Below are 224926 nucleotides of genomic sequence, written 5' to 3'. Positions count from 1 at the left end.
TGGCGCTGAATACCTACGCCGGTTTTCTCGGCGTCTCCGAGACCCAGCGCATGGCCGGGCGCAACTACGGCCTGAGAGGCCTGCGCTTCGTGCTGTTCATCCTGATTCCGGCGGCGCTGCCGTCGATCCTCTCGGGCCTGAAGATCGGCTGGGCCTTCGCCTGGCGCACGCTGATCGCCGCCGAGCTGGTGTTCGGCGCCTCCAGCGGCAAGGGCGGTCTGGGTTGGTACATCTTCCAGAACCGCAACGAGCTGTACACCGACAAGGTCTTCGCCGGCCTGGCTGCGGTGATTCTGATCGGCCTGCTGGTGGAGAACTTGGTGTTCGCCACGGTCGAGCGGGTGACCGTCAAGCGCTGGGGGATGCAGCGTTGATACGTAGGTGTACGTCACTGGCCCTCCCACGGCATCCAGGGCAACCAGAATCCTAGGGTGGGCTTCAGCCCACCAGCGGCGTACCCAGTTGGTGGGCTGAAGCGGATCGCCGCCCGGCCCACCCTACAAGACCAACTCACTGATCACATAACGAGAACTACACCATGACCAACACCTTCAAATTCGGCCGTCTGGCCGCCGCCTTGGGCCTGCTCGGCGCATTGGCAACTCCGCTGGCTGCGCAGGCCGAAGGCACGATCAGCATCGCTCAGCAGTTCGGCATCGGTTACTTGGTGCTGCACGTGGTCAAGGACCAGCAACTGATCGAGAAGCACGCCAAGGCCCAGGGCCTGGACAAGATCGAAGTCGAATGGCGCACCATTTCCGGTGCCACCGCGATGAACGAGGCGCTGCTGGCCGGTGCCATCGACGTGGTCTCGGCGGGTGTGCCGCCGATGCTTACCGTGTGGGATCGTACCCACGGGCGGCAGAACGTAAAAGCGGTGGCGGCGCTGGGCTCATTGCCGGGCTATGTGTTGAGCAACCGTGAAGACGTCAAGTCGCTGGACGATCTGTCCGAGAAGGATCGTCTTGCCGTGCCGGCAGCCGGTGTTGGCTTCCAATCGCGCACCCTGCAGCTCGAGGCCGCCAAGCGCTATGGCAAGGATGACTTCCAGCGTTTCGACAATATTTCCGTCAGTCTGCCGCATCCGGACGCCACTGCGGCGCTGATCAAGGGCGGCTCGGAAATCACCGCGCATTTCTCCAGCCCGCCGTTCCAGTACCAGGCGCTGGAGAACCCCAAGGTACACAAGCTGATCAGCAGCTACGACATCCTCGGCGGCCAGGCCACGTTCAACGTGCTCTACGCCACCGAGAAATTCCACGACGAGAACCCCAAGACCTACAAGGCCTTCTATGACGCGCTGGTGGAAGCCGAGCAGATCATCAAGGCAGACAAGGCCGCAGCCGCCGAGACGTACATTCGCGTGGAGAACTCCAAGCTGCCGCTGGACTTCGTGAAGAAGATCATCGAGGACCCGGAAAACGACTTCACCATCTCGCCGCAGCGCACTTTCATCTATGCCGAGAAGCTGCATGAGCTGGGTGTGCTGAAGAACAAGGCGGCGTCCTGGAAGGATTATTTCTTCGAAGAGGCCTATGCCCATCCGGGTAGCTGATCACCCCAGTCGTGTGCAAACAAGGCTCCCATTTGGGAGCCTTGTCGTTTGCTGGCGCCCTACAGACGCGGCCGCAGCTTGAGTTCAGGCGTGGGTTTGGGGGCGTCGATCGCCGGGTGACTGTCAGGGTGCTGTTCGATCATCTGGGCGATCTCCCGCAGTTTGCCCAACATGGCCTGCGCCAGGCCGGCCTGGGTGCGATACAGGCCGGTATCCGGGTCCTGCTCCAGGTCATGCAGGCCTTTGAAAGGGTAGCTGTAGCGCCTGGCATCGGCGCTGAAGAAGCGCTGGTAGTCCTGCTCGGTGCCGTGCAGTTCGCGGCAGGCTCTTTCCAGGCTCTGTAGTTGTTCAGCGACGCTGGCCAGTTGCAGGCGCAGGCGGATGATCTGGTGGTTCTCCCAGTTCATCGGCGATGCCTGGGCGCCGGGCTGCCAGTGCTGCGGGTCGCCGAAGCGCAGGACGAACTGCTGGCCGGCTTCACGTCCGTAACGGGTCAGCCGTTCGATGCGCTCGGTGGGCATGGTCAGGTTGAGGCCGCCTTCTTCGCGGGTCAGCTGGATCAGGCCGATACGGTCGCGAAAGCCGGGCATCAGCGACAGGGTTTCGTGGTTCCAGTCCTTGGCAACGTTGCTGAGCAGGGCGAGGAAGCCGCGCAGGGCGGGCAGGCCCTTCTGCGGGAAGCGGCGCCAGTAGGCCAGCCGCGCATCGCCATTGTTACGCGGGAAGCGCACGCGTTGTTCGTCGGCGCCATCGGTTGGACCCAGGTCGAGGCCGAAGGTGGGGCGCCTGGGCAGCGCGGCATCGAAGAAGTGGATAGGAAAGTTGGAGCTGATGCCGCCATCGGTGAACCAGCAGCGCTCCAGCTTCTTCGCGCTCTTGCGATAGTCCACGGCATGCAGCGGCACGGCGCTGAGCAGCAGAGGGAAACTCAGGCTCATGCGCACGGCGACGATCACCGGCAGGTCGTCAGGCAGCGGCAGGCGCAGGTAGCCGTCGTCACGGTCAGTGCCGGGGCGCTGGTGAGCGCGCATCCAGGTCACCACGCGCTGAGGGAATAGCCGTGAGAATTCCTCCTGGCGGAAGTGGAACTGGTTGTTCTCGCGCACCTTGTCATCGTCACGAAAGGGCAGGCGGAACGGTCGCGCCATGCTCAGGCAGGTGGTCATCACCTGCAGGTCGATGCCATGGCGACGCAGATCGCCGAAGGTCAGGGGGCGCTCGCATTCGATAGCGTCGGCCTGGCCGACGCAGTAGTCGTGTTGGCCGCTGAGCTGGTCGAAGTACTGGGCCAGCCAGGTGGTCAGGGCTTCATCTGGGGCGTCGTCATCGGCCGTTGGCATGCCGCTGCACAGGCCGAAACCGCTCGCCGGCAATTCGCGTAATGCCACCATGGCCATGCGCCCGAGCACGGCTGCGACGCCACCCAGTGCGGCGAACAGCAGCACCCAGAGCCAGACCAGGGCGCTGGCGCTATTGATGGCGCTCCACCACAGCGGCCCGCCTGCCAGCATCGCGCCGACCAGGGCGGCGAGCTTGTGGCGCAGGAGCATGACTTTCAATGGCGCGAACAACCGCGCCCAGGGGCCTTTTCCCTTGGCCTCGAGAATGGCGATGAAGGTATCGAACAGGGGGCGTACTACCGGGGCCGGCTTGAACAGCGCCAGCAGCTTGGTGCCATGGCCATTGGCGGCGGGCACGCAGAGGTGTTGGGGCAGTCGTTCGATTGTCGCGAAGCCGGCCGGGTCGTTGCTCAACTCACCCTGCTGATAGCGTTGGCGGCCCAGCTCGGCCGCAGCTGCTGCCGCTGCAGCGATGGCGCCGGCACTGGTGCCGCCGATGCTGCGCAGACGAAACGCCTTGGCGATTTCGGTGATGGCCAGCGGGTAGACGATGCCGCTGGTGATGCCGCCTTTCATGATCAGGTCGCATTCCCGGGCAAACGCCGCCTGGCGCGAATCGCTCATCTACTGCTCCTTGTGCTCATGCCGAACGCTGGCGAGGGCATGATAACGCGGCTCGTGCGGCTATATGCCAGTATTGCGAGCGATTGCCAAGAATGAGCGGCTACATAGGCGTTGATCGCTAAGTTGTACGCAGTTGCTCATTTTTACGGCTGCTTGCCATCCCTGGCACCACTGGCGTTATGTCAGTGCCCTTTGCTGCACGCATCAGAGAGAGCCCTGAATTTCAGGGTCTGGGTGGTTCCAGCCGAGTCGATGTATTTCATCAGATGATCGACCGGCTTGCAGGTATGGGTTTTGGATTTCGAGATGGATAGAACCTTGGCTATATCAAGTTTCAATCCATACTTGTAAGTGGTGGCGTGACTTTCAGCGAGTGCATTACTGGATAGAAGTATCGCCAGGCTGGTAATTGAAATGGTTGCCAGGTTTTTTGCATGTTTGATGATCATTTTAAACTCCGGAATGCGAAATTAATGTCGAATGCCTCCGCGAGAGTTGAGCACGGTTGCCAACTCACTATTGGAGCTAACGGTTGATCTGACAGCCTTGTATTGCAAAGCTGTCAGATCAGATTGCGGCCAGAAGCAGTGCCCACGTCAGGGCTGCAGACTTAAGCTTTTGGTGTAGCAATATCGAAGGCCTGATTGTTTCCATGGGTAAAAGCGGCCTCCTGAATGTGGTAGACAGTCGGCTCTTGCGAGAAGTATTCCTCCAGGCCCTGCATGAAAGTCTGATGGTCGTCACTTGCTTCGAAACCCGGTGAGTGGTCCTCAAGTGAAGCCCAGCGCACGATCAGGTTGAAGGTCTCGGGACTTTCGACGCCCTGCGCGAACATATGGCCGTGATAACCCTTGGCGCGTTCTAGCAAATGAACTACGTCGGCAAGTGCCTGTTTGAACTGTTCAATCTGTGCACCGTGAACAGGCAGTACTGCGATTTCATAAATCATTACGGTATTCCTCTGGAATAAGTTTGGTAGTTGAACCTGTGTGCTTACGGGACGAGTGAGGGCTCGACGGCAATTGCGACTTTGCCGCGAAGACCGTTGTTGGGCGTTTCCAGCAGTGCATGCGCGCTTGCAATGTCAGCGAGCGAATAGACCGCGCCAATATGGGGGCGCAGTTGACCGCGCTCGACCAATGCTTTCAGTTCATCGAGCTTGCCGCGGTTCTGGCGGGTGAAGACGAAGTGGTAGCTGGCGTTCTTGCCCCAGGCCTGAATCAGATTTTGCGGCTTGGCGATGTCGACGATCGAAACCACACGGCCCAGTTGGGCGAGTGCATCGGGGCTACGGGTCAAGGTGTCGCCGCCGATGGTGTCGAAGATCACATCCACGCCTTGGCCATCGGTTTCCCGCAGGATGGCGTCCACGTAATCCTCTTGTTCGTAGTCGATGACTACGTCGGCACCCAGGCCCCGGGCGAATTCGAAGTTCTCTTCACGCACGGTGGTGAATACTCGGGCGCCAATGGCTTTTGCCACCTGGATCGCGACATGGCCGACGCCACCCGCACCGCCGTGGATCAGAATGCTTTCCCCGACCCGCAGCGATACACGCCCGATCAGTGCTTCCCATACGGTCCCGCCTACCAGCGTCAGGCTTGCTGCCTCGAGGTGGCTCAGCGATGCCGGCTTCTTGCCGATGATGCTTTCGGACGCAACGTGGTACTCGGCGTAACTGCCGTCACCTTCGAAAATCTGCGTGGTGTACCAGACCTCATCGCCTGGCACGAGGCTCCTCACACCTGGGCCGACCGCTTCGACCACGCCGGAGACGTCATGCCCGGTAATGGCGGGGAGGGGAACGTAATCGACGTAGTCGCCCCGACGTACCTGGTAGTCCAGCGGGTTGATGGAGGTTGCGTGAATCCGCACCAGAACTTGCCCTGCCTGCGGTACGGGTTTGGCCACTTCGCTCAGTTCGAACGCGTTCGGGCCGCCAAAGGATTTGAGAATTTGCGCTTTCATTGTGTGTTTCCTTGTTTCTGGAAAAAGGGATATAGGGAATTTTCGATATATTGATGCAAAAAAATTTACACGACTGTGCCTAGGGTCTCTCCATTGTCAGTCCTTGTTTCGGTTAAAAGGGATATCGAGAAATATCGATATATAAAATCAAAAAATTACAGCTCCTTGCCAATGAGCTCGGCCAGGGCACGGATATTGGCTTCATTGCGTTTGTAGTAGGTCCACTGACCAACCCGGCGGACTTCGACCAGACCGACCCGCTGCAACGTCGCGAGGTAATCGGACACCGTTGACTGAGACAGACCGACACCTTCCTGAATACTGCTGACGCACACGCCCACGGTATGAACGTCCCCTTCATCTTGCGGAGGAAAGTTCTTCACCGGATCCTTCAGCCCCTTGAGGATGCCAAGGCGGGTGGGATTCGAGAGGGCTTTGAATACATTGATCAGGTCCATGGGTGGCGATAATATCGAGATTTACCGATATGTCAATTCATATATCTGCCGTTCGTCGCGCACCCGGTTCGATTGGCGTTGCCCGGATCGTCAGCAAGTCTTGGTAGCGCACCTCAAATCTCTAGCTTGCCTGAGGCGTTCAAGCTGTTGCGATATAACTCAGCTGCTAGGCACCGTCTCCGACATCTCGGCGTTTGAAGAGGTACTGGTACGCCCAAGCAGCTTGGCGAATAATCTTCGCCCCGTCGTATCCAGCCAGCAGAGATCGCTATGAGCGCCACGCTACCGCCCCTCGTCTTGTCCATTCAGTCGCACGTGGCCTGGGGCCATGTCGGCAATGCTGCTGCGGTTTTCCCACTGCAGCGGCTGGGCTTCGAGGTGCTGCCGATCCACACCGTGCAGTTCTCCAATCACACCGGCTACGGCCAGTTTCGCGGTCAGGTGTTCGGCGCGGAGCATGTGCGCGAGGTGCTGCTCGGGCTGCGTGAACGCGGTGTGCTGCCGCGGCTGTCGGCGGTGCTTTCCGGTTATCTGGGCGATGCTGATACCGGGCGTGTGATTCTCGAGGCGGTAGGTGAGATTCGCCAACACAACCCGGCGGTTCGCTACCTGTGCGACCCGGTGATGGGCGACGTCGGGCGCGGTGTGTTCGTCAACCCGGCGATTCCCGATTTCCTGCGCGACCAGGCGATTCCCTTCGCTAATATCATCACGCCTAACCAGTTCGAGTTCGAGCTGCTCACCGGCTCGAAACCGGCCAATCTGCAGGAAGCGGTGAAGATCGCTCGGCAGTTGCGCGGCCGTGGCCCGGATGTGGTGATCGTCACCAGCCTGGCCACGCCGGATATTCCTGACAGCGAGCTGGGTACGCTGGCGGTCAACGGCGAGGGCGCGTGGCTAGTGAGCACCCCGCGCCTGGCGCTGCACCCATTGCCCAATGGCATGGGCGATGTGTTCTCGGCCACGCTGCTGGGCCGGCTGTTGGCCGGACAGGCGCTGCCGCAGGCATTGGAATTGGCCACGGCGACGCTCTACGCACTGGTTGAGCAGACCGCCGAAGGCGCGCGCGATCTGCCGCTGGTGGCCGCGCAGGAGCAGATCGTGGCGCCGGGTAAGCGCTTTGGAGCCAGCCAGCTTTTCATGGGCTAACAGTCCTCAAATATAGGCGAGGCAGGCAGCCTGCAAACGATTGAAGTATGGTTGGAGCTATTAGCTTCAACGCTTAAGCCCGGCCAGCCAGTTACCGGGCAGTAAGGAGCCCCCTTGCTCAAGCGCCTCTGCGTAACGCTTGGTGTCGTGACGTTGGGGGACTAGGGCGATGTTTGGGGTGGCCAGTTCGCTGGCTTGGCCCAGCACGGAAGGCCTGACGGTAGCAAAGCGAGGGCGAAGTCAGCAGGGAGCTGCCTTCCGGCAGGTCGAACGCCGGCACCTGCCAGCATTTTTATTTTTTGTTTGAAACTCCTAACGGCATCGCCTGCTTTTTTCATGCTCACGCATGCTGCAGACTGGCGTCCATTTAGCGTCATCCATCGATCAGGAGTGTGTTCATGAGCCCCGTTTCCTTCGCGCGTCAGCGTTACACCACCAAGGCTTACGATGCGAGCCGCCAGGTGGACCAGGCGATTGTCGACGAGCTGCTGGAGTTGTTGCGTCTGTCGCCGTCTTCGGTCAATTCGCAGCCCTGGCACTTCGTCGTGGCGAGCACTGCTGAAGGCAAGGCGCGCCTGGCCAAGGGCGCTCAGGGCGGCTTCGCCTACAACCAGCCGAAGATCCTCAATGCCTCGCATGTGATCCTGATCTGCGCCCGCCGCGACCTCGACGATGCCTATCTGGCCGATGTGCTGCAGCAGGAAGCCGATGATGGCCGCTTCCGCGATGACGCAGCGCGCACCACTCAGCACAACACTCGCAGCAGCTACGTCGAGCTGCACCGCGGCCTGGGTGATATCCCGCACTGGGCGGAGAAACAGGCTTATCTGGCGCTCGGCACCTTGCTCCTGGGCGCTGCGGCCAAAGGTGTGGACGCCACGCCGATGGAGGGCATCGACCGCGAGGCGCTGGATGAGGAACTGGGGCTGGCCGCTCAGGGGCTGAGCAGCATGGTCGCGGTGGCGCTGGGGTATCACAGCGACAGCGATTTCAATGCCGCGCTGCCGAAGTCGCGTCTGCCAGCCGAGCGCGTCTTCACTCACCTCTGAACCTCATGCCGCGCCCCTCGTCTGCAGGGGCGCAACCTCCGCTCATTCCGGCAGCTTGGCGATCACCTTGATCTCGAAGTCGAAGCCGGACAGCCAGGTGACACCGATAGCGGTCACCGTCGGGTAGGGTGCTTCGCCCCAGTAATCGGCAGCCACTTCCCAGATGGTTTCGAATTCGGCGTGCGGGTTGACCATGAAAATAGTGGTGTCGACCACGTCTTCGAAGCTGCTGCCAGTCTCCGCGAGGATCGCATTGAGGTTGGCGAAGGCCAGGCGCACCTGTTCCTTCAGATCAGGCTCGGGTGAGCCGTCCTTGCGGCTGCCGACCTGGCCGGATACGAACAGAAAACCGTTGGAACGAATCGCTGGCGAATAGCGATGAAGTTCGTACAGGTCATGGCGGTCGGCCGGGAAAACCACATCACGTTTGTTACTCATGGTTGACTCCATTGGGGCCACTGCGGCCCGTTGTGAACGATGAAGCCACTTTAAAAACACCACCGGGCTGGATAAACCAGCAACTCTGGTCATGACTGTTTGTAGAATCCAAACAATCAATGGCTGAGAGAGACGTGAGATGGATCGTTTCGATGCGATGCAGGCCTTCGCCCGGGTGGTGGAAACCGGCAGTTTCACCAAGGCGGCTGCCACCCTGCACATGAGCAAGACCAGCGTGACCCAGCTCGTGCAGCAACTGGAGGCGCGGCTGCGCGTGCGCCTGCTCAACCGCACCACGCGCAAGGTCAACGTCACCGCTGACGGGGCTGCCTACTACGAGCGTGTGGTGCGTCTGCTGGCTGATGTCGACGACGCCGAAACCAGTTTGTCCAGTGCGGCGCTGGCGCCACGGGGTCGTTTACGAGTGGATGTGTCCAGCCCGTTCGCACGTATGCTGCTGATCCCGGCCCTGCCGGGGTTCTATGCGCGTTATCCGGAAATCCAGCTGACTCTGGGCGTGAGCGACCGAATCATCGACATCATCGGCGAGAACGTCGACTGCGTGGTGCGCGGCGGCGAGATCACCGATCAGTCGCTGATCGCGCGGCATGTCGGCGATCTACAGCTCGGTATCTACGCCACACCGGGCTACCTGCAACGCGCCGGCACGCCGACACATCCGCGGGAGCTGGAGGCCGCTGGTCATCATACGGTGGGTTTTCTCTGGTCGCGCACTGGCAAGGCCTTGCCCTATGCCATGTGGCGCGACGAGGAGCGAATCGAAGCCCAGGGCCGTCCGCTGTTGATCGTAGACGATGGTAATGCCTACCTGGCCGCAGGGTTGGCAGGTTTAGGGATGCTCTGGTTACCGCACTACATGGCCAAACCACACCTGGCCAGCGGCGAGCTGGTGCGCCTGTTCGAGGACTGGCAGATGAAACCGATGCCGATGTCCCTGGCCTTTCCACCGAACCGACACGTCAGCGCCAAGCTGCGGGTGTTCATCGATTGGGTGGTGGAATTGATGGCTGAGCATGCGCCGGTGTTGATGCGCCTTTGATCCAGTGTTTCGAGAATTGAGTTGACTACCGAGAATGATCGTTCTACCTTGTTGAGAACGATCATTCTCTATGACTGAAGCCCATGCTCGAAGACGTCTCAATCCAGCAGCGCTTGCTACAAGCCACCGAAAGCCTGGTCTATGCAGGGGGTATCAACGCCACCGGGATGGACGCCATCGTCAAGGCATCCGGAGTGGCGCGCAAAAGCATTTATCGCCTCTATTCGACCAAGGAAGCATTGGTTGCCGCTGCGCTGCGCGCGCGTGATGAGCGCTGGATGCAGTGGTTCATCGCGGGTACTTCCGCTGGCTCGCCAAGCGAGCGCTTGTTGGCTGTGTTTCCGCTGCTGCGCAGCTGGTTTTCGGCAGCGGATTTCCATGGCTGCGCCTTTATCAATGCGGCAGGGGAGGTCGGTGATCCCGACAGCGAGATCCGCGCCGTGGCGCTGCTGCATAAACAACGTCTGCTGGCCTATCTGAACGAGCTGACCGCGGCCTGCGGCTTTGCCGAAGCCGAGGAAATGGCCTGGCAGTTTCTTCTGCTGATCGATGGCGCTACCGCCGTCGCCATGGTTACCGGCCAGGCGGATGCTGCCGACAGCGCCGGCCGTACTGCGCAATTGCTTCTGCAATCCCTGTCGCCCAGCGATGGGCCCAACCCCCCGCAAGCCTGAGGTGCCGTCATGTCGTCAAATACTGAAGTTCGTCCGCCGTTACCGCCGTTCACTCGCGAGAGCGCCATCGAGAAGGTCCGCCTGGCCGAGGACGGCTGGAACAGCCGTGATGCGGCCAAGGTCGCGCTGGCCTACAGCCTCGATACGCGTTGGCGCAACCGTGCCGAGTTCGCCAATGGCCGCGATCAGGCGCGGGCGTTTCTCGAGCGCAAATGGGCCAAGGAGCTGGAGTACCGCCTGATCAAGGAACTCTGGGCATTCACCGACAATCGCATCGCCGTGCGCTATGCCTACGAATGGCGTGATGACTCGGGCAACTGGTTTCGCTCCTACGGCAACGAGAACTGGGAGTTTGGTGCTGACGGCCTGATGATCAACCGCTATGCCTGCATCAACGACTTGCCGATCCTGGAGTCCGAGCGCAAGTTCCGCTGGCCTCAGGGGCGTCGTCCTGACGATCATCCAGGCCTCTCCGAACTGGGGCTCTGATCGGGCTATGTGGGCACGGGAGTTGCTGCTTTAATGCGCCAATAAACCTGTGCCCCGAGGCCCTCTGGATGAACCGCAACGACCTGCGCCGCGTCGACCTGAATCTGCTGGTGATCTTCGAAACCCTGATGTTCGAAAAGAACCTTACCCGCGCGGCCGAGAAGCTGTTTCTCGGCCAGCCGGCAGTCAGTGCGGCGCTGGCCCGTTTGCGTGACCTGTTCGATGATCCGCTACTGGTACGCAATGGCCGTGGCTTCGAGCCGACGGCGCGGGCGCTGGCGATTCTCAAGGAGTTGCAGCCGGCGATGGACACCATCTCGGGCGCGGTCAGCCGTGCCCGCGAGTTCAATCCGGCAACCAATCGCGACACCTTCCGCATCGGCCTATCCGATGACGCCGAGTTCGGCCTGTTCCCGGCGCTGCTCAACCAGATCCGTGAAGAGGCGCCGGAGGTGGTGATCGTGGTGCGGCGGGTCAACTTCCTGCTGATGTCGTCGATGCTGGCCTCGGGGGAAATCTCCGTTGGCGTCAGCTACACCACCGAACTGCCGGCCAACGCCAAGCGGCGCAAGTTGCGCGAAATGAAGGTCAAGGTGCTGCGTGGCGATGACCGCCCGGGCGCGTTGACGCTGGATGAATACTGCTCGCGGCCGCATGCGCTGGTGTCGTTCTCGGGCGATCTGTGCGGCAATATTGACAACGACCTGGCGCGCCTGGATCGCTCACGCCGCGTGGTACTGGCTGTGCCGCAGTTCAGTGGCTTGCGCTCGATCATCGCCGGTACGGAGATGCTCGCGACCGTACCTGATTTCGCTGCTGCGGCGCTGATCGACGGGACCAGTCTGCGCGCCGATGATCCTCCCTTCGAACTGGTCAACTCGGATCTGTCCATGGTCTGGAGCGGGGTGACCGACAACGACCCGGCCGAGCGCTGGCTCAGGAGCAAGATCGTCGAATTCATGGGCGAGCCAGGCGCCTGAGCACGACTCAGTCGCGGTAGAACACCTGGATCAGGTGATAGCCGAACTGGGTCTTCACCGGGCCGTGCACTTCACGCAGCGGCTTCTTGAAGATCACCTGATCGACCGCCCGTACCATCTGCCCGGGACGCACTTCACCAAGATCGCCGCCTTTCTTGCCGGAGGGGCAGGTTGAATGCTTGCGCGCCAGCACATCGAAGGCCTCGCCGGCAGCGATGCGCTTTTTCAGCGCGGCGGCTTCCGCTTCGGTCTTGACCAGGATGTGGCGGGCCATTGCCTTTGCCATTGATGGGTTCCTCAAATCTGTCAGGGCGCTATTGTGCCAGCATTCATTGCGCCAGCAGAATGGCGTCAATTTTGTGGGCTATGCCTCATCCGCAATGCGGGCGAATCATGGCCTATGGTATTTCAATCGTGCCCACGGAAAACGCCGCCATGGATCTCCACGCAATGCTGAAAATCCTGTCCAGTCAGGATGGCTCCGATCTGTATCTGTCCACCGGTGCGCCGCCTTGCGCCAAGTTCAACGGCGTGCTCAAGGCGCTGAGCCAGGAGCCGATGAAGGCGGGCGATGTGGCGGCCATTGCCGATTCGATCATGGATAGCGCGCAGCGCGAGGAGTTCGAGCGAGAACTGGAGATGAACCTGGCGATTTCCCTGGCAGGCGTCGGGCGTTTTCGCATCAACATCTTCAAGCAACGCAACGAGGTGTCCATCGTCGCGCGCAACATCAAGCTGGATATTCCTCGCTTCGAAGACCTGAAACTGCCCGAAGTGCTGCTCAGTACCGTAATGGAAAAGCGCGGCCTGGTGTTGTTCGTTGGCGGCACCGGCTCGGGCAAGTCGACCTCCCTGGCGGCACTGATCGACTACCGCAACCGCAACAGCGGCGGCCACATCATCACCATCGAAGACCCGGTGGAGTACGTGCACCGGCACAAGAAATCGATCATCAACCAGCGCGAGGTGGGCGTGGACACCCGCAGCTTCCATGCGGCATTGAAGAACACCCTGCGTCAGGCGCCGGACGTGATTCTGATCGGCGAGATCCGCGACCGCGAAACCATGGAGCATGCCCTGGCCTTTGCCGACACCGGGCACCTGGCGATCTCCACGTTGCATGCCAATAACGCCAACCAGGCGCTGGACCGCATCATCAACTTCTTCCCGGAAGATCGCCGCCCGCAGTTGCTCAACGACCTAGGCAACAACCTCAAGGCGTTCGTCTCCCAGCGTCTGGTCAAGACCGTCGATGGCAAGCGCCGCGCCGCAGTGGAGGTGATGCTGGGCACGCCGACGGTGCGTGATCTGATCAAACGCAACGAGTTTTCCGAACTGAAGGAAATCATGGAGAAATCCAAGAACCTCGGCATGCAGACCTTCGACCAGGCGCTGATCGACCTGGTGCACGAAGGCGCAATCGATGAGGAGGAGGCGGTGAAGAATGCCGACTCGGCGAACAACGTTCGTTTGAAGCTCAAACTGCATCGCGAAAACCCTGCCAATGCCAGGCCTGCGCCTGCTGCCGCTGCGCCGGTGGCGGCGCCCGTTGCGCCAGCCAAAGTCACCCCACCAGGCGATTGGGGGCTGGAACTGACGCTCGAGGACATCGAAGAGGAGCAGCCGCCAGAGGACCCGGGGCGGCAGGGAATCTAGGCGCTATGGGTCGGGCTGCAGAGGGAGATAGGCCTGGCGCAAGAGAATGCTGACGCCTTCATGCTCCAGTTGGTTGATGGCGATGCGCAACTGCTCGACCAGTTGTGCATCGCAGTCCCTCGAGCAGGCCAGATACAGACCGGTGCTGGCCAGGGTTGGGCTTTGGCGCAGATTCTGCTCGCGATAAGCCGAGGCTTCCCAGATATACAGCGCCTCCGGTATCCCGGTGAACCAGGCGTCGATACGTCCAAGGCTGAGCAGATGGGCCGGGTTTTCACCCAGCTTTAGTTGCACGATTTGCTCGTTGCTGAAGCCTTCGCGTTGCAGGATGCCTACCTGCGCCGTTCCCATTCCAACACCGATGCGGCGGTAGCGCTGACGCGCCTGAGCGAAGCTGGTGACGGGCTCATCGAGGCTGAAGAAGGCGCGCTCCAACTCCATGATCGGGGCAATCCAGGTATAGATACTCTCGCGTTCGGGTGTGCGCGACAGCGGGATGATCAACATGTCCTTGCCCTTGGCGACCCGTATTTGAGCGCGTGGCCAGGGCTCGGCGACGATATGGGTGAGCTTGCCGATTCTGGCCAGTGCAGTCAGCACCACATCTCCCACCATGCCATGGCCACCCACGTAGTGATGCAGGGTTAGCGGCGGCGCGTCCGGCATGTACAGCTTGATAGGCTCGTTGGCTGATGTTGTTCCGACGATCAGCAAGGCCGCGAGCAGGCGCAAGGGTTTGGGCACGACGAACATCCTGTTGTCACTGTGGCAGAAGTATAGAGGGCATTTCTGACTGGGCATTCCGGCCCGCCCTGTGTCTCAGTTACTCATGCCGAATACTGCGATTTCTTCCCTGTGCTTTCGCGGTATATAGGGCCTTGTCGGCTGCCGCCAGCAGGTTCTCGAGATAATGTTCACATGGTTTGAGGCTGGCGATGCCGATGCTCACCGTGACCGATTCGTTGGCTACCCCAACCGCCTTGATCTGATCATGCACGCGCTCCGCGATGTCGCTGGCTTCATCGAGATCGGCGTTGGGCAGCCATATTGCGAACTCTTCGCCGCCGTAGCGCACCACGCTGTCGCCACTGCGTACGCTGACCAGAAGATGTTGCGCCATGTCCACCAGGACTCGATCTCCCTCGGCGTGGCCGAAGCGATCGTTGATCTGTTTGAAGTGGTCGATATCGATCAATAGGAGGCTGCCCCAGGTAAGCTCGCTGACGCTGCCGATCCACTGCTCGACGTGCACTGACAGCGCTCTACGATTGCTCAGCGCAGTGAGCGGATCGGTATGACTCAGTTGTGCAAGCTGCTCGGCTTCGCTCTGAATTTCAACCGCGTAGTTGGCCAACTGGGCATAGGCGCTCTGCAGCGCCAGGTTGGCCTTGGCCAATTGTGCTGCGCTTTCCTGCGCCTGTTCACGAGCCTTGAGCAGCTCTGCTTCGAAACGTTGGCGATCCTTGGCTACGAAGAACAGCCAGATGACCTCCGGCACACCATCGACTTCGCTGATGCGTGCATTGGCCATGACGGGTATCGCCTGGCCGTTTTCTGATCGCAGTTGCAGGTAAAGCTCACTGAACTCACCGTTGCGCAGCAGCAGGGGCCAGGCGTGTGTTTGCAGGAAGATGCGACTGGACGGCGGAAAGAACTGGTCCATGCCTTTGGCCGCGCCCGCACCTGCCAGGCGCTTGAAATCGCAATTGGAGTGCTTGACTCGGCCGTTGCAGTCAGTGACCAGTACCGGGCCGGGTAGGCGGTCAAGATAGAACACGTGTGCGTGCTCCCTGCAGGTAGCGATGCATGGCGGCGCTCACCAGCTCTGGATGACTCATGTGCGCGCAATGGCCACTGATGTCCAGCGTTTCCAGGGTGCTGTCTGCAAGTGCGTTTTGCAGATAGTCGGCCACTGATGTGGGAACCAGTGCGTCATGCTGGTGGTGCAGGATCAGGCTGGGCGACGGGCACGACTGTAGCGCCGGACGAATATCTGAGAAGAAGGTGGCTTGAGCGAAAGCATGGGCCATTACTGGGTCGGTCGAGCAGAAGCTGTCGGAGAGCTGCCGTGTGACTGCGGGAGTCTCGTCGGCTGATACCAGTGGTGCGAATTGCTGGGCCCAGCCCAGATAGTTATGAGCCATCAGATCCAGCAGCCCCTCCAGGTCACTGCGTTCGAACCCGCCCCGATAATCGGGCGGATCGTTGAGAAAACAGGGAGAAGGGCCGAGAAGAATCAGTCGGGAGAACAGCTCGGGGCGCCTGATGGCGGCGAGAATACCGATGCTGCAACTGATCGAGTGACCAACGAAGGTCAGATCACCCGAGAGTTCCAGCGCGTCGCACACTTCCAGAAGGTCGTCCACGTAACCCTCAAGCTGGGCATAGCGGGCAGGATGGAAGGCGTTGGCATCGGAGCGGCCGCTGCCGACATAGTCAAACAGTACCTGGTGCCAATGCTGGCGGAAGGCTGGCGTGACCTTGCTCCACATCTCCTGATTGCAACCGAAGCCGTGGCCGTAGATGAGCGTCGGGGCATCGGCTGTTTCCGTTTTCAAGCGTTGAACGTTGTTGCGCTGGATGATGTTCATGCCGCCACCTTTCCATTTGCCGAGTCGGCCTTGGCCAGGACTCAGCTGCTGTGAAGACGAAAAAATGGCGCCAGTATAGTGATTTTTCTGACTGGTGGCTTATGGCTACAGCTCGTTTCGCAGCTCTGTCAGGCTGCGATACATCTCTAGCGTTTTTTTGGATTTGCAAGGATATCGGTGTTCTTCACCGGTTGATCGTGGGCGATCTTCGCCCGCATGTTTGGCCGCGTGGTGTTGGCGCATGGCACCCGGCCAATCCCCTCGCAACGGTGGACGAAAAAATCATCATCCACTCTACGGCGCTTATCGGCTCAGGCGTGCCCGCGCTACCCGAGAGCCATTGGCCTTGCCCAGTACCTCGCAGATGCGTTGGCCGGCAGCGATCAGCTTGTCCATGTCCACGCCGGTTTCGATGCTCAGGCCTTGCAGCAGATACAGCACGTCCTCGGTGGCGACGTTGCCGGTAGCGCCCTTGGCATAGGGGCAGCCGCCCAGGCCCGCCACCGAGCTGTCGAACACGCTGATGCCTTCGAGCAGGCTGGCGTAGATATTGGTCAGGGCCTGGCCATAGGTGTCATGGAAGTGCCCGGCGAGCTTGTCGCGCGGGATGTCGCGACCGACCACCTCGAGCATCGAACGCGTCTTGCCGGCGGTGCCGGTGCCGATGGTGTCGCCGAGCGACACTTCATAGCAGCCCATTGCGTAAAGTTCGCGGGCGACGCGGGCGACCTGTTCCGGCGCGATATCGCCATCGTAGGGGCAACCCAGTACGCAGGAAACGTAGCCGCGTACACGCACATTGGCGGCTTTGGCCGCCTCCATCAGCGGTACGAAGCGCTGCAGGCTTTCGGCGATGGAGCAATTGATGTTTTTCTGTGAGAAGGCCTCGCTGGCGGCGGCGAACACAGCCACTTCCTCGACCTTGGCTTCGAGGGCAGCCTCGAAGCCTTTCAGATTGGGCGTCAGGGCGGCGTAGGTAACGCCCAGTTTACGCTGGATGCCGGCGAACAGTTCGGCGGAGCCAGCCATTTGCGGAACCCATTTGGGCGAGACGAAGCTGCCCACTTCCACATAGCTCAGGCCGGCGGCAGTTAGGTCGTCGACCAGACGTACCTTGTCGGCGACGCTGATCGGTTGCTTCTCGTTCTGCAGGCCGTCGCGTGGACCGACTTCCATCAGGCGTACGGATTTGGGCAGGTTCATCGGGTTTCCTCATGTTTGTCGCGATTGGCAGTATGGTGCGCTGTGCGCACCGCTTGCGGCAAAACGGTGGGCTGAAGCGGATCGCCCCTACGGCTCCAGCTCCACCAGCACCGCACCTTCGCTGACCATTTCTCCTTCGCGGCAATACAACGCCTTGACCGTGCCGGCCTCGGGCGCGCGGATGCTGTGTTCCATCTTCATCGCCTCCAGCACCACCAGGGCGGTGCCAGCCTCGACCGCCTGGCCGGGTTCGACCAGCACACGGACGATGCTGCCGTTCATGGGGGCGCTCAAGCCACCATGCTGGGCGTGGCTGGCCTCGGCGGCGGCAATGGGATCGAAGCGTGTGATCGCGTGCAGCTCGCCGTGCCATTGCAGGTAGAGGTTTTCGCTTTTGCGAATGGCGCGCAGACGCTGGCGCGTGCCGTCGATGTCGGCCAGCAGCTCTTCGCCTTGCAAGCACGCCCGATTGCTCGCGCGCACCTTGCGGCTCTCGCCCTGGCAACTCAGGTGCAATTCGATTTCCGCTGCACCGCCGGCACGCCAACCACTGCGGGCGGCCCAGGGTGAATGGCTGTCGTCCGCGCGCTGTACAGGGCTTTCGCTCTGTACCCAGGCGTCGGCCGCCAGTTGCCAGAAGGTTTCCGGCAACTCGCTGGGCGCAGGCAGCAACTGCTGCTGATGACGCGGGATAAAACCGGTATCCAGCTCGCAGGCGGCGAAAGCCGGGTGGGCGAGGATGCGGCGCAGAAACGCCAGGTTGGTCTTCACGCCGCCGACCAGAGTGTCGTCGAGCATGGCGAGCAGGCGCAGGCGTGCCTGTTCGCGGTTCTCGCCCCAGGCGATCAGCTTGCCCAGCATCGGGTCGTAGAAGGGCGAAACGCTGTCGCCCTCGGCCACGCCGCTGTCGATACGCCGGCCATCGCCGCTGGCGGCTTCGCGGTACAGCGCCAGGGTGCCGGTGGCGGGGAGGAAATCGTGATCCGGGTCTTCGGCGTACAGCCGCACCTCTATGGCGTGGCCGTTCAGCGGCACCTGCTGTTGGGTCAGCGGCAGCGGCTCGCCACGGGCGACGCGAATCTGCCAGGCCACCAGGTCGAGTCCGGTGATCGCCTCGGTGACCGGATGCTCGACCTGCAGGCGGGTGTTCATCTCCATAAAGAAGAAGTCGCCGCGCTCATCCAGCAGAAATTCCACGGTACCGGCGCCGACATAGCCGATGGCTTGCGTCGCCTTGACCGCCGCTTCGCCCATGGCGCGTCGCAGCTCGGGGCTCAGGCCCGGTGCCGGCGCTTCTTCCACCACCTTCTGATGGCGGCGCTGGATCGAGCAATCGCGCTCATTCAGGTACAGGCAGGTGCCGTGCTGGTCGGCGAATACCTGGATCTCCACGTGGCGCGGCTTGAGCACGTATTTTTCCACCAGCATGCGCGAGTCGCCGAAGGCGGATTGCGCTTCGCGCTGCGCCGATTCCAGCGTCTCGGCGAGCTGCGTTTCCGATTCGGCGACCTTCATGCCTTTGCCACCGCCGCCAGCGGCAGCCTTGAGCAGCACCGGATAGCCGATGCGCGCGGCGGCTTCGCGGAAGGTGTCGAGATCCTGCTTGTCGCCGTGGTAACCGGGCACCAGCGGCACGCCAGCGGCCTCCATCAGCGATTTGGCCGCCGACTTGCTGCCCATGGCGTCGATGGCCGGCGCGGGCGGGCCGAGAAAGATCAGCCCGGCCTGCTCGATGGCGCGGGCGAAGCCGGCGTTCTCCGAGAGAAAGCCGTAGCCCGGGTGAATAGCTTGCGCGCCGCTGGCCTTGGCGGCCGCGATGATCTTGTCGATCAGCAGGTAGCTTTCACCGGGTTTGGCGCCGCCGAGATTCACCGCCATGTCGGCCTCGCGCACATGCCGTGCATTGGCATCGATGGCGCTGTGTACGGCCACGGTACGGATGCCCATGGTCTTGGCCGTACGCATCACGCGGCAGGCAATTTCGCCACGGTTGGCGACCAGCAGGGTATCGATCATGGTCATTGCTCCTGCCAGGTGGGTTGGCGTTTTTCCAGGAATGCACGCAGGCCTTCCTGGCCCTCGGCGCTGACGCGAAGACGGGCGATGGCGTTCTCGGTGTAGCGGCGCAGGGCAGGGGTCAGTTCACCGCTGCCGACTTCGCGCAGCAGATCCTTGCTGGCGCGCATGGCTTGCGGGCTGTTGTGCAGCAGGTTGGCGACCCAGGCTTCGACCTGAGCATCCAGCTCAGCGGCTGGGAAGCATTCGGCAAGCAGGCCCAGTTCGCGGGCACGTTTGCCATCGAAGCGCTCGGCGGTGAGCGCGTAGCGCTTGGCGGCGCGCTCGCCGATGGCCTGCACGACGAAGGGGCTGATTACTGCCGGAGCCAGGCCGATACGCACCTCGGACAGCGAGAACAGCGCGTCTTCGCTGCCAATGGCCATGTCGCAGCAGCTGGCCAGGCCCACCGCACCGCCGAAGGCCGCGCCCTGGACGACGGCCAGGGTGGGGATCTTCAGTCCGTGCAGGTTGTACATCAGCTCGGCCAGCTCGCGGGCATCACTCAGGTTGGCGTTGTAATCCAGGGTGGCGGCGTGCTGCATCCAGGCCAGGTCGGCGCCGGCGGAGAAGTGCTTGCCGCGGCCACGCAGTAGAAGGAAACGCAGGCTCTTGTCTTCACCGACGGCGTCTAGGGCGAGGATTAGCTCGCGGATCATCTCGGCGTTGAAGGCGTTGTTCTTCTCCGCGCGGTTCAGCCACAAGGTGGCGAAGCCGCGCGGGTCTTTCTCAAGCTGTACGGTGGTGAAGTTGGTCATGGTGTCAGGCTCGAAGGGCTGGGTAGGAGCGGCTTCAACCGCGATCAGCGCGCCAGGATTCGCGGCTGAAGCCGCTCCTACAGGGGATCACATACGGAACACCCCGAAACGGGTTGGCTCGATGGGCGCGTTGAGGCTGGCCGACAGCGCCAGGGCTAGCACCTCGCGGGTCTGCGCCGGGTCGATCACGCCGTCGTCCCACAGCCGGGCGCTGGAATAGAAGGCGTGCGCCTGCTGCTCGTACTGCTCGACAATGGGCTGCTTCAAACGCTGCTCGTCTTCGTCGGAGTAGGGCTGGCCGGCACGCTGTGCCTGCTCGCGCTTGACCTGTACCAGCACGCCAGCGGCCTGCTGCGCGCCCATCACACCAATGCGCGCGTTGGGCCACATCCACAGAAAGCGCGGGTCGTAGGCGCGGCCGCACATGCCGTAGTTACCGGCGCCGAAGCTGCCGCCAATGATCACGGTGAATTTCGGCACCTGGGCGCAGGCCACGGCGGTGACCAGTTTGGCGCCATGCTTGGCGATGCCGCCTTCTTCGTACTTCTTGCCCACCATGAAGCCGGTGATGTTCTGCAAGAACAGCAGCGGGATGCCGCGCTGGCAGGCCAGTTCGACGAAGTGCGCGCCTTTCTGTGCGGCTTCAGCAAACAAGATGCCGTTGTTCGCCAGGATCGCCACCGGGTAGCCATTGATGCGGGCGAAACCGCAGACCAGGGTGGTGCCGAACAGTGCCTTGAATTCATCCAGTTGCGAGTCGTCGACGATACGCGCGATCACCTCGCGTACATCGAAGGGCTGTTTGGCATCGGCCGGGATCACCCCGTACAACTCCTCGGCCGGGTAGCGCGGGGCGATGGGCGCGCGGCTGTCGAGCTGGCCAAGCTTGCGCCAGTTCAAATTGCTGATGCAGCGCCGGGCCAGGGCCAGAGCGTGTTCGTCGTCCTCGGCGTAGTGGTCGGCCACGCCGCTGGTCTTGCAGTGAACATCGGCGCCACCCAGTTCCTCGGCGGTCACCACTTCGCCGGTGGCGGCCTTCACCAGCGGCGGGCCGGCGAGGAAGATGGTGGCCTGTTCGCGCACCATGATGGTCTCGTCACTCATGGCTGGCACGTAGGCACCACCGGCGGTGCAGGAGCCCATGACCACGGCGATCTGCGCAATGCCCAGCGCGCTCATGCTGGCCTGGTTGAAGAAGATGCGACCGAAGTGCTCGCGATCCGGGAAGACCTCGTCCTGGCGTGGCAGGTTGGCGCCGCCGGAGTCCACCAGGTAGATGCACGGCAGGCGGTTTTCGCGGGCGATGGCCTGGGCGCGCAGGTGCTTCTTCACCGTCAGCGGGTAGTAGGAGCCGCCTTTAACGGTGGCGTCGTTGGCCACGATCATGCACTCGACGCCTTCGACGCGGCCGATGCCAGCGATCACTCCAGCGGCCGGTACGTCTTCGCCGTACACCTCATGGGCGGCGAGCTGGCCGATTTCGAGAAAGGGCGAGCCGGCATCGAGCAGGCGGTTGATACGTTCGCGTGGCAGCAGCTTGCCGCGCGAGGTGTGGCGCTCCTGCGCCTTGACGCCGCCGCCTTCATGGATGCGGGCGAGCAGGGCGCGCAGTTCGTCCACCTGGGTGAGCATGGCTGCCTGGTTGGCGGCGAACTCCGGTGAGCGGGTGTTGATCTGGGTATGCAGGATGGGCATGGTCGCTTCCTGTAGGGTGCGCCGTGCGCACCGTGCCGTTGTCTGCGGTGCGCACGGCGCACCCTACGGTGTCATTTGGTCTCGTTGAACAGCTCGCGGCCGATCAGCATGCGGCGGATTTCGCTGGTGCCGGCGCCGATCTCGTAGAGCTTGGCGTCACGTAGCAGGCGGCCGGCCGGGTATTCATTGGTGTAGCCGTTGCCGCCGAGCAGCTGGATGGTGTCCAGGGCCATCTTGGTGGCCATCTCAGCGGTGTAGAGGATCACCGCAGCGGCGTCCTTGCGCGATTCCTCGCCGCGGTCGCAGGCCTTGGCCACGTTATAGAGGTAAGACTTGGAGGCGTTCATGCCGGCGTACATGTCGGCCAGTTTGCCCTGTACCAACTGGAACTCGCCGATGGATTGTTTGAACTGATGGCGCTCGTGCACGTAGGGCAGCACCACGTCCATACAGGCTGTCATGATCCCGGTCGGGCCGCCGGAGAGCACGGTGCGCTCGTAGTCCAGGCCGCTCATCAGCACGCGCACGCCACCGCCCTCGCTGCCGAGGATATTCTCTTCCGGTACTTCGCAGTCCTCGAACACCAGCTCGCAGGTGTTGGAGCCGCGCATGCCCAGCTTGTCCAGCTTCTGATGGCGGGAGAAGCCCTTGAAGTCGCGCTCGACGATAAAGGCGGTCATGCCGCGCGAGCCGGCGTTGATGTCGGTCTTGGCGTAGATCACGTAGGTGTGGGCGTCCGGGCCGTTGGTGATCCACATCTTGTTGCCGTTGAGCACGTAGCGGTCGCCGCGCTTTTCCGCGCGCAGCTTCATCGACACCACGTCGGAGCCGGCGTTGGGCTCGCTCATGGCCAGGGCGCCGATGTGCTCGCCGGAGCACAGTTTGGGCAGGTATTTCTGCTTCTGCGCCTCGCTGCCGTTCTTGTGAATCTGGTTGACGCACAGATTCGAATGCGCGCCGTAGGACAAGCCCACCGAGGCCGAGGCACGGCTGATTTCTTCCATGGCCAGCACATGCGCCAGGTAGCTCATGTCGGTGCCACCGTACTCTTCCTTGACCGTCATGCCGAGCAGGCCCATGTCGCCGAACTTGCGCCACATGTCCATGGGGAATTCGTTGTCACGGTCGATCTGCGCGGCGCGCGGCGCCAGCTCGTTCTGGGCGAACTGGTGCACCGAGTCGCGCAGCATGTCGAGGGTTTCGCCGAGGCCGAAATTGAGGGTGGGGTAGCTCATGGGGTCACCTGCGATTGTTCTTGTAGTGGGGGCGATTACGCGGTCGTTTCGGCCAAGGCAGCGAGACAGCGCTCCTCGGCGGTATCCAGTTCCAGCTGCATCTGCTGGATATCCAGTAACTGTTGTTCAAGCTGCAGACGGCGCTCGGCGATCTTGCCCATGAAGGTCTCCAACTGCTTGCGGCTGCCGGTTTCCGGGTCGTACAGCTCGATCAGCTCGCGGCATTCGGCCAGCGAGAAGCCGATGCGCTTGCCGCGCAAGATGAGTTTCAGCGTCACCTTGTCCTTGGCGCTGTAAACGCGCTCCTGACCGCGCCGCTCCGGGGCGAGCATGCCTTGCTCCTCATAGAAGCGGATGGCGCGTGTGGTGATGTCGAGTTCGCGGGCCAGATCGGAGATGGAGTAGGTAGTTGCCATGGTCATTGCTCGTTTACCTTTACGTTAACGTAAACCTGTGCAAATCTGCCTGTCAATCTCACTCCACAACAATCACAGAGGTTGAGCATGCGTATCGACGAATCCGTATTCCTGATCAGCGGCGGCGCCTCTGGTCTTGGCCTGGCCACCGCCCGCGAACTGGTCGGGCAGGGCGGTAAGGCGGTGCTGCTGGATATCAACGCCGAGGCAGGCCAGCAGGCCCTTGCTGAGCTGGGCGCCAACGCCCGTTTCGTGCGTGCCGATATCACTCGCGAAGAGGATGGCCGCGCTGCAGTGGAGCAGGTTCTTGAGGCTTTCGGGACCCTGCACGGGTTGGTCAATTGCGCCGGCGTGGCGCCAGCCGAGAAGGTACTGGGCCGCAGCGGCGCACATGGCCTGGACAGTTTCCGCCGCACTGTCGAGGTAAACCTGATTGGCAGCTTCAACCTGCTGCGCCTGGCGGCCGAGGCAATGGCGCAGAACGCGCCGAACGTTGAGGGCGAGCGTGGGGTCATCATCAATACCGCCTCGGTGGCGGCGTTCGACGGGCAGATGGGGCAGGCCGCCTATGCCGCCTCCAAGGGTGGCGTCGCGGCACTGACGCTGCCGGCGGCGCGTGATCTGGCGCGCTCCGGCATCCGCGTGATGTGCATTGCGCCGGGTGTGTTCGAGACCCCAATGATGGCCGGTATGCCCCAGGAGGTGCGTGACTCGCTGGCGGCCAATGTGCCGTTCCCGCAGCGCTTGGGGCGGCCCGACGAATACGCCGCACTGGTCCGGCATATCGTCGAGAACACCATGCTCAATGGCGAAGTGATCCGTCTCGATGGCGCGCTGCGCATGGCGGCTAAGTAGCGGGCTCTAGCTTTTGTGGGAGCGGCTTCAGCCGCGAAGTAAATGACGCAGCCTTCGCGGCTGAACCCGCTCTTACCGCCAGAACATGGCCCGGACGCGATCCGGGAATAACGCAGATCAGAAGGTGAAACTCATGAAACAGCAACTCGACCCCGTCGTCATCGTCAGTGCAGTGCGCACGCCCATGGGCGGCTTCCTAGGTGATCTGGCCGGCCTTATGGCGGCCGAACTGGGCGCCGCTGCCATCCGCTCGACCCTGGAGCGTGCCGGGCTCGCGGCTGAGGCAGTGGACACGGTGCTGATTGGCTGCGTGTTGCAGGCTGGCCAGGGCCAGGCACCCGCGCGCCAGGCCGCATTGGGTGCAGGGTTAAGCCAGGCCGCTCAATGCACCACGCTGAACAAGATGTGTGGCTCCGGTATGCAGGCACTGATGCTTGGTCATGACCAGTTGCTCGCCGGCAGCGCCGATGTGCTGGTGGCCGGCGGCATGGAGAGCATGTCCAACGCGCCCTACCTCCTGGCGCGTGCCCGCAGTGGCTATCGCATGGGGCATGGCCAGGTGCTCGACCATATGTTCCTCGACGGTCTGGAGGACGCCTACGAGCGTGGTCGGTTGATGGGCACCTTCGCCGAGGATTGTGCGCAGCAGTATCGCTTCAGTCGTGAGGAGCAGGACGCCTATGCCCTGGAGTCGCTGCGTCGCGCCCAGCAGGCGATAACGGACGGAAGTTTCTCCAGTGAGATCGTCGCCGTGGAGGCGCCGCAGGGGCGTGAACGGCGTCAGGTCAGCACCGATGAGCAGCCGCCCAAGGCTCGCCCGGACAAGATTCCCGGCCTGAAGCCGGCGTTTCGCGAGGGGGGTACGGTGACGGCAGCCAATGCCAGTTCCATTTCCGATGGCGCCGCCGCGCTGCTGTTGATGCGCCTGTCCGAGGCTCAGGAACGCGGACTGAAACCACTGGCGCGCATCGTCGGCCATGCTGGCCACGCCCAGGCGCCGAATCTGTTCACTACCGCCCCGGTGGCGGCGATCCAGCGCTTGTTGGCGCGTATCGAATGGCCACTGGAGACGGTCGATCTGTTCGAAATCAACGAGGCGTTCGCCGTAGTGCCCATGGTGGCCATGCGTGAATTGGGCATCGATCACGCCAAACTCAATGTAAACGGCGGCGCGTGCGCCTTGGGCCATCCCATTGGCGCATCTGGCGCGCGCATCCTGGTGACCCTGTTGGCAGCGTTGCAGCAGCGTGATCTAAAGCGCGGCCTGGCCTCCGTGTGCATTGGCGGCGGTGAGGCCACTGCTGTAGCCATCGAGCTGTACTGAGTATCCACGTACTTAACCTGTGGGAGGGGCTTCAGCCGCGACTGTCGCCGCTAAAGCGCCTCCCACGGAGTGATCGAACCGCATCATCGGAGCCAGCCATGCTGCCAAAAGAAGAAGACATCCTTATCCGTGACATGGCCCGCCAGTTCGCCCAGGAACGGCTGAAACCGTTCGCCGCTGACTGGGACCGCGAGCATCGTTTCCCTGCCGAAGCCATCGCCGAAATGGGCCAGCTGGGTTTTATGGGCATGCTGGTGCCGCAGCAGTGGGGCGGTGCCGAAACCGGTCACCTGGCTTACGCCATGGCCCTGGAGGAGGTGGCAGCTGGCGATGGCGCCTGCTCCACGATCATGAGCGTGCACAACTCGGTAGGCTGCATGCCGATCCTCAAGTACGGCAGCGAGCAGCAGAAACAGCGCTTTCTTCGCCCGCTGGCCGAAGGCAGCATGCTTGGCGCCTTCGCCCTGACCGAGCCGCAGGCCGGCTCAGATGCCAGCGACCTGCGTACCCGCGCGCGGCGCGATGGCGATCACTATGTGCTCAATGGTGCCAAGCAGTTCATCACCTCCGGCAGCCACGCCGGCATGGTGATCGTCTTCGCCGTTACCGACCCGCAGGCGGGTAAGAAAGGCATCAGCGCCTTTATCGTGCCGACCGATGCACCCGGTTTCTCGGTGGTGCGGGTGGAGGACAAGCTCGGCCAGCATGCCTCCGACACCTGCCAGATCCAGTTCGACGAGGTGCGCATTCCGGCCGATCTGCGCCTCGGCGAGGAGGGCGAGGGTTATCGCATCGCCCTGGCCAACCTCGAGGGTGGGCGCATCGGCATTGCCGCGCAATCGGTGGGCATGGCACGCGCTGCGTTCGAAGCAGCGCGTGATTACGCCCACGAGCGGGTGACCTTCGGCAAACCGATCATCGAGCATCAGGCGGTGGCGTTTCGCCTCGCTGATATGGCCACGCAGATCGCCGTCGCACGGCAGATGGTGCATCACGCTGCCAGCCTGCGCGAGGCCGGCCAACCCTGTCTGACCGAGGCGTCGATGGCCAAGCTGTTCGCTTCGGAGATGGCCGAGCGGGTGTGCTCGGCGGCGATCCAGACCCTGGGTGGCTACGGCTACCTCAAGGACTTCCCGGTCGAGCGCATCTACCGTGACGTGCGCGTGTGCCAGATCTACGAGGGCACCAGCGACGTGCAGCGGATGGTGATCGCGCGCAGTTTCTAAGCTCAAGGTGCGTACCCAACACACCTGTGCCCTGTCTAGGGCTCGATGCTTTCGAGCAACTGCAGTGCCAGGCGCACGCGCTCGGCATTCGGGTAGTTGCGGTTGGCGAGTATCACCAGGCCGGTATCACGCGCCGGAAGCAGCAGGATGTGGGCGCCGAAGCCATTGGTCGAGCCGGTCTTGTTCAGCAGCAGGTCGCCTTCGGCTGGCCTGGGCACACTGAAACGCGCCACGGTCTGCGGTTGCAGCGCCATTTCCGCTGAGTTGCCGGCCTGCAGTTTCTTCAGACTGATGGGGTATGCGTAGCGCTCCCAGCCCAGGGCCTGAGTCATGTCGCCGACCTGGTAGTAGCCGCGATGGGTTGAGCTGATCGCCTGGCGCAGTGGTGCGGGTAATTGATCCGGGTGCAGGTTGGCGTCGATGAATCGCAGCATATCGGTGGCGCTGGATTTCAGCCCGTAGGCTTCGGCATCCAGCGCGCCTGGAGTCACGCGCACCGCCTTGTCGTCGCGGTAGCCCCAGGCGTAGCGCTTCATCTGGACGGTCGGTATCTGTACGTAGCTTTCCTGCATGCCCAGCTGTGGTAGCAGATCTTTTTCCATCAACTGCTGAAACGGCTCGGCCATGCTGGCGGCGGCCAGGTGGCCGAACAGGCCAATGCTGGGATTGGAGTACAGCCGTTGCGTACCCGGCGGATACACCGCCTGCCAATTACGGTAGTAATCGAGCATCTGCTGTTCGTTGCTGACAGCGTCCGGGAATTGCAGCGGTAGGCCGCCAGCGGTGTAAGTCGCCAGATCCAGCAAGCTGATGTTATCGAAGGCACTGCCTTGCAGCTCTGGTAGGTACTGGCTGGCGTTGTCGCTGAGGTTCAGCGTGCCGCGGGCTTCGGCGTAGGCGCCGAGGGTGGCGGTGAAGAGTTTGCTGATCGAGCCCAGCTCGAACAGGGTGTGGCGATCCACCGCCTGGCCGCTTTCACGGGATGCCACTCCGTACTCGAAGAAATGCGACTGCCCCTTGTGGCTGATGGCGATGGCCATGCCGGGAATGGCATAGGTCTGCATCATCGACTTCGCAGCGGCGTCCACCTGTGTTTCCAATGAAGGCGATGCCGGCGCCTGGCTGGCGGCCAGCAGAGTCAGCGCGGCGAACAGGGGGCGATACAGGTGGCGCATGTTGAGTTCCTTTCGTGGCTGGCCGATGCCGGCCCGTTCGGGGTTCGGGCAGGGTGGCAAATGTATGGCTTGGGCCGATTCTTCGAGCAAAGGTTCAGGGCCGCACGCCCTGTTCGCGCAGGCGCTTGTACAGGGTATTGCGGCTCAGGCCAAGGTGGCGGGCCAGGTAGGAGATATTGCCGCCGCATGCCTGGTACTGGCTGGCCAGGTCGCCATCATCCTGCTCGAGATGCGCGGGCAGGGGCGCCTCTGTTGGCAGATCGAGGAAGAAGTCATCTGGCAGGTGTTCGGCGCGGATAGGCTGGTCGTCGGCCATGGCCAGCGCCACGCGCAACACGCTACTGAGCTGGCGCAGGTTGCCCGGCCAGGGGTGATGCTGGAACAGCTCCAGCACTTCGCGGCTGATACCTGCATGTTGGTCAGGTTCGCGATGCTGCTCCCAGAGTTTCTGGAACAGTGCCTGCTTGTCACTGCGCTCACGCAGTGGCGGCAGTTCCAGATTCAGGCCGCTGATGCGGTAGTACAGATCGGCGCGGAACTGGCCGTTGTCGACGTCCTGGCGCAGTGGACGGTTGGTGGCAGACACCAGACGTACATCCACCGGATGTAGCTCGCTGCTGCCCAATGGCTGTACGCAGCGCTCCTGCAACACGCGCAGCAGCCGCGCCTGCACACGCAGCGGCATATCACCGATCTCATCGAGAAACAGGGTGCCCTTGTGCGCCTTGCGGATCAGGCCGATATGACCCTTCTGGCTAGCGCCGGTAAAGGCACCTTTCTCGTAGCCGAACAGTTCCGACTCCACCAGCTCCGCTGGAATGGCCGCGCAGTTGACTGCGATGAAGGGCTGGTCGGCGCGTGAGCTGGCGCGATGTAGCGCCCTGACGAAAACCTCCTTGCCGGCACCGGTTTCGCCCTGCACCAGGATCGGGATGTCCTTTTCCAGCAGGCGCTCGGCCTGGCGGATTGCCTTTTCCATGCGTGCGTCACCCATGCTCAGTGCGTGCAGATGAGGCTCTTGTGGCGTGCTCTGCGCAACCTGCGGGCGGAAGTCACGAGGCTGAATGGGGGCCGGTCGGGTAGGGCGTCGTACCCGTGCGTGAAAGCGAAAGTGGCCGCTGGTGCGCAGGCTGAACGGCTGGCCGTCCGGCTGGTTGAGCAACTGCTGTAGAGGCACGTCGAACAGTTGCTCGACGGCGCCGTAGGTCAAAGGTTGGCCCAGCAGATTGTCAGCGCGGCGGTTGGCCGACACCACGTGGCCCTGTTCATCGAACACCACCAGGCCGGCCCACGGGCTGTCGAGGTTGTCGAGGCTGGTATTGAAGCTGAGCAGGTGGTACTGGTCGGCGAAAAGCTTGAGGATCAGGCGGTTCTCCACCGACTGGCTCATCATCTTGACCATGCCCAGGGTATGCGCCGGCGGCAGGTAGCTGTCGCTGGACACGTCGAGCACGGCGATCATGCGCCGCTGTTCGTCGAAGATCGGCGAGGCCGAGCCGGTCATGAAACGGTTGGCCTTGAGGAAGTGTTCATCGTGCTGGATATGCACGGCCTGGCCGCAACTGAGCGCGGTGCCGATGGCGTTGGTGCCGGTGTAGCGCTCCAGCCAGCTGGCGCCGGCGACGAAGCCGGCGGCCTGGCGCGGTTCGATAAAGCGCTGGTCGCCCCAGGATTGCAGCAGTCGGCCCTGGTCGTCGGCGAGCATGATCAGGCAGTTGGAGTTGGCAAGGATGGTGCCGTAGTAGGGCAGCACTTCCTGATGAGTGGTCTGCACCAGGGCCTGGCGGCTTTCCAGCAGCGCCGAAAGATCGCCTGGCGCCGGCGGGTCGAAGCGAGGCGCGCTCTGGTGAGTCAGACCGTAGTCACGGCAGCGCGACCAGGACTCCTGGATGATGGCGTCGTGAGCCGGTGCGCGGGCAGCTTCTGTCATGGTGCGATCTCTTCTTGTTGGTTCGCGATCTGCGCCGCGATCGATTCAGTGTCGTTCAAGCCTGTTCAAAGTCAACGAACGAATTGTTCAGTTGTTCACATTCGACTGTTCAAAAGTGTTCAGTGGGAAACCATTGCTGCACCGTTCTTTGGCGGTTTTTTCGATCCTGATCAACAGGATGCGTTGTTTTTTGTGGAGCTGGCACGCTTGTCGCTACCGATGTTCGTAATCGAATGGCACTACAAGAAAAAGGACAGGCCATGTCGCTCAAGCTCGAACACGTCACCCGTATCGTCGACGGCCAGGTTCATATCGACGATGCCAGCCTCAGTTTCGAACCCGGCTCCTTCAACGTTCTGCTCGGCCGTACGCTGGCCGGCAAGACCAGCCTGATGCGCCTGATGGCCGGGCTGGATCGGCCCAATAGCGGCCGCGTGCTGATGAACGGCGCCGATGTCACCGGCGTGCCGGTGCGCCAGCGCAACGTGTCGATGGTCTATCAGCAGTTCATCAACTACCCGACCCTGTCGGTGTTCGAGAACATCGCCTCGCCACTGCGTCAGGCCGGTGTGGCCAAGGAGCAGATCGTCGAGAAGGTCGAGGCCACCGCGCGCATGTTGCGCATCGAGAAACTGCTGTCGCGTTATCCGCTGGAGCTGTCCGGCGGCCAGCAGCAGCGCACGGCCATGGCCCGGGCGCTGGTCAAGGATGCCTCGCTGATCCTGTTCGACGAACCGCTGGTCAATCTCGACTACAAGCTACGCGAAGAGCTGCGCCAGGAAATGCGCGAGCTGTTCCAGGCGCGCCATACCATCGCGATCTACGCCACCACCGAACCCAACGAGGCGCTGGCCCTGGGTGGCACCACCACCATCCTGCATGAGGGGCGGGTGGTGCAGAGTGGCAAGACCGCCGAGGTCTACCACCGTCCGCGGCAGGTGCTGGCTGCCGAGCTGTTCTCGGAGCCGGCGATCAACCTGATGCCGGGGCGTATCAGCGGCTCCGAGGTGAGCTTCGCCGACTGCGTGCATTTTCCGCTCAATCCCGATCTGCGCGGCATCGCCGAGGGCGAGTACCGTTTTGGCGTACGCCCCAGCCATATCGGCCTGGTGCCGTCCAACGACGATGACCTGGAGCTGGCGGTAACCGTTGAGCTGGCCGAGATCAGCGGCTCGGAAACCTTCCTGCATGTGCGCAACGAGCAATTCGTGCTGGTGCTGCACCTGCCTGGGGTGCACGAGTACGCGGTGGACACGCCGATCCTCATCTACATCCCGACCCACAAGTTGTTCGTCTTCGCTGCCGATGGGCAGTTGGTGCAGGCGCCCAGTCGTCGTCAGGGGAGGGCCGCCTGATGGCCGAGATTCGCTTGCACAACCTTGCGCACAGTTACAGCGGTACGCCGAAAACGCCGGAAGATTATGCGATCCGCGAAATGAACCATATCTGGCAGCAGGGCGGCGCATACGCGCTGCTGGGGCCGTCAGGCTGCGGCAAGTCGACGTTGCTCAACATCATCTCCGGCCTGCTCAGCCCGTCGCAGGGCGAGGTGCAGTTCGACGGCAAGGCGGTCAACAGGCTGTCGCCGCAAGAACGCAACATCGCTCAGGTTTTCCAGTTCCCGGTGGTCTACGACACCATGACGGTGTTCGACAACCTGGCCTTCCCACTGCGCAACCAGGGTATGGATGAAGCCCGGGTGATGAGCAAAGTGCATGAAATCGCCGAGGTGCTGGAGTTGCATCCGCTGCTGCACAAGAAGGCGCGCAACCTTACCGCCGACGAGAAGCAGAAGGTGTCGATGGGCCGTGGCCTGGTGCGCGACGACGTGTCGGCGATTCTCTTCGACGAGCCGCTGACGGTGATCGACCCGCACCTGAAGTGGAAGCTGCGGCGCAAGCTCAAGCAGATCCATGAGCAGTTCAACATCACCATGGTTTACGTTACCCACGATCAGCTGGAGGCCTCCACCTTCGCCGACAAGATCGCAGTGATGTACGGCGGGCAGATCGTCCAGTTCGGAACGCCTCGCGAGTTGTTCGAGCGCCCCGGCCATACCTTCGTCGGCTATTTCATCGGCAGCCCAGGCATGAACCTGATCGACGTGCAGCGCTGCTCGGGCGGGGTGCGCTTCGCTGATACGGTGCTGCCGCTTTCCGAGGCGCTCAACCAGCGCCTGGCCGAACTGGATGGCAAGCGTCTGCAGGTGGGCATTCGTCCCGAGTTCGTGCACGTCTGGGATGGCGCCTATGAAGACGCGCTGTGTGGCCGGGTGCTGCATGTCGAGGATCTCGGCACCTACAAGATCCTCACTTTCGACCTCGATGGCCAGGTGCTCAAGGCGCGCCTGCAGGAGGATCAGCCTGTGCCCCACGAGCAGGTCTACCTGAGCTTTCCGGCGCAGTGGCTGATGCTCTACGCCGACGACTACCTGGTGGAGGTGGCGCCATGAAGGTGCAGAACAACAAGGCCTGGTGGCTGGTGCTGCCGGTATTTCTGCTGGTGGCGTTCAGCGCCATCGTACCGATGATGACCGTGGTCAACTACTCGGTGCAGGACATCTTCGACCCGGCCACGCGCTACTTCGTCGGCGTCGACTGGTACCGCCAGGTGCTGCAGGATCCGCGCCTGCATGACTCGTTGCTGCGCCAGTTCATCTTCTCCGCCTGCGTGCTGTTGATCGAGATTCCGCTAGGGATCGCTATCGCTCTGTGCATGCCGACTCGCGGGCGCTGGGCCTCACTGTGCCTGATCCTGATGGCCATTCCGCTGCTGATTCCATGGAACGTGGTCGGCACCATCTGGCAGATCTTCGGCCGCGCCGACATCGGCCTGATGGGCTGGGCGCTGAACAGTCTGGGGATCAGCTACAACTATGCGGCCAACACCATGGATGCCTGGGTGACCGTGCTGATCATGGACGTCTGGCACTGGACCTCGCTGGTGGCGCTGCTGTGCTACTCCGGGCTGCGCGCCATTCCCGATGTCTATTACCAGGCGGCGCGCATCGACCGGGCGTCGAACTGGGCGGTGTTCCGCCATATCCAGTTGCCCAAGCTGAAAAGCGTGCTGTTGATCGCGGTGATGCTGCGCTTCATGGACAGCTTCATGATCTACACCGAGCCCTTCGTGCTCACCGGCGGTGGGCCGGGCAACGCCACCACCTTCCTCAGCCAGACCCTGACGCAAATGGCTGTCGGCCAGTTCGACCTGGGCCCGGCGGCGGCGTTCTCGCTGGTGTACTTCCTGATCATCCTGCTGGTGTCCTGGCTGTTCTATACCGCCATGACCCACGACGACAAAACCCGCTGAGGCCGACCATGACGCTGCGCAAACGCCTGGTACTGCTGATCTACTTTCTGTTCCTGCTGGTGCCGATCTACTGGCTGCTGAACATGTCGTTCAAGAGCAATACCGAAATTCTCGGTGGGCTCAGCCTGTGGCCGCAGAATTTCACTCTGGACAACTACCGGGTGATCTTCACCGACCGCAGTTGGTACGAGGGCTACCTCAACTCGCTGTATTACGTCAGCCTCAACACCCTGATCTCGCTCAGCGTGGCGCTGCCGGCGGCCTATGCCTTCTCGCGCTATCGCTTTCTCGGCGACAAGCACCTGTTCTTCTGGCTGTTGACCAACCGCATGGCGCCGCCAGCGGTATTCCTGCTGCCGTTCTTCCAGCTGTACTCGTCCATCGGCCTGTTCGACACCCATATCGCCGTGGCATTGGCGCACTGCCTGTTCAACGTGCCGCTGGCGGTGTGGATCCTCGAAGGCTTCATGTCCGGCGTGCCCAAGGAAATCGACGAGACGGCCTACATCGACGGTTACAGCTTCCCGAAATTCTTCGTGAAGATCTTCATCCCGCTGATCCGCTCCGGTATCGGTGTCACCGCCTTCTTCTGCTTCATGTTCTCCTGGGTCGAGTTGCTGCTGGCGCGCACCCTGACCTCGGTGGACGCCAAGCCCATCGCGGCGGTGATGACCCGTACCGTGTCCGCCTCGGGTATCGACTGGGGCGTGCTCGCCGCTGCCGGAGTGCTGACCATCATCCCGGGGATGCTGGTGATCTGGTTCGTTCGCAACCATGTGGCCAAGGGCTTCGCCCTCGGTCGCGTGTAAGGGAGGTTCATCATGAGCTGGATGGCCTGGACTCTGCCGACCGCGCTGTTCTTCGGTTGCATCGCCGTGCTGCTGGCCGGCATGACGCTGGTCGAGCTGCGCTGGCCGTGCGTCGAGCGCAAGGGTTTTCTGCCGATCACCACCACCCGTGGTGATCGGTTGTTCATCGGTCTGCTCGGCAGCGCCTACCTGCACCTGCTGGTAATCGGCGTGACCGACTGGAGCGTGTGGATAGCGTCGCTGCTATCACTGTTGTGGTTGTGCGCAGTCATGCGCTGGGGCTGAGCCGGGCTGCCGCCGGTATGCCTCTCCCCATATCCTGAGATGGAGGTCTCTATGTTCGACAATAACAACAAGACCCGACATAGCTTGGCGTTGGCCGCCTTGCTGGCGTTGTCCGGTTTGAGCGGTGCAGCCTGGGCGGATGCCTATGAAGAGGCCGCGAAGAAATGGATAGCAGATGAGTTCAATCCCTCGACACTGACGCCGGAGCAACAGCTCGAAGAGCTGAAATGGTTCATCAAGGCTGCCGAGCCGTTTCGTGGCATGAACATCAATGTCGCTTCGGAAACCCTAACCACTCACGAGTATGAGTCCAAGGTGCTGGCCAAGGCGTTCAGCGAAATCACCGGCATCAAGCTCAAGCATGACCTGATGCAGGAAGGCGATGTAGTCGAGAAACTGCAGACGCAAATGCAGTCCGGCAAGAACATCTATGACGGCTGGGTCAATGACTCGGATCTGATCGGCACCCACTTCCGCTACGGCAAGGCGGTCTCGATCACCGACATGATGGCCAATGAAGGTAAGGATTTTACCTCGCCGACTCTCGATCTTGACGACTTCATCGGCCTGTCCTTCACCACCGGGCCGGACGGCAAGGTTTATCAGTTACCTGATCAGCAGTTCGCCAACCTCTACTGGTTCCGCGCCGACTGGTTCGAGCGCCCGGAGCTGAAGGCCAAGTTCAAGGAAATCTACGGCTACGAGCTGGGCGTGCCGGTGAACTGGTCAGCCTACGAGGACATCGCCGAGTTCTTCTCCAAGCACGTCAAGGAGATCGATGGTAAACGCGTCTATGGCCACATGGACTACGGCAAGAAAGACCCGTCGCTTGGCTGGCGTTTCACCGACGCCTGGTTCTCCATGGCTGGCGGTGGCGACAAGGGTCTGCCCAACGGTCTGCCGGTGGACGAGTGGGGCATTCGCGTCGACGGCTGCCGCCCAGTAGGTTCCAGTGTCGCCCGTGGCGGCGACACCAACGGGCCGGCGGCGGTGTTCGCCACGCAGAAGTACGTCGACTGGATGCGCCAGTACGCGCCGCCGGAAGCGCAGGGCATGACCTTCTCCGAATCCGGCCCGGTGCCGGCGCAGGGCGCCATCGCTCAGCAGATCTTCTGGTACACCGCCTTTACCGCCGATATGACCAAGCCGGGCCTACCGGTGGTCAACGACGATGGCACGCCGAAATGGCGTATGGCGCCGTCGCCCAAGGGGCCGTATTGGGAGGAGGGCATGAAGCTCGGTTATCAGGACACCGGCTCCTGGACCTTCCTCAACTCCACGCCGGAGAAGCAGCGCCTGGCCGCCTGGCTCTATGCGCAGTTCGTCACCTCCAAAACCGTCTCGCTGAAAAAGACCCTGGTCGGCCTGACGCCGATTCGTGAGTCGGACATCAACTCGCAGGCGATGACGGACGTTGCGCCCAAGCTGGGTGGCTTGGTGGAGTTCTACCGCAGTCCGGCACGTGTGCAATGGACGCCGACCGGCACCAATGTGCCGGACTATCCGCGTCTGGCTCAGCTCTGGTGGCAGTTCATCGCCGAGGCCGCCAGCGGTGACAAAACGCCGCAACAGGCGCTCGATGGCCTGGCGGCTGCGCAAGACACCATGCTCGGTCGTCTGGAGCGCTCCGGTGTGCTGGGCGAGTGCGGGCCGAAGCTGAACGAGCCGCGTGATCCGCAGTACTGGTTCGACCAGCCGGGTGCACCGAAGCCCAAGCTGGCCAACGAGAAGCCCAAAGGCGAAACCATCGCCTACGACGAGTTGCTCAAGTCCTGGGAGCAGGCGCGCAACTGATCCAAGTGGCAGAAACGACAACGGCACCCTCGGGTGCCGTTGTTCGTTATGCAGCGCTGCTTACTTATGCAGATGTTCGGCCGCGTGCAGGGTGTTCTCCAACAGCCCGGCGCGAGTCATTGGGCCAACACCGCCTGGAACTGGTGTGATCCAGCCGGCGCGGGGCAGGGCAGCATCAAAGGTCACGTCGCCAACCAGCTTGCCGTCTTCCTGGCGGTTGATGCCAACGTCGATGACGATGGCGCCTGGCTTGATCCACTCACCCTTGACCAGTCCCGGCTTGCCGGCAGCGACCACGACGATATCTGCCTGGCCGACATGGCCGGCCAGATCCTTGGTGAAGCGGTGGGTGACGGTCACGGTGCAACCGGCCAGCAGCAATTCCATGGCCATTGGTCGGCCGACGATATTAGACGCACCGACCACCACCGCATGCATGCCGTACAGATCGGCCCCGGTGCTTTCCAGCAGGGTCATGATGCCTTTCGGGGTGCAGGGGCGCAGCAGCGGCATGCGCTGTGCCAAACGGCCAATGTTGTAGGGATGGAAGCCGTCCACATCCTTGTCTGGACGAATGCGTTCGAGCAGCAGCGACGAGTCGAGATTCTCCGGCAGCGGCAGCTGTACCAGGATGCCGTCGATGGTCGGGTCTTCATTGAGCTCGTCGATCAGCGCGAGCAGATCGGCCTGGCTGGTCTCTGCCGGCAGGTCATAGGCACGGGAGAGGAAACCGACTTCTTCGCAATCCTTGCGTTTATGTGACACATAGACCTGGGAGGCAGGATCGGTGCCGACCAGGATCACGGCCAGGCCTGGCGCACGAAGGCCTTGCTGGCGGCGTTCGGCGACACGTTGGGCAATCTGCTGGCGGAGGCTGGCGGCGATCGCCTTGCCGTCGATCAGTTGTGCGGTCATTGCGCTGGTTAACCATTAATAAGGATGAAAAAAGGACGCGCATTCTCGCATGGGCGCTCACCCGGGCAAAGGCGCCTGCCGTCGTTTTCGCGTAACTCCTTTAAATCGCTGAATTTTTTTGAAAATTTCTGTTGACGAGGTTGGGAGGCGTCTATAACATTCGCCCCGCTTCTCAGGAACAGCCACTCGCTGGGTGAGGCGGCAAGAGCCAAGCCCTGGTGGTGAGGTTGGAGCCAAAAGCTTGTAAGTCTGCGCTAGCGGATGGATAAGTGCCCGTAGCTCAGCTGGATAGAGCATCCGCCTTCTAAGCGGATGGTCGCAGGTTCGAGTCCTGCCGGGTGCGCCATTTGGCGGTCAGGCAAGAGTAAGCAAATGCAATATGGTGGGCGTAGCTCAGTTGGTAGAGCACAGGATTGTGGCTCCTGGTGTCGTGGGTTCGATTCCCATCGTCCACCCCATATTCCAAAGCGCCAGGCCAAAAGCCTGGCGTTTTTGTTTTAAGCTGCAAAGCCACGCGGACGTGGTGGAATTGGTAGACACACCAGATTTAGGTTCTGGCGCCGCAAGGTGTGAGAGTTCGAGTCTCTCCGTCCGCACCATCTTACAAATCCTCCCGCATTCACGCCTGCTTCTAGGGTGACTTCTTACTATTGACCCTCTAGAATGCTTGGCCTTGAATTCGGGGCCGGTTCTAGCCGGCTTTTGTCTGTGCAACGAGGAATATCCATGCAAGTTTCTGTTGAAAGCACTTCTGCTCTTGAGCGTCGCATGACCGTCGGCGTACCCGTCGAGCGCATCGAGACTGAAGTCAACAAGCGTCTGCAACAGACTGCCCGTCGTGCCAAGGTTCCTGGCTTCCGTCCTGGCAAGGTGCCGATGAGCGTGATTCGTCAGCGTTACGAAGACGCTGCTCGTCAGGAAGCGCTGGGCGACCTGATCCAGGCTACCTTCTACGAAGCCGTGGTCGAGCAGAAGCTGAACCCGGCCGGTGCTCCGGCTGTCGAGCCGAAGTCCTTTGAGAAGGGCAAGGATCTGGAATATGTCGCTACTTTCGAAGTGTTCCCTGAGTTTCAGGTTTCCGGCTTCGACAGCATCGCCATTGAGCGTCTCGAAGCTGATGTGGCTGACAGCGACGTCGACAACATGCTCGACATCCTGCGCAAGCAGAACACCCGTTTCGAAACTGTTGAGCGTGCTGCCGAGAATGGCGATCAGCTGAACATCGACTTCGTTGGTAAGATCGACGGCGAAGCCTTCGCTGGCGGTAGCGCCAAGGGCACCCAGCTGGTGCTGGGCTCCGGTCGCATGATTCCGGGCTTCGAAGACGCCCTGGTTGGTGCCAAGGCTGGTGAAGAGCGCGTGATCAACCCGACTTTCCCAGAGGACTACCAGAACCTCGATCTGGCCGGCAAAACCGCCGAGTTCACTGTCACCGTGAACAGCGTCTCTGCTCCGCAACTGCCTGAGCTGAACGATGAGTTCTTCGCCCTGTTCGGTATCAAGGAAGGTGGTCTGGAAGGTTTCCGTGCCGAAGTTCGCAAGAACATGGAGCGCGAGCTGCGTCAGGCCATCAAATCCAAGGTCAAGAACCAGGTAATGGATGGCCTGCTGGCTGCCAACCCGGTCGAAGTGCCGAAAGCGCTGATTGGTAATGAAGTGAATCGTCTGCGCGTGCAGGCCGTTCAGCAATTCGGTGGCAACATCAAGCCAGATCAACTGCCGGCCGAACTGTTCGAAGAGCAAGCCAAGCGCCGTGTCGTGCTGGGCCTGATCGTTGCTGAAGTGGTCAAGCAGTTCGACCTGAAGCCGGACGAAGCCCGCGTACGCGAACTGATCGAAGAAATGGCCTCGGCTTACCAAGAGCCTGAGCAGGTCGTTGCCTGGTACTACAAGAACGACCAGCAAATGAACGAAGTGCGTTCGGTTGTACTGGAAGAGCAAGTTGTAGATACTGTTCTGCAGAAGGCCAACGTGACCGATAAAGCGGTTTCCTACGAAGACGCAGTCAAGCCGGCGGAAGCTCCTAAAGCCGACTGATCTGGTAACCTCGTTCGAGTACACCACCATAAGCCAGCCTCCGTGCTGGCTTATGCGTATTTGAGACATGACTATTAGAGAGTGAGCGCAAGACATGTCCCGCAATCCTTTTATGCAAAACATGCCTGAAATTCAGGCCGCTGGCGGCCTGGTGCCGATGGTCATCGAGCAGTCCGCTCGTGGCGAGCGTGCCTACGACATCTATTCGCGTCTGCTCAAGGAGCGCGTGATCTTCCTGGTTGGTCAGGTCGAGGACTACATGGCCAACCTGATCTGCGCCCAGCTGCTGTTTCTGGAGGCAGAGAATCCGGACAAGGACATTCACCTGTACATCAACTCGCCGGGTGGCTCGGTGACTGCAGGTATGGCGATCTATGACACCATGCAGTTCATCAAGGCGGACGTGTCCACCACCTGCATCGGCCAAGCCTGCAGCATGGGGGCATTCCTGCTGGCTGGCGGCGCCAAGGGCAAGCGTTTCTGCCTACCGAACTCGCGCGTGATGATTCACCAGCCACTGGGTGGCTTCCAGGGGCAGGCCTCGGACATCGAGATCCATGCCAAGGAAATCCTCTTTATCCGTGAGCGCTTGAACGAGCTGCTGGCGCATCACACTGGTCAGAGTCTGGAAATCATCGAGCGTGATACCAACCGCGACAACTTCATGAGCGCTTCGCGTGCCATGGAATACGGTCTTGTAGATGCCGTACACGAAAAGCGTCAAATGCCGGTCTAGATAAGGCTCCGTCTGCGGGCACCCTTCAATGACGCGACCTGCGCCCTTGAAAATGCCCGCATTTGCCTTCATCTTGTGTTTCAAGCCTACCGTATTGGATTGATCGAATGACTGATACCCGTAACGGTGAGGACAACGGCAAACTGCTTTATTGCTCCTTCTGCGGCAAAAGCCAGCATGAAGTGCGCAAGTTGATCGCCGGTCCTTCCGTCTTCATCTGCGACGAATGCGTCGACCTGTGCAATGACATCATCCGCGAGGAGGTGCAGGAAGCACAGGCCGAGAGCAGCGCGCACAAACTCCCGGCACCCAAGGAAATCAGCGGCATCCTCGATCAGTATGTGATTGGTCAGGAGCGCGCCAAGAAAGTGCTGTCGGTAGCGGTATACAACCACTACAAGCGTCTTAATCAGCGCGACAAGAAAGATGATGTCGAGCTGGGCAAGAGCAACATTCTGCTGATCGGTCCGACCGGTTCCGGCAAGACACTGCTGGCGGAAACGCTGGCGCGTCTGCTCAACGTGCCGTTCACCATCGCTGACGCCACCACCCTTACCGAAGCCGGTTATGTCGGTGAGGACGTCGAGAACATCATTCAGAAGCTGCTGCAGAAGTGCGATTACGATGTCGAGAAGGCCCAGATGGGCATCGTCTACATCGACGAAATCGACAAGATCTCGCGCAAGTCCGATAACCCGTCGATTACTCGCGACGTGTCGGGTGAGGGCGTGCAGCAGGCGCTGCTGAAACTGATCGAGGGCACTGTTGCCTCGGTTCCGCCGCAAGGCGGGCGCAAGCATCCGCAGCAGGAATTCCTGCAGGTCGACACGCGCAACATCCTGTTCATCTGTGGCGGTGCATTCGCCGGTCTGGAGAAAGTCATCCAGGCGCGCTCCACCAAGGGCGGCATCGGTTTCGGTGCGGAAGTGCGCAGCAAGCAGGAAGGCAAGAAGATCGGCGAGTCGCTGCGCGAAGTCGAGCCGGACGATCTGGTCAAGTTCGGCCTGATTCCCGAGTTCGTCGGTCGCCTGCCGGTGATTGCGACCCTGGAAGAGCTGGACGAAGCAGCTCTGGTGCAGATCCTCACCGAGCCGAAGAACGCGTTGACCAAGCAGTACGCCAAGCTGTTCGAGATGGAAGGCGTGGATCTGGAGTTCCGCTCCGATGCGCTGAAATCCGTGGCGCAGAAGGCGCTGGAACGCAAGACCGGTGCACGTGGCCTGCGTTCTATCCTCGAGGGCATTCTGCTCGACACCATGTACGAGATCCCGTCCCAGCAGGACGTGAGCAAGGTGGTGATCGACGAGAGCGTCATCGAAGGCACCTCCAAGCCGCTGTTGATCTACGAGAACAGCGAGCCGCCGGCGAAGGCCGCGCCAGACGCCTGACGGCTGTCACACGATGCAAAGAAGGGGCCCCTCGGGCCCCTTCGCTTTTCTGGACATTGCGCTTGTTTTTTATGGGAGCTACCCCCATCTTAAAAGCCAAGGGTAATCCCGCCTGTTTACGGCCTTATGGCCGCCGCTGAGCCGAAATCATGAAGACAACCATCGAATTGCCTCTCCTGCCATTGCGCGATGTAGTGGTCTATCCGCACATGGTCATCCCGCTTTTCGTCGGGCGTGAGAAATCCATCGAGGCCCTCGAGGCAGCGATGACGGGCGACAAGCAGATTCTTCTGGTGGCCCAGAAGAATCCGGCCGTCGATGATCCGGATGATCAGGATCTGTATCGCGTAGGCACCGTTGCCACCGTCCTGCAACTGCTCAAGTTGCCCGACGGCACCGTCAAGGTGCTGGTCGAGGGTGAGCAGCGTGGTTCCATCGAGCGTTTCATCGAGCTCGATGATCATTGCCGCGCCGAAGTGCAACTGATCGAGGAGGGCGAGACCGCCGAGCGCGAGTCCGAGGTTTTTACTCGTAGTCTGCTCAGTCAGTTCGAGCAATACGTGCAGCTGGGCAAGAAGGTCCCGGCCGAAGTGCTGTCCTCGCTCAACAGCATCGATGAGCCCAGCCGCCTGGTCGATACCATGGCCGCGCACATGGCGCTGAAGATCGAGCAGAAGCAGGAAATCCTCGAGATCACCTCGCTGTCCGCACGCGTCGAGCATGTGCTGGCGCTGCTGGATGCCGAGATCGACCTGCTGCAGGTCGAGAAGCGTATTCGTGGCCGCGTGAAGAAGCAGATGGAGCGCAGCCAGCGCGAGTACTACCTGAATGAGCAGATGAAGGCCATTCAGAAAGAACTGGGCGACATCGATGAAGGCCACAACGAGATCGATGAGCTTAAGAAACGCATCGACAATGCCGGCCTGACCAAGGAAGCGCTGGCCAAGGCCAATGCCGAGCTGAACAAGCTCAAGCAGATGTCGCCGATGTCTGCCGAAGCCACCGTGGTGCGCTCCTACATCGATTGGCTGGTGAACGTGCCGTGGAAGGCCGAGAGCAAGGTGCGCCTGGATCTGGCGCGTGCTGAGAGCATCCTCGATGCCGACCATTACGGTCTGGAAGAGGTCAAGGAACGCATCCTTGAGTACCTTGCCGTGCAGAAACGGGTGAAGAAACTCAAGGGGCCGGTGCTGTGCCTGGTAGGCCCGCCTGGTGTGGGCAAAACCTCATTGGCCGAGTCCATTGCCACCGCCACCAATCGCAAGTTCGTGCGCATGGCCTTGGGCGGTGTACGTGACGAGGCCGAGATTCGTGGCCACCGTCGCACCTATATCGGCTCGATGCCGGGGCGTCTGATTCAGAAGATGACCAAGGTGGGTGTGCGCAACCCGCTGTTCCTGCTCGATGAAATCGACAAGATGGGCCAGGACATGCGCGGCGATCCTGCCTCTGCGCTGCTCGAGGTGCTCGATCCGGAGCAGAACCACAATTTCAACGATCATTATCTGGAGGTCGATTACGACCTGTCGGACGTGATGTTCCTCTGCACCGCCAACTCGATGAATATCCCTGGGCCGTTGCTGGACCGGATGGAAGTCATTCGGCTGCCGGGTTACACCGAGGACGAGAAGGTCAACATTGCCATCAAATACCTGGCGCCCAAGCAGATACAGGCCAATGGTCTGAAGAAGGGCGAGCTGGAAATTGAAGAATCGGCGATTCGCGACATCATTCGTTACTACACGCGTGAAGCTGGTGTGCGCAGTCTGGAACGGCAGATTGCCAAGGTCTGCCGCAAGGTTGTCAAAGAACATGTGCGCGAGAAGCGTTTTCAGGTCACGGTCAGCGCTGACTCCCTGGAACATTTCCTGGGGGTACGCAAGCATCGTTACGGCCTCGCCGAACAGCAGGATCAGATTGGTCAGGTAACGGGTTTGGCGTGGACGCAGGTGGGCGGCGAGCTGCTCACCATCGAGACGGCGGTAGTGCCTGGTAAGGGCGTTTTGATCAAGACCGGCTCGTTGGGCGATGTCATGGCAGAGTCCATGACGGCGGCCATGACGGTGGTTCGCAGTCGTGCGAAAAGCCTGGGGATCGCAGCTGATTTCAACGAGAAGCGCGACGTTCACATCCATATGCCGGAAGGTGCGACACCCAAGGATGGCCCGAGTGCGGGCATTGGTCTGTGCACGGCCCTGGTCTCGGCATTGACGCAGATTCCGGTGCGGGCGGACGTGGCCATGACCGGAGAAATCACCTTGCGTGGTCAGGTGTTGGCCATCGGTGGTCTCAAGGAAAAACTTCTGGCAGCTCATCGGGGTGGGATCAAGACTGTGATCATTCCCGAAGAAAATGTGCGTGATCTGAAGGAAATTCCGGAAAATATTAAGCAAGACCTGCAGATTAAACCGGTTAAATGGATTGACGAGGTCCTGCAAATTGCGCTGCAATACGCCCCGGAGCCCTTGCCCGATGCGGCTCCCGAGATGGTTGCAACGGATGACAAGCGCGAGTCTGATTCCAAGGAGCGAATTAGCACGCATTAGCCGGGGGGCTTCCTTGACACAATTTTTGAGCCCTTGTTATAAAGCGGCTCTTATTGTGTCAGCAGGCCATCCAGCACCCGCTTTGCTTACACTAAAAATCAAGAAACAAACTAAACAGAAATAAGGGGACTTAGAGTGAACAAGTCGGAACTGATCGATGCCATCGCTGCATCTGCTGATATCCCGAAAGCTGTTGCTGGCCGCGCGCTGGATGCAGTGATTGAATCCGTCACTGGCGCTCTGAAGGCTGGTGACTCCGTTGTTCTGGTTGGCTTCGGCACCTTCGCTGTCAAAGAGCGCGCTGCTCGCACTGGTCGCAACCCGCAGACCGGCAAGCCGATCAGCATCGCTGCTGCCAAGATCCCAGGCTTCAAAGCTGGCAAGGCTCTGAAAGACGCCGTCAACTAAGCGTCTTCCGGGTTTGCCTCGCCGTCAGGCTTCATCTGGCGGCTGTTAGGGAGCAGCGCAGGTATTCCAAGACTCTTGCTCTGACTGCTTAACGCGTTACGAGAAGGCGCATCCAAGGATGCGCCTTTCTTCTATCTGGACATTACCCACACTGCGCGGCTGGTGACTCTGTACAGTCGTTCTGGGGGAAGCATGCTGCAAAACATCAGGGACAATTCACGCGGTTGGATTGCCAAAATCATCATCGGCCTCATTGTGATGCTGATGGCGTTTACCGGTTTCGAAGCTATCGTCACGGGAGCCAGCAATCGCAACAATGCGGCTGACGTGAACGGAGACACCATTACCCTCAGCGAGCTCAACCAGGCCGTTGAAATGCAGCGTCGCCAACTGCTGCAGCAATTGGGTCGCGATTTCGATGCCTCGCTGCTCGATGACAAGTTGCTGCGTGAGGCTTCGCTCAAGGGTTTGATCGAGCGCAAGCTGTTGTTGCAAGCAGCGGACGATTCCCACTTCGCCTTCTCGCAGGGGTCGCTGGATCAGGTCATTCTGCAAACTCCCGAATTTCAGGTAGATGGCCGCTTCGATGCTGCGCGCTTCGATCAGGTCATTCGCCAGATGGGCTACACCCGTCTGCAGTTCCGCCAGATGCTGGAAGAGGAAATGCTGATTGGGCAACTGCGTGCCGGTCTAGGCGCCAGTAGCTTCGTCACTGAGCAGGAGGCGCGTGCGTTCGCCAATCTAGAGCGCCAGACCCGCGACTTCGCCAGCCTCGTCATCAAGGCCGATAGTACCGCGATCAACCTGAGCGATGACGACGTCAAAGCCTATTACGACGAGCATGCCAGCGAGTTCATGAGCCCAGAGCAAGTGGTGCTGGAGTACGTCGAACTGCACAAGGACAGCTTCTTCGATCAGGTCGAAGTCAGCGATGAAGATCTGCAGCCGCTGTACGAGAGCGAGATCGCCAACCTGGCTGAGCAGCGTCAGGCTGCGCACATCCTTATCGAGGGCGATGACCAGGCCGCGCGCACCAAGATCGAAGAGATCAAGGCGCGTGTAGACGCTGGCGAAGATTTCGCTGCCCTGGCCAAGGAGTTCTCGCAAGACCCAGGATCGGCTGCCGATGGCGGTGATCTGGGGTACGCCGGTCCTGGCGTTTACGACCCGGCCTTCGAAGAGGCGCTCTATGCGCTGCAGCAAGGGCAGGTCTCCGAGCCGGTCAAGAGCGAGTTCGGTTGGCACCTGATCAAGCTGTTGGGTGTTCAGGCGCCTGAAGTGCCGAGCTTCGACAGCCTCAAGGACAAGCTGGCGCGTGACTTCAAGGCGCAACAGGTCGAGCAGCGCTTCGTCGAGGCAACCAAGCAGTTGGAAGATGCTGCGTTCGAAGCGTCGGATCTGGTGCAGCCGGCTCAGGAGCTGGGGCTTGAGGTCAAGACCAGCGAAGCCTTCGGCCGTGAGGGTGGTGCAACTGGTATCACTGCCAACCGTCAGGTACTGCAGGCTGCATTCAGCCCTGAAGTTCTGGAAGATGGCACCAACAGCTCGACCATCGAACTGGACCCAAGCACCGTGGTTGTCGTGCGCGTCAAAGAGCACAACAAGCCCGAACAGTTGCCGCTTGAGCAGGTCGCAGAGAGCATCCGCGCTCATCTGCAGCAGGAGCGTGCCGCCGCTGCCGCCAAGGCTGAGGGCGAGAAGCAACTGGCCGCTGCCGAGGCAGGTGACGCTGCCGATGCTGGCTGGCAGGTTCAGGAAGCCGCCACGCGCAGCCAGGACGGCGTTGAGCCGAAGGTGCTGCAAGCGCTGTTCCGTATGCCCAAGCCAGCCAAGGCGGGCGAGCCGACCTTCGCCGGCGTGACACTGAACAATGGTGACTACGTTGTGCTGCGTCTCGATGGCGTGAATGTGCCGGAAGAAGCGCTGGCTGACGAAGAGCTTGCCATGTACCGCAACTTCCTCGCATCGCGCGCAGGTCAGCAGGACTTCGCTGCACTGCGTAAGCAGCTGGAAGCCAAGGCCGACATCGAGCGTTTCTGATCGTTGTTCGCTAAGAAAGAGCCCCGCCAAGTGCGGGGCTCTTTCATTTTGAGGTCATAACAACCATTCGATGGGCAGCCAGGAAAGCAGGCGTACGCCCAGGTTTTTGAGCAGCCCCGTACCGGGCTCGCTGTCGAGTCGACGTTGCTCGCCATTCTGGCGCTCAAGCCAGTAGAGCCCGCCGTTCTCGCTTAGCCCCAGCTCATAGGCATTTGCCGGAATATCGGTTTCGAATGCCTGGCCGATGGCGGCAGCCAGTGCCGGGCTTTCGATGATGAAGCCCATCTCCGTGTTGAGGCGGGCGGAGCGTGGATCGAAGTTGAACGAGCCGATGAAGATGCGCTGGCCATCCAAAGCGAAGGTCTTCGCGTGCAGGCTCGAGCCGGAGCTGCCAAACGGTCCGGCTTTTTCCCGGGGGCCCTCATCGACGGCACCCAGGCGCATTTCATAGAGTTTGACGCCACCTTCCAGCAGGGCGCGACGGCGCTTGGCGTAGCCGGCGTGCACGGGCGTCACGTCGGTTGCTTCCAGCGCATTGGTGAGAATACGCACCTCTATGCCGCGTCGTACCATGCCGGTGAAGAGGTCGACGCCGGCTTGCGTGGGGACGAAGTAGGGTGAGACGAGATCGACCCGAGATGTGGGAGTGTCGAGCATGTCTTTCAGGTCGCTGATCAATAGTTCGCTATCACTGGCTGTGCCAAGGCCTTTGGCGGGATCGTCACTAACTAGCGTGGTCTCGCTCCATTCAAAGCTCAGATCCTTGTCCAGCAGGCGTGCAATGAAGTCGCTTTCCTGCAGGGCTTTCACGTAGCCGCTGGCTGCAGGTGTATTGGAAAGATCCGCAGCGATATCGTGTAGGCGCAATGGGGTGTTCTGGCTGCGCGGCACGATCAGCTCCAGCGGATAGCTCGAATCACTGGCCCAGTAACGATCAAAATCGTCCGAGGTATCGGCCACCACTGGGCCGATTGCCAGCACGTCGAGGTCGGCGAAAAGTACGCCCTCACTGGCATCGAAGTACTCGTCGCCAATATTGCGCCCGCCAATGATGGTGGCCTGGTTGTCGACGGTGAGCGACTTGTTGTGCATGCGCCGGTTGGCGCGGGAGAAATGCGTCAGATAACCCAGCATCTTGGCTTTGCGCAGGGAGAAGGGGTTGAACAGACGTACTTCGATGTTGGGGTGTTGATCGAGTGTGCTGAGTGTCTGGTCGAGACCGGCAATGCCGTTGTCGTCCAGCAGCAGGCGGACGCGTACGCCGCGCTCTGCCGCTCTGAGCAGGGCGTCGAGTAACAGGGTGCCAGTGACGTCATTGCGCCAGATGTAGTACTGCACGTCGAGACTGCGCTCGGCCGCTTCGACCATCAGCATGCGCGCGGCGAAGGCGTCCCTGGCCGCTGCCAGCGTAAGGATGCCGGACAAGCCGGGATGAGCGTCCCGCTCGCTACCCAGAGCTTGCCCCAGTGTGGTGTCGGCCGTTTCGGCCTGGGTGAAGGCCAGGCTTTCGCTACGGCCATCCAGTGGCGGTAATGCGCAGCCAGCCGCGACGCTGCATAGCGCGGTAATCAGGCAGGCTCGCCAGGTGCTTGTCTGGATCATTTACCCTTCTCGGTTCCAGGCCTCCCATCTAGGACCGCATCAGTGTTGATGCGTGCCGGGCTTTAATGAAATGTGACATCAGAACGCGGCTCGGCGCACCCAGCCTCTGCAAGGTTTGCTGGCGTCCTGACGAAAAAACGCCGCAGTCCCAAGGGGATCTGCGGCGTTTTCGTGCCGTTCAGCAGGGGGGCATCGATGCTGGTGGTCCAGTCGATGCTCGGTCCACTGCCGAAATCAGTCTTCCATGGCACCCATGGCGGTGGTGTTGAAGCCGCCGTCGACGTACATGATTTCACCGCTGACGCCCGAGGCCAGGTCGGAGCAGAGGAAGGCACCGGCGTTACCGACTTCCTCGATGGTCACGTTGCGACGCAGCGGGGTCTGCTTCTCGTTGGCGGCCAGCATCTTGCGGAAGCTGGCGATACCGCTGGCGGCCAGGGTACGGATCGGGCCGGCAGAGATGGCGTTGACGCGGGTGCCTTCCGGGCCGAGGCTACCGGCCAGGTAGCGTACACCGGCTTCCAGGCTGGCCTTGGCCATGCCCATGACGTTGTAATTGGGCATGGTGCGCTCGGCGCCCAGGTAGGAGAGGGTGAGCAGGCTGCCGTTGCGGCCTTTCATCATCTCGCGACCGGCCTTGGCCAGGGCGACGAAGCTGTAGGCGCTGATGTCGTGGGCGATCTTGAAACCTTCACGGGTGGTGACGTCGGTGAAGTCGCCATTGAGTTGGTCGCCCGGGGCGAAGCCAACCGAGTGGACGATGCAGTCCAGGCCATCCCACTTCTTGCTCAGCGCTTCGAATACCGAGGCGATTTCCTCGTCGTTGGCCACATCGCAAGGGAAGCACAGGTCAGCGCTGGAGCCCCAGCCGGCAGCGAAGTCCTCTACGCGGCCCTTGAGCTTCTCGTTCTGGTAGGTGAAGGCCAGCTCGGCACCTTCGCGGTGCATGGCAGCAGCGATACCCGAGGCGATGGACAGTTTGCTGGCGACGCCAACGATGAGTACGCGCTTACCGGTTAGAAAACCCATTGTGCTATTCCTCTTCCTGTTTCAAGGATCAGTGAGCCGTTGCCGGGGCCAGAAAAGCGGCTTCCAGCAACTGCTGCGTATAAGGGTGTTGCGGTGCACTGAAGATCGACTCTGCAGACCCTTGTTCGACCACCTGGCCCTGCTTGACCACCATCAACTGGTGGCTCAGCGCTCTGACTACCGCCAGGTCATGGCTGATAAACAGATAGGTCAGGTTGTACTTGGCCTGCAAGCCGCGCAACAACTCCACCACCTGACGCTGCACCGTACGGTCGAGCGCCGAAGTGGGCTCGTCCAGCAGGATCAGCGCTGGTTTCAACACCAGTGCCCGGGCAATGGCAATCCGCTGCCGTTGCCCGCCAGAAAACTCGTGGGGGTAGCGATGCCGCGTCTGCGGGTCCAGCCCTACCTCCAAAAGCGCGTCGATGATGGCTTGTTCCTGTTCCGCCTCGTTGCCCATACCGTGAATGCGCAGACCTTCACCGACGATCTGGCTCACCGACATGCGTGGGCTCAGGCTGCCGAAGGGGTCCTGAAACACCACTTGCATCTGCCGGCGCAGCGGACGTACTTCCTGCTGGCTGAGGCCCTGCAACTGCTGGCCCTGGAAGCGGATATCACCGCGACTGGCGAGCAGCCGCAGAATGGCCATGCCCAGCGTGGATTTACCGGAACCACTTTCGCCGACGATGCCCAGGGTCTGGCCCTGAGGCAGGCTGAAGTTGATGCCGTCCACCGCTTTGACATGATCCACCGTCCGGCGCAGCAGGCCCTTCTTGATCGGGAACCATACGCGCAGGTCGTCCACTTCCAGCAGCGGCTCGCCCGCAGGGTTGGCCGCAGGGTCGCCGCTGGGCTCGGCGCCGAGCAGTTCCTGGGTGTAGGGATGCTGCGGAGCCTGGAACAATTCTTCACACGACGCCTGTTCGACGATGCGACCGCGCTGCATGACACATACGCGATGGGCAATTCTGCGAACCAGATTGAGATCATGGCTGATCAGCAGCAGTGACATGCCCAGGCGCGCCTGCAGATCCTTGAGCAGTTCGAGGATTTTCAGTTGCACGGTGACGTCCAGGGCGGTGGTCGGCTCGTCGGCGATCAGCAGTTGTGGCTCGTTAGCCAGGGCCATGGCAATCATCACACGCTGCCGCTGACCACCGGATAGCTCGTGCGGGTAGGCCTTCAGACGCTTCTTCGGTTCGGGGATGCCGACCAGCTCGAGCAGCTCCAGCGTACGCGCACTAGCGGCCTTACCGCGCAGACCCTTGTGCAGTGCAAGCACTTCGTTGATCTGCTTCTCGATGCAATGCAGCGGGTTGAGCGAGGTCATGGGCTCCTGGAAAACCATGGCGATGCGGTTGCCGCGAATGCCGCGCAAGCGGCCTTCGCCAAGCTTGAGCAGGTCCTCGCCAGCGTATTCGATGCTGCCATGCGGATGCCGTGCGAGCGGGTAGGGTAGTAGACGCAGGATCGAGTGCGCCGTCACTGACTTGCCCGAGCCGCTCTCGCCAACCAGGGCCAGGGTTTCGCCCTTGTGTATATCGAAACTGACGTTCTCGACCACGCGCTGGCATTGATCGCCCATGACGAACTCGACGGCCAGATCGCGCACTTGCAGCAGGGTTTCGTTCTGGCTCATGTCATTTCCTCGGGTCGAAGGCATCGCGGGCGGCTTCGCCGATGAAGACCAGCAGGCTCAGCATGATCGCCAGCACGGCGAAGGCACTGATGCCGAGCCACGGGGCCTGCAGGTTGCTCTTGCCCTGGGCGACCAGCTCGCCGAGCGACGGCGCGCCAGGCGGCAGGCCGAAGCCCAGGAAGTCCAGGGCGGTAAGCGTGCCGATCGCACCGGTGAGAATGAAGGGCATGAAGGTCATGGTCGAAACCATGGCGTTGGGCAGAATATGGCGGAACATGATGGCGCCGTTCTCCATGCCCAGCGCCCGCGCCGCGCGCACGTACTCGAGGTTGCGGCCACGCAGGAATTCGGCGCGCACCACGTCGACCAGGCTCATCCAGGAGAACAGCAGCATGATGCCCAGCAGCCACCAGAAGTTCGGCTGCACAAAGCTGGCGAGGATGATCAGCAGATAGAGCACCGGCAGGCCCGACCAGATTTCCAGAAAGCGTTGGCCAAGCAGGTCGACCCAGCCGCCATAGAAGCCCTGCAGCGCACCGGCGATCACGCCGATCACCGAGCTGGCCAGGGTCAGGATCAGGGCAAACAGTACCGAGATCCTGAAGCCGTAAATCACCCGCGCCAGGACGTCGCGGCCCTGATCGTCGGTGCCCAGCCAGTTCTGCGCCGAGGGCGGCGCGGGGGCAGGTACTTCCAGGTCGTAGTTGATGCTCGAATAGCTGAACGGGATCGGCGGCCAGATCATCTTGCCGTCCTTTTCCGCGATCAGGTCCTGAATGTAGGGGCTCTTGTAGTTGGCCTGCAGCGGGAATTCGCCGCCAAACACGGTTTCCGGGTAGCGCTTGAGCACCGGGAAATACCACTCGCCGTCATACCGCACGGCCAATGGCTTGTCGTTGGCGATCAGCTCGGCGCCCAGGCTCAGGCCAAACAGGATGAGAAACAGCCACAGCGACCACCAGCCGCGCTTGTGCGCCTTGAAACGGTCGAAGCGGCGTCGGTTGAGAGGGGAGAGTTTCATGCTCAACCCTCCCGGCTTTCGAAGTCGATACGCGGATCGACCAGGGTGTAGGTGATGTCACCGATCAATTTCACGATCAGCCCCAGCAAGGTGAAGATGAACAGGGTGCCGAACACCACCGGATAGTCGCGGTTGATCGCCGCCTCGAAGCTCATCAGGCCGAGGCCGTCTAGCGAGAAGATCACCTCGATCAATAGGGAGCCGGTGAAGAAGATGCCGATGAAGGCGGCGGGGAAGCCGGCGATGATCAGCAGCATGGCGTTACGGAATACGTGGCCGTAGAGCACGCGATGGTTGGTCAGGCCCTTGGCGCGGGCGGTCACCACGTACTGTTTGTTGATCTCGTCGAGAAAACTGTTCTTGGTCAGCAGGGTCAGGGTGGCGAAGTTACCGATGACCAGAGCGGTAACCGGCAGCACCAGGTGCCAGAGGTAGTCGAGAATCTTGCCGCCGAGGCTGAGCTGCTCGAAGTTGTTCGAGGTCAGGCCGCGTAGCGGGAACCAGTCCCAGTAGCTGCCACCGGCGAACAGCACGATCAGCAGGATGGCGAAGAGGAAGGCCGGGATGGCGTAGCCGACGATGATCGCCGAACTGGTCCAGACGTCGAAGGCGCTGCCGTGGCGGGTGGCCTTGGCGATGCCCAGCGGTATGGACACCAGATACATGATCAGGGTGCTCCACAGACCGAGCGAGATCGACACCGGCATCTTCTCGATGATCAGGTCGATGACCTGGGCGTCACGGAAGAAGCTGGAGCCGAAGTCCAGCTGCGCGTAATTCTTGAGCATGATCCAGAAACGTTCCGGCGCCGACTTGTCGAAACCGTACATTTTCTCGATCTCGGCGATCAGCTGTGGATCGAGGCCCTGGGCGCCGCGGTAGTTGGAGCCGGCCACCGACACTTCGGCGCCACCGCCGCCGATGCGCCCCGTGGCGCCGCCGGCAGCCGCATCGAAACCTTCCAGCTTGGCGATCATCTGTTCGACCGGGCCGCCGGGTGCGGCCTGGATGATGATGAAGTTGATGACCAGAATGCCGAACAGGGTCGGGATGATCAGCAGCAGGCGGCGAAAGATATAGGCCAGCATGTTATTGCTTCGCCTCTTCGGTCGCTTGTTCTGCGGCTTGCTGCTGAACGTCGCTCGGCTGCTCCAGGCCTGGGCGCACCCACCAGGTGTGCAGGCCGATATCGTAGAGTGGCGTCACCTTCGGGTGTTCGAAACGGTTCCAGTAGGCGACACGCCAGGTCTTGATGTGCCAGTTGGGGATCACGTAATAGCCCCACAGCAGCACGCGATCGAGGGCGCGGGTATGGGCGATCAGGTTCTGCCGCGAGTCGGCGTTGATCAGACCTTCGACGATCTGGTCGATGGCCGGGTCCTTGAGCCCGATGAAATTGCGGCTACCGGGATTGTCGGCGCTGGAGGAGTGCCAGTATTCGCGTTGCTCATTGCCCGGCGAGTTGGACTGGCCGAAGCCGCTGACGATCATGTCGAAGTCACGCGAGCGCAGGCGGTTGATGTACTGCGAAACGTCGACGCGGCGAATCACCAGATCCATGCCAAGGTCGGCCAGATTGCGCTTGAATGGCAGCAGCACGCGCTCGAACTCGGTTTGTGCGAGAAGGAACTCGAAGCTGACCGGCCGACCATTGGCATCGAGCATGCGATCACCTTCGATACGCCAGCCGGCCTGTTGCAGCAGTTGATAGGCGCGGCGCTGTTGCTCGCGAATGATGCCGCTGCCGTCGGTGACCGGTACACGGAATTCCTCGCTGAACACTTCGGCCGGAATCTTGCCGCGCAGCGGTTCTAGAATCGCCAGTTCGTCTTCACCGGGCAGCCCCTGCGAGCCCAGTTCGGAATTGTCGAAATAGCTGCGGGTGCGGGAATAGGCGCCGTTGAACAGGCGTTTGTTGGCCCATTCGAAGTCGTACAGCAGGCCCAGCGCCTCACGTACGCGGCGATCCTGGAACTGCGGACGGCGGGTGTTGAAGATGAAACCCTGCATGCCGGTGGGGTTGCGGTTCTGGATTTCTTCCTTGATCAGCTGGCCGTTGGCAACCGCCGGGGTGTTGTAGGCCGTGGCCCAGTTCTTCGCGCTGGTTTCCAGCCAGTAGTCGAACTGGCCGGCCTTCAGCGCCTCCAGGGCCACGGTGTTGTCGCGATAGTAGTCGATCTGGATGGTGTCGAAGTTGTAGAAGCCGCGGCTCACGGGCAGATCCTTGGCCCACCAGTCGTCAACACGCTCGTAGCGGATGCTGCGGCCGGCCTGGACGCGGCCGACCTTGTACGGGCCGCTGCCCAGCGGTACCTCGAGATTGCTCTTGGCGAAGTCGCGCTCGGCCCACCAGTGCTTGGGTAGCACCGGCAATTGGCCGACGATCAGCGGCAGCTCGCGGTTGCCGGCGTGCTTGAACACGAAGCGCACGCTGTGCGGCGATTCCACTTCCACCTGCTCGACATCGGCGTAGTAGCCGCGGTACATCGGCGCGCCTTTTTCCATCAGCGTATCGAAGGTGAACTTGACGTCTTCGGCGGTGATCGGCGTGCCGTCGTGAAAGCGCGCTTCCTTGCGCAGCAGAAAGCGCACCCAGGCGTTGTCAGGTGCCTTCTCGATCTTTTCCGCCACCAATCCGTAGGCGGTGAACGGCTCGTCCATGCTCTGCACGGCAAGGGTGTCGTAGATCAGGTTGATCTCGTCGGCGGCCACGCCTTTGCTGATGAAGGGGTTGAGGCTGTCGAAGCCACCGAAACCCGCTTCGCGAAAGGTGCCGCCCTTGGGCGCGTCGGGATTGGTGTATTCGAAGTGCGTGAAGTTGGCGGGATATTTGGGCGGCTCGTCGTAGAGGGTGACGGCGTGTTTGGGGGCGGCGAAGGCAAGGCCGGCCAGGCCGAGCAGAATGAGGCTGCTACCGTGAAGCAGGAAACTGCGCAGCGGGTGGGTCATCGAGCGTTCTCCGTGGGCTTCAGCCACCAGGTGCGCAGGCCCAGTGTGTAGGGCGGCGTGGTGACGAAGGCGAACCGATTGCGGTACGCCAGGCGGTGATAATTGATGTACCAGTTGGGAATGCTGTAGTGCTGCCAGAGCAGGACTCGGTCCAGGGCCCGCGTGGCGGCTACCTGTTCGTCTCGAGTCTGCGCCGAAAGCAGCTTGTCGATCATCTCGTCGACCACCGGATCGTTGACGCCTGCATAGTTCTTGCCGCCCTTGATGTTCACCTGGCTGGAATGGAAGTACAGCGATTGTTCCAGGCCTGGGCTGAGGGTTTGCGGCAGGGTCAGCAGGATCATGTCGTAGTCGAACTGGTCAAGGCGTTGCTTGTACTGGGCGCGATCGACAGTGCGCAGGTTGGCGCGTATGCCGATACTGGCTAGGTTGGCAGTATAGGGCTGGAGAATGCGTTCGAGGCTGGGGTTGACCAGCATGATCTCGAACTCGAGGCGTTGACCGCGAGCATTACGCAACTCCTGGCCGGAGGGCTTCCAGCCGGCGTCGGCCAATAGACCGAGGGCGCGGCGCAAGGTTTCCCGGGGGATACCGCGGCCATCGGTTACCGGTTGTGTCAGTGGCTCGGTGAGCAGGCGCGCGGGCAGCTTGTCGCGATGCGGCGACAGCAGCAACCACTCTGCACCTTCGGGCTTGCCGGTGGCCGAGAATTCGCTGTTGGGGTAGTAACTGGCGGCGCGTACGTAGGCATTGTTGAACAGTGTGCGATTGGTCCATTCAAAATCGAACATCAGCCCCAACGCTTCGCGCACCCTGCGATCGTTGAACAGCTCGCGACGCGTGTTCATGAACAGTGCTTGGGTCTGAGTCGGGATCTGGTGCGGTATCTCGGCGCGAATCACGTCGCCGCGAGTCACGGCTGGAAAGCGGTAGCCGTTGCTCCAGTTCTTTGCCTGGTTCTCGATGTAGAAGTCGAATTCGCCGGCCTTGAAGGCCTCGAAGGCGACATGGTTGTCGCGGTAGAACTCCACTTCGACGCGATCATAGTTGTACTTGCCGCGGTTGACCGGCAGATCCTTGCCCCACCAGTCCTTCACCCGCTCGAACACCAGGCGCCGGCCAGGCACGACCTGGACGATGCGATACGGGCCGCTGCCCAGCGGGGCTTCGAATGTCGTGCTTTTGAAATCGCGATCTTTCCAGTAGTGCTGCGGCAGCACCGGCAGTTCGCCCAGGCGCAGGATCAGCAGCGGATTGCCGGCGCGCTTGAAGACGAAGCGGATGCGGTGACGACCGAGGATATCGACGCGCTTCACTTCCTGCAGGTTGGTGCGGTACTGCGGATGGCCGTCATTGCGCAGCAGGCGATAGGAGAAGGCTACGTCATAGGCAGTGATCGGCTTGCCATCGTGAAAGCGCGCTTCCGGCCGCAGATTGAACACCACCCAGCTGCGATCTTCGCTGTACTCGACGCTTTTGGCGATCAGGCCGTAACTGGAGGCTGGCTCATCGCCGGAAGGATCGTAAGCGCCTGTGCCGACCATCAAGGGTTCATTCAGCTCATTGGCGCCGTACTGCAGGAAATGCGCGGTCGAGATCGGGCTGCTGCCCTTGAGTGTGTAGGGATTGAGCGTATCAAAAGTACCGGACGCCATGATGCGCAACGTGCCACCTTTGGGCGCATCGGGGTTGACCCAGTCAAAATGACTGAAGCTGGCAGGGTACTTGAGTGTCCCGAACTGGGCGTAGCCGTGGCTCTCGCTGATAGTCGCAGAGGCGGGAAAGCTCAAGGCCAGGCTGAGGAACAGCAGGAGGAGGGGACGCATCGGGCGTGAGATCCGATCCATGGCGGCGTTTGGGCTCTGGGGCGGTACAGTAACAGCTTGTATGGACAGGAAAAAGAGTGCAGCGGTGGGCGGGCGGTTACCACGCGATGACATACACTTCAGGGACACGCCATGAGGGTACGAATTTGTCGGAACGAAGCCATGGTTTGCAGTCATGGATCGATCGCCTGAACCAAGCCGAACTGCCCGCGCTGGCTGCCGTCGTGCAGGATCTGCAACGCCTTGCGCAGCAGGATTCTGCTTCGGTGCAGCAGTTGGCCGATGTGTTGCTGCGTGACGCGGCGCTGACCAGCAAGGTGCTGCGGGTCGGTAACAGCGTCTACTACAACCCGTCCCAGGAAACCATCAAGACCATCTCGCGAGCCATTGTCCTGATCGGCTTCGACAATGTGCGCCTGATCAGCCTTTCTGTGAGCCTGATTGACGGGCTGCTCACCCGTGCGCCGCGAGAGCAGTTGCAGACATTACTCGCGCGTTCTTTCCATGCCGCGGTGCAGGCGCGCAACCTGGCTGGCTATGTCATTTCCGGGCACGCCGAAGAGGTATTCATCGCCGCACTGCTCCATCACCTGGGCGAGTTGGCGTTCTGGGGTTGTGGTGGGGCGCAGGCTGACGAACTGGCCGATGCCCTTGAACGCCCTGGTGTCGATGTCGATGAGGCGGTGCGTGAGGTGCTCGGCACCAGCTTTCGCCAACTTACCCAGGCGTTGCTGAAAAGCTGGAACCTGAGCGAAACCGCCATCCTCGCCCAGGCAGGCGCCAGCCAGCATGATCCGGCCGCTTACGCCGTACAGTTGGGCGTGCGGATTAGCGAGGTGGCGCTAGGTGGCTGGGATTGTGCAGAGATGGAGGGCGTGCTGGGCAAGGTGGCAGCGTTTATCGAGCTGACTCCCGAGGAAACCCTGCAGCAGGTGCTGGCCAGTGCGGATGAGGCGGTGAAGGTCGCCTCGACCTTCGGTGCCAGCAAGTTGTGCCGGCTGATTCCCAATACCGATCCTGAGCAGATTCGCCAGCAGCAGGAAGAGCGTCGTGCGCGTTTGCTGCAGCCGGATCTGTTAGTGATGCAGCAGGCACTGCAGGATCTCGGCCTGATGGTCAATGCCAGGGCCGATGTCGGGCTGGTGCTCGATACCTTGCTCAAAGGGTTGCATCGGGGCGCTGGCCTGGAGCGGGTGATGCTCACGGTTCTTGCCGACGGGCAGAGCCGCTTTCGCGCCAAGCGCGTGATCGGTGAAAAGTCGCAGCAATGGCTGGAGGAGTTCGTGCTGCCGGCCGAGCAGGTGGAGCAGCCGCATATCTTCAGTTATGCGCTACGCCATCGTGAGGCGATCTGGATGGGCGTACCCGCCAGCTACAACCTGGCCGAGCTGGTGACCCAGCCGATTCGGCGCAGCCTGGGTGCTGGCATGTTCTTCATTGCGCCGATCATCGCGGGTACGCGGGAAATCGGCGTGCTATATGCCGACAGTCGACTGTCCGGGCGAGCGCTGCGACATGAGCAGTTCGTGGCGTTTCAGCGCTTCACGCAATTGGCGGGGCGTTGTCTGGAAGCGATCAGCAAGCGCTGATCACGGCAGGTAGAGGGTCAGCATTTCGCCCGGACGCAGCCTGCTGCTGCGTGGGTTCCAGGCTTGCAGGCGCTTGAGGTCGATCTTGAAGCGCTTGGCGATCACATACAGCGAATCACCATGCTGCACGCGGTAGTAGGTGGCTTTGTCGCGCGAGCTGGAGGTACTGCGAGCAGTGCTGGCGACACGTGTGCTGCTATCGGCGGCGGCCAGGGTGAGCACCTGGCCGACCTTCAAATCATTGCCCTGCAGCTTGTTCCAGCGCTTCAGATCATGCACGGCGACCTGGTTGGCGCGAGCGATCTGCCAAAGGTTGTCGCCGTTCTTCACTTGATAGGTGCGGCTGGCCACGCTCTGCGCGGTGTCGCGCTGTTGATACAGCGGCTCGCTCGGCTGCGTGCCTGGTTTGCCTGGAATGGTCAGTACCTGGCCGATGCTCAGGTTGTTGCTGCTCAGGCGATTGACGTCCTTGAGCATGTTCACTGAAAGGTGATGACGATTGGCAATGGCGTGCAGGCTATCGCCGGAGCGCACGGTGTAACTCTGCCAGTCGACCATCTCCTGCGGTTTCATCAAGGCCAGGTTGGCGCTGAGCATCTCGGCTTTGTCGGTTGGTACCAGCAGATGTTGCGGGCCATCGAGAGTAATGCCGCGCTTATAGGCCGGGTTGAGCTGCAGCAGTTCCTGTTCATCCAGGTCGGCCAGTTTGGCGACGCGGGCCAGATCCATGTGCTGTTTGATCGCGATCTGTTCGAAGTAGGGCTCGTTGGCGATCGGCGAGAGGGTCACGTTATAGGCTTCCGGCGTCAGGATCACCTGCGACAGCGCCAGTAGCTTGGGCACGTAGTCCTCGGTTTCCTTGGGTAGCGACAGGTTCCAGTAGTCGCTGGGCAGGCCGAGTTTCTCGTTGCGTTCGATGGCGCGACTGATGCGGCCTTCGCCGGCGTTGTAGGCCGCCAGGGCGAGTAACCAGTCGCCGTTGAACATTTCGTGCAGGCGGCTGAGATAGTTGAGTGCGGCCTGGGTCGAGGCGGTGACGTCGCGGCGACCGTCGTACCAGTTGGTCTGGCGCAGGTTGTAGTAACGGCCGGTAGATGGAATGAACTGCCAGAGGCCGACCGCGTGCGCCGAAGAATAGGCTTGCGGGTCGTAAGCGCTTTCGATCACTGGCAGCAGCGCCAGCTCCATCGGCATGTCGCGCTCTGCCAGGCGTTCGACGATGTAGTGGATATAGGGGGCGCTACGTTCGCTGACGGTGTCGACGTGCTTCGGATTGCTGGCGTACCACAGGCGTACGCGTTCGATGCGCGGGTTGATGCCTATCTGGTCCTGCAGCTTGAAACCGTCGCGCATGCGCTCCCAGATATCGGTGTATTCGCGGGGTTTGATTTCGCTGCTGAGCCACTCGGGCTCACGTTCCATGCCGATAGCGCGAGAGGTATCGGCAGAGCGATCCGGGGTGTCGCTGGGCAGGCTCTGGCAACCGGCCAGGATCATGCAACACATCACTGCGAGCGCTCGAGAGCTTCGCGCCAATGCCTTTATATTCAATGGCTTGCGTGATGATAAAGGCATTGGCTGAGGTATTCATCCCGACGAAAAATTCGGGCGATTCTAGGAATCGAGGCGGTGCTGGTCAAGTTTTCACCAGTCCTGGACTGGTCTTTTGCGGGCCTGTCGACCTTTTTCTCAGCAGCTAGAACTTGTCTTTCCAGGCGCGCAGGCTAGCGAATACGGCGCTTGGCTCGTTCGACTGCCGGTCATCGCGTCCGTTGGTCGCTGCGAGGACCGAAGGTTCGCCAACACGCAGGAAAGGATTGGTGGCCAGTTCAAGTTCGATGTTCGACGGCAGGCTGATGCGGCCTTCGTCGCGCCAGCGGGTCACTTCGGCCAGGCGTTCGTTCAAGCGTGCATTGTCCGGCTCGACGGCGTGGGCGAAGCGCAGGTTGCTCAAGGTGTATTCGTGGGTGCAGTACACCAGGGTACGGGCGGGCAGGGCCGCCAGGCGGCTGAGAGACTGATGCATCTGTTGCGGGGTGCCTTCGAACAGGCGGCCACATCCGCCTGCGAACAGGGTATCACCACAGAACAGCAGGTCCTGTCCGGCGTGGTAGTAAGCGATATGACCGAGCGTGTGGCCAGGCACGGCCATGACCTGAAAGCGCAGGCCGAGCACGTCGATCTCGTCGTCGTCGTTCAGATCGAGGTCACGGGCCGGGATCTTTTCCGCCGCAGGGCCGGCGACACGTGCGCCGGTGGCGTTCTTCAGTGTTTCCACACCGCCGACATGATCGAAGTGGTGGTGGGTGATTAGGATGTCGCTGAGCATCCAGTCAGGACGGGCCTCCAGCCAGGCCATGACCGGTGCCGCGTCGCCGGGATCGACCACAGCGCAGCGCTTGCTGCTGGCGTCCTGCAGCAGCCAGATATAGTTGTCATTGAAGGCGGGCAGCGCGTCGATCTGAATCATTGCGGGTCGCTAAGCTGGTGATAAAGGTGCATCTTAGACACGACATGCAGAACCTGTCATGCGGAGGCAGCGATGACTGATGAGGCATTCGCCCAGGCCGACCCTGAGTGGCTCAAGCTTATCGGCGAGGCGCGCGACTGGCTTGCCGGGCCCCTCGGCCAACTGTTGCTGGAGGAAGAGCGGCGTTTGCTGGAAGAGGAGCTGGCGCGCTTTTTCGGTGGTTATCTGGTGAGCTACGGCCCTGGCGCCGAGGGTCCGCCGAAAGCGGGGCAGATCCAGCACAACGTGCGTCTTGGCGCGCCGATGCCAGGCGTGCAGATCGTCTGCGAAGAGCAGTCCTGGCCACTGGGCGAGCACGCTGCCGACGTGGTGGTGCTGCAGCATGGCCTGGATTTCAGCCTGTCACCCCATGGCCTGTTGCGTGAGGCGGCGCGCAGCGTCAGGCCTGGCGGGCACCTGTTGATTTTGGGTATTCACCCCTGGAGCGCCTGGGGCGTGCGTCGCCTGTTTGCCCGGGACGGTTTTGCCAAGGCGCGTTGTATCGCCCCGAGCCGTGTTGGCGACTGGCTGAGTTTGCTGGGCTTTGCGTTGGAGAAACGGCGGTTCGGGTGCTATCGTCCGCCGCTCGCTTCGCTGGCCTGGCAAATGCGCCTGCGGCGAATGGAGCGCTGGGGCGATGCCTGGCAGTTGCCGGGCGCCGGTTGTTACCTGTTGGTGGCACGCAAACTGGTGGTTGGTTTGCGCCCCTTGCGACAGTCGCGCCGCGAGCCGATGGGCAAGTTGCTGCCGATGCCAGTGGCGAAGGTCAGCCGACGTGATCTCGACAACTGATTGCGGCAATTTGCTGCCGGCCAGGCTGCGGCCAAACAATTCTGTACAGAGCTGATGAATGTCTGAAACCCATGATGTGGTGATTTACACCGACGGCGCCTGCAAGGGCAACCCAGGTCCCGGAGGTTGGGGCGCGCTGCTGGTGTACAAAGGTGTGGAGAAGGAGCTCTGGGGTGGAGACCCCAATACCACCAACAATCGCATGGAGCTGATGGCGGCGATTGCCGGCCTGATCGCACTGACCCGGCCTTGCTCGGTGAAGCTGGTGACCGACTCGCAGTACGTGATGAAAGGTATTCAGGAATGGCTGCCGAACTGGAAGAAGCGAGGCTGGAAGACTGCCGCGAAAGAGCCGGTGAAAAACGCCGATCTCTGGCAGAAACTGGATGAGGAAGTGAATCGCCATCAAGTGAGCTGGCAGTGGGTGCGCGGGCATACGGGTCACCCTGGCAACGAGCGTGCCGACCAGTTGGCCAATCGCGGCGTCGATGACGTGCGTGCGGCGCGCTGAGCGGTGATGCAGCACCTGAGTTAAGATACCGCGCTTGAATGTGCGGTAACCGCAATAGATGGGAGAAGCAAGGCGTGACAACCGATAACACCGTCAGACGCTACGTAGTACTGGATACCGAAACCACGGGTATGCCGGTCACCGACGGGCACCGCATCATCGAGATCGGTTGTGTCGAGTTGCTGGGGCGGCGCCTGACTGGGCGGCATTTCCACGTCTATCTCAACCCTGATCGCGAAATCGACGAAGGCGCCATCGCGGTTCACGGCATCACCAACGAGTACGTGGCCGACAAGCCGCGCTTCAAGGAAGTCGCTGATGAGTTCTATGAATTCATCAAGGGCGCGCAACTGATCATCCATAACGCCGCGTTCGACGTTGGTTTCATCAACAACGAATTTGCCTTGTTGGGGCAAAGCGAGCGCGCCGACGTCAGTGATTACTGCTCGGTGCTCGATACCCTGATGATGGCGCGCGAGCGTCATCCGGGGCAGCGCAACAGCCTCGATGCGCTGTGCAAGCGTTACGGCGTCGACAACTCCAACCGCGAACTACACGGCGCCTTGCTCGACTCGGAGATTCTCGCCGACGTCTATCTGGCGATGACTGGCGGGCAGACCAATCTGTCACTGGCCGGTGAAGGTTCCGATGGTGATGGCAGCGGGCGTCAGCAGGCCACGCCGATTCGTCGCCTTGACGCGTCGCGCCCACGTACTCGCGTCATTCGCGCCAGCGACGACGAGCTCGCGGCGCATATGGCGCGTCTGGCCGTGATCGAAAAATCCGCAGGCGGCCCGTCGCTGTGGGCGCAGTTGGAAAAAGCGCCGGAATAACCGAACAGCGCAATTGCGACCTTTTCTTATAGCGTGATGCACAGGGGGTTCCGCCGATCAGGGGGAGCCTCTAACCTGAGGCGATGGGCAGGGCAAGCCTGCCAGCCTTCAGGACGTCACAATGTATAAAGATCTCAAGTTTCCCGTCCTAATCGTGCATCGCGACATCAAGGCCGACACCGTGGCCGGTGATCGTGTGCGCGCCATCGCTCAGGAGCTTACCCAGGACGGTTTCAGTATTCTGCCCACGGCGAGCGCCGCTGAGGGGCGCATTGTCGCGTCCACCCACCACGGGCTGGCCTGCATCCTGGTGGCGGCCGAGGGGGCGGGGGAAAACAGCCGCCTGCTGCAGGACATGGTCGAGCTGATCCGCGTGGCGCGGGTGCGGGCGCCGCAGTTGCCGATCTTCGCTCTGGGCGAGCAGGTCACCATCGAGAATGCGCCGGCCGAGGCCATGGCCGATCTCAATCACCTGCGTGGCATCCTCTATCTCTACGAAGACACCGTGTCCTTTCTGGCGCGGCAGGTGGCGCGTGCGGCGCACAACTACCTCGATGGCCTGCTGCCGCCGTTCTTCAAGGCGCTGGTGCAGCACACCGCGCAGTCCAACTATTCCTGGCACACACCCGGTCATGGCGGTGGCGTAGCCTATCGCAAGAGTCCGGTGGGGCAGGCCTTCCACCAGTTCTTCGGTGAAAACACACTGCGTTCGGATTTGTCGGTGTCGGTGCCGGAGTTGGGCTCGCTGCTCGACCACACTGGCCCGCTGGCCGAGGCCGAGGCGCGTGCGGCGCGTAACTTCGGTGCCGACCACACCTTCTTCGTGATCAACGGCACTTCGACGGCGAACAAGATCGTCTGGCATTCCATGGTCGGGCGCGATGACCTGGTGCTGGTGGATCGCAACTGCCACAAGTCGATCCTGCACTCGATCATCATGACCGGCGCGATCCCGCTGTATCTCTGCCCCGAGCGCAATGAACTGGGGATCATCGGGCCGATTCCGCTCTCCGAGTTCAGCAAGGAATCGATCCAGGCCAAGATCGACGCCAGCCCGCTGGCGCGCGGTCGTGCGCCCAAGGTCAAGCTGGCGGTGGTGACCAACTCCACCTATGACGGGCTCTGCTACAACGCTGAAATGGTCAAGCAGGCGCTGGGTGACTCGGTCGAGGTGCTGCACTTCGACGAAGCCTGGTACGCCTACGCCGCTTTTCACGAGTTCTATGCTGGCCGCTATGGCATGGGCACCCAGTACGGCGAGCGCTCGCCATTGGTGTTCACCACCCATTCGACGCACAAGCTGCTGGCAGCCTTCAGCCAGGCCTCGATGATCCACGTGCAGGACGGCGGGCAGCGCCAGCTGGACCGCGACCGTTTCAACGAAGCCTTCATGATGCACATCTCCACGTCGCCGCAGTACGGCATCATCGCCTCGCTGGATGTAGCCTCGGCGATGATGGAAGGGCCGGCAGGGCGCTCGCTGATTCAGGAAACCTTCGACGAGGCGCTGAGCTTCCGCCGCGCGCTGGCCAACGTGCGGCGCAACCTGAGCGCCGAGGACTGGTGGTTCAGTATCTGGCAGCCGGGGGCGGCCGATGGCGCCGACAGCCTGACCACCTCTGACTGGGTGTTGCAACCGGACGCTGACTGGCATGGCTTCGGTGAAGTGGCCGATGACTATGTGCTGCTCGATCCGATCAAGGTCACGCTGGTGATGCCCGGCCTCAATGCGGCCGGCAAGCTGGAGCCGCAGGGCATTCCCGCCGCGGTGGTCAGCAAGTTTCTCTGGGAGCGTGGCCTGGTGGTGGAGAAAACCGGCCTGTACTCCTTCCTGGTGCTGTTCTCCATGGGCATCACCAAGGGCAAGTGGAGCACGCTGCTGACCGAGCTGCTGGAGTTCAAACGCAGCTATGACGCCAATTTGCCGCTGATCGACGTGCTGCCCTCCATCGCCCATGCGGGTGGCGGGCGCTATCAGGGTATGGGTCTGCGTGACCTATGCGACGCGCTGCATGGCTGCTACCGCGAAAACGCCACGGCCAAGGCACTGAAAAGCATGTACACGGCGTTGCCTGAACTGGCGATCAAACCGGCCGATGCCTACGACCGCCTGGTGCGCGGCGAGGTCGAGGCGGTACCCATCGATCAGTTGCAGGGGCGTATCGCTGCAGTGATGCTGGTGCCTTACCCGCCGGGTATTCCGTTGATCATGCCAGGCGAGCGCTTCACAGCGGCCACGCGCTCGATTCTCGACTATCTGGCCTTCGCACGGACTTTCGATCAGGCCTTCCCTGGGTTCGATATCGATGTGCACGGTTTGCAAACCGACGCGGGTGAGTACTGCGTGGATTGCCTGGTGGAGTAAACCTGACGTAGTTCTGTCAGAGAGCAAGATCCTCGACAGATCAATCTCTTATCTCTGACATTAAAAGCGGTTGTTAACGTCCGGGGCGTGCCCTGCGTCACAGTGGCAAGCATCGACTTTTATGGCGCGCTTGTTATAGTTGCTCGGTTATTAATCACAAAATTACTGCTGTGCTGCAGAGCCGCGGCTGAGGATGCCTGCCATGTCCGACTACAAAGCCTTCCGCGTCGAGCTGGCGGACAAGATCGCCCATGTGCAGATCAACCGTCCGGACAAGATCAACGCAATGAATGCCGACTTCTGGCGCGAGATCATCGAGATCTTCCAGTGGGTCGATGACAACGACGCGGTCCGTGTCGTGGTGCTCTCCGGTGCTGGCAAACACTTTTCTTCAGGCATCGACCTGATGCTGCTGGCTTCGGTCGGTGCCCAGCTGGGCAAAGACGTTGGTCGCAATGCCACGGCACTACGCCGCAAGATTCTCGAGCTGCAAGCCTCCTTCAACGCCGTCGACAATTGCCGCAAGCCAGTGCTGGCTGCCATTCAGGGCTATTGCATCGGCGGCGCCATCGACCTGATCAGCGCTTGCGACATGCGTTATTCCACGCTCGATGCACAGTTCTCGATCAAGGAAATCGACATGGGCATGGCTGCCGATGTCGGCACCCTGCAGCGTCTACCGCGCATCATCGGCGACGGCATGATGCGCGAGCTGGCCTTCACCGGACGCAACATCGACGGCACTGAAGCTGCCCGTATCGGCCTGGTCAATCGCACCTACGAAAATCAGGAGGCGCTGCTGGCCGGGGTGATGGAGATCGCCGCGCAAATTGCCGCCAAGTCGCCGATTGCCGTGCGTGGCACCAAGGAAATGATTCGCTATATGCGCGATCACCGGGTCGACGATGGCCTTGAATACATCGCCACCTGGAACGCCGCCATGCTGCAATCGGAAGACCTGCGCCTGGCCATGGCGGCGCACATGACCAAGCAGAAGCCGGAGTTCGCCGACTGATGCCGTATTCGCTGATGTTCGCTGCGAGGCCTAGAGCATGGTAAGTGGAGCCACATCCCTGAATCTGGTGCGCGACGAGCTGTTCGTCACCATGGAAGAGGCCGAGCAGAGTCTGGAGCATTTCATCGCCGAGCGGCACAACGGCAGTCTGTTGCAGCAAGCGGTGGAAAGCCTGCACCAGGTTCGCGGTACGCTCAACCTGATCGAACTGGCCGGCGCCGAGCTGCTGGCCCAGGAAGTGCTGGATCAGGCCACTGACATTCCCGCTGGCGCTGGTGAGGAACGCGACGCGCAGCTCTCGGCGCTGAGCAATGCTCTGCATGTACTGCGCCGTTATCTGGAAAACGTCGACGCTCATCGCCAGGAAATGCCTGAACTGTTGCTGCCGGCGATCAACGATTTGCGTCAGGCCGGTGCGCAGCAGCCGCTGCCGGAAAGTTTCTTCTTCAGCGTTCGCCTCGATCATGCCCGTCCGCACACGGCTACCCAGCCACTCGATGGCGCGGCCAAGCTGAGCGAGGGCAAGCGCCTGCGGCACATGTATCAGGTCGGATTGCTCGGTTTTATCCGTGAGCAGAATCCGCAGGCCAGCCTCAAGCTGATGGTGCGTGCCATGGCGCGTTTGGACAGCCTGTTCGCCAACGAGCCGCGTGGGCGCATGTGCTGGATTGGTGCCGCCGCCATCGAGGCCCAGTGCGACGGTCAACTGCTGCCACGCAAATCGCGCAAACAGCTGTTCTCGCGGGTTGATCGCGAGCTCAAACTGATGCTCGGCAATCCACAGTACGAAGCGCCGCGCAGCTTGCTGAAAGAGTTGCTGTACCTGGTCGCGCTCGCCGACAGCCATGGCCCACACGCCAGCGCCATGCGCGAAGTGTTCGGCCTCACGCCGTTGCCGTTCACCGACCATTTGCTGGAAGAGGAATACCAGCGCCTGGCCGGGCCGGGGCAGGCGGTGATGCGTTCGTTGTCCACCGCGATTCGCGAAGAATTGGCCAGCGTCAAGGACATGCTCGACCTGCTCGAGCGTGGCACCTTGCAAGGTGAAACCCTGGGCACCCTGCATGCGTTGCTGGGCAAATTGGCCAAGACCCTGGGCATGGTCGGTTTGAATTCTGCCGGCAACTCGCTCGGCGCTCAGCTGCCGCAGGTTGCCGCCTGGAGTGAAGATACGCCGCCGCAGGCGGAGCAACTGCACAAGCTGGCTGATGCCGTGCTCTATGTCGAAGGTATGGTGGCCAGCCTGGAGCGTGGCGAGGGTCGCGATCTCAGGCCGGCTGCTGTCGAGCCGGGTAATGAGGCCGACTCTTTCGCCACTCATCAACTCAACGAAGCCCGTATCGTGGTGGTCGACGAGGCCCAAGCCGGTTTGGCTCTGGCCAAGCGCGCGATCACCGCGTACCTGGAGTCGGCTGGCGACAAGATGCACCTGTCCAACGTGCCGTTCAGCTTGCAGGCCGTGCGTGGTGGCTTGTGGTTCCTCGACCAGCGTCGCGCCGCGATGCTGGTCGGTGCCTGCGCCGACTATATCCAGGCGCGCATGCTCGAGTCCGCGCAAATGCCGTCGGAACAGATGCTGGAAACCCTGGCTGATGCGCTGAGCAGCCTCGAGTATTACCTGGAAGCCGGCGCAGTGATGCGTCCAGAAACCCGTCCCAGCGTGCTCGATCTGGCTGAGGAAAGCGTCAAGGCGCTGGGTATGCCGGTGGCGGCCTGATGGTCTGGCGCAACACCTTTCTCGATCCTGCTCAGCCAGGCGGCTGGGCGCTGCTCTACAGCCAGCAGCATTTTCTCGCCGACAGCAATGGTGTGCTATTTCCGCGTGACTGGGTCAAGCGCCAGGACCTGCCGATTCTTGGCGAGCAGGGTATCGGTCATTTCGGTGACGACGCCGTTTACCTGCTGCAACTCAAACCCTCGGCGACGCTGGAGGGCTGCGCCTGGCAGAGCCTGCGTCAGTTCATGCTGCAGGGCGAAGCAGAAACCTTCCGCATGCTGGCCTACGCCGCGCAGATTGGCACCTGGTATGCCGAACACCGTTATTGCGGTAGCTGTGGTGCGCAGACTCGTCAGCTTCCTGGTGAGCGGGCGATGCGTTGCGACAGCTGCGAATCGCAGCACTATCCGCGTATCTCACCGAGCATGATCGTGCTGGTCAGCCGGGGCGACGAGGTCCTTCTGGCGCGCTCGCCGCGTTTCGTGTCAGGGGTCTACAGCACCCTGGCAGGCTTTGTCGAACCAGGCGAGTCGGTGGAGCATTGCGTGGCACGCGAGGTGCGCGAGGAAGTCGGTCTCGAGGTGAAGAATCTGCAGTACATCGGCAGCCAGGGCTGGCCGTTTCCGCATTCGCTGATGTTCGGCTTCCATGCCGAATATGCCGGTGGCGATATCGTCATGCAGGAAGACGAAATCGAGGATGCGCGCTGGTTTCGCGTTGATGACTTGCCGCCGTTGCCGGCGTCGCGCTCCATCGCTCGCCATCTGATCGACCTCTATGTCGCACGCCGCCTCGGTCTGCCCGAGCCGACGCTACCGACTTAGCACTCCTCATGTAGGAGCGGCTTCAGCCGCGAATTTCACCGACCATTTCGCGGCTGAAGCTGCTCCTGCACGATGCGATGTCCTGGCGGAGTTAACCGACCCAGTGCTGCCAGACCAGGCGGGCAGTAAGCGCTAGAACCACGGCGATGAATACCGGGCGGATGAATTTCGAACCGCCGCCAATCGCCGTGCGCGCGCCGAGAAAGGCGCCGGCCATCAGCGAAAAACCCATGCACAGCCCCAGCACCCAGGCCACCTGTCCGGCGATGATGAACACCGCCAGGGCGCAGGCGTTGCTGATGAAGTTCATCGAGCGTGCCACGCCGCTGGCGCGCACCAGATCGAGCGGGTACATGAGCAGCGTGCTGACCGTCCAGAACGCACCGGTTCCCGGGCCGGCTACGCCATCGTAGAAGCCCAGGCTGATGCTCTGGGGCCATTGCCGGCGGCTGGCGATGGGTAGGTCGGCGTCCAGCGGCGCCTCGGGCGTCTTGCCGAAGAGCAGGTACAGGCCGCAGGCGAATACCACCAGCGGCAGCATCTTGTTGATCCACTCGGCCGGCATCCAGTGCACTAACACTGCTCCGCCAATCGCACCCATGGCTGTGCCGGCCATTGCGTTCTTCCATTTGCCCGGGCTGAACAGCTTGCGCCGGTAGAAGGTGTAGCTGGCAGTTGCCGAGCCGAAGGTCGCGCACAGTTTGCTGGTGCCGAGCACCAGGTGCGGCGGCAGGCCGGTGGTGAGCAGGGCGGGGATGGTCAGCAGACCGCCGCCACCGGCAATGGCGTCGATAAAACCAGCGATGAAGGCGACCAAGGCGAGAATGGCCAGTGTGCTGGGGTCGATGGCGAGCTCGAGAGCGAAGGGCATATTTAAAGTGTCGACTTGTGGGCGAATGCGCAGCCTGCTGGCTGTTCGTCGTGGAGAGAGCTGCGCATAATGCCGGGATTTCGCCATAGAAGGAACGCAATCGATGCAATACGACGGGTTGGCCTGGGCCGTGGCGCTGTTGGCCATATTGGCGCTGCTGGTGGCACTGCGCATCCTGCTCAATACGGGCTGGTTCCTCGGTTGGTTGCGTGGCACCTGTGGTCTGGCATTTCTCGCGTTGGCCGGGCTGGTGGGCCTGGTGGCTTACGATCTGTATGCCTATGAGCCGTTGCAGCCGGGCAAGCCCTTGGTGACGCTGAGCTTCAAGGCCGACGGCCCGCAGCGCTATCAGGTGACGCTGCTCGAAGGTGGGCGCGAGCGCACGGTTACCTTGGAGGGCGACATGTGGCAGCTCGATGGCCGACTGATTCGCTGGAAAGGTCTGGCCGAGCTGATTGGCCTTGAGCCGGGCTATCGCCTGGAGCGCCTGTCGGGACGTTTTCTGGCCATCGAGCAGCAGGCGCTGGCGCAACACGGTCGCGTGCAGTTGGCCGAAAGCCCCTATGGCGTGGACCTGTGGCGCTGGCTGCGGCTGAGTCAGCGTGATCTGCTGCTGTTCGACCCGCAGGCGCTGCGAGTGACCTATCTACCGATTGCTGCCGATGCCGTCTATAGCGTCAGCCTTACGCCGACTGGTCTGCTGGCCGAACCGATGAACCCGGCAGCCGAAGCCGCGTTGAAGGATTGGTAAGCGGCAGCAGAGTGTGGCGGAAGTAGGGTGCGCCGTGCGCACCGATAGACCGAAACCATCTGCGATGCGCACGGCGCGCACTACAAAAAAGGCACCTGCAAGGTGCCTTTGTCGTTTATACCGTCGACCTCAGGAAAGGAAGCCGCCGTCCACGTTCAGCGCCACGCCGGTGGTGTAGCTGGAGGCGTCACTGGCCAGGTACAGCACAGTGCCGGCCATTTCGCTCGGGTCGGCCACGCGTTTGAGCGGGATACGTTGCAGGGCGTGCTTGAGGATGGCGTCGTTCTTGGTCAATGCCGAAGCGAACTTGGTGTCGGTCAGGCCGGGCAGCAGGGCGTTGCAGCGAATGCCGAACTGCGCGCATTCCTTGGCGAAGACCTTGGTCATGCTGATTACCGCAGCCTTGGTCACCGAGTAGATGCCCTGGAACTCGCCGGGGGAGACGCCATTGATCGAGGCGACGTTGATGATCGAGCCGCCGCCGTTTTCCTTCATCAGCTTGCCGCCTTCGATGGACATGAAGTAGTAGCCGCGAATGTTCACGTCCACGGTCTTCTGGAAGGCGGAGAGGTCGGTGTCCAGCACGTTGCAGAACTGCGGGTTGGTCGCGGCGTTGTTGACCAGGATGTCGAGACGGCCGAACTGTTCCTTGATCTGCGCGAAGACGTTGGTGATCTGTTCCATCTCGCCGATGTGACAGGCGATGGCAGTGGCTTTGCCGCCTTCTGCGGTAATGGCATCGGCCACGGCCTGGCAGCCGTCGATCTTGCGGCTGGAGACGATCACGTGGGCGCCTTGCTGGGCCAGCAGCTTGGCGATGGCCTCGCCGATGCCGCGGCTGGCGCCGGAGACGAAGGCGATCTTGCCGTCGAGGTCGAACAGTTGGGTCTTGGACATTGTGATTACCCCGGGGTTAGAGAGTGGATTTGCCGATGACCTGCAGGCACATCTGCTCCAGCAGCTTGTTCATCTGAATGAACTGGGCGAAGCGCTTGTCCTGGGTCTGGCCGTGATAGAAGCGGTAGTAGATCTGCTGCACGATGCCGGCCAGGCGGAACAGGCCGTAGGTGTAGTAGAAGTCGAAGCTCTTGATCTCGATGCCGGCTTTTTCGGCGTAGTAGTCGACGAACTGCTGGCGCGTGAGCATGCCCGGCGCGTTGCTCGGCTGGCGGCGCATCAGTTGCACTGGCGCCGGGTCGCCGGCCTCGATCCAGTAGGCCAGGGTGTTACCCAGGTCCATCAGCGGGTCACCGATGGTGGTCATCTCCCAGTCGAGCACACCGATGATCTGCATCGGGTTGTTCGGGTCGAGGATCACGTTGTCGAAGCGGTAGTCGTTGTGCACGATGCCCGGCTTGTGGTGATCGGCCGGCATCTTGTCATTCAACCAGGCCTTGACCGGCTCCCAGGTCGGTGCGTCCGGAGTCAGGGCTTTCTCGTAGCGCTCGCTCCAGCCCTTGATCTGACGGCCGACATAACCCTCGGGCTTGCCCAGATCACCCAGGCCGCAGGCGTTGTAATCGACGTTATGCAGCTCGACCAGCTTGTCGATGAAGCTCTTGCACAGCGTGCTGGTCTGCTCAGCGCTGAAGTTCAGCTCGGCCGGCATCTCCGAACGCAGGATGATGCCCTTGACCCGCTCCATTACATAGAACTCGGCGCCGATCACCGACTCGTCGGTGCAGTGCACGTAAGCCTTGGGGCAGTAAGGGAAGCCAGCGTTGAGCTGGTTGAGAATGCGGTACTCACGGCCCATGTCGTGGGCCGACTTGGCCTTGTGGCCGAACGGCGGGCGGCGTAGGACGAATTCCTGCTGCGGGTATTCGATCAGGTAGGTCAGGTTCGAAGCGCCGCCGGGGAACTGGCTGATCTTGGCTGTGCCGCTCAGGCCCGGAATATTGGCTTTCAGATAAGCGTCGATGACGTCGGCGTCGAGTTCTTCGCCAGTGCGGATGCGGGTGGATTGGTCGGTGAGCGCCATGCTTATCCCTTCTGCTTATGATGGGTGCCCTAGATAATTGGCTAATCTAATGCTGCACTCAGGCTGCCACAAGCAATACGCGCCGTTATAGGCGGGCGTGTTGCACCTCGATCAAACTGCCTGATCAGTCATTTCGATTTGTCGCCTTGACCGCAAATCACGGGCAAAAAAAACCGGAGTGCCAGGACTCCGGTTTTCGTGTTTGCGCTTAGCTCGCCGATCAGACCGGGAACAGTTCGCCCAGCTTCATGGCCAGCATCATGTCGCCTTCGGCGCGCAGCTTGCCGGCCATGAAGGCCTGCATGCCGTCGGTTTCGCCGCTGACGATGCCCTTGAGGGTTTCGCTGTCCATGATCAGGGTCACGTTGGCGTTCGGATTGTCGCCTTGCTCGAGGGCGCAGGTGCCGTCTTTTACGATCAGCGCGTAGTTCTCGCCATCTTCGATGTTGAATTGGAATACCAGATCCAGGCCTGCAGCGGCGCTGGCGTTGAACTTGGACTGCATGGTTTGGGCGATGTCAGCAACACTCATGGTCTTATCCTTTTTCGGTTTTTTCGCGCAGCCTCACGGCCGCAGTGGGCTGGAGCTCATCGGTAGGTGATGAGCTCCGGCGCCTTCAGCAGCTGTAAATGCACATGGCTGTTGAAGGAAGCCAGACTTACCTCGCTGCCGCGGAATTTCAGCTGGCTGAGCGAGGTATTGACGATTTGCCAATTCAGTTCGAAGGCCTTTGCCGCCGGGACGCCGGTAATCAGGCGGAGCAGGGCGGTGATGGTGCCGCCGGAGGTGAACACGGCGATATTCTGTTTGCTGGTGGCCTGTTCGAGGATGCGCTGCAGACCGCCTTCGACCTGTTCGACATAGGCCTGCCAGCTTTGCAGGCCTGGCTTGTCATGCTCCCCGGAAATCCAGCGGCCGATCAGCTTGGCGAACAGACGCTGGAACTCGGCGCGGTTCTGTGCACCGTTACGCAGGATATGCAGGGCTTCGGGTTCTTCCGGGAGCAGATCCGGCAGCAGCGTGCGAATCACCGCATCGGCATCGAATTCGTTGAAGGCTTCGTCGATATCCAGCGCCGGTGCCCTGCTCATGTGCTCCAGGGCGGCGTTGGCAGTGTGTTGCTGGCGGCGTAGGCTGCCACTGATGCAACGATCAAGACTGATGCCGAGTTGTTCCAAGTGCTTGCCCAGCACTTCGGCCTGGCGCACGCCGACGGGAGACAGGACATCGTAGTCGTCTGCACCGAATGAGGCCTGGCCATGTCGAATCAGATAGATGCTGCCCACGTCCGTATTGGTCCCGGCACGTTGAATGTTTGGCGAGGGTATGAGGAAGCTCGGGGGCTGTCAACGAAAAAACATACGCTTGTTTGAATTGCTTGTATGTCCATTGTGCAGTGCTGCCGCGCTTGGCCGGCGAGTCGCTGCGCCGGTATGCTTGGGCCTTTGTGCGCTCAGGCGCCGCTGCATTGTCCGAGGGGGATCCGTGGAGTTTCTTAGCGAGTACGCCAGCTTTCTGGCTAAAACCCTGACCCTGGTGGTCGCCATCGTCGTGGTGCTGGTGGCGATCGCCGCCACGCGCGGCAAAGGGCGGCGCGGCAGTGGTCAGTTGCAGGTGCAGAAGCTCAATGATTTCTACAAGGATCTGCGCGAGCGCCTGGAGCACAGCGTGCTGTCCAAGGATCAGCTCAAGGCCACGCGCAAGGCGCAGGCCAAGGCGGCCAAACAGGAAAAGAAAGCGCCGCCCAGCAAACCGCGGGTGTTCGTGCTGGATTTCGATGGCGATATCAAGGCGTCAGCCACCGACAACCTGCGCCACGAAGTGACGGCGCTGTTGTCCATGGCCAAGGCCGAGGACGAAGTGGTGCTGCGCCTGGAAAGTGGTGGCGGCATGGTGCATAGCTACGGCCTGGCTTCGTCGCAACTGGTGCGTATCCGCGATGCGGGTATCCCGCTGACCGTGTGCGTGGACAAGGTAGCGGCCAGCGGCGGTTACATGATGGCCTGCATCGGCCAGAAGATTCTCAGTGCACCTTTTGCCATCCTCGGCTCCATCGGTGTGGTGGCGCAGTTGCCTAACGTGCATCGTCTGCTGAAGAAGCACGAAATCGATTTCGAGGTGCTGACGGCCGGCGAATACAAGCGCACGCTGACCGTATTCGGTGAGAACACCGAAAAGGGCCGGGAGAAGTTCCAGGAAGACCTGGAAACCACTCACGAGCTGTTCAAAGGATTTGTCGGTCGTTATCGCCCGCAGCTGGATATCGACGCCATCGCCACCGGTGAAGTCTGGCTGGGTATGGCCGCGCAGGAGCGCCTGCTGGTGGATGAACTGAAGACCAGCGACCAGTACCTGGCCGAGCGCGCTGTGGAGGCTGAACTGTTCCATCTGCATTTCGCTCAGAAGAAGAGTCTGCAGGAGCGTGTCGGGCTGGCGGCCAGCATGGCGGCAGATCGCTTCGTCCTGACCTGGTTGAGCCGGCTCAATCAGCAACGCTTCTGGTAACGCTTCGTTCATGATGGGCTGCACGGCCGACTCGCGTCGCGCAGCCGCGAACCACGACAAGAGGAGAGGGTGATGACCGAGTTCAAGGCCTTGCTGGTCAGCGAAGGTGCCGATGGCGGTTTCCAGCGTGACATAGTCCAGCGCAACGTCGAGCAGTTGCCGCAGGGCGAGTTGTTGATCCGCGTGCGCTACTCCTCGCTCAACTACAAGGACGCGCTGTCCGCCAGCGGCAATCGTGGTGTGACCAAGGCCTATCCGCACACGCCCGGTATCGACGCGGCGGGTGTGGTCGAGGCCTCCAGCGTTGCCGAATTCGCCGTGGGCGACGAGGTGATCGTCACCGGCTACGACCTGGGCATGAACACGGCCGGCGGCTTCGGTCAGTACATTCGTGTACCGGCCGCGTGGGCGATCAAACGCCCGCAGGGCCTGCTGCTGCGCGAGGCGATGGTGCTCGGCACCGCCGGCCTGACCGCCGCGCTGTGCGTGGACAAGCTGGAGCAAGCTGGCGTCACTCCGGAGTCCGGTACGGTGCTGGTCACTGGTGCTACCGGTGGTGTTGGCAGTATTGCGGTCGTGTTGCTCAAGCAGCTTGGTTATCGCGTAGCCGCGGCTACCGGTAAGGCCGAGCAGGCGGATTTTCTGCGTGGTCTGGGCGCCGACGAGATCGTCAGTCGCGAGGAGCTGCAGCAAGGCAGCGAGCGACCGATGCTCAAGGAGCGCTGGGCGGGCGCGGTCGATACCGTGGGTGGCGACATTCTGTTCAATGTGGTCAAGTCGCTGCGCCACAGCGGCAGCGTGGCCTGCTGCGGACTGACCGCTGGCGTCGGCTTCCAGGCCAGCGTCCTGCCGTTCATCTTGCGCGGGGTCAACCTGCTGGGGGTGGATTCGGTGGAGCTGCCACTGGTGGTCAAGGCATCGATGTGGGACAAGCTCTCGCTGCAGTGGAAGCTCGATCTCTCGCCGCTGTGCCAGGAAATTGGCCTGGCGGAGTTGCCGGCGTCCATCGAGCGGATCCTGACTGGCGGCATGGTCGGCCGTATTCTGGTGCGACTCGACTGAATGTCTGAGCGAGGCCCGTCGATGACGGGCCTCTGCATTTCAGGCCTGGCTGACGTACATGGTGATCTCGGCGCGAAACACCGGCTTTTCACCGACGTAGGCCATTACTGGCACCTTGACGTCTCCGGTCTGCCCCCAGTCCACCTCGCTGCCATCGGCTACCGTGCGGATGTCGCCATCGGCCTTTGCCAGGTATTCCACTGTCATGCCCTTGGGAATCCAGCGGCAACCGGCGGGAATGGAGGCGTCGGTCATGCTGCCGGCGGCAAGCTCGGCAGCATTGCACAGCGCGATCGCGTGCACCGTACCTATATGATTCAGCACTTCGCGGCGTTTGGCGAAGCGGACCTCGGCATAGCCTGGACGCAGCTCGACCATTTGCGGGGCGATGCTGGCGAAGTAGGGGGCGACCTGACCGATCATCGTGCTGAACTGGGCAGCACCGGCTTGCTGGAACATCTGCAACATCTGACTCATGGCTTTCTCCTGCGTGTTTGCGATTGAAGATGAGCGCGCGCCGGAGCAGTATACGAAGATTAGAAAGTTATTCTAGAAAAATATTCTAGTCATAAGGAGCGGCATGGCTCGTCCATCACGCAAAGATGAGATTCTGCAGGCTGCACTGGCGTGCTTTACCGAGCACGGCGTCGATGTCACCACCATCGAGATGATTCGGGACCGCTCTGGCGCGAGCATCGGCAGTCTGTATCACCACTTCGGTAACAAGGAGCGGATCATCGCCGCGCTCTATATGGCCGGTACCGCGCAGTACGCCGACCTGCTGCAGCGCGGATTTGCCAGCACGACCAGCGCCGAGGCCTGCGTCAAGTTGCTGGTGACCAGCTACATCGACTGGGTGGTGGCCAATCCGGATTGGGCGCGCTTCATCCTGCACAGCCGCAGTCGGGTCGAAGCGGGGGAGATGGGCGAAGCCCTGCGCGAAGCCAATCGTCAGCATTTCGCGCAGATTCTCACGGCGCTCGCCGAGTACCGCCTGCAGGGGCTGTTCAAGGCGCTGCCGGATGACTGTTTTGCCTCGGTGGTGATAGGCCCGACGCATGACCTGGCGCGCAACTGGCTGGCCGGCCGCACCCAGAGCGAGCTGGGTGAATGCCGTGAGCTGCTGGCGCAGATCGCCTGGGACAGCGTGAGAAGCAGCGGCTAGTCGAAGCGATAGATATCCATACCCAATGCGCCGTAGGTGAAGCCTGCGTGAATCACGGAAAAGGCTTCGCCTGCGCCACGAGCGAAGAACAGCGGCAGCAGATGTTCTTCGCTGGGATGGTTACGTACGGCGTTGGGTGCCTGTCGGCGGTAGCGGTGCAAGGCCTCTTCGTCGTTCGCTTCGAGCTTTTCCACCACCCAGTCGCGAAACTCCTTGGCCCAGGGCGTGATGACGTCGGGGCCGGCGTGCCAATCGAGCTCGCCGAGGTTGTGGGTGATGCTGCCGGAGCCGATAAGTAATATGCCTTGTTCACGCAGGCTGCTCAGTGCACGACCCACACGCGTCTGCTGCTCGGGGCCAAGGCGGCTGGGTAGCGAAAGCTGCACCACGGGGATATCGGCTTGCGGATACATCAGCGACAACGGAACCCAGGCGCCATGATCGAATGGGCGCCGGGCATCGAGCGCTGCCGGCAGGCCCGCGTGATTCAATTGCTCTGCGATCTCCTTGGCCAGTTCTGGTGCACCGGGAGCAGGATACCGCACGGCGTACAAGGGAGCCGGAAAGCCGCCGAAATCGTGCCAGGTCTGCGGATGCTCGTCCGCCGTCAGCAGCAGTTGCTCGCTTTCCCAGTGCGCCGACACCACCACGATCGCCTTGGGCCTGGGCAGCTCGGCGGCCAGCCTGGCCAGTGCGGGGCCGCTGGCACCTGGGTCCAGGGCCAGCATGGGCGAACCGTGGGATATGAACAGTGAGGGCAGCATGACGATCAGCTCCTGAAGTAGGATGTCGCCATCTTCGTTGCTGGACCTATCGACTTCCAGCATAAATAGTTGAGCATTCCTATCGAATTTGTGGAGGTTTCACTCATGCACGAGGCGTTCTGGCAGGAGCGTTGGGCGCGCAGCCAAATCGGCTTTCATCAGGAGAAGGTCAACGGTTATCTGCGTCGACACTGGGCTCGGCTCGGGCTCACCGAACAGGCGGCGGTGCTGGTGCCGCTGTGTGGCAAGAGCCTGGACCTGGCCTGGCTGGCGGAACAGGGTCACACCGTGATTGGTGTCGAACTGGCCGAGCGCGCCGTGGAGGATTTTTTCGCCGAACGTGATGTGCAGCCGCAGGTCACTCGGCACGGCGCGTTCAAGGTCTACCAGGCCGGCAAGCTACGTATTCTCTGCGGCGACTTTTTCGCCCTGAGCCGTGACGACGTTGCCGAGTGCCAGGCGTTCTATGACCGCGCGGCGCTGATCGCGTTGCCGCCAGAGATGCGTGAGCGCTACGCCGCTCACCTGCAGGCGATTCTGCCGCCAGCCTGTCAGGGCCTGCTGGTGACCCTGGTATACGACCAGCAACGCATGGATGGCCCACCGTTCTCGGTCGAGGACGCCGAGGTCGAGCAGTGCTTCACGCCAGGTTGGGTGCCGCATGAGCTGGAGCGCAAGGATGTGCTGAGCGGTAACCCGCGGTTTGTCGAGAATCAGCTCGAGGCGGTGGAGGAAGCGGTGTTTCACCTGGCGCGCCGTTAAAGCAGCGAGCAATGAAAAAGGCGACCCTGAGGTCGCCTTGTGTTTTTCGGCTTCGATCAGCCGCGGCGGCGCAGCGCCTCGATGCGATCTTCCAGCGGCGGATGGCTCATCAGCAGACCGGCCAGGCCGTTCTTCAGGCCGCCGTTGATGCCGAAGGCAGTCAGGCTGTCGGGCATCTGCACCGGCACGCCCTGTTCGGCGCGCAGACGCTGCAGCGCCGCGATCATGGCGCCGGTGCCGGCCAGGCGGGCACCGGCTTCGTCAGCCTTGTACTCACGTTTACGCGAGAACCACATGACGATGATGCTGGCCAGGATACCCAGCACCAGCTCGGCGAAGATGGTCGCGACGAAGTAGCCGATACCGTGGCCGTCTTCGTTCTTCAGGATCGCCTTGTCGACGAAGTTACCGAAGATGCGTGCGAAGAACATCACGAAGGTGTTCACCACGCCCTGGATCAGTGCCAGGGTGACCATGTCACCGTTGGCCACGTGGCCGATCTCGTGGGCCAGCACCGCGCGCACTTCATCAGGTGAGAAGCGCTCGAGCAGACCCTGGCTGACGGCGACCAGCGCGTCGTTCTTGTTCCAGCCGGTGGCGAAGGCGTTGGACTCGTAGGCCGGGAAGATACCGACTTCCGGCATCTTGATGCCGGCTTCACGGGACAGCTCCTCGACGGTCTGCAGCAGCCACTGTTCGTGACGGGTGCGCGGCTGGGTGATGATCTGCGTGCCGGTGCTCATCTTCGCCATCCACTTGGACAGGAACAGCGAGACCAGCGAGCCGGCGAAACCGAACACGGCGCAGAAGATCAGCAGGCTGCCATGGTTCTGGCCGGTGAACCGATCGACCCCCAGCAGTTTGAGGGTGATGCTGGCGATAACCAGAACCGCCAGGTTGGTGGCCAGGAACAACATAATGCGCATCATGGTGTGAACGGACTCCTCACGGGGAAAGACGTACGAGTAATGCCGGCTATATAAGGGCGCCCCCCTGGGGCTTTCAACCAGCGACTATTTCAAACTATGTCTCTTGGCCGTGTAACGTGCTCTCGAACAGCAGGCGAGTGAGGCGGGCAGTGCGCTCACCGTGCTGCTGGGCCAGGGCCTCGCGTAGCTGAAAGGCCAGTGTGGCATGGACGCGGCGCACGCTCGGCGGCAGCACTTCACCTTCGCGCAGGGCATGGGGAATCGCGCGCGACAGGCGCAGAAAACCCTTCTCAGTCAACACGGCCTGATCCAGTGCGTCATAGGCGATGGTCGACTCGAAACGCAGATAGCCTTCTTCGGCCAGCCACAACAGTGCACCCAGGCAGGCCTGGTGACGCTTGCTCGGCAGGCCGAATTCGTCCGGCTCCTCGCGCCCGATCAGGTCTTCCACGTACAGCGCCATCTTGCGCGGGAAGGCCTGATAGAGCATGAGCAGGCCGCTGGCGGCGTCCTTGTAGAAGTCGTCGATCTGCAGGTCCATGTCGGCTTACTGGCTGTATCCCTTGAGGAAGTTGCCGATACGGCCGATGGCCTGCTCCAGGTCGTCGACGCGGGGCAGGGTGACCACGCGGAAGTGATCCGGCCACGGCCAGTTGAAAGCGGTGCCCTGAACGATCAGCAGCTTCTCGGAAAGCAGCAGGTCGAGGACGAACTTCTCGTCATTGTGGATCGGGCAGACCTTGGGGTCGATCTTCGGGAAGGCGTATAGCGCACCCATGGGCTTGACGCAGCTGACCCCGGGAATGTCGTTGAGCAGCTCCCAGGCGCGGTTGCGCTGCTCCAGCAGGCGGCCGTTTGGCAGTACCAGGTCGTTGATGCTCTGGTAGCCACCGAGTGCGGTCTGGATCGCATGCTGGCTTGGCACGTTGGCGCACAGGCGCATGTTGGCCAGGATATCCAGGCCTTCGATGTAGCTCTGCGCCCTGTGTTTGGGCCCGGAGATGGCCACCCAGCCAGAGCGGAAACCGGCCACGCGGTAGCTCTTGGACAGGCCGTTGAAGGTCAGGCAGAGGACGTCTGGTGCCAGCGAAGCGGTGCTGATGTGCACGGCGTCGTCGTAGAGGATCTTGTCGTAGATCTCGTCGGAGAAGATCACCAGGTTGTGCTGACGGGCCAGTTCGACGATGTCCTGCAGCACTTCCTTCGAGTACACCGCGCCGGTGGGGTTGTTCGGGTTGATCAGCACCAGGGCCTTGGTGTTCGGTGTGATCTTGGCGCGCATGTCGGCGATATCGGGGAACCAGCCGGCCTGCTCGTCGCACAGGTAGTGCACCGGCTTGCCGCCGGACAGAGCCACGGCAGCAGTCCACAGCGGATAGTCAGGTGCCGGAATCAGCACCTCGTCACCGTTGTTGAGCAGCGCCTGCATGGCCATGACGATCAGCTCGGATACGCCGTTGCCGAGGTAGATGTCCTCGATGGTGACGCCTTCGACCTGCTTTTGCTGGTAGTACTGCATCACCGCCTTGCGCGCGCTGAACAGTCCCTTGGAGTCGCTGTAGCCCTGCGCCGTAGGCAGGTTGCGGATTACGTCCTGGAGAATTTCTTCCGGAGCCTCGAAACCGAACGGCGCCGGGTTGCCGATGTTCAGCTTGAGGATGCGATGACCTTCCTCTTCCAGACGCTTGGCGTGCTTGAGCACCGGCCCGCGAATGTCGTAGCAGACGTTGGCGAGCTTGTTCGATTTGCTGACCTGCATGTAAGGAATCCCGAGCTAAGGAGAGCCCACGCAAATACGCTGCAAAATTCTCTCGACGGGGAATCTTGGCAGCCTGTAACGCGGGTGACAGACTGGGGTCGAATCATACGTGGCGCCCTGAGCGCGGCAAAGGTATCCGCCCGGCTTTTTTCTGGCCTGCCAAAGGGTGCACAGTGACCGAGCAGTCGCACACCGCTCGCTTTGGCAGCGGTTGCCACCAGGCGCTGGCGCAGCCTGCAACGCCGCGTATCGCCCATTACCGAGGAGGAACTCCGTTCGTGGATAAAGTCGAAAAACCCCTGGATAGCTGGCGCGAAGAGCTGACTGACGAGCAGTTTCATGTCTGCCGACTGGGTGGCACTGAGCGGCCGTTCACCGGCGCTTATCACGACAGCAAAACCCCTGGCATCTACCACTGTGCCTGCTGTGGCGAGGCGCTGTTCGATTCGGACGCCAAATACGACTCGGGCAGCGGTTGGCCGAGCTATTTTCAGCCGATCAATGACGAGGTGATCGCCAGTCTCGACGATTACAGCCATGGCATGCATCGCATCGAAGTCAAATGCGCCAAATGCGACGCGCACCTGGGGCATGTGTTCCCCGATGGCCCACGCCCGACCGGGTTGCGCTACTGCATCAACTCACTGTCGTTGAAACTGGTGCCGAGCGAGTAAGGTATGCGCGCTGGGCACGTTGAGAGCCCAGCGCAGCGGATTCACGCCTGCTGGCTGACGCGTTGGCGACTTTCTTCCAGGGCGTCACACGCCTCTTGGATCATGTCTTCGGTAATGGGCACTTCGCGGCCTTGGCCGTCGATGATAAAACCGCCCACCGGTTCCTGCTGTTGCACGGTGGCGGGGCATTGGGCGGCGTTGTCTTGCAAGCTCATGGCCTGTCTCCTCATCAGTGGTGTGCGCCAGTCTGGGACATCCAGATGAAGGCGCGGTGACAATCAGGAACCTGCTCGAAGTCTGCTGCACGTCGGCCATGCTGCGTTGAAATCGGGCTCAGAAAGCTCATTTACTACTCGTAAACTCGCTTGTTCGCCCGATTTCGCCTTGCCTGGCTCTAGCTCGCAATACTTTAAACAGATTCCAAGACGGCGGAACTCCGTCACAAAACACAGTGCAAAAATCGTATTGCAGGCTGCGTGCCAGCCTGTGTGGAACGAGGAACTCATGTCGCGTTTTCATATTGGTCTGATCATCAATCCGCTGGCCGGCCTAGGTGGCCCGGCAGCGTTCAAGGGCAGCGACGGCATGGCCGAGCAGGCGCTGGCTCTGGGTGTCGAGCCAAAAGCTGCACAACGTACGCGCACCGCGCTTGAGCAGTTGTTGACCCTGCAAGAGCGCATTGAGTTCGTCAGCTATCCCGGCGCCATGGGTGGCGATCTTTTGACGCAGATGGGCTTCGAGCATCGTTTGCTGGGTGAGTTGAGCGAAGGTGCGACTACCGCCGAAGATACCCAGCGTGCGGTGCGGCAACTGCAGGACGCCGGTGTGGCGTTGATTCTCTTCGCCGGTGGCGACGGTACCGCGCGCGATGTTTGCGCCGCTGTCAGGGACGGGCAGCCGGTGTTGGGCATTCCTGCAGGAGTGAAGATCCAGTCCGGCGTCTATGCCATCAGCCCGCGAGCCGCGGGCGAACTGACGGCGCGCCTGGTAGACGGCGGCTTGGTGCGATTGGCCAGCGGCGAAGTGCGTGATATCGATGAGAGCGCCCTGCGTGAAGGCCGTGTTACCGCACGCTGGTATGGCGAACTGTGCGTGCCGCAGGAGGGCGGTTACGTGCAGGCAGTCAAGCAGGGTGGCATGGAGTCCGAAGAGTTGGTGCTGGCCGATCTCGCTGCCTGGCTGGAGGCGGAGTGGGAGCCGGACGCGCGCTACGTGTTTGGCCCAGGCTCGACCCTGCACGGCCTGGCGCAGAACCTGGGGCTGGAAACCACCTTGCTGGGCGTCGATGTGATCGAAGCGGGGCAAGTGATTGCGCGTGACGTCAACGAAAGCGAGCTGTTCGACCTGGTCGACGGGCACCCGACTTACCTGCTGGTGACCGCAATCGGCGGTCAGGGCCATATTGTCGGCCGTGGCAATCAGCAGATCAGCCCGCGTGTGCTGCGCGCCATCGGCTTGGAGCGCCTGCGTGTGGTGGCCACCAAGCGCAAGCTGGCGACGCTGGAGGGCCGGCCGCTGCTGGTCGACAGTGGTGACGTGGCGCTGGATGATGCCTTCCCCGATGCCGTGCGGGTCTGGGCGGGGTACAAGGAAGAGTTGCTATACCCGCTGAGTCGATAGGAGATCGAAATGCGCATGCTGGTTCTACTGCTGGCTTGGTCGCTGGCACTTGCCGCGCAAGCCATAGAGGCTGACAAGCTGGTGCTTGATGCACGTAAGCAGGTCGGCGTGACCTTGGGTTATGACCCGGCCTACCGCACGCTGAGCTATCCGGGCGGCGACGTACCGATGGTCACCGGCGTCTGCACTGACGTGGTGATCCGCGCGCTGCGTCAGCAGGGGCTGGATCTCCAGGAGGCGGTGCATCGCGACATGCGCGGCAACTTCGCCGTCTATCCGAAGAACTGGGGGCTGAGTCGCCCGGACAGCAACATCGATCACCGCCGCGTGCCCAACCTGATGACCTGGTTCAAGCGTCAGGGCTGGGCGCTTGCGGTCAAGCAGGATGCTTCGGCCTACCGTGCCGGCGATATCGTCACCTGGGATCTGGGGCGTGGCCTTACCCATATCGGCATCGTCAGTGATCGTCAGGCTGCAACAGGCACACCGCTCGTGCTGCACAACATCGGCCGGGGCACGCAGGAGGAGGACATTCTGTTCGCCTACCGCATCACCGGCCATTACCGCCCGCTGGCGCAGCAGGCGAGCGCGGCTCAATGAGCAGGCAAACGCTACCGCCCGGCCTTGCTGCAGGCGAGCGCGTGGTCCTGTTCGACGGGGTCTGCAAGCTCTGCAATGGCTGGGCGAAGTTCCTCATTCGGCATGACCGCCAGCGCCAATTTCGTCTGGCTTCGGTGCAATCGGCGCAAGGCCAGGCATTGTTGACCTGGTATGGGCTGCCGACGGACCGTTTCGACACCATGGCGCTGATCGATGAGGCGGGGCTGCATGTACGCTCGAACGCGCTGCTGCGCATCCTTGCGCGTTTGCCCCAGCCTTGGCGTGCACTCGCCTGGCTGCGCCTGATTCCGCGCCCGCTGCGCGATTGGTGTTATGACCGCATCGCGCTGAATCGCTACCGTCTGTTCGGCCGGCATGAGGCCTGCCTGTTGCCCAGTGCCGACCATGCCGAGCGCTTCCTGCATGACTGAGGCGCGTCTGGCGCAGATTGCCTGGCTCGCTCGGCTGGCCTTGGCGTTGGTGTTCATCTGGCATGGGCTGGCACCGAAGATTCTCTGGCTCAGTCCTGATGAGGTGGCAATGATCACAGCCCATCACTTGCCAGACCATCCGTTGTTCGCGCCACAAGTGATCGCGATCATTGGCGGCGTGGCCGAGATTCTCCTGGGTATCCTGCTGCTTACGGTGCGTCTCCATCGTTGGCCCTTGTTGGTCGCGGGCGCGGTATTGCTGATGTTGCTGCTTGATGTTGCGCTGCTGAGCCCCCATCTGTTGATTCAGGCGTTCAATCCGCTTTCGACCAATCTGGCTGCGCTGGCCTTGTGTGCAGTGGCCTGGCTGGCTGAAGCGCCCTCGGCTGCTGACTCCTGAGACCTGTCATGACCTCGATGCTTTCTTCTCGCCAGCGTGGCGCCATACGTCTGGCCTGGCGTTTTATCGCGCCTTATCGCGGCCGAGTGGTGGGCGCGCTGTTGGCGCTGATGTTCACGGCGGCGATCACCCTGTCAATGGGCCAGGGCATCAAGCTGCTGGTGGACCAGGGGCTGGCCACGCAATCTCCGGCAGCGCTGCGGCACTCCCTGCTGCTGTTTTTCGTGCTGGTACTGGCGTTGGCCTTCGGTACCTACACGCGTTTCTATCTGGTGTCGTGGATCGGCGAGCGGGTGGTCGCGGATATCCGCCGGCGGGTGTTCGATCACCTGATCGAGTTGCATCCAGGCTTCTACGAGAGCAATCGCAGCTCGGAGATCCAGTCGCGGCTGACCGCCGATACCACGCTACTGCAATCGGTGATTGGCTCGTCGCTGTCGATGGCGCTGCGCAACCTGATCATGCTGATCGGCGGCAGCGTGCTGCTGGTTGTGACCAATCCCAAACTCAGCGGCATCGTCCTGCTGGCCCTGCCGCTGGTGGTGGCGCCGATCCTGCTGTTCGGCCGCCGTGTGCGCGCGCTGTCGCGGCAGAGCCAGGACCGCGTGGCGGATGTCGGCAGCTACGTCGGCGAGACGCTGGGGCAGATCAAGACGGTGCAGGCCTACAACCATCAGAACGAGGACAAGCGACGCTTCGGTGAGTCGGCCGAGGCCGCTTTCGATGTGGCGCGCAAGCGCATCGCCCAGCGTTCCTGGCTGATCACCGTGGTCATCGTGCTGGTACTGGGTGCGGTGGGGGTGATGCTCTGGGTCGGCGGCATGGATGTGATCGCTGGGCGTATCTCTGGCGGTGAGTTGGCAGCCTTCGTGTTCTACAGCCTGATCGTCGGCTCGTCGTTCGGCACGCTGAGTGAGGTGATCGGTGAGTTGCAGCGCGCCGCAGGCGCCGCCGAGCGTATCGGCGAGCTATTGCGCGCCAGTAACGCCATCGTGGCGCCAGAGCAGCCGCAGCATCTGCCGCAGCCAGTGCAGGGACGTATCGAGTTGCAGGGCGTGCGCTTTGCTTATCCATCGCGTTCGGACAGCTATGCCGTCGATGGCATCGATTTGCAGGTGGCGGCAGGTGAAACCCTGGCGCTGGTGGGGCCGTCCGGTGCTGGCAAGTCGACGCTGTTCGACCTGCTGCTGCGTTTCTTCGACCCGCAGGGCGGGCGCATCCTCATCGACGGTGTGCCGATCGATCAGCTCGAGCCGCGCGAGCTGCGCGCCTGTTTCGCCCTGGTGTCACAGAATCCCGCGCTGTTCTTCGGTTCGGTCGAAGACAACATTCGCTACGGCCGCCTGGATGCCAGCCAGGCCGAAGTGGAGGCGGCCGCGCGAGCAGCACACGCCCATGAGTTCATCCAGCGTTTGCCGCAGGGCTACCAGACTCATCTAGGTGAAGCCGGGCTTGGGCTTTCCGGCGGCCAGCGTCAGCGTCTGGCCATTGCTCGTGCCTTGCTGGCCGATGCGCCGATCCTGCTGCTCGACGAGGCCACCAGTGCATTGGATGCCGAGAGTGAACACCTGATTCAGCAGGCGCTGCCATCGCTGATGGCCGGGCGTACCACGCTGGTGATCGCTCACCGTCTGGCCACGGTGAAGCAAGCGGATCGCATCGCAGTGATCGAACAGGGCCGTTTGGCTGCCATCGGCAGCCATGCCGAGTTGATCGAAAGCAGCCCGCTCTATGCGCGGCTGGCCGAGTTGCAGTTCGGTACTTAACTTTTTGGCTTGATAGTGGCGGCCGCCCCGGCCGAGGCGACGATGATCGCGCCGACGGCCAGCCACTGGCCCCAGAGCAGCTTCTCGCCGAGAAAGGCCAGGCCGCACATTGCCGCGACTGCCGGCTCCAGGCTCATCAGTACGCTGAAGGTGCGCGCTGGTAGGCGCGTAAGGGCGACCATCTCCAGGCTGTAGGGCAGGGCCGAGGACAGCACCGCGACACCCAGGGCGATTGGCAGCAGGTCAAGGCTCAGCAGGTCACTGCCGGCATGCCAGACTCCGATGGGCAGTACCAGGAGGGCGGCGACCCAGGTGCCCAGGGCAACGGTGTGGCGGCCATGCTGGGCGCCGGCTTTCTGTCCGAAGATGATGTACAGCGACCAGCAAATACCCGCGCCGAGGGCCAGGGCTGCGCCGAGCGGATCGATGGCGTGTTGCGTGGCGCCGGTAGGCAGCAGCATCCACAGCCCGGCGACGGCCAGGATCACCCAGACGAAATCCAGCAGGCGGCGCGAGGAAAACAACGCCAGGGCCAGTGGCCCGGTGAACTCCAGGGCCACGGCGATGCCCAGTGGAATGCTTTGCAGCGACATGTAGAACATCAGGTTCATGCCGCCCAGCGCCAGGCCGTAAGCCAGCAGGGCATGGCACTTACGCGGGTCCAGACGTGCACGCCACGGTTGCATCACCAGCGACAGGATGATCGCGCCGAGCACCAGGCGCAGCGCCGTGGTGCCTTCGGCACCGACCAGCGGGAACAGGTTCTTGGCCAGCGAGGCACCGCTCTGGATCGAGACCATGGCCACCACGAGCAAGGCAATGGGGGCGAGAAGTGCGCTGCGTGGCATGGGTATGTCCTGCTGGTGAGCATGAAAGAAAAAACCGGCCGCGAGGGCCGGTTCTTCGTGGCGCCTGGTGGCTGCCAGGCCTTTGAAAAACGTAGGCGAGGCAGGCAAGACAAGGCAAAAACGACCGAAAAAGCGGAGTTTACGAGCTGTAAATGAGCATTTTGAGGTCGTTTTTAACGCGGGATTGCCAACGCAGGTAGTTTTTCAACGGCCTGTTAGCGGTATTCGCAGAGGTAGGCGGTGTCTACGGCTACCTTCAGCTGGAACTTGCTGTTGGCCTCGACGGTGAACTTGCTGCCGGCTTCGAAGGTGTTCCAGCTGTCGCTGCCTGGCAGCTTGACGGTCAGAGCGCCGGCAACCACGTGCATGACTTCCAGCTGGCTGGTGCCGAATTCGTATTCGCCCGGGGCCATTACGCCGATGGTGGCAGGGCCTTCAGCCATGGTGAAACCGATGGATTTGACGGTGCCGTCGAAGTATTCGTTGACCTTGAACATCTGCGATTCCTCGGAAGGGGTTGAAAAAGTTGCTGGGAGCCATGTTTAACGTCGTGTGACGACGGCCCGAAGGGTGACCGCCATGCATGGCAGGCCATAAAAGGGTCGCCAGTATGCCCAAGCGCCTTTTCTTCGTCATCAGTCTTTGAGGGGCAATACCAGTGGCAGCAGGCGGGCGGTGTTACGCGCATCTTCGAGGGCGCGGTGCTGTTGCCCTTGAAACTGCATGCCAGCCAGTTGCAGTGCACTGTGCAGACCAACCGGGCGCTGCAATTGGCGCGCCTTGGCGAAAGCCTGTTTGAGGTTGAGGTGCGGCACCTCGGTCAGCAGGCTGTGCACCTGATGTTGACGCCATTCCTGCTCCAGCTGGCGGCGGTCGTAATCACCCCAGCTGCTCCAGCCGACCAGGCGTGGCGCATGCTGGTTCAGCCAGCGCTCGAACTGAGCCCAGACCTGGGGCAGGGTAGCGGCGCTGTCGATCTCGGCCTGGGTGATATGGGTGAGTTCGCGGCAGAAGTCGGTCAGGCAGGGGCGGCGCTGTGGCCTGATGAAGCGTTGAAAGTGATCGCGCTCATGACCGTCTGCTCCGACCAGGCTGGCTCCGATTTCGATGATTTCCATTTCTTCCATCGCCCAGCCGCCTTCGTCGGTGGTGGCCTCCAGGTCGATGACTAGCCAATGCCCCATGGGCGCTCCTATTAGAACCTGTCTGCGATCTGTTGCGCTTCGGCCTCACTGCATGGAAAAGGTTCCTGGTATCAGGACCAAGTTCAAGCCCCTGTGCTGAGCGGTACCGCAGGCAGTATGGAAGGCCTTTTCGGCCAGGGCAAACGTCGTGTTAGGCTCTGGCGCCTATATCTACAGGAGGTCGCTATGGCAAAGGTCGCGTTTCTCGGTTTGGGCGTCATGGGCTATCCGATGGCCGGGCATCTGGCCCGCAACGGTCATCAGGTGACTGTCTACAACCGCTCGCCGGGCAAGGCCGAGCAGTGGATGGGCGAGTATGCCGGCAGCAGTGCGCCGACCCCGCGTGAAGCGGTGGCAGGCGCCGAACTGGTGATGTGTTGTGTCGGCAACGATGACGACCTGCGCAGCGTGGTGCTCGGCGAGCAGGGCGCATTCGCTGGCATGGCGCCGGGCGCCATTCTGGTCGACCACACCACGGCTTCGGCCGATGTCGCGCGTGAGTTGGCAGCCATCGCAGTCGAGCGTGGCCTCGGTTTTCTCGATGCGCCGGTGTCTGGCGGTCAGGCGGGAGCGGTCAATGGCGTGCTGACCGTAATGGTCGGTGGTGAGGCCGAAACCTATGCCGTGGCCGAGCCGGTCATCCAGAACTACGCGCGAATGATGCGCCTGATGGGGCCGGCCGGTAGCGGCCAGTTGAGCAAGATGGTCAATCAGATCTGCATCGCTGGTCTGGTTCAGGGGCTGGCAGAGGCGCTGAACTTCGGTCAGTGCGCAGGGCTGGATGGTCATGCGGTGGTCGATGTGATCAGCAAGGGCGCGGCGCAGTCCTGGCAGATGGAAAACCGCTACAAGACCATGCTGGCGGGTGAGTTCGACTTTGGCTTCGCGGTCGACTGGATGCGCAAGGATCTGTCGATTGTGCTCGAAGAGTCGCGTCGCAACGGCGCACAGCTGCCGGTGACGGCGCTGGTCGATCAGTTCTATGCCGATGTTCAATCCATGGGTGGTGGGCGCTGGGATACCTCCAGCCTGCTGGCCCGCCTGCAGCGTAACCGCTGATCGTGAAAGGCCTCGACGGCAAGTGTGGAGGTCATTAGGATCGCCGCCGTTCGTTTGTAGTCGAGGTCGTTTCATGGAGTGTCGTGCTGGTTGCGGTGCCTGCTGCATCGCGCCTTCCATCAGTTCTCCGATTCCAGGTATGCCCGACGGCAAGCCGGCCGGCGTGCGCTGCATCCATCTTGATGCCGAGTTTCTCTGCGCCATCTTCGGTCGCCCGGAGAGACCTGCTGTGTGCGGAGGTTTCAAGGCAGAAGAACAGTTGTGTGCGGATGACCGCGAGAGTGCCATTCGGATGCTGGGCTGGCTGGAGCAGGCGACGGCCTGACGATTTGAACCGCTTGCGGCCCGTGCGGGTCGAAACGCAAACAGTCCTCCCGGGAGTTGCTCGAAATGATGCGTTTTTCCGTTCTGGCCATGCTGTTGTGCGCGACCGCTGCCCAAGCTGCCGAAAGGCAGTGGCAGTTGGAGCGCGAGGAAGACGGTGTCAGCGTTTATCTGGCCGATGTGCCTGGGTCGAAGTACAAGGCCTATCGTGGCGTGGTGACGATCAAGGGCGACCTGGCTGCCGTACAAGCGGCGCAGGAGGATGTCGCCGGCTCCTGCTCCTGGATCTTCAGTTGCCAGCAGCAGCGACTGCTCGAGAGCAAGGGCGACGTGAGCGAGCTGTACACCCGTTTCGAAATGCCCTGGCCGGTGAAGGCGCGTGATTCGGTGATCCAGGTGACCACACGCACCGATGCAGATGGCGGCGTCACGCGTCTGCTCAAGGCGGTGCCGGAGCGCTTGCCGGAGGAAAAGGACTTCGTGCGGGTGCAGCGTGCCGATGGCGAGTGGCATCTCAAACCGCTGGGTCAGGGCGAGGTGGAAGTGACCTATGAGGTACATTCCGAACCGGGCGGCAGCGTGCCCTCCTGGCTGGCCAACAGTTTCGTCGTCGATGCGCCGCTGCAAACGCTGCAGGGCTTGCGGGCGAAGGTGGAAGGGCGCTGAGCCAGGCTCGCTCCGGGCAATAAAAAAGGCTGCCATTGGCAGCCTTTTTCGTTTCGCGGCGCTATCAGTCGCGGTTAGCCGGCAGATCACGCTGCTCGTAACCGGTGTACAGCTGGCGCGGACGGCCTATCTTGTACGGACCCGAAAGCATTTCCTTCCAGTGCGAGATCCAGCCCACGGTACGTGCCAGGGCGAAGATAACGGTGAACATCGAGGTCGGAATGCCGATGGCCTTGAGGATGATACCCGAGTAGAAGTCCACGTTCGGGTACAGGTTGCGCTCTTTGAAGTACGGATCGGTCAGAGCGATCTCTTCCAGGCGCATGGCCAGTTCCAGCTGCGGGTCATTGGTGATGCCCAGCTCGCCGAGGACTTCGTCGCAGGTCTGCTTCATCACGGTGGCGCGCGGGTCGCGGTTCTTGTAAACGCGATGACCAAAGCCCATCAGCTTGAACGGGTCGTTCTTGTCCTTGGCCTTGGCGATGAACTTGTCGATGTTGGAAACGTCACCGATCTCGTCGAGCATGGCCAGTACGGCTTCGTTGGCGCCGCCGTGTGCCGGGCCCCACAGCGCAGCGATACCGGCTGCGATGCAGGCGAACGGGTTGGCACCCGAGGAGCCAGCCAGACGTACGGTGGAGGTGGAGGCGTTCTGCTCATGGTCAGCGTGGAGGATGAAGATCTTGTCCATCGCCTTGGCCAACACCGGGCTGATCGGTTTGATCTCGCACGGGGTGTTGAACATCATGTGCAGGAAGTTTTCCGCGTAATTCAGGTCATTGCGCGGGTACATCATGGGTTGGCCCATGGAGTACTTGTAGGTCATGGCGGCAATGGTCGGCATCTTGGCCACCAGGCGCATGGCCGACACTTCGCGGTGCTGCGGGTTATTGATGTCCAGCGAGTCGTGATAGAACGCGGACAGGGCGCCAACTACGCCGCACATGATGGCCATCGGGTGGGCATCGCGGCGGAAGCCGTTGAAGAAGGTCTTCAGTTGCTCATGAACCATGGTGTGGTTCTTGATGGTGCTGACGAACTGGGCCTTTTCTTCTTTGCTCGGCAGTTCGCCATTGAGCAGCAGGTAGCAGGTTTCCAGGTAGTCGGATTGCTCGGCGAGCTGCTCGATGGGGTAGCCGCGGTGCAGCAGGATCCCTTGGTCGCCGTCGATATAGGTGATCTTCGACTCGCAAGAGGCGGTCGACATGAAACCAGGATCAAATGTGAACCGACCCGTGGCGGTCAGGCTCCGCACATCGATTACATCGGGACCAACAGTGCCGGTCAGAACGGGCAGTTCGACGGGGGCATTGCCCTCGATGATCAACTGCGCTTTTTTGTCAGCCATATGTGGCCTCCTAGTTATGCTTGAAATCATCAGACAGCCCCCCACGCAGGGCCCGCACCACTATAGTGGGATAAATCCGAAAGTCAATTTGCGAGAACCCAGGCAGTAGAAGGGTTTGAACGGTATTTTCAGCGAAAAAAGGCCGCTATTTACGCCATTTGTTTAAAGGCTGCAATGCGCTTTTTGGGGGAGGGCATTGCATTGTCATTAGTCTGCTAACTGTCTATACTCTGCGGCCGACCGCCACAGGCTTTAGGGCCGTGTCATGGCGGTTGTCACTCATTGGGTGATGGGTACCTTGCCAGTGCACTTCCCAACAACTTTGCCCTGATCGTTAGGGGCTCTCAGTGTGATAAAAAAGCCGTGAATAGCCAACGACCTGTAAACCTAGACCTTCGGACTATCAAGCTTCCGATCACCGCTTACACGTCCATTCTTCACCGTATCTCCGGTGTCATCCTCTTTGTCGGTATCGCCATTCTGCTGTTTGGCCTCGACAAGTCGCTGACCTCCGAAGAGGGCTTCGCCCAGGTGAAAGAATGCCTGACCAGCCCGCTGGCCAAGTTCGTGATCTGGGGTCTGTTGTCCGCTCTGCTGTACCACCTGGTGGCCGGTGTACGCCACTTGATCATGGACATGGGCATCGGTGAGACGCTGGAAGGCGGCAAGCTGGGCTCGAAAATCGTCGTCGTAGTGGCGGCGGTAGTGATCGTGCTGCTGGGGGTGTGGATATGGTAACTAATGTCACGAATTTCTCGCGTTCGGGCCTCTATGACTGGATGGCTCAGCGCGTTTCTGCGGTCGTTCTCGCGGCTTACACGCTGTTTCTGCTGGGCTATGTGATCTGTAATCCAGGTATGGGCTACGCCGAATGGCATGGCCTGTTCTCGCATACCGCAATGCGCATCTTCAGCCTGCTGGCCCTCGTTGCACTGAGCGTGCACGCCTGGGTTGGCATGTGGACCATTTCCACCGACTACCTGACGCCGATGGCGCTGGGCAAGTGGGCGACTGGTGTGCGTTTCCTGTTCCAGGCCGTGTGTGGCATCGCCATGTTCACGATGTTCGTCTGGGGCGTGCAGATTCTGTGGGGTTTCTGATTCATGGCTAGCATCCGTACTCTTTCCTATGACGCCATCATCGTTGGTGGCGGCGGCGCTGGCATGCGTGCCGCGCTGCAACTGGCTCAGGGCGGTCACAAGACTGCCGTGGTCACCAAGGTGTTCCCGACTCGTTCGCACACCGTTTCCGCTCAGGGTGGCATCACCTGCGCCATCGCTTCGGCCGACCCGAACGATGATTGGCGCTGGCACATGTACGATACCGTCAAGGGTTCCGACTACATCGGTGACCAGGACGCTATCGAATACATGTGCTCCGTCGGCCCGGAAGCGGTGTTCGAGCTCGAGCACATGGGTCTGCCGTTCTCCCGTACCGAGCAGGGCCGCATCTATCAGCGTCCGTTCGGTGGTCAGTCCAAGGGGCCGGATAACCCGACTCAGGCTGCCCGTACCTGCGCTGCTGCTGACCGTACTGGTCACGCCCTACTGCACACCCTGTATCAGGCCAACCTGAAAGCTGGCACCTCGTTCCTCAACGAGTGGTACGCAGTCGATCTGGTGAAAAACCAGGACGGCGCCATCGTCGGCGTCATCGCCATCTGCATCGAGACCGGCGAAACCGTCTACATCCGCTCCAAGGCCGTGGTTCTGGCCACTGGCGGTGCTGGCCGTATCTACGCCTCCACCACCAACGCCCTGATCAATACCGGTGACGGCGTGGGCATGGCTCTGCGTGCCGGCGTGCCGGTGCAGGACATCGAAATGTGGCAGTTCCACCCGACTGGTATCGCCGGCGCTGGTGTGCTGGTCACCGAAGGCTGCCGTGGTGAAGGTGGTTACCTGATCAACGCCCATGGCGAGCGTTTCATGGAGCGTTATGCGCCGAACGCCAAAGACCTGGCTGGTCGTGACGTCGTTGCGCGCTCCATGGTCAAGGAAGTCATCGCTGGCAACGGCTGTGGCCCGGACAAGGACCACGTACTGCTGAAGCTCGATCACCTGGGCGAGGAAGTGCTGCACAGCCGCCTGCCGGGTATCTGCGAACTGTCCAAGACCTTCGCCCACGTCGACCCAGTCGTCGCTCCGGTTCCGGTCATCCCGACCTGCCACTACATGATGGGCGGCGTGCCGACCAACATTCATGGTCAGGCAATCACTCAGGACGCCAACGGCAACGACAAGATCATCGAAGGTCTGTTCGCTGTAGGTGAAGTGGCGTGCGTGTCGGTGCACGGTGCCAACCGTCTGGGCGGCAACTCGTTGCTCGACCTGGTGGTATTCGGCCGCGCCGCTGGCCTGCACCTGGAAAAAGCGCTGAAAGAAGGCGTGGAAGTTCGTGGTGCCAGCGAAACCGACATCGAGCAGTCGCTGTCGCGTCTGGCCGGCGTCAACGAGCGCAGCACTGGCGAAGACGTCGCCCCGCTGCGTAAAGAGCTGCAACAGTGCATGCAAAACTACTTCGGTGTATTCCGTACTGGCGAATACATGCAGAAGGGCATCCAACAACTGGCCGACCTGCGTGAGCGCATCGCGAAAGTCAAAATCGCGGACAAGAGCCAGGCGTTCAACACTGCGCGTATCGAAGCGCTGGAACTGCAAAACCTGCTCGAAGTTGCTGAAGCGACCGCGGTCGCGGCCGAGGCTCGTAAAGAGTCCCGTGGCGCCCACGCTCGTGAAGACTTCGAGGAGCGCGACGATCAGAACTGGCTGTGCCATTCGCTCTACTTCCCGGGCGAGAAGCGCGTAGCCAAGCGTGACGTGAACTTCGCGCCGAAGACCGTTCCGGCATTTGAACCCAAGGTTCGGACTTATTAAGGGTGACTGATATGTTGCAAGTCAGTGTTTATCGCTACAACCCGGAGAAGGACGCTGCTCCGTTCATGCAGGACTTCCAGGTCGACACCGGCGGCAAGGACATCATGGTCCTCGACGTGCTGGCGCTGATCAAGGAACAGGACGAGGGCTTCTCCTACCGTCGTTCCTGCCGTGAAGGCGTATGCGGCTCCGACGGCATGAACATCAACGGCAAGAACGGCCTGGCGTGCATTACGCCGATCTCCGCTGCCGGCCTCAAGGGCGGCAAGCTGGTTATTCGTCCGTTGCCGGGCCTGCCGGTCATTCGTGACCTGGTCGTCGATATGAGCATCTTCTACAAGCAGTACGAGAAGGTGCAGCCGTTCCTGCAGAACGATACGCCGGCTCCGGCCATTGAGCGCCTGCAGACTCCGGAAGAGCGCGAGAAGCTCGACGGTCTGTACGAGTGCATTCTGTGCGCATGCTGTTCGACCAGCTGCCCGTCGTTCTGGTGGAACCCGGACAAGTTCCTCGGTCCCGCTGCACTGCTGCAGGCCTATCGCTTCCTGGCCGACAGCCGTGACACCAAGACCGCCGAGCGTCTGGCTTCGCTGGACGATCCGTTCAGCGTATTTCGTTGCCGCGGCATCATGAACTGCGTGAACGTGTGCCCCAAGGGTCTGAACCCGACCAAGGCCATCGGTCACGTGCGTAACATGCTGCTGCAGAGCGGTACCTGATTTGCAAGTTGCTATACCTGTAACACCTGCGAGTCCGGCTTAGGTCGGCCTCGCAGTAAAGCCAGAGCCGCAGCCCACAAAGCCGCGGCTCATACTCGAAAAATATGACGACCAGCAGGGGCATCCGGGCTGGTACCCGGACTATCTGCGGGAACCCAAGTGGCTTCATCCGAGTCGCAGCATCATGACTTTGATTAAGGCTATGCGGTATTCACGCCGGTGGTGTCCCCTTACCGAGGGTGACCAAGCATGCAAGAAAGCGTGATGCAGCGCATGTGGGACAGTGCCCACCTATCCGGTGGCAACGCTGCCTACGTGGAAGAGCTCTACGAGCTCTACCTGCACGATCCCAACGCTGTGCCAGAAGAGTGGCGCACTTACTTCCAGAAGTTGCCGACCGACGGCAGCGCTGCAACGGACGTATCGCATTCGACCATTCGCGATCATTTCGTCCTGCTCGCCAAGAATTCGCGTCGTGCCCAGCCGGTTTCCGCCGGGGCCGTCAGCAGCGAGCACGAAAAGAAGCAGGTGGAAGTGCTGCGCTTGATCCAGGCCTACCGCATGCGTGGCCATCAGGCCGCCCAGCTCGACCCTCTGGGTCTGTGGGTGCGCACTGCGCCGTCTGACCTGTCGATCAATCACTACGGCCTGACCGACGCGGATCTGGACACCACATTCCGCACTGGCGAGCTGTACATCGGCAAGGAAGAGGCAACGCTACGCGAAATCCGCGATGCGCTGCAGCAGACATATTGTCGCACCATCGGTGCCGAGTTCACCCACATCGTCGATTCCGGCCAGCGCAACTGGTTCGCCCAGCGCCTGGAAAGCGTGCGCGGTCGTCCGCAGTTTTCCGCCGAAGTGCAGGCGCATGTGCTTGAGCGCGTCACCGCTGCCGAAGGTCTGGAAAAGTACCTGGGCACCAAGTACCCGGGCACCAAGCGTTTCGGTCTGGAGGGTGGCGAAAGCCTGATCCCGCTGCTGGACGAAATCATCCAGCGTTCCGGCTCTTACGGCACCAAGGAAGTGGTCATCGGTATGGCCCACCGCGGCCGTCTGAACGTCCTGGTCAACACCTTCGGCAAGAACCCGCGCGACCTGTTCGACGAGTTCGAAGGCAAGAAGACCGAGGGTCTGTCGTCCGGTGACGTGAAGTACCACCAGGGCTTTTCCTCCAACGTTATGACCGCTGGTGGCGAAGTGCACCTGGCGCTGGCGTTCAACCCTTCGCACCTGGAGATCGTTTCTCCGGTGGTCGAGGGCTCGGTGCGTGCTCGGCAGGATCGTCGCAGTGACGCCACTGGCGACAAGGTACTGCCGATTTCCATCCATGGTGACGCGGCTTTCGCCGGTCAGGGTGTGGTCATGGAAACCTTCCAGATGTCGCAGACCCGCGGCTACAAGACTGGCGGCACCATCCACATCGTGATCAACAACCAGGTCGGCTTCACCATCAGTAACCCGTTGGACGCACGCTCCACCGAGTACGCGACCGACGTGGCCAAGATGATCCAGGCGCCGATCTTCCATGTGAATGGCGATGATCCGGAAGCTGTGCTGTTCGTGACGCAGCTGGCTGTCGACTACCGCATGCAGTACAAGCGTGACGTGGTCATCGACCTGGTCTGCTACCGTCGCCGCGGCCACAACGAGGCCGACGAGCCGAATGGCACCCAGCCGCTGATGTACCAGCAGATCGCCAAGCAGCGCACCACCCGTGAACTGTACGCTGATGCCCTGATTGCAGCCGGCGCACAGACCAGCGACGACGTGCAGGCCAAGATCGACGAGTACCGTACGGCGCTGGACAACGGCCAGCACGTGGTCAAGAGCCTGGTCAAGGAGCCGAACAAGGAGCTGTTCGTCGACTGGCGTCCTTACCTGGGCCATGCCTGGACCGCGCGTCATGACACCCGTTTCGATCTGAAGACCCTGCAGGACCTGTCCGCCAAGCTGCTGGAAATCCCGGAAGGTTTCCTCGTTCAGCGTCAGGTGGCGAAGATCCTCGAAGACCGTCAGAAGATGGGCGCGGGCGGCTTGCCGATCAACTGGGGCTTCGCCGAAACCATGGCCTACGCCACGCTGCTGGTTGAAGGTCACCCGATCCGCATGACCGGTCAGGACATCGGCCGCGGTACCTTCTCGCACCGTCACGCGGTGCTGCACAACCAGAAGGATGCGGCGACCTACGTCCCGCTGAAGAACCTGTACGACGGCCAGCCGAAGTTCGAACTGTACGACTCCTACCTCTCCGAGGAAGCGGTGCTGGCTTTCGAATACGGTTATGCCACCACCACGCCAAGTGCGTTGGTGATCTGGGAAGCCCAGTTCGGCGACTTCGCCAACGGCGCCCAGGTTGTATTCGACCAGTTCATCTCCAGTGGCGAGACCAAGTGGGGCCGTCTGTGCGGTCTGACCGTTCTATTGCCTCACGGTTATGAAGGGCAGGGGCCTGAGCACAGCTCGGCGCGTCTGGAGCGTTACCTGCAATTGTGCGCCGAGCACAACATGCAGGTCTGCGTACCGACCACCCCAGCGCAGGTCTACCACATGCTGCGTCGCCAGGTGATCCGTCCGCTGCGCAAGCCGCTGGTGGTGCTGACGCCGAAGTCGCTGCTGCGCCACAAGCTGGCCATCTCGACTCTGGAAGATCTGGCCGAAGGCTCGTTCCAGACCGTGATCGGCGAGATCGATTCGCTGGACCCGAAAAAGGTCGAGCGTCTGGTTCTGTGCAGCGGCAAGGTCTACTACGACTTGCTGGAGAAGCGTCGTGCCGAGGGCCGCGAAGACATCGCTATCGTGCGTCTCGAGCAGCTCTATCCGTTCCCGGAAGACGATCTGGCCGAAGCACTGGCGCCGTACAAGAACCTCAAGCACATCGTCTGGTGTCAGGAAGAGCCGATGAACCAGGGCGCTTGGTACTGCAGCCAGCACCACATGCGTCGCGTCGCTACTGCGCACAGGAAGTCGCTGCTCCTGGAGTACGCCGGTCGTGATGCCTCGGCTGCGCCAGCTTGTGGTTATGCGTCGATGCACGCCGAGCAGCAGGAAAAACTGCTGCAGGACGCCTTTACTGTTTAACGCCTTCATCCGGCAGGTGGCGAGTGCCACCTGCCGGTAAACCGAATTTAAGGAAACGCATACAATGGCTATCGAGATCAAAGCCCCAACCTTCCCGGAATCGGTTGCCGACGGCACCGTGGCCACCTGGCACAAGAAGCCGGGCGAAGCGGTCAAGCGCGATGAGCTGATCGTCGACATCGAAACCGACAAGGTCGTGATCGAAGTACTGGCCGAGGCCGATGGTGTCCTGGCTGAAATCATCAAGAACGAAGGCGACACCGTTCTCTCCAACGAGCTGCTGGGCAAGCTGACCGAAGGTGGCGCTGCCGCCGCCGCTCCGGCTGCCGCACCGGCCGCTGCCGCTGCTCCGGCCCAGGCTGCTGCTCCGGCTGCCGCTGCTGGTGACGACGCCATCCTCTCGCCGGCTGCACGCAAGCTGGCCGAAGAGAACGGTATCGACCCGAACAGCATTGCCGGCACCGGTAAAGGTGGCCGTGTGACCAAGGAAGACGTGGTCGCTGCCGTCGAAGCCAAGAAGAACGCCCCGGCCGTTGCTGCCAAGCCGGCTGCTGCTCCGGCCGCTGCCGCTGCTGTCGTCGCCACTGGCGACCGCACCGAGAAGCGTGTGCCGATGACCCGTCTGCGCGCCAAGATCGCCGAGCGTCTGGTCGAAGCCCAGTCCACCATGGCGATGCTGACCACCTTCAACGAAGTGGACATGACCGAAGTCATGGCCCTGCGCTCGAAGTACAAGGACCTGTTCGAGAAGTCCCACAACGGCGTGCGTCTGGGCTTCATGTCGTTCTTCGTCAAGGCAGCTACCGAAGCGCTGAAGCGTTTCCCAGCAGTCAACGCCTCGATCGACGGCAACGACATCGTTTATCACGGCTACGCCGACATCGGTGTTGCCGTGTCCAGCGACCGTGGCCTGGTGGTGCCGGTATTGCGTAACGCCGAGCAAATGAGCCTGGCTGAAATCGAGAGTGGCATCGCCACCTTCGGTAAGAAAGCCAAAGACGGCAAGCTGTCGATCGAAGAAATGACTGGCGGCACCTTCACCATCACCAACGGTGGTACCTTCGGTTCGATGATGTCGACCCCGATCGTCAACCCGCCGCAGGCTGCGATCCTGGGTATGCACAACATCGTTCAGCGCCCGATGGCGATCAACGGCCAGGTGGTGATCCGTCCGATGATGTACCTGGCGCTGTCTTACGACCACCGCCTGATCGATGGTAAGGAAGCCGTGACCTTCCTGGTAACCATCAAGAACTTGCTTGAAGACCCGGCTCGCCTGCTGCTGGAAATCTAAAAGCCAGTCTCCTCCACGGCGGCCCTGTTCTCAGGGCCGTCCGGTTTATTCGAGAAGGAATACGTTATGACCCAGAAATTCGACGTGGTAGTCATCGGTGCCGGCCCTGGTGGCTATGTAGCCGCCATCAAAGCAGCGCAACTCGGCCTGAAGACTGCCTGCATCGAGAAGTACCAGGGCAGCGACGGCAAGGTCGCTCTCGGCGGCACTTGCCTGAACGTCGGTTGCATTCCGTCCAAGGCGCTGCTGGACAGCTCCTGGAAGTACCACGAAGCGAAAGACGGCTTCGCCGTGCATGGTATCGAAGCCAAAGGCGTGACCATCGACGTCCCGGCCATGGTGGCGCGCAAGAACACCATCATCAAGAACCTCACCGGTGGTGTTGCCGGTCTGTTCAAGGCCAACGGCGTGACCCTGCTCGAAGGTCACGGCAAGCTGCTGGCTGGCAAACAGGTCGAAGTCACTGGCACCGATGGCAAAAGCCAGGTGGTTGAAGCTGCTCACGTGATCATCGCCTCCGGCTCCAAGCCGGTCGAGATCCCGCCGGCTCCGGTCGATCAGGACGTGATCGTCGACTCCACTGGTGCCCTGGAATTCCAGAGCGTACCGAAGAAGCTGGGCGTCATCGGCGCTGGCGTAATCGGTCTGGAGCTGGGCTCGGTATGGGCTCGCCTAGGTGCTGAAGTCACCGTTCTGGAAGCCATGGACAAGTTCCTCGCGGCTGCCGACGAGCAGATCGCCAAGGAAGCCCAGAAGACCCTGACCAAGCAGGGCCTGGACATCCGCCTGGGTGCTCGCGTGACCGGTTCGGACGTCAAGAAGAAGCAGGTTGTGGTGAGTTTCACTGACGCCAATGGCGAGCAGAAAATGACCTTCGACAAGCTGATCGTGGCTGTAGGCCGTCGTCCGGTGACCACCGATCTGCTGGCTGCTGACAGCGGCGTTGACCTGGACGAGCGCGGCTTCATCTTCGTCAACGACCAGTGCGAAACCAGCGTTCCGGGCGTCTACGCCATCGGTGACGTGGTCCGTGGCGCGATGCTCGCGCACAAAGCCTCGGAAGAGGGCGTGATGGTTGCTGAGCGCATCGCTGGCCACAAGGCGCAGATGAACTACGACCTGATCCCGTCCGTGATCTACACCCACCCGGAAATCGCATGGGTCGGTAAGACCGAGCAGCAACTGAAGGCCGAAGGCGTTGCAGTCAACGTCGGTACCTTCCCGTTCGCTGCCAGCGGTCGCGCCATGGCGGCCAACGACACTGGCGGTTTCGTCAAGGTCATCGCTGACGCCAACACCGACCGCGTGCTGGGTGTTCACGTGATCGGCCCAAGCGCTGCCGAGCTGGTACAGCAAGGCGCAATCGGCATGGAATTCGGCACCAGCGCCGAAGACCTGGGCATGATGGTCTTCTCCCACCCGACCCTGTCCGAGGCGCTGCACGAAGCGGCCCTGGCAGTGAACGGCGGCGCGATTCACATCGCCAATCGCAAGAAACGCTAAGCGTTAGTGGCCGACTCGTTCGGCCACTCGAGTTGTTGTAAGCCGCCGTGGTAGGCGGGGCGTCGTGTATTCGCCTCATCGCTACGGTGGTGTTTGCAAGCAGAACCACGTCGGGTGGCCCGCGTCGAGTCCAACTCGCAGCGCAAGCCCCCGACGGACTGCTTCGGCAGTCACAGGTGGCGCGGTATCACAAGTACAGCGCCGAATGCGCAATACCTAAACGAAGACGGTAGACAAGCATGAATCTTCACGAGTATCAGGGTAAGCAGCTGTTCGCTGAATACGGCCTGCCCGTATCCAAGGGTTTCGCGGTAGACACCCCGGAAGAAGCCGCAGAAGCCTGCGAAAAAATCGGCGGCAGCGAGTGGGTCGTCAAAGCTCAGGTCCACGCTGGTGGCCGCGGTAAAGCCGGTGGCGTAAAGCTGGTCAAGAGCAAAGAAGACGCCAAGGCCTTCGCCGCCAACTGGCTGGGCAAGCGTCTGGTGACCTACCAGACTGACGCCAACGGTCAGCCGGTCAGCAAAATCCTGGTCGAATCCTGCACCGACATCGCCAAGGAACTGTACCTGGGCGCTGTAGTGGACCGCTCCAGCCGTCGCATCGTGTTCATGGCTTCCACCGAAGGTGGCGTGGACATCGAGAAAGTGGCCCACGAAACTCCTGAGAAGATCCTCAAGGCCACCGTTGACCCGCTGGTCGGCGCTCAGCCGTACCAGGGTCGCGAGCTGGCTTTCCAGCTGGGCCTGGAAGGCAAGCAAGTCGCTCAGTTCGCCAAGATCTTCGTAGGTCTGGCCAAACTGTTCAAAGATCACGATCTGGCTCTGCTGGAAGTCAACCCGCTGGTCATCAAGGCCGACGGCGACCTGCACTGCCTGGACGCGAAGATCAACATCGACGCTAACGCCATGTACCGTCAGCCGAAGCTGAAGACCTTCCACGACCCGTCGCAAGACGATCCTCGTGAAGCCCACGCTGCCAGCTTCGAGCTGAACTACGTGGCCCTGGAAGGCAACATCGGCTGCATGGTCAACGGTGCCGGTCTGGCCATGGGTACCATGGACATCGTCAACCTGCACGGCGGTAAGCCAGCCAACTTCCTCGACGTAGGTGGCGGCGCAACCAAAGAGCGCGTGACCGAAGCCTTCAAGATCATCCTGTCCGACAGCAACGTTGCTGCCGTTCTGGTGAACATCTTCGGCGGCATCGTTCGTTGCGACATGATTGCCGAAGGCATCATCGGCGCAGTGAAAGAAGTCGGCGTGAAAATCCCGGTGGTCGTCCGCCTGGAAGGTAACAACGCTGAGCTGGGCGCCAAGGTCCTGGCTGAAAGCGGCCTGAACATCATCGCGGCAACCAGCCTGACCGACGCTGCTCAGCAAGTCGTCAAAGCTGCGGAGGGCAAGTAATGAGCGTCCTGATCAATAAAGACACCAAAGTCATCTGCCAGGGCTTCACCGGCTCGCAGGGTACTTTCCACTCCGAACAAGCCATCGCCTACGGCACCAAGATGGTTGGCGGCGTGACTCCGGGCAAGGGCGGCACCACTCACCTGGGCCTGCCGGTGTTCAACACCGTGAAAGAAGCCGTTGAAGCCACTGGCGCTGACGCTTCGGTCATCTACGTTCCGGCTCCGTTCTGCAAAGACTCGATCCTGGAAGCTGCATTCGGCGGCATCAAGCTGATCGTCTGCATCACCGAAGGCATTCCTACCCTGGACATGCTGGATGCCAAAGTCATCTGCGACGAGCTGGGCATTACCCTGATCGGCCCGAACTGCCCGGGCGTGATCACTCCCGGCGAGTGCAAGATCGGCATCATGCCGGGTCACATCCACCTGCCAGGCAAAGTCGGCATCGTGTCCCGTTCGGGCACCCTGACCTATGAAGCCGTGAAGCAGACCACCGACGCCGGTTTCGGCCAGTCCACCTGCGTGGGCATCGGCGGTGACCCCATCCCGGGCTCCAACTTCATCGATATCCTGAAGCTGTTCCAGGAAGACCCGAAGACCGAAGCGATCGTCATGATCGGTGAGATCGGCGGTTCGGCTGAAGAAGAAGCGGCTGCCTACATCAAGGCCAACGTCACCAAGCCTGTAGTTTCCTACATCGCTGGTGTGACCGCTCCTCCCGGCAAGCGCATGGGCCACGCTGGCGCCATCATCTCCGGCGGCAAGGGCACTGCAGACGAGAAATTCGCTGCACTGCAGGACGCTGGTGTGAAAACCGTGCGGTCCCTGGCTGACATCGGCAAGGCTTTGGCCGAGCTGACCGGTTGGGAAGTCAAGAAGGCCTAAGCCTTCGCTGACTGCACGCAAAAGGCCACCTTCGGGTGGCCTTTTCTGTTTTTGAGCTGTATTTGCTGGCGTCCTATCCCAAAAGAGGGGTGGAGACGCGAGTCTCAGTTGCCAGTCTCAATCGAACTGGTACTGCACACCCGCGCCGACATACCAGGCGCGCTCCGGGCCAGGTTCGTAGTGGCGGCCGTTGCTATCGCCGACGATCACCGAGCCGATGTACTCGCGATCCAGCAGATTGTCGATGCGCAGCACCTGGTTGAAGGTCATTGCACCAAGTTTCTGTTCGAAGCGTGCCTGCCAGTTGAACAGCGCGTAGCTGGGCGCGGTCTTGGCTGTGTTGCTGTCTTCGACATACAACTGGCTGCGGTACAGGCCTTCGATGGCGGTGCTGAACCAATCCAGCGGTTGCCAGGCCAGCTCGCCAAACAGCGTGCGCGCGGGAATGCCTGGCAGGCGATTGCCCGACTCGATCAATCGACCGTTGCTGGTGAAGTTCTTGCTATAAGTGGCGTCGATCTGTGTATAGGCGAGGTTGGCGCGCAAGGTATCGCTCAGGCGGCTTTCCAGGGCCAGCTCGACGCCGCGGCGGCGAGTCTGGGCGGCGTTCTGGAAGCGTGATCGGCCTCCGCTGGCTGATTCGACCACCAGCTCGTCGTCGGTATCGATCTGGAACAGTGCCAGTTGCAGGCTGGTGGCCTCGGCCAGGCGTGCCTTGAGACCGACTTCTACCTGCTCGCTGGTGGCCGGTTGCAGGTCGAAGCCGAAGCTGTTGTCGGGGCCTGAGTAGGACAACTCGTTCAGCGTCGGCGTCTCCACGCCCTTACCCCAGCTGGCGTAGACATTCAGGCCTGGCAACAGGGCGTAACTGGCGCCCAGGGTCGGCGTCAGTTCGCGGTAGGTCACCGAGCCACTATCGTCGCCATTGCTCAGGAAACGGTCGTCCACGTCAAATTCCACCTGGCTGTGACGCAGGCCGGCCTGCAGCTCTAGCTTGCCCAGTTGCCAAGCGGCCTGGACGTAGGGCGACAGGCTGGTGACCTCGTTGCGCTCGTCGCGGCGCAGGTTGCCTTTTACGCCCAGGGTGCTGCCGACGAAGTTTTCAAAACCCTGGCGGTCGTCTCGCGAATAGTCGTAATCCAGGCCGGTGGTGACGGTCAGCAGGCTGCTGCCCAGGTCGAACGACTGAATCCAGCGGTTGCCGATGCCGTGAAAGCGGCGCTCGAAGTCGATCACGCCCCCGCCCTGGCGGGCAGGCGTTTGCGCACCGACTGGAATCGACTGGTACTGAATCACCTGTCGCGTACCGCTATATAGCGTGCTTTGCCAGGTGCCAGCGGCAAAGCTGCGCTCGTAGTTGAGCGCGAACTGACGATGATCGACGGTCTTGCGTGTATCGAACGCCAGTGCGCTGGGCGCGGCGCTGCGGCGGTCGCTCTGCACCTGAGCCCAGGTCAACCCTTGCGGGTCTTGCGTGTCGTTCTGATCCAGCTCGCTGAAGCTCAAACTGAGCTTGCTGACATCGTCCGGGTACAGGGTCAGCTTGGCGAAGGTCTTGTCGAGAATGGCGCCGCTGTGGTCACGGTAGCCGTCGGTCTCGAAGTGCGAGCGGTTGATGATGAAACCAGCCTTGTCGTTGCCGCCTTCAGCTGCGACGCGGGTGCGACTGGTGCCATAGGCTGCTTGCGATGTGTCGAGCGACAGCTTGGGTGGACCTTCGCCGTCGCGCGAGAACAACTGGATGACCCCGCCGGAGTTGCTGCCGTAAACGCTGGCGAAGGGGCCGCGCAGCACCTCGATACGTTCCAGGGTGTCGAGGTCGAAGGTCGCGGCCTGGCCTTGACCATCGGGGCTGGACAGCGGCACACCGTCAGCCAGCAGCTTGATACCGCGAATGCCGAAGGCCGAGCGGGCGCCGAAGCCGCGCGAGGATATCTGCAGGTCCTGCGCATAGTTCTGCCGGTTTTGCACCACCAGCCCCGGCACGCTGCCGAGCGCCTCGAACAGATTGACGCCTGGTTTGCCCAGTGTGGCCTGTTCGGCATCAATGCGGTTGACGGAGAAGGGCAGTTGCCAGCCACTGGCCTGATAGCGGCTGCCGGTGACCACTAGCGGGTCGGCCTGGTAGGTGGCGTTTTCGGCCTGTGCAGTGAGTGACCAGAATAATGGGGGCAGCCAGAAGAAGGGGCTCAGCCGATACATAAGCGAAATGTCTCTCTTGGGGCCGGTAGGCGATCTTGAACGTGTCAGCCAGCAACGAGCCATAGCTGGACGATCATCATTAATGAAAATGCTCTACGAAATGTTGCCAGGGGAGGGTTGTCGAACGATTTGGATAGCGCTAACATTCGGCTCAAACAATGAGCGGTACCACCTTGATGGTGCCCATGGAGTTCCCATGCAACAGCAGCCTCCCGCACTGCCTGCCCGTACCACCCTGGTGGTCATGGGTGTCAGTGGCTCCGGCAAGAGCGAGATCAGCCAGGCAGTCGCCACTGCCCTCGGTTGGCGTCATATCGAAGCCGATCATTTCCACCCCCCTGAGAACGTAGAGCGCATGCGCGCGGGCACCCCGCTGAGCGACGAAGACCGTCGCCACTGGCTGGATGCGCTGTGCGAGCAGATGCTGGCCGCGCAGGCCGCTGGTGAGTGCTTTGTGCTGGCCTGCTCGGCGCTCAAGCGCGCCTACCGCGAGCGCTTGCGTCAGGCGATTCCGGGGTTGCAGTTCGTGCACCTGGATATCGATCACGCGACCGCTGTGCAGCGAGTAGGTGCTCGGCCTGGACATTTCATGCCGACTTCGCTGGTTGACAGCCAGTTCGCCACTCTCGAAAGCCCGGCAGGTGAACCATACGTACGTGTCGTCGATGCGCAGCAGTCGCGGCAAACGTTGGTGGCCGAGATCCAGGCCTGGGTACGTCGCGAAGCGGCGGAGGCCGTGTCGAGCCGGGCTCAGGATATGCTCGACAGTGAAATTGATAGCGCTAACCAAGCGGTTCAGCTAGGTGCCGAACCCATCTATGAGGGGCGCGTCGCGCGCCTGTTCGATCGCCTGACCGATGGAATGATGGCGGTGCTGATGGCCTTCATGGTGGTGGCGGTGTTCACCAACGTGGTGCTGCGCTACGCATTCGGCACGGGTTGGCCTGGCGCAGAAGAGTTGTCGCGCCTGGCCTTCGTCTGGCTGGTATTCGTCGGCGTGGCCTCTGGGATGCGGCGGGGCGAGCTGATGACATTCCGCATGATTCGCGACCGCTTCCCGTTATTGGCGCAGCGACTGGTGGATTCATTGAGCTGGATTCTCGTGGCAGGAGCGAGCCTGCTCTCGGCCTTGGGCGCCTGGAATCAGGTGCAGTTCGGCTGGGGCAACGTCAGTACGGTGGTTGGTTACCCAGTGGTGCTGGCGATGCTGCCGGTGCTGGCGAGCATGCTGGTGCTGGCGATTCTCGCCGTGGTGCAGTTGATCAACCTCTGGCGGCGTACGCCGCAGCCGGCCCTGAGCCAGGCGCACGTCGAATGATGCTGGCTCCATTCCAACAAGACGGGCACTGCCCACCGAGGACCTGCCGATGACTGTCGCGGTATTTCTTTCTTCCCTGCTGGGGTTCATGGCATTCGGCATGCCCATCGCCTTTGCCCTGATCCTTACCGCGGCCGTACTGATGTGGTACCTGGATTTCTGGGACGTGCAGTTGCTGGCGCAGAACCTGCTGGCCGGCGCTGACAGCTTCCCGCTGCTGGCGGTACCTTTCTTCATCCTGGCCGGCGAGCTGATGAACGCCGGCGGTATTTCTCGCCGTATCATCGCCATGGCCCAGGCCTACTGTGGCCACCTGCGCGGAGGCCTCGGTTACGTTGCCATCGCCGCTGCCGTGCTGCTGGCCAGTATGTCCGGTTCAGCACTGGCCGATACTGCGGCGCTGGCCACCTTGCTGTTGCCGATGATGCGCCAGCGTGGTTATCCCGTGCATTCCTCGGCGGGCCTGGTAGCCGCTGGCGGCATCATCGCGCCGATCATTCCGCCATCGATGCCGTTCGTGATTTACGGTGTGGTCACCAACACCTCCATCAGCCAGCTGTTCATGGCGGGGCTGGTGCCGGGGCTGATCATGGGCGCAGGCCTGATTGTCGCCTGGACGCTGATCGCCCGCGGCTTCACCGAGCCGACGCCGCCCAAGGCAACTGCCGCCGAGCGTCGCCGTGTGCTGATCGATGGCGCCGCTGCCTTGATGTTGCCGGTGATCATCGTTGGCGGTCTGCGTTTCGGCATCTTCACCCCTACCGAAGCGGCGGTTGTTGCGGCTGTCTACGCTCTTGCCGTTTCCACCTTGCTCTATCGCGAGCTGAGCTGGAACGATCTGATGGAGACCCTGACCCGCGCCAGCCGCACCACGGCGTCGGTGATGTTCCTTTGCGCCGCTGCCACGGTATCGGCCTACATGATCACCCTGGCCCAGCTGCCGGACGAGATCGGCGCCATGCTCGGGCCACTGGCTGATCATCCAAGACTGCTGGTACTGGCGATCATGCTGTTGATGATCGCGGTAGGCATGGTGCTCGACCTGACGCCGACCATCTTGATTCTGGCACCGGTACTGGCGCCTATCGCGATCAAGGCCGGCGTCGATCCGGTGTACTTCGGCGTGATGTTCGTACTGATCGGCTCCATCGGCCTGATCACCCCGCCGGTTGGCACGGTACTCAACGTCGTCGGCGGTATCGGCAAGTTGCGCATGGAAGTGCTGGTACGCGGCGTCATGCCGTTCTTCCTGATCTATCTGATCATCGTCGCGGTGCTGGTGGCATTCCCGTCCATCGTTACCGTGCCGTTGGCCTGGTTGCGCTGAGTTGACCCAGCGGCGCTGGCGCGCCGTCATCATTCACAACAATAAGAGGTAGTCCCGATGAAACGTCCACTGCTCGCCATCCTCACTGCTGCCATGCTGTGCAGCCCGCTCGCCAGTTTCACTGCCCATGCCGATGACGTGCGTTCGCGCATGATCCGCTTCGGTTATGGTCTCAACGAGAACAGCAACCAGGGCCGTGCGGCCAAGCTGTTCGCCGAAGAGGTGGCCAAGGCTTCCGACGGCAAACTCAAGGTGCGCACTTTCGGCGCCGCCAGCCTGGGCTCAGACGATCAGATGCAGAGCGCACTGATCGGTGGCGCGCAGGAAATGATGGTCGGTTCTACCGCGACTCTGGTGGGTATCACCAAGGAAATGGCGGTGTGGGACACGCCGTTCCTGTTCAGCAGCGCCGAGCAAGCCGATGCCGTGCTCGACGGCCCGGTGGGCCGCCAGGTCATGGACAAGCTGGAAGAGAAAGGCCTGGTCGGCTTGGTGTACTGGGAAAACGGCTTCCGTAACCTGACCAACAACAGCCGTCCGATCAGCAAGCTGGAGGATTTCTCCGGGGTCAAGTTGCGCGTGATGCCCAACCCGGTGTTTCTCGAGACCTTCAAGCTGATGGGCGCCAACGCGGTGCCGCTGCCGTTCTCCGAGCTGTTCACCGCGCTGGAGACCAAGGCCGTCGACGGCCAGGAAAACCCGTTCAACACCATCCTCTCCTCGAAGTTCTACGAGGTGCAGAAGTACCTGACCGTGACCAATCACGTGTACAGCCCGTGGATCGTCACCGTGTCCAAGCGCTGGTGGGACGGCCTGTCGCAGACCGAGCAGAACATCCTGCTGGAGGCGGCCAAGAAGGCGCGTGACTTCGAGCGCAAGGATACCCGCGAGGAGGCAGCCCGCGCCCTGGCCGAGCTGAAGGAGAAGGGCATGCAGATCAACGAAGTGGAGCCAGCCGAAGTGCAGCGCATGCGTGAGCAGGCCGCGCCGGCGATCCAGAAAGTTGTCGATACGGTGGGCCAGCAACTGTTCGATCAGGTCCAGGCTGAAGCCGAGAAGGCCGCTCTATAAGAACTTGCCCATGTTCAGGTGCGACTGACGCGCAGCCGATCGTGGGCAGGTTTGCAGTTTCGCGGGGCACGCAGGTGGTAACGCTCCTTGCATGGTGACGTTACCCCGGGCGGCGTGTCCCGCGCTTTATTCATCGGCGGGGCTGGTAGAATCGCACACTGGTAAACAATGGAGGCGCTATGACTCAACGCCGTCGCCGGTCCGCCGAACGCGTCACCCTGTCCGATGTGGCCAAGGCAGCAGGCTGTTCGCTGATGTCTGCCTCGCGCGCCCTGTCGCAGCCGGGGCGGGTTTCCGATGCGCTGCGCGAGCAGGTGATGCGCGCGGCCCAGTCGCTGGGCTACGTGCCCAACCCTGCCGCGCGGGCGCTGGCCAGTTCGCGTTCGAACCTGGTGGCGGTGGTGATTCCGTCGCTGTCCAACTCGGTGTTCGTCGATACCGTCGAGGCCATCCAGCGTGTGCTGATGCCGGCCGGCTTCGAGATGATGATTGGCGTCAGCCACTATCGGGTGGAGGAGGACGAGCGCCTGCTGCGCTCCTACTTGGCGCACCAGCCAGCTGGGCTCTTGCTTACGGGGTTCGAGCGCAGCGACGCGGCGCGGGAAATCCTCGGCGCCAGCAGTTGCCCGTTGGTAACGCTGATGGAGCTGAGCGAGGAGCCGGAGGACTACTGCGTCGGTTTCTCTCAGGTAGACGCTGGCGCCGCCATGACCCGTGCCCTGGTGCAGCGTGGTTACCGCCATATCGCCTTCGCCGCGGCGCAGCTCGATCCGCGTACCTTGCAGCGTGCCGAGGGCTATCGCCAGGTGATGCAGTACCTCAATCGCCACGACCCGGCGCTGGAGCTGCTGACACCGCAGTTGTCATCCATCGGCCTGGGCGCCGAACTGCTCGACCGCCTGCTGGCGCAGCAGCCGCAGATCGATGCGGTGTTCTTCAACAACGACGACCTGGCCATGGGTGCGCTGTTCCGCGCACGGCAACTGGGGTTGGATGTGCCAGGGCGCCTGGCCATCGCCGGCTTCAACGACCTGCCTGCGGCGGCCTGGATGCATCCGGCCTTGAGCACGGTGCGTACCACCCGGGGGCGTATCGGCGAGCTGGCGGCGAACATGCTGCTGGCGCTGATGCGTGGCGAAATGCCGGAACAGCACTGCATTGACGTCGGTTTCGAACTGGTGATGCGCGACAGCGCCTGACGCTACTGTTTCTTGCTGGCGGCTGCCAATTGCTCGGCAGCATCCAGGCGCAGGCGCTCACGCTCATCGAAACGTTCGGCGGCCAGGGCCTCGATTGCCGCACGTTTGTCACCCGCGCTGAGGCCTTCGCTGGCGTCGATTCGCGCTTTCTCTGCGAGATAGCCATCCAGGCGTTTCTGCCAGTTCTGCCGCTGGCTATCCAGCGCCTCCAGGCGCGTGGTGGCTTCGGCGCCGACCAATTGCTGACGCATCTGGCGGATCTGCGCGGCGCTGGCGCCCTCGGCCTGCAGTCGGGCTGTGTTCTGCCGCAGTTCCTGTTGCAGTTGTGGCAATACGGCGTCATGCAGCTCTTCCGGCAGGGAGGCGCGCAGGCGGTCGACGGCAACGCCTTTTTCCTCTGCGCTCATTTTGCCGTCGTGCTGGATAGCCAGGCGTTCCAGGGTGAAGCGGTTGTAGCCTTCCTCACGGGCGAAGAAGGCCAGGTGTGTCTCGTTGTCGAACAGGCGCGCACGCAGCGCTTGTACGGCAGTTTCGCGCTGGCGCATGGCATCGAGGCTGGCCATTTGCGGCAGGTCGCGCTCCAGCATAACCAGCTCGCGCTTGTAGCTCAGGTACTGCTCCAGCAGCGTCTGTGCGCGGGTTCGCGCCGGTTCCTGCAATTGGTTGTCGATGTAGCTGCGCAGGCGTGAAACGCTGGCATCCAGGCTTTCTTCGCCGACGCTGGCAAGGAAGTAATCGAAGATCCGCCGGATATCTTCGCTGATGACCAGATTGCCGGCGGCATCCACGCGAAAGCGGCCGTCGACTTCGGTGCCTACGAAGGAGCTGGGCAGGGCCAGCTTGCTGACCTTCTTCTGCTTCTGCGCGTCCTCGACGCTCGGGGTCATTGCCTGGGGAGCCGGCTGCGGCGCGGGCGGCGCAGCCGTGGCGGCGGGAGGGGTGAGGTGGGTGGTTTGGTGTCCGGGTTGCAGGTAGAGCATCAACGCCAGGCTGGCGGCGATCAGTAGAGGTAGGATGAATAAGGCTTTCTTCACGGCAGCTTCCAGTAAGGCGTCGGACCGGGATTAGAGCTGATGCCTCGTAGGGTGCGACGTACACACCCTACGAGGCTTGGCTGTTTAGAGCCCGGCGTTCTTCAGGCGGTTGGCGTGCTGGCGGTAGACCGTCACCGGGTCGGTCTCGAACAGGCTGGTCAGGCCCAGGGTCTGGTTAACCTCGTCGAGGTGGTTCATCCGGTAGTTGTCACGAATCACCTGGCCCATGCGCGAGCTGCAGCGACCGACCAGGCCGTCGTTGGCTTCGCTGCCGAAGGTCAGCGAGGACGCGCCCATCAGCAGGTCGCTTGGGTCGAGCAGGTTGGTCAGCGGGCTGGTGCCGCTCCAGGAGTAGTAACGCACGCCATTGACGCTGTAGGCGCCTTCGCCGCAGGCGCTGGTGGGAATGCCTTGCGGAAACTTCGCATTGAAGCGCGCTGCGCCCTGGCTGTTGAGCGATTCCAGTGAGCCCAGTGCATTCTGTGGCGTGGTGCTGGAGCTGCCGGAAAGGAAGTTGATCAGCGTCCCCAGGCCGTTGACGATACCCACCAGCAGCGGCGTGGCAACCGGGCCGGCCGGGCCGTCGCTGATGCCCTTGAGGAAGTCGGCGGTGGCCGAACCCTTGTGCGGTGCGCCGACGCTGGTGACGGAGGCGACTAGGTCCGGGCGGACGGCGGCGACATAGCGGGTGGTCGGGCCACCGTGGCTGTGGCCGATCAGGTTGACCTTGCCCTTGCCGCTGATGGCGATGATATCCTCGACCTGCTGCAGTAATTGCTCGCCGCGTGCTTCGGAGGTGTCCAGCTGGCTGACTTCGGTGACATAGACGCTGGCGCCATCGCGGCGCAGAGCGGCCGGGATACCGTACCAGTAGTCGACGCCGAGGATGCTGTCGAAACCGAGCATGCCGTGGCCGAGGACGATGGGGTATTTGGTCTGGGTATAGCCGGATGAACCGAACCAGAAAGCCTGGGTCTGGCCACTGGCGAGCAGGCCGGTACCGAGACAGAGGGCGAGCAGGGTTTTATTGTTTTTCATGGGCGCTCTCGATGGATTTTGTTGAGGCGGTCAGCTGCTTCCAGCAACACAAATCACGCCCATCCTGTGGCGCGTACGGCGCAAGATTGATGGCAGGAAGCATGCCAGCGTCGCTGAATCACAAGCGAAGCCTCTAACCCGGGACTTTTGTTGATATTGGTGCGAGCTGGCGGCGATATCGCTGGCTAAGTTCTGTTACGTGTCGACACGCAAGATCATGCAAAAAGCCTCGACTCATCTGTTCATCGTGTGATTTTTGAGGCGGTGGCGGGGTGGTTTAGAAGGGGGTAAGTGGGCCGATTAGCCGCCGCCCAATCGAAGGTTGGGGTAACGCTGGGTGCGCCTTGACAGTTTGCCGTGGGCTTCTCTAGGATGCGCGCTGCGCCGATTTAAACAGCTACTTGCGGGGCGCCACAGGGTGTTGTCATCAGCGCCTGAAATTCCGCTAAAGCGCTGGTTCGGTGTCGCCTCTCACCGCTGCCCAGCGGCATTCTCGAGGCGGAGACGCGACCATGATCTGTCCCCAACCCCTTATTCGCCTAGCGCCCATCACTTCGGGCCTGCTGCTGCGCAATCCGCGCGTGCTGCTGGGCGGCAGTCACCAACCTACCTTGCTTCGCTATCTCGAAGGCTGGCCGAAGCGCTGGGCTGGGTCACGTGCCTTTCGCATTCAGTTCGTGCAGAACGGTGAGTCGTTGAGTCGCTTCGCGCGGGATAGTTTTGACCTAGCGGTGATCCAGGCGCCGAGCGCCGAGGACCTGGCGCAAACCGTCGGTGAGCTGGTGCGTGTGGCGCGCCAGGGGCTGATCACCCGGCGTTAGTCGGGTTGCGAAGCCGGCCATCTGCGTAGGAGCGAGCTCTGCTCGCGAAGCTCTTCAAGCACCAGTATTCGCGAGCACCTAGAGGTAATCGATCTCGACTATGTAGCAGGTCTTCTCGCCGCTGGGGCTGTGCACGCGAACCTCGGCATCCAGTTCCTTGCCGACCAGGGCGCGGGCCAGTGGCGAGTCGATGCTGATCAGGCCCTGCTTCAGGTCCAGTTCGTCCGGGCCAACGATACGGTAGCGCGACTGCTCGCCGTCCTCGTCTTCGATGGTGACCCAGGCACCGAAGTACACCTTGTTCGGGTCGGACGGCTTGTCGCTGACGACCTTGAGCTTCTCCAGGCGCTTGGTGAGAAAGCGCACGCGGCTGTCGATCTCGCGCAGCATTTTCTTGCCGTAGGTGTACTCGGCATTTTCCGAGCGGTCGCCCTGGGCCGCGGCCTCGCTGACCGACTGCGTCACCTGCGGGCGACGCACGTGCCACAGCTCGTGCAGCTCGGCGCGCAGGCGCGCTTCGCCTTCGGGCGTGATCAGTGGTGTACCGGCAGGGCGAGGGGGGCGATAGCGGCTCATGGTGTTCAGGATCTGAAGAGGGGCGCCAAGTCTAGCAAACCCCTCTCAGGGTTCTCAGCCTTCACGTAGCACGCTCAGCGGGCTGGCATTGAGTGCGCGTCGGGTGCCGAGAACACCGGCCAGACCGATCAGCAAGGCACCAATCAGCGGCAGCAGAAGCAGCCAGGGGTGCGGTTGCCAGCTCATATCGAAGGCGTAGCGGTAGAGCAGGAAACTCACCAGCTCACAGCCCAGCGCGGCGAGCAGGCCGGCGGCTGCGCCGAGCAGGCCGAACTCGGCACGTCGGGCGCTGATCAGCAACTTGCGCTCGGCGCCCAGAGCGCGCAGCAGTGCACCCTGACGAATACGTTCATCCAGGGTCGCCTGCAGTCCTGCGAGCAGAACGGTGATGCCAGCCGCGAGCACGAACAGCAGCACGTATTCGATGGCCAGGGTGACCTGGGCGAGGATGCTGCGCAGCTGTGCAAGCAGGGCATCGACCTGCAGCAAGGTGACGCTGGGGAAGGCGCGACTGAGCTTGATCAGCTCTGCATCCTGGCCAGGCGGCAGGTAGAAGCTGGTCAGGTAGGTGGCAGGTAGATCCTGCAGGGTCTGCGGCTCGAAGATCATGTAGAAGTTGGGCTGGAAGCTGTCCCAATCCACCTGGCGCAGGCTGGTGACCTGCGCCTCGCGCTCGATGCCGCCGACGTTGAAGCGCAAGCGGTCGCCGAGCTTCAGCTGCAGACTTTCGGCCAACTCGGCCTCGACGGAAACGCCAGGCAGATCGCTGGCGTGCTCGGCCTTCCACCAACTGCCGGTGATGATCTGGTTGTCCGACGGCAACTGCTCGGCCCAGGTCAGGCTCAGATCGCGTTGGATGGCGCGTTCACCGCGACTTTCCTTGGTCACCAGCTGGCGTACCGGTTCGTCGTTGATCATGATCAGGCGACCCGGTACCACCGGATACAGTGGCGCCGGGTGTGGCGACAGTTCAGCCAGGCGCGCGGCGAAGGCATCGCGCTCGGCAGGCACCACATTGAGGGCGAAATGATTGGGCGCGTCCTCCGGCAACTGGTCCTGCCAGGTATCGAGCAGCTCGCCGCGCAGCAGGGCGATCAGTGCCATGGCCAGCAGGATCAGACCGAACGCCAGCGATTGTCCGGCTGCCGCCAGCGGATGGCGCAGCAGTTGGCCGAGGCCCAGGCGCCAGGGCAGGGAGGCACGCTGCAACAGGCGGCGCAGGCTTTGCAGACCGAGCAGCAGCAGACCGCCGAGCAGCAATGCGGCGAGTAGACCGCCACCCAACAGTGCCAGCGTCAGTTTCAGATCCAGGCTCAGGCGCCACATGATCAGGCCCAGCGCAACCAGCGCCGCGCCATAGACCAGCCAGGAACTGGCCGGTACCGGCAGCATGTCGCGGCGCAGGACGCGTAGCGGCGGCACGCGGCCGAGCGCAGCCAGCGGCGGCAGGGCGAAACCGGCCAGTGCCACCAGCCCGGTGGCCATCCCGGCCAATGCAGGCCACAGATTGGCAGGTGGCAGGTCATCAGGAATCAGGCCACGCAGCAGATAGAACAGCACGTGCTGGCCAGCCCAGCCCAGCAGCGCGCCGATCACGCAGGCAACCAGCCCGAGCAGCGCCAGTTGCAGGCCGAACAGTGCCAGCGCTTCGCGTCGCGACAGCCCGAGGCAGCGCAGCAGGGCGCTGGCGTCGAAGCGCCGTGCGGCGAAGCGTGCCGCCGACAGTGCCACCGCGACGCCGGCGAGCAGCACCGCCGCCAGACTGGCCAGGTTCAGATAGCGTTCGGCACGGCCGAGGGCGCCACCTACCTGGCGATTACCGTCGCGGGCGTCGTCCAGGCGCTGATTGGGCTCCAGACCGGCTTCTACGGCCTGGCGGTAGGCGGCCAGGGCGTCGGCATCGCCGCGCCAGAGTTCGCGGAAGCGCACGCGACTGCCAGGCTGCACCACCTCGGTGGCGGCAAGGTCGTCCAGGTGCATCAGCACGCGCGGCGTCAGGCTGTAGAAATCGCCAGCGGTGTCGGGGTCATAGGTCAGCACTCGGCTCAAGCGCAGGGTCTTGGACCCTATTTCCAGTTCATCGCCAATCTTCAGGTTCAGCGCGACCATCAGGCGTGCTTCGGCCCAGACTTCACCGGGGTGCGGGCTGGAACCCGCTTCCTCTGGTGCGTAGGGTTCGGCTGCGCTCCTCAGTTCACCACGCAGCGGATAAAGGCTATTGGCTGCCTTGACGCTGGCCAACTGAATGCCATCCGCAGCGGCAACCACACTGGAAAACTCCACCGCCTGGGCGTGATCAAGACCCAGCTTGAGTCCTGCGTCTATCTGTTCCTGGCTGGCGGGTGAGCTACCGCTGAGGCGTAGATCCGCGGCGAGAAACTCGCTGGCGCGCAGCAGCATGGCGTCATTCAGGCGTGCGCTGAAATAGCCAATGGCGCTGCTCGCTGCCACCGCGACCAGCAAGGCGAAGAACAGCACCCGCAACTCGCCAGCACGGGCATCGCGTAGCAATTGGCGGGCAGCGAGCGAAAACAGGCGAGTCAAGGGCACGCGCTTCATCAGGGCTCCACGCGGTCGATCAGGTGTCCGGCTTCCAGACGGATCAGGCGCTGGCAGCGGTGCGCCAGGCGCTCGTCATGGGTGACCAGCACCAAGGTGGTGCCGCGTTCCTGGTTGAGCTGAAAGAGCAGGTCGCTGATACGTTCGCCAGTGTGGCTGTCGAGGTTACCAGTGGGTTCGTCGGCGAACAGCACGTCGGGCTCGGCGGCGAAGGCCCGCGCGATGGCCACGCGCTGTTGTTCGCCGCCAGAAAGCTGGCGCGGGTAGTGGGTCAGGCGCTGGCCCAGGCCGACGCGTTCGAGCAGGGCTCGGGCGCGCTGGCGGGCATCGGCGTGACCTTCCAGCTCCAGCGGTAGCATCACGTTTTCCAGCGCGTTGAGGCTGTCGAGCAACTGGAACGACTGGAAGACGAAACCCACGTGCTCGGCGCGCAGGCGTGCACGCTGGTCCTCGTCGAGCTCGCTGAGGTTGTTGCCGGCCAGCAATACGGCGCCGCCGCTGGGCAGGTCGAGGCCAGCCAGCAGGCCGAGCAGGGTGGATTTTCCGGAGCCAGAGCTGCCGACGATGGCCAGGCTATCGCCTTTGTTCAGGTCGAGGTCGAGGTCATGAAGGATTGTCAGCTCGCCTTCCGTGCTGCTGACCACTTTGCTAAGGTTCCGCGCAGCGAGAATGCTCGAAGTCATGGAGATTCCAAATGCGTGCATGGTGGCTGAGTGGTGCCTTGGCCCTGATGTTCTGGGCTCAGGGAGCGGTTGCAGGCACCCTGCTTGTGGTCGGCGATAGTATCAGCGCCGCTTTTGGCCTGGATAGCCGCGTAGGGTGGGTTGCTTTGCTGGAAAAACGCCTTCAGGAGGAGGGTTTCGAGCACGCCGTGGTCAACGCGTCGATCAGCGGCGATACCAGCGCAGGCGGCGCCGCGCGGCTCTCTGCGCTGATCGCGGAGCATAAGCCGGAACTGGTCATCATCGAGTTGGGTGGCAACGATGGCCTGCGCGGGCAGCCTCCTGCGCAATTGCAACAGAATCTTGCGTCGATGGTCGAGAAGTCGCAGCAGTCCGGGGCCAAGGTGCTCATTTTGGGGATGCGTCTGCCGCCAAACTACGGGGCGCGCTACACCACGGCTTTCGCCCAGGTGTTTGCTGATTTGGCGGAGCAGAAGAACCTGCCGCTGGTGCCGTTTTTCCTCGAGGGCGTTGGTGGCGTGCCGGGAATGATGCAGGCCGACGGCATTCACCCGACCGAGTCTGCGCAGGCGGTGTTGCTGGACAACGTCTGGCCGACTTTGAAACCCATGCTTTGAGCGCCTGTGGATGTCGGAAAACTGAGTAGGCAGAGGCTTTTCCGCCTCAGGCCTTTCGGCTAATGTGGCCGACCTGTCACGGAGCCCCAGATGCCGCGTCCCGCCTGGTCCCTTTATGCCTACCAACTGATCGAGCCGGATGAGCAGCTGGATCTGTTCGCCTGTCGTGAGGTGCGTGTGCACCTGGTGGCTCGTCAGTTGCGCCTGGGTGGGCATGCTGATCGCACATTGTGTGGCGGTTTGTTGCCGGCACAGCCGCGTTGGCGGACCTTGGAAAAGGCCTGGCTGCGTGATCGTAGCTTGTGCCCAGCCTGCCTAGCGACATTCGAGGCCCAGCGTCAGGGACTGTGCTCGAATTGGGCAGATGGCTGACGCCTGCCCGCCTTGCAAATCGCGGTGTACAATCGCCGTAATATCATTCAACTCTTCAAGGGACATCCCGGATGTTGTCGCGCTTTTCTGCGGTCAACCGCTGCCTGACTCTGGTCGCACTGTGCTCCAGTGCCGCAGTGCAGGCTCTCGAACTTCCACTGCCGCCGCCAGGCGAGGATGTGGTGGGCCAGGTACAGGTGATCAAGGCCAAGTACGAGGACACCTTTGCCGATCTGGGAACGGCAAACGACCTCGGCTATCTGGAAATGGTTGCAGCCAACCCAGGCATCGACCCCTGGCTGCCGGGCGAGGGCAGCGAGATCATCCTGCCGACGCGTTACGTGCTACCGCCGGGCCCGCGTGAAGGAATCGTGATCAACCTGGCCGAGTATCGTCTGTACTACTTCCCGAAAGGGCAGAACGTCGTGCATACCTTCCCACTGGGCATCGGTCGTGAAGGCTGGGGATCACCACTGGGTGTTGGCCGGGTAACGGTGAAGACGCCGAACCCGGCCTGGTATCCGCCCCAATCGATCCGTGATGAGCACGCTGCTGATGGCGATATTCTGCCCACTGTTGTGCCGCCAGGCCCGGACAATCCACTGGGCCCATACAAGATGACACTGTCGTTCCCGGGTTACCTGATCCATGGTTCGAACAAGAAGTTCGGTATCGGCATGCGCGTCAGCCATGGCTGCTTCCGCATGCTCAATCACAACGTGCTGGAGTTGGCGGGCATGGTGCCTGTCGGCACTCCCGTGCGCATTCTGAACGAGCCGTACAAGTTCGGCGTCAGCGGTGGCAAGGTCTATCTGGAAGCGCATGCGCCGCTGGATGATGAGGGTGATCCATCTGTCGTCGACAAGCACACGGCGGTGATCAATGCACTGCTCAAGCGTGACGAACTCAGCGGCCTGCGTCTTGACTGGGAGATGGTTCGTGAAGTGGTTGCTGCCGAGGACGGCATGCCGGTGCCCATCGCGGCACAGACCGAGAGCGTGGTGGCGAGCAGCGACAACCCGTTCTGATCACCCCAGTTGCAAAAGCCCGCCTGCATTCGTGTACGCGGGTTTTTTATTGCCTGGTAATCGAGCTGTTCTGAGAGTGGCAGGTCATTAGTGGGGAATAAAAAAGCCGCACCAGTTGCCTGGGGCGGCTTTCGAAAAAACGAGTCGCAATTACTTGCGGCTGGCTTTTTCCAGCATGCGCAGAGCGCGCTCGTTGGCTTCGTCAGCAGTTTGCTGAGCTTTCTGAGCGGCGGCCAGAGCTTCATCAGCCTTGCGGTAGGCTTCGTCAGCACGGGCTTGAGCGCGAGCTGCTGCGTCTTCGGTAGCAGTCAGGCGAGCTTCGGTTTCTTTGGACATGCTGCTGCAACCGGTAGCCAGAACTGCGGCCAGAGCCAGAGCAGAGAATTTCAGAACGTTGTTCATCGTGTTCCCCTTGAGGTGGAGTTTTTCCATAAAGAGCAATTCCCCAACTGCGGGAAATTAGCCGGCGTACATACTACCTATTACTTTTAGTAAGTAAACGGAGCCAGGGCAAGAGTTGCAGGTTTTTTTTCTTCGAGCTGGGCGCTGAAGGGTAGAGCCTGCGCGGGCTGGCTAAAAAACAGCCAGTTACGTAATCCATACAGTGTAGCGATTGTACGAACTGTTATAACTGTCCCGACGTTGAAACTAAAACAATAAAGAGGGGATGCAGATGCTTGGGAATTTGGGGCTCTTGCTGGGCTTGGCGCTACTTATCTTCATGGCGTTGCGCGGGGTGAACATATTCATCGCCGCATTGCTCTGTTCGATTTTGGTGGCACTGACCAATGGCGTCGCCGTACCAGGTGCGCTGCTCGAGCACTTTCCATTCGGCCCCTTGGGTGCATTCACCTTTGCCGGCAAGTTCTTCGTGCTGTTTCTCTGTGGGGCGATCTTCGGCAAGGTCATGGCTGCCAGCCAGGCGGCCAGCAGTATTGCTCAGGCCATCACCCGCGGCCTGGGTACGCAGCGCACGCTCTGGGTGGCGATGCTGGTGTGTGCCGTTCTCACCTATGGCGGGGTGGTGGTATTCGTGGTGATCTTCACCATGTATCCGCTGGGTATTACCTTGATGCGCGAGGCCAATCTGCCCAAGCGATTGTTCTGCGCAGCCACGGCGCTGGGTGCGGGAACCTTCACCATGACGGCCTTGCCTGGCTCACCGTCGATTCACAACGTGATCGCTGCCAGTGCGCTGGGTACCGATCTGTTCGCAGGTGCCTGGATTGGTCTGCTCGCCTCGCTGGCAATGATCGTGTTGGGTATGGCCTATCTGCAGCGCGAATGGCGTCTGGCGCGCGAGCGCGGTGAAGGGTTCGAGCCTAACGCGCAGGACGAACGTATGCAGCAGTTGGCCGGTGCGCCGGGTAGCGGGCCGCATTGGGGGATGGCGCTGGTGCCGATCATCGTGGTGCTGGGAATCATACTGCTGCCGCGCCTGCTCGCTCTGTCCGGTGCGGCTGTACCGGGTGAGGGGGCTCTAGGTGGATTGTTGGCCTTCAGTCAGTCGCAGCCGATTCTCTGGCCCAGTCTGGCCTTGGTGATCGCTACCGGTGTCGCTGTGCTGATGTTTTCGGCGTTGCGTCGTAATACCCTCGGCCTGCTGGGGCAGGGGGCGGACGATGCGATCATGCCGCTGCTCAATACCGCTGCAGTTATCGGCTTTGGCGGTGTGGTTACCCAAACCGCAGGGTTCGCTCAGTTCGCCCAGTGGATACTGGGGGTGGATCTGCCGCCGCTGTTGTCGGTGTTCGCATCGGTCAGCGTGGTATCGGGGATCGTCGGTTCTTCGTCTGGTGGCCTGCAGATCTTCATGCAGACCCTGGCGCCGCGTTACCTGGATATGGGGGTGGACCCTGAGGTGTTGCACCGGATCGCCAATATCACCGCAGGTGGTCTCGATTCGCTACCACATTGTGGTGCAGTGATTGCGATGCTGATGATCATGGGCCTGACTCACAAGCAGGCATACAAGGATATCTTCGTCATCACGGTACTGATCCCCGTGATTGCGGCTTTGCTCTGTATCGCAGTGTTGAGCTTCTGATTGCTCGTGGCTGGGCGGTTCGCCGACTGATAAGCTTGGCCAATTGCATAGGTCGGAAGTGGCATCAGAATTTGCGCTTTTGCCGCAGCACCGGTATGAAGTAAAAATAGATGCGCCGCTAATGGTTGGCGGCTAGAGGAGTGAAGATGAGCGAGGGTTTGTCCATCCACCATGACCAGACGAGTCACCAGTTCGTGACGACCGTCGATGGTGATCGTGCCTATCTGGCCTATATGGATCTGGGCAAGCAGACGCTGGACATCTATCGCACCTTCGTACCCAACGGCCTGCGTGGCCGTGGCATCGCCGCCGCACTGACCGAGCATGCCCTACAGTACGCCGAAGGCAAGGGTTACACGGTGATTCCGTCGTGCTCCTACGTCGAGCGCTACATGGAGCGACGTGCGCGTCACCAGTAGGATCGATTTGGAGACTTACAGCCCGCGCTGAGCGTCATGGTGGGCTGAAGCCCACCCTACGTGAATGCGGATACGAAAACGCCGGGCATTGCCCGGCGTTTTCATTGCTGCTGCGCCCCTAGAGGGTGTTTACAAGATAGGCGAACGAAGGCAAGACAAGGCGAAAACGATCGAGAAAGCGGAGTTTACGTGCCGTAAATGAGCATTTCGAGATCGTTTTCAACGCAGTATTGCCAAGTGCAGCCATTTTGTAGACAGCCTCTTAGCCGCGAGGGCGCTTGGGCAGCACATCCTTGAGCTTGGCGTGCATGCTGCGCAGGCTTTTCTCGGTGGTATCCCAGTCGATACAGGCATCGGTGATGGATACGCCGTACTTGAGGTCGCACAGATTCTTCGGAATCGACTGGTTGCCCCAGCCCAGGTGACTCTCGACCATCAGGCCAACGATGGAGTTGTTGCCTTCGAGAATCTGGTTGGCCACGTTCTCCAGAACCAATGGCTGCAGGGCCGGGTCCTTGTTGGAGTTGGCGTGGCTGCAATCGACCATGACGTTCGGGCGAATGCCGGCTTTTGTCAGTTCCTGCTCACAAATGGCAACGCTGACCGAATCGTAGTTGGGCTTACCGTTGCCGCCGCGCAGTACCACATGGCCATAGGCATTGCCCTTGGTGGTGACGATGGAAACGCCACCTTCCTGGTTGATGCCGAGGAAGCGGTGCGGGCTGGAAACCGATTGCAGGGCGTTGATGGCCACGGTCAGGCCGCCGTCGGTGCCGTTCTTGAAGCCAACGGCCGATGACAGGCCCGAGGCCATTTCGCGGTGGGTCTGGGATTCGGTGGTACGGGCACCGATGGCCGACCAGCTGATCAGGTCCTGCAGGTACTGCGGGGAGATCGGATCTAGCGCCTCGGTGGCGGTGGGCAGGCCCATTTCTGCCAGGTCGCGCAGCAGCTTGCGGCCGATGTGCAGACCGTCCTGGATCTTGAACGAGTCATCCAGGTAGGGGTCGTTGATCAGGCCTTTCCAGCCGACCGTGGTACGCGGCTTCTCGAAGTACACGCGCATGACCAGGAACAGGCTATCGGACAGCTCGGCAGCCAGCACCTTGAGGCGCTGGGCATATTCGTGAGCGGCCTTGATGTCGTGGATGGAGCAAGGGCCGACGACCACGAACAGGCGATGATCCTTGCCGTCGAGGATGTCACGTACCACCTGGCGACCATGGGCAACGGTCTTCAGTGCAGCATCGGTCAGAGGGATTTCGCGTTTGAGCTGATCGGGGGTGATCAGCGTTTCGTTGGAAGCGACGTTGAGGTCGTCGATCGGTAAATCAGCCATCGTGCTATTCATCGGGTCAGGTCGTCAGGTCACGGGTGCCGGCCGCCAGCGATCCCCTATGGCGGTGCACAGCTAGTTGGTGCAGGGGGAGCCGAACCTTAGCGCGTACGGGGCTGCGCGACAATGGGCGTGAAGTCCAATGAGCCTCATAGATTGGCAGTATGAGGTGGCGTTTTGCTCCTGCAGAGGGTTTATTCAGGCGAGATAGGGAAACTCCGCAGCATGCTTGGCGATCCAGTCCTGAGCGCATTGCTCGATGGCCATGGGCTGGCCCGACTCATGTTCGAGTTGTTGCCGGTAATGCTGGATCTGGCAGACCTGCTCGACCATACGCGCACGAAACAAGGTGTCTTCATCGATGAAGGCGATGCCCACCAGATAATCGCCCTCCTGCCGCCGACACCAGGCCACGACGCCGGGATAGCGGGCCTGGTCGCCTAGTAGGGGAATACGTAGCTCCACCGAGGTACCGCGACGAAACCCCCGCGACGAGTTGCACGCGACGCCGCCGAGGCTGATATTGTTCAGCCGTTGCCGGGGAATGCAGGCTTGTTTGCGCAGTACCAGTTCTACCGGCATGTCGCTTGGATGACGCAGAAACTTACGCATGAACACCGACCTTCAATGCAGGCAAACTGATATCAGTGAATTCAGTATAGCGACGCAATTGGAATTGACCGATCTGGATGCTGATCGCCGCCTGCTCGACCTTCCCGGTGCGTCGCTACTGGTGTTCACAAGCACGGGCTGTGCCAGCTGCCGCTGGGCGCGTCAGGTCTTGCCTGGCATGCCGCTGCCAATAGAGCGACTGTGCTGGGTCGATGCAGGACATAACGCTGGATTGGTGACGCGCTACGAGGTATTCCACTTGCCGGCGCTGTTTCTGATCAAGGACGGTCATTTCTTTGGCGCACTGCACACACGCCTTACCCATTCCGATCTGGTTACCGCCTTGGGCGAGGCCTTGCTTCGCCCGGCTGAGGAGCTTCCCTGATGTCTCAATCCCCCACGCCGCGTATTGGTATCATCGGCACCGGTGCCATTGGCGGTTTCTACGGAACGATGCTGGCTCGCGCTGGCCATGACGTGCACTTTCTGCTGCGCAGCGAGTATGGCGCGGTGGTCGAGCGAGGCCTGCAGTTGAACAGTGCGGTACATGGTGCAGTGAACCTGGCCCCGGTACAGGCCTACCAGCATGTCGACGAGATGCCGCCCTGCGACTGGTTGCTGGTGGGCACCAAGACCACCGCCAATGCCGAGCTGGCGCCGCTGATTGCCAAGGCCGCAGCGCCAGGCGCCAAGGTGGTACTGCTGCAAAATGGCCTGGCAGTGGAAGATGAGCTGCGCCCACTGTTGCCCGACGACCTGCACCTGCTAGGCGGGCTCTGCTACATCTGCGTTCATCGTAGTGCCCCGGGCGTGATCGAACATCAGGCGCTGGGGGCGATCAATCTGGCCTATCACTCGGGCCCTCTGGCCGACGACGAGGCGCGCCTGGCGCTGGCCGAGGAGGGCGCCAGCCTGCTGCGCAGCACCGGCCTGGATTCGGCGGCGATGCGCGATCTGGCGCAAACGCGCTGGCAGAAGCTGGTGTGGAATATCCCTTATAACGGCCTGTCGGTGTTGCTCGATGCCGACACGAAGCGCCTGATGGGCAATCCCGACAGTCGCGCGTTGATCGCTGACATGATGCAGGAGGTGGTACAGGCCGCTCAGGCGCTGGGCTACGGCATGCCGGACAGCTACGCAGACAAATTGCTGGCCGCCACTCAACGCATGCCTGATTACCTGCCGAGCATGTACCACGATTTCGCCCAAGGCCGCGTGGCGGAACTGCATGCCATCTACGAGGCGCCACTGGCGGCTGCGGACGCAGTGGGTTTCGATATGCCCAAGGTGCGCGCTCTGTATCAGGCACTGCGGTTCATTCAGGCTCGCCAGGAGGCCTAAATATGGGTAAGGGGCTGGGGGACAAACTGGTGCTGGCGATCTCTTCGCGGGCGCTTTTCGATCTGAGCGAAAGCCACCAGATCTACGAAAGCGAAGGCGTGGAGGCCTATCGCCGCTATCAGATCGAGCATGAAGACGAAGTGCTGATGCCGGGCGACGCCTTTCCCCTGGTGGAGAAGCTGCTGGGTCTCAACACGCGTCTCAGCGAGCAGCGTGTGGAAGTCATTCTTGTGTCGCGCAACAGTGCCGATACCGGGCTACGCGCGTTCAACTCCATCCAGCACTACGGGCTCGGCATATCCCGCGCCGCCTTCGTGGGTGGCCGTAGCCCCGATCCTTATCTGGCAGCCTTTGGCTGTCATCTGTTTCTGTCTACTCATGCCGACGATGTGCGCAATGCACTGAAGGCCGGTTTCGGCGCAGCCACGCTGCTTTCCGGTGGCGCGCGGCGGGCGAACAGCAACGAACTGCGCATCGCCTTCGATGGCGATGCCGTGCTGTTCTCCGACGATTCCGAGCGCGTCTACCAGAGTGGCGGTCTCAACGCCTTCCAGGATCATGAGCGCGAAGCCGCAAGGCAGGCGCTGCTGGGCGGGCCTTTCAAACCCTTCCTGGCGGCTCTGCACAGCCTGCAGCAGGAGTTTCCCGAGGCAGATTGCCCGATCCGTACCGCGTTGGTGACCGCACGTTCGGCGCCGGCGCATGAGCGGGTGATTCGCACCCTGCGGGAATGGAATATTCGTCTGGACGAATCCTTCTTCCTCGGTGGGCTGGACAAGTCGGCGGTGCTCGAAGCCTTCGCCGCCGACGTGTTCTTCGATGACCAGACAGGACACTGCGAAAAGGCTCGCCAAGTGGTCGCCACTGGTCATGTCCCGCATGGGGTGAGCAACGAGTTGCTGCCCTGAGCCGATGCAGGCGCTCAAGCGCCTGCATATAGCCATTCGTCCTAAATAACGCTGCCAATCTTGCTTTGTCTGATGCGCTGCTAAGCTCAATGAAGGGCCTGCGCCAGCAGTCGAGGAGGCCGTGTGATCCGTTCGATACTCTATGCCACCGATCTGGGGCTTTATGCTTCCTATGTGCTGCAGCACGCCCTTGCCATGAGCCGTAGCTTCAAGGCTGATCTGTATGTGGTGCATGCGGTTGAACCCATGGGGTTGTTCGCTGAGTCCGTACTCCAGACCTATCTGGATGAAGAAACCCTCGGGGAGCTTCGTCGCAATGGGTTGAGCACGGTCATGGCCAGCATCGAGCAGCGTGTGCTGGAGGGATTTCGCGACGAGTTGGGTGATGCTCAGCAGGATCTCGAACTGATTCGTGCTGTGCGGGTGCTGCAAGGGGACCCGCCGGCAATGATTCTTGAGGAGGCGCAGAAACTTGGGGTGGATCTGCTGGTCGTAGGCAGTCATAGCCATGGTGCGGACTTGGCCGTGCCGCTGGGTCGCACCGCCGCACGGATCGTGCAATTGTCGGAAGCACCGGTGTATCTGGTGCCAATGCTGCAACACCGTGGGCATGGGGATTTGTAAGAGGGGGTAAATAATAAAACGTTCTAGGCTGTTCTATTAAACCAATAATATGGTTATATACGGCATTGGCGGCTGTTGGCCTGCCTTACTGCTCTGAGGGAAACATATGAAGCTTCAGCAATTGCGCTACATCTGGGAAGTTGCGCACCACGACCTCAACGTATCGGCTACCGCTCAGAGCCTGTACACCTCGCAACCAGGGATCAGCAAGCAGATTCGCTTGCTCGAGGATGAGCTGGGCGTGGAAGTTTTCGCCCGCAGCGGCAAGCACCTGACCCGCGTGACCCCAGCCGGGGAGCGCATCATCACAACGGCCGGCGAGATTCTGCGTAAGGTGGAGAGCATCAAGCAGATTGCCCAGGAGTTCTCCAACGAGAAGAAGGGCACCCTGTCCATCGCCACCACCCACACCCAGGCGCGCTATGCCCTGCCGCCGGTGATCAGCGCGTTCATCAAGCAGTACCCGGACGTCGCTCTGCACATGCATCAGGGCACGCCGACGCAGATCGCCGAAATGGCGGCCGATGGCAGCGTGGATTTCGCCATCGCCACCGAAGGCCTGGAGATGTTCAACGACCTGATCATGATGCCTTGCTACCGCTGGAACCGCTGCGTGGTGGTGCCGCAGGGGCATCCGCTGACCAAGCTGCCGAAGCTGACCCTCGAAGCGCTGGCCGAGCACCCCATCGTCACTTACGTATTCGGCTTCACCGGTCGTTCGAAACTGGACGAGGCCTTCAGCCATCGCGGCCTGACGCCCAAGGTGGTGTTCACCGCAGCCGATGCCGACGTGATCAAGACTTATGTGCGCCTGAACCTGGGTGTGGGCATCGTGGCCAAGATGGCTGTCGACGCCAAGCTCGATCCGGATCTGGTGGTGCTCGATGCCGATGACCTGTTCGAGCCCAGCGTGACCAAGATCGGTTTCCGTCGCGGCACCTTCCTGCGTGGCTTCATGTGCGATTTCATCGAGCGTTTCGCCCCGCACCTGACACGCGACATGCTGGCCAAAGCCGTGCAGTGCCACAACAAGTCCGAGCTGGAAGAGTTGTTCAGCGGCGTCGAACTGCCGATGCACTGAAGCCTGCTCTGAAACGAAAAATGGCGCCCAATGGGCGCCATTTTCGTTTCCGCACGAGCGTGATCAGTGGCTCAGGTGCAGGCCGCACTCGCGATTGTCTTCGCCCTTGGTTGGGTCGAAGTAATCGAATTCGTTCGGCAGGTCATGGGCGACCAGGTACTGATACAGATCCTTGGACGACCAGTGCAGCAACGGAGCAACCTTGATCAGACCGTCCGGGTTGATGCTGATCGGCTCCATCTGCGCGCGCACTGCGGTGTCGGTCGCACGCAGGGCGGTGAACCAGACGCTCGGAGCAGTCTCGCGCAGGGCGCGGGCGAACGGCTCGAGTTTCACCTCTTCGGTGAACGCTGCGTGACGCGGATCATCCAGGGCGGGTACCGGGCCGTCGATGGCTTCGCGATGCGCACGCGAGCGCTTGGGCAGGTAGGTGATGAGGTTGAGGTTGAGCTTGCGGGCCACTTCATCGGCGAAGCGGTAAGTGGCCTCGGTGTTGTAGCCACTGTCCATCCAGACTACCGGGATATCCGGTTTGACCTGGCTGACCATATGCAGGATCACCGCTTCGAAGGGGCGGAAGTTGGTGGTGCAGATGGCGGGTTTGCCCAGTCCGATGGCCCATTGAACCAGCTTTTCTGGCTGGTTGCCGAATTCGGCGTTGAGCGCGTCCAGGTCGAGTTCCATGGTGAGGACTCCAGATCGTGTGCGTGAGGGCGCGATGGTAGCAAAGGCAGGTTATGCGGCTAAATAACTAAGACGCTTGATGCCCTTCACTCCAGTTATAAGCAGGTCGCATTGCGCCAACCAAGCCCAGCGGCTAGAGTGCCGGCTCCTTTTTGGCTCAACCGAGGAGTGGCCTGTGGAAATCGCGTGTCTCGACCTGGAAGGTGTTCTGGTTCCGGAAATCTGGATCGCCTTTGCGGAAAAAACCGGCATCGAGTCGCTCAAGGCGACCACCCGCGACATCCCCGATTATGACGTGCTGATGCAGCAGCGCCTGCGCATTCTCGATGAGCACGGCCTGAAGCTCAAAGACATCCAGGACGTCATCGCTACCCTGAAGCCGCTCGATGGCGCCGTGGAGTTCGTCGACTGGCTGCGTGAGCGTTTCCAGGTGGTGATTCTCTCGGACACCTTCTATGAGTTCTCCCAGCCGCTGATGCGTCAGCTGGGTTTCCCGACGTTGTTGTGCCACCGCCTGATCACCGACGAGAGCGATCGCGTGGTCAGCTACCAACTGCGCCAGAAAGATCCCAAGCGTCAATCCGTTCTCGCCTTCAAGAGCCTCTACTATCGCGTGATCGCGGCCGGTGACTCGTACAACGACACCACCATGCTCAGCGAAGCCCATGCTGGCATCCTGTTCCATGCGCCGGAGAACGTGATCCGCGAGTTCCCGCAATTCCCTGCCGTGCACACCTTCGAGGCGCTCAAGCAAGAGTTCCTCAAGGCGTCGAATCGCAAGCTGAGTCTGTAACGCCGATGCATGAAAAACGCCGCGAAATCGCGGCGTTTTTCATTTGGGGTACTTATTCGGTTGTGGCTGGCAGGCCTTCCAGCGTTTCCAGCAGCACCTTCACCTTGGTGATGGACTCCTGATACTCGGCCTGCCAGTTGGAGTCGGCGACGATGCCACCACCGCCCCAGCAGCTGATCTTGCCGTCCTTGACCAGCAGGCTGCGAATGGCAATGGAACTGTCCATCTCGCCGCGCACGTCGAGATACAGGAGCGAGCCGCAGTAGAGCCCGCGCTGGGTCGGCTCGAGCTCATCGATGATCTGCATGGCGCGGATCTTCGGCGCCCCGGTGATGGAGCCGCCGGGGAAACTGCAGGCGATCAGGTCCAGCGCATCCTTGCCAGACGCAAGCTCGGCGGTGACGCAACTGACCAGGTGATGCACGTTGGGATAGCTCTCCAGGGCGAACAGCTCCGGCACTTTCACCGAGCCGATGCGGCAACTGCGGCCGAGATCGTTGCGCAACAGGTCGACGATCATCAGGTTCTCGGCGCGATCCTTGCGGCTTTCCAGCAGCTCCTGTGCCTGCGCCTTATCGTCCTCAGCGTCATGGCCGCGGCGCCGCGTGCCTTTGATCGGGCGGGTTTCCACCTGACCGTCGCTGACCTTGAGAAAGCGCTCGGGCGACAGGCTGAGAATGGCATCACCATTGCCCAGACTCTGGAATCCCGAGAAGGGGGTTGGGCAGGCCTGGCGCAGTGCCAGGTATGCGGTCCAGGGATCGCCTGAGCAGGGCGCCTGAAAGCGCTGGGCGAAGTTCACCTGATAGCAATCGCCAGCGAGGATGTAGCCCTGGATTCGTTCGATCGCCTGGCGATAACGGTGCTGGTCGATAGCGGCCTGGAACGGCTGGGTCAGGTGGAAGGGCGCAGGCGCTTCGCTATGCGCTGCTTCGAACAGCGTCTGCAGGCGTTGGCGCTCTGCCTCTGGCAGTGCCGGGTGAAACAGCAGGACGCTGGTCTCCAACTGATGATCGCTGATCAGCGCCCAGGCGTAGAGGCCGAAGCGCGCATCTTCAAGGTCGAGATCATCGACGCTGTGCTCGGGTAGCACTTCCAGGCGGCGGCCGAAGTCATAAGACAGGTAACCGATCAAACCACCGGCGAATGGCAGCTCCTGTTGCGCGGGTGCTTCGGCGGCCCCGAGGCTCTGTAGTGCGCTTCGCAGGCGCTGCAGGAAGTCGTTGGCCGATTCGTCGGACATGGGCGCCAGTTCTGCCAATGGCCAGGCGCTCATAAGGTCATAGCGTCCACGCTTGGCACTCGGTCGCCCGGCATCCAGCAGTACGGCACCGGGAGCCTGGCGAATGCGCTGGAAGTAGTCGCTGGGATCGGTGCGGTAAGGAAGAGGGTGCAGAGAGCAACTGGGCATGCGTGGCAGTCGAAAGGGATGAAAGAGCGATTGTAGTCCGCCGCTAATATTCATCCTAGAGCTTCGGCCAGGTTTGCTCCGGTAGGCTCGGCTGATTAGTATGGAGTCGTGCCAGGATGTTGAACTGTCGTACCAAAATAATAATGAATGAAAGGATCCAGGCCATGGATGTAGTGATCGCTCCAGCTGCTGGAAGCCTGCTGCGTTCAAAGCTGTCACCGCCTCAGGCATCTGCGGACTATCTGGCAAGACCGCAGGTGGATGCCGCGCTTTCGGCCCATTCCCACGCCCGTCTGGTACTGTTTTGCGCGCCTGCTGGCTTTGGCAAGACTACCGCGTTGGCGATGCTGCTCGAGCAGCGTCGTCAGGCCGGCAGCGCTGTTGCTTGGCTATCGTTGAGCTCTTCTGATGACGAGCCGGTACGTTTCTTCCAGCAACTGATCGGCGCCTTGGGGCGTGCACTGGACGGGCTGGGTGATTACGCCCTGGGTTATCTGCGCAACACCATGCGCGTGCCTGTCGAGGCGGTGATGGAAAGCCTGCTGGTAGACCTGTCGCAGCGATCGGAACCGCTGCTGTTGGTGCTCGATGACCTGCACCTGATTCAGGATGGCGAGCTTCTCCGTGCACTCAATCGCCTGGTCAAGTTGGCGCCGCCGAATTTCACCCTGGCCATCGGCAGCCGTTCGCAACCCGCTCTTGGGCTCGCCACGTTACGCGCCAAGGGGTTGTTGCTGGAGCTGGGTAGTGACGAGCTGAGGCTCAATGCCGAAGAGATGCGTGCTTATCTGCAGCGCAGCGGCCTGCATCTCGATCCTGAGGCGTTCGATGCGCTGTACCGTCATACCGAGGGCTGGGTGGTGGGAGTGCATCTGGTCAGCCTGTGGCTGCGTAACCACCCGCAACCGACTGCGCGCCTTGCCGAGTTGGGCGCAGGCAAGAATGTGCTAGGCGACTACTTGCTGCGCTCGGTGTTCGAGCAGTTACCTGGCGAGCGGCAGGAGCAGTTGTTGGCGCTCGGCGTGGCACAGCAGCTCAGCGGTGAGCTGGTCAATGCCCTGACCGCGCGTCAGGATGGTCAGCAACTGCTGGAAGAACTGGAGGCCATGCAACTGTTTCTCCTGCCCATGGATCGCGAGCGCCAGTGGTATCGCTTCCATAATCTGTTCGCCGAGTTTCTCCGCAGCCGGCTCAAGGACCGCGATCCGGAGCGTTTCAAACAGCTGCATTTCAATGCCAGCCTGTGGTTCACCAATCACCATATGCAGAACCTGGCCATCGAGCACGCCTGCTTGGCCGAAGACGCCGAGATGCTCGCCGCGCTGCTCGACGGCTGTGGCCTGGAGCTGATCAATCGCGGCCAGCTCAACCTCATCTACAAGTGGCGACAGCATGTGCCGGACGAAATCGCTGCGCGCTTTCCGGTGCTGGTGCTGGCCGATGTCTGGACCCGTGCGGCCGAGCTGGGCCTGAAAGAGGCCAATCGCATGCTCGATGAGCTGCTGGAACGTTGGGCCGAGTCGCGCGCGAGCGGACCATTGAGTGAGAAGGTGTTGGCGACCCTGACGATCAAGGCGGTGATCGCCTTGCAGAAAGATGACCTGGATACCTGTGTCGATCTGGCGCGGCGCATCGAGGCGCAGTTGGGGCAGCACACTGCGTTTCTCGAGGTGGCGATCCTCACCGTTGGCGCCCTGGCCAACGTGATGCTTGGCCAGGCCGAGCAGGCGCGCAAGTTGCTGGCGCTGGCGCAACAGCGCAACCACTTTCTCGAAGGCCGTTATCTGGACATGCAGTTGGCCAATGTGGAAGTGCTCCTGTGTCTGGAGCAGGGGCGGGTAAAGCAGGCGCAGCTGCTGTTCGAGCAGTTGCGTGCGCGGATGATGCCCTGGTTCGGCGAAAAGTCCCGAGCTCTGGTTCTGCCAACCATCAGCGAGTCGCTGATCGCCTATCAGCAGGGCCGCCTGGATGGCCTGCAGGATCGGCTGCGTTGGGCGTTGGCCACGGTCGATGTGATCAATCCAATCGACCTGTACGCCCAGGCGATGCTTTGCCTGGCACGGGTTCAGCGCCAGCAGGGGGCTCCGAAAGAAGCGGCCGCGACGCTGGTGATGATGCAGAACCTCGCGGCGCGCAACCATTCCTGGCGTTTTTATGTGCAGGCCGTGGGTGAGGAGATTGCATTGATCCTGCAGGAGCCAGCGCCCGAACGCAGCAAGCGCGCAGAGCAGCGTTTGAAGTCGGTGGATTGGAGCAAGCTGGAAGGGTATTACGCGCAGCGCAATTTCAATCCGGTGCCGTGGATGCTCGGTCTTAGCCGGGTGCGCCTGCAGCAGGCGCGCGGCTATTACAGTGAGGCGCTGCATGAGATCAGCCAGTTGCGCAGCCAGTTGCAGGATGACCGGCATGGGCTGCAGCAACTGCGTCTGGATCTGCTCGCTGCGCTGAGCTACCAGCGCCTGGGCTACCGGGAGCGGGCGCAGAGCTTGCTGGTGCAGTGCCTGATTGGCGCGGAGCGGGAGGAGGCGCGCACTCTGTTCATCGAGGAGGGCGAGGCTGTGCGCCAGTTGCTGCAACAGCTGGAGTCTACTGAGCGCCAGCCGGCATTGCAGGCTTTCATCCGCAGTCTGTTGAGTGCCTGGCCCGGCCAGGAGTCGCAGCACGCCCTGGACGTGCTGGAGGAGGGGTTGACCGAGCGCGAGCGCGAGGTGGTCTGTCTGGCCGCCAAGGGCATGTCCAACGAAGAGATCGGCCAGCAGTTGGCGCTCGCCTTGGGTACCGTCAAATGGCACCTGCACAACATTTACGAAAAGCTCAAGGTGCGTAATCGCACCCAAGCCATACGACGTGCACGTGAGCTGAGCCTACTCGAATCATGAACAGCCAGAATCCGTCCCGCCAATCCGCTATCCCGTTATTGCGTACCAAGCTGTATCCCTCCCATGCCGAGGGCGCTCCGCTGCTGGAGCGCTCGGTTTTGATCGAGCGATTGATGGAGGCGCGTAAGCAGCGCCTGATCGTCCTCAGTGCACCCGCCGGCTTTGGCAAGAGCACTGTTCTCAGCCAGCTGCGCAGTCGCCTGCAGGCACAGGGAGCGCGAGTTGCCTGGCTGTCGTGCGACGACAGCGACAGCGAGCCGGCGAGGCTGCTGCAGTACCTGGTGGCGGCTGTCGCCGCTGTTTGTCCGGGCTTCGGCAGCAGTGCCACTGCATTGCTGCAGGGTGAGATCAGCTGGCCGCTGGAGACGGCGATCGATGCATTTATCGACGATCTGAACGGGCTGTCGGAGAGCCTCTATCTGATGCTCGATGACTTCCACCGTATCCGTCATCCCACGCTTGGTCAGAGCTCGCGCTATCTGCTCGAGCGCCTGCCCAGGCAGGTCCGGCTGGTAGTCAGCACCCGTTATCAGCCGCGCTTTCTCGACGAGCCGCCTTCGTTCGGTGCCTGGGCATTCTGGCTCAAGGCCGAGGACCTGCGCTTGACACGCGCGGAGACCGCTGCTTACTTGCGCTGCATCAAGCGTCTGGCCCTGGAAGACAGCGAGATCAACCAGTTGCATACGCGTACGGAAGGCTGGATCACGGCCTTGCACCTGGCGGCGCTGGCCTTGCCGCGTCAGCACAATCGCGCGGCCTTTCTCGCCGGGCTGTCAGGAACCGAACGCAACATCGCCGATTATTTGGCCGAAGACGTGGTAGCCAGCCTGCCGGAAACCGTGCAGCTGTTTCTCGACCAGACTTCGGTACTTGATGAGTTCAACGCCGAGCTGTGCAACGCGCTGACCGGGCGCCATGACGGTGGCGACATGCTGCGCCGCCTGCAGGGCGAGCAACTGTTCGTGATCGCGCTGGACGAGCAGGGCCAGTGGTTCCGCTATCATCACCTGTTCGCCGAGTTCCTGCAGGGGCGACTGGCTAAGCGCGGCGACCCGGCTCACCTGCTGCACGCGGCGGCGCGCTGGTGCGAAAGCCATGACCTGGCTGACAAATCGATCAAGTACGCGTTGCGCGCGCGTGATTACGCCTTCGCCGCCGAGCTGCTGGAACGCCAGGGCGCGCGCTTGATCGCCGGCAACCGGGTATACGGCATCCTCGCCATTCTCAAGGAAGTTCCGTCGCTGGTGATCACCGAGCAGCCGGTGTTCCAGATCTTCTATGCCTGGCAATTGGCTTTCGAGCAGAAGTTCGCCGAGTCCGAGGCGTTGATCGAGGAGGTCAGCGCGCGCCTGACGCAGGGGCGTGGCAAGGGCATGCATTTCGGCCTGATCGAGCTGCTGGCTGCTGCTCAGGTGCTCAAGGCATTGGTGTTGCTCTACCAGGACAAACTCGACGCCTGCCTCAAGGTCGCCGGCCATTGGCTGGCGCTGGTACCGCAGAACCAGCCGGTATTTCGTGCCAGCCTGGCCTGCGTGCAGGCTGCAGCGTTCGCATTGCTCGGCGAATTCGGCGAGGCCGCCAAGGCCATCGCCGTGGCGCGTGAGAGTCTGCGTGATTGCGACAGCGAATACCTGCATGTCATGGCCAGCTTGATCGAGGCGCTGATCTGCAAAGAATACGGCGAACTGGAGCGTGGTCGCTCCCTGGCCGAAGCTGCGCGGGCAAGGGTCGTGCAGGTGTTTGGGCGGCGCAGTCGAGTTGGCGGCCCGCTGGGGCTGGCTTATGCCGACCTGCTTTACGAACAGGATCGCCACGCTGCGATTCTCGCCGAACTGCCGCTGGCCACTACCTGGCGTGATGTCGCCACGCCGGTGGAGCTGATCAGCCGCGGCAAGCTGGTCATGGCGCGCGCGCGTTTCTTCGCCGGTGCAGGGGAACAGGGGCTGGAGGAGCTTGATGAGTGGTTGAGCGGTTTACAAGGGCCCGGCTACGAGCGGGTATTCGCCATCGCCATGGGGTGCAAGGTGCAGTTCCTGCTGTGGTTGCGCCGCCCCAATGAGGCGCAGCGTGTTTATCTGCAACTGGAGCGTCATCTCGCTGTACTGCCCATCGAGCGCTATGGCGATGCGCATACGGCGTTGACGCTGAGCCAGGCGCGCTTGGCACTGAGCGAACACTGGGTAGAGAGAGCCCAAACCAGCCTGGAGGAATGTCTGGCCAAGCAGGGGGCGGACCACCAGCGGGATCGGCGCCTGCACCTGAGCCTGCTGCTGTCAGTGGCTTACTGGCGCAAAGGTAATGGCGAAAAAGCCTTCGTGCTGTTGCAGGCGACTCTCGAAGAGGCCTGGCAATGTGGTTATCGCCGCTTGTTTCAGGACGACGCCTTGTGGCTGCTGCCGCTCTGGAATGCCTGGAGCCGCGCTGAGCCCGAGCACGCCGCGGCCTGGCAGGGCATTGCCGAAATGCTACGCGAGCAGTGCCGCAGGTTGGCTATCGATCCTGACAGTCTCGAGGAAAATCAGGGGGTGAGTCATCGCGAGCGGGAGATATTGCGGCTCGTGGCAGCGGGGCTGTCGAATCGCGATATTGCCGATGCGGTGCACTTGTCCGAAGCCACCATCAAATGGCATCTGCACAACCTGTTTTCCCGTTTGGGCGTACGCAGTCGCACGCAAGCCGTGCTCAAGGGAAAGAGCTTGGGGCTGCTGAGCGAGGCGTGAGGAAGGCGGGCAAGTAGAGGCGGGGGCGCGTTGGCGACAGGCTATTGAGCGAGTCGCGAAGTGCAGCCGGGTCTGGGCGACCCGGCTGCACTTCGCGGCGCTGCTGGTCAGACTTCCTTGCTGACGATGTGGCCGAACAGCTCCTGGGAGAAGCGTACGCGCTCTTCGGCGTCTTCCTGAATGCCTTTGGCTTTCAGCTCTTCCAGGCGCGCTTCCACGGCATGGGCGCGGTGGGTCAGGCCACAGTCGTTGGCGATCTGGATGTTCAGCCCGGGGCGGGCGTTGAGCTCGAGAATCAGCGGGCCCTTATCCTGATCCAGCACCATGTCCACACCGATGTAACCCAGGCCGCACAACTCATAGCAGCCGGCGGCGAGCTTCATGAAGCCGTCCCAGTTAGGCAGTTGCACGCCGTCCACTGCGTTGGTGGTGTCCGGGTGCTTGCTGATCTTGTTGTTCAGCCAGGTACCACGCAGGGTGATGCCAGTGGCCAGATCGACACCGACACCAATGGCGCCCTGGTGCAGGTTGGCCTTGCCATTAGACTGACGTGTCGGCAGGCGCAGCATGGCCATCACCGGGTAGCCCATCAGCACGATGATGCGGATGTCCGGCACGCCTTCGTAGCTGATGCTCTTGAAGATGGTATCCGGGGTGACCCGGTATTCGATCAGCGCACGGTCACGGTGACCACCGAGCGAATACAACCCGGAGAGGATGCTGGAGATCTGCTGCTCCAGCTCCTCGTGGCTGACGATCTTGCCGGATACCGTCTTGAAACGATCCTCGAAGCGGTCAGCGATAACCGTGATGCCGTCACCGCCAGCACCTTGCGCCGGCTTGATCACGAAGTCATTGCGCCCGGCAATGATCTGATCGAGCTTGTCGATATCCTTCTCGGTCTCGATGACGCCGTACATTTCCGGCACATCGATGCCGGCCTCGATGGCCCGCTCCTTGGTGATGATCTTGTCGTCGACGATCGGGTACAGGTGCCGTTTGTTGTACTTCAGCACGTAGTCCGCGTTGCGTCGGTTGATGCCCATGATGCCTTTGGCTTCAAGGGCCTTCCACGTCTTGATCAGGCCGAACATGGTCTTAGTCCTTGAGGAAGGCTTTGAAACGGAACAGTTCGGTCAGGCGATAACCGCGGTAGCGGCCCATCGCCAGCATGAAGCCCACCAGGATCAGCAGGATCGCCGGGAAGGTGAACACGAAGTACACCAGCTCGGGCACGCTCATCAGCAGGTGCGCGATAGTGGCGGCGAACAGCGTGCCAATGGCGACCTTGAAGGCATGGCTGCCGCCACGTTCTTCCCAGGTGATCGACAGGCGCTCGATGGTCATGGTCAGAATCACCATCGGGAACAGCGCAACCGACAGGCCGCGTTCGAGACCCAGCTTGTGGCTGAACAGGCTGATGGCGGCGATCAGTACCACGACGAAGGTCAGTACTACCGACAGGCGCGGCAGCATCTGCAGCTTCAGATGTTCCAGGTAGGAGCGTAGCGACAGGCCGAGCGCAGTAATCACCGTGAACAGGAAGATACCGAAGCCCAGTTGGGTTTCGCGGAAAGCGAGGGCGATCAGTACCGGGGTGAAGGTACCCAGGGTCTGCAGGCCGCCGAGGTTGCGCAGGATCAGAATGACCAGCACGCCGATCGGGATCATCACCATGATCATGAACGTCTGCTGAGTCTGCAGCGGCAGGCCGTATAGCGAGTATTCGAGGAAGCTGGCGTCGGTGTTCTCGTCGGTCAGCTTGGCCAGGCGGATGGCGTTCATCTCGCTGTTGTTCAGGCTGAAGCTGACAGAGGCTTGGCGACCGCCTTCCAGGCTGACCAGATCGCCATCGCCGATCCACCAGACCAGGCGGTCGGCCGGCAGGCCTTGCTCACCGGATTCGGGGTTGAAGTACAGCCACTTCTGGCCGTTGAAGCTGCGTAGCCACAGTTCTGGCGATTGAGCGACTTCGGCTTGCAGGCGAATGGTGTGCACGCGTTCCATCGGCACGTGAGCGATGGACAGCAGCAGCTCGACGACCTTGGCCTTGTTGACGGTGGAGGCATCGCCGCCAAGCAGCAGCTTGACGTTATCGTCGTTGGCGTTGTTGACGCGCTTGATGGTCTCGCTTATGAAGGTCTCGACGTCCGCCGAGTGCTGGCGAATCGGGGCCAGCAGGGCTTCGGCCGCAATCTTCTCAGGGCCTTCGACCGGGATGCTGTCGCGGAAGATCGGGCCTTTTGCAGGTGTCTGCTCACCGCTGTAACGCTTGGTCAGTACCAGGCGGTAATAGAGGGTTTGTTTGCCGCTGGCGCGACGGGCCGACCAGGTGACGCGGCGGTTGCCGTCGACACGGTTGACGCTGACGCCGTAGTTATTGGAAATGAAGCTCTCGTTGAGGCTTACGTAATCCTGGTTCAGCGGCGGCACGAACATCTGCAGTTTCACCGGCTCACGCGGCGTCGCCTGGAATTCGACCCTGGCATCGATGTTCCACAGATCGTCGGTTTCGTCCTCGGTCACCGGAATGCCGAGAATGAAGATTTGGTATGCCGTAATCAGAACGCCCAAGGCCACCAGCAGGGTGATCAGGACTTTCAGATGTAGGTTCAGAGAGCGCATGGGAATTACTCGCCAGGGGTTGCGTCATCGGTGCAGTTGGGTTTGCCAGCTGCATATTTAAGGCTTGGATCGACCATGGCTTCGAAATGCTTGAGCGCTTCGGAGCCGATCAGAAGCGGGTATTGGAATGCGCTTCGGTCGGTCAAGTTCACTTCGATCGTGCGCAGGGTCTTGCCCATGCACAATTCAAGGTCGATTACCGGGCGTGCCGTGTAGGTCTTGCCTTCATCGGGATCGAAGTCGCCAGCACGGCGTTTGATCTTGCTGATACGTGATAGCGGACGCTCGATGGTGCGCTCATGGGCATCATCGATGGCCAGCACGAAACGCACCCAGGTTTCTCCGTCGCGTTTGAAGCGCTTGATGTCACGGGCGCTCAAGGACGCGGTTTTTGCGCCTGTATCGAGTTTGGCGGCTACCTGCAGGTCCAGTTCTTCTACGTGGATATATTCGTTCAGACCATAGATTGACTTGCCCATGGCCAGAGCCGGGCACAAGGTCAGCAGGCAGATCAGTAAGGAGAAGGGTTTCAGTCTCATGTGTCCTTGAGAGGGTATTGCCAGGGGCAGGTGAAGGGCAGCGTCTGGCGGCATCCTGCCATACAACGGCCTGCCATGAAGTCTAGCAGCCATGGCAAAAGGCGATAGCCGGGCATGAATGCGCGGATTCTAACATGGAGATTTTCCGTGCCGACAGACGCTTATGTAGCTTTCTGCAAGTAAGGTCGCGGCTCGCTCGCCTTGTTTGGCTGGAAACATTGTCGACAATACTTTGGTCTGCTTTGACATTTATGGCTTTTTGACGTAATTTCACGGTCATTGCATCTCTGTGGTGTCGACAATCATGCTGCTCGAGTCCGAAGTGTCTACAGCGCCCCAGGTGGATTCGGAAACACTTTCCGAACATGTTTTCCGCTTGATTCAGGCTGCCATCGTCAAGGGCGAGATCGCCCCGGGTAGCAAGATTTCCGAGCCTGAGCTGGCGCGCACCTATGGCATCAGCCGTGGTCCGTTGCGTGAGGCCATCCACCGTCTGGAAGGGCAGAAGCTGCTGGTGCGCGTCCCGCATGTGGGCGCGCGGGTGGTATCGCTCAGTCATGACGAACTGGTCGAGCTCTACGAAATTCGCGAGTCCTTGGAAGGTATGGCCTGCCGCCTGGCCGCCGAGCGCATGACCCAGCATGAGATCGATGAACTGCGCCGGGTGCTGGAGCTGCACGAGCAGGACGCCGCGTTCAAGGCCGGTGTCGGCTATTACCAGCAGGAAGGCGACTTCGACTTCCACTACCGGATCATCCAGGGCAGTGGCAACCGCACCCTGGCCAAACTGCTGTGCGACGAGCTCTATCAGCTGGTGCGCATGTACCGCCTGCAGTTCTCCGCCACACCCAACCGGCCACACCAGGCCTTCGCTGAACACCACCGCATTCTCGACGCCATCGAAGGCCGTGACGGCGAACTGGCCGAGCTGCTGATGCGCCGCCATATCGGCGCCTCCAAACGCAATATCGAGCGCCACTATAGAGAGACGCTCGCCACTTCATCCAAGACCCGAGGTGATTCATGACCCAGCTTTCTGCCGGCCAGCGCTTCCGCCAGGCCCTCGCCGAAGAGCAACCGCTGCAGGTGATCGGCGCGATCAACGCCAACCACGCACTGCTGGCCAAGCGCGCAGGCTTTCGTGCCATCTACCTGTCTGGTGGTGGTGTCGCGGCCGGCTCGCTCGGTTTGCCGGATCTGGGCATCAACACCCTGGATGACGTGCTCACCGACGTACGCCGTATCACCGATGTTTGCGATCTGCCGCTGCTGGTGGACATCGACACCGGTTTCGGCCCGTCGGCTTTCAATATCGAGCGCACCATCAAGAACCTGATCAAGGCCGGCGCCGCCGCCGCGCATATCGAGGATCAGGTCGGCGCCAAGCGCTGTGGCCACCGTCCGGGCAAGGAGATCGTCTCCTGCGAGGAAATGTGCGACCGCGTGAAAGCTGCCGCTGATGCCAAGACCGATCCTGACTTCTTCCTCATCGCCCGTACTGACGCGATCCAGGCTGAAGGTGTCGACGCCGCCATCGAACGGTGCCTGCGCTATGTCGAGGCCGGCGCCGATGCAATCTTCGCCGAAGCGGCTTACGACCTGCCGACCTATGCACGTTTCGTCAAAGAGCTGAATGTGCCGGTGCTGGCCAATATCACCGAATTTGGCGCCACGCCGCTGTTCACCCGCGACGAGCTGGCTTCGGTCGGCGTCGCCATCCAGCTCTACCCGCTGTCGGCCTTCCGCGCGGCGAACAAGGCGGCGGAAAGTGTCTACACCTCGATTCGCCAGAACGGTCACCAGAAGGACGTGATCGAGCTGATGCAGACCCGCGCCGAACTCTACGACCGCATCGGCTACCACGCCTTCGAGCAGAAGCTCGACGCGCTGTTCGCCGCCGGTAAGAAGTAAAGCGGCGCACGGATTTGCTTTGTGTAGGAGCGAATTTATTCGCGATTCGCGGATGAATCCGCTCTTACGGTTCGCTACCGCTGACAGTAAGCAGAACAAGAAGATTTGAGGAGATAACAATGAGCGCCACCGAAACCACGCCAGGCTTCAAACCGAAGAAATCCGTCGCCCTGAGCGGCACCGCCGCTGGCAATACCGCGCTGTGTACTGTCGGTCGTACCGGCAATGACCTGCACTACCGCGGTTACGACGTGCTCGATTTCGCCAACCGCTGCGAATTCGAGGAAATTGCCCACCTGCTGGTGCACGGCAAGCTGCCTAACATCGCCGAGCTGGCTGGCTACAAGGCCAAACTCAAGGCCCTGCGCGGTCTGCCGGCCGGGGTGAAGGCGGCTCTGGAGCAACTGCCGCCTTCGGCTCATCCGATGGACGTGATGCGCACTGCCGTATCCGTGCTCGGCTGTCTGGCGCCGGAAAAGGACGATCACAATCATCCGGGCGCCCGTGATATCGCCGACAAGCTGATGGCTAGCCTGGGTTCGGCACTGCTGTACTGGTATCACTACAGCCATAACGGCAAGCGCATTGAGGTGGATACCGACGACGATTCCATCGGCGGTCACTTCCTGCATCTGCTGCATGGCGAGAAACCGCGCGAGTCCTGGGTGCGCGCTATGCACACCTCGCTGAACCTGTATGCCGAGCATGAATTCAATGCCTCGACCTTCACCTCGCGGGTGATCGCCGGTACCGGCTCCGACCTGTTCTCCTGCATCGCCGGCGCCATCGGCGCGCTACGCGGGCCGAAACACGGCGGCGCCAACGAAGTGGCCTTCGAGGTGCAGAAGCGCTACGACAGCCCGGACGAAGCCGAGGCGGATATCCGCGAGCGAGTAGGGCGCAAGGAAGTGGTGATCGGCTTCGGTCATCCGGTCTACACCGTGAGCGACCCGCGCAACAAGGTGATCAAGGAAGTGGCCCGCGAGCTGTCCGTGGAGCAGGGCAATACCAAGATGTATGACATCGCCGAGCGCCTGGAAACCATCATGTGGGACATCAAGAAGATGTTCCCCAACCTCGACTGGTTCAGCGCCGTGAGCTACCACATGATGGGCGTGCCCACCGCCATGTTCACCCCGCTGTTCGTCATCGCCCGCACTGCCGGTTGGTCGGCGCACGTCATCGAGCAGCGCATCGACGGCAAGATCATCCGCCCGAGCGCCAACTACACAGGCCCTGAAGACCTGAAGTTCGTGCCGCTCAAGGACCGCAAATAAGATGAATGACACCGTGAATAGCCAATACCGCAAGCGCCTGCCCGGCACCGCACTGGATTACTTCGACGCACGTGAGGCGGTCGAGGCGATCCAGGCTGGCGCCTGGGCGAGGCTGCCTTACACCTCGCGCGTACTCGCCGAGCAACTGGTGCGCCGCTGCGATCCGCAGGATCTGAGCGCATCGCTGGAGCAGCTGGTCTATCGCAAGCGCGACCTGGACTTTCCCTGGTACCCGGCGCGCGTGGTCTGCCACGACATTCTCGGCCAGACCGCGCTGGTCGACCTGGCAGGCCTGCGTGACGCCATCGCCGAGCAGGGCGGTGATCCGTCCAAGGTCAACCCGGTGGTGCCGACCCAGTTGATCGTCGACCACTCCCTGGCCGTGGAAGCGCCGGGCTTCGACCCGGATGCCTTCGAGAAGAACCGTGCCATCGAGGATCGCCGCAACGAGGATCGCTTCCATTTCATCGACTGGACCAAGACCGCGTTCAAGAACGTCGACGTGATCCCGGCCGGCAACGGCATCATGCACCAGATCAACCTGGAGAAAATGAGCCCGGTGATCCAGGCACGCGGCGGCATTGCCTTCCCCGATACCTGCGTCGGCACCGACTCGCACACTCCGCACGTGGATGCCCTGGGCGTGATCGCCATTGGCGTCGGCGGCCTGGAGGCCGAGACGGTGATGCTCGGCCACCCGTCGATGATGCGCCTGCCCGATATCGTCGGCGTCGAGCTCACCGGCAAGCGTCAGCCTGGCATCACCGCCACCGATATCGTGCTGGCGATCACCGAGTTCCTGCGCAAGGAACGAGTGGTCGGTGCTTGGGTCGAGTTCTTTGGCGAGGGGGCGGACAGCCTGTCCATCGGCGACCGCGCGACCATCTCCAATATGTGCCCGGAGTATGGCGCCACGGCCTCGATGTTCTATATCGACGGCCAGACCATCGACTACCTCAAGCTCACGGGGCGTGAGCCGGAGCAGGTGGCGTTGGTGGAACACTACGCCAAGACCCTTGGCCTGTGGAACGACGCGCTGAAAACCGCCGAGTATGAGCGCGTGCTGCGCTTCGACCTGGGCAGCGTGGTGCGCAATATGGCAGGCCCGAGCAACCCGCATCGCCGCCTGCCGACCTCGGCACTGGCCGAGCGCGGCATTGCTGACGAGGCCAAGCTGCAGAGCGGCAAAGTCGAAGAGGCCGAAGGCCTGATGCCCGATGGCGCGGTGATCATCGCCGCCATCACCAGTTGCACCAACACCTCCAACCCGCGCAACGTCATCGCCGCCGGTCTGGTGGCGAAGAAGGCCAATGCGCTGGGCTTGGTGCGCAAGCCCTGGGTGAAAACGTCGTTCGCGCCGGGTTCCAAGGTCGCCAAGCTGTACCTGGAAGAGGCCGGTCTGCTGCCGGAGCTGGAGAAGCTCGGCTTCGGCATCGTCGCCTACGCCTGCACCACCTGTAACGGTATGTCCGGCGCGCTCGACCCGGTGATCCAGAAGGAAATCATCGACCGCGACCTGTATGCCACCGCCGTCCTGAGTGGAAACCGCAACTTCGACGGGCGCATCCATCCCTACGCCAAACAGGCCTTCCTGGCCTCGCCGCCGCTGGTGGTCGCCTATGCCATCGCCGGTACTGTGCGTTTCGATATCGAGCAAGATCCGTTGGGTACCGATGCTCAGGGCAATCCGATCACGCTGAAGGATTTGTGGCCGAGCGACGAGGAGATCGACGCCATCGTTGCCGCTTCGGTGAAGCCCGAGCAGTTCAAGCAGATCTATATCCCGATGTTCGACCTGGGCAGCGTGCAGGAGGCAGAGAGCCCGTTGTACGACTGGCGCCCGACGAGCACCTATATCCGCCGTCCGCCTTACTGGGAAGGCGCGCTGGCCGGCGAGCGCACGCTCAAGGGCATGCTGCCGCTGGCGATCCTGCCGGACAACATCACCACCGACCACCTGTCGCCGTCCAATGCCATCCTGGCGGACTCGGCCGCTGGTGAATACCTGGCGAAAATGGGCCTGCCGGAAGAGGATTTCAACTCCTACGCCACCCACCGTGGCGATCACCTCACCGCGCAGCGCGCCACCTTCGCCAACCCGCAACTGATCAACGAGATGGCCGTGGTCAACGGGCAGGTGAAGAAGGGTTCGCTGGCCCGTGTGGAGCCGGAAGGCCAGGTAATGCGCATGTGGGAGGCCATCGAAACCTACATGAATCGCAAGCAGAACCTGATCATCGTCGCCGGTGCCGACTACGGCCAGGGCTCGTCGCGGGATTGGGCGGCCAAGGGCGTACGTTTGGCGGGCGTGGAAGTGATCGTCGCCGAAGGCTTCGAGCGCATCCACCGCACCAATCTGGTGGGCATGGGCGTGCTGCCGGTGGAGTTCAAGCCGGGAACCACGCGCCTGACGCTGGGCCTGGATGGCACCGAAACCTATGACATCGAGGGCGATATCTCGCCGCGTTGCGACCTGACCCTGGTGGTTAATCGCCGCAACGGCGAGGTGGTTCGAGTGCCGGTGACCTGCCGACTGGATACCGCGGCGGATGTCAGCGTGTACAACGCCGGCGGCGTGCTACAGCGCTTCGCCAAGGACTTCCTTCAGGGCGCGGTGGCGTGATGTAACGACCGGCCCATAAGCGGGCCGGTACAACTTCCGTAGGAGCGAGCTCTGCTCGCGAACGAAGCTTCTCCGCGAGGCTATTCGCGAGCAGAGCTCGCTCCTACAAGAAACGGTAGCGCTCGCCCGGATGTGATCCGGGAAGAACCTGCATCATCATTCTTTCAGGACTGCACTCATGGCTTATCTGCCGCAAGTGAAAATCCCCGCCACCTACATGCGTGGTGGCACCAGCAAGGGCGTGTTCTTCCGTCTGCAGGATCTACCCGAGCGTTGCCAGGTGCCTGGCGAGGCGCGCGACAAGCTGTTCATGCGCGTGATCGGCAGCCCGGATCCGTATGCGGCGCAGATCGACGGCATGGGCGGTGCTACCTCGAGTACCTCCAAGTGCGTGATTCTGTCGAAAAGCACTCAGCCCGAGCATGACGTCGATTACCTCTACGGCCAGGTCTCCATCGACAAGGCCTTCGTCGACTGGAGCGGCAACTGCGGCAACTTGTCCACCGCCGCCGGCGCCTTCGCCATCCATGCCGGCCTGGTCGATCCAGCGCGTATTCCTGAAAGCGGTACCTGTGTGGTGCGTATCTGGCAGGCCAATATCCAGAAAACCATCATCGCCCACGTGCCGGTCAGTAATGGCCAGGTGCAGGAAACCGGTGATTTCGAGCTGGACGGCGTCACCTTCCCAGCAGCGGAGATCGTGCTGGAGTTCCTCGACCCGTCCGATGACGGCGAGGATGGCGGTTCGATGTTTCCCACCGGCAATCTGGTCGATGACCTCGAAGTGCCCGGCGTCGGCACTTTCAAGGCGACCATGATCACCGCCGGCATCCCGACCATCTTCGTCAATGCCGAGGACATCGGCTACCAGGGCACCGAGCTGCGTGAGGCCATCAATGGCGACCCGGCGCAACTGGCGCGTTTCGAGCAGATCCGCATTGCCGGTGCGCTGCGCATGGGGCTGATCAAAACGGCCGAGGAGGCTGCGACACGTCAGCACACCCCGAAGATCGCCTTCGTCAGTCCGCCCAAGGATTACCGCACGTCCAGCGGCAAGGATATCAGGGCCGGCGAGGTCGACCTGCTGGTGCGTGCGCTTTCTATGGGCAAGCTGCACCACGCCATGATGGGCACCTGCGCGGTGGCCATCGGCACGGCGGCGGCGATACCGGGCACTCTGGTCAACCTGGCTGCCGGTTGCGGCGAGCGTGAGGCGGTGCGTTTTGGCCATCCGTCCGGCACCTTGCGGGTTGGTGCACAGGCTCGTCTGGTCGATGGTCAGTGGACAGTGACCAAGGCAGTGATGAGCCGCAGTGCGCGCATCCTCATGGAGGGCTGGGTGCGTGTGCCGGGGGGCAGCTTCTAACGGCTGAAGCTAGGTTCTGTGCGAAAAGTGCCTGCGCTCGGTGAGGCTTCGTTAAAAACAGGTTCGGAATGCTCATTTACAGCTCGTAAACTCCGCTTCCTCGCCTGTTTTTGCCTCGCCTGACCTTCGCTCGACGACTTTTCGTACAGAACCTAGAAAAGGCTCGAGGTATCGAGCCTTTTCTCTTTTGAAACATGAGTTTATGGTGGTTATTTAAGGCGTCGTTCAACACCTTTTTCCACCAGGATCTTGGCCGAAATCTCCTCGACCGAGAAATGCGTGGAGTTGATGAAGGCGATGTTTTCACGGCGGAACAGACCCTCCACCTCGCGCACTTCGAACTCGCACTGGGCGAAGCTGGCGTAGCGGCTGTTGGGCTTGCGCTCGTGGCGGATGGCGGTGAGGCGATCCGGGTCGATGGTCAGGCCGAACAGCTTGTCGCGGTATTTTTTCAGTGAGTCCGGGAGCTGCAGGCGCTCCATGTCGTCTTCGGTCAGCGGGTAGTTGGCGGCGCGGATACCGTATTGCATGGCCATGTACAGGCAGGTTGGCGTCTTGCCGCAGCGCGACACGCCGACCAGGATCAGGTCGGCCTTGTCGTAGTAGTGGGTGCGGGCACCATCGTCGTTGTCGAGGGCGAAGTTGACCGCCTCGATGCGCTCCATGTAGTTGGAGTGCTGGCCGATGGAGTGCGACTTGCCGACGGAGTAGGAGGAGTGCGAGCTCAGCTCCTGCTCCAGTGGCGAGAGGAAGGTCGAGAAGATGTCGATCATGAAACCATTGGCGGTATCGAGAATCGCACGAATATCGCGGTTGACGATGGTGTCGAAGATGATCGGACGGGCGCCGTCCCTTTCGGCGGCGGCATCGATTTGTTGTACCATGGCGCGCGCTTTATCGACGCTGTCGATGTAAGGGCGGGTCAGTTTGGTGAACTGAATGTTCTCGAACTGCGCGAGCAGGCTCTGGCCCAGGGTTTCGGCGGTGATGCCGGTGCCGTCGGAGATGAAGAAAGCGGTACGTTTCATTTGCGCCAAAGGCCTTAAGCTGAGTTCGATTCTTGGCTATGATAGGCCGCGTTTTACGCCGGGCCCACCGGGTTCGGCATTGTTACTTATACAAGGGCAAGGCCACAATCGCGCGACTTCGGTCGTTCGACATTGCGCAGCCCAATGAGCTTTTCCAATACAGTTAGTGGAGAGATCACCTTGGTAGAGTACGTAGTTTCCCTCGATAAGCTCGGCAATCACGATGTTGAGCATGTGGGGGGCAAGAACGCATCCCTCGGCGAGATGATCAGTAACCTGGCCGGCGCCGGTGTCTCGGTTCCCGGCGGTTTCGCCACTACGGCTCAGGCTTATCGCGACTTTCTCGAGCAAAGCGGCCTGAATGCTCAGATCCACGCAGCGCTCGACGCACTCGATGTCGATGACGTCAACGCCCTGGCCAAGACTGGCGCGCAGATTCGCCAGTGGGTGATGGACGCCGAGTTCCCGGCTGAGCTGGACAAGCAGATTCGCGAAGCCTTTGCCACCATGAGCGCAGGTAACGACAACATGGCTGTGGCCGTGCGCTCCTCCGCTACCGCCGAAGACCTGCCGGACGCTTCATTTGCCGGTCAGCAGGAAACCTTCCTCAATATCCGCGGCGTGGACAACGTGATCCGAGCGGCCAAGGAAGTCTTCGCTTCCCTGTTCAACGACCGTGCCATCGCCTACCGCGTGCACCAGGGCTTTGACCATAAGCTGGTCGCCCTGTCTGCTGGCGTGCAGCGCATGGTGCGTTCGGAAACCGGTACCGCCGGTGTGATGTTCACCCTGGACACCGAGTCCGGCTTCCGTGACGTGGTGTTCATCACCGGCGCCTATGGCCTCGGCGAGACCGTTGTGCAGGGCGCAGTGAACCCCGATGAGTTCTACGTGCACAAGCCAACCCTGGAAGCGGGTCGTCCGGCGATCCTGCGCCGCAATCTGGGCAGCAAGGCGATCAAGATGATCTACGGCGACGAAGCTAAGGCTGGTCGCTCGGTCAAGACCGTCGAAGTCGATCGCGCCGAGCGAGCGCGCTTCTGCATCAGCGATGCCGAGGTCAGCGAGCTGGCCAAACAGGCACTGATCATCGAGAAACACTACGGCCGCCCGATGGATATCGAGTGGGCCAAGGACGGTGACGACGGCAAGCTCTACATCGTGCAGGCTCGCCCGGAAACCGTGAAGAGCCGCGCCAGTGCCACCGTGATGGAACGCTACCTGCTGAAAGAGAAGGGCACCGTTCTGGTCGAAGGCCGCGCCATCGGCCAGCGTATCGGCGCTGGCAAGGTACGCGTGATTCACGACGTGTCCGAGATGGACAAGGTGCAGCCGGGCGACGTGCTGGTCTCCGACATGACTGATCCGGACTGGGAGCCCGTGATGAAGCGCGCCAGCGCCATCGTCACCAACCGCGGCGGTCGTACCTGCCATGCGGCGATCATCGCCCGTGAGCTGGGCATTCCGGCCGTGGTCGGTTGCGGCAATGCCACTCAGGTGCTGAAAGATGGTCAGGGCGTCACTGTGTCCTGCGCCGAAGGCGATACCGGCTTCATCTTCGAAGGCGAGCTGGGCTTCGACATTCGCAAGAACTCGGTCGACGCCATGCCTGACCTGCCGTTCAAGATCATGATGAACGTCGGTAACCCGGACCGTGCCTTCGACTTCGCTCAACTGCCGAACGAAGGCGTGGGCCTGGCCCGCCTGGAGTTCATCATCAATCGCATGATTGGTGTGCACCCCAAGGCGCTGCTGAACTTCGCTGGCTTGCCGCCGGAGATCAAGGACAGCGTCGAGAAGCGCATCGCCGGCTACGGTGATCCGGTTGACTTCTACGTCGAGAAACTGGTCGAGGGCATCAGCACCCTGGCAGCGGCGTTCTGGCCGAAGAAGGTTATCGTGCGCCTGTCGGACTTCAAGTCCAACGAATACGCCAACCTGATCGGCGGCAAGCTATACGAGCCGGAAGAAGAAAACCCGATGCTGGGCTTCCGTGGTGCTTCGCGCTACATCAGCGAATCCTTCCGCGACTGCTTCGAGCTGGAATGCCGTGCGCTGAAGAAAGTGCGCAACGAGATGGGCCTGACCAACGTCGAGATCATGGTGCCGTTCGTGCGTACCCTGGGCGAGGCGTCGCAAGTGGTCGAGCTGCTGGCCAGCAATGGCTTGGCCCGCGGTCAGGATGATCTGAAGGTCATCATGATGTGCGAGCTGCCGTCCAACGCCATCCTGGCTGAAGAGTTCCTCGAGTTCTTCGATGGTTTCTCCATCGGTTCCAACGACCTGACCCAGCTGACCCTGGGCCTGGACCGTGACTCCGGCATCGTCGCCCACCTGTTCGATGAACGTAACCCGGCCGTGAAGAAGCTGCTGGCCAATGCCATTACTGCCTGCAACAAGGCCGGCAAGTACATCGGCATCTGTGGTCAGGGCCCGTCGGACCACCCGGATCTGGCCAAGTGGCTGATGGAGCAGGGTATCGAGAGCGTGTCACTGAACCCTGACTCGGTACTCGACACCTGGTTCTTCCTGGCCGAGACTCAGCCTGCCTGATGTTCATTGCGCAGGGCGGGTGTAACCCGCCTTGCGTAGAGGCGAAGGTTCAAGAAAAACGCCGCGATTTCGCTTAGAAGTTGCGGCGTTTCTCTTGAGCGGCTGGCAACAGGGCCGTTCCTGGCCTGATTTCCTTTGTGGCATAGCGCCATTGCGGTCACCTGATCCATGCAAAGCAGTAGTGAGCTTTTTCCCGTCGCCCTGATCAGCGCCGAACTACGCGGTGATCTGAGCGAGGATGTCTATCTTCTCAAACCCAACAACAGCCCCGACTCCAGCGTCGAGCTGGCCCTGACCCGGCTCGGCCGCGCAGGTGCCGAAGGCGAGCGCGGCGTCCCCGTGGTATTGCTGCATGGCAGCTTTTCCAATCGGCGCTTCTGGTATTCACCCAAGGCCATTGGCCTGGGGCCTTACCTGGCGCGTGCGGGGTTCGATGTGTGGATCGCAGAAATGCGCGGCCACGGCCTGTCGCCGCGCAACGAAAACTATCGAGACAACCACGTGGCGCAGTACGTGCGCTATGACCTTCCAGCCATTGCTGATTTCATCATCGAGCAGACCGGGCAAACCGCGCACTGGATCGGTCATTCCCTCGGCGGAGTGATTCTGGCGGCAGCCCTGGGCGGCGGTTATCTCGATGAGGCGCGTGCGCGCTCGGCAGCCTTGTTCGGCAGCCAGATCAGTCGTATCTACTGGCTGCTCAAGTTGCCGCCGGTGGAGTGGGGCGGCCGCCTGCTGTTGCGTGCCTTTCCTTACCTTTCCGGGCGCCGGCTGAAGCGCGGCCCCGAAGATGAGCCGACCGGCCTGGCACTGGAAACCCTGCGCTGGCTCAAGCTATTCGGTCGTTTCGGCGATGCCGATCAGGATTGGTGGGCTGGCCTGACTGAGGTGCGTATACCGATTCTGGCCGTAGGGGCGGCAGCCGATCAGCAGGACCCTGCCTGGGCCTGTCGCAAGTTGCTGGAGCAGTGCAGTGCAGCGCCGTCGCAGTTCTTGCTGCTAGGCAAGGAAAACGGCTTCTCCAGCGACTTCGGGCATATCGAAATGCTGGTCAGCAAGGAGGCGCAGCGTGAGGTATGGCCACTGACCGAGTATTGGTTGCAGCATCTGCAACTACCCGCCGGTTTTGCCGAGCAGGCCTCTGCTATAGGATCTTGAGCTGTTGCTTGAGATCGTCCCGGCCGTTTCTTCGGCACGGGCTTAGCGGTAAGATGTGACGCATCATGCGTAGGCGGTCATTTCAGGTTCGCCTGCTTGCTTGTCGTTCATTGCCGGGCGGGTTCGTAGCGATAGCCCGATGCTGAATTGACTCGCTTCAAGCAGGTCCATGAAGGTGGCTGCCTTCTCATCCATTGTCGAAAGGAGCTCTGTCATGCACTACATCACCCCTGATCTGTGCGATGCCTATCCGGAATTGGTCCAGGTCGTCGAGCCGATGTTCGCCAACTACGGCGGCCGCGATTCTTTCGGTGGCCAGATCGTCACCATCAAGTGCCATGAGGACAACTCGCTGGTGAAGGAGCAAGTCGATCTGCCAGGGCACGGCAAGGTGCTGGTCGTGGATGGCGGCGGCTCCCTGCGACGTGCACTGCTTGGCGACATGCTGGCCGAGAAGGCGGCCAAGAACGGTTGGGAAGGCATCGTCGTATATGGCTGCATCCGTGACGTCGACGTCATCGCGCAGACCGATCTGGGCGTTCAGGCGCTGGCCAGTCATCCGATGAAAACCGACAAGCGCGGCATCGGCGACCTGAATGTCCCCGTCACCTTCGGCGGTGTGACTTTCAAGCCCGGCGATTACCTGTACGCCGACAACAACGGCGTCATCATTTCCCCGCAAGCCTTGAACATGCCGGAATAATCCGATGCAGGATCAGGATTCGGCGCTGTTACACGCTTTCGTGCTCGATGGTCGTGGCGGTGCGCGCAGCATCAGTCGCGAAGAACTGGACACCCTGCAGCCAGGCGAACAGGAAAGCCTGTGGCTGCACTGGGATCGCAGTCAGGAACAGTCGCAACACTGGTTGCGTGAGCACAGCGGGCTGGATGAGTTCAGCTGCAACCTGCTGCTGGAGGAAAATACCCGGCCACGTCTGCTGCCTCTGCCCGACGACGAGCTGCTGTTGTTCTTGCGCGGCGTCAACCGTAATCCCGGCGCCGAGCCGGAGGACATGGTATCGGTGCGAATCTTCGCTGATGCCCGGCGAGTTATCTCCCTGCGTCAGCGTCCACTGCACGCAACCGATGCATTGATTGCTGATCTGCTGGCGGGCAAGGGGCCGAAGACGTCGTCCGAGCTGCTCCTGGAGCTCGCCCGTCACCTCACCAGTCGCGTCGATGATCTGATTGCCGAGCTGAGTGAGCAGCTCGACGTCGAGGAGGATGGCCTTGATGGCGATGAGCGCTATCGTCCTGATCACGGTCTGGTGTTGCAGATACGCCGGCGGGCGGCCAGCTTGCGTCGGTTCCTGGCGCCGCAGCGAGATCTCTACGCGCAACTGGCGCGCAATCGACAGCCCTGGTTCGTCGATGACGACGGTGACTACTGGAACGAGTTGAACAACCGCCTGACCCGCTATCTGGAAGAGCTGGAGCTGATTCGTGAGCGCGTCGGCCTGGTGCTGGAGGCAGAAAGCCGGCGTCTTGGTGAGCGCATGAACCGCATCATGTACCGCTTCACCGTGATCACTGGCCTGTTCCTGCCACTGACCTTTCTGACCGGTTTGCTGGGCATCAACGTTGGCGGAATCCCCGGGGCGGAAAATCCCGTCGGCTTCTTCATCGCCTGCGGCCTCATGCTCCTTCTGGCACTGGCCCAATTGCTGCTTTTTCGCCGTTGGCGTTGGCTGTGATGTGTGACTCATCCGCTGGCTACTTCGTCTAGCCGTGACATCCCGTGAGGTGCGCATGCACGATCCATTCGAAGAGTCTCTACGCGATTTGCTCAAGTCCTCGCCGTCCAGCCATGACGACGATGCTTGCCTGCACCGGGTTCTCAAGACCGCCAATCGCCAGGTCGGTGCTGGTGACCTGTTCAGCCTGATAGGCCACTGGGCTCAGGCTCTGATGATCGCTCTGAACAACGGTTCGGCGCATGTCGCGCCGGTTTCGCGCCGTAACCAATCCTCTGCTTCTGCTGATAAGGCCGACTGAAATGGAACTCGATCCCTGGACCCAAAGCCTGATCTCCGCGATGACTGCGTTGTGGACCAAGGTTGCTGGATTCATACCTAACCTGTTCGTTGCACTGGTATTGGTGCTGCTTGGCTTCGTTGTCGCCAAGTTGCTCGACACGCTGCTGTCCAAGTTGCTCGGCAAGGTTGGCCTGGACCGCCTGATGACAGGTACCGGTCTGACCAAGCTGCTGGCGCGCGTCGGCATTCACGCAACGGTATCGACCCTGGTCGGCAAGATCGTCTATTGGTTCGTGCTGCTGATCTTCCTGGTGTCGGCCGCTGAATCGCTTGGTCTGCAACGCGTTTCCGCGACGCTTGATGTGCTGGCGCTGTATCTGCCGAAAGTTTTCGGCGCTGCCTTGGTGCTGCTTGCCGGTGTGCTGCTGGCGCAATTGGTCAGCAGCCTGATACGCGGTGCTGCCGAAGGTGTTGGCCTCGAGTACGCCAACGGGCTGGGGCGTGTCGCTCAAGGTCTGGTGATTATCATCAGTATCTCGGTGGCCATTGGCCAGCTGGAGATCAAGACCGATCTGCTCAACAACGTCATTGCCATCGTACTGATCTCCGTTGGTCTGGCGGTCGCGCTGGCGCTGGGTCTGGGTAGCCGCGATATCGCCAGCCAGATTCTCGCTGGCATTTATGTGCGCGAGCTGTATCAGGTCGGGCAACAAGTGCAGGTTGGTGAGGTCGAAGGGCAGATCGAAGAGATCGGCACAGTGAAAACCACCCTGTTGACCGATACCGGTGAGCTGGTATCGGTGGCAAATCGAGTGATGCTCGAGCAACGCGTGAACAGTCGCTGACGCCAATCTGTTATTTTATGCAGCTGCCCGACAGGCGTGACCTGCCGGGCGCTTTTCGTCCTGACCGTCGGCCCGACTCGTTTTGAACAAAGCCCAGCCCTTGCCCACGCGCTATGACCCCCGCGAGCTCACTGATGAAGAGCTGGTGGCGCGCGCCCACGACGAGCTTTTTCATATAACTCGTGCTTATGAAGAGCTGATGAGGCGCTACCAGCGCACATTATTTAACGTTTGTGCACGTTATTTAGGGAACGAAAGGGATGCTGATGATGTCTGTCAGGAGGTGATGCTCAAAGTTCTCTATGGCCTTAAGAATTTTGAGGGTAAATCCAAGTTCAAGACCTGGCTTTACAGCATTACTTATAACGAATGCATTACTCAGTATCGAAAAGAGCGGCGAAAGCGTCGATTGGTTGACGCCTTAAGTTTGGACCCGCTCGAAGAAGCTTCCGACGACAAGACACCCAAAGTCGAGGAGCGAGGCGGTCTGGATCGCTGGTTGGTTCACGTCAACCCGATCGATCGCGAGATTCTAGTGCTACGTTTTGTCGCAGAGCTCGAGTTTCAAGAGATTGCTGACATCATGCACATGGGCTTGAGCGCAACAAAAATGCGCTACAAGCGGGCATTGGATCGGTTGCGGGATAAATTTTCGGAAACCTCCGAAACTTAGTTCAGCATTCCGACCACTAAGGGAGTGGCGAAACCTGATAAAATCGCCAACAAGTTGCCGACTGAATTAACGGTGACTTATTAACCACCAAGATGGGGATTTAACGGATGAAAGTAAAAAACACCTTGGGCGTAGTCATTGGCTCTCTCGTTGCCGCAACCTCCTTCGGCGCGCTGGCGCAAGGCCAAGGCGCCGTCGAGGTGGAGGGCTTCGTCAATCGCTACTTCACCGACGTTCAGCGTGATTACGCGCACAACGAAGGCAACCTGTTCGGTGGCAGCATCGGCTACTACCTGACTGACGACGTCGAACTGGCGCTGTCCTACGGCGAATACCACGACCTGCGTGGCGAAGGTTCGCAAGGCAGCAAAAACATCAAGGGCAACCTGACCGACCTGAAGGCCATCTACCACTTCGGTCAGCCGGGTGTTGGTCTGCGTCCGTACGTCTCTGCCGGTTTCGGCCATCAGAGCATCGGTGATGCCAACAGCGGTGGTCGCAACCACTCCACCCTGGCTATCGCTGGCGCTGGTGCCAAGTACTACTTCACCGAAATGTTCTACGCCCGTGCTGGCGTTGACGCTCTGTACAACATCGACCAGGGCGACACCGAGTGGCAAGCTGGCGTGGGTGTTGGTCTGAACTTCGGTGGTGGCAGCAAGCCTGCTCCGGCTCCGGTCGTAGCTGCTGCACCTGAGCCGATGCCAGAGCCTGCTCCTGAGCCGGTAATGGAAGCTGTTCGCGTTGAGCTGGACGTCAAGTTCGACTTCGACAAAGACCGCGTCAAAGAAGAAAGCTATGGCGACATCAAGAACCTGGCTGACTTCATGAACCAGTACCCGCAGACCACCACCACTGTTGAAGGTCACACCGACTCCGTTGGTAGCGACGCTTACAACCAGAAACTGTCCGAGCGTCGTGCAAACGCCGTTCGTGAAGTACTGGTTAACCAGTACGGTGTTGACGGTAGCCGCGTTAGCACTGCCGGTTACGGTGAAACCCGTCCGGTTGCTGACAACGCCACCGACGCTGGTCGCGCTATCAACCGTCGCGTTGAAGCTGAAGTAGAAGCCCAAGTTAAGCAGTAATGCTTCTGGTGCTTTAAGAAAAACCCGGCCTCGGCCGGGTTTTTTCTTTTCTGGAATAAAAAAGCCCGCCGAGGGGGCGACGGGCAAACAACGGCCTCGCAGGAGCGTGAAGCATTCACGCATGCAGGAGCTGGGGCATGCTGATCTGGGTGCTGGCGCGGGCGACTTCGCCGATCACCAGAATGGCCGGGCTTTTCAGAGCGAAGGCCATCGCGTCGTCCTGCATCGTTGCGAGGTGGCTGCGGCATTCGCGCTGCTCGGGCAGCGAGGCGTTCTCGATCATCGCTACCGGCATCTCGCCGCTCATACCGCCAGCGAGCAGGCCGTCACGAATGTCCGCCAACTTGGCCACGCCCATATAGACCACCAATGTCGTGCCGCTCTGGGCCAGGGCTGTCCAGTTCAATGAGCTGTCATCCTGAGTATGGGCCGTGACCAAGGTGACGCCGCGAGCCACACCGCGCAAGGTCAGAGGAATACCGCAGTTGGTGGCGCCAGCCAGCCCAGCGGTAATGCCGTTGACCATTTCCACGTCGATTCCATGTTCGCCGAGCCAGTCGGCTTCCTCGCTGCCGCGACCAAAGATGCACGGATCGCCGCCTTTCAGGCGCACCACGCATTTGCCCTGGCGTGCATAGCGCAGCATCAAACGATGGATGAAGGCCTGCGGGGTGGAGCGACAGCCGCCGCGCTTGCCTACCGAGATGATACGCGCGCTGCGGCAGTGTTCGAGCACGGCCGGGTTGACCAGATCGTCGATCATCACGATCTCGGCTTGGTTCAGCGCCTTGACTGCCTTGAGCGTCAGCAACTCGGGATCACCAGGGCCAGCGCCTACCAGCCAGACTTTTGCATTCATCTTTACCACCTCTCGTTGGGTGTCGCGGGGCCGCCTAGGTCGTGCGCACCGACTTTTTGCAGCGGTGCGCGTAGCGCACCCTACGCGTGTGTCGCCACTGACTGCTGGGCCAGCAGGCGTTTGATTTCAGGTACACAGGAGCCACAACTGGTGCCGCATTTGAGCGTCTGCTTTAACCCATCCAGGTCCAGGCCGCGCTCTATGCCGACACGCACCGCGCCTTCGCTGACGTTCAGGCAGTTGCACAGAATCTTGCCGCCCAGGGTGGCGCTGGAATTGCCCGGCGGCGCGGAGACCGGCGCCAGCAGCCAGCGACGCAGGTCGGCATTGGCCTGGCCGTCCAGCCACAGGCTTCTGAGCCATTCACTGGCGGCGGTTTCGCCGGCCAGGCGAATGCTGACGATACGGCCATCCTCGATACGTACACGTTTGCCTACCGCACGGCGCGGGTCGTCGTAGGCCAGCACCGGACCTTCATTCAGGCGCAGCAGTTGGTCGATCTGCGTCAGCAGCTCTGGCTGCGGCGCCACGGCTCTGGCGGCTCGGATCAGTAGAGCGGGGCGCTCGCGACCGGTAGGGGTGAGACTGGCGTAGGCGAACGCTTCGAACAGCGGGCGCAGGGCCTCGAAGCGGCTCTGTACGTCACCCTCGACCAGGGCGAACAGCTGCCAGGGCAGTTCCACCTTGTCCACCTCGACGCCGGCATGCTTGAGTTCCGGCTGTTTGGATAACGGATCGAACGCTGGCTGGGTCAGCACGTTGGTGCCTAGGCCCTTGAGGAAGCGATCGCCCCAGTGCATCGGCAGCCAGGCCTGGCCGGGGCGCACCGACTCGTCGGCCTGCACCGGCAGGATCAGGCTGCCACGGCGGCTGCGCAGTTTGATCAGGTCGCCGTCCTGCAGGCGTCGGCGCCGCAGTTCGTCCGGGTGCAGGCCGAGTACGGCGGATTCGACATGGCCGAACAGCCGTGCGGCGGTGCCGGTGCGGCTCATACCGTGCCATTGGTCGCGCAGGCGGCCGGTATTGAGGGTGAGCGAATAGCGCGCCTCGCGCTTTTCCTTCGGCACGCGGTACGGGTCGGCGTGGAACTGCGCGCGCCCGCTGGCGGTGGGGAAGCGGCCGTCGGCATAGAGCCGTGCGGTGCCCTGGCGTGCGCCGACCGGGAACGGCCACTGCTGAGGACCTTGATCATCCAACAGCGCGTAGCTCAGCCCCGAGAGGTCAAGATCGCGGTGGGCGGTCAGGTGCTTGTATTCCTCGAACAGCGCTTCGCTGTCGGCGAAATCGAACAGGCTGGGCAGGCCGGGGCGGAGCAGGGGTTCCAGGCGACGGGCGAAGTCGCAGGTGATCGACCAATCGGGCCGCGCCTCTGCGGGCGCTGGCACGGCGCGGCGCACATGGCTGACGCGGCGCTCGGAGTTGGTCACCGTGCCTTCCTTCTCGCCCCAGCTGGCGGCGGGCAGCAGCAGGTCGGCGTAGCGGCAGGTCTCGGTGGTGAAGAAGGCCTCTTGAACGACAACGAAGGGGCAGGCGGCCAGGGCCTCGTGCACCTTGTTCTGGTTCGGCAGCGATTGCGCCGGGTTGGTGCAGGCGATCCACAGCGCCTTGATGCGGCCGTCGTGCACCGCATCGAACAGCTCGATGGCGGACAGCCCCGGCGTCTCCGGCAGGGCGTCGACGCCCCAGTAGGCGGCGACTTCGGCGCGGTGTTCGGCGTTGCCGGCCTCGCGATGCCCAGGCAGCAGGTTGCTCAGGCTGCCGGTTTCGCGACCGCCCATGGCGTTGGGCTGGCCGGTCAGCGAGAAGGGGCCGGCGCCGGGCCTGCCGATCTGTCCGGTGGCCAGGTGAAGGTTGATCAGCGCGCTGTTCTTCGCGCTGCCGGACGAGGACTGATTGAGCCCCATGCACCACAGAGAAAGGAAGGAGGGCGCCTTGCCGATCAGCTCGGCGCAGCGCTGCAGGCTGTCCAGGCTGATGCCGCAGATATCGGCGGTGGCCGCCGGGCTGTAGTCGCGCACCAGGTTCTTCAGCGCCTCGAAGCCTTCGGTATGGGCGTCGATATAGCGGCGGTCGATCCAGCCTTCCCACAGCAGGATATGCAGGATGCCGTGAAACAGCGCGACGTCGGTGCCGGGCAGGATCGCCAGGTGTAGGTCGGCCAGCTCGCAGGTGTCGGTGCGCCGCGGATCGATGACGATGATCTGCATCTCGGGGCGGCGAGCCTTGGCTTCTTCCAGGCGGCGGAACAGCACCGGGTGGGCGTAGGCCATGTTGGAGCCGGCGATCAGCAGGCAGTCGCTTCGCTCGATGTCTTCGTAACTGCAGGGCGGGGCGTCGGCGCCGAGGCTGCGCTTGTAGCCGACCACCGCGCTGGACATGCACAGGCGCGAGTTGGAGTCGATATTGTGGGTGCCGACCAGGGCGCGGGCCAGCTTGTTGAAGGCATAGTAGTCCTCGGTCAGCAGTTGGCCGGAGATATAGAAGGCCACGCTGTCCGGGCCGTGTTCGCGGATGGTTTCGGCGAACACCGCTGCAGCGTGGTCCAGGGCGCTGTCCCAGTCCGTGCGGGTACGGGCCAGGCCTTTGCCCAGGCGCAGCTCGGGGTACAGGGCGCGGGCATCAAGGTCGCCAGTCAGGTGCAGGGTCGAACCCTTGCTGCACAGTTTGCCGAAGTTGGCCGGGTGGCTGGGATCGCCGGCGACGCCGAGAATCTTCTCGCCGTCGTGCTCGATCAGCACGCCGCAACCCACGCCGCAGTAGCAGCAGGTGGAGGCGGTGACTTGAGTGGGGCTGGCCATGTTCGGAGCTCCTGAGGCGCGGGGAAGTTCTGGTGGGAGGGGCTTCAGCCGCGACCGTCGCCGCTGAAGCGCCTCCCACAGGGCTGGCTAGTTGCGTTGCGCGAATGCCAGCAACACGCGGCCGCTCTCCACCTTGGCATGGTGCCGATGGGCGCAGCCCACATCCGGCGCCACGGCCTCGCCGGACTCCAGCTCGATCTGCCAGTTGTGCAGCGGGCAGGCCACGCGCTTGCCGTAGATCAAGCCCTGGGACAGCGGCCCGCCCTTGTGCGGGCAGCGGTCGTCGAGGGCGAATACTTCATCGTTACTGGTGCGGAAGATGGCGATATCGCCTTTCGGCCCGGCGATGATGCGCGAGCCGAGCACGTTGATCTCTTCCAGGGCGCAGATATCCAGCCAGTTCATACGGTGGCCTCCTCGATTTGCACGACCTTGATGGTGTCGAACTCTTTCTTCAGTTGCGGCGTCTCGATGCGCTCCTTCCACGGGTCCTGCTCGAACGACAGGGCGTAGTGCAGGCGTGCGGCCAGGGCCTTGCGGTTGGCCTCGTCTTCCAGCACCGCCTTCTTGATGTGTTCCATGCCGACGCGCTGCAGGTAGTGCACGGTGCGCTCGAGGTAGAAGGCCTCCTCGCGGTACAGCTGGAGGAAGGCGGCGTTGTACTCGCGCACTTCCTCGGCGGTCTTGACCTTGACGAAGAACTCGGCCACCTCGGTCTTGATCCCGCCGTTACCGCCGATATACATCTCGAAGCCGGAGTCCACACCAATGATGCCGACGTCCTTGATGCCGGCCTCGGAGCAGTTGCGCGGGCAGCCGGAGACCGCCAGCTTGACCTTGTGCGGTGACCACATGTTGAACAGGTCGTGCTCCAGGTCGATGCCCAGCTGGGTGGAGTTCTGCGTGCCGAAGCGGCAGAACTCGCTGCCGACGCAGGTCTTCACCGTGCGGATGGACTTGCCGTAGGCGTGGCCGGAGGGCATGTCCAGATCCTTCCACACCGCTGGCAGGTCGTCTTTCTTGATGCCCAGTAGGTCGATGCGTTGGCCGCCGGTGACCTTGACCATGGGTACGTTGTACTTGTCGGCCACATCGGCGATGCGGCGCAGCTCGGAGGGATTGGTCACGCCGCCCCACATGCGCGGCACCACCGAGTAGGTGCCGTCCTTCTGGATATTGGCGTGGGCGCGTTCGTTGATCAGGCGCGACTGCGGGTCGTCCTTGGCCTCGCCCGGCCAGGTGGAGATCAGGTAGTAGTTCAGCGCCGGACGGCAGGTGGCGCAGCCGTTGGGCGTGCTCCAGTTGAGAAAGGCCATGGTCTGCGCCATGGACGTCAGGTGCTGCTCGCGGATGGCCTTGCGAATCTGCCCGTGGTTGAGGTCGCTGCAGCCGCAGATGGCCTTCTCGCTCTTGGGCTTGACGTCGGCGGCGCCGCCGACCGTGCTGATCAGGATCTGCTCCACCAGGCCGGCGCAGGAGCCGCAGGAACTGGCGGCCTTGGTGTGCTTCTTCACCTCGTCGACCGAGAACAGCCCGTTCTCCTGGATGGCCTTGACGATGGTGCCCTTGCACACGCCGTTGCAGCCGCAGATTTCCATGCTGTCGGGTATGTTGGCGGTCTTGTCGGCGCCCTGGTGGCCGACGTCGCCGATGGCGCCTTCGCCGAACATCAGGTGGTCGCGGATTTCGCTGACGTTGTAGTTCTCGCGGATCTGCCGGAAGTACCAGCCGCCGTCCGCGGTGTCGCCGTACAGGCAGGCGCCGACCAGCACGTCGTCCTTGATCACCAGCTTCTTGTACACGCCGCCGATGGGGTCGGAGAGGGTGATGGTCTCGGTGCCTTCGGCGCCCATGAATTCGCCGGCGGAGAACAGGTCGATGCCGGTGACCTTGAGCTTGGTCGAGGTCACCGAGCCCTGATAGCGGGAGAAACCGAGCTGGGCCAGGTGATTGGCGCAGACCTTGGCCTGCTCGAACAGCGGCGCCACCAGGCCGTAGGCGATGCCGCGGTGACTGGCGCACTCGCCGATGGCGTAGACGCGCGGGTCATAGGTCTGCATGGTGTCGTTGACCAGGATGCCGCGGTTGCAGGCGATGCCGGCGCTCTCGGCCAGTTCGCTGTTGGGGCGGATGCCGGCGGCCATCACCACCAGGTCGGCGGGAATCACTTCGCCATCCTTGAACTTCACCGCACAGACGCGGCCTTCGCCGTTGTCCAGCAACTCGGCGGTGTGCTTGGGCAGGAGGAACTTCAGGCCACGGTCTTCCAGGGATTTTTGCAGCAAACGGCCTGCGGTGCTATCGAGCTGGCGTTCCAGCAGCCAGTCGCCGATATGCACCACAGTGACGTCCATGCCGCGCAGCTTGAGGCCGTTGGCCGCTTCCAGGCCGAGCAGGCCGCCGCCGATGACCACCGCGTGCTTATGAGTCTTGGCGGTGTCCATCATCATCTGAGTGTCGGCAATGTCGCGATAGCCGATCACGCCCTGCAGGTCCTTGCCCGGAATCGGCAGGATGAAGGGGTTGGAGCCGGTGGCGATAAGCAGGCGGTCGTACTCGGCCTCGCTGCCATCGTCGGCGATCACCAGGCGCTTCTTGCGGTCGATCTTGACCACCTTGCGCCCGAGCAGCAGCTTGATGTCGTTTTCCGCGTACCAGTTGAGATCGTTGAGCACGATCTCCTCGAAGGTCTGTTCGCCGGCCAGTACCGGGGAGAGCAGGATGCGGTTGTAGTTGGGGTGCGGCTCGGCGCCGAACACGGTGATGTCGTAGAGATCGGGGGCGAGCTTGAGCAGCTCCTCGAGGGTGCGTACACCCGCCATGCCGTTGCCGATCATCACCAGCTTGAGTTTTTGCATGCCGGCCATCTCCTGAAGAAAAATCACGGTCGAAAAATTTGTCGGGAGCAATTTTTAACGTCGCTCCGCGACGGCTCGAAGAGTGGCCGCCAGGGATGGCAGGCCATAAAAAAACAAAAAAGGCGTCCCGCTAGTCACCTAGCGAGGACGCCTTTGTCCAGGTCCCGTTCTATCGGGAAGTGCAGCCTTCGTCGTTGAAGGTCGCGCTTTATGTGGTTTGTGGTAGTTATGAATGCAGCCCTTGTGCCAACTCGATCAGGTCACGGTTTTTCAGGCTTTTCAGTCACTTGGCTGGCGCTGTAGGTTGGGTTTATGCACCGTTGAGAGGCGTTTTGCGCTGCTTTGGTGCGGGGTGGGCTATTTGAGCTGCAGGAACGCCAGCAGCAGGTTGAGCAGCAGCGACACCAGCGCCACGCTGCGCCACACCAGTAGCGGCTCGCGCTCCAGCAGCGGTCGTGGGCGGTTGTTCAGGGATTGGCGCTCGCCACTTTCCAGTGCCAGCAGCCACTCCTCGGCGGTCTCGAAGCGCTGCGCTGGGGCGGCGGCTACCGCGCGGTTCAAGACCTCATCGAGCCAGGCAGGCAAGTCCGGGCGGTAGCGGCTGGCCGGCACCGGCTGACCGAAGCGCGGGTGCTGGAAGGCTTCGACTTCGCCATGGGGATAGTGTCCGGTGAGCAGGTGATAGAGCGTCACGCCGGCGGCGTAGAGATCCTGCTGGGCGCTGGGCGGCGTACCGGCGAAGGCTTCGGGGGCAATATAGCTGGGCGTGCCGGGCAGGCTGTGGGCCTCGTCGCGGGTCAGGCCCGGGCAGTAGGCCAGGCCGAAGTCGAGCACGCGCAGTTCGCCGTCGTCGCCGAGCAGCAGGTTCTCGGGCTTGATGTCGCGGTGGATGATATTGCGCCGGTGCAACAGGCCGAGCGCCTTGATCAGGCGCGGGGCCAGGTCCTGCCAGTCGGCCAGGCCCAGCGGGCCACTCTGGCGCAGGCGCGCGGCCAGGGTCTGGCCGGCATATTCGCGCTGCACGTAATACAGATGCTGGCGCTGCGGCAGCGCATGCAGCTCGGGGAAGTGGCGACCGGCGACGCGGCGCAGGAACCACTCCTCCTGCAACAGCGCCGGGCCGGCCTGTTCCTCACCGGCGCGGCTGGGCGGCAGGGTCTTGAGCAGCCAGGGCAGGTTGTCAGCATCGCGCACCCGGTAGATCAGCGACTGGCGCGATTCGCCGAGCAGGCCTTCGACCTGCCAGCCCTCGAACTCCTGGCCTTCACGCAGGCGCGGCGGCAGAGGCCAATGTTCGAGCTGGGCCAGGGTGTCGGCCAGCGCGGCTTCTGGGAGCTGCTCGATGTGCACCAGCAGGGCGCTGGCGTTGTCCTGGCTACCGGCGTGGTGCGCCTCGTCGACCAGTGCCTGGCAGATCGCTTCGGCGTCATCGTCTCGTTGCAGCAATTCGCCGATGCGCTTGTCGTTAAGGCAGGCCCAGACGCCGTCGCTGACCAGCAGGAAACGGTCGCCGGCCTGCAGCTCGCCGTCGCGGTAGTCCACCACCAGGTGTTGATCCAGACCCATGGCGCGCTTGAGCACGTGCTGCATGCCCGGCTGTTCCCACACATGGTCCTCGGTCAGGCGCAGCAGCTGGCCGTTGCGCCACAGGTAGGCGCGGCTGTCGCCGATGTGCGCCAGGGTGTAGCGCCGCCCGCGCAGCACCAGGGCGGTGAGGGTGGTCAGCAGCGGCTGGCCGCCGCCGTTGGCCTGTAGCCAGCGGTTATGGGCAATGAGCAGGCGGTCCAGGCTGTGCTGAACCGGCCAGGTTTCCGGGGTGGAGTAGTAATCCAGTGCCAGCGCCTGCAGGGTCGCGCGTGCGGCCAGGCCGCCGTCGGCGCACTGGCTGACGCCATCGGCCAGACCGAGCAGGTAGCCCTTGCTGGCGGCCAGGGCCGGCGCCGGGGTGACCACACGCAGGGCGTCCTGGTTCTCGCTGCGCGGGCCGATGGCGCTGGTTTCGCCGATGCTCAGTTGCAGGGCCATGATGCGGTTTCCGTAGATCTTTGGACCGTAGAGTGCGCCGTGCGCACCAGATTCGACGCAAATCGCTGGTGCGCGCGGCGCACCCTACGGAGTGTGGCTGGTCGTCGAGAACTCGCTTACACCCGCGCGGCGGTGACTGCGGCGCTGCCCCAGGTGGTGCGCCAGCGCTGCTTGACCCCGTGCAGACCGATCCAGGCCAGCACGCCGAGGCTGGCGAATAGCCACAGTCCCAACTGGTAGTCGCCGGTGTGCTGCTTGATGGTGCCGAGGCCGGCGGCGAGGAAGAAGCCACCGATGCCGCCGGCCATGCCGATCAGCCCGGTCATCACGCCGATTTCCCTGCGAAAACGCTGCGGCACCAACTGGAACACCGCGCCATTGCCAGCACCAAGGCCGAGCATGGCGGCGACGAAAAAGGCCAGGGCAGCGGTCGCGCTGGGCAGGTTGAAGCCCACCACGGCAATGCACAGCGAGGCGATGGTATACATCATCAGCAGTGTACGAATGCCTCCGATGCGGTCGGCCAGAGCGCCGCCCAGCGGGCGCAGCAGACTGCCGGCGCAGACGCAGGCGGCGGTGTAGTAACCGGCGGTCACCGGGTTCAGCCCGTACTGGTCGCTAAAGTAGCCGGGCAGGGCGCTGGCCAGGCCGATGAAGCCGCCGAAGGTGACGCTGTAGAAGAACATGAACCACCAGCTGTCGCGATCGCCGAGGGCCTTGAGGTAGTCGCCGAAGGCCTTGGGCTTGGGTCGCTCCGGCGCATTCTTGGCCACCAGGGCGAAGACCACCAGGGTCGCCAGCAGCGGGATCAGCGCCCAGCCGAATACGTTCTGCCAGCCGGACAGTGCCGCCAGGCCCGGGGCGAACAGCGCCGCCAGAACCGTACCGGAGTTGCCGGCGCCGGCAATGCCCATGGCCTTGCCCTGGTGTTGCGGCGGGTACCACTGCGAAGCCAGCGGCAGGGCCACGGCGAAGGCGGCGCCGGCAAAGCCGAGGAACAGGCCGAGTAGCAATGCTTGCTCATAGCTGCCGATGCCGATCTGCCAGGCGCAGAACAACGCGACGATCACCACCACCTGACCGAGCAGGCCAGCAGTCTTCGGTGACAGGCGGTCACAGAGGAATCCCATCAGCAGGCGCAGCACGGCACCGGCGAGAATCGGCGTGGCCACCATCAGGCCGCGTTGCTGGGCGTTGAGGTCGAGGTCGGTAGCGATCTGCACCGCCAGTGGGCCGAGCAGGTACCAGACCATGAAGCTCAGGTCGAAATAGAGGAAGGCGGCAAACAGGGTGGGGGCGTGGCCGGCTTTCCAGAAACTTGTATTCATCGATCACCTCATCAGCGAGAAGGAGCCCGGCCAGGCGCGGCGAACCGTGGTCGTGGACACGGCGGCCGCGCCTGCCGGGAAGGCCCTGCACTTGTGGTGCAGAGCCCTGCGGCCGAAGCCACAGCAGGTTTGAGCGATTGCGGTGCAGGCTCGGATCGCGATGCCTGCGCCGGCCCCGGTCACTGGGGCGAACACGAAAAAAAACGCCGCTTCACCACAGGCCATGAAGGCGAGGTGAGGCGACGTCTTTGTCGTGAGGGAGGTGGCCGCCGTTGGCTACCTGGTGCGAGGGAATAAGCAAGAGCCGAGCCAACCGAGCAGAGGCCCTGGGATCAGGCGCTACGCAGCTTCAGCCAGCGCCGTGCTGCCGCAAAACGAGGCGTTTGCGCCATCGATGCCCCCGAACGGGGCGAGCGCTGCGCTCAGCTACGGTGCGTGCTGAGAGTGGCGTGTGATTGGACGCTGGAAAGTTGGGCAACGCTGGTTGCGTGAGTGGGTAGCGGCAGGGTCAGCAGGGCGATTGCCAGCAGATTGCTCAGCAGCCCCGCCTGACGGGCACGGCGGTAGGTGTCGGTCATCCTCGATCCCCCCTTTTTTCTGTTCTGACCTAGGCGTAGCAGACGAATGACAATGTGTCACGTTATTAGCAGCAATAACTGTGCAAGTTTTGCCAGACGCCTGTTCGCCCGGGGCCCTGAAGCATTGGAATCGCTGAGTCAGTCGAGCCGATTGACCTTGGGGAACTTGGCGCTGAAGGCTTCCGGCATCGGCACCACCTTCGACTGACGATAATCGAAGAACACGAAGCCGGACTTGGCCATGGCCACCAGCGTGCCGTCGGCCGGACGGGTGATGCGGAAGGTGATATCACCGCCATATCGGTTGAAATCAATCACGCCGACTTCGAACAGCAGCTGGTCGCGGGCATGGGCCTCGGCCCTGTAGGTGGTGGCCAGGTCGGTGACGATGATTCCAGTGCCTTTGCCGTCGGTTTCGCGAATGCCGAACTCGAAGAGGAAGCGGGCGCGTGCCTCGGAAATCATCGAGATCATCGAGTCATTGCCCAGATGGTTGGCACCGTTGATGTCGGTAACGCGCACGGTCAGGTGAGTGCTGTAGCAGTACTGGTCTTCGGGAAAATCGAGGGTCAGGCGTGCCATGGTCGAGCCTTCGTCTAGGAGGGCGGCGATTGTAAACCGCCGCGTTCCTCAGCGGTGCAGGCTGTTGAGGTGATAGAACGTGACCCGACCACCTTCGCTATCCGCTCCGGAATTGTCCTGGATATAGGCGCCCGCCTTGAAGTACAGGTACTGCTTGCTCCAACTGCTGCTCAACTGGCGGTAGAGCGAGCCATTGTCGCCATCGGTGCTGGCCACGCTGATGCCGATGCGTCCGCTGGGCGTGACGCGCAGGTCGTAGCCGAAGCGCTCGCCAAGCTGGATGTTCTCGGCCAGCAGGATGTTCTGCACCTCGCTGTCGCCTGGGCGGGCACGCAGCAGTGCTTCCACCCGGCCAACACCTCGTCGATAGTGATATTGCAGCTTGAGCAGCGGATCGTTCTGGCTGCCTGGCGCATCGGTGCTGTGGATCTGACCGATCACCACCTTGTTGCGGCTGGGCACCTGGTCGACCTGCAGCACGGCACTGAGATAGCTGTCCGAACTGGCATGCAGCCAGTTATCGAGTGTGCCGTCGTGCTGGGTTTCGCGCAGTTCGCTACGTGGATAACGCGCATCGGGCGTGGTCGAACCGGTAACCGGCACCCAGAAGGTCACGCTACCGTCGGCATTGCGCCGAAAGTAACGGCTCTCATAACCGTTATTCAGCCGTTCGGTGGTGATGGTGGTCGGTGCCGGTTCGGTGGGAATCGACAGATTCCAGGTGGTGAGATCGAGCACGGGATTCTCTGCTTGTCGGTTGAGGGCCTTGTTCGTCCCTGCGATGGAGCAGAGGTTCAACCGCCCCGGCCCTTGCGCCAGAGCGGTTCATTGCGCTCAGGCGGCCGGGCGTTGCTGGCGCTGGTAGAGGAATTCCAGCACGGCGGTGCGGTAGGCGTGGTACTGCGGGTCATTGGCCAGCGCCAGGCGGTCACGCGGGCGCGGCAGGTCGACGGCGAGGATTTCGCCGACGGTAGCGGCCGGGCCGTTGGTCATCATCACGATGCGATCGGACAGCAGCACAGCCTCGTCAACATCATGCGTGACCATCACCACAGTGCTTTGGGTCTGCCCGACGATGCGCAGCAGTTCGTCCTGCAGGTGTGCGCGGGTCAGCGCATCGAGGGCACCGAACGGTTCGTCCATCAGCAGCACTTTGGGCTCCATGGCCAGGGCGCGCGCAATGCCTACGCGCTGCTTCATGCCACCGGATATCTCGTTGGGGTGCTTGTGCATGGCATGGTTGAGGCCGACCATGTTCAGCGCCTGCTCGGTGCGGGCCTGGAGCTGGGCCTTGTTTTCACGTGCACCGAAGACCTTTTCCACGGCCAGGTGGACGTTACCGAAGCAGGTCATCCAGGGCAGCAGGCTGTGGTTCTGGAACACCACGGCGCGCTCCGGGCCGGGGCCGTCGATCTCGCGACCGTTGCAGATCAGCCCACCTTCGTTGGCGTCGAGCAGGCCGGCGATCAGGTTGAGTACGGTGGATTTGCCGCAGCCGGAATGGCCGATCAGCGCCACGAACTCGCCGCGAGCGATGCTCAGGTTGACGTCTGCCAGTGCCTGGAAGCGGCCTTTCTTGGTGTCGAAGTGCTTGCTGACAGAAGTCAGCTCCACGAATTTGTCCATCGGAGTTCTCCCGTTCTGGCGCTGTGCTCCGAATTCAATCAGAGGCACTTTCATTTAAAACAAAGACTTGGCGTCTATTGTTGAACTGACTTGTAGGTTGCGTAGCCCGATGCAATCCGTGGAAACGGAGGTCGCGTTCCGGCTTGCATCCGGGCTATGAGTTGGCCGAACGCGCCGCTTCAGCTTGCGTAGTCAAAGCGTTTGGCGATCAACAGCAGCATCTGCTCCAGCGCCAGGCCGACCAGGCCGACGATGATGATGGCGATGAGAATGTGCTCGACGTTGAGGTTGTTCCATTCGTCCCACACCCAGAAGCCCAGACCAATACCGCCGGTGAGCATCTCCGCGGCGACGATCACCAGCCAGGCCACGCCGATGGCCAGGCGGATGCCGGTCATCAGGTGCGGCAGCACGGCGGGAAACAGGATGCGCGTCAGCACCTTGAACTCTGACAGCTTGAGCACCCGGGCCACGTTCAGGTAATCCTGCGGCACGCTGGCCACGCCGGCGGCGGTGTTGAGGATGATTGGCCAGATCGAGCTGATGAATATCACCCAGATCGAAGCCGGGCCCGCCGCCTCGAACACCAGCAGGCCGATCGGCAGCCAGGCCAGCGGCGAAACCGGGCGCAGCAGGCTGATGATCGGCGCGAGCATGCCGGCGAGAAAGGTGAAACGGCCGATGGCAAAACCCAGGGGAATGCCCACCAGCGCGGCGAGGCCGAAGCCGACGCCGACGCGGCCGAGCGAGTTGAGGATGTTCCAGCCGATGCCCATGTCGTTGGGGCCGTTGTCGTAGAAAGGATCAGCGAACAGCACCAGGGCGGCTTGCCAGGTGCTCAAGGGGCCTGGCAGGCCTTCACTGTACTGCGCCAGCAGCGACCAGAAGCCGATGAAGGCGATGATGCCCAACAGCGGGGCGATGCCTGCCTTGAACAGGCTGCCCAGTGCGGCGGCGCTGGGCAGCAAGGCTTGCGCAGAGAAACGCGGTTTGGCGATCGGCGGCAACGGGGTTTTCAGGGGCGCATTCATGCTCACCTCCGGTCAGGCTTTGATGGCGAAGGAGTCGGCGTAGGCGGCCGGATTGCTGCCGTCCCAGACCACGCCGTCGATCAACGTGCTGCTGCGCAGCGGGCTGCTCGGCACGGGCAGTTTCAGCGCGCCAGCGGCCTCGGCGTAGAGCGCGGTTTGGTTGACCTGGGCGGCCACCGCCGCGTAATCCGGCGCATCCTTGAGCAGGCCCCAGCGCTTGAACTGGGTGAGGAACCACATGCCATCGGAGTGATAGGGGAAGTTGACGCTGCCATCCTTGCAGAAGGCCATGGCGTGTTCGTCCTTCCAGCTGTTGCCGAGGCCGTCCTCGTATTGGGCGAGAAAGCGCGGCTCGATCACCTGCACCGGCGCGTTGACGTACGCCTTGCCGGAAATCAGCTTGGCGGTACTCTTGCGGTTCTCCTCGCTGGCCTCGATGAAGCGGCTGGCATCGAGAATCGCCATGATCAGTGCGCGGGCGGCATTGGGATACTGCTCGATAAAGGCGCGGGTGGTGCCGAGTACCTTCTCCGGATGGTCCGGCCAGATCTGCTGCGTGGTGGTGGCGGTGAAACCGATCTTGTCGAAGATCGCCCGCGCGCCCCAGGGCTCGCCGACGCAGAAACCGTCCATGTTGCCGACGCGCATGTTAGCCACCATCTGCGGCGGCGGCACGACGATGGTCTTCACGTCGCTCATCGGATTGATACCGACGCTGGCCAGCCAGTAATACAGCCACATGGCGTGGGTGCCGGTGGGGAAGGTCTGGGCGAAGGTCAGCGGGTTACCGCCTTTCTTCACGTGCTCGGCCAGTTGCGTGCCGTTGGTCACGCCGGCCTCGCGCAGTTGCTTGGACAGAGTGATGGCCTGGCCATTCTGGTTCAGCCCCATCAGCACTGCCATGTCCCGCTGTGGCCCGGCCAGGCCGAGCTGGGCGCCGTACATCATGCCGTAGAGCACGTGGGCAGCATCCAGTTCGCCGGTGTTGAGCTTGTCGCGCACGCCGGCCCAGGAGGCCTCCTTGCTCGGGTTGATAGTCAGGCCGTATTTCTCGCCAAAACCCTGGGTTGCGGCGACCACCACTGAAGCGCAATCAGTCAGGGGAATGAAGCCGACGTTCAGCGCGGCTTTCTCCGGCGCATCGGAGCCGGCCGCCCAGGCTGCGCTGCGCAGCGAAGCCGGCGCTGACAGACCGAGTGCGGCGATGCCGCTCACGGCGCCGGCCAGGGCGATGGATTGCTTGAGGAAGTTACGGCGGCTGGTGGCCAGGGGCTTGTTCGAATCACGATCGGTCATGGATCTAATCCTTGTCAGGCGCATAAACAAAAAACGGCGTACGCCAGGCCACCTCGATGAGAGGAAGGTGACCTGACGGACGCCGTTGTCCGTGATCCTCGGCCCGCCACCGTTGGCGTGCTACATAGGATGATTGACAGGGACAAAGCAAAGGGCTTGCCAGCTTTCGTGTACGACGGCCGAGCACGGATATTCGGCGCCTGACAGGCACAATAAAGATGCCGGCCTGTCAATTCTTAGCTATTAACAATCAATAAGTTACAGATTCTTTATGAAGTGTTTTATCCAATCTAGGAGCCAGTCCGCGCGCGGCTCACTTCGTATACTTCTGAGCCATTGCCGTGCATGAGCGGGCACCGCTGAGCCTTTTGGGGTCGTCAGGAGGCTGGTTGAACGCGCGCCTCCTCGACGAAGTCGCGCAGCCAACGCAACACTTCTACGGCTTCCCAGCGAGCTGGATCGAACAGCGCATAGGCCAGCCCCTGGTAACCGACCACATCCAATTGCCGATGGTAGCCAGCGCGCTGCAGCAGCGCCTCGATCTCGGCGAAGCAGGTATTGAAGTGCTGACGATTGAAGGGGGTGCGGCTCTCGGTGACGATGCCCTCGAGCTGCAGTTCCTCGACCATCTCGCGTACCCGCTCCAGCGGCATTCGGTTCACTCGGTGTTTCAGCTGCAGTACGTCCAGCATGATGGCGCTCCTGTGCAATCGATCATTTACCTGTGATGCCAAGCCTAATTCAAAAGAACTGTACAAATAAACAGTATTGGTGAATAGTAAGGCCACTGCAGACCTATCCGCCCACAAAACGGGCGCCTTGCGAGAGGAGAATTGGCAATGCAACAGATGTTGATGACGATTGTGCTATCGGTCTTCCTGTACGGCTGCGCTCAGCCCCAGGTCGAGCGACCCCAAGCCAACGGTGCCTATCTGGTGATCGAGGGCGAACAGGCCTGGGCCGTACTGGTCTCCGATGGCCAGCGTGTCGAGGAGGTGGGCACGGTGCTCGACGTGATTCGACTGCCCAGCCATCACTCAAACATAGCCGCCAGTTACGTGATCGAAACGCCCAACTGCGGCAAGCTGCAGTGGCTGACCGAACGCCATGGCGCTGCAGAAGGTGAAACCACGCTGTTGCCGGCCGCCTTCAACGAGCAACTGAGCAAGCCCGGTTGCGTGCTCGCACAAGGCCTGAGCCGAGCCTGGACCGCTTTGGACTACTCCGGCTAATCCGTAGGGTGCGCCGCACGCACCGACAGTCGCCGGCGGATTAACTGGCTAGACGCGCAAAGAAAAAAGCGCCGCGACCTCAACGGAAGCGGCGCTTTTCATTTATGGGTCGCCGAGTGCTTACAGCAGATGCTGCTTGTCCATCTCGATGGCGGCATCCAGGGTTTCCAGCAGCGCCTTGCGCACCTTCAGCTTGGTGTTCTTGTGCGCGGTCATGTTGATCTTCTTCATCTGCTGAGCCACCGCCTGAGCGGTAGCCTGCAATTGTTCGGCCGGCACCACCTTGTCCAGGAAGCCGGCATCTACCGCGCCAGCCGGGTCGAACATCTCGCCATTGATCACCGAACGGTGGAATGCCGACTTGCGCAGGCGATCACGAGCCAGCTCGATACCGACGTGGTGCATGGTCATGCCGATCTGCACTTCATTCAGGCCGATATTGAACGGGCCTTCCACGCCGATACGGTAATCGGCCGACAGCAGGATGAACGCACCCTTGGCCACGGCATGACCAGCGCAGGCGACGATGATCGGGTAGGGGTGAGCGAGCATGCGCCGCGCCAGGGTAGAGCCAGCAGCGACCAGGTTGATTGCATTCTGCGGGCCCGAGGTCATCACCTTCAAGTCATAGCCGCCGGAAAGAATGCCCGGCTGGCCGGTGATGATGACGATAGCGCGATCCTGCTCGGCGCGGTCGAGGGCGGCATTGAACGCAGCGATCACTTCAGGCGAGATGGCGTTGACCTTGCCATTGCTCAGGGTGAGGGTGGCGATGCCGTCGTCGAGTTGGTAGCTGATCAGGTCGCTCATGGCGGTTTTCCTTGTTAGAGCCTTGGGGGCGAATGTGGGCAGAAGGTACTCAGCCGCAGCGCTCTGGTAAAGCGCCGCGGCTGACTGGCTGGTCAGTGTTTTTGCCTATCGCGGCTATGCCGGATGGCAATTGGTCGAACGCAAAGCCAGGCCTTTATGGTGAGCAGCGAACCGAAGGAGCTGCCCCATGAACACCCTCTACTCCATCCTTTATATGTTTGCCGTGATCGGCCTGCTGCTGGCATCGGTCGTGCTCAGCGAAACCTTCTACCTGCGCAGCCCGTCCGGCGTGCTGCTGCTATTCGGCTTGGGCCTGTTCATGTCCCTGGGTTTTCTGCTGTTCGGCCACATTCGCTTCGACGAGCAGCCCTGCGAGAAGCACGACGAAAACCCGCTTCGCTCTTAAGCGCATGAATCCTTTAAAAAAAATTTGCCATCGGGAAAACATTCGACTACATTAGCGCGCCTCGACGGGGTAAACGCCAAAACGTCGAGATCCGGTGAAGTGTCCGAGTGGTTGAAGGAGCACGCCTGGAAAGTGTGTATACGGGAAACCGTATCAAGAGTTCGAATCTCTTCTTCACCGCCACTTTCGCAATACCTAAAGCCCTGAAAGCTGACAAGCTTTCGGGGCTTTTTGATTTCTGGCTTGTCGCTCTTCTCTCGGCTCAAGACGCTAATCAGCCAACTGCTCGCTTCAATTCGATGGAGCAGGTGACTGCCTGGAGTGCCGTACACGTTCGCGCAGGCTAGCGAAATATCGCTGGTTGGCAGGCTTTGCTGGCTTGGATTCGGCACCAGCCAGCAACTGATTGCGTAGTTGCTGGCGTTTGTCGTTTGGCATGGACGCTCCCTTGAAGAGATTAACCTAAAAGGTTATTTTGTGCGGCATGGAAAAGCGCAAACCCCATTTCAAGCTTGAGCTGGTGAAGCAGGCCGTAGCCGATCAGCGTTATCGCTTCACCCGCGTAGCCCTGGAAGGGGGTGCCGAGCTGGGTATGGAGATGGCTGACATGCTGGCCGTCATCAGTGCCCTGAACAGCCGCGACTTTTTCAAGAGCATGACAACCTATGCGGATCATACTAGCTGGCAGGACGTTTACCGACCCGACACCGAATTCGGGCAGGTCTATCTGAAGTTCACGCTGGTGGCCGATCTGCTGATCGTTTCCTTCAAGGAGAAGTGACCATGAAATGTCCAGTATGCGGCGGGGCGGAACTGGTTCACGACACCCGCGATATGCCCTTCACCTACAAGGGGCAGACCACCCAAATTACTGCAGTAACGGCTGACTGGTGCGATGCGTGCGGCGAGTCCCTGACTGGGCCGGCTGAGAGTGAGCGCGTTATGCGTGCCATGAACGAGTTTCGCCAGCAGGTGAGCGCCCAGGACGGCAATCAGGAGCTTATTCGCAGTGTGCGTAAGCAGTTGCGGTTGAGCCAGCGCGAAGCCGCCGAGCTGTTCGGTGGTGGCCCGAATGCGTTTTCTCGCTATGAGCGAGGCAGTACGGAAGCACCGCAACCATTGGTGCAGTTGTTCAAGATCCTGGGCCGGCACCCGGAGTTGATCAACGAGCTGCGTGCCGGTTGAGTGCCGAAATCATAGAGCCGAATAGCGACGAAACGAGCCGGTGAGGGGAGCGTAAAGCCCCTATTGAGCGGGTTTGACATGGACTGACACGCTACCGACACGGGTTCGAATCTGTTCTTCACCACCACTTTCGCAAAGCCCCTGCAGGTAAACCTACAGGGGCTTTTGTTTTTCTGGTCCCCACAATTTTCACGCTATGTGTACCCATGATGCGTACATATACGCCTGTCATCATTCCTTCGTCGTTCCGTCATATCGCTGCCACCGCGATTGGTTGCAATCGCAGCATAGGCCAGGAGGATGCTGCGATGCAGATATGCGTGATTGGAGCAGGGTACGTAGGTTTGGTGACGGCCACCTGTTTTGCCGAGATGGGCAATCAGGTGGTCTGCGTCGAGCGAGATCCGCAGCGCGTCGCGATGCTTTCGCGAGGTGAGGCGCCGATCTACGAACCTGGCCTGGAGGCGATGCTTAGGGCGCAGTTAGCCGGTGGGCAGCTCAGTTTCACTTCGCAGTTGAAGGCCGGCATCCGTCGCGCCGAGGTGATTTTCATTGCGGTGGGTACGCCCAGTGGCGAGGACGGTTCGGCCGATCTGAGCCATGTACTGGCGGTTGCCGACGAGCTGGGTGAACGGCTCGATCATGCGTGCCTGGTCGTGGACAAGTCTACGGTGCCGGTGGGCACCGCTGAGCGTGTGGCGCAGCGTATCAACGCTGGTCTGGCACGTCGGGAGCAACGAGCGCGGGTGACCGTGGCGAGCAATCCGGAGTTTCTCAAGGAAGGCTCTGCAGTCGAGGATTTCATGCGCCCTGATCGGGTGATCGTCGGCTGCGACGACGAACGTGGGCGCGAGTTGCTGCGCCGGCTGTATGCGCCATTTCTGCGCAATCACGATCGCCTGTTGTGCATGGGCGTGCGCGCCGCCGAGTTCAGCAAGTACGCGGCCAATGCCTTTCTGGCAACCAAGATTTCCTTTATCAACGAGATGGCAGGTATCTGCGCGCGGTTGGGCGTGGATATCGAGGAGGTACGCCGCGGTATAGGTAGCGACCGGCGTATCGGCACGCACTTCATCTACGCCGGTTGCGGTTATGGCGGCTCGTGCTTTCCCAAGGATGTGAAAGCGCTGATCCGTACGGCTGAGCACGAGGGCATCGAGCCGGGCATCCTGCGTGCGGTCGAAGCGCGCAATGCGTTGCAGAAAACGCTGCTGTTCCAGGCCCTGCGCGAGCATTTCAATGGCCACTTGCAGGGGCGGGTCGTCGCGCTCTGGGGGCTGGCATTCAAGCCCGGTACTGACGATCTGCGTGAAGCGCCCAGTCTGGTGCTGCTAGACGCACTGCTGACCGCCGGCGCCAAGGTGCAGGCTTGCGACCCTGCTGCTACGGCAGCTGTTGCTGCACGCTATGCGGCGGCCGTCGAGGCGGGGCAACTGGTGCTGAGCGAATCCCCCTATGCTGTCGCCCAGGGTGCCGATGCGCTGGTGCTGGTGACGGAGTGGAAGCAGTTCCGTCAGCCGGACTTCCCGCGTATTCGCGGTGCGATGCGCATGCCGGTGCTGTTCGACGGGCGCAACATCTATGACGCCGATCAGCTGGCGGAGCTGGGGTTTCTTTATCGCGGCATCGGTCGACCTGCAAGCGGCAGTTGTAAGGCTAGCGCGGCTTGATAGACTGAGCGCGCATTCCAACCATCCCCACTAGGGAGTCCCATGATCAAGAAATGCCTGTTCCCCGCTGCCGGTTACGGCACGCGCTTCCTGCCTGCTACCAAGGCAATGCCCAAGGAAATGTTGCCGGTGGTGAACAAGCCACTGATTCAATATGGGGTTGAAGAGGCACTCGAGGCTGGCCTCAACCAGATCTCCATCGTCACCGGCCGCGGCAAGCGTGCGCTGGAAGACCATTTTGACGTGAGCTACGAGCTCGAACACCAGATCAAGGGCACCGACAAGGAGAAGTACCTGGTTGGCATCCGCCGTCTGATCGACGAGTGCAGCTTCTCCTACACCCGTCAGGTCGAAATGAAAGGCCTGGGCCACGCCATCCTCTGCGGTCAGCCGCTGATCGGTGACGAGCCGTTCGCCGTGGTTCTGGCCGACGACCTGTGCCTGAACCTGGAAGGCGATAGCGTACTGGCGCAGATGGTCAAGCTGTACAACCAGTTCCGCTGCTCCATCGTGGCGATTCAGGAAGTGCCGAAGGACGAGACGTCCAAGTATGGTGTGATCGCCGGCGAGATGATCCGCGATGACATCTACCGCGTCAGCAACATGGTGGAGAAGCCCAAGCCCGAGGACGCGCCGTCGAACCTGGCGATCATCGGCCGCTACATCCTCACCCCGGATATCTTCGATCTGATTCGCAGCACACCGCCGGGCAAGGGTGGCGAAATCCAGATCACTGATGCGCTGATGCGCCAGGCCCAGCAGGGCTGCGTGATGGCATACAAGTTCAAGGGCCAGCGTTTCGATTGCGGTAGCGCCGAAGGTTACATCGACGCGACCAATTTCTGCTTCGAGAACCTGTACAAGACTGGCAAGGCGTTCTGATACGCCTTAAGGTAAACGAAACGCCACCCTCGGGTGGCGTTTTGCATTTCAGGGGATGGGCATTTCCTCGGAGCCAGGCCCGAGCGGCTGGCCGTAGCTGAACTCGACGTAATTGCCGGCCGGGTCGCGCAGGCCGCAGTAATAGCCAACCGGATAGGGTTCGTCGCGTGGTGCCCAGATCAGGCAGCCGTCGTCCTCGGCCATGGCGGCGATGCGATCGACCTCTGCGCGGCTGCCCAGGGCAAAGCCGAAGTGGCTGTAGTCATTAGCAGCCAGGTTACGGTCTTGCCCGCCCGGCATGATCACGAAGATGAACTGGTGTTCCTTGCCCGGCTCGGCCATCCAGACGATGCGTGTGCCCTTGCCGGGGCGCTCGTGGATCACCTGCATGGCGCAGAAACGTTGATAGAAGGCGATGCAGGCGTCGAGATCGGGGACGTGCAGGGCCAGGTGAGTCAGGGTAGGGCGCATGTTCTCCACCTCCGGCGTTCAGCTTAGCGCGGGCCTTTACGGTATGCTCCCCGTCTGCCAAGGAGATACCCCATGAGTTACGACTTCGACCTGTTCGTGATCGGCGCCGGTTCCGGCGGCGTACGTGCGGCGCGCTTCGCCGCTGGTTATGGTGCCCGCGTCGCGGTCGCCGAGAGCCGCTACCTGGGCGGCACCTGCGTCAATGTCGGTTGCGTACCGAAAAAGTTGCTGGTGTACGGCGCGCATTTCGCCGAGGACTTCGAGCAGGCGTCCGGTTTCGGCTGGTCGGTGGGCGAAGCGAATTTCGACTGGGCGACATTGATCGCCAACAAGAATCGCGAGATCGAACGCCTCAATGGCATCTACCGCAATCTGTTGACCAACAGTGGCGTCAGTCTGTTCGAAGGTCATGCGCGTATCGTCGACGCGCATACCGTCGAAGTGAACGGCCAGCGTCACAGCACTGAACGCATTCTGATCGCCACCGGCGGCTGGCCGCAGATTCCCGATATTCCTGGTCGCGAGCACGCCATCAGCTCCAATGAGGCCTTCTTCCTCAAACAACTGCCCAAGCGCGTACTGGTGGTTGGCGGCGGTTATATCGCCGTGGAGTTCGCCTCGATCTTCCATGGCCTGGGCGCGCAGACTTCGTTGCTGTATCGCGGCGACCTGTTCCTGCGAGGTTTCGACGGTGCAGTACGCGAGCACCTGCGCGATGAACTGAGCAAGAAGGGCCTGGATCTGCAGTTCAACGCCGACATCGCCAGCATCGAACGCAAGGCCGATGGCAGTCTGGCCGCGACGCTCCAGGATGGTCGCGTACTGGAGGCCGACTGTGTGTTCTACGCCACCGGCCGCCGGCCGATGCTCGATAACCTCGGCCTGGAAAACGTCGAGGTGAAACTGGACAAGCGCGGCTACGTCGAGGTCGACGACCTGTTCCAGACCTCCACGCCATCGATTCTCGCCCTTGGCGATGTGATCGGCCGCGTGCAGCTGACCCCGGTCGCGCTGGCCGAAGGCATGGCCGTGGCGCGCCGGTTGTTCAAACCCGATGAGTACCGGCCGCTGGATTACAGCATGATCCCCACCGCCGTGTTCAGCTTGCCGAACATCGGCACCGTTGGCCTCAGCGAAGAGCAGGCCATCGAGGACGGGCACAAGGTGAAGATCTTCGAGAGCCGCTTCCGCCCCATGAAGCTGACGTTGACCGAAGATCCCGAGCGCACGCTGATGAAGCTGGTGGTCGATGCCGATAGCGACCGCGTGCTCGGCTGCCACATGGTCGGCCCGGATGCCGGAGAGATCGTTCAGGGCCTGGCTGTCGCGCTGAAGGCTGGTGCGACCAAGCAGATCTTCGATGAGACCATCGGCGTGCACCCGAGCGCCGCCGAGGAGTTCGTCACCCTGCGTACGCCGGTCAGCCGCTGAGGACAGCATGGAAAAGCTTTTCTATGTCGCCGACCTGTTCGGCGTAGCGGTGTTCGCCATCACCGGTGCGCTGATGGCGGGGCGCAAGTCCATGGACCTGTTCGGCGTGCTGGTGATGGCCATCGTCACCGCACTGGGTGGCGGTACGTTGCGCGACCTGATTCTGGACAACCACCCGGTCAGCTGGATTCGCGATGATACCTACATCCTGGTCGCTTCCCTGGCGGCGCTGGGCACCGTGGCCTGGGTACGCATGACCCGCCCGATTCACGAGAAGGGCCTGTTGATCGCCGACGCCTTTGGTCTGGCTGTGTTTACCGTGTACGGCACTGAACTGGCGCTGCAACACGGTACGCCGATCAGTACCGCGGTGATCATGGGAGTGATGACCGGTGTGGTCGGCGGGGTGATTCGCGACGTGCTATGCAACGAGATTCCGCTGATCTTCCAGAAGGAAATCTACGCTACGGCCTGCATCGCCGGCGCGCTGACTTTTATCGGCCTGCGTGCCCTGGGCACGCCACACTGGCTGGATACCGCAGCGGCAATGTTCGTAGTGCTGGCAGCGCGCCTGGCGGCGATCCACTGGCACCTCGGGCTGCCACGTTTTCATCTTCTGGACAGGCATTGAGCATGATCGAGAGACTGGACCATCTGGTACTGACAGTGGCGGACATTGACGTCACCGTCGACTTCTACCAGCGTGTGCTGGGCATGCGCCACGAGCGTTTCGGTGCCGGGCGTAGCGCTCTGGTATTCGGCCAGCAGAAATTCAACCTGCATCAGGCCGGGCGAGAGTTCGAGCCCAAGGCGATCAAGCCAACACCGGGCGCCATCGATCTGTGCCTGATCACCCTGTGGTCGCTGGAGCGCGTAATGGCTCATCTGGCCGAGCAGGCCGTGACGGTAGAGGAGGGGCCGGTGGCACGTACTGGCGCCGTCGGGCCAATCGAATCGGTGTATTTTCGCGACCCGGACGGCAATCTGATCGAAGTGAGCCGTTATCTCGCCTAGAGGGCGGCTTATCGTTAGCTGTGGCACCTCGACATCCGCTGGCTGAGGTCGAGGTGTCGCACTTCGCAAAATTGCAGCAGCGAAACGGTGCCTGCTGAAATATCTTGAACCGTAAAGGTTCTAAACGGGTCAGGTTCTAGTACCGAGTCACTCAATTGGTATAGAACCCATGATCAAGAAATGTTTGTTTCCCGCGGCCGGTTACGGCACCCGTTTTCTTCCCGCTACCAAGTCGATGCCCAAGGAAATGCTGCCGGTGGTCGACACCCCGTTGATCCAGTACGGCGTCGAAGAAGCACTGCAGGCCGGGCTCAATGAAATCGCCATCGTCACCGGTCGCGGCAAGCGCTCGCTGGAGGATCACTTCGATATCAGCTACGAGCTGGAGCACGAGATCTCCAACACCGGTAAGGAAAAATCCCTCAGTGGTGTGCGCCACCTGATCGATCAATGCACTTTCTCTTACACCCGCCAGTTGGAGATGAAGGGCCTGGGCCACGCCATTCTGACCGGTCGCCCGTTGATCGGTGACGAGGCTTTTGCCGTGGTGCTGGCCGATGACCTGTGCCTGAACCTCGACGGCGACGGCGTGCTGACCCAGATGGTCAAGCTCTACGAACAATTCCGCTGCTCCATCGTCGCCATCCAGGAAGTGCCGATGGACGAAGTCTCGCGCTATGGCGTGATTGCCGGCGAGGCGCTGCGCGACGATATCTTCCGCATCGACAGCATGGTGGAGAAGCCCAACCCGGAAGACGCGCCGTCGAATCTGGCGATCATCGGCCGCTACATCCTCACGCCCGACATCTTCTCGTTGATCGAGCAGACCGAGCCGGGCAAGAGCGGCGAAATCCAGATCACCGATGCGCTGATGAAGCAGGCCCAGCAGGGCTGTGTGCTGGCCTACAAGTTCAAGGGCCGCCGCTTCGATTGTGGGTCGGCCGAAGGCTACGTGCAGGCCACCAACTTCTGCTTCGAGAACCGCCACAAGACCCATCCGGTGATGACTGCGAGCCCGCAACTGAAGGCCGTCTGAACACCTGCGAAGGAGGAGTGAAGGATGAACGACAAGACCCTGCCGCCTCAGCATCAGCAGCGGCAGCCTGGTGTCGAACACGCCATGCACCCTGAGCCGATCTACCTTGCCGATGATTACCGCGCCGCCGGCAAACTGACCGGCAAGGTGGCGATCATCACAGGCGGCGACAGCGGTATTGGCCGCGCTGTCGCCGTGCACTACGCCCTGGAAGGCGCCAAGGTTGCATTGGTTTACCTGAACGAGGATGAAGATGCGCAGAAAACCCTCGACGAGGTGAAACATCACGGCGGCGAAGCCATCGCCCTGGCTGGTGACGTGGGCGACGGCGGCTTCTGCCAGTGCGTGGTCGACGCGGTGATCGCCAAGTGGGGACGTATCGACATCCTCATCAACAACGCTGGCGAACAGCATCCCGAGCATAACCTCGAGGCCCTCGACCAGGCGCAGTGGGAGCAGACCTTCCGCACCAATATCTTCGCCATGTTCCACCTGACCAAGGTCGCGCTGGAGCATCTGCAGCCGGGCTCGAGCATCATCAACACCAGTTCGGTGACGGCCTACAAGGGCAACCCGATGCTGCTCGACTATTCCTCGACCAAGGGCGCGATCACCTCGTTCACCCGCTCGCTGTCGATCAACCTGGCGCCGCGTGGCATTCGCGTCAATGGCGTTGCACCCGGGCCGATCTGGACGCCGCTGATCCCGTCCACCTTCAGCGCCGAGAAGGTCTCCGAGTTCGGCGCCGACACGCCGCTGGGGCGCCCCGGACAACCGTCGGAGGTCGCCCCGGCATTCGTTTATCTGGCCAGCAACGATGCCTCTTACATCACCGGGCAGATGTTGCATGTCAACGGCGGCAGCGTGATCAACGGCTGATGAAAAAAGCCTGAACGACTCGTGGCAGAGCCTGCCTCATTTTATGTAGAGGCAATAACGCCTCGCGAGTCACTATCAGGAGGTACCAGCAATGGCGACCAGTAAAAATCCGGGTAACTTCGCAAACGATCGTCAGAAAGCATCCGAAGCCGGCCGTAAGGGCGGTCACAACAGCGGCGGCAACTTTGCCAATGACCGTCAGAGAGCCGCCGAGGCCGGACGCAAAGGTGGTCAGAAAACCAAAAGCAGCCGCGAGTCGTGACTGTCATACCGGGGCCCGCTTTGCAGCGGGCCCTGGCATTTTTGTCGATGTGATTGGTAGACCCGAGGAGAGCAACACGATGAATGCCATCGAACTGCTGAAGAAGGACCACGAAACCGTCAAAGACCTGCTGAGCAAACTGGAAGTAACCACTGAGCGAGCGGTGCAGACGCGTAAAAAGCTGCTGCTCAAGATCGAGCAGGAATTGAAGGTCCATACCGAGCTCGAAGAGCAGATTTTCTATCCCGCCTTCAGGCGCGCTGGCAGCAAGGACGACGCCGTGCTGGCCATCGAAGCGAAGGAGGAGCACCGTGCCGTCGAGGCGCTGGTACTGCCCGACATCAAGGAAACGTCGCCATCCACGCTCGAATTCGCAGGCAGGGTCAAGGTGCTCAAGGAGCTGCTGGAGCACCATATCGAGGAAGAGGAGCGCGACATGTTCCCGCAGGCCCGCAAGCTGCTGAGCAAGCAGCAGCTGGAGCAACTGGGCGAATCGATGGAAGTGCTGCGCAAATCCCTGAAGAGCGGCGCGCAAGCCAAAGCGGCTTGAGTACAAGTGGTGGCCTGCGCCTACGTATGTTCGGCGCAGGTACTACAACCCTTTTTTTACAGCGCCTAGCGCTGGCGCAGACCAGGCTGATAGGTCAGGCGCAACGCCACGCAGGCAATACGCTCAGGCTGGGCATACTCGGCTTTCTGCAACTCTTCACCGAACACGTCCGGATCGATCTCTTCGTAGTCCCAATCCCAGCAGGTGTCACGCAGCGATAAGCGTATGGCATTGAGCAAAGGATCCTCGCCATCGACGATCGCTACCCCGGTGTAGAGCAGCAGCGTGCCGCCGGGCGCCAGTCTTTCCATCGCCGTATCGAAAATCGCCAGGGACAGCCCGGCGCCGTGCTTGCCGCCGCCGTGGCGATAGGTGCGCTGCTGTGGATCGAGCATATAGGGCGGGTTGGCGATGATCAGATCGAACTGTCCATCCACATCGCGCAGCAGATCGCTGCTCTGTATGCGCAGGTTGTAGATGCCGGCCAGTCGGGCATTCACGGCGGTCAGGTTCAGCGCTTTGGGGTTTATATCCAGTGCCATCACTTCAGCACCCGGCCGCAGCAAGGCCGCCGTGATCGCGCCTGGGCCGGCGCCGCAGCCTATATCGGCAATACGTCGTAGCGGCTGATTGCTGTGCGTCAGGTAATCGCGCAGCAGGCGGGTGAAACGGTAGGTATCGGGGCCGAAGAACACCGCGTCGCTTTCCTCCGTTGGAAAACGCGAGTGCACATAGAGCCCGTCGCCCAGGCTGGACCAGCGCACCTGGCTGATCCAGCCTTGCGCGTGAGATTGCAGCACTTCGGCCTCGCCCATGCATTCGACGATTTCCTCATCCAGCACGCCGTCAGCGAACGGCCGGCTCCAGCCGAAAACATCGCGCAAGTCCTTGGCCAACGCATTACCCGGACGCTGGTTGACGCGCTGATGAGTGAGCGGCGTCGGGGTGACGAAGCGATAACCGCGGGCACGCAAGAGCGTACCCAGGCGTAGCAGGGCGAGACTCTGCGGGGCGTTGAAGGCGGGTTCGAGCATGCGCGGGTTCCAGGGGCAGGGCGGCTACTGGATCAGCGCCGCGAAGGTACGAGTGGCTGCCAGGCCAGCACTGGACCAATGCTGTGCGGGCGCCTGCAGGCCGATCAGACGAGCTTCGCGGCGATAGACGTCCATACCTTGCAGCTCCTGAATCAGCTCGCGGCGTTCGCGGTCCAGTTCGCCATGCTGCGTACCGCCTGCGAGCGAGAGTGCGGGTTGTGGCCGGCGCCGTGGACGGAAGGGTTTCGCTGGCGCGTCCGGTTGCCAGCTGCCGGCAATCCAGTCGTGCAGCAGCTGGCGCTCGTAGTTGCTGAAAACACCGAACATGGCGGCGCCAGGGCCTTGCATCAGGCGCCAGAAACGGCTGCAGGCCGGGTCCGTGTCGCGGCGTATCCAGTTATTGCTTTGCAGCGCTTCGAGAAAGCTCGCCACACTGCTGGTGCTGCCCAGCCATTCATTGACCGTGCGACCGGCGATGCGGCAGTAGTCGGAATGCACCTGGCTGGCAACCGCACGCTTTTGCTCGAACATCTGCAGCAACTGTTGCTCCAGGTCGAAGCTTTCGATCACGTCCGTCGAGCCCACACCCAGCTCATTGAGCATGTAGCCACGCAGCACACGCTGGTAGAACACCTGGGCGTCGCCCACGCGCGGCAGGTTGGTCAGCACGCTCTGTACGGCCTTGGCAGCGTGGCCGCTGGAGCCATTGTCGATGGTGACGTGCAGCTTGAAATAGTAGGCGTCGATGTCCAGCTCATTGAGCTCGAAGGCACTGATCAACAGGTGCAGCGGCAATTGTTCGTAGCCGAGGTTGTAGCCGATCACTTCAGGCAGAAACTCGTCGGCCAGCAGGCCCAGCGCCAGTTGGATCGCACCCTGGCGATACAGGCCATCATCCAGTTCCAGAGTGTCGTCACAGCCTTGGCCAGCCAGCAGGCGCTGGTAGATCAGTACGTGATTCTGCGCCGCGAGCCCATCGCCAAGTTCTTCCAGGTAGGTGCGCACCAGCGGATACACGCGATAGTCGCGCCAGTGCGGTAGAACGCCGTACAGCCAGGCACCGTCGACCAGTTTTGTCGGTGCCACGGCCCGTAGAAAATGCAGGGCATCAGCTTTGCGCGGGAAGTAACGGCGGCCTTCACCGGCATGTCGCTTGGCGAGATAGTCAGCGTAGTCCGCTGCCACGCGCTGGTGATGACGTTGCGACCAGGCCGCCAGTTCAAAGGGGCTTTGAGGCAGCTCGCTGGGTAGCTCCGCCACCTCCTGCAAGCACTCCAGCAGAAACTCGCGCGCCTGCGGATGGCCCGGTTCGGGCTCAGCCAACAGTTGCTGATAAAGGCTCTGAAACGGGCCTGAAACGGGAGCGAGAGAAACGGGCTGGGCTCCGGGGCTGTCGATGAAACTGGCTATCGACATGAGGCAGATCTCCTGAATAAGTCCATCTATAAGAGGGCGATGTGTTGCATAGGAGCTGTTCACCCGAATAAAGATTCCCCATGAATTTTCGCTGCCCGACAACTGATCAAAGAGGTTGAACTCAGGCCTCCCGACGGTTCTCAACTACAGGAATAACGGGAGCAGGCGAGTCATGGCAGCGAGCACATTCGGCATCGAGGAAGAGTATTTTCTGACAGACCTGGCCAGCCGCCGTGTGGCGCAGCACGGGGTCGAGGCATTCGCCATATCCAGTCGTCGCGCACTCGGCCAGCGAGTGACGCGAGAGATGTTCGCCGCGCAATTCGAAGTGGTGACTCCAGTGCTGCACAGCCTCGATGAGGCGCGCGACTGTCTGGGCCAGGCGCGCACGACCATGGCCGAGCTGGCCAGCGAGTTCGGCTGCGGCATTCTCGCTGCTGGCACCCATCCGTTGGGGCAATGGCGCAGCGTGCAGGCGACCGATATGGCGCGCTACCGGGCGATCTTCGACGACTATCGGATCGTCGCCAGCCGCAGCGTGCTGGCCGGGCTGCATGTGCATGTCGGTGTGCCCGAAGGCGTCGATCGCATCCGCCTGATGAACCGGCTGACGCCTTGGCTGCCACTATTGCTGGGGCTGAGTGCGTCCTCGCCGTTCTGGGATGGCCGCCCGTGCGGCTTGATGAGCTATCGCCAGGCGGTGTGCGATGAATGGCCGCGGATGGGCATTCCCGATCACTTTCGCGATGACGCCGAGTACCGGCGCTATCTGAAGGTGATGACCGATACCGACTGCATCGGCTCGGCCCTCAATCTGTGGTGGAACATTCGCCCGTCATTGCGTTTCCCCACCCTGGAGTTGCGTATCGCCGATGCTTGCCCGCGTCTGGACGATGCCCTGTGCATCGCCGGGCTGTTTCGCGCCATGCTCGGCCATGCCCTGGAAGCGCCGCACGATGATTGGTTCGATGACCCGCTGACCCGCATCCTTACCCTGGAAAACCGCTGGCGCGCGAAGCGCCGGGGCCTGCGCGGGCTGTTCATCGAACCGCGTAGCCAGAGCACCTTGCCATTCTCGGCCTGGCTGGACGAGGTGCTGGCCTGCATCGGTGAGCAGGTTGCGCCCAAGGACAGCTGGATCATTGCCCACGCGCGCAAGCTGGCGCGTGTCGGCGGCAGCGCCGAGTCCCAGCTCATTACCTACCGCCGCGCTCGCAGCGGTGGCGCCGAGCATCGCGCCGCGCTGTTCGACGTGGTCGACAGGCTGATGCAGCAGACCGCCCTGCAGGACGTTCGGCAAATAGCCTGAACCTTTGCCGTGCACCTGACTTTCTAAATCTCACGGAGGCCGCAATGGGCTCCGCCATCCAACGCTAAGGAGAAACGCCATGTCACTGACGCATAACGTTCATCGTCTGGAACGTGCCATCTCACTCGCCTCCGGCGCCACCGCCATCGTCGCCGGCGTTTGCCAGGGCGGCTCGTCAGGCGTGCTCAAGGCCCTTGGCGGCGCCGCGCTGCTGCAGCGCGGGATCAGCGGACATTGCGTGGTCAAGGGCTTGATCAGCGATCCCAGGAGCGAACTCCAATGCCTGCGTGAGTGCGTGGCCGATCTACGCGCGGCGCTACCGAAACTGCAGAGGGAAATGGAGCGGGTCAAAGGGCGCCAGGAAAGTCGGCTGAATCATGCGCTGGAAGAAACCTTTCCTGCCAGCGACCCGATTTCGCCTTGAGTCGAGCGTACGGGCGATGGCGCATCTGCGCTGTCGCCACGCGCGGCCCATATCGTTCGAAGGAGGCATCCCATGAAAGACACGATTCCAAGCTCCACCGCGGAACGAATCGATGAACAGACGCTGGACTTCAGCGATGAGGAAGACAGCCTCGGCACCGGCGAGCCCACCTTGCAGCGGACCGCGCGCCCATCGTCCAACCCAGAGGATGAAATCGGCCTGACCGGCGCAGCGACCCTTGGCGAAAGCGAGCATGAGGACAACGTCAGCCTTGACGATCTCAGCCCGGATACGCTGATCGACGACAGCGGTGCGCGCTCGCCGCTTGAGCGTGGCGGCGACGGCGCTCTCGATGAAGAGCTGAGCGTGGTCGACCAGAATGAAGTCGGTGGCGGCTTTGGCCTCGACGAAGCGGAACTGGCGCGCTCGGCTCCGCTCGATGGCAAACCCTGGACCGATGAAGTGGTATCCACCGACGACGAGGAGGGCGAGTCATGAGCGCACATACCTGTGCATGCCCGCATTGCGATTGTGCGGTCGAGTCCCGCGAGTGGGTGCACGAAGTGGCGGGCGAAGATCTGCTGTATTGCTGCGAAGCCTGTATGCAGCGTCATCCCAAGGGCATGGTTCCGTGCCAGAGCGCTGGCTGCGATTGCGGCGAGCGTGTGGAACGTGAGCGAGAACTGGTGTCTTGATGGACGTCGCTCCCGCGCAGGCGCGTAGCGCGTAGGCGGGAGTCCGGCTCGCAGGGTGTTCTGGGTTCCCGCCTGCGCGGGAATCCTGCGCGGGAATGACGAGACCTTCAGGCCGGCCTAGTGATTGCCCGCGGAGGTAATGCGCCTCAGGCGCTGGCCTTGCGTAGCGCCTGCAGCAGCTCGTCCTTGCTCATGCTGGAGCGCCCACTGATATCCCGCTTGCGTGCCAGGCCCATCAGCTGGGTCTTGGTCATCGCTTCCAGGCGCTGGCCGGGCCGGGGCACGCCTTCGCGGGTCGCCACCGCACGCCGTGCCGAGGACTTGCGAGCAGCCTCCTTACTGGCCGCGCTGGTCTTCTGCCCGGAGCCGCCGGCTTTCTCGCCACCGCCGGACTGCTTGTTGACCGTGGCCCAGGCGCGCGCCTCGGCCTCGTCTTCGGGTACGCCGCGCTCCTTGTAGCTGTCCTCGATGTGTTCGGCCTTGCGCTTCTGCTTGGCGGTGTATTTGTCTTTGCTGCCACGTGGCATGAGCATTCTCCCGACTGGTTTGGGTCTCTAAGGGAACTGAATGCCTGATTGAGCACAGGTTCCCGGTTTCGGATAACCGGCGGCAACGATGACTCGAACCTCTGCGCGCCGGATTGGCTCTGATGCAAAGCATCCATGGAGATTGAACGACTATGGACGTACTCGAACGAATTCTCACGACCCTGGCGCAGGAGTTCTCCGACCTCGGCCAGGTGGAGCACATCACTCGCGCCACGTTGCGCCTGCTTCTGGCCATGTTCCTTGGCGGGCTGCTCGGCTACGAGCGCGAGGTGATGGGCAAGGCCGCCGGCATGCGCACGCACATGCTGGTGTGCCTCGGCGCAGCGATCTTCGTCATGGCCCTGGAGCAGGACGGCGCCGAAGCCGATGCAATGAGCCGGGTGATCCAGGGCATCGCCGCGGGCGTCGGTTTTCTCGGCGCCGGCACCATCCTCAAAGGCCAGAACATTTCCGACGTCAAAGGCCTGACCACCGCAGCCGGCCTGTGGGCCTCGGCCGCCATCGGCGTGGCGGTCGGCCTCGGGCGCGAGGCCACCGCCGTGCTGTCCACGGTGATTGTGCTGGTGGTGCTACACCTCATGCCGCTGATGGTAGATCCAGGCACCAGAACCAGGCCGGACGACCAGGCCGATGAAAAGCCGGGCGACAGGCGATAACCGTCAGCCCGGTGAACGGGCAAAAACTGCCTGAACTTTTCCCACTGCCTCCGCCTCGGAATTTCTGACAGGTGCAGCGCTTCGCGCGCTGTCGCAAACCTGCCTGCCCATCCCTTCGAACACGTCTGCCAGGCGTAGAGGAGCCAGGAAAGATGCCGTCCCCGCAGCATGCCGACCAGACCGTCAGACACGCCATTGCCCAGCCCAGAATCGCCATTGAAGCGGTACAGCCGATCATTGAAGGTGGCCGCTTCGCCAGCAAATGCCTGAGCGGCCGGCCGTTGCCGGTCAGTGCGGTGATATTCAGCGATGGACATGAGCAACTGGCCGCCGACCTGCTGTGGCGCGCAGGTGGCGAAGCCACTTGGCAGCGCAAGCCGATGCAGGCGCTGGGCAATGATCACTGGAGCGCAGAGCTGCGCATCGACCAGCAGGGCCGTGGTGAATTTGCCATCGAGGCCTGGCTGGACGTTTACGCCAGCTTCCGCCAGGAACTGGTGAAGAAGCTCGGTGCCGGTGTGCCGGTAGAGCTCGAACTGCAGGAGGGCGCGCAGCTGGTCCGGCGTATCGCCGCGCAGGCCCCGGAACCATTGCGTGCCGAGCTTACAGCGCTGATCGAACGCATGGAGGCCTCGCAATCGCAGTCTGAACGCGAGGCGGTGCTGATCGATCCTTCGGTCAACGAGCTGATGCGCCGCGCCGAATATCGGCCGCACCTGCTGCACACGCCGAACTACCCGTTGGACGTCGAGCGCAGCCTGGCCGAATTCGCCAGCTGGTATGAGCTGTTTCCCCGCTCGCTGGGCGACGAGCAGCGCCACGGCACCTTCGCCGACGTGCACGCACGCATCCCCGAGATCGCCCGGATGGGCTTCGATGTGCTGTATTTCCCGCCGATTCATCCCATCGGCCGGGCGCACCGCAAGGGGCCGAACAACAGCCTCAAGGCCGGCCCGGGCGACCCCGGCAGCCCCTACGCGATCGGCAGCGAGGAGGGCGGTCACGACGCCGTGCACCCGCAGCTCGGCAGCCTCGAGGAATTCCGCCAGTTGGTCCGTGTGGCCCGCGAACACGGCCTGGAAGTGGCGCTGGATTTTGCCGTGCAGTGCTCGCCCGATCACCCCTGGCTCGAGCAGCACCCCGGCTGGTTCAGTTGGCGCCCGGACGGCAGCATTCGCCATGCCGAGAACCCGCCGAAGAAGTACGAGGACATCGTCAACGTCGAGTTCTACGCCGAAGCGGCCATGCCCGACCTGTGGCTGGCATTGCGCGACGTGGTACTGGGCTGGGTGGAGCTGGGCGTGACGCTGTTTCGCGTCGACAACCCGCACACCAAGCCGATGCCGTTCTGGGAGTGGCTGATCGCCGATGTACGTGAACGCCATCCCGAGGTGATCTTCCTCTCCGAGGCCTTCACCCGCCCGGCCATGATGGCGCGCCTGGGCAAGCTGGGCTTCAGCCAGAGCTACACCTACTTCACCTGGCGCAACACCAAGGCCGAGCTGCAGGCCTACTTCGAAGAGCTTAACCAGCCGCCCTGGCGCGATTGCTACCGACCGAACTTCTTCGTCAACACACCGGATATCAATCCCTATTTCCTGCAGCGCAGCGGCCGGCCAGGCTTTCTCATCCGCGCCGCGCTGGCGACCATGGGATCGGGGCTGTGGGGCATGTATTCGGGCTTCGAGCTGTGCGAGGCCGAGCCGGTGCCGGGCAAGGAGGAGTACTTCGATTCGGAGAAGTACCAGCTGCGTCCACGCGACTACCAGGCCCCCGGCAACATTAACGCCGAGATCGCCCGGCTCAACCAGATTCGCCGCGAGAACCCGGCGTTGCAGACCCACTTGGGCTTCCAGGCCTACACCGCGTGGAACGACAACATTCTCTACTTCGGCAAGCGCACGGCCGATCTGAGCAATTTCATCCTGGTCGCCGTCAGCCTCGATCCACATCACGCCCAGGAGGCGCATTTCGAATTGCCGCTGTGGGAACTGGGCCTGCCCGACGATGCCTCGCTGGCCGGCGAAGACCTGATGAACGGCCACCGCTGGACCTGGTACGGCAAGGTGCAGTGGATGCGTATCGAACCCTGGCACCTGCCTTTCGGCATCTGGCGAATCCAGACCGCCCGCTGAACAACGGAGTGACACCATGGCCAAGCGCAGCGCCGGCAAGACCTTCCTCAACGATCCGCAGTGGTACAAGGACGCGGTTATATATCAGGTCCACGTGAAGTCGTTCTTCGATGCCAACAACGACGGCATCGGCGACTTCCAGGGCCTGATCGACAAGCTCGACTACATCGCCGAATTGGGCGTGAACACGCTCTGGCTGCTGCCGTTCTACCCCTCGCCCCGGCGCGACGACGGCTATGACATCGCCAAATACAACGACGTACACCCTGACTACGGCTCGCTGAGCGATGCCCGGCGCTTCATTGCCGAGGCGCATCGGCGCGGTCTGCGTGTGATCACCGAGCTGGTGATCAACCACACCTCGGACCAGCACCCCTGGTTCCAGCGCGCGCGCCGGGCGAAGAAGGGCTCCAAGGCGCGCGACTATTACGTCTGGTCCGACAGCGACGAGAAATACGCCGGCACGCGGATCATCTTCATCGACAGCGAGAAGTCCAACTGGACCTGGGACGCCGTGGCCGGCCAGTACTTCTGGCACCGCTTCTACTCGCACCAGCCAGATCTCAACTTCGACAACCCCAAGGTGCTCGAAGCCGTGCTCGGGGTCATGCGCTTCTGGCTCGACATGGGCGTCGACGGCCTGCGCCTGGACGCCATCCCGTACCTGATCGAGCGTGACGGCACCAGCAGCGAGAACCTGCCGGAAACCCACGCGGTGCTCAAGCGCATCCGTGCTGAACTGGATGCGCGCTATCCGGATCGCCTGCTGCTGGCCGAGGCCAATCAGTGGCCGGAGGACACCCGGCCCTATTTTGGTGAGGACGACGAATGCCATATGGCCTTCCACTTCCCGCTGATGCCGCGCATGTACATGGCCATCGCCCAGGAAGACCGCTTTCCGATCACCGACATCCTGCGCCAGACGCCGGAGATTCCGCCCAATTGCCAATGGGCGATCTTCCTGCGCAACCACGATGAGCTGACCCTGGAGATGGTCACCGATGACGAGCGCGACTACCTGTGGAACTACTACGCTGCCGACAGTCGCGCACGGATCAACCTCGGCATCCGCCGGCGTCTGGCGCCGCTGGTGGGGCGCGACCGGCGACGCATCGAGCTGCTTAACAGCCTGCTGCTGTCGATGCCCGGCACGCCGACGCTGTACTACGGTGACGAGCTCGGCATGGGTGACAACATCTACCTCGGCGACCGCGACGGTGTACGCACGCCGATGCAGTGGTCGGTGGACCGCAACGGCGGCTTCTCCCGCGCCGATCCGGCCAGTCTGGTGCTGCCGCCGATCATGGACCCGCTGTACGGCTACCAGACCATCAACGTCGAGGCGCAGGGGCGCGACCCGCATTCGCTGCTCAACTGGACGCGGCGCATGCTCGCCATCCGCAACCAGCACAAGGCCTTCGGCCGTGGCTCGCTGACGATGCTGACGCCGAGCAACCGGCGCATCCTGGCCTACCTGCGCGTGCATCGAGGCGAGGATGGCAGCGACCAGCAGATACTCTGCGTGGCCAACCTGTCCAGCGCGGCCCAGGCCGTCGAACTGGAACTGGCTGACTACCGCGACCGGGTACCGGTGGAAATGATCGGCGGCGCCTCGTTCCCGCCCATTGGCCAGCTCACCTATCTGCTGACGTTGCCGCCGTACGGTTTCTACTGGTTCTACCTGGCCGACGCCTCGCAGATGCCCAGCTGGCACCAGAAACCGGTGGAACGTATGCCAGAGCTGCAGACCCTGGTGCTGGGGCGCGCCCTGAGTGAAGTGATGGACGGGCGCGCGCGGCAGACGCTGGAGCGCGAGTCGCTGCCGCTGTATCTGCCCAAGCGCCGCTGGTTCGCGGGTGAACAGCGCCCGGCCGTCAGCGTGTTGTACGTGATGCCGCTTGGCGGCGATGCCAACGCGCCGCTGCTGGCCGAGGTGCAGGTGACGGGGGCGGCCGGCGTCGAGTATTACCGCTTGCCGCTGGCTGCTGTGCCGGAACGCGCCGAGGGTAACGATCTACCACAGCAACTGGCGCTGGCCCGGCTGCGCCGGGGTCGCCATGTGGAGCTGCTGACCGATGCCTTCAGCCTGCCGCAATTCAGCCAGCAGGTCCTGCGCCTGCTGCGTGAGCAGGCGGTACTGCGCAGCGCTGGCGGGGAATTGCAGTTCCGCGCCGAGGCGGCGTTGCCGGCACTCGAGGGTATCGACGAGAACGACTTCAAGCTGCTTTCGGCCGAGCAGTCCAACAGTTCGGTACTGATCGGCGAGCAGCTGTTGCTCAAGCTGTTGCGCCGCGGCGTCCCCGGTATCCACCCGGAGGTGGAGATGGGGCGCTTCCTGACCGATCACGGCTACGCCAACGTCGCGCCATTTCTTGGCGAAGTGGTGCGCGTCGATGAGCAAGGCCAGCCCCACACACTGATGGTGATGCAACGTTATCTGGACAATCAGGGCGACGCCTGGCAATGGACGCTCAACACCCTTGACCGCGCCATCCGCGATCAGCTGGCCGGCGGCACCGCCAATCCGGATGTCGATGCGCTGGGCGAACTGCAGCAGTTCGCCGGCGTACTCGGCAAACGCGTCGGCGAGATGCACGCGGTACTGGCGCGGCCGGTTGAGAATCCGGACTTCGGTTATCAGCTCAGCGGCGAGCGCGACAGCGCCCACTGGGCCAAATCCATCACCGCGCAGCTGCAGGAAGCCTTGCAGGCTCTGGCTCGTCAGCGTGACGCCCTGAGCCCGGCGGCAGCCGAACAGGCCGACTGGCTGCTGGCCAGGGAAAAATCCTTGCTGGAAGCGGTCACCCGCCTGGCAACGCAGGCGGCAGGTGGCCTGCGCATACGGGTGCATGGCGACCTGCACCTGGGCCAGGTGCTGGTGGTGCAGGGCGATGCCTACATCATCGACTTCGAGGGCGAGCCCAACCGCTCGCTGGAGGAGCGCCGCCAGCGCCACAGCCCGTTCAAGGACGTTGCCGGCATGCTGCGCTCCTTCGACTACGCGGCCGCGGTAGCCCAGCGCAACGCCGGCGGCGTGGAAGGCGCGGCGGACGCCCAGCAGGTAGTTCGCGACGTGGTGTCACGCTACCGCGAGCAAGCGTGCAGTGCCTTTCTCGATGCCTATCGTCTGGCCGCCAAGTGCTTGCCCCACGAATGGCACCAACGCGACGGTGAGGGCGCCGCCCTTGACCTGTTCTGCCTGGAAAAGGCTGTCTATGAAATCGTTTACGAAAGCGGCCACCGCCCCGACTGGATCGATGTCCCGTTGCAGGGGCTGGTGGATCTCGCTAACCAATTGCCAGGAGTGCGACCTTGAATCAGAACAGAGTGCAGCGCCTGCAGCGCGCCGAAGATGGCGACCCGTTCAGCTTCCTTGGCCCGCATCCGCAGGGCGCCGAGAGCCTGGTGCGAGTCTGGCTGCCCGGTGCCGACGCGGTTGACTTGCTGGCCAGCGACGGCTCGCCGCTGGGGCGCATGGACTGTAGCGATCCGCAGGGCCTGTTCGAATTGCAGCTGGCCCAGGTACAGCGCTACCGCCTGCGCATCCACTGGCCGGGCAGCGTGCAGGAGACGGAAGATCCCTATGCCTTCGGCCCGCTGCTGGGTGACACCGACCTCTACCTGTTCGCCGAAGGCAACCATCGCCAATTGTGGCGCTGTCTGGGCTCGGCACCGATGGAGCATGAAGGCGTGCCTGGGGTGCGCTTCGCCGTCTGGGCGCCTAATGCGCGGCGGGTTTCGGTGGTTGGCGACTTCAATAGCTGGGACGGGCGCCGCCACCCCATGCGTCTGCGCTATCCGGCGGGCGTGTGGGAGCTGTTCATCCCGCGGCTGCAGCCCGGCGAATGCTACAAATACGAAATTCTCGGTGAGCACGGTGTGCTGCCGCTGCGCGCAGACCCCATGGCGCAGGCAACTGAGGTGCCGCCGGCCACCGCTTCACGGGTGCCGCAAGCTGAAGCCTTCGTCTGGCAGGATCAGCGATGGATGAGCGAGCGCGAACAGCGCCACGCTTCGCAGGCGCCGCTGGCGATCTACGAGCTGCATGCCGGCTCCTGGCAATGGCATAACGATCACGCACCAGACTGGGACGAATTGGCAGAACGGCTGATTCCCTATGTGCAGGACCTGGGCTTCACTCATATCGAACTGATGCCGATCATGGAGCACCCGTTCGGCGGTTCCTGGGGCTATCAGCCGCTGTCGATGTTCGCGCCCACCTCACGCTTCGGCAGCCCGCAGCGCTTCGCCGCCTTCGTCGATAGCTGCCACCGCGCGGGCATCGGCGTGATTCTCGACTGGGTGCCGGGGCATTTCCCCAACGATGCCCACGGTCTGGCCGAGTTCGACGGCACCGCGCTGTACGAGTACGCGCACCCGTTCGAGGGCTTTCACCCGGACTGGAATACCTGCATCTACAACCTCGGCCGCACCGAGGTGCACGGCTTCATGCTGGCCAGCGCGCTGTACTGGCTGCGCGAATACCACATTGATGGCCTGCGCGTGGATGCGGTGGCGTCGATGCTCTACCGCGATTATTCGCGTGAAGCGGGGCAGTGGATTCCCAACCGCCACGGCGGGCGTGAGAACCTGGAGGCCATCGAATTTCTCCAGCACCTCAACGAGGTGGTGCGCAGCGAAGTGCCCGACGCCTTGATGATCGCCGAGGAATCCACCGCCTGGCCTGGCGTCAGCCGCCCGGTGCAGCAGGGAGGTCTGGGCTTCAGCCACAAGTGGAACATGGGCTGGATGAACGACAGCCTGAGCTATATCCAGCAGGACCCGATGTATCGCCTGCACCATCACCACCAGATCACCTTCGGCCTACATTACGCCTTCTCCGAGCGTTTCATCCTGCCGATCTCCCATGACGAGGTGGTGCACGGCAAACGCTCGCTGCTCGGGCGCATGCCGGGTGATCGCTGGCAGCAATTCGCCAACCTTCGCCTGTTCCTCGCCCTGATGTGGAGCCACCCGGGCAAGAAGCTGCTGTTCATGGGCTGCGAGTTCGGCCAGTGGGGCGAGTGGAACCACGATCAACAACTGGACTGGTACCTGCTGCAGTACCCCGAGCATGCCGCTGCCCAGGCGCTGGTACGCGAGCTGAATCGCCTGTACCGCGAGGAGCCGGCATTGCACCGCCTCGATGACCAGGAGAGTGGCTTTCAATGGCTGGTCGGCGATGACGCGCGCAACAGTGTATTCGCCTGGTTGCGCATGGGCGGCGAGGGCAGTGCGCCACTGCTGGTGGTGCACAATTTCACCCCGCAGGTGCTCGACGGCTACCGGATCGGCGTGCCCCACGCAGGCCGCTGGCAGGTGCTGCTCAATACCGATGACAGCTGCTGGAGCGGCTCAGGCGCTGGCACGCAGGGTGAGCTGCACAGCGAGCAACTGGCCGCTCATGGCCAGTCCGATTCGTTGAATCTGCAATTGCCACCGTTGGCGACGCTGATTCTGCGACCAACCCAATAAACGTCGCCGCTGAAGCGCCTTCCACAGAGACCGAGATGTACCTTGGCAGTGATGATTCTGGTCCAGCCAATTCCTTAGTGGGAGAGGTTTAGCCTATCGCGGCTAAAGCCCCTCCCACAGAGGGTTAGTGAGCGGAGGTCACTCCGCGCAGCACGGTGTCGTTGGCCATCCGGCTGTGACCAGAGGCGATGTTGCCCAGCGAAACGATGCCAACCAGACGTTTCTCACGGTTGAGCACCGGCAAGCGGCGCAGCTTGATATCGGCCATATTGGCAGCCACGTGTTCGATGTCCTCGTCGTCGAAGCAATAGCGCACATCGCTGCTCATCACCTGGCGCACCGGAGTGCTGCCGTCCAGGCCAGCGGCCACGGCGCGCACAGCGATATCGCGGTCGGTAATCATGCCGATCAGACGGTCGCCTTCGTTGATCAGCAGTGCGCCGCTGTCTATATCGGCCATCAGCGTGGCGGCCTCGCGAATGCTGCGCTCAGGTTGGAGGGTGCGGACGTTGCGGGTCATGATTTTGCTGATTTTCATCGGTGTCTCCTTTTGCAGGCTGAGTGGGCGAATGCCCAGAACGAACCGCGGCATCGAAGGCTCAACGATTCAGGAATAGCGCACCAGGTGATGCGGGTAATCGCCTACCCGCGCGCCTACCACCATCTCGCTGACCCAATCGATCAGGATGCGCGTATAGGCTTGCTGGTGGCGGTCCTCACTGAGCCCGTGGTCGGCGCCGGCCATGGTGCGATGGCTCAGCGAGTGCGCCTTGTCGAAGGCATTGCGGTAGCTCATCAGCGTGGTGTGTGGGACGAAGTCGTCATGCTCGGACTCTACCAGCAGCACGTCGCCGCGAAATTCGCAGCAGGCAGCGAGCGCCAGATTGTCCTGCGCGCGCTGCGGCGTGCGCCGGTACTCGGCCAGCCGTACAACGTCCAGTTGGCGTTTGGGCAACTGCCATTGCGCGTCCCAGTACAGCGCCGGCACGCGCAGGGCCAGCCAGCGCACCGGGCGCCGCACGCTGAGCAAGGTAGCGAGGTAGCCGCCGTAGCTGGTACCGATCACTGCGATGCATTCGGGGTCGACCGCTTCGTGTGCGGCCAGCAGGTCGTAGGCAGCGAGAATGTCGGCCAGGTTGTCTTCGCGTGATACGCGCTCCTGTGCTTCGACGTTGCGTTCGTGCCCGCGCAGGTCGAAGGTCAGGCACACGCAGCCCAGCCCGGCGATACCACGGGCACGGGCCAGGTCGCGTTGCTGGCTGCCGCCCCAGCCATGGACGAAAAGCACACCGGGAACTTTGCTCGGTGGGGTCAGCAGGGTACCGGCGATGTGCTGGTCACCCACCAGAATGTCCAGGCTCTGGCTGCAAGCACTCATGACGGACCCACCTTGACGTATTTGGCCAGCGGGCCGTCCTCGCTGGCCTGGCCCTGATACAGGCAGATCGAGCCGGGCGGCGGTGGTACATCCCGATAGTATTCATGGGTCGAGGCCTGCAGCGTGTGCAACTGCGGGTTCTTGATGAATGCTTCCAGGGCGAAGATTTCCGCCGCGCTGGCCCCGCCGACGCGCCAGGATTGCTCCAGCACGCCACTGCGTGTCTGCCCTCGTGCGTTCAGCCCCTGAGCCACATCGTAGTTGCGCCGCGATGCCTGAATCGACGGGTAGGCTTCCAACGCTGCCAGCTCGAAGATGCGCGCCTGCTGCACGGCCAGGCGTACGGCGCGCGGCAAGTCGAGGGTCATCAGTGCCGAGTAGTCACCGCGCACCAGCGTCAGGCGCGAGCCGCCGTAGACCTGGTTACCCTGGCCATCCTCGGTCAGTTGCTGGGTGCCGTGATAGCTCAAGGTGACGCCCGCCACTCGGATCTGGCCAACGCTGTAGGTAGTGGGCTGCTGCAGGTCCTCTTCCAGCACCAGGCCCTGTTCCCTCACATGCTGCTCATCCAGTGCGGCCAGGGCATTGTCCAGCTCATCGGGCGAGCGCACGACCTGCTGGCCTCGACCGCCGGTGCCGTCCACCGGTTTCAGGCGAATCGGCCCGGCGCGCAACAGCTGTTGTCCGGCCTCGACGGCATCCTCCAGAGCGAAGGCGCTGAAACCCTGCAAAGTGACGCCCTCGATCTGCCGGGCGAGCCGCTCGGACCAGCCCACAGGCAAATGGCGAGGAGCGTCGAGGGCAGGGTGACTGATGGCCTTGGTGGCCAGAAAGGCATGTTCGACCTGGCCGCCGAAGAAATCGTCCGGCCCGCCGATGCCCAGTGCGCCGACATCGCCGATCAGGGTGTCTTCAGGCAGGAAATAGTGGCGCCCGCGAATCTGCGTGCCCGGCTGATGCGGGCCGAGGAAGGGGCAACCGAGCAGGGCGGCGAGTTTCTCGCCGAGCTGACGCTGCACCATGCGTTCATGAGCCATGTGCTGAGCGGTGCCCGGCAGCAAAAGCAGGCCTTTGTATGCGCCCATCATTTGTCCCGCCAGGTGCCGCCAGAATTCTCACAGTCGATGCGCACCTGCTTGAGGTCGCCTGCCCGGTAATAGTAGGTGAGCACCTTGGCCTCGTTGGGCACGGCGGGGCGCGCCTCGCCGCGATCATCGTCGCCGGAGCGGTAGTTGGTCAGGGTTTCCTGGGTCAGCGCTGCTTCGCAACTGCCCAGTTTGGCCTCGGCACAACTGGCGACCTTGCGTTGCTCGCTGTTGATCATGTCACCGGTTGCGTTATTGCACGACCAGTCGATGGCGCCCTTGTCCATGCCGGTGAACTCGTAGCAGAACTCCTGTTCGACCTCCGCAATGGCATCGCTGGATGCGCTGGCACTGACGTAGCAGGCCTCGGCCAACGCGTCGCCGGCCGCTAACGCGCCGACCAGAAGGCCGGGAATGATGGCTCGCATGATGATCTCCTCGACAGTGGCGTTCATGAGTTGTGAGGGGAGCCGCCAAGTCGAAGTTCAGGCTTTTTGATCAATGGGGCGCAGGCAGAAAAACCCTGAACTCATCAGCGCTGCGAAGGCCACAAAGAAAAGCCGAACCCATCGTTTCGGCTGTAATCGACGCACGCGCGCGTGAGGGGATCCATATGAGCGAATCGCACAGCGAGGCCGAGAGTGCCGTAGCAGCGTTCAAGGCGGCCATCCTGGCCAAGCTGCGCTACGCCGTGGGCAAGGACCCGAGCACAGCTTTCGACCATGACTGGTTCGAGGCGCTGGCGCTGGCCACGCGCGACCATATGATCGACCGCTGGGAAGAGTCCTCCGCCCAGGTCGAACGCCAGGGCGCTAAACGCGTTTATTACCTGTCTCTGGAGTTTCTGATCGGCCGCTTGCTGGTGGACAACCTGAGTAACCTCGGTTTGCTCGACGTGGCGCGCCAGGCCATGGCCGAACTCGGTGTGGAGATGGAGCGCATTCGTGAGGTCGAGCCCGACGCGGCGCTTGGTAATGGCGGGCTAGGGCGTCTGGCTGCCTGTTTCATGGAGAGCATGGCAACCCTGCGTCTGGCCGCTCACGGCTACGGCATTCGTTATGAACACGGGCTGTTTCGCCAGGCGATCGTCGATGGCTGGCAGGCCGAGCAGACCGAAACCTGGCTGGACTTTGGCAATCCCTGGGAGTTCGAACGCCCAGAGGTGGCGTACCGCATCGGCTTTGGCGGTGGCGTGGAGACTCTGGACGACGGTACAGGCGGCACACGCCAGCATTGGCATCCGCAGGAGAGGGTACGTGCCATCGCCTACGACACACCGGTGGTGGGCTGGCGCGGCGCCTCGGTCAATACTCTGCGCCTGTGGCGTGCGCGCGCCGAGGAAAACCTACAGCTGGATCGCTTCAATGCCGGCGATCACTTCGGCGCGGTGGCCGGCGAGGTCCGCGCGGAGAGCATCTCGCGGGTGCTCTATCCAGCCGACGATACCGAGGCCGGCCAGGAGCTGCGCTTGCGTCAGGAATACTTTCTGGTTTCCGCCTCGCTGCAGGACCTGATCGAGCGCCACCTGCGCCTGCATCAGGACCTGCAAAGCCTGCCGCAGCAGGTGGCGATCCAACTCAACGACACCCACCCGGCCATCGCCGTGGTCGAGCTGATGCGCCTACTGGTGGACGAGCATCGCATGCCCTGGGCACAGTCCTGGAAGCTGACGGTGGCCACCACCGCCTACACCAACCATACGCTGCTGCCGGAGGCGCTGGAGTCGTGGCCGGTATCGTTGATGGAGCGTCTGCTGCCACGGCACCTGCAGATCATCTACCTGATCAACGCCGAGCATATCGATGCGCTGCGCGCCAAGGATATCCATGACTTCCGCCTGCTGCGCGCGGTGTCGCTGATCGAGGAAGACCACGGCCGCCGCGTGCGCATGGGCAACCTGGCGTTCCTAGGTGCGCACAGCATCAACGGCGTTTCAGCGCTGCACACGCGGCTGATGCGCGACACGGTGTTTCGCGATCTGCACCGGCTCTATCCCGATCGAGTCAACAACAAGACCAACGGCGTGACCTTTCGCCGCTGGTTGTTCCAGGTCAATCCGGGGCTGACCCATCTGCTGGTCGACGCGCTGGGTGAGCAGGTTCTGCATCGCCCCGAGGATCATCTGCAGGCGCTGGAACCTTTCGCCGAACGCCAAGGTTTTCGCGACGAATATGCGCTCTGCCGCCAGCGCAACAAGGAAGCGCTGGCAGCACGGGTCCGGCAACTGCTGGGGATCAGCCTCGACACCACGGCCATCTTCGATGTGCACGTCAAACGCATCCACGAGTACAAACGTCAGCTGCTCAACCTGCTGCACACCGTGGCTCTGTACCAGGCCATCCGCAACGATCCGACCACCGATTGGGTGCCGCGGGTGAAGATTTTCGCCGGCAAGGCGGCGGCCAGCTATCGCCAGGCCAAGCTGATCATCAAGCTGGCCAACGACATCAGCCGCACCATCAATGGTGACCCGACCGTACGTGGGCTGCTTAAGGTGGTGTTCATCCCCAACTACAACGTCAGCCTGGCCGAGACCATCATTCCTGCAGCCGACCTTTCCGAGCAGATATCCACCGCCGGGCTGGAAGCTTCCGGCACCAGCAACATGAAGTTCGCCCTCAATGGCGCGCTGACCATTGGCACGCTGGACGGCGCCAATGTGGAAATGTGCGAGCGGGTCGGTGAAGAGAACTTGTTCATCTTCGGCATGACTGCCCAGCAGGTTGCCGCCCGGCAGCGCCAGGGCCTGGAGATGAGCGATGTGGTGGCAGATTCGGAACGACTGGAAGCCGCCCTTGGCGCCATTCGCGGCGGGGTATTTTCGCCGGACGATCCGGCGCGCTACGTGGGGTTGGTGGATGCGTTGCTGTACGAGGACCGTTTCATGGTCTGCGCCGACTTCGATGCCTACTGGAAGGCACAGCGCCAGGTCGATCAGCGTTGGCAGCGGCCCGAGCAATGGTGGCGTTCGGCGGTACTGAATACCGCGCGGATGGGCTGGTTTTCCTCCGATCGCACCATCGCCGAATATGCCAAAGATATCTGGCAGGTGCCGCTGCCGCTGCGTGAGGGAGACTAGGCGCGGCCTGTTCAACCTCTTGCAGCGACCCACTGCAAGAGGTTGAACAGGCTTTCAGCGCTGTACGCGGTGCGCAGGCGTGCTGCCACCTTTCTTCGGATGCAGGATGCGCGTGACCTGCACGTCGGTGAACTCGTTGGGCCATTCGAAGGTGTGCAGGGCGCTGAGGTAGAAGCGCGCCTGGTCTGGCGAGAGTTGCTCGCGCTCCGACTCCACTTCAACGCTGTGGGGCTGGTTGTGCAGGATGTAGCTGATCAGATGCAGTGGCTTGGCCATGCGAGGCCTCCGTTTTTGCTGAGTGATGTGAGATAGACCAGCCCACCTCGCTTGCAAGTTCCCGCCATCCGCCGGATGGCACCTACGGGGTACTGCCGCCTCTGCATCCGTTGCGCCTGGTGCAATTGCACCAGGCGTCGCTTGCTTTCGCTATTCGTTAGCCGGGCTGGGTCTCGATGTGCTGCTCACCCTGCTTGCGCAGGGTTTTCGCACGCTTCTCCAGCACCAGGTAGGTGACGCTGGCCAGCAGCAGAGGCAGCAGGTAATAGAGCACACGATAGGCGAGCAGGGCGGCGATCAGGCTCGCCTGGCTGTACTGATGCTGCAGCAGGGCGAGAAATACCGCCTCGAGCACGCCCAGGCCGGCGGGGATATGCGCCACCACTGCGGCCATGCAGCTGATCAGCAGCACGCCGAGTACCGAGGTGTAGGCCGCACCCTCCGGCAACAGCCAGAAGATCAGCGCCGCCATCAGCGCCCAGTTGCTTGCGCCCAGGCACAGTTGCAGCAGTGCCATCTTCAGTGAGGGCAGGGTGATCGACCGCTCGCGCAAGTGCCACACGCGTTGCCGCGAGAAAGCGCAGATGCCGATGTAGGCACTGACCACCCCCAGCAGCGCGAACCCCACCAATTGCAGGCCGGTGACGCCCAGGCCCCAGTTGTCGGGCAACTGCACCAGGCGCATGGAGAAGATCACCCCGGCCAGCGCCATGTAGCCGGTCCAGTTGGTGAGCAGGCTGAGGCTGAGGATGCGTGTCACCGTCGAGGCGCTCAGGCCAAGGCGCATGTACAGCCGGTAGCGCATCGCCACGCCACCAATCCAGGTGGTGAAGTTCAGGTTGAAGGCGTAACAGACCATCGCCACCGGCATGACCTGGCGCGCAGGCAGATGATGGCGGCTGTACTGGCGGCCAAGCAGGTCATAGCAGCTGAACACCAGATAGCTGGCGCAGGCGATCAACGCACCTACTGCCAGTGTTTGCACGCTGTAGTCGCTGAGCGACTGGCGCACTTCGCCCCAGTCCAGATTGCGCGCGAGCATGTACAGCAATGCCGGTATGGCCAGTAGAAAGAACAGGGTCAGTGCGCGTTTTCCCCAGCGCATCCAGGGGTTGTTCTGGGCACCATTCATCCAGTTTTTTCCTCTTCATAGCCGCTGGCCTTGTCGGCTGGCTCCAGCGGTTTCAGTCTCTTGCGGTGCGCCGGCAGCCAGCCGGCGATAGCCGGGAAGCGGCGCAGAAAGTGAAAGCACAGGAACACCAGTGGCGCGCGCCACCAGTAGCCGCGTATCACGCGTTCGAGTTCGATGCGCTTGCAGTGCTCGGCGGACAGCTCGAGCAAATGGTCATGCAGGTAGTGGTTGAAGGCCTGATCCTGAATCACCAGGTTGGCTTCCAGGTTCAGCGCCAGGCTCAGCGGATCGAGGTTGCTCGAGCCCACCGTGGACCATTCGTCATCCACCAGCGCCACCTTGCCGTGCAACGGGCGCTGGCAGTATTCGTAGATCACCACGCCATCGCGTAGCAGATAGTTGTAGAGCAGGCGCGAGAAGGCCTGGACCCAGCGCATGTCTGGCTGGCCCTGCAGGATCAGGGTGACCTGTACGCCACGCTGCGCCGCATTGCGCAAGGCGCGCAGCACGCGGTAACCAGGGAAGAAATAGGCGTTGGCAATCACTACGCGTGTGCGCGCCGATTCGAAGGCGCGCAGGTGTTCGTCCTCGATATCAGTGGTGTGGCGCTCGTTGTCGCGCTCCAGCAGCATCACGCGCGCATCGCCCACCGGCTCTCTGGATGGCTGCGCCGGGCTCGGCTCGCTTAGCGCCGGACGTAGTAAGCGCTGCATGGCTACGTGCAGGTCGCTGACGATAGGGCCTACCACTTCGACGGCGTAGTCCTGCTTGGCCATTTCACCGAAGTCGCCGAGATGGTCGGCCGAATAGTTGATTCCGCCGACAAAGGCGCGCTGGCCATCGATCACCACCAGCTTGCGGTGCAGGCGGCGGAACAGATTGGTACGCATGCCAAAGCGCCGGGGACTGGGATCGAAGACATGGATCTTCACGCCCTCGCGGGTCAGTGCTGCGACATACTCATGCTGCAGGTCGGCGGTGCCGTAGCCGTCCACTGCGAGGACGATGCGCACGCCACGCCGCGCCGCTTCGATCAGTACCTCCTGCAGTTCGAGGCCGACCTTGTCTTCACGGATGATGAAGGTTTCCAGCAGCACCTCGATGCGCGCCGCGCGAATGCATTCGAACACCCGCGGGTAATAGTCTTCGCCATTGATCAGCAGGCGCAGCTGGTTGCCGTCTCGCCATATTCCGCTCACAGGTGAATCTCCGCTGCCAATGGCGCGTGATCGGAGAGGTGCGACCAGGGCCGGGTAGATAACACCTGCGGCTCGTGTGCCGAGGCATTGCGGGTATAGATGCGATCCAGACGCAGCAGCGGCATGCGTGCCGGGAAACTGCGCGCAGGTTTGCCGTGGCGATGCTCGAACGCTTCGCGCAGGCCATGGGGTACCAGCAGGTCGTCCGCGCGCAGGCGCCAGTCGTTGAAGTCACCGGCGACTATCACCGGTGCACTGGGTTCGAAGGTCGCCAGCAAATCCAGTAACAACCCCATCTGCTGATGACGGTGCGCCTCACGCAACCCCAGGTGCACGCACACCGCATGCACGGCATCGTGCCCCGGCACGTCGAGACGGCAATGCAGCAGGCCGCGTTGCTCGGTGCCACTGACCGTCACGTCGAGGTTGTGATGTTCGAGAATGGGAAAGCGCGAGAGCAGGGCGTTGCCGTGGTGGCCGTCCGGGTAGACGGCATTGCGCCCGTAGGCGAACTGCGGCCACATGCTATCGGCGAGAAATTCGTACTGCGGCACGCTCGGCCAATCATGGAAACGCTTGGCGTGTAGGGCATGGTCGCCGAGCACTTCCTGCAGAAATACCAGGTCCGACCCGGTGGACTGCACGGCGCTGCGCAATTCCGGCAGGATGAAACGACGGTTGAGAGCGGTGAAGCCCTTGTGCGTGTTGATCGTCAGCACGCGCAGGCGCTTGACCGGTGTCACTCGGTCGATGATCACCTCCGGTTTGGCAATGGTGTTGTTCATGTTCGGTCACGCTCGCTCACAGGCTGCCGGGCTTTTTCGAGCGCGACTCACCGAGCGGATCGGCGTCGGCGATAGCACGATCGAGAAGCACCTCGCCATGCACCTGCTCTTCGCTGCCGTGGCTGGCGTCGTTCTTCGCCGGCTGCAGTTGCACCTTGATCCAGCCGCTGTCACGTCGATCGAAGGCCTTGAAGGCTTCGATGGCGTCACTCATGGGCTTGACCTGGGTGAGGATCTTCGCAGGGTCGATGCGTCCAGCCTGGACCATCTCGATCAGTTGCGGGATGTAGCGGCGGTGGTTGCAGTTGCCCATGTTGACGCTGAGGTTCTTGTTCATCGCCTGGCCGATGGGAAACTCGCGCGCCTGCTGCGGATAAACGCCGATGATGCCCAGCGTGCCGGCCTTGGCCAGGGCATCGACGGCCCACTGCAAGGCCTGCTCGGGCGCATCACCCGGTTGCCATTCATGGCCTTCTGGCTGGCGCGGCGAGTGGCCGTGGGCAGGACACTGGGCATCGACGCCCACGGCATCGATGGCACGGTCCACGCCAATGCCGTTGGTCAGCCGACGAAGGGTGTCGACCGGATCTTCACGGTCGAAGTTGATCACTTCGGCGCCCTGGCGACGGGCCATGTCCAGGCGATCATCGAGGTGGTCGATGGCGAATACGCGTGCGGCACCCAGCAGTTTGGCGCTGGCAATGGCGAACTGGCCGACCGGCCCGGCGCCGAAGACGGCGACGGTATCGCCGCTACCGACTTCGGCCAGCTTTGCGCCGAAGTAACCGGTGGGGAAAATGTCGGAAAGCAGGATGGCCTGGTCGTCGCTGATCTCGCTGGGCAGTTTCACCAGGCCGATATGGGCGAAGGGAATGCGTGCCATCTCGGCCTGCAGGCCATGGAAGGCCCCGGTGATTTCCGGCCCGCCGTAGAAGGAGGTGCCAGCCTGCTTGCCGTTGGGGTTGGCCTCGTCACACTGGGCGTAGTAGCCGGCGCGGCAATAGCTGCAGTTGCCACAGGCGATGGTGGAGGGCACCACAACGCGATCGCCGATATTGAGATTGCGCACATCGCTGCCCAGCGCCTCGACGATGCCCACGGCCTCATGACCAAGGATGGTGCCCTTGCGCATGCCGCCCACTGTGCCACGCACAAAATGCAGGTCTGTACCGCAGATGGCCGAGGCGGTAATGCGAATGACCGCGTCGGTACTGGCCTGTACCTCGGGTTCTGGCACGTCATCCAGGCGGATGTCGCCGATGTCGTGAAATACCACTGCTTTCATGAATCGCTCCCGAGGCCGACCAGCTGGCCGGCGTAGGTGATTGTTTGCTTGGGACTGACGCGAAGCGTCACGCGCGCCGAAAGGTGGCGCTCCGCTCGAGCGGCGCCATGGGTTGTCCCAGCATCTATATTTTTCGAGTTGGCAGACGGAAGCAGGGTTCAGGCTTTTTTTCGCGGCGGCCTTTAGCGCAGTAACTCCAACAACTGCAGCGTGCGCCCGTGCAACTCCACCGCGTCCTGTTGCACGGGCCTTGGTACCGTTTGTGCGGTATGCGTATCGACCAGGCACAGCCAGTGGCGCCCGCCGTGCACTTCGGGCAGCTGGAACTCGCAGGGCTGGTGGCCGGCATTGAGCAGCAACAGCAGGGTGGCGTCGGCACCGCTGCGTTTGACGCCTGAGGGTTGCGCGCGGCCGTCCATGAGCATGCCCATGCAGCGCGCCTCCTCGTCGTGCCAGTGCTCTTCGGTCATTTCGCTGCCGTCGGGGGCTAGCCAGGTGACGTCCTTGACGTCCCGCTCCTCGTTGTAGTGCCCGACCAGAAAACGCTGGCGGCGCAGGATCGGGTAACTCCGACGCAGAGCGATCAGGTGCTGGCAGAAGGCGAGCAGCTCACGGCCTTCATCGTCGAGCGACCAGTCCACCCAGCTCAGTTCGTTGTCCTGGCAGTAGGCATTGTTGTTGCCGTGCTGGGTGCGGCCGAACTCGTCGCCGGCCAGCAGCATCGGCGTGCCCTGGGCGAACAGCAGGGTGGCCAGCAGGTTGCGCATCTGCTGCACGCGCAGGCTGCGAATCGATGGGTCGTCGGTGGCGCCCTCGCTGCCGTGGTTCCAGGAGAGGTTGCGGTCGGTGCCGTCCTGGTTGTTCTCGTCATTGGCCTCGTTGTGCTTGTGGTCGTAGGACACCACGTCGCGCAGGGTGAAGCCGTCATGCGCGGTGATGAAGTTGACCGAGGCGAAGGGCCGGCGCCCACGCTGGTTGTAGAGATCGCCGGAGGCGGTTAGACGCCTTGCCAGTTCACCGAGCTCGCCGCGGTCGCCCTTCCAGTAGGCGCGCACGTTGTCGCGGAATTTGTCGTTCCATTCGGCCCAGCCCGGCGCAAAACCACCGACCTGATAGCCGCCGGGGCCGCAGTCCCAGGGTTCGGCGATCAGCTTGACCTTGCTCAGCACCGGGTCCTGACGGCAGGCGACCAGAAAGCTGTGGCGCTCGTTGAAACCATCGGCGTAGCGCCCGAGGATGGTCGCCAGGTCGAAGCGAAATCCATCCACGCGCATTTCGGTCGCCCAGTAGCGCAGCGAGTCGGTGACCATCTGCAGCACGCAGGGGTGGCTCAGGTCCAGCGTGTTGCCGGTACCGGAGTCGTTGATGTAGTAGCGGCGCTCGTCCGGCAGCAGGCGGTAGTAGCTGGCGTTGTCGATGCCGCGCATGGACAGCGTCGGACCGCGCTCGTTGCCCTCGGCGGTGTGGTTGTAGACCACATCGAGAATCAGCTCCAGGCCGGCCTTGTGCAGGTGCGCGACCATTTCCTTGAATTCACTGATGCGACCGCTGGAGAGATAGGCCGGGTGCGGGGCGAAGAAGCCGATGCTGTTGTAGCCCCAGTAGTTGTTCATGCCCTTTTCCAGCAGATGCTGATCGTTGACGAAGGCATGCACCGGCAGCAGCTCGACGCTGGACACGCCCAGCTCGCGGATGTGCCGCAGCAGTTCGGGGTTGGTCAGCCCGGCGCAGGTACCGCGCTGCGGCTCGGGCACCGCCGGATGACGCATGCTGATGCCGCGCAGATGCGTTTCGTAGATCACCGTGCGATCCCAGGGCGTGCGCAGGCTGGGTTGCTCGCCCCAGGTGAAGGCCGGGTCGATGACCTTGCACTTGGGCACGAATGGCGCGCTGTCGCGCTCATCGAAGCTCAGGTCACCGGCCGGGTCGCCGATGGTGTAGCCGAACAGCGCTTCAGACCACTGCAGCTTGCCCACCAACTGCTTGGCGTAAGGATCGATCAACAGCTTGTTGGGGTTGAAGCGGTGCCCGGCTTCGGGCTCGTAGGGACCGTATACGCGGTAGCCGTATACCTGGCCGGGACGGGCGTCAGGCAGGTAGCCGTGCCAGATCTCGTCGGTGTATTCCGGCAGCTCGATGCGTTCGATCTCCGTCTCACCGCGCTCGTCGAACAGGCACAGCTCCACTCGCGTGGCGTGCGCCGAGAACAGGGCAAAGTTGACCCCGAGGCCATCCCAACTCGCGCCCAGCGGGAACGGCGTGCCTTCGGTAACGCGTGAGCGCTGTTGATTGGACATGGTGGCGACCTCAGGCTTTCGGCGTCTTGGGTGTGCGCGGGGCACGGGGTTTCTTCAGCAGCGCGGGCTGTTCGGCCTCGCTCAGCGGCACCGTCTTGGGTTTGCTGACACGCCGCGGCTTGGCCGTGGGTTGGGCTTGCGCCTCGGCTTCGGCCAACTTGCTGGCCATTTTCCAGTGCCGCTCATGCTGGCCATGAGGGCGGCCTTCGGATTCCCAGATCTGAAAGGCAAACTCGCGTATGCGCTGCTCATCGACATTCATGGCGTAACTCCTGTGATCAAGGGGTAAGGCGAAGCAGATTGACCGGCAGCTCGGCCAGCGCGTCGGCAAGTGGCACCGCTTCGTGCGCTGCGATCTGGCAAGGAGTGAGCAGGCCGGTGACATGGCAGTGGTTGAATTCGCCCGGTAACACCACGGCGGTGTCGCCCCAACGCTTTGTGGGCACATGTGGCAGGTCGTGCTCTGCGAGCAGGCCGGCGGCCAGGCGCGGCACGATCACCAGCAGGTGCTGGTTACCGTGACTACGCAGGAAGGCGAGCACCTGGGCGGCGTGTCTGCCCGTGACAGCCAGGGGCTGGTAACTGCCCTGGCTGAACAGCGACGGACGCGCCGCACGAATCGCCAGCACCTGCTGGATCAGCCATTGCTTGATGCGCCCGTCCTGCCAGCTGGCCAGCATGGCCGTTGGCTCATCATTGGCCTGTAATGCGTTTTGTCGCGCGGCGAAGTCCACCGGGCGACGGTTATCAGGGTCGACCAGACTGAAATCCCAGAACTCGCAGCCCTGGTACAGATCGGGCACACCGGGCGTGGTCATGCGCAGCAGGCATTGCACCAGGCCATTCAGGGCACCAGCAGGGGCTATTGCTGCGACGCTCTCAGCCAGCTCGGTGCGCAAGGCCAATCCGGCTGGCTCGCACAACAGGCGCCGCAGGAAATCGGCACAGGCAGCTTCGTGTTCGTCGTTCGGCGCACTCCAGGCGCTGTTGAGCTTGGCCTCGCGCAGTGCCTTGCGCTGCCAACCGAGCAGGCGCTGCAGGTAGGCGTCCAGGCCAACGTCATCGTCCGCTTGCAGCCCCAGCGGCCAACTGCCGATCAGTGCCTGGTAGAGAATCGCCTCTTCGCCGCCATCCGGCGCCTGCTGCTGATGACTGCTACGCAGCGGTTGTGCAAGGTGCTGCCAGTGCCTGACCCGTTCGGCGTACCAGGCGGCGCGTTCGCTGAGCACCGCCAGGCGTGCGCGGCAGTCCTCGCCACGTTTGTGGTCATGGGTGGCGGTGGCCAGCAAGTTGAGCGGGTGATGGTTCGCACGTTCGACGCAGGCCTGGTGAAAATGCTCGACGCTGGCGCTGAAGTGCTCTGCATCGAAGCCCACGTCATAGCGCGACAACAGCACGCCGGCGCGATACAGCGCGGTGTCCTCCACGGCCTTGGCGGCCACAGGCGAGGTCAGTTGCTGGAAGCGCGTGAGCGCCTGGGCGCGCAAACGCCGTGCGCGCCCAGGCGGCAACGCACGCAGGAAGGCGCCGCCGAGCCAGTCGTCGAGATGTGACAGCAAGGGCCAGTCAGCTTCGGCCAGGGTTTGCCGCGCGCCGTCCAATGCCTGCTGAAAGAAGCGCCGATCCTGCTGGGAACGGCCGTAGGCCTGGGCGTAAGTGCGATACACCGGGAAGTGCACGATCAGCTCGCGCAGCGCTCGGCGAATGGCGCCGAGGGTCAGGTCGCGGGTGGCGATGTCATGACGGGCGACGTGCAGCAGGCGCTGGGCAACTTCCTCCAGATCACCGGCCAGCGAGCCTTCCAGCACCAGACGTCGCGCCTGCAGGATTTCTTCGTCGAACGCTGTCGGCCGGCCACTTTGCGCCTGCCACAGCTGGCTGAGCGGCAGTTCGCCATGCGGGTCGTGCTGCAGCAGCGACAGCTGGTTCATGAACTCGTAGCCGGTAGTGCCGTCCACCGGCCACTCCTGCGGCAACTGTTCGCCAGCGCCGAGAATCTTTTCCACGAAGATAGGGAAGGGCGCATCGCCGCGCAGTTGCCGGATGCGCCGGCGCAGCCGGCTGCAATAGGCACGCGGGTTGGCCAGGCCGTCGATGTGATCGATGCGCAGGCCGTCGATCAGGCCGCGCTCGATAAGCTCGAAGACCTTGGCGTGCGTCTGCTCGAATACTTGCCGATGCTCGACGCGCAGCGCACCCAGTTCGTTGATATCGAAAAACCGTCGCCAGTTGATATCGTCCGCCGCGGTACGCCAGCTGGCGACGCGGTAATGCTGACGTTCGAGCAGTGCGTGCAGACGCTGCTGCGCCGCTTCGTCACGGCCTTGAAAGCTGGCGAGCAGGGGCGCTACCTGGAGCGCCTTAGAGGTCAGTTCGATGCACAACTGATCGGCCTGTGCACGGCTGGCGTCATCATTGCCCAGGCGGGCGAAACGCTGACCCAGTTCGCGTAGGGCTTCATCTTCACTGCAGCGCAGGATGCTGGCGTAGCTGGCTGGCGTCAGCGGCAGGCGATGCTCGAAGTGCTGCGCGTGAAAGCGCCCGCGCTCGGTGTCGAACACCAGTTCCAGCGTGCCGTCACGCAGCGCCTCGCCGTAGTCGCTGCGCAGAAAAGGCACCAGTAATTGGCCGCTGAGCAAAGGGTCGTGGGATTGCCACTGGATATCGAAAAACTCGGCGTAAGGGCTGCCTTGCCCCCATTCCAGCACGTCCAGCCACCAAGGGTTACCGTCGCCACCGACGGCCATATGGTTGGGCACGATATCCAGGATCAACCCCATGTCATGGGCACGCAGAGTGTCCACCAACTGCACCAGCGCGGCTTCGCCGCCCAGTTCGGGGTTGATCCGGCTCGGGTCGATCACGTCGTAGCCGTGTTGCGAGCCGGGGCGGGCGGTGAGAATCGGCGAGGCATACAGGTGGCTGATACCCAGCTGCGCCAAATACGGCACCTGGGTCGCCGCATCGCGCAAGGTGAAATCCTTGTGCAGCTGCAGGCGCTGCGTGGCGCGTAATTCAGTCATTGCCAGCCTCCCGGCGTGCGCCATCGAGGCTGGCCAGACGCTCACTGGTAGCTGGCTGTTCCAGCAGCTCGTTGACCTTTAGCGGGTAGCGGCGCCGCCAGTTTGGGTGAATATCGCCCGGGCCGGGCAGGTTGGGCTGCTGCTCCAGGCCGCAGGCGTCCTCCAGCGGCAACAGGGTCAGTGGCGCCGGCGTGCGGCCGATATGCTCGATACAGGCTTGCAGGCAGGCATCGTCATCGCTGCCGGGCGCCATACCCTGGCGTTCGAACAGCTGGCGCAGCGCCACGCGCTCACCGGCACGCTCGGCGTGGTCGCCCTCCAGCAGCTCAGCGTCGCGCTGACCGGCGCGCACTCGCCATTCCAGATCGCGGCCGGCGAGCCAGCCCTTGATCGTCGGCAGGTCATGGGTGGTGGTGGTCGCCAGGGCATTGCCGGGCCAGCGTTCGGCTGGGACGAAACCCAGGTCGTCCTGCTCGAACAGCAGCACACGGGTGCCGAGGATATTGCGCGCGGCGAGCTTGTCGCGTAGCCCTTCGGGCACAGTGCCAAGGTCTTCGCCGATCACCAGGGCACGTTGACGGTGCGATTCCAGGGCCAGCAGGCGCAGCAGGTCATCGAGTGGGTAGCGCAGGTAGGCGCCGTGCTGCGACTCCGCGCCCTGGGGGATCACCCACAGCCGCTGCAGCCCCATTACATGGTCGATACGAATGCCGCCGGCATGCGCAAGGTTGGCCTGGAGCATCTCGATATAGGCGCGAAAGCCGTGCTGCCGCAGACCCTGCGGCGAGAAAGCGGCAACGCCCCAGTTCTGCCCCTGACGATTGAGCACGTCGGGTGGCGCACCCACGGTGACCCGTGGCAGCAGTTCGTCCTGGCGCGACCAGGCCTGGCTGCCGGCGCAATCGGCGCCCACCGCCAGGTCGGCAATCAGGCCGATGCCCATGCCGGCGCCGCTGGCAGTGGCCTGCGCGGTTTCCAGACCATGGGCGATCAGCCATTGGCAGAAGGCGTGAAAGCGCAGTTCATCGGCATGTTCGATGGCAAAACGGGTCACGGCGCCTTGATGCGGGCTGCGCAGGGCCTCCGGCCAGGTGCGCCAGTCACCGCTGGCGCCTTCGCGCAGGCGCTGCGCATGGATGGCCTCGAAGCAGCAATGCTGCTGCAGCGCATCGCCGCCGGCTGTGCGAAAGGCGTCGAAGCGTTGCTGTAAATGGTCGGGGCTTTGGCAGAAATCCGCATACAACTGGCGCAACAGGCGCTGGCGAGTGGCGGCCACGGCCGGCCAGTCGATCAACTGCAGCGCCTCCAGACGCGTCATTTCACTGTGCAGCCCGGCTGCTTGAATGGCTCGTTGCACGCGCGCCTCGCCGAGCAAGGTGACGGGCGCGGCATACAGGGTATTGAAGAACAGCCGGCTGGACGGTGAGTAGGGGCTGTAGCTGCGCAGATCCGCGCTGAACTGGGCGTGCACCGGGCTCAGGCCGATGGCATCGGCGCCGTGATTGGCGGCATGCCGAGCCAGATCCGCCACCGCCAAGGTATCGCCCAGGCCGCCGTCGCCGGCGCGGCGCAAACCGTAGAGCTGGGCAGTCAGGCCCCAGATGCGCGTCTTGCCACACAGTTCCTGCACCGACATGCAGGCGGCGGGCGCTACGGCGAGCGCATGCTGAGTGTCGCGAATCTGCAACTGGTAATAGCCAGGCTGCTGTTGCGCCGGCAAATGGCCGTTGTGGTCGAGCCGCCCCTCACTGACATTGCCGTGCTCATCGGTCAGCCGATAGGGGCTCTCGGCCGGGTAGAGGGTCAAAGCCAGCGGGTGATGCTGGTCCTGAAGCAGCAGAGCGGAATCTTCTGGCACATGCTGGCGGTGCACCAGCGAGGTCAGGCTTTCGCGTATCTGTTCCGGGCTTTGCGCCGGATAGCCCAGCGCCTCCAACAGGTTGCGCTGCGCTTCTGCCGATACGCTCTGTGGCTGGCCGTAGGCATCGGTCCAGTCGATGCTCAGATCCGCCGCTTGCGTCAGTTCGGCCAGTAATCGATCGCTCATCGGGCGGGCTCCAGGGTGACGAGGGCACTGCGTGGCGGCAATTGCGCCTGGCGCAGGTCGGTATCGTCGATGCGCAGGGTGTACAGGCGTTCGCCGTGCATGGCCTCTGCAGGTAGGGAAACGGCGCTGGTCCCCAGGTTGATGGCGATACTCAGCGCCGGGCCATTGCCCAGTCGCCAGCGCGCCAGTACCGCGCCGTCACCCAACACCTGCGCCCCCAGACTGCGCACTTGCTCCAGCCCTGGCAGCAGGCGGCTGTGGCGCACCTGCAACAGGCCGCGATAGAAGGCCAGCCACTCGCGCTGCTCAGGCTCCAAGGCAGGCGCCAGATCTGGCTGCGAGCGCTGGAAACTGGCCTCGGCATTGGGGTCGGCAATGGCTTCGCGGCTGTGCGGCGAGTTGAACTGGGAAAAATCGGCGAACTCGTTGCGCCGGCCTTCGCGCACGGCATTGGCCAGCTCGTCGTGGTAATCGGTGAAGAACAGAAAAGGCCGTTTGCAGCCCCATTCCTCACCCATGAACAGCAGTGGCACCATCGGGCACAGCAGCAGAAGCACGGTGGCGGCCTGCAGCGCGTCAACGTCGGCGAGTAGCGTCAGGCGCTCGCCAAAGGCGCGGTTACCCACCTGATCATGGTTCTGCAAAAACAGCACGAAGGCATGCGGCGGCAGGTCGGCGCTGGGTTCGCCGCGTGGTTGGCCATGGCGGTTGGCCTGCCCTTGGTAAACGAAACCCTGCTCCAGGCAGGTGGCCAACTTGCGCGTCGGCGCCTGGGCGTAATCGGCGTAGTAGCTTTCGTTCTCGAAGGTCAGTAGCGCATGCAGGGTGTTATGGCCATCGTCGTTCCACTGCGCATCGAAGCCATCACGCAGCAGGTGCGCGGCGTTATGCTCGTTCTCCAGCACCAGATGCACATAACGTTGCTGCGGCAGCGCCGAGCGCACGCGCGCTGCCAGCTCCTTGAGAAAGTCGTCGTCCTCGATGGCGTGCACGGCGTCGAGGCGCAGGCCGTCGACGCGATAATCCAGTAACCACATCAGCGCGTTTTCGCAGAAGAAGTCGCGCACCTGTGGGCGGCTGAAATCAATGGCCGCGCCCCAGGGCGTGATGCGTTCTTCATGGAAGAACTGCCGTGCGTACACGCCCAGATAATTGCCGTCCGGGCCGAAGTGGTTGTAGACCACATCGACGAACACCATCAGGCCGTAGGCATGGGCGCTGTCGATCAGTTGCTTGAGTTCATCGGGCGTGCCGTAGGCGTTGGCCGGGGCAAACGGCAGCACGCCGTCATAGCCCCAGTTGCGTGTGCCGGAGAAGGCGTTGAGCGGCATCAGCTGCAAGGCGGTGACGCCTAGATCGGCCAGGTGCGGCAGGTGCTCGATGACCTGCTGGAAACCACCGAACAGGCCAACGTGCAGTTCATACAGCACGGTTTCGTGCCAGGGACGGCCATTCCAGTCGCGGTGATGCCAGATATAGGCCGAATGATCGACGACCTGGCTGAAGCCATGCACGTCCTCGATCTGGCGGCGCGAGGCCGGGTCCGGCACGGGCCACTGTCCGTCGATACGGTAGCGATAGGCGGTGTCGGCCGGGCACTCGATCAGCGCAACGAACCAGCCTCCCTCCTGCGCCTGCATCGGATGCAAGCCACCGTCCTGCAGCTCCAGCTCTACCTGTTGGCAACTGGGCGCCCACAGGGAGAAGCGCACGCGGCCGTCGGCCATTGGCCGGGCACCATGACTGAACATCAGCGCGGCGCCCGTTGAACACTGGTCTGGCTCAGCAGACGTTGAAAAAGGCGGTCATATGGCTGCACCGACTGGCGCCAGTAGAGCGGGGCGCTCATGGCCTGGCAGCGCATGGCTTCCAGCAGCTCGGGATGGTCGAAGACCTGCAGCGCGCGGTCGATGGCCCGGCGATAGGCATCGGCCTGAGGCGCGTCGAAGAGAAAGCCGCTGACGCCATCCTCGATGGTGTCGGCCAGGCCCCCGGTGCAGCGGGCGATGGGCAGCGAGGCGTAGCGTTGAGCGTACATCTGGCTGAGGCCGCAGGGCTCGAAACGCGAAGGCATGAGCAGAAAGTCGCTGCCAGCGTACAGACGCCGCGCATCGCTTTCGTCAAAACCGATATGCACGCCGATACGCCCCGGATGGCGTCGTCCCAGCTCCGCCATGGCGGCCTCCAGGGCCGGTTCGCCCTGGCCGATGACGCCGATGCGGCCACCGCGCGCGACGATGTGTTCGGCCACTTCCAGGGTTAGATCTATGCCTTTCTGATGCACCAGGCGCGATACCACGGCGAACAGCGGGCCGTCGTCATCGAGCCCCAGCCATTGCTGGACATACTCGGCGTTGGCTCGTTTGCCCGCCCAGTCGCCAGCGCTGAAACCCTCCAGCAAGTGCGGGTCGCTCTCGGGGTGCCAGCTTTCGTCGATGCCGTTGGCGATGCCACTGAGCTGGTCGTTCTGCACCTTGGCCCGCAACAGGCCATCGAGACCACAGCCCTGTTCCGCCGAAGTGATTTCGCGGGCGTAGCGGCGGCTCACGGTGGTGACATGCTGCGAGTAAGCAATACCAGCCTTGAGGAATGACAGCTGCCCATAGAATTCCAGGCCCTCAACGCCGCAGGCCGTACTGGGTATTGCCAGTTCACTGGCGCAACGCATGTCACACAGGCCCTGGTATGCGAGATTGTGAATGGTCAGCAAGGCGGGTGTATTGGCCTGGCGCCAGGCCATGTAGGCCGGCGCCATCGCTGCTGGCCAGTCGTTGGCATGGACCAACTCCGGGCGCCACTGAATGCCAGCATCGCCGGTGGCGATCTCTGCGGCGGCCAGGCCGAGACGGGCGAAACGGATGTGGTTGTCAGCCCAGTCGCGGCCGTGCTCATCGACGTAAGGCGAGCCATCACGTTCGTACAGCGCATGGTTGAGCAGTACGTAGACGATAAGCCCATCGGCCAGGTCCATACGCCCGATCTGGCAAGGAGGCAACGCCGCCAGGCCAGGCAACTGCCCGACGATGCGGATCGGTCGGCCGCTTTCCACCACTTGCCGGTAACCGGGGATCAGCAGGCGGATGTCGTGTTGCGGCGACAGCGCACGGGGCAAAGCGGCGGAAACATCGCCGAGCCCGCCGCACTTGATCAGATCAGCGAACTCCGAGGTGACGAACAGTACGCGCTTGCGCTGCGGATGCTCACTATGCATCTGCAAGGGAGGCTTGGCTGCGGCGCTAAGGGTGGGTGTGGCTTGGATGTGTGCGGAGGCTGCAGCGCTTGCCATGTCTCTCTCCATGGGGTTGGACCTGAGGACGACTCGCCTTGTGGGCGAGGGCCGTGGAGGAGTGCAATGAACGATTGCGCGATCTCCCCCTTGCCCTTGAGCTGACGGGGCGATGCGAACAAAGGTTCGACCTTTTTTTTGCAGAGCGAGCGCCCTGTAAACAGGTTGAACTTTGCCGATCCTGGCCGCTTCACAGAGCAACCTGGCAGCTAACAGGAGCAGGCAGATGCAAAGCGTCGAACAGGTGGTGAAATTTCTCGGCAAGTACAAGCTGCGTTTGGCCACTGCTGAATCCTGCACAGCGGGGCTTATCAGCTCACTGGTGGCCGGCGTGCCTGGCTGCGGCCAGGTACTTGATTGCGCGTTCGTCACCTATTCGCCGCAGGCCAAGCAGCGTTGCCTGGGCGTCAATGCCGACACCATCGAGCGTTTCGGTCTCACCAGCGAAGAGGTTGCGCAGGAGATGGCGCTGGGCGCATTGCTACGCAGCGATGCCGATATCGTCCTGGCCAATACCGGCCTGGCGCAGGCAGAGGGAGAAATGGACGGCGTGCAATGCATCGCCTGTGCTATTCGCCTCGAACAGCACCAGGGCATCGTCAGTGAAACGCTGAAGTTCAGCGGAGGTCGCAACCAGGTGCGTGAGCAAACGGCGCGCTATGCCCTGTTGCAGTTGCCTTATTACTACGAACGTCTGCGTCAAGGCTGATTGGCCTGGCGAAGCCGGGCTGCATCAGCAGCCCGGCAGGCAAGTGATCACTCTTCCGGTAACTGGCCGTTCAACTGCTCAGCGCGCTGCAAGTGCTGCTCCAGCTTGGGCAGCGTCTCACGAGCAAACGTAGCGAGCTCCTGGTCATCGACATTTACCGCGCGGCGGAACAGCTCGATGGTTTCGCGGTGAGCGACCACCTGATTGTTCATGTAGGCCTTGTCGAAGCTGTCCTCGCTGCGCAGCTTGAGCACCAGGGCCTTGGCCTGGTTGATCAGTTCGGCATCGTCGGAGACCTCCAGGTCCTTGCTCTTGGCCAGTTCGGCCAACTGCTGATTCGCCCGACGGTGGTCATCGATCATCATCTGCGCAAAGCCCTTGACCGCCTCGTTCTGCGATTTTTCCAGCGCCAGTTTGGCCGTTTCGATCTCGGCGATGCCTTTCGCCGATGCCTCTTCGACGAATTCCTCGCTGCTGATCGATTCCGCCTTGTTGGCAGCCTGCAGGCTGGTGACGGCGCAGATGGCGAAGGCGGCAGCGGCCAGTAAGGCCAGTGGTTTCAACGGGTGCATATTCGATTCTCCTGGGATGTGTGTTCACAGGGGTAGAAGGTGCAGGTAGCGACGAAGTTCAGGACAAATTCGCCGCCCTAGGCCAAGCGCAACGGCCCGCCAGCACTGGCTTCGCGGAAAAATTCAAGTCGAACGGAACTGCTGCACTGCGCCTCAAAAAGTACCCGGAGCGACTTTCCCGTCGCTTGCGTGGCCACCATGCATGACATGGCCACTGAATAACCAGGAGTAGCCAATGAGCAAGCAACCGAACCCCGCCGATAACAGCCAGATGGCTGGCAGCGACACGCTCGACCGCAGCAACAGCAACGCCAAGCTCGAACAACTCGAACGTTTCCGCGAGGACGCGACAGGGGAGGCGCTGACCACCAACACCGGGACGCGCATCGCCGACAATCAGAACAGCCTGCGCGGCGGTGAACGCGGGCCGACGCTGATGGAAGATTTCATCATGCGCGAGAAGATCACCCACTTCGACCATGAGCGCATTCCCGAGCGTGTGGTGCATGCACGCGGGGCTGGGGCACATGGCTATTTCGAGGTAACCGATCCGATCAGCGATCTGAGTTGCGCCGCGTTCCTCGGCGAAGCCGGCAAGCGCACCCCGGTGTTCGTTCGATTTTCCACCGTGCAGGGGCCACGTGGCTCAGCCGATACGGTGCGCGACGTGCGCGGCTTTGCGGTGAAGTTCTACACCGAGGAGGGCAACTTCGATCTGGTGGGCAACAACATGCCGGTGTTCTTCATTCAGGATGCGATCAAGTTTCCCGACTTCGTCCATGCGGTCAAACCAGAGCCGCACAACGAGATCCCGACCGGCGCGTCGGCCCATGACACCTTCTGGGACTTCGTCTCGCTGACCCCTGAGTCGGCGCACATGGTGCTATGGACCATGTCCGACCGCGCCATTCCCATCGCCTATCGCTCGATGCAGGGCTTCGGTGTGCACAGCTTTCGCCTGGTCAACGGCGAAGGCCAGAGCAAGCTGGTAAAGTTTCACTGGCGACCCAAGGCCGGGGTTTGTTCGCTGGTATGGGACGAAGCACAGAAACTCGCGGGCAAGGACCCTGACTTTCACCGTCGCGGCCTGTGGGAAGACATCGAGCGCGGTCTTTACCCGGAATGGGAACTGGGCCTGCAAGTGATGGACGAGGAGGACGCACTGAGCTTTGGCTTCGACCTGCTCGACCCGACCAAACTGGTGCCCGAAGAGCTGGTGCCAGTGCGCGTGGTCGGGCGCATGGTGCTCAATCGCAACCCGGACAACTTCTTCGCTGAGACCGAACAGGCGGCGTTTCACATCGGTCACGTGGTGCCAGGCATCGACTTCAGCAACGATCCGCTGTTGCAGGGCCGGCTGTTCTCGTACACCGATACGCAGCTGCTGCGCCTGGGCGGCCCCAACTTCAACGAAATCCCGATCAATCGGCCGCTATGCCCGTTCCACAACAACCAGCGTGACGCGCCGCATCGCCAGCAGATCAATCGCGGCCGCGCTTCCTACGAGCCCAACTCGATCGACGGCAACTGGCCGCGTGAAACTCCACCAGCGCCCAGCGGGGGTGGCTACAGCTCCTATCCCGAGCCACTGCAAGGGCACAAGGTACGGGTGCGCTCGCCCAGCTTTGGCGATCACTTCTCTCAGGCAACGCTGTTCTGGCGCAGCATGAGTGAGACTGAGCAGCAGCACATCGTCGACGCCTACAGCTTCGAGCTGTCGAAGGTCGAACGTCTGTACATTCGCGAGCGTCAGGTGAAAGACATTCTCGCCCACATTGATCCGCTGCTGGCGTTGCGCGTGGCGGAGAATCTGGGGATCGATCTGGACAGTACCTCGACGCCAAAAATGGATAACAAGGCTGAGGTCTCTCCCGCACTGAGTCAGATGAATCTGCTGCCCGGGGACATTCTCGGACGCCGTGTGGCGATCCTGCTCACCCCTGGCTGCAAGGCTGACGAGGTCGGCAGTCTGAAGAAAATGCTCGAGGCAGCCGGTGCCGTGGCCAAGCTCCTGGCGCCTTCTGCAGCGGCGCTGAAAGATTCTGACGGCCAACCGATGCAGCCCGATGGCAGCTTCGCGTCGGAGCCGTCGATTACTGTCGATGCGGTGTTCGTGCCAGGAGGTGAGTACGTACTCAAGACCCTGCAGGACGATGGCGTTGCCAAGCACTACCTGCTGGAAGCCTACAAGCACCTCAAACCCCTGGCGCTCAGCGGTGATGCCGCTCAGCTTGCGGCGCTGCTGGGCTTGGAGGAGGACGACGGCATGCTCTGCGGCGATAGCTTCGATCCGCTGTACATGCGCTTCGAAACAGCGCTGAAGCAGCATCGCATCTGGGCGCGGGAGATGCGCGCCAAAAGCATTCCAGCCTGAACCCACGCCCGGCCTAGCGCGGATTCTCGTCGCTTGGTCGGGGTTTTCTCTTACGCTGCGTCTTGGTCGATGGGCGCAGCGGCACTGGCGCGTCGAGCTGTGAGCCAGGGTCTTCGTTACCCGGGTCGTCCAGCAACCTATCGTTGCTACGCGCTACGGGCGTCCGCCCGATTTCCTTCGGTGTTTTCCTGTTCATCTCAGGCTGTCTCCAGCAAGGGTTCGTCTGCGCACTGCTGACAGGCATGCGCGCATTCCTGGCAATGCTGACTGGTGTGCTGGATGCATTCCTCGGCACAGGCCAGACAGGCGATCCGGCACAGTTGGCTGGCCACTGCCACGTAAGGACTGTCACGCAACATCAGGGTGGCCGTGAGGCGGCACAGGTCTGCGCAATCTCGGCACAGCTCGATGCAACGGTAATGGCCTGCGTCTTTCTCACGCAGGCACGCCGATGCGCATTGTTCACACGCATTGGCGCAACTGTTGTAGGCGGTGATCTGATCCAGATAATTGTACTGATCTGTCATTTTCATGCCTCCATATATAACCACTGTAGAAATATTGCGCCGCACCAATAAAGAGCAACTTGGCCATACAGATCGCAGCGCGCCTTATAAGCACCTCTTATTTATAAAGAAAAGCCCGAATGGTCTCTTGCCGGGTTTCACTTAAATGGCTTGCCGGCCATCTTGCCAACGGCAATATCAGGCAAGCTCAGTTGAATACCCAGGCAAGCGACAATGCCCTGACGACAGCAACTGTAATGAAAAAGTAAATTCACCCGTTGCGCATGATATACATCCCGCGACTGGCATCTATGCATGTCGACAGTCACTTGAATCGTTAGCTCAAACAATCGGGGGCGGGTAAGCGGTAGGGCAGGGTAAGAGGCTGGAAATGCCAGCCGAGGGCGCTGGGCGCTAGTGGCGGCTAGAAGGAGTGATTGGTCTTGATCACTTCGATCATCATGTTGTTTGGCCTGTCCGCTGCGCGAGCGCGCAGCGGGTCGTGGTGTATATCCCGGCAGGTGAGAATGGAGCGGCTGAACTGAAAATCCCGCTCAGGGTGCGTGGCGGTGACCTTGTCCTTGTCACAATCCTCGCAAGGCTGCTCGTCAAGCGCTTCGCTGTGCACCTGATAGCAGTTCGAGTCGACCTCCCGAAGCGAACGCTGGGCTACCTGGGTACTGGGTGGCGGCTGAGAGAGCATTACTGCCAGCGCCGCTGGCTGAAAGGGTTGCCAAATCAGAAGAACCACCAGGCATGTCGCCCCCGTCATGTAAGGCCACTCGTACATCAGTTGGTGCCGATAGGGCATATGCCGTCTGATTCTTCCCATCACCTCTTCGGCCTTGTTCCGAATCGTTGCTGAATCCTTGCATCTGGGCATGTGCGTATCCCCTCATTCTTTCGTGAGCTTTCTCATGGCCCACAAACGGGAGGTGCGCGTACGGAAAATCGGCTCGCGCGAATAGGTTGGCAACTGCTTGGTATTACAGTGTTTGACCGCTTCGCTGATCGACTCGCCATCCTCTTCCAGCGTCATATCGAAATGAATCAGTCTGATCACCTCCTGAGTAGGACAACTCCCATCCAGAACGCGGACGAGTTGCCGTTCTTTATGGGCAACGGTAAGCACGATGCTGCCGTCCGGCCTTGGCGTCATATCAACTTCATAATTGGCTAGCGCCGATCTAATACTTTCCAAGTCGTGTTTCATGAGTATCTCCTTAATGTCACTCATGAAACATAACGGTGATTTTCGCTAACACCAACAGTTGGGACGATTGGTAAAAAAAAAATTCAAAGTGACATCATTTGCCGAAGTTATACAAAATTTCTGCACACACGAATCAGTTCAAAAAGAATCGGAGACTTGGAAATGCGACGATAACTTTATTGTTTGCATACAGCATCTTGCGCCAGAGCAATAAGTCAACTGGTTTGCAGTGACAGAAAAATACCCTGAACCAAATGCGCGTCACGCTTTCACCGAAACGCCCAGAAGCTGTCGGCAGACTTGGATTGAAGTTGTACAAGAAGTTAGCGCGCACGAAGAACGCGCTATTGGGTAGTACCGGCGTTTTCACCCTGACGTCGCCAGATGCGTGTCAACCAGCGCCAACTGATCCAGCCGGCTGCAGCCAGATAGACCAGGCTGCCCGGCACCCACATGAGCAGCCCGGCCAGTTGCTGGTCCGCCAGATCGCGGGACTCACCGTAGAACGGTGTATTGCCGAAGGTGAGCAGGGCACCGAGCAACCCTGTGTGCATCAATGTCAGGAGGATGGCCATCAGCGCGTGCGGCACCTGCCGCGGGTTGGCGCGCAGGCAGGACCACCAGAACAACCAGGCGCTGAAGAGGAAACAGGCATGTTCGATGGCATGCCACCAGGTATTTTCCAGCGCCAGCATGTACAGGCTCGGCGTGTGCCAGACCCAGATCATCGCCCCGTGCAGCATCGCCAGCGCTACCGGATAACGGCCGCTACGCAAAATCGCATTGGACACCGGGGCCATCCAGCCGCCGAGCACCGCACGCCACTGCGGCAGTGGCCGGGCCAGTGCCCAGAGCGGTGCGATGACGATCATGAACAGCATGTGCTGGACCATGTGCAGGCTGGTACTGGTTTCCGCCCAGTCATCGATGGGGCCGAACACAGCGAGCACGGTGATGATCATCGCCAGGTGCATCCACAGCGCCTCCCGACCATGCGGGCGCACCTTGCGACAGCCCATGACGTAAAGCAGCCAGGCAGCACCAAGCAACAAGGCGCTCAAAAACAGCGGCACGCGCTCGCTCAGGTGCAGATGGCCATTGAGTAGGCCATGCGCAGCGGCTGTACCGGGCAGCAACAGCAGGGCGAGGGCAATTACAGGCATGGCGGCAGGCTCAGGGTCGGCAGGGCGACGAAGACGGTGGCGATGGCGCCGATCAGGTTCACACCTGCTGCAAGGCGGGCCACGAAGCGCTCGGATTGGGTGGTGCTGTCTTTTCTGGCAGCTCGCTGGAACAGCCGCGCCAGGCCAAGCAGGGCCACCACCGTAACCACGCTGAGCACACCTAGCGAGGCGTTCAGCCAGGTCCACTGGCCTTGTGCAGGAGGTGGCGGCAGCAGCGAACATCCTACCGACAGGCCGCCGTAGATGACCACGAACCAGATGCTCCAGAGCACCAGCCCGAGCGGAATATGAACCGGGTTGTAGGGGCTGCGTAATGGCTGCATCACGCACCTCCGAAGGTGGGTGGAAACAGCACCACGCTGCAATAGGTGATCCACAGCACGGCGAGGTTGTACTGCCACAACTGTTCGACCACCAGCGGTTCGTAAGGTGTGCGCTTGCACACGTAGCCGTAATGCACGCGCAGCGCCTGCAAGGCGCTGAGGATGGACGCCAGCGCGCCGTGCACCAGGCTATAGGCAAGCATGACGGTGATCACCGCGTCATGTGCAGTGGAGCGTGGCGCCAGATCGCCAGAAAGCAGGGTCCAGAGCAGCAAAGCGGCATGCAGTACGCCGAGCAGCGCCACGCCGGCGAAGCAGGCGATCAGCGTGGCCGGCTCGCCCTGGCCCTGACGCAGACGCCGCAGCACCGGCCGCTGGCAGAGTACGGCGACGCTGAGCAGCACGGCGCTGGCCAGGAGCAGGCGTTGATCGATGACCGGATCGTCCGGCACCAGCCAGTTCGGCGATACCGTCCATAGATAGAACCAGCCGAACAGCAGCGCCAGATACAAGGCACCGTTGGCCAGCAGGGTCACGCCCATGCCCCACAAACCAGGGCCATCACAGGTGCGTGAGTGCAGCGGCGGCTCGCCAGGCTGCACCCTTGCATCCGGCGCCGCCAACGGGTGTGCGCCGTTCTCCCAGCTCCAGCGCAGCAGCACCAGCACGGCAACGAT

The 224926-nt window shown here is 62.0% G+C and carries 208 protein-coding genes, 4 tRNA genes and 1 pseudogene (2 of these 213 cut by a window edge); 114 read left to right on the top strand and 99 right to left on the bottom strand.

What is annotated here, in order from left to right; all coding sequences use genetic code 11:
- Positions 1–374, top strand: the final stretch of a protein-coding gene (locus tag CXP40_RS02660; RefSeq protein WP_106732457.1) for an ABC transporter permease. 493 nt of this gene lie to the left of the window's left edge; only the last 374 of its 867 coding nucleotides appear in the window; the start codon falls outside the window, past its left edge; it ends in the stop codon at positions 372–374.
- Between the two features lie 164 nt (positions 375–538).
- Positions 539–1555, top strand: coding sequence for an ABC transporter substrate-binding protein (locus CXP40_RS02655; RefSeq protein WP_106732456.1), 1017 nt, complete (start codon positions 539–541; stop codon positions 1553–1555).
- 59 nt (positions 1556–1614) lie between these two features.
- Here the strand turns inward: CXP40_RS02655 and CXP40_RS02650 are convergent, their stop codons facing one another.
- From CXP40_RS02650 to CXP40_RS02630, 5 genes are all read right to left on the bottom strand, one after another.
- A complete protein-coding gene (locus CXP40_RS02650) occupies positions 1615–3519 on the bottom strand; it encodes a patatin-like phospholipase family protein (RefSeq protein ID WP_106732455.1) in 1905 nt (634 codons plus the stop codon).
- Between the two features lie 182 nt (positions 3520–3701).
- Entirely contained in the window at positions 3702–3968 is a 267-nt protein-coding gene (locus tag CXP40_RS02645) for a DUF2790 domain-containing protein (RefSeq protein WP_106732454.1), read from the bottom strand.
- Positions 3969–4129: 161 nt separating this feature from the next.
- Complete coding sequence (locus CXP40_RS02640; RefSeq protein WP_106732453.1) at positions 4130–4468, bottom strand: antibiotic biosynthesis monooxygenase; 339 nt, start codon at positions 4466–4468, stop codon at positions 4130–4132.
- Positions 4469–4512: 44 nt separating this feature from the next.
- Positions 4513–5487, bottom strand: a complete 975-nt coding sequence (locus CXP40_RS02635) for a zinc-dependent alcohol dehydrogenase family protein (RefSeq protein ID WP_106732452.1) — start codon at positions 5485–5487, stop codon at positions 4513–4515.
- A gap of 155 nt (positions 5488–5642) precedes the next feature.
- Complete coding sequence (locus CXP40_RS02630) at positions 5643–5945, bottom strand: helix-turn-helix transcriptional regulator (RefSeq protein WP_017676662.1); 303 nt, start codon at positions 5943–5945, stop codon at positions 5643–5645.
- Between the two features lie 270 nt (positions 5946–6215).
- On the opposite strand from CXP40_RS02630, the gene pdxY reads away from it, so the two are divergent.
- Positions 6216–7094 (top strand): pyridoxal kinase PdxY, encoded by an 879-nt coding sequence (pdxY, locus tag CXP40_RS02625; RefSeq protein WP_106732451.1) that lies wholly within the window; start codon positions 6216–6218, stop codon positions 7092–7094.
- Positions 7095–7492: 398 nt separating this feature from the next.
- Positions 7493–8143 (top strand): oxygen-insensitive NAD(P)H nitroreductase, encoded by a 651-nt coding sequence (gene nfsB / locus CXP40_RS02620; RefSeq protein ID WP_106732450.1) that lies wholly within the window; start codon positions 7493–7495, stop codon positions 8141–8143.
- Between the two features lie 42 nt (positions 8144–8185).
- Here the strand turns inward: nfsB and CXP40_RS02615 are convergent, their stop codons facing one another.
- Positions 8186–8581 carry a RidA family protein gene (locus tag CXP40_RS02615; RefSeq protein WP_106732449.1) on the bottom strand — a complete coding sequence of 132 codons (396 nt, stop codon included), beginning with the start codon at positions 8579–8581 and terminating at the stop codon, positions 8186–8188.
- Between the two features lie 139 nt (positions 8582–8720).
- On the opposite strand from CXP40_RS02615, the gene CXP40_RS02610 reads away from it, so the two are divergent.
- From CXP40_RS02610 to CXP40_RS02595, 4 genes are all read left to right on the top strand, one after another.
- Positions 8721–9641 (top strand): LysR family transcriptional regulator, encoded by a 921-nt coding sequence (locus tag CXP40_RS02610; RefSeq protein ID WP_106732448.1) that lies wholly within the window; start codon positions 8721–8723, stop codon positions 9639–9641.
- Between the two features lie 83 nt (positions 9642–9724).
- Positions 9725–10315 carry a TetR/AcrR family transcriptional regulator gene (locus tag CXP40_RS02605; protein ID WP_106732447.1) on the top strand — a complete coding sequence of 197 codons (591 nt, stop codon included), beginning with the start codon at positions 9725–9727 and terminating at the stop codon, positions 10313–10315.
- Positions 10316–10324: 9 nt separating this feature from the next.
- Complete coding sequence (locus tag CXP40_RS02600) at positions 10325–10804, top strand: nuclear transport factor 2 family protein (protein ID WP_017362971.1); 480 nt, start codon at positions 10325–10327, stop codon at positions 10802–10804.
- Positions 10805–10872: 68 nt separating this feature from the next.
- A complete protein-coding gene (locus CXP40_RS02595; protein ID WP_041978882.1) occupies positions 10873–11784 on the top strand; it encodes a LysR family transcriptional regulator in 912 nt (303 codons plus the stop codon).
- Positions 11785–11791: 7 nt separating this feature from the next.
- On the opposite strand, the gene CXP40_RS02590 is transcribed toward CXP40_RS02595, so the two are convergent.
- Positions 11792–12070, bottom strand: a complete 279-nt coding sequence (locus CXP40_RS02590) for a peptidylprolyl isomerase (protein ID WP_013715799.1) — start codon at positions 12068–12070, stop codon at positions 11792–11794.
- Between the two features lie 149 nt (positions 12071–12219).
- Here CXP40_RS02590 and CXP40_RS02585 point away from each other — a divergent pair, with 149 nt between their 5' ends.
- Positions 12220–13440, top strand: coding sequence for a PilT/PilU family type 4a pilus ATPase (locus CXP40_RS02585; protein ID WP_177429612.1), 1221 nt, complete (start codon positions 12220–12222; stop codon positions 13438–13440).
- Positions 13441–13443: 3 nt separating this feature from the next.
- Here the strand turns inward: CXP40_RS02585 and CXP40_RS02580 are convergent, their stop codons facing one another.
- From CXP40_RS02580 to CXP40_RS02540, 9 genes are all read right to left on the bottom strand, one after another.
- Positions 13444–14193 (bottom strand): ABC transporter substrate-binding protein, encoded by a 750-nt coding sequence (locus CXP40_RS02580; protein ID WP_099524486.1) that lies wholly within the window; start codon positions 14191–14193, stop codon positions 13444–13446.
- A gap of 70 nt (positions 14194–14263) precedes the next feature.
- Positions 14264–15217, bottom strand: coding sequence for a GGDEF domain-containing protein (locus CXP40_RS02575; protein ID WP_106732445.1), 954 nt, complete (start codon positions 15215–15217; stop codon positions 14264–14266).
- Complete coding sequence (locus tag CXP40_RS02570) at positions 15204–16031, bottom strand: alpha/beta fold hydrolase (protein WP_106732444.1); 828 nt, start codon at positions 16029–16031, stop codon at positions 15204–15206. The genes CXP40_RS02575 and CXP40_RS02570 overlap by 14 nt, the downstream gene beginning before the upstream one ends.
- 303 nt (positions 16032–16334) lie before the next feature.
- Positions 16335–17234: a hydroxymethylglutaryl-CoA lyase gene (locus tag CXP40_RS02565; protein WP_106732443.1), complete on the bottom strand. Its 900-nt coding sequence runs from the start codon at positions 17232–17234 to the stop codon at positions 16335–16337.
- Positions 17235–17321: 87 nt separating this feature from the next.
- Positions 17322–19250, bottom strand: coding sequence for an acetyl/propionyl/methylcrotonyl-CoA carboxylase subunit alpha (locus CXP40_RS02560; RefSeq protein ID WP_106732442.1), 1929 nt, complete (start codon positions 19248–19250; stop codon positions 17322–17324).
- A gap of 2 nt (positions 19251–19252) precedes the next feature.
- The gene (locus CXP40_RS02555) at positions 19253–20047 is read right to left on the bottom strand and encodes a gamma-carboxygeranoyl-CoA hydratase (RefSeq protein WP_106732441.1); all 795 of its coding nucleotides are present in this window, start codon (positions 20045–20047) and stop codon (positions 19253–19255) included.
- An 87-nt stretch (positions 20048–20134) separates the two neighbouring features.
- The gene (locus CXP40_RS02550) at positions 20135–21742 is read right to left on the bottom strand and encodes a carboxyl transferase domain-containing protein (RefSeq protein ID WP_106732440.1); all 1608 of its coding nucleotides are present in this window, start codon (positions 21740–21742) and stop codon (positions 20135–20137) included.
- 71 nt (positions 21743–21813) lie between these two features.
- Positions 21814–22977, bottom strand: a complete 1164-nt coding sequence (locus CXP40_RS02545) for an isovaleryl-CoA dehydrogenase (RefSeq protein WP_106732439.1) — start codon at positions 22975–22977, stop codon at positions 21814–21816.
- A gap of 35 nt (positions 22978–23012) precedes the next feature.
- Complete coding sequence (locus tag CXP40_RS02540; RefSeq protein WP_017676704.1) at positions 23013–23393, bottom strand: MerR family DNA-binding transcriptional regulator; 381 nt, start codon at positions 23391–23393, stop codon at positions 23013–23015.
- A gap of 87 nt (positions 23394–23480) precedes the next feature.
- On the opposite strand from CXP40_RS02540, the gene CXP40_RS02535 reads away from it, so the two are divergent.
- From CXP40_RS02535 to CXP40_RS02525, 3 genes are all read left to right on the top strand, one after another.
- Positions 23481–24248 carry a 3-hydroxyacyl-CoA dehydrogenase gene (locus CXP40_RS02535; protein WP_106732438.1) on the top strand — a complete coding sequence of 256 codons (768 nt, stop codon included), beginning with the start codon at positions 23481–23483 and terminating at the stop codon, positions 24246–24248.
- A gap of 133 nt (positions 24249–24381) precedes the next feature.
- A complete protein-coding gene (locus tag CXP40_RS02530; protein ID WP_106732437.1) occupies positions 24382–25572 on the top strand; it encodes an acetyl-CoA C-acyltransferase in 1191 nt (396 codons plus the stop codon).
- Positions 25573–25670: 98 nt separating this feature from the next.
- Complete coding sequence (locus CXP40_RS02525; RefSeq protein ID WP_106732436.1) at positions 25671–26798, top strand: acyl-CoA dehydrogenase family protein; 1128 nt, start codon at positions 25671–25673, stop codon at positions 26796–26798.
- A 35-nt stretch (positions 26799–26833) separates the two neighbouring features.
- Here CXP40_RS02525 and blaPRC read toward each other — a convergent pair whose 3' ends face one another.
- Positions 26834–27973 carry a PRC family class C beta-lactamase gene (gene blaPRC, locus CXP40_RS02520; protein WP_106732435.1) on the bottom strand — a complete coding sequence of 380 codons (1140 nt, stop codon included), beginning with the start codon at positions 27971–27973 and terminating at the stop codon, positions 26834–26836.
- A gap of 94 nt (positions 27974–28067) precedes the next feature.
- The gene (locus CXP40_RS02515; protein ID WP_106732434.1) at positions 28068–29903 is read right to left on the bottom strand and encodes a sigma-54-dependent Fis family transcriptional regulator; all 1836 of its coding nucleotides are present in this window, start codon (positions 29901–29903) and stop codon (positions 28068–28070) included.
- A gap of 260 nt (positions 29904–30163) precedes the next feature.
- Here CXP40_RS02515 and CXP40_RS02510 point away from each other — a divergent pair, with 260 nt between their 5' ends.
- The 6 genes from CXP40_RS02510 to CXP40_RS02485 are packed head-to-tail and all read left to right on the top strand — an operon-like array spanning position 30164 to position 36103.
- Positions 30164–31258 carry an ABC transporter ATP-binding protein gene (locus CXP40_RS02510; RefSeq protein WP_106732433.1) on the top strand — a complete coding sequence of 365 codons (1095 nt, stop codon included), beginning with the start codon at positions 30164–30166 and terminating at the stop codon, positions 31256–31258.
- The gene (locus CXP40_RS02505) at positions 31258–32355 is read left to right on the top strand and encodes an ABC transporter ATP-binding protein (protein WP_106732432.1); all 1098 of its coding nucleotides are present in this window, start codon (positions 31258–31260) and stop codon (positions 32353–32355) included. Before CXP40_RS02510 ends, CXP40_RS02505 begins: the two co-directional genes overlap by 1 nt.
- A complete protein-coding gene (locus CXP40_RS02500) occupies positions 32352–33215 on the top strand; it encodes a carbohydrate ABC transporter permease (RefSeq protein WP_013715269.1) in 864 nt (287 codons plus the stop codon). Before CXP40_RS02505 ends, CXP40_RS02500 begins: the two co-directional genes overlap by 4 nt.
- A gap of 8 nt (positions 33216–33223) precedes the next feature.
- Positions 33224–34024 (top strand): carbohydrate ABC transporter permease, encoded by an 801-nt coding sequence (locus tag CXP40_RS02495; RefSeq protein ID WP_106732431.1) that lies wholly within the window; start codon positions 33224–33226, stop codon positions 34022–34024.
- A 12-nt stretch (positions 34025–34036) separates the two neighbouring features.
- Positions 34037–34309, top strand: coding sequence for a DUF2160 domain-containing protein (locus CXP40_RS02490; protein WP_013715271.1), 273 nt, complete (start codon positions 34037–34039; stop codon positions 34307–34309).
- Between the two features lie 51 nt (positions 34310–34360).
- Positions 34361–36103 (top strand): ABC transporter substrate-binding protein, encoded by a 1743-nt coding sequence (locus CXP40_RS02485; RefSeq protein ID WP_074859244.1) that lies wholly within the window; start codon positions 34361–34363, stop codon positions 36101–36103.
- 60 nt (positions 36104–36163) lie between these two features.
- Here CXP40_RS02485 and folD read toward each other — a convergent pair whose 3' ends face one another.
- Complete coding sequence (folD, locus tag CXP40_RS02480) at positions 36164–37018, bottom strand: bifunctional methylenetetrahydrofolate dehydrogenase/methenyltetrahydrofolate cyclohydrolase FolD (RefSeq protein WP_003459914.1); 855 nt, start codon at positions 37016–37018, stop codon at positions 36164–36166.
- A gap of 269 nt (positions 37019–37287) precedes the next feature.
- Here folD and CXP40_RS02475 point away from each other — a divergent pair.
- The 9 genes from CXP40_RS02475 (at position 37288) to CXP40_RS02435 (ending at position 46173) form a co-directional block, all read left to right on the top strand.
- Positions 37288–37364: transfer RNA gene (locus CXP40_RS02475), tRNA-Arg, on the top strand.
- Between the two features lie 36 nt (positions 37365–37400).
- Positions 37401–37476: transfer RNA gene (locus CXP40_RS02470), tRNA-His, on the top strand.
- 56 nt (positions 37477–37532) lie between these two features.
- Positions 37533–37617, top strand: a tRNA-Leu gene (locus tag CXP40_RS02465).
- Positions 37618–37744: 127 nt separating this feature from the next.
- The gene (gene tig / locus CXP40_RS02460) at positions 37745–39055 is read left to right on the top strand and encodes a trigger factor (RefSeq protein WP_106732430.1); all 1311 of its coding nucleotides are present in this window, start codon (positions 37745–37747) and stop codon (positions 39053–39055) included.
- Positions 39056–39149: 94 nt separating this feature from the next.
- Positions 39150–39791 carry an ATP-dependent Clp endopeptidase proteolytic subunit ClpP gene (clpP, locus tag CXP40_RS02455; RefSeq protein ID WP_106732429.1) on the top strand — a complete coding sequence of 214 codons (642 nt, stop codon included), beginning with the start codon at positions 39150–39152 and terminating at the stop codon, positions 39789–39791.
- A 107-nt stretch (positions 39792–39898) separates the two neighbouring features.
- Complete coding sequence (clpX, locus tag CXP40_RS02450; RefSeq protein ID WP_099524454.1) at positions 39899–41179, top strand: ATP-dependent Clp protease ATP-binding subunit ClpX; 1281 nt, start codon at positions 39899–39901, stop codon at positions 41177–41179.
- Between the two features lie 149 nt (positions 41180–41328).
- Positions 41329–43725 (top strand): endopeptidase La, encoded by a 2397-nt coding sequence (gene lon / locus CXP40_RS02445; RefSeq protein ID WP_099524452.1) that lies wholly within the window; start codon positions 41329–41331, stop codon positions 43723–43725.
- A gap of 135 nt (positions 43726–43860) precedes the next feature.
- The gene (hupB, locus tag CXP40_RS02440; protein ID WP_003239952.1) at positions 43861–44133 is read left to right on the top strand and encodes a nucleoid-associated protein HU-beta; all 273 of its coding nucleotides are present in this window, start codon (positions 43861–43863) and stop codon (positions 44131–44133) included.
- A gap of 192 nt (positions 44134–44325) precedes the next feature.
- Positions 44326–46173 (top strand): SurA N-terminal domain-containing protein, encoded by a 1848-nt coding sequence (locus tag CXP40_RS02435; protein WP_106732428.1) that lies wholly within the window; start codon positions 44326–44328, stop codon positions 46171–46173.
- Positions 46174–46227: 54 nt separating this feature from the next.
- Here CXP40_RS02435 and CXP40_RS02430 read toward each other — a convergent pair whose 3' ends face one another.
- From CXP40_RS02430 to CXP40_RS02400, 7 genes are all read right to left on the bottom strand, one after another.
- Positions 46228–47775: a phospholipase D family protein gene (locus CXP40_RS02430; RefSeq protein ID WP_106732427.1), complete on the bottom strand. Its 1548-nt coding sequence runs from the start codon at positions 47773–47775 to the stop codon at positions 46228–46230.
- A 234-nt stretch (positions 47776–48009) separates the two neighbouring features.
- Positions 48010–48804, bottom strand: coding sequence for an enoyl-ACP reductase FabI (fabI, locus tag CXP40_RS02425; RefSeq protein ID WP_099524447.1), 795 nt, complete (start codon positions 48802–48804; stop codon positions 48010–48012).
- Between the two features lie 28 nt (positions 48805–48832).
- Positions 48833–50446, bottom strand: a complete 1614-nt coding sequence (locus tag CXP40_RS02420; protein ID WP_106732426.1) for an ABC transporter ATP-binding protein — start codon at positions 50444–50446, stop codon at positions 48833–48835.
- A 1-nt stretch (position 50447) separates the two neighbouring features.
- Complete coding sequence (locus CXP40_RS02415) at positions 50448–51467, bottom strand: ABC transporter permease (protein ID WP_017676728.1); 1020 nt, start codon at positions 51465–51467, stop codon at positions 50448–50450.
- Positions 51468–51469: 2 nt separating this feature from the next.
- On the bottom strand, positions 51470–52555 hold the full coding sequence (locus CXP40_RS02410) for a microcin C ABC transporter permease YejB (protein ID WP_003461414.1): 1086 nt from the start codon (positions 52553–52555) through the stop codon (positions 51470–51472).
- A 1-nt stretch (position 52556) separates the two neighbouring features.
- Positions 52557–54416 (bottom strand): extracellular solute-binding protein, encoded by a 1860-nt coding sequence (locus CXP40_RS02405; RefSeq protein WP_106732425.1) that lies wholly within the window; start codon positions 54414–54416, stop codon positions 52557–52559.
- The gene (locus CXP40_RS02400; RefSeq protein ID WP_106732424.1) at positions 54413–56242 is read right to left on the bottom strand and encodes an extracellular solute-binding protein; all 1830 of its coding nucleotides are present in this window, start codon (positions 56240–56242) and stop codon (positions 54413–54415) included. The genes CXP40_RS02405 and CXP40_RS02400 overlap by 4 nt, the downstream gene beginning before the upstream one ends.
- Before the next feature lie 146 nt (positions 56243–56388).
- Between CXP40_RS02400 and CXP40_RS02395 the strand changes: the two genes are divergently transcribed.
- Complete coding sequence (locus CXP40_RS02395; protein ID WP_177429611.1) at positions 56389–57831, top strand: HDOD domain-containing protein; 1443 nt, start codon at positions 56389–56391, stop codon at positions 57829–57831.
- On the opposite strand, the gene CXP40_RS02390 is transcribed toward CXP40_RS02395, so the two are convergent.
- Both CXP40_RS02390 and gloB read right to left on the bottom strand, forming a co-directional pair.
- On the bottom strand, positions 57832–59406 hold the full coding sequence (locus CXP40_RS02390; protein WP_106732422.1) for a LysM peptidoglycan-binding domain-containing protein: 1575 nt from the start codon (positions 59404–59406) through the stop codon (positions 57832–57834).
- A gap of 121 nt (positions 59407–59527) precedes the next feature.
- Positions 59528–60301, bottom strand: a complete 774-nt coding sequence (gloB, locus tag CXP40_RS02385) for a hydroxyacylglutathione hydrolase (RefSeq protein WP_106732421.1) — start codon at positions 60299–60301, stop codon at positions 59528–59530.
- A 72-nt stretch (positions 60302–60373) separates the two neighbouring features.
- On the opposite strand from gloB, the gene CXP40_RS02380 reads away from it, so the two are divergent.
- The 7 genes from CXP40_RS02380 (at position 60374) to nudC (ending at position 68397) form a co-directional block, all read left to right on the top strand.
- Positions 60374–61132 carry a class I SAM-dependent methyltransferase gene (locus CXP40_RS02380; protein WP_106732420.1) on the top strand — a complete coding sequence of 253 codons (759 nt, stop codon included), beginning with the start codon at positions 60374–60376 and terminating at the stop codon, positions 61130–61132.
- A 58-nt stretch (positions 61133–61190) separates the two neighbouring features.
- Entirely contained in the window at positions 61191–61643 is a 453-nt protein-coding gene (gene rnhA / locus CXP40_RS02375) for a ribonuclease HI (RefSeq protein ID WP_106732419.1), read from the top strand.
- 74 nt (positions 61644–61717) lie between these two features.
- The gene (dnaQ, locus tag CXP40_RS02370; RefSeq protein WP_106732418.1) at positions 61718–62476 is read left to right on the top strand and encodes a DNA polymerase III subunit epsilon; all 759 of its coding nucleotides are present in this window, start codon (positions 61718–61720) and stop codon (positions 62474–62476) included.
- A gap of 121 nt (positions 62477–62597) precedes the next feature.
- Positions 62598–64841 (top strand): Orn/Lys/Arg decarboxylase N-terminal domain-containing protein, encoded by a 2244-nt coding sequence (locus CXP40_RS02365; protein WP_106732417.1) that lies wholly within the window; start codon positions 62598–62600, stop codon positions 64839–64841.
- 202 nt (positions 64842–65043) lie between these two features.
- Positions 65044–65856 (top strand): crotonase/enoyl-CoA hydratase family protein, encoded by an 813-nt coding sequence (locus tag CXP40_RS02360; protein WP_106732416.1) that lies wholly within the window; start codon positions 65044–65046, stop codon positions 65854–65856.
- 37 nt (positions 65857–65893) lie between these two features.
- On the top strand, positions 65894–67573 hold the full coding sequence (locus CXP40_RS02355) for a ferrous iron transporter B (RefSeq protein WP_106732415.1): 1680 nt from the start codon (positions 65894–65896) through the stop codon (positions 67571–67573).
- A complete protein-coding gene (gene nudC / locus CXP40_RS02350; protein ID WP_106732414.1) occupies positions 67573–68397 on the top strand; it encodes an NAD(+) diphosphatase in 825 nt (274 codons plus the stop codon). The genes CXP40_RS02355 and nudC overlap by 1 nt, the downstream gene beginning before the upstream one ends.
- Positions 68398–68488: 91 nt before the next feature.
- Here nudC and CXP40_RS02345 read toward each other — a convergent pair whose 3' ends face one another.
- On the bottom strand, positions 68489–69268 hold the full coding sequence (locus CXP40_RS02345; RefSeq protein WP_106732413.1) for a TSUP family transporter: 780 nt from the start codon (positions 69266–69268) through the stop codon (positions 68489–68491).
- Positions 69269–69371: 103 nt separating this feature from the next.
- Here CXP40_RS02345 and CXP40_RS02340 point away from each other — a divergent pair, with 103 nt between their 5' ends.
- Positions 69372–70019, top strand: coding sequence for a hypothetical protein (locus CXP40_RS02340; RefSeq protein ID WP_106732412.1), 648 nt, complete (start codon positions 69372–69374; stop codon positions 70017–70019).
- Positions 70020–70148: 129 nt separating this feature from the next.
- Here the strand turns inward: CXP40_RS02340 and CXP40_RS02335 are convergent, their stop codons facing one another.
- From CXP40_RS02335 to CXP40_RS02320, 4 genes are all read right to left on the bottom strand, one after another.
- A complete protein-coding gene (locus CXP40_RS02335) occupies positions 70149–70916 on the bottom strand; it encodes an SDR family oxidoreductase (protein WP_099524409.1) in 768 nt (255 codons plus the stop codon).
- A gap of 16 nt (positions 70917–70932) precedes the next feature.
- On the bottom strand, positions 70933–72000 hold the full coding sequence (locus CXP40_RS02330; RefSeq protein WP_106732411.1) for a phosphotransferase family protein: 1068 nt from the start codon (positions 71998–72000) through the stop codon (positions 70933–70935).
- A 220-nt stretch (positions 72001–72220) separates the two neighbouring features.
- The gene (locus CXP40_RS02325) at positions 72221–72532 is read right to left on the bottom strand and encodes an SCP2 sterol-binding domain-containing protein (protein WP_003459932.1); all 312 of its coding nucleotides are present in this window, start codon (positions 72530–72532) and stop codon (positions 72221–72223) included.
- Positions 72533–72588: 56 nt separating this feature from the next.
- Positions 72589–73287: a histidine phosphatase family protein gene (locus CXP40_RS02320; RefSeq protein WP_059392442.1), complete on the bottom strand. Its 699-nt coding sequence runs from the start codon at positions 73285–73287 to the stop codon at positions 72589–72591.
- A 199-nt stretch (positions 73288–73486) separates the two neighbouring features.
- On the opposite strand from CXP40_RS02320, the gene sohB reads away from it, so the two are divergent.
- Both sohB and CXP40_RS02310 read left to right on the top strand, forming a co-directional pair.
- Positions 73487–74506 (top strand): protease SohB, encoded by a 1020-nt coding sequence (gene sohB, locus CXP40_RS02315; RefSeq protein WP_106732410.1) that lies wholly within the window; start codon positions 73487–73489, stop codon positions 74504–74506.
- 72 nt (positions 74507–74578) lie between these two features.
- Positions 74579–75568 (top strand): YhdH/YhfP family quinone oxidoreductase, encoded by a 990-nt coding sequence (locus tag CXP40_RS02310; protein WP_106732409.1) that lies wholly within the window; start codon positions 74579–74581, stop codon positions 75566–75568.
- Positions 75569–75607: 39 nt separating this feature from the next.
- On the opposite strand, the gene CXP40_RS02305 is transcribed toward CXP40_RS02310, so the two are convergent.
- Positions 75608–76045, bottom strand: coding sequence for a hotdog fold domain-containing protein (locus CXP40_RS02305; RefSeq protein WP_106732408.1), 438 nt, complete (start codon positions 76043–76045; stop codon positions 75608–75610).
- A gap of 103 nt (positions 76046–76148) precedes the next feature.
- Between CXP40_RS02305 and CXP40_RS02300 the strand changes: the two genes are divergently transcribed.
- Entirely contained in the window at positions 76149–76733 is a 585-nt protein-coding gene (locus CXP40_RS02300) for a TetR/AcrR family transcriptional regulator (protein ID WP_106732407.1), read from the top strand.
- Here CXP40_RS02300 and CXP40_RS02295 read toward each other — a convergent pair.
- Complete coding sequence (locus CXP40_RS02295; RefSeq protein ID WP_106732492.1) at positions 76730–77497, bottom strand: class III extradiol ring-cleavage dioxygenase; 768 nt, start codon at positions 77495–77497, stop codon at positions 76730–76732. The genes CXP40_RS02300 and CXP40_RS02295 overlap by 4 nt on opposite strands.
- Positions 77498–77602: 105 nt before the next feature.
- Between CXP40_RS02295 and CXP40_RS02290 the strand changes: the two genes are divergently transcribed.
- A complete protein-coding gene (locus CXP40_RS02290; protein ID WP_106732406.1) occupies positions 77603–78259 on the top strand; it encodes a thiopurine S-methyltransferase in 657 nt (218 codons plus the stop codon).
- 56 nt (positions 78260–78315) lie between these two features.
- Here the strand turns inward: CXP40_RS02290 and htpX are convergent, their stop codons facing one another.
- The 3 genes from htpX to CXP40_RS02275 all read right to left on the bottom strand — a co-directional run bounded on the left by htpX (position 78316) and on the right by CXP40_RS02275 (position 80947).
- Complete coding sequence (htpX, locus tag CXP40_RS02285; RefSeq protein ID WP_099524396.1) at positions 78316–79188, bottom strand: protease HtpX; 873 nt, start codon at positions 79186–79188, stop codon at positions 78316–78318.
- 94 nt (positions 79189–79282) lie between these two features.
- Entirely contained in the window at positions 79283–79729 is a 447-nt protein-coding gene (locus CXP40_RS02280) for a hypothetical protein (protein ID WP_099524394.1), read from the bottom strand.
- 6 nt (positions 79730–79735) lie between these two features.
- Entirely contained in the window at positions 79736–80947 is a 1212-nt protein-coding gene (locus CXP40_RS02275; protein WP_106732405.1) for a pyridoxal phosphate-dependent aminotransferase, read from the bottom strand.
- Positions 80948–81225: 278 nt separating this feature from the next.
- Here CXP40_RS02275 and msrB point away from each other — a divergent pair, with 278 nt between their 5' ends.
- Positions 81226–81621, top strand: a complete 396-nt coding sequence (msrB, locus tag CXP40_RS02270; RefSeq protein WP_106732404.1) for a peptide-methionine (R)-S-oxide reductase MsrB — start codon at positions 81226–81228, stop codon at positions 81619–81621.
- Positions 81622–81662: 41 nt separating this feature from the next.
- Here the strand turns inward: msrB and CXP40_RS23765 are convergent, their stop codons facing one another.
- Positions 81663–81836 carry a PA1571 family protein gene (locus CXP40_RS23765; protein ID WP_177429610.1) on the bottom strand — a complete coding sequence of 58 codons (174 nt, stop codon included), beginning with the start codon at positions 81834–81836 and terminating at the stop codon, positions 81663–81665.
- Between the two features lie 289 nt (positions 81837–82125).
- On the opposite strand from CXP40_RS23765, the gene CXP40_RS02265 reads away from it, so the two are divergent.
- Genes CXP40_RS02265 through CXP40_RS02245 form a run of 5 tightly spaced genes read left to right on the top strand, consistent with a single transcriptional unit; the run spans position 82126 to position 86438 of the window.
- Positions 82126–83241 (top strand): ATP-NAD kinase family protein, encoded by a 1116-nt coding sequence (locus tag CXP40_RS02265; protein WP_106732403.1) that lies wholly within the window; start codon positions 82126–82128, stop codon positions 83239–83241.
- 9 nt (positions 83242–83250) lie between these two features.
- Positions 83251–83841, top strand: a complete 591-nt coding sequence (locus tag CXP40_RS02260) for a DUF1287 domain-containing protein (RefSeq protein WP_106732402.1) — start codon at positions 83251–83253, stop codon at positions 83839–83841.
- Positions 83838–84272, top strand: coding sequence for a thiol-disulfide oxidoreductase DCC family protein (locus tag CXP40_RS02255; protein WP_106732401.1), 435 nt, complete (start codon positions 83838–83840; stop codon positions 84270–84272). The genes CXP40_RS02260 and CXP40_RS02255 overlap by 4 nt, the downstream gene beginning before the upstream one ends.
- Positions 84265–84672, top strand: a complete 408-nt coding sequence (locus tag CXP40_RS02250; RefSeq protein ID WP_106732400.1) for a DoxX-like family protein — start codon at positions 84265–84267, stop codon at positions 84670–84672. The genes CXP40_RS02255 and CXP40_RS02250 overlap by 8 nt, the downstream gene beginning before the upstream one ends.
- An 8-nt stretch (positions 84673–84680) precedes the next feature.
- The gene (locus CXP40_RS02245) at positions 84681–86438 is read left to right on the top strand and encodes an ABC transporter transmembrane domain-containing protein (RefSeq protein ID WP_106732399.1); all 1758 of its coding nucleotides are present in this window, start codon (positions 84681–84683) and stop codon (positions 86436–86438) included.
- Here the strand turns inward: CXP40_RS02245 and rhtA are convergent.
- The 3 genes from rhtA to CXP40_RS02225 form a co-directional block, all read right to left on the bottom strand.
- Positions 86435–87286 (bottom strand): threonine/homoserine exporter RhtA, encoded by an 852-nt coding sequence (rhtA, locus tag CXP40_RS02240; RefSeq protein ID WP_106732398.1) that lies wholly within the window; start codon positions 87284–87286, stop codon positions 86435–86437. The genes CXP40_RS02245 and rhtA overlap by 4 nt on opposite strands.
- A gap of 215 nt (positions 87287–87501) precedes the next feature.
- Entirely contained in the window at positions 87502–87783 is a 282-nt protein-coding gene (locus tag CXP40_RS02230) for a pyrimidine/purine nucleoside phosphorylase (RefSeq protein ID WP_003459961.1), read from the bottom strand.
- Between the two features lie 138 nt (positions 87784–87921).
- Complete coding sequence (locus tag CXP40_RS02225; protein WP_106732397.1) at positions 87922–88470, bottom strand: exonuclease domain-containing protein; 549 nt, start codon at positions 88468–88470, stop codon at positions 87922–87924.
- 186 nt (positions 88471–88656) lie between these two features.
- Here CXP40_RS02225 and CXP40_RS02220 point away from each other — a divergent pair, with 186 nt between their 5' ends.
- From CXP40_RS02220 to CXP40_RS02210, 3 genes are all read left to right on the top strand, one after another.
- A complete protein-coding gene (locus tag CXP40_RS02220) occupies positions 88657–89529 on the top strand; it encodes an NAD(P)-dependent oxidoreductase (protein ID WP_106732396.1) in 873 nt (290 codons plus the stop codon).
- Between the two features lie 73 nt (positions 89530–89602).
- Positions 89603–89854, top strand: a complete 252-nt coding sequence (locus tag CXP40_RS02215; protein WP_099524370.1) for a YkgJ family cysteine cluster protein — start codon at positions 89603–89605, stop codon at positions 89852–89854.
- Positions 89855–89919: 65 nt separating this feature from the next.
- A complete protein-coding gene (locus CXP40_RS02210) occupies positions 89920–90519 on the top strand; it encodes an START domain-containing protein (protein WP_106732395.1) in 600 nt (199 codons plus the stop codon).
- Between the two features lie 64 nt (positions 90520–90583).
- On the opposite strand, the gene gltA is transcribed toward CXP40_RS02210, so the two are convergent.
- The gene (gene gltA, locus CXP40_RS02205; RefSeq protein WP_037000858.1) at positions 90584–91867 is read right to left on the bottom strand and encodes a citrate synthase; all 1284 of its coding nucleotides are present in this window, start codon (positions 91865–91867) and stop codon (positions 90584–90586) included.
- A 363-nt stretch (positions 91868–92230) separates the two neighbouring features.
- Between gltA and sdhC the strand changes: the two genes are divergently transcribed.
- From sdhC to sucD, 9 genes are all read left to right on the top strand, one after another.
- Positions 92231–92605 carry a succinate dehydrogenase, cytochrome b556 subunit gene (gene sdhC, locus CXP40_RS02200; protein ID WP_099524365.1) on the top strand — a complete coding sequence of 125 codons (375 nt, stop codon included), beginning with the start codon at positions 92231–92233 and terminating at the stop codon, positions 92603–92605.
- Positions 92599–92967, top strand: a complete 369-nt coding sequence (gene sdhD, locus CXP40_RS02195; RefSeq protein WP_037000860.1) for a succinate dehydrogenase, hydrophobic membrane anchor protein — start codon at positions 92599–92601, stop codon at positions 92965–92967. Before sdhC ends, sdhD begins: the two co-directional genes overlap by 7 nt.
- A gap of 3 nt (positions 92968–92970) precedes the next feature.
- Positions 92971–94743, top strand: a complete 1773-nt coding sequence (gene sdhA, locus CXP40_RS02190; protein ID WP_003459985.1) for a succinate dehydrogenase flavoprotein subunit — start codon at positions 92971–92973, stop codon at positions 94741–94743.
- A gap of 11 nt (positions 94744–94754) precedes the next feature.
- The gene (locus CXP40_RS02185) at positions 94755–95462 is read left to right on the top strand and encodes a succinate dehydrogenase iron-sulfur subunit (RefSeq protein ID WP_003459986.1); all 708 of its coding nucleotides are present in this window, start codon (positions 94755–94757) and stop codon (positions 95460–95462) included.
- Between the two features lie 249 nt (positions 95463–95711).
- Positions 95712–98543 (top strand): 2-oxoglutarate dehydrogenase E1 component, encoded by a 2832-nt coding sequence (locus CXP40_RS02180; RefSeq protein ID WP_106732394.1) that lies wholly within the window; start codon positions 95712–95714, stop codon positions 98541–98543.
- 64 nt (positions 98544–98607) lie between these two features.
- Entirely contained in the window at positions 98608–99837 is a 1230-nt protein-coding gene (odhB, locus tag CXP40_RS02175; RefSeq protein WP_106732393.1) for a 2-oxoglutarate dehydrogenase complex dihydrolipoyllysine-residue succinyltransferase, read from the top strand.
- A 66-nt stretch (positions 99838–99903) separates the two neighbouring features.
- A complete protein-coding gene (lpdA, locus tag CXP40_RS02170; RefSeq protein WP_106732392.1) occupies positions 99904–101340 on the top strand; it encodes a dihydrolipoyl dehydrogenase in 1437 nt (478 codons plus the stop codon).
- A gap of 239 nt (positions 101341–101579) precedes the next feature.
- Positions 101580–102746 carry an ADP-forming succinate--CoA ligase subunit beta gene (gene sucC, locus CXP40_RS02165; protein ID WP_037051889.1) on the top strand — a complete coding sequence of 389 codons (1167 nt, stop codon included), beginning with the start codon at positions 101580–101582 and terminating at the stop codon, positions 102744–102746.
- Positions 102746–103633 (top strand): succinate--CoA ligase subunit alpha, encoded by an 888-nt coding sequence (gene sucD, locus CXP40_RS02160; RefSeq protein WP_059392427.1) that lies wholly within the window; start codon positions 102746–102748, stop codon positions 103631–103633. The genes sucC and sucD overlap by 1 nt, the downstream gene beginning before the upstream one ends.
- A gap of 117 nt (positions 103634–103750) precedes the next feature.
- Here the strand turns inward: sucD and CXP40_RS02155 are convergent, their stop codons facing one another.
- Positions 103751–105835 (bottom strand): TonB-dependent receptor, encoded by a 2085-nt coding sequence (locus CXP40_RS02155; protein ID WP_106732391.1) that lies wholly within the window; start codon positions 105833–105835, stop codon positions 103751–103753.
- A 196-nt stretch (positions 105836–106031) separates the two neighbouring features.
- Between CXP40_RS02155 and CXP40_RS02150 the strand changes: the two genes are divergently transcribed.
- The 4 genes from CXP40_RS02150 (at position 106032) to CXP40_RS02135 (ending at position 110750) form a co-directional block, all read left to right on the top strand.
- The gene (locus CXP40_RS02150) at positions 106032–107153 is read left to right on the top strand and encodes a gluconokinase, GntK/IdnK-type (protein WP_106732390.1); all 1122 of its coding nucleotides are present in this window, start codon (positions 106032–106034) and stop codon (positions 107151–107153) included.
- A 49-nt stretch (positions 107154–107202) separates the two neighbouring features.
- Positions 107203–108480, top strand: coding sequence for a TRAP transporter large permease (locus tag CXP40_RS02145; protein WP_106732389.1), 1278 nt, complete (start codon positions 107203–107205; stop codon positions 108478–108480).
- A 57-nt stretch (positions 108481–108537) separates the two neighbouring features.
- On the top strand, positions 108538–109551 hold the full coding sequence (locus CXP40_RS02140) for a TRAP transporter substrate-binding protein (protein ID WP_106732388.1): 1014 nt from the start codon (positions 108538–108540) through the stop codon (positions 109549–109551).
- A gap of 179 nt (positions 109552–109730) precedes the next feature.
- On the top strand, positions 109731–110750 hold the full coding sequence (locus CXP40_RS02135) for a LacI family DNA-binding transcriptional regulator (RefSeq protein ID WP_106732387.1): 1020 nt from the start codon (positions 109731–109733) through the stop codon (positions 110748–110750).
- A 2-nt stretch (positions 110751–110752) separates the two neighbouring features.
- Here the strand turns inward: CXP40_RS02135 and CXP40_RS02130 are convergent, their stop codons facing one another.
- Together CXP40_RS02130 and CXP40_RS02125 are read right to left on the bottom strand one after the other, a co-directional pair.
- Positions 110753–111784 carry a lipase secretion chaperone gene (locus CXP40_RS02130; RefSeq protein WP_106732386.1) on the bottom strand — a complete coding sequence of 344 codons (1032 nt, stop codon included), beginning with the start codon at positions 111782–111784 and terminating at the stop codon, positions 110753–110755.
- Positions 111785–111868: 84 nt separating this feature from the next.
- The gene (locus CXP40_RS02125) at positions 111869–112822 is read right to left on the bottom strand and encodes a triacylglycerol lipase (RefSeq protein WP_106732385.1); all 954 of its coding nucleotides are present in this window, start codon (positions 112820–112822) and stop codon (positions 111869–111871) included.
- Between the two features lie 512 nt (positions 112823–113334).
- Between CXP40_RS02125 and CXP40_RS02120 the strand changes: the two genes are divergently transcribed.
- Complete coding sequence (locus tag CXP40_RS02120; protein WP_017676783.1) at positions 113335–113643, top strand: hypothetical protein; 309 nt, start codon at positions 113335–113337, stop codon at positions 113641–113643.
- A 78-nt stretch (positions 113644–113721) separates the two neighbouring features.
- On the opposite strand, the gene greB is transcribed toward CXP40_RS02120, so the two are convergent.
- Genes greB through CXP40_RS02105 form a run of 3 tightly spaced genes read right to left on the bottom strand, consistent with a single transcriptional unit; the run spans position 113722 to position 117461 of the window.
- Positions 113722–114219, bottom strand: coding sequence for a transcription elongation factor GreB (gene greB, locus CXP40_RS02115; protein WP_106732384.1), 498 nt, complete (start codon positions 114217–114219; stop codon positions 113722–113724).
- Between the two features lie 54 nt (positions 114220–114273).
- Positions 114274–116778 carry an ABC transporter permease gene (locus CXP40_RS02110; protein WP_106732383.1) on the bottom strand — a complete coding sequence of 835 codons (2505 nt, stop codon included), beginning with the start codon at positions 116776–116778 and terminating at the stop codon, positions 114274–114276.
- Positions 116778–117461 (bottom strand): ABC transporter ATP-binding protein, encoded by a 684-nt coding sequence (locus CXP40_RS02105; protein WP_099524335.1) that lies wholly within the window; start codon positions 117459–117461, stop codon positions 116778–116780. Before CXP40_RS02105 ends, CXP40_RS02110 begins: the two co-directional genes overlap by 1 nt.
- Before the next feature lie 11 nt (positions 117462–117472).
- Here CXP40_RS02105 and CXP40_RS02100 point away from each other — a divergent pair, with 11 nt between their 5' ends.
- The 3 genes from CXP40_RS02100 to CXP40_RS02090 all read left to right on the top strand — a co-directional run bounded on the left by CXP40_RS02100 (position 117473) and on the right by CXP40_RS02090 (position 119478).
- Positions 117473–118078 (top strand): arylesterase, encoded by a 606-nt coding sequence (locus CXP40_RS02100; protein WP_106732382.1) that lies wholly within the window; start codon positions 117473–117475, stop codon positions 118076–118078.
- A gap of 90 nt (positions 118079–118168) precedes the next feature.
- Positions 118169–118450, top strand: coding sequence for a hypothetical protein (locus tag CXP40_RS02095; protein WP_106732381.1), 282 nt, complete (start codon positions 118169–118171; stop codon positions 118448–118450).
- Positions 118451–118521: 71 nt separating this feature from the next.
- The gene (locus CXP40_RS02090; protein WP_106732380.1) at positions 118522–119478 is read left to right on the top strand and encodes a L,D-transpeptidase family protein; all 957 of its coding nucleotides are present in this window, start codon (positions 118522–118524) and stop codon (positions 119476–119478) included.
- 150 nt (positions 119479–119628) lie between these two features.
- On the opposite strand, the gene oprI is transcribed toward CXP40_RS02090, so the two are convergent.
- A complete protein-coding gene (gene oprI / locus CXP40_RS02085; RefSeq protein ID WP_003239826.1) occupies positions 119629–119880 on the bottom strand; it encodes an outer membrane lipoprotei OprI in 252 nt (83 codons plus the stop codon).
- Positions 119881–120151: 271 nt separating this feature from the next.
- On the opposite strand from oprI, the gene CXP40_RS02080 reads away from it, so the two are divergent.
- A complete protein-coding gene (locus tag CXP40_RS02080) occupies positions 120152–121525 on the top strand; it encodes a GntP family permease (RefSeq protein ID WP_106732379.1) in 1374 nt (457 codons plus the stop codon).
- Positions 121526–121671: 146 nt separating this feature from the next.
- On the top strand, positions 121672–121944 hold the full coding sequence (locus CXP40_RS02075) for a GNAT family N-acetyltransferase (protein WP_099524325.1): 273 nt from the start codon (positions 121672–121674) through the stop codon (positions 121942–121944).
- 262 nt (positions 121945–122206) lie between these two features.
- Here the strand turns inward: CXP40_RS02075 and CXP40_RS02070 are convergent, their stop codons facing one another.
- Complete coding sequence (locus CXP40_RS02070) at positions 122207–123283, bottom strand: 3-deoxy-7-phosphoheptulonate synthase (RefSeq protein WP_106732378.1); 1077 nt, start codon at positions 123281–123283, stop codon at positions 122207–122209.
- Between the two features lie 195 nt (positions 123284–123478).
- On the bottom strand, positions 123479–123892 hold the full coding sequence (locus CXP40_RS02065) for a PilZ domain-containing protein (RefSeq protein ID WP_099524323.1): 414 nt from the start codon (positions 123890–123892) through the stop codon (positions 123479–123481).
- Here CXP40_RS02065 and CXP40_RS02060 point away from each other — a divergent pair.
- The 5 genes from CXP40_RS02060 to cysB all read left to right on the top strand — a co-directional run bounded on the left by CXP40_RS02060 (position 123891) and on the right by cysB (position 127846).
- Positions 123891–124277: a thioredoxin gene (locus tag CXP40_RS02060; RefSeq protein ID WP_106732377.1), complete on the top strand. Its 387-nt coding sequence runs from the start codon at positions 123891–123893 to the stop codon at positions 124275–124277. The two genes, CXP40_RS02065 and CXP40_RS02060, sit on opposite strands and share 2 nt — an antisense overlap.
- On the top strand, positions 124277–125233 hold the full coding sequence (locus CXP40_RS02055; protein WP_106732376.1) for a putative 2-dehydropantoate 2-reductase: 957 nt from the start codon (positions 124277–124279) through the stop codon (positions 125231–125233). The genes CXP40_RS02060 and CXP40_RS02055 overlap by 1 nt, the downstream gene beginning before the upstream one ends.
- Before the next feature lie 2 nt (positions 125234–125235).
- Positions 125236–126141, top strand: a complete 906-nt coding sequence (locus CXP40_RS02050; protein WP_106732375.1) for a 5'-nucleotidase — start codon at positions 125236–125238, stop codon at positions 126139–126141.
- Between the two features lie 123 nt (positions 126142–126264).
- Entirely contained in the window at positions 126265–126765 is a 501-nt protein-coding gene (locus CXP40_RS02045; protein WP_106732374.1) for a universal stress protein, read from the top strand.
- Between the two features lie 106 nt (positions 126766–126871).
- Positions 126872–127846 carry an HTH-type transcriptional regulator CysB gene (gene cysB / locus CXP40_RS02040; protein WP_037003999.1) on the top strand — a complete coding sequence of 325 codons (975 nt, stop codon included), beginning with the start codon at positions 126872–126874 and terminating at the stop codon, positions 127844–127846.
- A gap of 63 nt (positions 127847–127909) precedes the next feature.
- Here the strand turns inward: cysB and CXP40_RS02035 are convergent, their stop codons facing one another.
- The gene (locus CXP40_RS02035) at positions 127910–128530 is read right to left on the bottom strand and encodes a phosphoadenosine phosphosulfate reductase family protein (RefSeq protein ID WP_099524311.1); all 621 of its coding nucleotides are present in this window, start codon (positions 128528–128530) and stop codon (positions 127910–127912) included.
- Positions 128531–128705: 175 nt separating this feature from the next.
- Here CXP40_RS02035 and thrH point away from each other — a divergent pair, with 175 nt between their 5' ends.
- Positions 128706–129323: a bifunctional phosphoserine phosphatase/homoserine phosphotransferase ThrH gene (thrH, locus tag CXP40_RS02030; RefSeq protein WP_106732373.1), complete on the top strand. Its 618-nt coding sequence runs from the start codon at positions 128706–128708 to the stop codon at positions 129321–129323.
- A gap of 52 nt (positions 129324–129375) precedes the next feature.
- On the opposite strand, the gene pabB is transcribed toward thrH, so the two are convergent.
- Positions 129376–130734: an aminodeoxychorismate synthase component I gene (pabB, locus tag CXP40_RS02025; RefSeq protein ID WP_106732372.1), complete on the bottom strand. Its 1359-nt coding sequence runs from the start codon at positions 130732–130734 to the stop codon at positions 129376–129378.
- 164 nt (positions 130735–130898) lie between these two features.
- Between pabB and CXP40_RS02020 the strand changes: the two genes are divergently transcribed.
- Positions 130899–133613, top strand: coding sequence for a LuxR C-terminal-related transcriptional regulator (locus tag CXP40_RS02020; RefSeq protein ID WP_106732371.1), 2715 nt, complete (start codon positions 130899–130901; stop codon positions 133611–133613).
- The gene (locus CXP40_RS02015; RefSeq protein WP_106732370.1) at positions 133610–136333 is read left to right on the top strand and encodes a LuxR C-terminal-related transcriptional regulator; all 2724 of its coding nucleotides are present in this window, start codon (positions 133610–133612) and stop codon (positions 136331–136333) included. Before CXP40_RS02020 ends, CXP40_RS02015 begins: the two co-directional genes overlap by 4 nt.
- Before the next feature lie 107 nt (positions 136334–136440).
- Here the strand turns inward: CXP40_RS02015 and CXP40_RS02010 are convergent, their stop codons facing one another.
- From CXP40_RS02010 to CXP40_RS02000, 3 genes are read right to left on the bottom strand one after another with little or no spacing between them, the layout of a single operon-like run.
- Positions 136441–137427 carry an alpha-L-glutamate ligase-like protein gene (locus tag CXP40_RS02010; RefSeq protein ID WP_099524298.1) on the bottom strand — a complete coding sequence of 329 codons (987 nt, stop codon included), beginning with the start codon at positions 137425–137427 and terminating at the stop codon, positions 136441–136443.
- A 4-nt stretch (positions 137428–137431) separates the two neighbouring features.
- On the bottom strand, positions 137432–138958 hold the full coding sequence (locus CXP40_RS02005) for an inactive transglutaminase family protein (protein WP_106732369.1): 1527 nt from the start codon (positions 138956–138958) through the stop codon (positions 137432–137434).
- A gap of 5 nt (positions 138959–138963) precedes the next feature.
- Positions 138964–139497 carry an ATP-dependent zinc protease gene (locus CXP40_RS02000; RefSeq protein ID WP_099524292.1) on the bottom strand — a complete coding sequence of 178 codons (534 nt, stop codon included), beginning with the start codon at positions 139495–139497 and terminating at the stop codon, positions 138964–138966.
- A gap of 304 nt (positions 139498–139801) precedes the next feature.
- Between CXP40_RS02000 and CXP40_RS01995 the strand changes: the two genes are divergently transcribed.
- The 5 genes from CXP40_RS01995 (at position 139802) to prpF (ending at position 146674) form a co-directional block, all read left to right on the top strand.
- Positions 139802–140524: a GntR family transcriptional regulator gene (locus CXP40_RS01995; protein WP_099524290.1), complete on the top strand. Its 723-nt coding sequence runs from the start codon at positions 139802–139804 to the stop codon at positions 140522–140524.
- Positions 140521–141408, top strand: a complete 888-nt coding sequence (gene prpB / locus CXP40_RS01990) for a methylisocitrate lyase (RefSeq protein ID WP_106732368.1) — start codon at positions 140521–140523, stop codon at positions 141406–141408. Before CXP40_RS01995 ends, prpB begins: the two co-directional genes overlap by 4 nt.
- A 119-nt stretch (positions 141409–141527) precedes the next feature.
- Positions 141528–142685 carry a 2-methylcitrate synthase gene (gene prpC / locus CXP40_RS01985; protein ID WP_106732367.1) on the top strand — a complete coding sequence of 386 codons (1158 nt, stop codon included), beginning with the start codon at positions 141528–141530 and terminating at the stop codon, positions 142683–142685.
- A gap of 13 nt (positions 142686–142698) precedes the next feature.
- Entirely contained in the window at positions 142699–145308 is a 2610-nt protein-coding gene (acnD, locus tag CXP40_RS01980; RefSeq protein WP_177429616.1) for a Fe/S-dependent 2-methylisocitrate dehydratase AcnD, read from the top strand.
- Positions 145309–145486: 178 nt separating this feature from the next.
- Positions 145487–146674 carry a 2-methylaconitate cis-trans isomerase PrpF gene (prpF, locus tag CXP40_RS01975; protein WP_106732365.1) on the top strand — a complete coding sequence of 396 codons (1188 nt, stop codon included), beginning with the start codon at positions 145487–145489 and terminating at the stop codon, positions 146672–146674.
- Between the two features lie 209 nt (positions 146675–146883).
- Here the strand turns inward: prpF and CXP40_RS01970 are convergent, their stop codons facing one another.
- Positions 146884–147702 carry a pyruvate, water dikinase regulatory protein gene (locus CXP40_RS01970; RefSeq protein WP_106732364.1) on the bottom strand — a complete coding sequence of 273 codons (819 nt, stop codon included), beginning with the start codon at positions 147700–147702 and terminating at the stop codon, positions 146884–146886.
- A gap of 36 nt (positions 147703–147738) precedes the next feature.
- On the bottom strand, positions 147739–147936 hold the full coding sequence (locus CXP40_RS23890; RefSeq protein ID WP_243699065.1) for a hypothetical protein: 198 nt from the start codon (positions 147934–147936) through the stop codon (positions 147739–147741).
- On the opposite strand from CXP40_RS23890, the gene ppsA reads away from it, so the two are divergent.
- The 8 genes from ppsA (at position 147883) to CXP40_RS01930 (ending at position 155995) form a co-directional block, all read left to right on the top strand.
- Entirely contained in the window at positions 147883–150255 is a 2373-nt protein-coding gene (gene ppsA / locus CXP40_RS01965) for a phosphoenolpyruvate synthase (RefSeq protein WP_106732363.1), read from the top strand. The genes CXP40_RS23890 and ppsA overlap by 54 nt on opposite strands.
- Before the next feature lie 168 nt (positions 150256–150423).
- Positions 150424–151413 carry an alpha/beta fold hydrolase gene (locus CXP40_RS01960; protein WP_106732362.1) on the top strand — a complete coding sequence of 330 codons (990 nt, stop codon included), beginning with the start codon at positions 150424–150426 and terminating at the stop codon, positions 151411–151413.
- Between the two features lie 214 nt (positions 151414–151627).
- On the top strand, positions 151628–152116 hold the full coding sequence (rraA, locus tag CXP40_RS01955; RefSeq protein ID WP_106732361.1) for a ribonuclease E activity regulator RraA: 489 nt from the start codon (positions 151628–151630) through the stop codon (positions 152114–152116).
- 4 nt (positions 152117–152120) lie between these two features.
- Positions 152121–153107, top strand: a complete 987-nt coding sequence (locus tag CXP40_RS01950) for a zinc transporter ZntB (RefSeq protein WP_106732360.1) — start codon at positions 152121–152123, stop codon at positions 153105–153107.
- Between the two features lie 49 nt (positions 153108–153156).
- Positions 153157–153408 carry a CrfX protein gene (locus CXP40_RS01945; RefSeq protein WP_371916923.1) on the top strand — a complete coding sequence of 84 codons (252 nt, stop codon included), beginning with the start codon at positions 153157–153159 and terminating at the stop codon, positions 153406–153408.
- A 1-nt stretch (position 153409) separates the two neighbouring features.
- A complete protein-coding gene (locus CXP40_RS01940; protein WP_106732358.1) occupies positions 153410–154234 on the top strand; it encodes a mechanosensitive ion channel domain-containing protein in 825 nt (274 codons plus the stop codon).
- Positions 154235–154316: 82 nt separating this feature from the next.
- Entirely contained in the window at positions 154317–154907 is a 591-nt protein-coding gene (gene sigX, locus CXP40_RS01935; RefSeq protein ID WP_072423905.1) for an RNA polymerase sigma factor SigX, read from the top strand.
- 107 nt (positions 154908–155014) lie between these two features.
- Positions 155015–155995 carry an OmpA family protein gene (locus tag CXP40_RS01930; RefSeq protein WP_099524260.1) on the top strand — a complete coding sequence of 327 codons (981 nt, stop codon included), beginning with the start codon at positions 155015–155017 and terminating at the stop codon, positions 155993–155995.
- Between the two features lie 115 nt (positions 155996–156110).
- Here CXP40_RS01930 and cobA read toward each other — a convergent pair whose 3' ends face one another.
- The 13 genes from cobA to CXP40_RS01870 all read right to left on the bottom strand — a co-directional run bounded on the left by cobA (position 156111) and on the right by CXP40_RS01870 (position 171668).
- Complete coding sequence (gene cobA, locus CXP40_RS01925; RefSeq protein ID WP_106732357.1) at positions 156111–156854, bottom strand: uroporphyrinogen-III C-methyltransferase; 744 nt, start codon at positions 156852–156854, stop codon at positions 156111–156113.
- A gap of 80 nt (positions 156855–156934) precedes the next feature.
- A complete protein-coding gene (locus tag CXP40_RS01920) occupies positions 156935–159652 on the bottom strand; it encodes a nitrate reductase (protein ID WP_106732356.1) in 2718 nt (905 codons plus the stop codon).
- 87 nt (positions 159653–159739) lie between these two features.
- Positions 159740–160057 (bottom strand): nitrite reductase small subunit NirD, encoded by a 318-nt coding sequence (nirD, locus tag CXP40_RS01915; RefSeq protein ID WP_003460074.1) that lies wholly within the window; start codon positions 160055–160057, stop codon positions 159740–159742.
- The gene (gene nirB / locus CXP40_RS01910; RefSeq protein WP_106732491.1) at positions 160054–162510 is read right to left on the bottom strand and encodes a nitrite reductase large subunit NirB; all 2457 of its coding nucleotides are present in this window, start codon (positions 162508–162510) and stop codon (positions 160054–160056) included. The genes nirD and nirB overlap by 4 nt, the downstream gene beginning before the upstream one ends.
- Positions 162511–162867: 357 nt before the next feature.
- Positions 162868–164535: a bifunctional protein-serine/threonine kinase/phosphatase gene (locus CXP40_RS01905; protein ID WP_106732355.1), complete on the bottom strand. Its 1668-nt coding sequence runs from the start codon at positions 164533–164535 to the stop codon at positions 162868–162870.
- A 116-nt stretch (positions 164536–164651) separates the two neighbouring features.
- A complete protein-coding gene (locus tag CXP40_RS01900) occupies positions 164652–165863 on the bottom strand; it encodes a NarK/NasA family nitrate transporter (protein WP_106732354.1) in 1212 nt (403 codons plus the stop codon).
- A gap of 422 nt (positions 165864–166285) precedes the next feature.
- Positions 166286–166441: a hypothetical protein gene (locus tag CXP40_RS23760; RefSeq protein WP_021489007.1), complete on the bottom strand. Its 156-nt coding sequence runs from the start codon at positions 166439–166441 to the stop codon at positions 166286–166288.
- 138 nt (positions 166442–166579) lie between these two features.
- On the bottom strand, positions 166580–167023 hold the full coding sequence (locus CXP40_RS01895; RefSeq protein WP_106732353.1) for a thioesterase family protein: 444 nt from the start codon (positions 167021–167023) through the stop codon (positions 166580–166582).
- Positions 167024–167071: 48 nt separating this feature from the next.
- Positions 167072–167761 carry a polysaccharide lyase family 7 protein gene (locus tag CXP40_RS01890; protein WP_106732352.1) on the bottom strand — a complete coding sequence of 230 codons (690 nt, stop codon included), beginning with the start codon at positions 167759–167761 and terminating at the stop codon, positions 167072–167074.
- A 96-nt stretch (positions 167762–167857) separates the two neighbouring features.
- Complete coding sequence (locus tag CXP40_RS01885) at positions 167858–168649, bottom strand: ABC transporter ATP-binding protein (RefSeq protein WP_106732351.1); 792 nt, start codon at positions 168647–168649, stop codon at positions 167858–167860.
- Positions 168650–168828: 179 nt separating this feature from the next.
- Complete coding sequence (gene ntrB, locus CXP40_RS01880; protein WP_106732350.1) at positions 168829–169680, bottom strand: nitrate ABC transporter permease; 852 nt, start codon at positions 169678–169680, stop codon at positions 168829–168831.
- Positions 169681–169692: 12 nt separating this feature from the next.
- On the bottom strand, positions 169693–170976 hold the full coding sequence (locus tag CXP40_RS01875; protein WP_106732349.1) for a CmpA/NrtA family ABC transporter substrate-binding protein: 1284 nt from the start codon (positions 170974–170976) through the stop codon (positions 169693–169695).
- A 377-nt stretch (positions 170977–171353) separates the two neighbouring features.
- Positions 171354–171668: a hypothetical protein gene (locus tag CXP40_RS01870; protein WP_012018520.1), complete on the bottom strand. Its 315-nt coding sequence runs from the start codon at positions 171666–171668 to the stop codon at positions 171354–171356.
- A 147-nt stretch (positions 171669–171815) separates the two neighbouring features.
- Here CXP40_RS01870 and CXP40_RS01865 point away from each other — a divergent pair, with 147 nt between their 5' ends.
- On the top strand, positions 171816–172208 hold the full coding sequence (locus tag CXP40_RS01865) for a hypothetical protein (RefSeq protein WP_099524235.1): 393 nt from the start codon (positions 171816–171818) through the stop codon (positions 172206–172208).
- A gap of 120 nt (positions 172209–172328) precedes the next feature.
- Here the strand turns inward: CXP40_RS01865 and CXP40_RS01860 are convergent, their stop codons facing one another.
- Positions 172329–173018 carry a crotonase/enoyl-CoA hydratase family protein gene (locus CXP40_RS01860; RefSeq protein ID WP_106732348.1) on the bottom strand — a complete coding sequence of 230 codons (690 nt, stop codon included), beginning with the start codon at positions 173016–173018 and terminating at the stop codon, positions 172329–172331.
- Positions 173019–173205: 187 nt separating this feature from the next.
- On the opposite strand from CXP40_RS01860, the gene CXP40_RS01855 reads away from it, so the two are divergent.
- From CXP40_RS01855 to galU (CXP40_RS01830), 6 genes are all read left to right on the top strand, one after another.
- Positions 173206–173424 (top strand): hypothetical protein, encoded by a 219-nt coding sequence (locus tag CXP40_RS01855; RefSeq protein ID WP_059391972.1) that lies wholly within the window; start codon positions 173206–173208, stop codon positions 173422–173424.
- A 93-nt stretch (positions 173425–173517) separates the two neighbouring features.
- Positions 173518–173607: transfer RNA gene (locus tag CXP40_RS01850), tRNA-Ser, on the top strand.
- A 301-nt stretch (positions 173608–173908) separates the two neighbouring features.
- Positions 173909–174205 carry a type II toxin-antitoxin system MqsR family toxin gene (locus CXP40_RS01845; protein ID WP_106732347.1) on the top strand — a complete coding sequence of 99 codons (297 nt, stop codon included), beginning with the start codon at positions 173909–173911 and terminating at the stop codon, positions 174203–174205.
- Between the two features lie 2 nt (positions 174206–174207).
- Positions 174208–174609 (top strand): type II TA system antitoxin MqsA family protein, encoded by a 402-nt coding sequence (locus CXP40_RS01840; RefSeq protein WP_106732346.1) that lies wholly within the window; start codon positions 174208–174210, stop codon positions 174607–174609.
- Between the two features lie 308 nt (positions 174610–174917).
- A complete protein-coding gene (locus CXP40_RS01835; RefSeq protein WP_106732345.1) occupies positions 174918–176279 on the top strand; it encodes a UDP-glucose/GDP-mannose dehydrogenase family protein in 1362 nt (453 codons plus the stop codon).
- 42 nt (positions 176280–176321) lie between these two features.
- Positions 176322–177161, top strand: coding sequence for a UTP--glucose-1-phosphate uridylyltransferase GalU (galU, locus tag CXP40_RS01830; RefSeq protein ID WP_003460169.1), 840 nt, complete (start codon positions 176322–176324; stop codon positions 177159–177161).
- Positions 177162–177209: 48 nt separating this feature from the next.
- Here the strand turns inward: galU (CXP40_RS01830) and CXP40_RS01825 are convergent, their stop codons facing one another.
- Entirely contained in the window at positions 177210–177632 is a 423-nt protein-coding gene (locus CXP40_RS01825) for a VOC family protein (RefSeq protein WP_099524226.1), read from the bottom strand.
- A 72-nt stretch (positions 177633–177704) separates the two neighbouring features.
- Here CXP40_RS01825 and gorA point away from each other — a divergent pair, with 72 nt between their 5' ends.
- The 7 genes and pseudogenes from gorA (at position 177705) to CXP40_RS01790 (ending at position 182804) form a co-directional block, all read left to right on the top strand.
- Positions 177705–179063, top strand: coding sequence for a glutathione-disulfide reductase (gene gorA / locus CXP40_RS01820; protein WP_106732344.1), 1359 nt, complete (start codon positions 177705–177707; stop codon positions 179061–179063).
- Between the two features lie 7 nt (positions 179064–179070).
- On the top strand, positions 179071–179694 hold the full coding sequence (locus tag CXP40_RS01815) for a trimeric intracellular cation channel family protein (protein WP_003460159.1): 624 nt from the start codon (positions 179071–179073) through the stop codon (positions 179692–179694).
- Positions 179695–179696: 2 nt separating this feature from the next.
- The gene (locus tag CXP40_RS01810; protein ID WP_106732343.1) at positions 179697–180077 is read left to right on the top strand and encodes a VOC family protein; all 381 of its coding nucleotides are present in this window, start codon (positions 179697–179699) and stop codon (positions 180075–180077) included.
- A 169-nt stretch (positions 180078–180246) separates the two neighbouring features.
- Complete coding sequence (gene galU / locus CXP40_RS01805) at positions 180247–181113, top strand: UTP--glucose-1-phosphate uridylyltransferase GalU (RefSeq protein ID WP_106732342.1); 867 nt, start codon at positions 180247–180249, stop codon at positions 181111–181113.
- Between the two features lie 24 nt (positions 181114–181137).
- Positions 181138–181992, top strand: a complete 855-nt coding sequence (locus tag CXP40_RS01800) for an SDR family oxidoreductase (protein ID WP_106732341.1) — start codon at positions 181138–181140, stop codon at positions 181990–181992.
- Between the two features lie 109 nt (positions 181993–182101).
- Positions 182102–182233: pseudogene (locus tag CXP40_RS01795) on the top strand (general stress protein); the annotation flags it as partial.
- A 100-nt stretch (positions 182234–182333) separates the two neighbouring features.
- Complete coding sequence (locus CXP40_RS01790; RefSeq protein WP_106732340.1) at positions 182334–182804, top strand: hemerythrin domain-containing protein; 471 nt, start codon at positions 182334–182336, stop codon at positions 182802–182804.
- 65 nt (positions 182805–182869) lie between these two features.
- Here CXP40_RS01790 and CXP40_RS01785 read toward each other — a convergent pair whose 3' ends face one another.
- Both CXP40_RS01785 and CXP40_RS01780 read right to left on the bottom strand, forming a co-directional pair.
- Entirely contained in the window at positions 182870–183838 is a 969-nt protein-coding gene (locus tag CXP40_RS01785) for a class I SAM-dependent methyltransferase (RefSeq protein WP_106732339.1), read from the bottom strand.
- A 24-nt stretch (positions 183839–183862) separates the two neighbouring features.
- Positions 183863–185254, bottom strand: a complete 1392-nt coding sequence (locus CXP40_RS01780; protein WP_106732338.1) for an iron-containing redox enzyme family protein — start codon at positions 185252–185254, stop codon at positions 183863–183865.
- 172 nt (positions 185255–185426) lie between these two features.
- Between CXP40_RS01780 and CXP40_RS01775 the strand changes: the two genes are divergently transcribed.
- From CXP40_RS01775 to CXP40_RS01760, 4 genes are all read left to right on the top strand, one after another.
- Positions 185427–186563: a carboxylate-amine ligase gene (locus tag CXP40_RS01775; RefSeq protein WP_106732337.1), complete on the top strand. Its 1137-nt coding sequence runs from the start codon at positions 185427–185429 to the stop codon at positions 186561–186563.
- 79 nt (positions 186564–186642) lie between these two features.
- On the top strand, positions 186643–186987 hold the full coding sequence (locus CXP40_RS01770) for a DUF2892 domain-containing protein (RefSeq protein ID WP_106732336.1): 345 nt from the start codon (positions 186643–186645) through the stop codon (positions 186985–186987).
- Between the two features lie 72 nt (positions 186988–187059).
- Entirely contained in the window at positions 187060–187485 is a 426-nt protein-coding gene (locus CXP40_RS01765) for a hypothetical protein (protein ID WP_106732335.1), read from the top strand.
- Positions 187482–187682: a hypothetical protein gene (locus CXP40_RS01760; RefSeq protein ID WP_106732334.1), complete on the top strand. Its 201-nt coding sequence runs from the start codon at positions 187482–187484 to the stop codon at positions 187680–187682. The genes CXP40_RS01765 and CXP40_RS01760 overlap by 4 nt, the downstream gene beginning before the upstream one ends.
- 146 nt (positions 187683–187828) lie before the next feature.
- On the opposite strand, the gene CXP40_RS01755 is transcribed toward CXP40_RS01760, so the two are convergent.
- Entirely contained in the window at positions 187829–188209 is a 381-nt protein-coding gene (locus CXP40_RS01755; RefSeq protein WP_106732333.1) for a Rho termination factor N-terminal domain-containing protein, read from the bottom strand.
- 152 nt (positions 188210–188361) lie between these two features.
- Between CXP40_RS01755 and CXP40_RS01750 the strand changes: the two genes are divergently transcribed.
- The 4 genes from CXP40_RS01750 (at position 188362) to glgB (ending at position 196496) form a co-directional block, all read left to right on the top strand.
- Complete coding sequence (locus CXP40_RS01750; RefSeq protein ID WP_106732332.1) at positions 188362–188886, top strand: MgtC/SapB family protein; 525 nt, start codon at positions 188362–188364, stop codon at positions 188884–188886.
- A 152-nt stretch (positions 188887–189038) separates the two neighbouring features.
- Entirely contained in the window at positions 189039–191021 is a 1983-nt protein-coding gene (locus tag CXP40_RS01745) for an alpha-1,4-glucan--maltose-1-phosphate maltosyltransferase (protein ID WP_106732331.1), read from the top strand.
- A gap of 16 nt (positions 191022–191037) precedes the next feature.
- Positions 191038–194337 (top strand): maltose alpha-D-glucosyltransferase, encoded by a 3300-nt coding sequence (gene treS, locus CXP40_RS01740; protein ID WP_106732330.1) that lies wholly within the window; start codon positions 191038–191040, stop codon positions 194335–194337.
- A complete protein-coding gene (gene glgB, locus CXP40_RS01735; RefSeq protein WP_106732329.1) occupies positions 194334–196496 on the top strand; it encodes a 1,4-alpha-glucan branching protein GlgB in 2163 nt (720 codons plus the stop codon). Before treS ends, glgB begins: the two co-directional genes overlap by 4 nt.
- Before the next feature lie 124 nt (positions 196497–196620).
- Here the strand turns inward: glgB and CXP40_RS01730 are convergent, their stop codons facing one another.
- From CXP40_RS01730 to CXP40_RS01715, 4 genes are all read right to left on the bottom strand, one after another.
- Positions 196621–197034 (bottom strand): CBS domain-containing protein, encoded by a 414-nt coding sequence (locus tag CXP40_RS01730; RefSeq protein WP_106732328.1) that lies wholly within the window; start codon positions 197032–197034, stop codon positions 196621–196623.
- A 69-nt stretch (positions 197035–197103) separates the two neighbouring features.
- Positions 197104–197874 (bottom strand): S9 family peptidase, encoded by a 771-nt coding sequence (locus CXP40_RS01725; RefSeq protein WP_106732327.1) that lies wholly within the window; start codon positions 197872–197874, stop codon positions 197104–197106.
- On the bottom strand, positions 197871–198959 hold the full coding sequence (locus tag CXP40_RS01720) for a DUF3182 family protein (protein WP_106732490.1): 1089 nt from the start codon (positions 198957–198959) through the stop codon (positions 197871–197873). Before CXP40_RS01720 ends, CXP40_RS01725 begins: the two co-directional genes overlap by 4 nt.
- Positions 198959–199387 (bottom strand): hypothetical protein, encoded by a 429-nt coding sequence (locus tag CXP40_RS01715; protein WP_256579204.1) that lies wholly within the window; start codon positions 199385–199387, stop codon positions 198959–198961. Before CXP40_RS01715 ends, CXP40_RS01720 begins: the two co-directional genes overlap by 1 nt.
- Before the next feature lie 185 nt (positions 199388–199572).
- Here CXP40_RS01715 and CXP40_RS01710 point away from each other — a divergent pair, with 185 nt between their 5' ends.
- Positions 199573–202038 carry a glycogen/starch/alpha-glucan phosphorylase gene (locus CXP40_RS01710; protein ID WP_106732325.1) on the top strand — a complete coding sequence of 822 codons (2466 nt, stop codon included), beginning with the start codon at positions 199573–199575 and terminating at the stop codon, positions 202036–202038.
- Between the two features lie 54 nt (positions 202039–202092).
- Here CXP40_RS01710 and CXP40_RS01705 read toward each other — a convergent pair whose 3' ends face one another.
- From CXP40_RS01705 to glgA, 11 genes are all read right to left on the bottom strand, one after another.
- Positions 202093–202314 (bottom strand): hypothetical protein, encoded by a 222-nt coding sequence (locus CXP40_RS01705; RefSeq protein ID WP_106732324.1) that lies wholly within the window; start codon positions 202312–202314, stop codon positions 202093–202095.
- Positions 202315–202471: 157 nt separating this feature from the next.
- The gene (locus CXP40_RS01700; protein WP_106732323.1) at positions 202472–203446 is read right to left on the bottom strand and encodes a lysylphosphatidylglycerol synthase domain-containing protein; all 975 of its coding nucleotides are present in this window, start codon (positions 203444–203446) and stop codon (positions 202472–202474) included.
- On the bottom strand, positions 203443–204645 hold the full coding sequence (gene clsB / locus CXP40_RS01695) for a cardiolipin synthase ClsB (protein WP_106732322.1): 1203 nt from the start codon (positions 204643–204645) through the stop codon (positions 203443–203445). The genes CXP40_RS01700 and clsB overlap by 4 nt, the downstream gene beginning before the upstream one ends.
- A complete protein-coding gene (locus CXP40_RS01690; protein WP_106732321.1) occupies positions 204642–205430 on the bottom strand; it encodes an endonuclease/exonuclease/phosphatase family protein in 789 nt (262 codons plus the stop codon). Before CXP40_RS01690 ends, clsB begins: the two co-directional genes overlap by 4 nt.
- A 16-nt stretch (positions 205431–205446) precedes the next feature.
- On the bottom strand, positions 205447–206715 hold the full coding sequence (locus tag CXP40_RS01685) for a zinc-dependent alcohol dehydrogenase (protein ID WP_106732320.1): 1269 nt from the start codon (positions 206713–206715) through the stop codon (positions 205447–205449).
- A 182-nt stretch (positions 206716–206897) separates the two neighbouring features.
- Positions 206898–209012, bottom strand: a complete 2115-nt coding sequence (gene glgX, locus CXP40_RS01680; RefSeq protein WP_106732319.1) for a glycogen debranching protein GlgX — start codon at positions 209010–209012, stop codon at positions 206898–206900.
- Positions 209013–209022: 10 nt separating this feature from the next.
- Positions 209023–209274, bottom strand: coding sequence for a DUF2934 domain-containing protein (locus tag CXP40_RS01675; RefSeq protein ID WP_079783734.1), 252 nt, complete (start codon positions 209272–209274; stop codon positions 209023–209025).
- A 16-nt stretch (positions 209275–209290) separates the two neighbouring features.
- A complete protein-coding gene (locus CXP40_RS01670; protein ID WP_106732318.1) occupies positions 209291–212035 on the bottom strand; it encodes a malto-oligosyltrehalose synthase in 2745 nt (914 codons plus the stop codon).
- The gene (gene malQ / locus CXP40_RS01665; RefSeq protein ID WP_106732317.1) at positions 212028–214082 is read right to left on the bottom strand and encodes a 4-alpha-glucanotransferase; all 2055 of its coding nucleotides are present in this window, start codon (positions 214080–214082) and stop codon (positions 212028–212030) included. The genes CXP40_RS01670 and malQ overlap by 8 nt, the downstream gene beginning before the upstream one ends.
- Positions 214079–215809 (bottom strand): malto-oligosyltrehalose trehalohydrolase, encoded by a 1731-nt coding sequence (gene treZ / locus CXP40_RS01660; RefSeq protein ID WP_106732316.1) that lies wholly within the window; start codon positions 215807–215809, stop codon positions 214079–214081. Before treZ ends, malQ begins: the two co-directional genes overlap by 4 nt.
- A 23-nt stretch (positions 215810–215832) precedes the next feature.
- Positions 215833–217368: a glycogen synthase GlgA gene (glgA, locus tag CXP40_RS01655; protein WP_106732315.1), complete on the bottom strand. Its 1536-nt coding sequence runs from the start codon at positions 217366–217368 to the stop codon at positions 215833–215835.
- 226 nt (positions 217369–217594) lie between these two features.
- Between glgA and CXP40_RS01650 the strand changes: the two genes are divergently transcribed.
- A complete protein-coding gene (locus CXP40_RS01650) occupies positions 217595–218077 on the top strand; it encodes a CinA family protein (RefSeq protein ID WP_106732314.1) in 483 nt (160 codons plus the stop codon).
- A 47-nt stretch (positions 218078–218124) separates the two neighbouring features.
- On the opposite strand, the gene CXP40_RS01645 is transcribed toward CXP40_RS01650, so the two are convergent.
- Complete coding sequence (locus CXP40_RS01645) at positions 218125–218649, bottom strand: DUF4142 domain-containing protein (protein ID WP_106732313.1); 525 nt, start codon at positions 218647–218649, stop codon at positions 218125–218127.
- Positions 218650–218884: 235 nt separating this feature from the next.
- Between CXP40_RS01645 and katE the strand changes: the two genes are divergently transcribed.
- Positions 218885–221023 carry a catalase HPII gene (gene katE / locus CXP40_RS01640; protein WP_106732312.1) on the top strand — a complete coding sequence of 713 codons (2139 nt, stop codon included), beginning with the start codon at positions 218885–218887 and terminating at the stop codon, positions 221021–221023.
- A gap of 197 nt (positions 221024–221220) precedes the next feature.
- On the opposite strand, the gene CXP40_RS01635 is transcribed toward katE, so the two are convergent.
- The 6 genes from CXP40_RS01635 to ctaD all read right to left on the bottom strand — a co-directional run.
- Positions 221221–221550, bottom strand: coding sequence for a four-helix bundle copper-binding protein (locus CXP40_RS01635; protein ID WP_106732311.1), 330 nt, complete (start codon positions 221548–221550; stop codon positions 221221–221223).
- 403 nt (positions 221551–221953) lie between these two features.
- Positions 221954–222412, bottom strand: a complete 459-nt coding sequence (locus tag CXP40_RS01630; protein WP_256579203.1) for a hypothetical protein — start codon at positions 222410–222412, stop codon at positions 221954–221956.
- Positions 222413–222424: 12 nt separating this feature from the next.
- The gene (locus CXP40_RS01625) at positions 222425–222742 is read right to left on the bottom strand and encodes a hypothetical protein (protein WP_041769448.1); all 318 of its coding nucleotides are present in this window, start codon (positions 222740–222742) and stop codon (positions 222425–222427) included.
- A gap of 344 nt (positions 222743–223086) precedes the next feature.
- A complete protein-coding gene (locus CXP40_RS01620; protein WP_106732310.1) occupies positions 223087–223905 on the bottom strand; it encodes a cytochrome c oxidase assembly protein in 819 nt (272 codons plus the stop codon).
- Positions 223896–224249: a hypothetical protein gene (locus CXP40_RS01615; protein ID WP_106732309.1), complete on the bottom strand. Its 354-nt coding sequence runs from the start codon at positions 224247–224249 to the stop codon at positions 223896–223898. The genes CXP40_RS01620 and CXP40_RS01615 overlap by 10 nt, the downstream gene beginning before the upstream one ends.
- On the bottom strand, positions 224249–224926 hold the final stretch of the coding sequence (gene ctaD, locus CXP40_RS01610) for a cytochrome c oxidase subunit I (protein WP_106732308.1). 1854 nt of this gene lie beyond the right edge of the window; only the last 678 of its 2532 coding nucleotides appear in the window; its start codon lies off the right edge, out of view; its stop codon occupies positions 224249–224251. Before ctaD ends, CXP40_RS01615 begins: the two co-directional genes overlap by 1 nt.

The organism is Pseudomonas sp. YY-1 (genome assembly GCF_002843095.1).
Classification (GTDB): domain Bacteria; phylum Pseudomonadota; class Gammaproteobacteria; order Pseudomonadales; family Pseudomonadaceae; genus Aquipseudomonas; species Aquipseudomonas sediminis_A.
Note: the sequence above shows the minus strand (reverse complement) of the source record. Positions and strands in the feature narration are given on the sequence as shown.

What these genes read in the sequence shown, in the direction of transcription:
- CXP40_RS02655 (WP_106732456.1), top strand. Translation starts at nt 539, where the DNA reads ATGACCAACACCTTCAAATTCGGCCGTCTGGCCGCCGCCTTGGGCCTG.
- CXP40_RS02650 (WP_106732455.1), bottom strand. Translation starts at nt 3,519, where the DNA reads ATGAGCGATTCGCGCCAGGCGGCGTTTGCCCGGGAATGCGACCTGATC.
- CXP40_RS02645 (WP_106732454.1), bottom strand. Translation starts at nt 3,968, where the DNA reads ATGATCATCAAACATGCAAAAAACCTGGCAACCATTTCAATTACCAGC.
- CXP40_RS02640 (WP_106732453.1), bottom strand. Translation starts at nt 4,468, where the DNA reads ATGATTTATGAAATCGCAGTACTGCCTGTTCACGGTGCACAGATTGAA.
- CXP40_RS02635 (WP_106732452.1), bottom strand. Translation starts at nt 5,487, where the DNA reads ATGAAAGCGCAAATTCTCAAATCCTTTGGCGGCCCGAACGCGTTCGAA.
- CXP40_RS02630 (WP_017676662.1), bottom strand. Translation starts at nt 5,945, where the DNA reads ATGGACCTGATCAATGTATTCAAAGCCCTCTCGAATCCCACCCGCCTT.
- pdxY (WP_106732451.1), top strand. Translation starts at nt 6,216, where the DNA reads ATGAGCGCCACGCTACCGCCCCTCGTCTTGTCCATTCAGTCGCACGTG.
- nfsB (WP_106732450.1), top strand. Translation starts at nt 7,493, where the DNA reads ATGAGCCCCGTTTCCTTCGCGCGTCAGCGTTACACCACCAAGGCTTAC.
- CXP40_RS02615 (WP_106732449.1), bottom strand. Translation starts at nt 8,581, where the DNA reads ATGAGTAACAAACGTGATGTGGTTTTCCCGGCCGACCGCCATGACCTG.
- CXP40_RS02610 (WP_106732448.1), top strand. Translation starts at nt 8,721, where the DNA reads ATGGATCGTTTCGATGCGATGCAGGCCTTCGCCCGGGTGGTGGAAACC.
- CXP40_RS02605 (WP_106732447.1), top strand. Translation starts at nt 9,725, where the DNA reads ATGCTCGAAGACGTCTCAATCCAGCAGCGCTTGCTACAAGCCACCGAA.
- CXP40_RS02600 (WP_017362971.1), top strand. Translation starts at nt 10,325, where the DNA reads ATGTCGTCAAATACTGAAGTTCGTCCGCCGTTACCGCCGTTCACTCGC.
- CXP40_RS02595 (WP_041978882.1), top strand. Translation starts at nt 10,873, where the DNA reads ATGAACCGCAACGACCTGCGCCGCGTCGACCTGAATCTGCTGGTGATC.
- CXP40_RS02590 (WP_013715799.1), bottom strand. Translation starts at nt 12,070, where the DNA reads ATGGCAAAGGCAATGGCCCGCCACATCCTGGTCAAGACCGAAGCGGAA.
- CXP40_RS02585 (WP_177429612.1), top strand. Translation starts at nt 12,220, where the DNA reads ATGGATCTCCACGCAATGCTGAAAATCCTGTCCAGTCAGGATGGCTCC.
- CXP40_RS02580 (WP_099524486.1), bottom strand. Translation starts at nt 14,193, where the DNA reads ATGTTCGTCGTGCCCAAACCCTTGCGCCTGCTCGCGGCCTTGCTGATC.
- CXP40_RS02570 (WP_106732444.1), bottom strand. Translation starts at nt 16,031, where the DNA reads ATGAACATCATCCAGCGCAACAACGTTCAACGCTTGAAAACGGAAACA.
- CXP40_RS02565 (WP_106732443.1), bottom strand. Translation starts at nt 17,234, where the DNA reads ATGAACCTGCCCAAATCCGTACGCCTGATGGAAGTCGGTCCACGCGAC.
- CXP40_RS02560 (WP_106732442.1), bottom strand. Translation starts at nt 19,250, where the DNA reads ATGATCGATACCCTGCTGGTCGCCAACCGTGGCGAAATTGCCTGCCGC.
- CXP40_RS02555 (WP_106732441.1), bottom strand. Translation starts at nt 20,047, where the DNA reads ATGACCAACTTCACCACCGTACAGCTTGAGAAAGACCCGCGCGGCTTC.
- CXP40_RS02550 (WP_106732440.1), bottom strand. Translation starts at nt 21,742, where the DNA reads ATGCCCATCCTGCATACCCAGATCAACACCCGCTCACCGGAGTTCGCC.
- CXP40_RS02545 (WP_106732439.1), bottom strand. Translation starts at nt 22,977, where the DNA reads ATGAGCTACCCCACCCTCAATTTCGGCCTCGGCGAAACCCTCGACATG.
- CXP40_RS02540 (WP_017676704.1), bottom strand. Translation starts at nt 23,393, where the DNA reads ATGGCAACTACCTACTCCATCTCCGATCTGGCCCGCGAACTCGACATC.
- CXP40_RS02535 (WP_106732438.1), top strand. Translation starts at nt 23,481, where the DNA reads ATGCGTATCGACGAATCCGTATTCCTGATCAGCGGCGGCGCCTCTGGT.
- CXP40_RS02530 (WP_106732437.1), top strand. Translation starts at nt 24,382, where the DNA reads ATGAAACAGCAACTCGACCCCGTCGTCATCGTCAGTGCAGTGCGCACG.
- CXP40_RS02525 (WP_106732436.1), top strand. Translation starts at nt 25,671, where the DNA reads ATGCTGCCAAAAGAAGAAGACATCCTTATCCGTGACATGGCCCGCCAG.
- blaPRC (WP_106732435.1), bottom strand. Translation starts at nt 27,973, where the DNA reads ATGCGCCACCTGTATCGCCCCCTGTTCGCCGCGCTGACTCTGCTGGCC.
- CXP40_RS02515 (WP_106732434.1), bottom strand. Translation starts at nt 29,903, where the DNA reads ATGACAGAAGCTGCCCGCGCACCGGCTCACGACGCCATCATCCAGGAG.
- CXP40_RS02510 (WP_106732433.1), top strand. Translation starts at nt 30,164, where the DNA reads ATGTCGCTCAAGCTCGAACACGTCACCCGTATCGTCGACGGCCAGGTT.
- CXP40_RS02505 (WP_106732432.1), top strand. Translation starts at nt 31,258, where the DNA reads ATGGCCGAGATTCGCTTGCACAACCTTGCGCACAGTTACAGCGGTACG.
- CXP40_RS02500 (WP_013715269.1), top strand. Translation starts at nt 32,352, where the DNA reads ATGAAGGTGCAGAACAACAAGGCCTGGTGGCTGGTGCTGCCGGTATTT.
- CXP40_RS02495 (WP_106732431.1), top strand. Translation starts at nt 33,224, where the DNA reads ATGACGCTGCGCAAACGCCTGGTACTGCTGATCTACTTTCTGTTCCTG.
- CXP40_RS02490 (WP_013715271.1), top strand. Translation starts at nt 34,037, where the DNA reads ATGAGCTGGATGGCCTGGACTCTGCCGACCGCGCTGTTCTTCGGTTGC.
- CXP40_RS02485 (WP_074859244.1), top strand. Translation starts at nt 34,361, where the DNA reads ATGTTCGACAATAACAACAAGACCCGACATAGCTTGGCGTTGGCCGCC.
- folD (WP_003459914.1), bottom strand. Translation starts at nt 37,018, where the DNA reads ATGACCGCACAACTGATCGACGGCAAGGCGATCGCCGCCAGCCTCCGC.
- tig (WP_106732430.1), top strand. Translation starts at nt 37,745, where the DNA reads ATGCAAGTTTCTGTTGAAAGCACTTCTGCTCTTGAGCGTCGCATGACC.
- clpP (WP_106732429.1), top strand. Translation starts at nt 39,150, where the DNA reads ATGTCCCGCAATCCTTTTATGCAAAACATGCCTGAAATTCAGGCCGCT.
- clpX (WP_099524454.1), top strand. Translation starts at nt 39,899, where the DNA reads ATGACTGATACCCGTAACGGTGAGGACAACGGCAAACTGCTTTATTGC.
- lon (WP_099524452.1), top strand. Translation starts at nt 41,329, where the DNA reads ATGAAGACAACCATCGAATTGCCTCTCCTGCCATTGCGCGATGTAGTG.
- CXP40_RS02435 (WP_106732428.1), top strand. Translation starts at nt 44,326, where the DNA reads ATGCTGCAAAACATCAGGGACAATTCACGCGGTTGGATTGCCAAAATC.
- CXP40_RS02430 (WP_106732427.1), bottom strand. Translation starts at nt 47,775, where the DNA reads ATGATCCAGACAAGCACCTGGCGAGCCTGCCTGATTACCGCGCTATGC.
- fabI (WP_099524447.1), bottom strand. Translation starts at nt 48,804, where the DNA reads ATGGGTTTTCTAACCGGTAAGCGCGTACTCATCGTTGGCGTCGCCAGC.
- CXP40_RS02420 (WP_106732426.1), bottom strand. Translation starts at nt 50,446, where the DNA reads ATGAGCCAGAACGAAACCCTGCTGCAAGTGCGCGATCTGGCCGTCGAG.
- CXP40_RS02415 (WP_017676728.1), bottom strand. Translation starts at nt 51,467, where the DNA reads ATGAAACTCTCCCCTCTCAACCGACGCCGCTTCGACCGTTTCAAGGCG.
- CXP40_RS02410 (WP_003461414.1), bottom strand. Translation starts at nt 52,555, where the DNA reads ATGCTGGCCTATATCTTTCGCCGCCTGCTGCTGATCATCCCGACCCTG.
- CXP40_RS02405 (WP_106732425.1), bottom strand. Translation starts at nt 54,416, where the DNA reads ATGACCCACCCGCTGCGCAGTTTCCTGCTTCACGGTAGCAGCCTCATT.
- CXP40_RS02400 (WP_106732424.1), bottom strand. Translation starts at nt 56,242, where the DNA reads ATGCGTCCCCTCCTCCTGCTGTTCCTCAGCCTGGCCTTGAGCTTTCCC.
- CXP40_RS02390 (WP_106732422.1), bottom strand. Translation starts at nt 59,406, where the DNA reads ATGCCTTTATCATCACGCAAGCCATTGAATATAAAGGCATTGGCGCGA.
- gloB (WP_106732421.1), bottom strand. Translation starts at nt 60,301, where the DNA reads ATGATTCAGATCGACGCGCTGCCCGCCTTCAATGACAACTATATCTGG.
- CXP40_RS02380 (WP_106732420.1), top strand. Translation starts at nt 60,374, where the DNA reads ATGACTGATGAGGCATTCGCCCAGGCCGACCCTGAGTGGCTCAAGCTT.
- rnhA (WP_106732419.1), top strand. Translation starts at nt 61,191, where the DNA reads ATGTCTGAAACCCATGATGTGGTGATTTACACCGACGGCGCCTGCAAG.
- CXP40_RS02365 (WP_106732417.1), top strand. Translation starts at nt 62,598, where the DNA reads ATGTATAAAGATCTCAAGTTTCCCGTCCTAATCGTGCATCGCGACATC.
- CXP40_RS02360 (WP_106732416.1), top strand. Translation starts at nt 65,044, where the DNA reads ATGTCCGACTACAAAGCCTTCCGCGTCGAGCTGGCGGACAAGATCGCC.
- CXP40_RS02355 (WP_106732415.1), top strand. Translation starts at nt 65,894, where the DNA reads ATGGTAAGTGGAGCCACATCCCTGAATCTGGTGCGCGACGAGCTGTTC.
- nudC (WP_106732414.1), top strand. Translation starts at nt 67,573, where the DNA reads ATGGTCTGGCGCAACACCTTTCTCGATCCTGCTCAGCCAGGCGGCTGG.
- CXP40_RS02345 (WP_106732413.1), bottom strand. Translation starts at nt 69,268, where the DNA reads ATGCCCTTCGCTCTCGAGCTCGCCATCGACCCCAGCACACTGGCCATT.
- CXP40_RS02340 (WP_106732412.1), top strand. Translation starts at nt 69,372, where the DNA reads ATGCAATACGACGGGTTGGCCTGGGCCGTGGCGCTGTTGGCCATATTG.
- CXP40_RS02335 (WP_099524409.1), bottom strand. Translation starts at nt 70,916, where the DNA reads ATGTCCAAGACCCAACTGTTCGACCTCGACGGCAAGATCGCCTTCGTC.
- CXP40_RS02330 (WP_106732411.1), bottom strand. Translation starts at nt 72,000, where the DNA reads ATGGCGCTCACCGACCAATCCACCCGCATCCGCACTGGCGAAGAACTC.
- CXP40_RS02325 (WP_003459932.1), bottom strand. Translation starts at nt 72,532, where the DNA reads ATGAGTGTTGCTGACATCGCCCAAACCATGCAGTCCAAGTTCAACGCC.
- CXP40_RS02310 (WP_106732409.1), top strand. Translation starts at nt 74,579, where the DNA reads ATGACCGAGTTCAAGGCCTTGCTGGTCAGCGAAGGTGCCGATGGCGGT.
- CXP40_RS02305 (WP_106732408.1), bottom strand. Translation starts at nt 76,045, where the DNA reads ATGAGTCAGATGTTGCAGATGTTCCAGCAAGCCGGTGCTGCCCAGTTC.
- CXP40_RS02300 (WP_106732407.1), top strand. Translation starts at nt 76,149, where the DNA reads ATGGCTCGTCCATCACGCAAAGATGAGATTCTGCAGGCTGCACTGGCG.
- CXP40_RS02295 (WP_106732492.1), bottom strand. Translation starts at nt 77,497, where the DNA reads ATGCTGCCCTCACTGTTCATATCCCACGGTTCGCCCATGCTGGCCCTG.
- CXP40_RS02290 (WP_106732406.1), top strand. Translation starts at nt 77,603, where the DNA reads ATGCACGAGGCGTTCTGGCAGGAGCGTTGGGCGCGCAGCCAAATCGGC.
- htpX (WP_099524396.1), bottom strand. Translation starts at nt 79,188, where the DNA reads ATGATGCGCATTATGTTGTTCCTGGCCACCAACCTGGCGGTTCTGGTT.
- CXP40_RS02280 (WP_099524394.1), bottom strand. Translation starts at nt 79,729, where the DNA reads ATGGACCTGCAGATCGACGACTTCTACAAGGACGCCGCCAGCGGCCTG.
- CXP40_RS02275 (WP_106732405.1), bottom strand. Translation starts at nt 80,947, where the DNA reads ATGCAGGTCAGCAAATCGAACAAGCTCGCCAACGTCTGCTACGACATT.
- CXP40_RS23765 (WP_177429610.1), bottom strand. Translation starts at nt 81,836, where the DNA reads ATGAGCTTGCAAGACAACGCCGCCCAATGCCCCGCCACCGTGCAACAG.
- CXP40_RS02265 (WP_106732403.1), top strand. Translation starts at nt 82,126, where the DNA reads ATGTCGCGTTTTCATATTGGTCTGATCATCAATCCGCTGGCCGGCCTA.
- CXP40_RS02260 (WP_106732402.1), top strand. Translation starts at nt 83,251, where the DNA reads ATGCGCATGCTGGTTCTACTGCTGGCTTGGTCGCTGGCACTTGCCGCG.
- CXP40_RS02255 (WP_106732401.1), top strand. Translation starts at nt 83,838, where the DNA reads ATGAGCAGGCAAACGCTACCGCCCGGCCTTGCTGCAGGCGAGCGCGTG.
- CXP40_RS02250 (WP_106732400.1), top strand. Translation starts at nt 84,265, where the DNA reads ATGACTGAGGCGCGTCTGGCGCAGATTGCCTGGCTCGCTCGGCTGGCC.
- CXP40_RS02245 (WP_106732399.1), top strand. Translation starts at nt 84,681, where the DNA reads ATGACCTCGATGCTTTCTTCTCGCCAGCGTGGCGCCATACGTCTGGCC.
- rhtA (WP_106732398.1), bottom strand. Translation starts at nt 87,286, where the DNA reads ATGCCACGCAGCGCACTTCTCGCCCCCATTGCCTTGCTCGTGGTGGCC.
- CXP40_RS02230 (WP_003459961.1), bottom strand. Translation starts at nt 87,783, where the DNA reads ATGTTCAAGGTCAACGAATACTTCGACGGCACCGTCAAATCCATCGGT.
- CXP40_RS02225 (WP_106732397.1), bottom strand. Translation starts at nt 88,470, where the DNA reads ATGGGGCATTGGCTAGTCATCGACCTGGAGGCCACCACCGACGAAGGC.
- CXP40_RS02220 (WP_106732396.1), top strand. Translation starts at nt 88,657, where the DNA reads ATGGCAAAGGTCGCGTTTCTCGGTTTGGGCGTCATGGGCTATCCGATG.
- CXP40_RS02215 (WP_099524370.1), top strand. Translation starts at nt 89,603, where the DNA reads ATGGAGTGTCGTGCTGGTTGCGGTGCCTGCTGCATCGCGCCTTCCATC.
- CXP40_RS02210 (WP_106732395.1), top strand. Translation starts at nt 89,920, where the DNA reads ATGATGCGTTTTTCCGTTCTGGCCATGCTGTTGTGCGCGACCGCTGCC.
- gltA (WP_037000858.1), bottom strand. Translation starts at nt 91,867, where the DNA reads ATGGCTGACAAAAAAGCGCAGTTGATCATCGAGGGCAATGCCCCCGTC.
- sdhD (WP_037000860.1), top strand. Translation starts at nt 92,599, where the DNA reads ATGGTAACTAATGTCACGAATTTCTCGCGTTCGGGCCTCTATGACTGG.
- sdhA (WP_003459985.1), top strand. Translation starts at nt 92,971, where the DNA reads ATGGCTAGCATCCGTACTCTTTCCTATGACGCCATCATCGTTGGTGGC.
- CXP40_RS02185 (WP_003459986.1), top strand. Translation starts at nt 94,755, where the DNA reads ATGTTGCAAGTCAGTGTTTATCGCTACAACCCGGAGAAGGACGCTGCT.
- CXP40_RS02180 (WP_106732394.1), top strand. Translation starts at nt 95,712, where the DNA reads ATGCAAGAAAGCGTGATGCAGCGCATGTGGGACAGTGCCCACCTATCC.
- odhB (WP_106732393.1), top strand. Translation starts at nt 98,608, where the DNA reads ATGGCTATCGAGATCAAAGCCCCAACCTTCCCGGAATCGGTTGCCGAC.
- lpdA (WP_106732392.1), top strand. Translation starts at nt 99,904, where the DNA reads ATGACCCAGAAATTCGACGTGGTAGTCATCGGTGCCGGCCCTGGTGGC.
- sucC (WP_037051889.1), top strand. Translation starts at nt 101,580, where the DNA reads ATGAATCTTCACGAGTATCAGGGTAAGCAGCTGTTCGCTGAATACGGC.
- sucD (WP_059392427.1), top strand. Translation starts at nt 102,746, where the DNA reads ATGAGCGTCCTGATCAATAAAGACACCAAAGTCATCTGCCAGGGCTTC.
- CXP40_RS02155 (WP_106732391.1), bottom strand. Translation starts at nt 105,835, where the DNA reads ATGTATCGGCTGAGCCCCTTCTTCTGGCTGCCCCCATTATTCTGGTCA.
- CXP40_RS02150 (WP_106732390.1), top strand. Translation starts at nt 106,032, where the DNA reads ATGCAACAGCAGCCTCCCGCACTGCCTGCCCGTACCACCCTGGTGGTC.
- CXP40_RS02145 (WP_106732389.1), top strand. Translation starts at nt 107,203, where the DNA reads ATGACTGTCGCGGTATTTCTTTCTTCCCTGCTGGGGTTCATGGCATTC.
- CXP40_RS02140 (WP_106732388.1), top strand. Translation starts at nt 108,538, where the DNA reads ATGAAACGTCCACTGCTCGCCATCCTCACTGCTGCCATGCTGTGCAGC.
- CXP40_RS02135 (WP_106732387.1), top strand. Translation starts at nt 109,731, where the DNA reads ATGACTCAACGCCGTCGCCGGTCCGCCGAACGCGTCACCCTGTCCGAT.
- CXP40_RS02125 (WP_106732385.1), bottom strand. Translation starts at nt 112,822, where the DNA reads ATGAAAAACAATAAAACCCTGCTCGCCCTCTGTCTCGGTACCGGCCTG.
- CXP40_RS02120 (WP_017676783.1), top strand. Translation starts at nt 113,335, where the DNA reads ATGATCTGTCCCCAACCCCTTATTCGCCTAGCGCCCATCACTTCGGGC.
- greB (WP_106732384.1), bottom strand. Translation starts at nt 114,219, where the DNA reads ATGAGCCGCTATCGCCCCCCTCGCCCTGCCGGTACACCACTGATCACG.
- CXP40_RS02110 (WP_106732383.1), bottom strand. Translation starts at nt 116,778, where the DNA reads ATGAAGCGCGTGCCCTTGACTCGCCTGTTTTCGCTCGCTGCCCGCCAA.
- CXP40_RS02105 (WP_099524335.1), bottom strand. Translation starts at nt 117,461, where the DNA reads ATGACTTCGAGCATTCTCGCTGCGCGGAACCTTAGCAAAGTGGTCAGC.
- CXP40_RS02100 (WP_106732382.1), top strand. Translation starts at nt 117,473, where the DNA reads ATGCGTGCATGGTGGCTGAGTGGTGCCTTGGCCCTGATGTTCTGGGCT.
- CXP40_RS02095 (WP_106732381.1), top strand. Translation starts at nt 118,169, where the DNA reads ATGCCGCGTCCCGCCTGGTCCCTTTATGCCTACCAACTGATCGAGCCG.
- CXP40_RS02090 (WP_106732380.1), top strand. Translation starts at nt 118,522, where the DNA reads ATGTTGTCGCGCTTTTCTGCGGTCAACCGCTGCCTGACTCTGGTCGCA.
- oprI (WP_003239826.1), bottom strand. Translation starts at nt 119,880, where the DNA reads ATGAACAACGTTCTGAAATTCTCTGCTCTGGCTCTGGCCGCAGTTCTG.
- CXP40_RS02080 (WP_106732379.1), top strand. Translation starts at nt 120,152, where the DNA reads ATGCTTGGGAATTTGGGGCTCTTGCTGGGCTTGGCGCTACTTATCTTC.
- CXP40_RS02075 (WP_099524325.1), top strand. Translation starts at nt 121,672, where the DNA reads ATGAGCGAGGGTTTGTCCATCCACCATGACCAGACGAGTCACCAGTTC.
- CXP40_RS02070 (WP_106732378.1), bottom strand. Translation starts at nt 123,283, where the DNA reads ATGGCTGATTTACCGATCGACGACCTCAACGTCGCTTCCAACGAAACG.
- CXP40_RS02060 (WP_106732377.1), top strand. Translation starts at nt 123,891, where the DNA reads ATGAACACCGACCTTCAATGCAGGCAAACTGATATCAGTGAATTCAGT.
- CXP40_RS02065 (WP_099524323.1), bottom strand. Translation starts at nt 123,892, where the DNA reads ATGCGTAAGTTTCTGCGTCATCCAAGCGACATGCCGGTAGAACTGGTA.
- CXP40_RS02055 (WP_106732376.1), top strand. Translation starts at nt 124,277, where the DNA reads ATGTCTCAATCCCCCACGCCGCGTATTGGTATCATCGGCACCGGTGCC.
- CXP40_RS02050 (WP_106732375.1), top strand. Translation starts at nt 125,236, where the DNA reads ATGGGTAAGGGGCTGGGGGACAAACTGGTGCTGGCGATCTCTTCGCGG.
- cysB (WP_037003999.1), top strand. Translation starts at nt 126,872, where the DNA reads ATGAAGCTTCAGCAATTGCGCTACATCTGGGAAGTTGCGCACCACGAC.
- CXP40_RS02035 (WP_099524311.1), bottom strand. Translation starts at nt 128,530, where the DNA reads ATGGAACTCGACCTGGACGCGCTCAACGCCGAATTCGGCAACCAGCCA.
- pabB (WP_106732372.1), bottom strand. Translation starts at nt 130,734, where the DNA reads ATGCCCAGTTGCTCTCTGCACCCTCTTCCTTACCGCACCGATCCCAGC.
- CXP40_RS02020 (WP_106732371.1), top strand. Translation starts at nt 130,899, where the DNA reads ATGGATGTAGTGATCGCTCCAGCTGCTGGAAGCCTGCTGCGTTCAAAG.
- CXP40_RS02015 (WP_106732370.1), top strand. Translation starts at nt 133,610, where the DNA reads ATGAACAGCCAGAATCCGTCCCGCCAATCCGCTATCCCGTTATTGCGT.
- CXP40_RS02010 (WP_099524298.1), bottom strand. Translation starts at nt 137,427, where the DNA reads ATGTTCGGCCTGATCAAGACGTGGAAGGCCCTTGAAGCCAAAGGCATC.
- CXP40_RS02005 (WP_106732369.1), bottom strand. Translation starts at nt 138,958, where the DNA reads ATGCGCTCTCTGAACCTACATCTGAAAGTCCTGATCACCCTGCTGGTG.
- CXP40_RS02000 (WP_099524292.1), bottom strand. Translation starts at nt 139,497, where the DNA reads ATGAGACTGAAACCCTTCTCCTTACTGATCTGCCTGCTGACCTTGTGC.
- CXP40_RS01995 (WP_099524290.1), top strand. Translation starts at nt 139,802, where the DNA reads ATGCTGCTCGAGTCCGAAGTGTCTACAGCGCCCCAGGTGGATTCGGAA.
- prpB (WP_106732368.1), top strand. Translation starts at nt 140,521, where the DNA reads ATGACCCAGCTTTCTGCCGGCCAGCGCTTCCGCCAGGCCCTCGCCGAA.
- prpC (WP_106732367.1), top strand. Translation starts at nt 141,528, where the DNA reads ATGAGCGCCACCGAAACCACGCCAGGCTTCAAACCGAAGAAATCCGTC.
- prpF (WP_106732365.1), top strand. Translation starts at nt 145,487, where the DNA reads ATGGCTTATCTGCCGCAAGTGAAAATCCCCGCCACCTACATGCGTGGT.
- CXP40_RS01970 (WP_106732364.1), bottom strand. Translation starts at nt 147,702, where the DNA reads ATGAAACGTACCGCTTTCTTCATCTCCGACGGCACCGGCATCACCGCC.
- CXP40_RS23890 (WP_243699065.1), bottom strand. Translation starts at nt 147,936, where the DNA reads ATGCTCAACATCGTGATTGCCGAGCTTATCGAGGGAAACTACGTACTC.
- CXP40_RS01960 (WP_106732362.1), top strand. Translation starts at nt 150,424, where the DNA reads ATGCAAAGCAGTAGTGAGCTTTTTCCCGTCGCCCTGATCAGCGCCGAA.
- rraA (WP_106732361.1), top strand. Translation starts at nt 151,628, where the DNA reads ATGCACTACATCACCCCTGATCTGTGCGATGCCTATCCGGAATTGGTC.
- CXP40_RS01950 (WP_106732360.1), top strand. Translation starts at nt 152,121, where the DNA reads ATGCAGGATCAGGATTCGGCGCTGTTACACGCTTTCGTGCTCGATGGT.
- CXP40_RS01940 (WP_106732358.1), top strand. Translation starts at nt 153,410, where the DNA reads ATGGAACTCGATCCCTGGACCCAAAGCCTGATCTCCGCGATGACTGCG.
- CXP40_RS01930 (WP_099524260.1), top strand. Translation starts at nt 155,015, where the DNA reads ATGAAAGTAAAAAACACCTTGGGCGTAGTCATTGGCTCTCTCGTTGCC.
- cobA (WP_106732357.1), bottom strand. Translation starts at nt 156,854, where the DNA reads ATGAATGCAAAAGTCTGGCTGGTAGGCGCTGGCCCTGGTGATCCCGAG.
- CXP40_RS01920 (WP_106732356.1), bottom strand. Translation starts at nt 159,652, where the DNA reads ATGGCCAGCCCCACTCAAGTCACCGCCTCCACCTGCTGCTACTGCGGC.
- nirD (WP_003460074.1), bottom strand. Translation starts at nt 160,057, where the DNA reads ATGAACTGGCTGGATATCTGCGCCCTGGAAGAGATCAACGTGCTCGGC.
- nirB (WP_106732491.1), bottom strand. Translation starts at nt 162,510, where the DNA reads ATGCAAAAACTCAAGCTGGTGATGATCGGCAACGGCATGGCGGGTGTA.
- CXP40_RS01905 (WP_106732355.1), bottom strand. Translation starts at nt 164,535, where the DNA reads ATGGCCCTGCAACTGAGCATCGGCGAAACCAGCGCCATCGGCCCGCGC.
- CXP40_RS01900 (WP_106732354.1), bottom strand. Translation starts at nt 165,863, where the DNA reads ATGAATACAAGTTTCTGGAAAGCCGGCCACGCCCCCACCCTGTTTGCC.
- CXP40_RS23760 (WP_021489007.1), bottom strand. Translation starts at nt 166,441, where the DNA reads ATGACCGACACCTACCGCCGTGCCCGTCAGGCGGGGCTGCTGAGCAAT.
- CXP40_RS01895 (WP_106732353.1), bottom strand. Translation starts at nt 167,023, where the DNA reads ATGGCACGCCTGACCCTCGATTTTCCCGAAGACCAGTACTGCTACAGC.
- CXP40_RS01885 (WP_106732351.1), bottom strand. Translation starts at nt 168,649, where the DNA reads ATGGACAAATTCGTGGAGCTGACTTCTGTCAGCAAGCACTTCGACACC.
- ntrB (WP_106732350.1), bottom strand. Translation starts at nt 169,680, where the DNA reads ATGAATGCGCCCCTGAAAACCCCGTTGCCGCCGATCGCCAAACCGCGT.
- CXP40_RS01875 (WP_106732349.1), bottom strand. Translation starts at nt 170,976, where the DNA reads ATGACCGATCGTGATTCGAACAAGCCCCTGGCCACCAGCCGCCGTAAC.
- CXP40_RS01870 (WP_012018520.1), bottom strand. Translation starts at nt 171,668, where the DNA reads ATGCTGGACGTACTGCAGCTGAAACACCGAGTGAACCGAATGCCGCTG.
- CXP40_RS01865 (WP_099524235.1), top strand. Translation starts at nt 171,816, where the DNA reads ATGCAACAGATGTTGATGACGATTGTGCTATCGGTCTTCCTGTACGGC.
- CXP40_RS01860 (WP_106732348.1), bottom strand. Translation starts at nt 173,018, where the DNA reads ATGAGCGACCTGATCAGCTACCAACTCGACGACGGCATCGCCACCCTC.
- CXP40_RS01855 (WP_059391972.1), top strand. Translation starts at nt 173,206, where the DNA reads ATGAACACCCTCTACTCCATCCTTTATATGTTTGCCGTGATCGGCCTG.
- CXP40_RS01845 (WP_106732347.1), top strand. Translation starts at nt 173,909, where the DNA reads ATGGAAAAGCGCAAACCCCATTTCAAGCTTGAGCTGGTGAAGCAGGCC.
- CXP40_RS01840 (WP_106732346.1), top strand. Translation starts at nt 174,208, where the DNA reads ATGAAATGTCCAGTATGCGGCGGGGCGGAACTGGTTCACGACACCCGC.
- CXP40_RS01835 (WP_106732345.1), top strand. Translation starts at nt 174,918, where the DNA reads ATGCAGATATGCGTGATTGGAGCAGGGTACGTAGGTTTGGTGACGGCC.
- galU (WP_003460169.1), top strand. Translation starts at nt 176,322, where the DNA reads ATGATCAAGAAATGCCTGTTCCCCGCTGCCGGTTACGGCACGCGCTTC.
- CXP40_RS01825 (WP_099524226.1), bottom strand. Translation starts at nt 177,632, where the DNA reads ATGCGCCCTACCCTGACTCACCTGGCCCTGCACGTCCCCGATCTCGAC.
- gorA (WP_106732344.1), top strand. Translation starts at nt 177,705, where the DNA reads ATGAGTTACGACTTCGACCTGTTCGTGATCGGCGCCGGTTCCGGCGGC.
- CXP40_RS01815 (WP_003460159.1), top strand. Translation starts at nt 179,071, where the DNA reads ATGGAAAAGCTTTTCTATGTCGCCGACCTGTTCGGCGTAGCGGTGTTC.
- CXP40_RS01810 (WP_106732343.1), top strand. Translation starts at nt 179,697, where the DNA reads ATGATCGAGAGACTGGACCATCTGGTACTGACAGTGGCGGACATTGAC.
- galU (WP_106732342.1), top strand. Translation starts at nt 180,247, where the DNA reads ATGATCAAGAAATGTTTGTTTCCCGCGGCCGGTTACGGCACCCGTTTT.
- CXP40_RS01800 (WP_106732341.1), top strand. Translation starts at nt 181,138, where the DNA reads ATGAACGACAAGACCCTGCCGCCTCAGCATCAGCAGCGGCAGCCTGGT.
- CXP40_RS01790 (WP_106732340.1), top strand. Translation starts at nt 182,334, where the DNA reads ATGAATGCCATCGAACTGCTGAAGAAGGACCACGAAACCGTCAAAGAC.
- CXP40_RS01785 (WP_106732339.1), bottom strand. Translation starts at nt 183,838, where the DNA reads ATGCTCGAACCCGCCTTCAACGCCCCGCAGAGTCTCGCCCTGCTACGC.
- CXP40_RS01780 (WP_106732338.1), bottom strand. Translation starts at nt 185,254, where the DNA reads ATGTCGATAGCCAGTTTCATCGACAGCCCCGGAGCCCAGCCCGTTTCT.
- CXP40_RS01775 (WP_106732337.1), top strand. Translation starts at nt 185,427, where the DNA reads ATGGCAGCGAGCACATTCGGCATCGAGGAAGAGTATTTTCTGACAGAC.
- CXP40_RS01770 (WP_106732336.1), top strand. Translation starts at nt 186,643, where the DNA reads ATGTCACTGACGCATAACGTTCATCGTCTGGAACGTGCCATCTCACTC.
- CXP40_RS01765 (WP_106732335.1), top strand. Translation starts at nt 187,060, where the DNA reads ATGAAAGACACGATTCCAAGCTCCACCGCGGAACGAATCGATGAACAG.
- CXP40_RS01760 (WP_106732334.1), top strand. Translation starts at nt 187,482, where the DNA reads ATGAGCGCACATACCTGTGCATGCCCGCATTGCGATTGTGCGGTCGAG.
- CXP40_RS01755 (WP_106732333.1), bottom strand. Translation starts at nt 188,209, where the DNA reads ATGCCACGTGGCAGCAAAGACAAATACACCGCCAAGCAGAAGCGCAAG.
- CXP40_RS01750 (WP_106732332.1), top strand. Translation starts at nt 188,362, where the DNA reads ATGGACGTACTCGAACGAATTCTCACGACCCTGGCGCAGGAGTTCTCC.
- CXP40_RS01745 (WP_106732331.1), top strand. Translation starts at nt 189,039, where the DNA reads ATGCCGTCCCCGCAGCATGCCGACCAGACCGTCAGACACGCCATTGCC.
- treS (WP_106732330.1), top strand. Translation starts at nt 191,038, where the DNA reads ATGGCCAAGCGCAGCGCCGGCAAGACCTTCCTCAACGATCCGCAGTGG.
- CXP40_RS01730 (WP_106732328.1), bottom strand. Translation starts at nt 197,034, where the DNA reads ATGAAAATCAGCAAAATCATGACCCGCAACGTCCGCACCCTCCAACCT.
- CXP40_RS01725 (WP_106732327.1), bottom strand. Translation starts at nt 197,874, where the DNA reads ATGAGTGCTTGCAGCCAGAGCCTGGACATTCTGGTGGGTGACCAGCAC.
- CXP40_RS01720 (WP_106732490.1), bottom strand. Translation starts at nt 198,959, where the DNA reads ATGGGCGCATACAAAGGCCTGCTTTTGCTGCCGGGCACCGCTCAGCAC.
- CXP40_RS01715 (WP_256579204.1), bottom strand. Translation starts at nt 199,387, where the DNA reads ATGCGAGCCATCATTCCCGGCCTTCTGGTCGGCGCGTTAGCGGCCGGC.
- CXP40_RS01710 (WP_106732325.1), top strand. Translation starts at nt 199,573, where the DNA reads ATGAGCGAATCGCACAGCGAGGCCGAGAGTGCCGTAGCAGCGTTCAAG.
- CXP40_RS01705 (WP_106732324.1), bottom strand. Translation starts at nt 202,314, where the DNA reads ATGGCCAAGCCACTGCATCTGATCAGCTACATCCTGCACAACCAGCCC.
- CXP40_RS01700 (WP_106732323.1), bottom strand. Translation starts at nt 203,446, where the DNA reads ATGAATGGTGCCCAGAACAACCCCTGGATGCGCTGGGGAAAACGCGCA.
- CXP40_RS01690 (WP_106732321.1), bottom strand. Translation starts at nt 205,430, where the DNA reads ATGAACAACACCATTGCCAAACCGGAGGTGATCATCGACCGAGTGACA.
- CXP40_RS01685 (WP_106732320.1), bottom strand. Translation starts at nt 206,715, where the DNA reads ATGAAAGCAGTGGTATTTCACGACATCGGCGACATCCGCCTGGATGAC.
- glgX (WP_106732319.1), bottom strand. Translation starts at nt 209,012, where the DNA reads ATGTCCAATCAACAGCGCTCACGCGTTACCGAAGGCACGCCGTTCCCG.
- CXP40_RS01675 (WP_079783734.1), bottom strand. Translation starts at nt 209,274, where the DNA reads ATGAATGTCGATGAGCAGCGCATACGCGAGTTTGCCTTTCAGATCTGG.
- CXP40_RS01670 (WP_106732318.1), bottom strand. Translation starts at nt 212,035, where the DNA reads ATGACTGAATTACGCGCCACGCAGCGCCTGCAGCTGCACAAGGATTTC.
- malQ (WP_106732317.1), bottom strand. Translation starts at nt 214,082, where the DNA reads ATGAGCGATCGATTACTGGCCGAACTGACGCAAGCGGCGGATCTGAGC.
- treZ (WP_106732316.1), bottom strand. Translation starts at nt 215,809, where the DNA reads ATGGCCGACGGCCGCGTGCGCTTCTCCCTGTGGGCGCCCAGTTGCCAA.
- glgA (WP_106732315.1), bottom strand. Translation starts at nt 217,368, where the DNA reads ATGGCAAGCGCTGCAGCCTCCGCACACATCCAAGCCACACCCACCCTT.
- CXP40_RS01650 (WP_106732314.1), top strand. Translation starts at nt 217,595, where the DNA reads ATGCAAAGCGTCGAACAGGTGGTGAAATTTCTCGGCAAGTACAAGCTG.
- CXP40_RS01645 (WP_106732313.1), bottom strand. Translation starts at nt 218,649, where the DNA reads ATGCACCCGTTGAAACCACTGGCCTTACTGGCCGCTGCCGCCTTCGCC.
- katE (WP_106732312.1), top strand. Translation starts at nt 218,885, where the DNA reads ATGAGCAAGCAACCGAACCCCGCCGATAACAGCCAGATGGCTGGCAGC.
- CXP40_RS01635 (WP_106732311.1), bottom strand. Translation starts at nt 221,550, where the DNA reads ATGACAGATCAGTACAATTATCTGGATCAGATCACCGCCTACAACAGT.
- CXP40_RS01630 (WP_256579203.1), bottom strand. Translation starts at nt 222,412, where the DNA reads ATGCCCAGATGCAAGGATTCAGCAACGATTCGGAACAAGGCCGAAGAG.
- CXP40_RS01625 (WP_041769448.1), bottom strand. Translation starts at nt 222,742, where the DNA reads ATGAAACACGACTTGGAAAGTATTAGATCGGCGCTAGCCAATTATGAA.
- CXP40_RS01620 (WP_106732310.1), bottom strand. Translation starts at nt 223,905, where the DNA reads ATGCCTGTAATTGCCCTCGCCCTGCTGTTGCTGCCCGGTACAGCCGCT.
- CXP40_RS01615 (WP_106732309.1), bottom strand. Translation starts at nt 224,249, where the DNA reads ATGCAGCCATTACGCAGCCCCTACAACCCGGTTCATATTCCGCTCGGG.